This window comes from Achromobacter sp. UMC71, from assembly GCF_014170305.1.
In the GTDB taxonomy this organism is placed as follows: domain Bacteria; phylum Pseudomonadota; class Gammaproteobacteria; order Burkholderiales; family Burkholderiaceae_B; genus Achromobacter.
The window spans coordinates 56156-286841 of sequence record NZ_LZZT01000010.1 but is presented as its reverse complement, the minus strand read 5'-3'; the positions used below and the strand labels follow the sequence as shown (position 1 = coordinate 286841).

The window sequence follows — 230686 nt, the reverse complement described above, 5'->3', positions numbered from 1 at the left end:
GTCCTGCGATTCATCGTCATCCCTCGAGTTGGAGGCTAGAGTCCCGGCACCTGCTCGGGCGAAGCCGCGCCCCAATAGCGCAGCCGGTTCATTTCGCGTTCGGCCACCTCGGGCGGATCGACCAGTTCCATCATCAGCTTGCCCGACGCGCCGGTACTGCCGAGCGACTCGGCCACGATGCGCACGTAACGCGTCTGTCCGGCATCCAACATGAAGCTCACGCCGTCGCCGGTCCAATACAGGTTGGTCACCGTGTAGCTGCCCGCCGGCCGGTCGACGTAGAAGAAGGCGCCCGGCTTGTTACGGCCCACCACCACCTCGTTGACGCGCAGCTTCTGCTGCACCGACGACATCATTTCCGGCTGCGGCTGATAGAAAAAAATGCGGCCCTTGTCCTGCGGGACCGGCGGGATACGCGAGGCGGCCTTCTCGTATTTGGGTCCAGCGCAGCCGGCCAGAGCCATCGCCGCCAACATCGCCGCGGCAATCTTCACCAGACTCATTGACGCATCTCCACTGGCAGGGTGACGGGCCGCGACAGCGCGATATAGGACCCCTCGCCAGGCAGGTAGAAGCCCACCAGCTTGCCCGAAGAAGCCACCGGGTAGGCCTCGTTCTGCCGGCGCGTCTGGATCGTGAACAGGCGCCCCTGCGCGCGGTATACATCACCCTGCAATATGGCGCCGACACGCTGCCATTGCGATCCCGACGGCAGCGTCACTGCCCCTTCGTTGGGCAGCGTCGCGACCACCGCGCGCGACAACTGGATCGAACTGACGGGCTCCGACGCGGCGACCGGCACCAGGTTGACCCGCTCGGACTTCACGGACATGCAACCGCCCAGCGCAATCGCGCACAGGGTAGCCGCCAGCAACGCGCTGCCGGCTCGGGCGGCGCGGCTTTCGCGCTTGTTTACGACCTGCGATGACGCCATGGGCACCTCGGAATGGCAAAAGGCTGAAGTATATAAGTGCGACAGCGTTTTACAAAAGATGGCGCAAGCGACCGCCGCTCAGTGCGGGCGCCTAGCCATCTGCCGATCTTTGCGGATCAATAACGCAGCTTCTCGCGGTCGCGCCAGCCGGCGCCCCAATAGCGCAAACCGGCCATGTCCTGCTGCGCCTTGTCGGCGTCGTCTTCCAGGCGCAGAACCTGGCTGCCGCCTACGACCTCCGTGCGGACGTAGCGGGTCTGGCCCGCGTCCACGCGCACCTCCAGGGCGGCCTTGCCCGCTTTCTTGTCCGTGGCGGTCGCAACGGTGTGCGTGCCGGCGGGGCGATCGACGAAGAAGAAACGGCCAGGCTTGGAACGGCCGACCTTGCGGCCGTCGATCACGATTGCAGGTTCGGCGGCGATGGCGCCGTCAGCAAGCTGGTAGACGTAGATGCGGCCGGTGCCGGCCTCGATCGCGGGGATCTGTGCGGCAATATCCCCATAGCGGGGGCCCGCGCAACCTGCCAGCAGCATCGCGGCCGCTGACGCGGCCAGGGTCAATCGGGTCCAGCCCTTCATGCGCATCCTCCTGGGTGTCCGGGCGGGCGCAGTCGGCAACGGCCCCACGCCCCGGCAAACGCGAGAGTATAAGCGGGGTCAGTCCCGCGTAAAGCAAATTGAAAGCGAAGAAAGGACGGCCTCAGCGTGCCGTGGCGGCAAGCGCCTGGCGGCGCTGCTCGAACAGGCAAATGGCGGCGGCGGCGCCGACGTTCAGCGATTCGACCGCGGCCACGTCGTGCGGGATACGCACCTTGAGCCTTGCGGCCGCCAACAGCGACGGCGCCACGCCCTGGCCTTCGTGGCCAAAGACCCAGGCACAGCGTTCGGGCAAGCGGCCCGCATAGAGGTCCTGGGCGTCGTCCAGCGCAGTGGCCACGAGCGGCACGCCCAACTTGGGTACGAGCGCCTGCAGGTCCACATGCTCATGGATCGCCAACGCGAAATGCGCGCCCTGCCCGCTGCGCAGCACCTTGGGCGACCAGGCGGCCGCCGTGCCGGTGGCCAGGAACACGCGCTTGACGCCGGCCGCCGCGCAGGTGCGCAGCAAGGTGCCGACATTGCCTGGGTCCTGGATGCGGTCGAACAGCACGCAGTTTTCGGCCACCGCATCCGGCAAGGACGGGCTGGGCGGTGTGACCAGGAACGCCACGCCCTGCCCGCTTTCCACGCTGGCCAGCGCCTGCATCAGGCGTGCGTCCAAAGCGAGGCAGCGCACGTCGGGCACCGCCGCGGCGAGCGCGGCGATATCGGGTTGCGACAGCCGTTCGATGTCGAAAATGGCCTGGTCCGGCACGCCATGATGCTGCAGCCATGCCTGGCACAGGTGCACGCCGTCCAGCAGCACGGGCGCGCCGCGCTTGCCGGCGGTGCCGGCCAGCTTGGCGAGCGCCTTGACCGCCGGATTATCCCGGGAACTGATGTGCTTCATGATGCGGCGCCGAAGGCCTTGATGGGCGCGAAGCTGCGGCGGTGCTCGGCGCAGGGGCCGTGCTCGCGCAGCATCTGCAGGTGCAGCGCGGTGCCGTAACCCTTGTGCTGGTCGAACGCATATTGCGGATACAGCGCATGCAGGCGCAGCAGGTCGGCATCGCGCGCGGTCTTGGCCAGGATGGACGCCGCCGAAATCGCCGGCACCAGCGCATCGCCCTTGATGACCGTCTGCACCGTGCAGCCCAGTTTGGGGGCCTGGTTGCCGTCCACCAGCGCCAGTTGCGGCGCGGTCGCCAAGCCTTGCACGGCCCGTTGCATCGCCAGCAAAGTGGCGCGCAGGATGTTCAGGCTGTCGATTTCGGCGACGCTGGCGCTGGCGACGCACCAGGCCAGCGCGTGCGCCTGGATCTCAAGCGCCAGGGCTTCGCGGGTGGCGGCCTTCAGGACTTTCGAATCCGCCAGGCCATCGATGGGACGTGCGGGATTCAGAATGACGGCGGCCGCGTACACGGCGCCTGCCAGCGGACCGCGGCCGGCTTCGTCCACGCCAGCCGTCACCAGCGCCGGCTGGACCGGCATGGCAAACAGGTCAGGCTGCTCCACCGGCCACCTCCAGGATCGCCTGGGCGGCGAGCGCCGGCGTATCGCGCAGCAGCTCTTGATGCAAGGCCGTGAAACGCGCCTCGATGCGCGCGGCCAGCGCGTCGTCGGTCAGCGCGATCCAGGTGGCCTCGGCCAGCTTTTCGGGCGTGGCGTCGTCTTGCAGCAGTTCAGGCACCGCGAAGTCGCGCAACAGCACATTGGGCAGCCCCACCCACGGCAGATACGGCCGCTCTTGCCCCGACTTCCAGGCCATGATGCGCCGCATCCAGGGCGACAGCACGTAGGAAATCACCATGGGGCGCTTGTACAGCGCGGTTTCCAGCGTGGCGGTGCCGCTGGCCACCAGCACCGCGGTGCTGGCTTCCATCACGGACCAGGCCACGGGGGCCTGGCGGTCGCCATCGGCGCCGTGCAGGTCCTGGGCGGTCACGCAGCGCAGTCCCGGCACCGGGTACTGGGCCAGGATGGCCTGGAACTCGGCGCGGCGCTGGTCGTTGACCATGGGCACCACGCATTGCAGCGCCGGATCGCGCTTTTGCAGCCGCTGGGCCGCTTGCAGGAAGCGCGGCGCCAACAGGCGGATCTCGGACGAACGGCTACCTGGCAAGATCGCCAGCACGCGGGCGTCCGGGTCGATGCCCAGGCGCGCGCGCGCCGCGGCGCGGTCGGGTTTCATGGGCACCGCACCGGCCAGCGGATGGCCGACGTAGGTCACCGGAATGCCTTCCTTGCGGTAGATCTCTTCCTCGAACGGGAACAGCACCAGCATATGGGAGACAGATTCGCGGATCTTGTGGATGCGGTCGTAGCGCCAGGCCCAGATGGACGGCCCGACGAAATGCACCGTGGGCGTGCCGGCCTGGCGCAGCTTGTGCTCCAGGCGCAGGTTGAAATCCGGAGCGTCGATACCGACGAACACCGACGGCGGCTCGGCCAGCCAGCGTTCACGGACGTCGCGATAGGTGCGCAGCAGGCTGGGCAGGCGCTTGAGCGCGTCCACATAGCCAAACACCGTCAGCGCATGCATCGGATGCCAGGCGTCGAACGCGCGGGCCTGCATCTGCGGCCCGCCGATACCTTGGCACCGGACGCCGGGATCGCGTTCCTGCAGACCGGCAATGATGCGGCCGGCCAGCAAGTCGCCCGAGGGCTCGCCGGCCACCATGCCGATCCGCATGTTCATGGACGGATGATGCCGCGGGAGGCGACGTCGAGGAAGTCCAGCAGGGTCTGCAGGTGCTCGGCGACCTCGGGCTCGGCCTGTTGGCGAGCGCGCAGTTCGGCGCGCGCATCGTCCAGCGGCAGGCCGCGGCGATAGATGATCTTGTAAGCGTCGCGCAGCGCGGACACTTGCGCGGGCGTAAAGCCGCGGCGCTTCAGGCCTTCGACGTTGATGCCCACCGGACGGCATGGGTTGCCGGCGGCCAGCACGAACGGCGGCGTGTCCTGCATCAACGAGCTGTTGCCGCCCGTCATGCTGTGCGCGCCGATACGCGAAAACTGGTGCACGCCCGTCAGCCCGCCCACGATGGCCCAGTCGCCCACATGGACGTGGCCGCCCAGTTGCACGGAATTGGCCAGGATGGTGTGGCTGCCGATATGGCAATCATGCGCGATGTGCACATAGGCCATGATCCAGTTGTCGTCGCCCAGCGTAGTGGCGCCGCCGTCCTGGACCGTGCCGGTGTTCAGCGTGACGAACTCACGCACCGTGTTGCCATTGCCGATGACCAGCCGGGTCGGCTCGCCGTTGTACTTCTTGTCCTGCGGCATGCCGCCAATCGAGCAATAGCGGTAGAACCGGTTGTCGCGCCCGATGGTGGTCACGCCGTCGACCATGCAATACGGGCCGAGCTCGGTGCCGGCGCCGATCGTCACGTCGGGGCCCACGACGCAAAACGCGCCGATGACCACGCTGGGGTCGATTTTCGCCGCCGGATCAACGACGGCGGTAGGATGGATGTTTCCTGCCATTTACTCTTCCAGGCTGCGGATCGCGCACATGAGCTTGGCCGAGGCCACTTCCTGCCCGTCGACCGTCGCGCGTGCTTGGTATTTACAGATGCTGCGGCTCAGGCGCTCGGCTTCGACTTCGATGCGCAGCTGGTCACCCGGCACGACCGGGCGGCGGAAACGCGCGCCATCGATGCCGACCAGGTAATACGCCGTCTTGGCGCCATCGCACTTCAGGCCGCCGTTTTCGTCCGTGAACGAGAACAGGGCCGAGGCTTGGGCCATCGCTTCGACGATGAGCACGCCCGGCATCACCGGATGGTGGGGAAAGTGGCCATTGAAAAACGGTTCATTGATCGAGACGTTCTTGATGGCGACGATGGACTTGCCGGGCACCATTTCAACGACGCGATCAATCAGCAGCATCGGATAACGATGCGGCAGCCTCTCCATGATCCCCTTGATGTCGAGTTCCATTTTTCTGTGAATTCCTGCGAGTGAGATAAATCTTGCGGCGCCGGACACGCCAGGGCGGCATGAGTGCGCCCTAGTCTTTTTCCAGCGTCCGGACGCGGCGGCGCAATTGCGCCAACTGTTGTATCACGGCGGCGTTGCGCTGCCATTCGCCATGCTCCGCATACGGGTACACCCCGGTATAACGGCCTGGCTTGGAAATATTGGACGTCACCGCGGTGCCGCCCGAAATATGCACGTCGTCGCCCAGCGTCAGGTGCCCGGACAGCATGGAAGCGCCGCCGATGGTGCAACGCTCGCCAATGGTCGTGGACCCGGCCACGCCCACGCATGCCGCGATCGCCGTATAGGCGCCGATACGCACGTTGTGGGCCACCATGATCTGGTTGTCCAGTTTGACGCCGTCGGCCACCACGGTGTCTTCGAGCGCACCGCGGTCGATGGTGGTGTTGGCGCCGATTTCAACATCGTCGCCCACCGACACCCCGCCCAGCTGAGGAATCTTGCCCCAGGCGCCCTTGCCGAGCGACGGATCCGGCGCAAAACCGAAACCGTCGGCGCCCAGCACCGCGCCGCTGTGTATGATGGCGCGCGCCCCGACCTTCACGCCTTCGTACAGCGTGACGTGGGCGTGCAAACGGCTATCGGGACCAATGGAAGACCCCACCCCGATCACACAGCCGGCGCCCAGCACCGAACCGCGCCCGATGCGGGCGCCCGATTCGACGACGCAATTCGGGCCGATGCGCACGCCTTCCTCGATGGTGGCGTCTGGCGCGACCACGGCGGAAGGATGCGTGGCGGCCGGCAAGGCGGGACGCCGGGCGGCATCGAACCATTGGGCCACGCGGGCATACAGCAGATAGGGATGCTTGCAGACGACCAGCGCGAACGGCGGACGGGCATCGCCCGCGGCCTCCAGGGCCTCGGCCACGTCCGGCGAGACGATGACCGCCCCAGCCCGCGTGGCAGCCAACTGGCTCTGGTACTTGGGATTGGCCAGGAAGCTGATTTCCTGGTTGCCTGCCGAAGCCAGGGTGCCAATGCCGCAGACCCGCAAGGGGTCTGCGCCGACAGGCGCGCTGACGCGCCAGTCCATGCCCTGGGTATTGGCTGCGCTCAACAGCGCTTCTAGCGTCGGCGCGCGGGCAAGATCCAGTAAAACCGGCATACGGCTAAGACTTACTTGCCCAGGCTCTGGATCACCTTGTCGGTGATGTCGATGCGCGGGTTGACCGTCACGGCGTCCTGAATGATCAGGTCGTAGTTTTCTTGTTCGGCGATGCGCTTGATGGCCTCGTTGGCCTTCGTGACGATACCGGAAAACTCTTCGTTGCGACGGCGGTTGAAGTCTTCCTGGAACTCGCGGCGCTTACGCTGCAGGTCGGTATCCAGGTTGGACAGTTCACGCTGGCGCTTGACGCGATCGGACTCGGACAGGACGGGGGCGTCCTTGTCGAACTTCTCGGCTTGCGTACGCAGGCTGGTGTTCAGGCGCTGGAGCTCGTCGTCGCGCTTCTTGAATTCGGCTTCGATCTTGCTTTGCGCCGTCTTGGCCGGGCCGGACTCACGCAGGATCCGCTCGGTGTTGACGAACCCGATCTTGGTGGTTTGAGCCTGAGCGGGCACCGCAGCAGCGGAACCGAGAATGAGCGCACCCACCAGGGCAATGGAGCCGCCCAGCTTGCCACGGCGATTAACGCGCGGCGAATTCGATGATTTAAGTGCGAAATCAGACATCATGAAAATCTCACCTTCCAGTAAGGCAAAGCCAAAGTGTGTATTGTGCCACTAAACGGCACGGGAGCCGGGCCGGGGGCCCGCTCCCATGTTTTCAAGCGTAACGGATGCTTAGAATCCGGTCCCGATCTGGAACTGGAAGCTTTGCTTGTCGTCGCCCTGCTTCGCATTGAGCGGACGAGCATACGACAGTTGCAACGGACCCATCGGCGACTGCCACGACAGACCGATACCGGCCGAGAAACGCCAGCCGCAAGGATCGTCGACCTCGCTGCCCGGCTTGCCGTTCGAGCAAGTCAAGCCGCTGCCGGCACCGACCTGACCCGCGTCACTGAAGATGAACCAGCGCAGCGTGCGGTCCTTGGACGCGCCCGGGAACGGCAGGTACAGCTGCGCGTTCGCCACGATGCGGCGCGAGCCGCCCAGGTAGTCGCCCGTAGCCGGGTCACGCGGACCCAGCGACGAACCTTCGTAACCGCGCACGGTGCCGATACCGCCGGCGTACACGTCCTTGATGATCGGGTAGTCCTTGCCGCCGTAGCTCTGGCCCCAGTCGACCATGCCGTTCAGCGCCAGGGTGTACGAGCCGCCCAGCGGGATGAAGTACTGCTGTTGCCCGGTGAGCATGTAGTACTTCAGGTCCACCGTCGAGAAATCGCTCTTCAGGCGGGTATACGAACCCTTGGTCGGCGCCAATGCGCTGTCGCGGGTGTCGTTGGACCAGCCGGCGGTGAAGATGACCGAATTGGTCGCGCTGCCGTATTGATCGACGAACTTCTGGTACGCGAACGGCGGATTCGAGCCCAGTTCGATCTGGTTACGCTCGAGGTTGGCGCCCAGGAAGATCCGGTCGTATTCGGAGATCGGCACGCCGAAGTTCATGCCCAGACCCATGGACTTCACGCGGTAGTCACCGTCGTTGTTGTTCCAGGGCTCGGTCACGCGGTAGTACGCGGACGTCGTGCGGCTGATGCCGTCCTTGGTCCAGTACGGGTCGGTATGCGACAGCACCACCGCGCGGTTGGTCTTGCTGGTATTCAATTGCAGCGTCAGGTTGGTGCCGCTGCCGAAGACGTTGTCTTCGCTGATACCGGCCGACAGAATCGCCTTTTCGGACGAGCCGTAGCCCACGCCCAGGTTGATCATGCCGGTGGGCTTTTCCTTCACGTCGACGTTGACGTCGACCTGGTCGGGCGAGCCGGGAACGGGATCGGTCTTGACGTTGACATCGCTGAAATAGCCCAGGCGGTCGACGCGGTCGCGGGATGTCTTGATGTCCTTGGCGTCGTACCAGGCGGCTTCCTGCTGGCGCATTTCGCGGCGCACGACTTCGTCGCGCGTGCGGGTATTGCCGCCGATCTGAATGCGGCGCACATAAACACGGCGGCTCGGATCGACGTAGAACGTCAGGTCGGCTTCGTGCTTGGCGCGGTCCAGCTGCGGGTTCGGGTTCACGTTGGCGAACGCGTAGCCCAGTTCACCCAGGTAGTCGGTGATGGCCTTGGCCGAGTCGTTGGCCTTGGCAGCCGAGAACGTCTCGTCGGGCTTGACCTTGACCAGCGCGTTGATTTCCTTGTCCAGCCCGATCAGATTGCCCGCCAGCTTGACGCTGCGAACCTTGTAGGGCTCGCCTTCGTGCACGGTGATCGTGATGCGGATGTCCTTGCGGTCCGGCGAAATCGTGACCTGCGGCGGCTCGACGGTGAATTCCAGGTAGCCGCGATCCAGGTAGAACGAGCGCAGGCGTTCGAGGTCGCCCTCGAGCTTTTCGCGCGAGTACTTGTCGGTGTCGGTGTACCAGGTCAGCCAGCCCGGCGTGGTCAGCTTGAATTCGTCGAGCAGGTCGCTTTCGGAAAAGGCCTTGTTGCCGACGAAGCGGATTTCCTGGATGCGGGCGACCGAGCCTTCGAACACGTCGAAGCTCACGCCGACGCGGTTACGCGGCAGCGGCGTCACGGTCGAGGTCACCTCAACACCGTATTTGCCCTTGGACAGGTACTGCTGCTTGAGTTCGTATTCGGCGCGTTCGAGCATCGAGCGGTCGAAAATACGGCCTTCGGCGAAACCCACCTGCCCCAGCGACTTGGTGATGGCCTTGGAATCGAACTCGCGCATGCCGTTGAAATTCACGGAGGCGATGGTCGGACGTTCCTGGACCACGACGACCACGACGTTATTGTCGGTCTGGATCTGCACGTCGGTGAAGAAACCCGTGCCATACAGGCGGCGGATGGCCTCGGTGGCTTCTTCTTCAGTGAATTTCTCGCCCACCTTCACGGGGAGATAACCGAAGACGGTGCCGGCGTCGGTTCGTTGAATACCCTCTACGCGGATATCCCGCACGACAAAAGGGTCGAAGGCGTGGGCCATGCCTGGCAGCAGCAATGCGGCGATCAGACTCGGCACTAAGCCCGGCAGTACACCCTTTTTGTGATGAAACATCCGGCGAAAAGACATCCTTGAGTATCCTCGGTCGTGCAAATGGCGGGGGATTTTATGCTAATTGGCGTTTAAGTAAATAAACGCGTGAAATCATTAAACAGCGCAAGCCCCATCAGGCTTGCCAATAAACCAATGCCTGCGCGCTGTCCGATATCGATCCATCGTGCGGGCGGAGGACTGCCCCGCACAATTTCGACGAGATAGTACAGCAGATGACCACCATCCAGCATAGGAATGGGCAGCAAATTTAGTACGCCCAGGCTGATACTGATCAACGCGATATAAGCGATGTACGCAACAATGCCGATCCGGGCGGTCTGGCCGGCGTAATCAGCGATCGTGACCGGGCCGCTGACATTGCGCCAGGAAACGTCGCCCGTGACCATGCGGCCCATCATGCGCAGCGAAAACAGCGCCGTGTCCCAGGTGCGGACCGCGCCGCGCCACAGGCTGTCGAAGACGCCGTAGCGCACCGTCACCATGGGCACGTCGCCGCCCAGCTGGACGCCCAGGCGGCCGATGACCTGGCCGTTGACCGTCTCGGCGCGCGGGGTGACGTGCAGGGTGATATTGGCCCCGTTGCGCGCCAGGGTCAGGGCCAGCGTCTTGCCGGCGCTGTCCTGGATCTGCTTGACCAGGGCGCCCGTGTCGGGGGTGGGCTGGCCGTCGACGGCCAGAATCAGGTCGCCCTGGCGCAGGCCGGCTGCCTGCCCTTCGCCGCCATCATTGACGACGCGCACGGCAGGCTTGGGTTGGGCCAGGCGGATGCCGGCGGCCAGCAGCGGATCGCCGCCAGCCGGATCCATGCTGTTGGCCGGCAGGGTCAGCTCGCGCTGCTGCGAGCCGCCATTGGCCGTACCGACCTCGATCTGCGTGCGGCCGCCCGTGGCCATGACGTCCATCAGGCGCCAGCGGGCGTCGGACCACGAGGCCACTTCCTGGCCGTCGATGGCCAGGATGCGGTCGCCTGCGGCCAGGCCCGCGCGCGCGGCAGGCGTATCGGCTGCGGGCTGGGCGATGACGGCAACCGGTTCCTCGGTGCCCGCCATGTTCAGGCCGGCATATAGGAAGACCGCAAGAATGAGATTGAAAATGGGGCCGGCGGCCACGATGGCGATGCGCTTGCCGACGGACTTGTTGTTGAATGCGCCGGCGGCTTCCGACGGGCTGGCGCCGGCCGGGACTTCATCCTGCATCTTGACGTAGCCACCCAGGGGCAAGGCCGACACGGCCCATTCGGTGCCGTGCTTGTCGGTGCGGCGCAAGATGACCTTGCCGAAGCCGACCGAAAACCGCAGCACTTTGACGCCGCACAGCCGGGCCACCCAGTAGTGCCCCAACTCATGAAAAATGATCAGGGAGCCAAGCGCGACGGCAAAGGCCAGCAGGGTGAAAAGCATCGAGGTCAGGAAATCCAGGAATCAGGGATTGCTACGCGCCAGCCCCGTGCTACGCCAGGCCGAGATCGCCGGCGTATGCGCGCGCGGCGGCATCCAGCGCCAGCACATCGTCAAGACTGTTGAGCGTAACAGATGATTGCCCCCCCTGCCACTCGAGGGTGGCCTCGATTACCCGGGGAATCCAGGTGTAGGCCAGGCGGCCGGACAGGAAAGCATCGACGGCGACCTCATTGGCCGCATTCAAGGCGATGCAGGCCGCCTGCCCTGCTCGCAGCGCGTCAAATGACAGCGCCAGGCAAGGGAAACGCGCCAGATCCGGCTTTTCGAAGTCCAGCCGGCCCAGGCGGGTCAGGTCCAGGGCGCCCACGCCGCTGTCCAGCCGCTCGGGAAAGCCCAGGCCGTAGGCAATCGGGGTGCGCATGTCGGGTTGGCCCAGCTGAGCCAGGACCGACCCGTCGTCGTATTCAACCATGGAGTGCACCACGCTTTGCGGATGCACCACCACCTCGATACGATCGGCCGGCATGGCAAACAGCCAGTGCGCCTCGATCACTTCCAGGCCCTTGTTCAGCATGGTGGCCGAATCGACCGAGATCTTGCGGCCCATGCTCCAGTTGGGATGGGCGCAGGCTTGCGCGGGCGTGACGTCGTGCAGATCTTCGAGGTCGCGACTGCGGAACGGGCCGCCCGAAGCCGTGAGCAGCAGGCGGCGCACGCCCGGCGCCGGCGCGTCGGGCGCGCCCGCCCGGCCCCCGTGTGGCATGCACTGGAAAATGGCGTTGTGTTCGCTATCGATAGGCAGCAATTCGGCGCCGTTATCGCGAATAGCCCGCATGAACAGCGAACCCGCGGCGACCAGCGCCTCTTTGTTGGCCAGCAGCACGCGCTTGCCCTTGCGGGCCGCCGCCAGGGCGGCCGGCAGGCCCGCGGCGCCCACGATGGCGGCCATGACGGAATCACACAGGGGATCCGCCGCCGTGTCGGCCAGCGCCTGGGCGCCGACGCGGATTTCCGGCATTGCCTGACCGGCAGGCCAGGCGGCGATGAATTGCTTGCGAGCCTGATCGTCCGGCACCACCACCACGGCGGCGTGGCTGGCCAGCGCCTGTTCGGCCAGCCGCTGCATGCGGCTGTAGGCGGACAAGGCATACACTGCCAGGCGCTCGGGGTGGCGGGCGATCACATCCAGCGTGCTTTCGCCGACCGAGCCGGTCGAACCGAGCACAACGACGCGTTGAAAAGCCGTCAAAACAAGACTCCAGACAAAAGTAGCGCGAACGGGGCCACGGGCAGGATCGCGTCGATGCGATCATAGACGCCGCCATGGCCAGGCAAAAGCGTGCTGGAATCCTTGCGGCCCGCGCGGCGCTTGAGCAGCGACTCGAACAGATCTCCGACAATGGACAACACGCCCAGCAACGCCGCGATGGGCAACGCCAACCAGAAGGTCCAGCGAGCCACCAGCGCATGGCCGAAGGTGCCTTCCCACAGGCTGGACAGGCCGATCCAGATGACTGCGCCCAGCACGCCGGCCACGGCGCCCGCAATCGTCTTGCCCGGACTGACCCGCGGGGCCAGTTTACGCTTGCCGAACGCACGGCCGGCGAAATATGCGGCGATATCGGCCACCCACACCAGCGCCAGCAGCGACACCACGTAGCCGGCGCCATGCGCCATGAACATCTGCGCCAATACCGCCCAGGCAGCAAACGCGGCCGGCACGGAAAACACGGACCAGCCCAGGCTGGCCGGCGGCGCGTCGGCGCGCCCGCGGACCACCGCCGCGGTGGCGCCGAAGAGCCAGACCGCGGTGACGGCCGGCGTCACGTAGCGCAGTATCCAGCCGGGATCGGCCACGCCGCTACGGTTACCCGCCAGCCACGCCGACGTCAGGGCCAGCATGACGGCAAACAGCAGCACGGGGATGCCCACGGCGACCAGGGAGGAAGGCGGTTGCGGCAGCGTCAGGCGCAGCCACTCCCAATTGGCGCAGGCCGCGGCCAGCGCGAGCAGCGCCACGAACCACCAGGGGTTTGCGCTGATCATCGCGGCGGCCAGGACGGCGAGCAGGATGACGGCGGTAACGATACGCTGGCCCAACATATGACGGTCTCCTCGGGGTCGACTCAGGGCTGCCGCGCGCGGGGCGCGGCGACCGGACAGCCTATTTTTCGCCGTTCTCGGCGAGCTGGGCGCTGGTGCGGCCGAAGCGGCGTTCGCGCGTCTTGTACCAGTCGAACGCTTCACGCAATTCGTCGGCGCCGAAGTCCGGCCAGAACCGGTCCGTGAAGTAAAACTCCGCGTACGCCATCTGCCAGATCAGAAAATTCGAGATGCGCTGTTCGCCGCCAGTGCGGATGAACAGGTCGGGCTCGGGCGCCCAGGCCATGGAAAGATGGCGCGCCAGGCGCTCTTCGTCGACCAGTTGGGGCTGCGCGGCCAGGCCGGGCTCGGCGGCCAGCATGGCGCGAGTGGCTTGCAGGATGTCCCAGCGGCCGCCATAGTTGGCCGCCACCGTCAGGTGCAAGCGGTCGTTATGGGCAGTACGGGCCTGGGCGGCGAAGATGAGCTCCTGCAGACGGGGCTCGAAAGCGGACAGGTCGCCGATGACGTGCAGGCGAACGCCCTGCTCTTCCAGCTTACCGACTTCGCGCTCCAGTGCCTGCACGAACAGGCGCATGAGCAAGGACACTTCTTCGGCGGGACGGCGCCAGTTCTCGGAACTGAAAGCGAACAGGGTCAGGTAGCGCACGCCGGCCCGGCCGCAGGCCTCGACCACGCGGCGCACCGCCTGCACCCCCTTGGCGTGCCCTGCGGTACGCGGCAGCAACCGACGCGTCGCCCATCTGCCGTTGCCGTCCATGATGATGGCCACGTGCTCCGGGATGTCGCGGATATCGGGAACCGCCTGGGTAGAACTGGTTGCCATGGGTTTGGGGGTGGGTAATACGGGGAAAAACCTGCGCCGTCCATTCACCGCTGCGTAGGCGCGCTGCGAGGCGACGAATAGGACGGCGCGAAGGCAAGAATCCTGGCTGCGGAGCGGCCAACGGCCACTCCGGAAGCTGCAAGGATTATACGGTCATGATTTCCGCTTCTTTCTGGACGACCATTTTGTCGATCTCGACCACGTTGCGGTCCGTCAGCTTCTGGATGTCGTCCTGGGAGCGGCGCTCGTCGTCCTCGGAGATTTCCTTGTCCTTGACCAGCTTCTTCAAAGCGTCGTTGGCTTCGCGGCGCAGGTTGCGCACGGCGATCTTGGCATCTTCGCCTTCGCTGCGCACGACCTTGGTCAGGTCACGGCGGCGCTCTTCGGTCAGGGCCGGCATCGGCACGCGGATGGTGTCGCCCATCGAGATGGGGTTCAAGCCCAGGTCCGACTCACGGATGGCCTTTTCGATCGGGCCGGCCATGTGCTTCTCGTAGGGCTGCACGCTGATGGTGCGGGCGTCCACGAGGTTCACGTTGGCGACCTGGCCAACCGGCACGGGCGAGCCGTAGTACTCGACCTGCACGTGATCCAGGATGCCGGTGTGGGCGCGGCCCGTGCGGATCTTGCCCAGATTGATCTTGAGCGTATCAAGCGACTTGGCCATCCTGGCTTCGGCGGATTTGCGGATTTCTGCGGCGCTCATGGATTTTCCTTTTCTTTAAACGTGTACCAACGTGCCTTCGTCTTCGCCGCTGACGACGCGCTTGAGCGCGCCCGACTTATTGATCGAAAACACCTTGATCGGCAGCTTCTGGTCGCGGCACAGCGCAAACGCGGTGGCGTCCATGATTTCCAGACGACGGACAATCGCTTCGTCGAAGCTGATGCGCGTGTAGCGCGTGGCGGTGGGATCCTTGTTGGGATCCGCGCTGTAGATGCCGTCGACCTTGGTGGCCTTCAGCACGATCTCCGCGCCGATCTCGGCGCCGCGCAGGGCGGCCGCGGTATCGGTCGTGAAGAACGGGTTGCCCGTGCCCGCGGCGAAGATGACGACTTTGCCTTCTTCGAGGTAACGCAGGGCCTTGGGGCGGATGTAGGGTTCGACGACCTGGTCGATGTTCAAGGCCGACTGCACGCGGGTGTCGATACCCTTGTGCTTGAGCGCGTCCTGCAGGGCAAGCGCGTTCATGATGGTGGCCATCATGCCCATGTAGTCGGCGGTTGCGCGGTCCATGCCCTGCGCACCCGGGGCGACGCCACGGAAGATGTTGCCCCCGCCGATGACGATGGCGAGCTCGACGCCGGTGGCGGCGACTTCGGCAATCTCATCGGTCATGCGGACGATGGTGGCGCGATTGATGCCAAATGCATCATCGCCCATCAGCGCCTCGCCGGAAAGTTTGAGAAGAACCCGTTTGTATGATCTGCTGCTCATAGGTGATATCCCGAAGAACAATCCGACGAAAGTTTAAGACAAGAAGGGGAAATCCCCCACGCCGCGCCCGTCAGGCGGGCAAGCGGCCCCAGGGCCAAATGAACCGTGGAGCTGCGCGGCGCTGAAAAAAGGCCGGTCTAGAATAATCTAGCCCCGGCCTCAAGGGGCCTGTTAACCCTAAAAGGGGCCTCGCACAGGCCGGTAATCGGCCGCCAGGCTAGGCGTGATCGCCGCCGCGTGGCTATGCCACGCAAGGTGAGCACAACGACGCCCGGCGGCCGATTACCGGCCTGCCCGAAGGGTGAGCACCCAAATGCGCGCCTCTCAGCGTTGCGAATGCTCGCCGGGGACCTGCCACGACTGCGCTTCGCGCCTTGATAGTCACGCATTTGGGTGCTCATGCGAGGCCCCTTTTAGGGTTAACAGGCCCCAGCACTACCCTGGGGTCAGGCGCGGCCGGCGGCGGCGGCGGCAACCTCAGCGGCGAAGTCGCTGGTCTTCTTCTCGATACCTTCGCCGACGACGAACAGCACGAACTTGCTGATCGAAGCGCCCTTGGCCTTGAGCATCTGCTCGACCGTGTGCTTGTCGTCCTTGACGAACGGCTGCGACAGCAGGGTCACTTCCTTCAGGAACTTCGCCACCGAACCGTCGACCATCTTGGCGACGATGTCGGCCGGCTTGCCCGATTCGGCAGCCTTCTGCTCGGCAACCGAGCGCTCGGCGGCGATGTCGGCCGGGTTCACGCCGTCGGCGTTCAGGGCCTTCGGCTTGGTCGCGGCGATGTGCATCGCCAGGTCCTTGCCCACTTCTTCGGCGCCGGCGTATTCCACCAGCACGCCGATCTTGCCGCCGTGCACGTAGCTGGCCAGCGCGTTCGGGGTCTCGATGCGCTCGAAGCGGCGGATCGAGATGTTTTCACCGATCTTGCCGATCAGGGTGGTACGGGTCGATTCGATGGTGCCTTCGCCGTAGGGCAGCGCCGACAGCGCGGCCACGTCGGCCGGGTTCTGCGTGGCAACCAGTTCAGCCAGCTTGTTCACAAAGCCGACGAAGTCGTCGTTCTTGGCGACGAAGTCGGTTTCGCAGTTCACTTCGATGACGGCGCCCTTCTTGGCGTCGGCGGAAATGAACAGGCCGATCAGGCCCTCGGCGGTGACGCGGGCAGCGGCCTTGCTGGCCTTGTTACCCAGCTTGACGCGCAGGATTTCCTCGGCGCGAGCCAGATCGCCTTCGGCTTCCGTCAAGGCCTTCTTGCACTCCATCATGGGCGCATCGGTCTTTTCGCGCAGTTCCTTGACCAGGGCGGCGGTAATTTCAGCCATGTTAGCTCCAAATTTTGCTAAGACATGCCCCGGCGGGCCGGGGCAATGGTGTGATTCGATGGGACGTCCGCCAGTCAAGCGGATCGGGAAGACGGGAACCCACCTTCGCACTGCCGGCGAGGCGGGGGTGTACCGGTTTGACGGGCCGCCCCCCAGACACTAACCGCCGGACATGACAGCAGGCTTAGGCCTGGTTGTCCTGCACTTCGACGAACTCTTCCTGGCCTTCGCCGATTTCCTCGACCAGACCGTTCAGGTTCTGTTCGCGGCCTTCCAGCACGGCGTCGGCGATGCCCTTGGCGTACAGCGCGATGGCCTTGGCCGAGTCGTCGTTGCCGGGGATGACGTAGTCGATGCCGTCGGGCGAGTGGTTGGTATCAACCACGGCGACGACGGGGATGCCCAGCGTCTTGGCTTCGGCGATGGCGATCTTGTGGTAGCCGACGTCGATGACGAACATGGCATCGGGCAGACCGTTCATGTCCTTGATGCCGCCGATCGACTTGTTCAGCTTTTCCAGTTCGCGTTGGAACAGCAGGCCTTCCTTCTTGATCATGCGCTCGGCGCCGCCTTCGGCGACCACGGCTTCCATGTCCTTCAGGCGCTTGACCGAGGTTTTGACCGTCTTGAAGTTGGTCAGCATGCCGCCGAGCCAGCGGGCGTCGACGAAGGGCATGCCGCAACGGGAGGCTTCGGAAGCGACCAGCTCGCGGGCAGCGCGCTTGGTGCCGACGAACAGGATGTTGCCGCCGCGAGCAGCCAGCTGCTTCACGAACTTGGTGGCTTCCTGGTACTTATCAACCGTCTTTTCGAGGTTGATGATGTGAATCTTGTTGCGATGGCCGAAGATGTAAGGGGCCATCTTGGGGTTCCAGTAGCGGGTCTGGTGACCAAAGTGGACACCCGCTTCCAGCATTTCGCGCATCAAAGACATAACTTTCTCCAAGGGTTGATTTCTTGCGCCGCACCTGCATCAGCCTGTGGCTGACACCCTGGGTGGTGTTGCGCGCGATTTCCCGCACCTGCGGGATGAACATAAATTTTAACCGGGCCGGCCGATCACTGCCGCAATACTACGGCGCTGGGGGCATTACACCCTTTCACGCCTTCTACTACGCTGCCGCGATAAACCCAGACGGCCGCCACGACGAAGCACCTTGCACCACCTGCCCGCATTGCGCTTTCCGACCCGCCAGGAAATTCCTGGCAGTTTCTTCAAGGCGCGCCCGACCTTGTTTTGTTGGCAGCGAAATCCAGCTCTTCGCGCCCTGGCCTTTCAGCCAGGCCGCGCATCAGCTACCGGGGCATGTCTTCAAGAACCGCGGGCAAAAGCCAACGTTTCCAAGACCTTAAGCCGGCACCCACACCGAACCTGCATCGCCGCTCGAAAACACGACCGGGTTTGCGAACACGCCGCGCCCAGCGCCTGCCGGCTTTCGCGTCCCTGGCATTCCCGCCCCGCTCCAATTTTCGCCGATCCCGCCCCGCTCAAGGAATCTGGCGGCTTGCCCGGATTCGCACCGCAACCTTCGCTTGCGGTAAAACCCATGCTCGCCGCCGACATCACCAAAGTGGCGCAACAATCACGCGAAAATCAAAGAAAGGCCAAGTTTGCCCAGACTACTCAACGCCTGGCTCTTGCCGAAAAGGGCCTTGCCGCTACCCAGATTGCTCCCCAAAATTTTAGGGAAGCCTATAATTCTACTATTCTTTCAAGCAGACATTCAAGCGAGATCCGCGAGTTACCTAATGGGCACCATTACCAACCCGGCCGACCTGGCCAAGATGCGCGCCGCCTGCCAGGATGCCGCCAAAGTCCTCGACTTCATCACCCCCTTCGTGAAGCCCGGCGTCACCACCGGCGAACTGGACCGCCTCTGCCTGGAATACCTGACCGACGAGCTGAAAGTCACGTCGGCCACGGTGGGCTACGCTCCGCCCGGGTACCCGCCCTTCCCCGGCGCCATCTGTACCTCGGTGAACCACCAGGTCTGCCACGGCATTCCCGGCGACAAGGCCCTGAAAAACGGGGACTCGCTCAATATCGACGTCACCATCATCAAGGACGGCTGGTTTGGCGACACCAGCCGTATGTACGCGGTGGGCGAGCAGTCGATCCTGTCGCGCCGCCTGACCGACATCACGTTCGAGTGCATGTGGAAAGGCATCCAGCAGGTCAAAAACGGGGCCACATTGGGCGACGTCGGCAACGCCATCCAGAAGCACGCCGAAGCCAACGGCTTTTCGGTGGTGCGCGAATTCTGCGGCCACGGCATCGGCCAGCGCTTCCACGAAGACCCCCAGGTGCTGCATTACGGCAAACCGGGCACGGGCGTGAAATTGGTGACGGGTATGCTGTTCACCATCGAACCCATGATCAACGCCGGCCGCCGCGAGATCCGCCAGCTGTCCGACGGCTGGACGGTCGTCACCCGCGACCACAGCCTGTCCGCCCAATGGGAGCATGCTGTGTGCGTCACCGACACGGGCTACGAAGTCCTGACCCTGTCGCCCGGCATGCCCAAGCCGCCCGCCTTCATTACCGAGCCGATCGTCATTCCTGCCGTCTGATCCGCCCCCTGCCCGTCACCATGACCGCCGAAATCCTTACCTCCCTGCGCGAACGCATCCAGGAATCCCGGCGGGCCGCGGTGGCGCAGTTCCGCGAGCACGAACGCCCCGACACGCTGTTGGGCGACCTGCGGCGCATCGTCGACGCGGCGCTGCGCGACCTGGTCAAGCACTGCCCCCTGCCAGCCGGCGCCACGCTGGCCGCGGTGGGCGGCTACGGCCGGGGCGAACTCTATCCGCACTCCGACGTGGATCTGCTGATCCTGCTGCCCCACGTTCCCACCGCCGATGACGAATCGGCCATTGAGCGCCTGGTCGCTGCCCTTTGGGACCTGGGCCTGGAGCCCGGCCATAGCGTGCGCACCATCGAAGACTGCGAACGCGAGGCCGACGCCGACATCACGGTGGAAACCGCGCTGCTGGAATCGCGCTGGCTGGCGGGCAGCCGCGCGCTGATGAAGAAATTCGACGCCGCGACCAGGTCGCGGCTGGACCCGCGTGCGTTCTTCCGCGCCAAGCGCGTCGAAATGCAGCAACGTCACGCCCGCTACCAGGACACGCCCTACGCGCTCGAGCCGAACTGCAAGGAATCTCCCGGCGGCCTGCGCGATTTGCAGGTCATTCTGTGGATGGCGCGCGCGGCCGGCTTTGGCGACAGCTGGCGTTCGGTGGCCCAGGCAGGCCTGCTGACCTCGTCCGAAGCGCGCGATCTGCGCAAGGCGGAACAGGCATTCAAGCGCCTGCGCATTGAATTGCACCTGCTGTCGAACCGGCGCGAAGACCGCGTGCTGTTCGACCTGCAACCGGCGCTGGCCGAGGTCTACGGCATCCATGCCACCGCCACGCGGCGCGGCAGCGAGCTGCTGATGCAGCGCTATTACTGGGCCGCGCGCCTGGTGACGCAGCTGAACGGCATCCTGGTGCAGAACATCGAAGAGCGGCTGTTCCCGCGCCCTGACAGCGACGCGCGCGACATCGACGACGACTTCCGCAACCTGCGCGACCGCCTGGACATCATTCGCGACGACGGCTTCGAGCGCAATCCGACGCTGCTGCTGCGCGCCTTCCTGGTGATGCAGCAGCACCCCGAGCTGACCGGCATGTCGGCGCGCACGCTGCGCGCCATCTGGCATTCGCGCCACCGCATCGACGCCCAGTTCCGCCGCAACCCGGTCAACCGCAAGCTGTTCCTGCAAATCCTGCAGCAGCCCCGCGGCATCGTGCACGAACTGCGCCGCATGACCATGCTGAACATCCTGCCGCGCTATCTGCCGGTGTTCCGGCGCATCGTCGGCCAGATGCAGCACGACCTGTTCCATGCCTACACGGTGGACCAGCACACGCTGGCTGTGGTGCGCAACCTGCGCCGCTTCACCATGCCCGAGCACGCCCAGGAATATCCGCTGGCCAGCCAGTTGATCGCCGGGCTGGACCGGCATTGGGTGCTGTACGTGGCGGCGCTGTTCCACGATATCGCCAAGGGCCGCGGCGGCGACCACTCCGAATTGGGCGCGCGCGAAGTGCGCAAGTTCGCGCAAGACCACGGCATGGAGCCCGAAGACGCCCGCCTGGCCGAATTCCTGGTGCGCCAGCACCTGCTGATGTCGGCCGTGGCGCAAAAGCGCGACCTGTCCGATCCCGCCGTCATCCAGGACTTTGCCGCCACGGTCAAGGACGAGCGCCACCTGACTGCGCTGTACCTGCTGACGGTGGCCGACATCCGCGGCACCAGCCCCAAGGTCTGGAACGCCTGGAAGGGCAAGCTGCTCGAAGACCTGTACAAGCTGACGCTGGCCGCGCTGGGCGGCGCCCATGCCGACGCCCACACTGTGCTGACCGAGCGCAAGGAAGAAGCCGCCCGCCTGACGCGCCTGGCCGGCCTGCGCGACGACGCCCGCGAGGCCTTCTGGAACCAACTGGACGTGGCGTACTTCCTGCGCCACGATGCCTCGGACATCGCCTGGCACACCCGCCACCTGTACCACCAGGTGGCGCCAGCGCAGGCGGTGGTCCGCGCCCGCCCCACCGAGCAAGGCGAAGGCCTGCAGATCATGGTGTACACCCGCGACGCGCCCGACCTGTTCGTGGCCATCTGCGGCTATTTCGACGCCAAATCGCTGTCGGTGCAGGATGCCCGCATCCATACCACCCGCCACGGCTGGGCGCTGGACAGCTTCATCGTGCTGCTGCCCGAAGGCGCCAGCGACCTGCGGGCGCAGGCCACGCTGGTCGAGCACGAGCTGGCCGAGCGCCTGAAGGATACCCGCGCCGGCCAGGCGCAACCCAGCCGCGGCGGTTACTACGGCCGCGGACGCCAGTCGCGCATGTCCCGCGTGTTTCCGATCATGCCCCAGGCGGAACTGCAGCCCGACGAACGCAGCACCTCGTGGCGGCTGTCGGTCACCGCCACCGACCGCCCCGGCCTGCTGCACGCCCTGGCGCGCGTGTTCGCGCAGCACGAGGTGAACCTGCTGATGGCCAAGATCATGACGCTGGGCGACCGGGTGGAAGACGTCTTCATCGTCGACGGCTCGGCGCTGACCCGGCCGCGCAGCCAGATGCAGTTCGAGCGCGATATCCTGGACGCGCTGGGTGGCGACGACGCGCGCCAGCAGGCAGCCTGAAGCCGGCTTTCGGGCCGGTCTTCGCGCCGGCTCGCGCACGCATCGCCAGACGGCCGCCGACCGCATACAATCCGGTTTTCGGCTTGGCGATGCCCTGCGATGGAGCTCAACGAATACTTGCGTGTCCTGGGTGGCAGCTTCTTTTTCGCGCTGGCCACACTGTTGCCATTCCTGAATCCACCGGCGATCGCCCCCATCTTCCTGTCGCTCACCGAAGGCGCATCGTCGGCCACCCGGACGGTGCTGGCCAAGCGCGTCGCGATCAACGTCGGCCTGATGCTGATCATCGCCATGGTGGCCGGCAACGTGCTGCTGAGCTTTTTCGGCATCTCGCTGTCGATCGTGCGGGTGGGCGGCGGCATGTTGGTCATGGCCAGCGCGTGGCGCCTGGTCAATTCACCCGACGCCGACACCGAGCGCGTGGCCCGCATGGCCGAATCCTTCACGCCTGAAATGGCCAAGGCGCGGGCGTTCTATCCGCTGACCTTCCCCATCAGCTGCGGCCCGGGCTCGATCGCCGCCGCCATCACCGTGGGCGTGTCGCTGCGCGACCAGAACCACGTGCTGAGCCTGCTTCGGCTAGGCGGTTCGATCCCCGGCATCATTGTCGTGTCGCTCACGCTGTATATCTGCCTGCGCTTCGCGGCCCAGATGCTGCACCGGCTGGGCGACAACGGCACCGCCGTGTTCATGCGCATGTCGGCCTTCATCATGCTATGCCTGGGGGTGCAGATCTTCTGGGAAGGCGCCCGGGAACTCATGGTGGGCGTGCTACAGCAAGTGATGCAACCAATTCCGATTCCCAAGGCCTAAGCCCTGCCAAGCTTGCCCCACCCCGGAAATCGGCACGACCGGCCGGGGCTTTACCATTCGGGGCTGACCCTTTTGAACCCTTACCCACGATGACCATGACTTCCCGCTCAGAACGCCTGCTTCGCCTGATCGCCCTTTTCTGCTTCGGCGCCGTGGGCATCGCCCTGGTATCCCAGTACGCCTTCGACATGCCGCCTTGCGCATGGTGCGTGATGCAGCGTCTGATCTACCTGGTGATCGGCGTCATCGCCCTGGTGGGCGGTTTTGGCGGCGGCCGCGCGCTGACGCGCGTCTGCGGCGGCCTGGCCGCGCTGCTGGCTGCCACCGGCGTCGCCGCGGCCTGGTACCAGTACACCGTGGCGGCCAAGATGCTGTCGTGCGACCAGACCTTCGCCGACCGCTTCATGACCGGCCTGGGCCTGGACGGCAGCGTGCCGTGGCTGTTCGGCATCTACGCCACCTGCATGGATGCCGTGGTGCCGGTGCTGGGCATCGAGTACGCCCTCTGGAGCCTGGGGTTGTTCGTGATCCTGTTCTTCATGGCGCTGCCGGTCGTATTCGGCCGCGGCCGCGCGGCCTGAGTGACGCAGATCTGCCAGCCGGCGCGCCATGCCGATCGTCTGCGCGCCCTGGTAGCCACCCATGCCTCACTGATGCGCTGGCTGCGCGCCGGCCGCGATAGCGGCGTGGCGGACTGGTGCATCGGCGCGGGCGTGGTACGGACGCTGGTCTGGAACCACCTGCATGGTTTCACGCCCGGCTGCCACACCCCGGCCGACGTCGATTTCGTCTATTTCGATCCCGCCGACCTGTCGGCCACCCAGGAAGCCGATATCACCCGTCGCCTGCGCGAGACCGCGCCGGACGCGGCCTGGGAAGTCGTGAACCAGGCACGGGTGCATCTCTGGCGCCGTGATGGCGCCGATGCCCCGCCCCCGGCCCGGTCGCTGCAAGCAGGCATTGCCGCATGGCCGGAAACCGCCACGTGCGTGGGGGTGTCGCTGAACGCCGACGACAGCCTGCGCATCATTGCGCCGCATGGCCTGGACGATCTGTTCGATCTGGTGCTGCGCCCCAGCCCCGCCCTGCGCGACCCGCAGCATTACAATCAGCGCCTGCTGGACAAGCGCTACACCGAAAAATGGCCCCGCCTGTGCGTGGCGGCCGCGACAGATTCCTGACCGTGCAATCCCTGAAATACCTGACCGGCTATCCGGAATCCCTGCTGGCCCAGGCCCGCGCCCTGCTGGACCAAGGCAAGCTGGGGCCGGCGCTGCTGGCGCGCTATCCTGGCGGCGTGCACGACGTGCGCACCGACCGGGCGCTGTACGACTACGTGGTCGACCTGAAGAACACGTACATCCGCAACGGCGCGCCGCTCAGCAAGATCGCCTTCGACAGCAAGATCCACGTGATCCAGCACGCGCTGGGCCAGCACACCTTCATTTCACGCGTACAGGGCGGCAAGCTCAAGGCCAAGCACGAGATCCGCGTGGCCACGCTGTTCAAGACGGTGCCCGCGGAATTCCTGAAGATGATCACCGTGCACGAACTGGCGCACCTGAAGGAAAAGGATCACAACAAGGCCTTCTACAACCTGTGCCAATTGATGGAACCGCAGTACCACCAGTACGAATTCGACCTCCGGTTATACCTGACACATCTGGAGGCCACGCGCCAGCCGCTCTGGGACACCCCGGCGCAGCAGGCCTGAAAAAAAATCGCCGCCCTTTTGGGGCGGCGATTTGCATTGCGGCGTACCGGCAGCAATCAGACGTCGTTGGCGGCGTAGCCCATGTTGAACTGCAGGCCGCTGGCGGCCTCGTCCTGGCCGGGTTCGGCACGCGACTGGCCCAGGCGCGCCAGGTATTCCGCGGTGATGTCGCCGGTGACGTATTCGCCGTCGAAGCACGAGGCTTCGAAGCGCGACAGCTTCGGGTTGATGTCACGCACGGCCTGCTGCATATCGTGCAGGTCCTGGTAGACCAGGCTGTCGGCGCCGATCGCGCGGGCGATCTCCTCGTCGCTACGGCCGGTGGCGATGAGCTCGCTCTGCGTGGGCATGTCGATGCCGTAGACATTGGGGAAACGCACCGGAGGCGCGGCCGAGGCGAAGTACACCTTGTTGGCGCCGGCGGCGCGCGCCATGTCGACGATTTCGCGGCTGGTGGTGCCGCGCACGATGGAGTCGTCCACCAGCAACACGTTCTTGCCCTTGAATTCCATGCCGATGGCATTGAGCTTCTGGCGCACCGATTTGCGGCGCACGGCCTGGCCCGGCATGATGAAGGTGCGGCCGACGTAGCGGTTTTTGATCAGGCCTTCGCGGTAATCCAGGTTCAGGCGGGCAGCCAGCTGCATGGCGGCCGGGCGCGAGGAATCGGGGATCGGCATGACCACGTCGATATCGCCCAGGCGCATGTTGCGCGCGACCTTGTCGGCCAGGTATTCACCCATGCGCAGACGGGCGTCGTAGACCGACACGCCGTCGATCAACGAATCGGGACGGGCGAAGTAGACGTATTCGAAAATGCACGGCACCAGCTGAGGGTTGTCGGCGCACTGGCGGCTGACGAAGCGGCCGTCCAGGTCGATGAACACGGCTTCGCCCGGCTCGACGTCGCGCACGAAGGCAAACCCGCTACCTTCGAGGGCCACGGATTCCGAGGCCACCATCCATTCGACGCCTTCGTCGGTTTCCTGGCGGCCGATGCACAGCGGGCGGATGCCGTTGGGATCGCGGAATGCCAGCAGGCCGTAGCCGGAAATCTGCGCGACCACGGCGTAAGCGCCGCGCACGCGCTTGTGCAGCGCCGACACGGCGCGGAAGATCGCGTCGTCGTCCAGCGACACGCCATTGGCGGAAGACTGCAGCTCGTGCGCCAGCACGTTCAGCAGCACTTCGGAATCAGAGTTGGTATTGATGTGGCGACGGTCGACGCGGTAGAGCGATTCGCGCAGTTCACGCCAGTTGGTCAGGTTGCCGTTGGTGGCGAACATGATGCCGAACGGGGCGTTGACGTAGAACGGCTGCGCTTCTTCTTCGCTGGCGCTGGAGCCGGCGGTGGGATAACGCACCTGGCCCACGCCGGACGTGCCCGGCAAGGCGCGCATGTTGCGCGTGCGGAATACGTCGCGCACCAGGCCATGCGCCTTGTACATATTGAACTGGTTGCCTTGCGACGTCGCAATGCCCGCGGCGTCCTGCCCGCGATGCTGCAACAGCAGCAAGCTGTCATAGAGCAGCTGGTTGACCGGCCCGCGCCCGATGACCCCTACGATTCCACACATGGTGACATTTCCTGGTTGATGTAAAGCTAATCAATACGGCAGCCAAGTCGCCAGGGACGGCGGCAGCCACGTCTTGATATGTTTGATGGCCTCGATGGCCGAATGCGAAAACATGGCGTCCTGCCACCAGGGCTCTTGCGGCAACGGCGTGTAGCCGGCGGCGGCGACCAGCGCCAGCACGATCAAGAGACCCCGGGCCAGACCGAACATGCCGCCCAGGCCGTGGTCGGCCGGGCCAAGTCCGGTGGTGCGGATCAAGGCGGCAAGCGTCATGTTGACCAACCCCACGCCGAGCAGCACGATAATGAAAACCACGGCGTACGAGACTCCCATGCGCAGCAGCGTTGTTTCAATGTAGGGCTCCAGCCAGGTATAGACCGTGGGCCCCCACCATATCGCGGCCACGAAGGCCAGCAGATAGGCAACCAGCGACAGCACCTCTTTGAGCAGGCCGCGCACCAGACCCAGCACACCCGACACCGCCAGGATGGCCAGCACGACGAAGTCGAAGCCGGTCACTACTGGGCGGCGGCAATGAAACCGTTGTCGTAGCCCAGGGTGCGCAACCGCGCCTGGGCCGCCTGCGCCGCCTCGCGCGAGGGGAACGGCCCCACGCGCAGACGGTACTGCTGCTTGCCTCCGATGGAAGCCTGCTCGACGAATGCGTTGGTCACGCCGGCCTGGTGCAGCTTGGTGCGCCGCGACTGGGCGTCTTCGGACGTGGTGTAGGCGGCGATCTGCAGCACGAAATTACCCTTGGCGGCCGCCGGCTTGGGCGTCGGCGCGGCGGCGGGCGCGGAGCGCCCTTCCAGCAGCGCCAGCGCGCGGGCGCCGTCGTCGGAACGGGACTCGGGCTTGGGCGTGGCAGGCTTGGGCTCGGGCTTGGTTTCCGGCTTGGGCGGCGGCGTGGCCTGGGCCGTGCGCGGCGGCGTGACGGGCGGCGGCGTGGTCGCTGGCGGCGTCGTCGTGGCAGGCGGCGTGGTGGCGGCCGGCGCGGCGGTCTGCGGCGTGGCTGAGCTTACCGGCGGCGGCGTCGGGATGTTGGGCGGCTCGTTGGGCGCGGCGCCTTGCGCCGCGGGCGTGGCGGCCTGAGGCTCGCTGACTTGCGGCTGGAACGGCGTATTGCGTTCCGGCACCTTGATGGGAATGTTGTCGGCGACGGGTACCGGCTGGGAATCCAGCACCATGGGCAGGATGATGACGGCCGCCAGCACCAGTGCGATGGCGCCTGCCAACCTGCGCCGCGCGCGCCCGCGCAGCTCCGCAGCCTGAACCTCGCTAGGCACCGCCGCCCGCTTGGAGGGCTGCGCCTGGTCGGCAGGATCTTTGCGTTTGAAAAAACCCATGGGAGAGAATTCCTTGCCTACGTGTTTTTGCCTACGCCTTGCGGCCTAGTGACTGCAAAACCGCGGCCACGGTGAGAAACGATCCGAACACCACGATTCTATCATTCTCGGTCGCCCGCTCGCGCGCCGCGGCAAAGGCCTGGACGGGATCCGCGCAGGCGGACACGCCGGGCGCCTGCGCCCCCGCGGGCGCGGCCGGCAAGGCGGCGGACACCTGGTCGGCCAGGGCTTGGCCGGTGGCGCCGCGCGGGCCCGGCAGACCGGCGCAATACCAGTGGTCGACGCGCGCCCCCATTTTGGCGACGACGCCGGCCAGGTCCTTGTCGTTAAGCATGCCGAACACCGCGTAGGTGTACGGATGGAAACCCATGTTGTCCAGGTTCTGGGCCAGCACGGCGGCGGCGTGCGGGTTGTGCGCGACGTCCAGGATGATCGTGGGCTGCCCCGGCAGGATCTGGAAGCGGCCCGGCAACGAGGCCTGCAACAGGCCCTGGCGCACGGCCTGCGCCTGCACCGGCAGGCGATCGCGCACGGATTCCAGCGCGGCCAGCGCCGCCGAGGCGTTCAGCAACTGGTTGGCGCCGCGCAGCGCCGGGTACGCCAGCGCGCCGCGGCGCTGCTCGCGTCCGCCATAGGCCCATTGCTGGCGGTCGCCGGAATAGTTGTAGTCGCGGCCGAACAGCCAGAGGTCGGCGCCGATTTTCTCGACGTAATCCAGGAGCGATTGCGGCGGGACGGGGTCGCTGCAGATGGCGGGGCGGCCGGGGCGGTAGATGTGGGCTTTTTCGAAGCCGATCTTTTCGCGGGTGTCGCCCAGCCAGTCGGTGTGATCCAGGTCGACGCTGGTAACGATGGAACAGTCGGCGTCGATGATGTTGACGGCGTCCAGGCGGCCGCCCAGCCCGACTTCGAGCACCACGGCGTCAAGCCGCGATTGCGCGAACAGGCGCAGGATGGCCAGCGTGGTGAATTCGAAGTACGTCAGCGAGGTCTCGCCACGCGCGGCTTCGACGGCGATGAATTGCTCGATCAGGGCCTCGTCCGAGGCGATCTGGCCGTTGACCCGGGCGCGTTCGTTGAAGTCGATGAGGTGCGGCGACGTGTACAGGCCGACCTTGTAGCCGGCCGCCAGCAGGATGGCTTCGAGCATGGCGCAGGTGGACCCCTTGCCGTTGGTGCCGCCGACCACGAACTTGACGCCGGACAGTTCCAGGTCCATGCGCGCGGCCACTTCGCGCACGCGCTCCAGGCCCATGTCGATCGTCGTGGCGTGGATGGATTCCAGGTACTGCAGCCAATCGGACAGGGTGGCGCAAGCGTCAGGCGTACGGGCAGAAGGCATGTCGGGATCGCAAAAGAGGTCAGCACGCGATTTTAGCAGTGCGCGCCCGGTGTTTTCCCTAATCCCCTAGGGAGCGCCGCGGTATCCGCCGGGAAAAATCGCTTGCCGATGTTTTTTTCATACGTGAAAATAAATTCACATATGAAAATTAACAAGGAAGAGACATGACGCAGCAAAAGACCCCGGCCTGGCTGGTGCGGGAAGCGGACGTTCCCGGCTACCACCCGGCCAACCACACCGGCACCCTGAACCGGCGCCTGATCAGCCCGGACACGGTGGGCGCGCGCGGCGTGGAAGTGCTGCTGGGGGTCATCGACAAGGGCAAAGGCGCCCTGCCGCACGCCCATCCCGGCATCGAACAGGTCTGCTACCTGCTGTCGGGCACCGCCCGCGCGCAGGTGCAGGACGAATGGGCGGACATGGAGCCGGGAGATTGCTGTTATTTCCCGCCGGACATCCCGCACGTGTTCACCGTGACCAGCGACGAGCCCGCCCGCCTGCTGGTGATCTACACGCCCCCGTACGAAGAATCCCCCGACCGCGTGATCCGGAATTTCCCGGCGCCGGCCAGCGGCGCCTGACGCGCGCCACGGATACCGGCCCCCAGACGGGCAGCGGCCGCAGAGCCGCGCCCGCCTTTCCATCAGGAGACAAACCTATGCAAGCTGTACGATTCCTCGGCGCCCTGCTCGCCGGCGGCGCGGCCCTCTTGGCCCAGCCCGCCGCCCACGCCGCCACGGACTACCCAAACAAACCCATCACCCTGATCGTGCCCTTCCCGGCCGGCTCGGGCACCGACGCCGTCGGGCGGATCTTCGGCGTCGAGCTATCGGCCATCCTGGGCCAGCAGGTGGTGGTGGAAAACAAACCCGGCGCAAATGCCACCATCGCCGCCAGCTACGTGGCGCGGGCGCGGCCCGACGGCTATACGCTGTTCGTCACCACCAATACGTCGCACTCGGCCGCCCCCTGGCTGATGAAGAACGTGCCCTACGACCCGGTCAAGGATTTCACCCCCATCGCCCGCGGCGGCAACCTGCCGTTCATCCTGGTGGCCAATCCCAAGCGGCCATGGAAGACGGTGGCCGATCTTGTGGCGGACGCGCGCCAGCATCCCGGCCGCATCACCTACGCCAGCGGCAACAGCACCGGCATCGTGGCCGGCGCCACGCTGGCCAACCGCGCCAAGATCGACATCCTGCACGTGCCCTACAAGGGCACGCCGCAGGGCCTGACCGACGTGGTCGGCGGCCAGGTGGATTTCATGTTCACCGACCTGGCCTCCGGCCTGCCGTTCGTGCAGTCCGGCCAGTTACGGGCGCTGGCGGTGTCGACCGCCGAACGCAGCGCGATCGTGCCGGACCTGCCGTCCATGGCGGAATCGGGCGTGCCGGATTTCGACCTGAACTCCTGGAACGGCTACTTCGGTCCGGCGGGCATGCCGCCCGAGGTGGTGGCCAAGCTGAATGACGCCATCAAGCAGGTGGTAGCCAAGCCCGAGGTGCGCAAGCGCCTGGCGGGGCTGGGCTTTGACGCCTTTTCCAGCTCGCCCGAGGCCTTTGCCCAGTTCGTTTCCGAGCAGCGTGACCTGTGGGGCAAGCTGATCCGCGACGCGGGGATCGAGCAGCAATGACGGACACGACCGCTGATCGCGCGCCGGCCGCCGGCCCCCTGGCCGGCGTGCGCATTCTGGACCTGAGCTCGGTGGTGATGGGCCCCTACGCCACGCAGGTGCTGGCCGACCTGGGCGCCGACGTGATCAAGGTGGAGTCGCCCGCGGGCGACAACATGCGGGCCGTCGGCCCCATGCGCAACCCGGGCATGGGACACCTGTACCTGCACCTGAACCGCAACAAGCGGTCGGTGGTGCTGGACCTGAAGACGCCCGAGGGCCGCGAGGCCTGCCTGCGCCTGGCCGAAAGCTGCGACGCCCTGCTCTACAACATCCGCCCCCAGGCGATGGCCCGGCTGGGCCTGTCGTATGAGGCGGTGGCCGCGCGCAACCCGCGCATCGTCTACCTGGGCGCGTATGGCTTTGGCGAAGCGGGCCCCTACGCCGGACGCCCCGCCTACGACGACCTGATCCAGGGCCAGACCGGCATCGCCGCGCTGTCCGCGCAACAAAGCGGCGACGTACCACGCTATGCGCCGCTGACGCTGGCCGACCGCGCGGTGGGGCTGCACGTGGGCATCGCGCTGGTGTCCGCCGTGCTGCATGCGCGCGGCAGCGGTCAGGGCCAGCAGGTGGAAATTCCCATGTTCGAGGGCATGGCCCATCTGGTGCTGGGCGACCACCTGGGCGGCGCGACGTTCGAGCCGCCGCTGGGGCCCACCGGCTATGCCCGGCTGCTGGCCCCGCACCGCCGCCCCTATGCCACCGCCGACGGCTACCTGTGCCTGCTGATCTACAACGACAAGCACTGGCGCCACTTCTTCGACCTGATCGGCCGGCCCGAGCTGGCCCAGGACCCGCGCTTTTGCACCCATGGCGCCCGGGCGGCGCATATCGGCGAGGTGTACGCCTTTGTCGCCGACGTGATCCGCACCCGGCCCACCGCCAACTGGCTACCCGATCTGGCGCGCGCCGACATTCCGGCCTCGCAGCTGTACACCGTGGACGATCTGGTGCAGGACGAACACCTGGCCGCCACGGGCTTCGTGCAGACCATGGACCACCCCACCGAGGGCCGCCTGCGCACCCCCGCCCCGCTGGGCCGCTACGACGGCACGCCGACGGCGATCCGCCGCCACGCGCCAACGCTGGGCCAGCACAGCCGCGAGGTGCTGGCCGAAGCCGGCTACGACGCCGCCGGCATCGACGCGCTGTTCGCCAACCGCATTACCCGAGACGGAACCGACTGATGGACTTTGAATTCACCCCCGACCAATTGGCGCTGCGCGCCGCCGTGTCCCGCATCTGCGACCGCTACCCCGACGACTACTGGCTGGAGCGCGACCGCGCCGGCGGCTTTCCGGAACCGCTGCATGCGGACCTGGCCCGCGACGGCTGGCTGGGCATCGCCATGCCGCAAGAATATGGCGGCGCCGGCCTGGGCATGACCGAGGCGGCCCTGATGATGCAGACCATCGCCGCGTCGGGCGCCGGCTTCACCGGCGCGTCCGCGGTGCACATGAACATCTTCGGGCTGAACCCGGTGGTCGTGTTCGGCAGCGACGAGCAGCGCGCCCGCTGGCTGGAGCCGCTGATCGCCGGCCGCGAAAAAGCCTGTTTCGCCGTGACCGAGCCAGACGCCGGCCTGGACACCACCAAGCTCAGCACCCGCGCGGTGCGCCAGGGCGACGAATACGTGGTGCACGGACGCAAGATATGGATCTCGACCGCCCAGGTCGCCAACAAGATGCTGCTGCTGGCCCGCACCACGCCGCTGGCCGAGGTGGACAAGCCTACCCAGGGCCTGTCGCTGTTCTATACGGACCTGGACCGGGAAAGGATCGAAGTACGCGAGATCGAGAAAATGGGCCGCAAGGCGGTGGACTCGAACATGCTGTTCATCGACGGCCTGCGCATCCCGGTAGCCGACCGCATCGGCGAAGAGGGCCGCGGCTTCGAGTACATCCTGCACGGGCTGAATCCGGAACGCATCCTGATCGCCGCCGAGGCGGTGGGCATCGGCCGCGCCGCCCTGGACCGGGCAGTGAAGTACGCCGGCGAGCGCACGGTGTTCGGCCGGCCCATCGGCCAGAACCAGGGCATCCAGCACCCGCTGGCACAGGCCTGGATGCAGCTGGAGGCCGCCGATCTGATGGTGTTCAAGGCCGCCAGCCTGTATGACGCGGGCAAGCCCTGCGGGCCGGCCGCCAATGCCGCCAAGTACCTGGCGGCCGAAGCCGGCTACAACGCCTGCCAGACGGCGGTGATGACGCTGGGCGGCATGGGCTATGCCAAGGAATACCACGTGGAACGGCTGCTGCGCGAAAGCTTCATTCCGCGCATCGCCCCGGTCAGCCCGCAGCTGATCATGTGCTTCATCGCGGAAAAGGTGCTGGGCCTGCCCAAGTCTTACTGAGGCCCCGCGCCTTACCAAAGCCGCGGGTGGTTCAGGCCGATGGCCGCCGTCGCGCCGCTTGGCCGGCCGGCGGCCATCGCCGGGGCCGGGAACGGCCCGCCTACGACTGCTGTTCCAGCCCCGTGCAGGCCGCCCGCAGGATGCGGGCGTATTCTTCCTGGCGCGGCTCGATCCGGTAGATCGGGCCGCCGACCGAAATCGCGTAGTGCTCGCCGGACAGCGTGACCGGCCAGGCGATGGCGCCGACGTCTGCGATGGATTCGCCGCTGTTCATGAACCAACCGCGCTGGCGCGATTGGTCGATGTCCTGCAGCACCGCCTCGCGCGTGACCAGCGTGCGCTCGTTGTAGCGCGTCAGCGGCGTGGCGCCCAACAGCGCTTGCTGCGCATCGGCGTCCAGCAGCGAGATCAAGGCCTTGCCCAGCGAATTGGCGTGTACGTCCTTGAACTCGCCGGCAACAGGCGCGTATCGGATCGTATGTGGCGAATCCAGCACATCCAGATAGACCACCCTGCCATCCTGGGTCAGTTTGGCGAATACGATGGTTTCCCGGGTTGCATCCCTTAATTCAACGAGGCTGGGGTAGACCCGGTCCAGCACGGGGTCGGCGCGAGCGATGCGCTGCGCCATCGCCAGCAGGCGCCCGGTCGGGTAATAGCCCTGGCGGCGTCCGGTTTCGTACAGATAGCCCAGGCCGGTCAGGGTGCGGATCAGGGCCAGGCAGCTGGAAACGGGCACGTCGAGCAGCCGGGCCAGCTCGGACAGCGGCAGCGCGCGCTTCTCGCGGGCGTAGGTTTCGATGATTTCTATGACTCGCAGCGCCGTCTTGACACTCATTGCCCGATCCGAACTGTTTAGCACGTGAAACATCCCGCCCGGCAGGGGGCTAAAGTTCCCCGCCAGGGTGCCGTTATCGTAGCTGAGAATTCCCTGAAAACAGCGCGTTCCTCCGAGACGCCCACCTCGCCGCTGGAGTGATCATGGCCGTAACCCCCTTAGCCCCCGCTACGTTCGCTCCGGCGCCGATAGCCGCTACACCGGTCGTAGCAGACCCATCCGTCACCGTTGCCCCGCCCGTGGCGAGCAGCAACAGCGGCGGCAGCGACACCGCCACGTCGGAGCAGTCCACCTCGCAGAAGCTGCCGCTGGAAAAGGCGCTGGACGAGATCAACGACCAGATGAAGGCCTGGTCGACCCAACTGCAGTTCGAGATCGACCCGAACGTGCACCAGGTCGTGGTGTCGGTGGTGGACGCCAATACGGGGGATGTCATTCGCACCATTCCCAGCGAAGCCCTGCTCAAGATCGCCAAAATGATCGTGAACATGCAGGGAAATGGCATCAAAACCACGGCCTGACATGGCCCCGGATATTTTCTGCTGTGCCCGTTTTGGCGCCATTCGATGACAGAACCATCGAATTAGGCCCGCCTTATGCCCTTACCCGGCCAATCGCCGGCACCCTATTTTTGACAGAATCGCATCGCTAGGAAGGAATTTCACATGGCCTCTATCACTAACCTCGGTTCGGTTTCCGGCTTGCCCCTGGAAAAGATCCTGTCGGACTTGCAGGCCGCCGAGGATAAAAAGCTCTCGATCTACACGGATCGCGCGGCCAGCTACAAGACGCGCATCGATGCCTATGCGCAGTTGCAAAGCGCGCTGGAAGCCGTGCAAAAGTCCGCTGGCGTACTCGGCAAACCCGAAACCATGGCCGCCATCAAGGGCAGCGTCACTGGCGGCACCGCCTTGACGGCCGTCATTACGGCCGAGGGCGCACTCGAGGGCAAGCCGGGCGCCGTGGCCGGCCAATACACGATCGCCGTGAACACACTGGCACGCGCCCAAAGCCTGCAATCGGGCGCCGTGGCCGACCGTACCGCCAAGAACGGCGACACGGGCTCGTTTGAAGTCGAGCTGGCCAATGGCACCAAGCATACCGTCGACCTGAAGGGCGATACGTCGCTGAACGGCATCGTCAAGGCCATCAACGCCGACGACAAGTCCGGCCTGCGCGCCACCGTCATCAACGACGGCAACGGCAACAATTACCTAATGCTGACCGCCAAGGATACCGGCGTGCAAGCCTCGGTGAAGAACATCACCGTGACGGGCGACCAGTCGCTCAAGGACATTCTGAGCTTCAGCACCGCCGCCGACGGCACCACCACCGGCATGACCAACACCAAGGCCACCGACGCCGAAGTGGTCATCAACGGTCTTACCGTCAAGAGCGGCTCGAACAGCATTTCGACGGCAATCGACGGCGTCACGCTGAACCTGACCGAAACGACCCTGCCCGACAAGCCGATCACCTTGAAGCTGGAATCGGACCCGTCCGTCGCCAGCAAGGCCGTCCAGGACTTCGTCAAGAACTACAACGCGCTGCAGTCGACCATCAAGAACCTGACGGCCTTCGATGCCAAGGCGGCCACCAACCAGCCGCTGACCGGCGACGGCACCACGCGCTCGATCCAGGCGTCGATGACCAGCGCACTGCAGGCCGTGCTGGGCGACGGCACGGTGCGTTCGCTGGCCGACCTGGGCATCACCACCGACCCGCAGACGCGCCAGTTGAAGCTGGATCAGACCAAGCTGGACAAAGCCCTGGCCGAGAATCCCGCCGACGTCACCAAGCTGATGACGGGCACTAACGGCATGGCCAAGAATTTCGAGGCCGCGTTCAAGGACGTGCTCGGCACCAACGGCTCGCTCAAGACCCGCACCGATGGCCTGAACAAGACCATGAGCGACCTGGACGCCCAGCAAAAGCGCGCCAAAGCCTCGAGCGATGCCGAAATGGACCAGATGCGCACTCGCTTCGTCGCGCTGGACAAATTTGTTGCCCAGACCAGCGTCACGGCCAACTACCTGACCCAACAATTTGCGGCGATGAACAAATCGAGCAAATAACCTGTAAAAGATGCATTAATGACTTACGCCGCCCGCCGTCCCACAGGGTCCCACTCTGTCCGCTCCTACGCCGATATCGGCCTGGAAACCCAGGTACTGGGCGCGACCCCAGAGCGGTTGATCACCCTGCTGTATCTGGGCGCCCGGGCGGCTATCGGGCAAGCGCGCATCCACATGCAGGAAGGCCGCATCGCCGAGCGCGGCGCGGCCATCTCGAAAGCGATCAAGATCGTCGATGAAGGCTTGAAGACCGGGCTGAACATGGAGGCCGGCGGCGACATCGCCGCCAACCTCGCCCGGCTCTACGATTACATCGTCCGCACACTGCTGATGGCGAATCTGAAAGCAGATCCCGAGCAGCTCGATATCGCCGACCGCCTGCTGGCGGACCTGGCCGAGGCTTGGCAGACTTCCATCGACCGACCGGCTGGTGTTGCGCAGCCCTGATGGCCCATTCCACGATTTCAGCCAGCCATCGAACGCCCGAGATTTCCATGACGTCCCTTACCCAGTACTCCTCTCCCATCCTGGAACACTACCAGGAGATCGCTCTCATCACGGGCGAAATGCTGACAGCCGCCCAGGCTGGCGACTGGGATGCGGCGATGGCCCATGGACAGCAATACTGCGAGCTGGTCGAGCGCCTGCGCGCCGCCGAACCCAAGGCGCCGCTGGACGAAGCCGGCCGCGCCATGAAGTACGACCTGCTGGTTCGCATCCTGGAAAACGATGCACTGACGCGTGACCTGGCGCTTCCGCAACTGGCCCGGCTGGGCGAACTGCTCGGCCGCATGAAGCGCCAGCAGACCCTGCTTTCGGCCTACGGCTACCAGGCGTCTGAAGAATGAGCGTAGGTCCCGCAGCACTCGGCAACGTCCTGGTGCAGCGGTTGGACGCCGTGCTCGGCACGACTATGTCCGCCGCCAACGCGAACCAGGTGTCCGGCGCGCGTCCGGACGCGGTCAGCCAGCCTGCCGGCCTGGACAAGCCTGGTTCGGCCGACGGTTCGAACCGCGATCCGCGGCAAGGCGTACAGACGGGCGGCGCCCGGGGCGGCCAGGCCGCCATCGTCGACGCCAAGACCGCGGCCGCCCTGGCATTGGCCGCGCGCGGCCTGGTCACCAGCAGCGACACCACGGCCTCGGCCCCGACCACGCTGGGCACGACCGCCCGCGCCATCCTGGCCTTGCTGGCCCAATATCCTGAAGCCGCGCCCGCCGTACTGGGCCGTGCCCCGCTATGGACGGCCGATGCGCCCGCGCAATCCGCCGGCACGCCTGCACAGCAGGCCCCGGGTCAGCCCGCCGCCCAAACGGGGCAGCCCGGGCAACCCGCGGCGACCCCGGGCAATGCGCCCGCGGCCGCCCTGCCCGCCAGCACCGCCGCGGCGCTTGCCGCCGCCACGGCCGATTCCGGCGCAGAGGCGCCAGGCGCCAAGCCCGGACGTCCGGCTGGCGCAGGCGATGCGGCCGGCGGCGCCAAGGGAGCGGACGCCACGGCACACGCCGCCCTGGCCACGGCCGGCCCGTCGGCCCGCGCCCTAGGCCAGGCCTTGCGCACCGCGCTGCAGACCAGCGGCCTGTTCTACGAATCGCACCTGACCGACATGGTCTTCGGCCGCAGCAACCCGGCCCAGCTTCAACTGGAACCGCAGGCCAAGCTCACCAAGGCCGGCGTGCCCACGGACGCCGAAGCCGCGCGCCCCCGGGCCGATGCGCCAGCCACGGGCAGCCGCGCCAGCGCCGACGCGCCGGGCGCGTCCGGCTCGTCCAGCGCTCCGGCTCCCGGCACACCGGTCAGCGGCATCCACCAAGACTTGACCGTGCTGGTGCGCCAGCAACTGGATGTCCTGGCTAACCAGGCCCTGACCTGGCAAGGCGAAGCCTGGCCCGGCACGCCGATGGAATGGGAAGTCGAGCGCGAACCCTATGGCGGCGATCCCGATTCCGCGGTGCCCACCTGGGCCACCCGCCTGAAGCTGGACCTGCCGCGTCTGGGGTTGGTCGATGCGCGGCTGAACCTGGCCGGCGACCAGATCGTGCTGCAGCTGGTGGCCCCGCACAGCGCCGCTGAAATCAACGACTCGTCGGACCAGTTGCGCGCGCGCCTGCTGGCGTCCGGCCTGACACTCAGCCATCTGGTGGTGAACGTGGTCGACCCGCGTCCCGCCATGCCGACGGATTTCTGATGAGCCCCGCCCCGCTCCCCGACAACGGCCCCAACGCCAACCGCAATGCGGCGGTCGCCATTTCGTATGACGAGAAAGACGGCGCTCCGCGGGTCGTGGCCAAGGGTTACGGCCAACTGGCGGACACGATTGTGCGCGCCGCCGAAGAGAACGGGCTGTATGTGCACGAATCCCGCGAATTGGTCGGCCTGCTGATGCAGGTGGACCTGGATTCCCATATTCCTCCCCAACTCTACGTCGCGGTGGCAGAATTGCTGGCCTGGCTGTATCGCCTGGAATCGCGCGAATTGCCCGACGCCCCGCCGCCGCCGGCCTGACCCTCATTCTCTAAGGACTACCACCGTGTTGGATGCCAGCGATCCGGAATTCCTGCTTACCCGGCCGGAAGACATGCGCGCCGCGCTCTTTGAACTGACGCACCCGGACAGCCACATCCTGGTGCGCGACGCCGCGGACCGCGAGATGGCAGTGCTGGTGCTGGGCGCCGACAAGCAGACCCGCCAATTCTTCTGGCGGCCGCGCGACTACGCCGGCGCCGACTTCGAGCAGTCGGACAGCATGGGGCTGCTCAGCGGCACGACGTTCCACTTCCACGCCACGGCCTACGGTGGCGTGCAGATCCGCTTCCGCGTGCAGCGCCCCGAAGTCATCCATTTCGACGACGGCAGCGCGGCGCTGATGTCGCCCTTCCCCGACCGCCTGGCCCGCATCCAGCGCCGCAAGATGTTCCGCGCGTCGCTGGCCGCCAGCGTCGGCCGCGGCCAGGCCAGCTGGCGCCCCGCGCCCACGGAAAAGCCCATCTGTTTTTCGGTGCGCGATATCTCGGTGGACGGCGTCGGCCTGCGGGTGGGCATGGCAGTGCAAGCCCTGCCCGAGCGCGGCACAGTGCTGGAGGATGTGCAACTGGATTTCGGCGACCTGGGCCAGTTCAGCGCGCGCCTGGAAGTGCGCAACGTCTATCCGATTTCGGGCCAGCCCATGACCCAGGCCAGCAGCCCGGATGAGCCCGCCCCGACCCACGTATCCCTGACGGGCGAACCGCCCATGAGCCACCTGGGCGCGGTCTTCCTGGACCTGAACGCCCGCCAGGAAAACTGGCTGCAACAAGTGGTGTGGCGCTTGGAGAAAACCGCCAGGTAGCACAACACTGCCGCGCGCAATGCGCGAGCCCGCCATCCAAGCCAGAATGCCCGCCGGGCAGCCCCGACGGAAAGACAGTCAGCCCGCGAACCCCGCGCAGCGTCGGAGCCAAGACAGCACCCCAGCACCCCGCAAAAATAGCCGCCCGGCCGCCGGGCCGCCCCAAGGCCGGGCAGCCCCCTTGGGGGGCAGCTAGCCCGCGCAGCGGGCGCGGCGTGGGGGCTCTTACCCCCGCAACATCACACCGCCATCGAGGAAATTTCCTTGTAGGCGGACACCAGCTTGTTGCGGACCTGGACCGCGGTCTGGAAACCGATGCTGGCCTTCTGCAGGTCGATCATCACATCATTGAGCGATACGTCGGGTGCGCCCATTTCGAAGGCCTTGGCCTGCGCCGAGGCGGCGTTCTGGGCGCCGGTGACGCGGCGAATGGAGCGTTGCAGCTCGGCGGCAAATCCGTCGGGCTGGGCAACGGCCTCGCCTGCGGCCAGATTGCCGGTTTCCGCCTTGCTGACGACCGCGCGCATCTGCTGGAGCATCGTTTCGATGCCGGACAAGCCTGATACAGCCATTACGTTATTCCTTGCGGGTTGGACTACGCCAACGATGCAGGAAGCGTAACGCCAGCGGGGCGGCGCCATAGCCGATAGAAACCGCCAAAACACCCGATATTTCCACGAATGCGCAGCGGCGCCCGCCGCCTGGCGCACCCTTATCCGGATCCGGGTTTCACCCTGTTTCGGACATAGGAGATAAGTAACGCCAAAAAACCGCTGTTTTCGACGATTGGGTTTGCTAACGCAGCAGCAATAATCCAGGCTCTCCCCAGACCAGAAGCACGTTGCATGTGTAATCTGCCCTACCCGAACATGAAGTCATTTTCCCTGCTCCGCGAAGCCAGCGGGAGCCGCCAATGAATCAGCAGGCTACCCTGAGCGCGTCGCTTCTGGCGAAGTTTCCCGTGTTGGAAAAGATACGCGCGCTGCCCAAGCCCATTTTGCTGGGCGCGGCGGCTGCCCTTGTGGCCCTGATCGTCGCCGCAGCGATGTGGAGCAGCGAACCCAAGTACAAGGTGCTGTTCTCGAACCTGGACGACCGCGACGGCGGCGCCATCGTGACGGCCCTGGGCACCATGAACGTGCCTTACAAGTACAACGACACAGGTACTGCCCTGCTGGTGCCGGCCGACCGCGTCTATGACGCCCGGCTGCAACTGGCATCGCAGGGCCTGCCGCGCGGCGGTTCGGTCGGCTTCGAGCTGATGGACAATGCCCGTTTCGGCGCCAGCCAGTTCGCCGAGCAGATCAACTACCAGCGCGGCCTGGAAGGCGAACTGGCCCGTTCGATCGAATCCATGCACACCGTGCAGCACGCCCGCGTGCACCTGGCCATGCCGCGCCAGTCGCTGTTCGTGCGTGAACGCCAACCGCCGACCGCCTCGGTGCTGCTGAACGTCTACCCTGGGCGCAGCATGAGCGACGCCCAGGTGTCCGCCATTTCCTGGCTGGTCGCTTCCAGCGTGCCGGAACTGACCGCCGAGAACGTCTCGATCGTCGACCAGAACGGCCGCCTGCTGTCTTCGCCCCTGGGCGAAGGCCGCGGCATGGACGCCGACCAGATGCGCATGGTCCGCGAGACCGAGCAACGCACCGTCGAACGCATCCTGACCATCCTGAACCCGCTGGTCGGCCCGGGCAACGTGCACGCCCAGGCCAGCGCCGAAATGGATTTCGCGCGCCGCGAGGAAACCTCCGAGGTCTACCGCCCCAACCAGGAACCGGGCCAGTCGGCCGTGCGCAGCCAGCAGACCAGCGACTCGACCCAGCGCGGCATCAACCCCGCCCAGGGCGTGCCCGGCGCCTTGTCGAACCAGCCCCCGGGCAATGCCCAGGCGCCCATCGCCAACCCGCCCCAGACCCAGCCGCCCCGCCCCGGCCAGCCGCAGCAGCCCAACGCCCAGCAGCAACAGCAGCAGCAAACCGGCACGCAGGCCGCCGGCGGCAGCCTGAACGAACGCCGCGACGCGACCACCAACTACGAAGTAGATCGCACGATCAGCCACATCAAGCAGCCCGTGGGCAACCTGAAGCGTCTGTCGGTCGCCGTGGTGGTGAACTACATCCGCGACAAGGACGGCGAGCCCCAGGCCCTGCCGCCTGAAGAACTGAACAAGCTCACCAATCTGGTGCGCGAAGCGATGGGTTATTCGGAAAGCCGCGGCGATTCGCTGAACCTGGTCAACAGCCAGTTCAACGACGGCCCGCCGGCCCTGCCGATGTGGCGCGATCCGGAAATGATCGCCCTGTTCAAGACCATCCTGGCCTGGCTGGTGGGTGGCGTGCTGGCCCTGTGGCTGTACCGCAAGGTACGCCGCACGGTGGGCGAGTACCTGTACCCGCCGGTCGATCCGGAAGTGGCCGAGGCCGAGCGCATCGAAGCCCAGCGCGAGGCCCAGGACCTGGCCCGCGCCAAGGAAACGGACCGCTACCAAGACAACCTGGACCGCGCCCGCACGATGGCGACCAAGGATCCGCGCGCCGTCGCGATGGTCCTGCGTACCTGGATGACCAAAGATGAAAAATGATTCCAAACCCATGGACGGCATGACGCGCAGCGCCGTCCTGATGATGTCGCTGGGAGAAGACGCGGCGGCCGAGGTCTTCAAGTACCTCAGCGCCCGCGAAGTCCAGCAGGTCGGCGCCGCCATGGCGAGCCTGAAGCAGGTCACCCGCAACGACGTGGCCGTGGTGCTGGAGGAATTCCGCCAGGAAGCCGACCAGTTCATGGCCGTCACGCTGGGTTCGGACGACTACATCCGCACCGTGCTGACCAAGGCGCTGGGCAGCGACCGCGCCGCCGGCCTGATCGAGGACATCCTGGAAGCCGGCGAAGGCGGCAGCGGCATCGACGCGCTGAACTGGCTGGATCCGCACACCGTGGCCGAACTGATCGGCGACGAACACCCGCAGATCATCGCGACCATCCTTGTGCACTTGGAGCGCGACCGCGCCGCCGGCGTGCTGGCCCTGTTGACCGACCGCCTGCGCAACGACGTCATGCTGCGCATCGCCACGTTCGGCGGCGTGCAGCCCGCGGCCCTGTCGGAACTGACCGAAGTGCTCAATTCCGTGCTGGCCGGCCAAGGCGCCAAGCGCAGCAAGATGGGCGGCGTGCGCACCGCGGCCGAGATCCTGAACATGATGAATTCGGCCGAAGAGGAAACCGTGGTCGCCAGCCTGCGCGAACGCGACAACGACCTGGCGCAGAAGATCATCGACGAGATGTTCGTGTTCGACAACCTGCTCGACGTCGAAGACCGCGCCATCCAGCTCATCCTCAAGGAAATCGACAACGACACGCTCATGGTCGCGCTCAAGGGCGCCCAGGAAGAGCTGCGCGCCAAGTTCCTGCGCAACATGTCCAGCCGCGCCGCCGAAATGCTGCGCGAGGACCTGGAAGCGCAAGGCCCGATCCGCATGTCGAAGGTCGAGACCGAGCAGAAGAAGATCCTGCAGATCGCCCGCCGCCTGGCCGAAAGCGGCCAGATCGTGCTGGGCAACTCCGGAGACGACGCGTATGTCTGAAGCGGATACCGGCCAGTCGACACTCATCTCGCGTAGCGCCGCCTGGCGGCGCTGGCAGATGCTGTCGTTCGACGAGCCGCCGCCCGCGCCAGTCGAACCCGAGCCGGAACCCGATCCGGGCCCCGACCCGGAAGTGGTGATGGCCCAGCTGCGCGCCCAGGCCGTCGCCGAGGGCCGCCAGGAGGGTTTTGCACAAGGCCACGCCGCCGGCCTGGAAGCCGGCCGCGCCGAAGGCTTTGAAGCAGGCCAGGCAGCCGGCCGCGAAGCCGGCTATGCCGAAGGCCTGGCGCAAGCCCGCGAGCAAGGCGCCCTGGAAGCCGGGCAGTTGCATGCGCTGGTCGAAGCCTGCGCCACGTCGATCGGATCGCTTGAAGAGAAGATGGGCCAGAGCCTCCTGACGCTGGCCCTGGACATCGCCCAGCAGGTCGTGCGCACGACCCTGGCCGAGCAGCCCGAAACCGTGGCCAGCGCTGTGCGCGAAGTGCTGCACATCAACCCCACCGCTGGCGGCCAGATGCGCCTGTGGGCCAATCCGGCGGATATCGAACTGATCCGCCTGCACCTGGCCGACGAGCTCAAGGAAGGCCACTGGCGCGTCCTGGCCGATGAATCCATCGCCCGCGGCGGCTGCCGCGCCGAGACGCCGTTCGGCGACATCGACGCCACCTTGCAGACCCGCTGGCGCCGCGTGGCCGCCTCGCTGGGCCGCAACGTCAACTGGGAGGAGCCGGCGTGAGCGGCAATCCGGCCCCCGCGCAGCCCGGCCAACCGGCCGTGCCCGTGATCGACCGCTGGCAGACCCAGCTGGAGATCGGGTCCATCCGCGCCGCCTCGACCGACCCCTGGCTGGTCAGCGGCAAGATCACCCGCGCCACCGGCCTGGTATTGCACGCCACCGGCCTGCGCCTGCCGGTGGGCGCCGCCGCCCGCATCGAAATCGCGCGCGGCCATGACCATTGGGCCGACGCCGAAGTCGTCGGTTTTGACGGCCATACCCTGTACCTGATGCCGCAGGCCGACATTTCCGGCCTGCCGCCCGGCGCCCGCGTGGTGCCCGGCGAACCGCCGGTGCAGCGCCAGATTCCTCTGCCGCGCAAGGCCGAACTGAACGGCAACGCCAAACCCCAGCTGGGCCGCCACCTGCCAGTGGGCAACGCCCTGCTGGGCCGCGTGCTGGATGGCGCCGGCCGGCCGCTGGACGGCCTGGGCCCGCTGACCGGCGCTGAACTGGCGCCCCTGTCCGCCCTGCCGATCAACCCCCTGTCGCGCGCCCCGATCGACACCGTGCTGGACACTGGCGTGCGCGCCATCAACGGCCTGCTGACCGTCGGCCGCGGCCAGCGCATGGGCCTGTTCGCCGGCTCCGGCGTGGGCAAGAGCGTGCTGCTGGGCATGATGGCCCGCTACACCAAGGCCGACGTCATCGTGGTCGGGCTGATCGGCGAACGCGGTCGTGAAGTCAAGGAATTCATCGAGCACAACCTGGGCCCGGAAGGCCTGGCCCGCTCGGTCGTGGTGGCCGCGCCGGCCGACGTCTCGGCGCTGTTGCGCCTGCAAGGCGCCGCCTACGCCACGCGCCTGGCCGAACACTTTCGCGACCAGGGCCTGGACGTGCTGCTGATCATGGACTCGCTGACCCGCTACGCCATGGCGCAACGGGAAATCGCGCTGGCCATCGGCGAGCCGCCGGCCACCAAGGGCTATCCGCCGTCGGTCTTCGCCAAGCTGCCGATGCTGGTGGAACGCGCCGGCATGGGCGCGCCCGGCCCCAGCGGCAAGGCCGGCTCGATCACCGCGTTCTATACCGTGCTGGCCGAGGGCGATGACCAGCAGGATCCGATCGCCGACTCGGCGCGGGCCATCCTGGACGGCCACGTGGTGCTGTCGCGCCACCTGGCCGAAGCGGGCCACTACCCCGCCATCGACATCGAAGCCTCCATTTCCCGCGCTATGACCTCGCTGATTCCCCAGCAGCAATTCGCGGTCGTGCGCCGTTTCAAGCAGTCGCTGTCGCGCTACCAGCGCAATCGCGACCTGATCGCCGTGGGCGCCTACGCCGCCGGCAACGACCCGCAACTGGACGACGCCATCGCCCGCTATCCCCGCCTGGAAGCCTTCCTGCAGCAGGATATCGGTGAAAACGTCGGCTACGAGGATGCGGTCAATCAGTTGCGTGCAAGCTTCGAATTGAGAGACACCTATGCCTAGCCAATTGCCCCTGGACATGCTGATCAACCTGGCCAAGGAGAGCACGGACGAGGCCGCCCGCCTGCTCGGCCGGCTCAGCGCCGAGCGCACCAACGCCGAACGCCAGCTCAGCATGCTGCACGATTACCGCCAGGATTACCTGGAACGCCTGCAGCAAGCCATGACGAGCGGCATGTCGGCCAGCGACTGCCATAACTACCAGCGCTTCATCGGCACCCTGGACGACGCCATCGGCCAGCAGCAGGGCGTGCTGCGCCAGGCCGACGAGAACCTGGCCAAGGGCCGTCTCTACTGGCAACAGGAAAAACGCAAGCTCAATTCGTATGACGCCCTGGCGCAACGCGAATTGCGCGCGCAGGCCGTGGTGGAATCCCGCCGCGAGCAACGCGCCAACGACGAATACTCCGCCCGCCTGGTCCAGCGCCAGGCCGGCATGCATTAATTAGAGGAAGCCCCAGATGACTGCTCCCCTGCCCCTGCCCACCGTCGCGCCCGTCGCGCCGACCTCGATCGCCGACACGCTTGGCGCCAAATCCTCGGTCGCCTCGCCCAAGAAGGGTCCGTCCTTCTCCGACGTGCTGGCCCAGCAGCGCCCTGCCGTGCAACGTCCGAACCCGTCGGCCGACGCGCGCCCCGCCAATGGCTCCAAGACGCCGTCGAACAACGGCAAGACCTCGGGCGACGCCGCCGGCAACGCGGAAAACGCCGCGGCCACGGCCATCGACGACGCCGTGCAGACCGCCACCCAGGCCGAAGCCGGCGCGCTGGCCGTCGCCGCCGCGCAGCAGCCGGCCACCCCGGTGGTCCTGCCGCAACAGACGCTGGATATCGCCGCCCAAGCCGCCGAACAGGTGCAACTGGCGCGCGGCGCCGCCCAGGCCGCCGCAACGACGATCAGCAGCGGCGCTGCCGTGGTGCAAGCCGCATTGACCGCCAACGATGCCATCGCCACGCCGCGCGCGCCGGTGGCCGCCACCGCCCAGCAGGCCGAAGCCGCCGCCTTGCAAGCCAGCCGCGACGCCCAGGTGGCGCTGCCGGTGGTTACCGCCGCGGTCAAGCCGGGCTCCACGCCCGCGCCCGACGCCACGGCCGCCAAGACGGCCCCGGCCGTCGAGCTGCCTCGCCCCGTGCCCGAAGCCGCCGCGCCGCGCAACGCCGCGCGCGTCCCCGCCGAACCGGCAGCCGCCGCGCCGCTGCATGCCCGCAACGAGGAAGACGCCAACGAACCGGTGCTTAGCACCGCGCAACAGTTCCAGGTACCGCAACACGCCACCAACGCGCAAGACCACCTGGCCCAGGCGGTCGCCGCCGCGGTCCAGCGCCAGCAACCCGCGATAGCCAACCCGGCCAGCGTGGCCGTGCCCAACGTGCCCGTCGTCATGCAGGTGGCGACGCCCGTGGGCGGTACGCACTGGGGCACCGAACTCGGCCAGCAAATGGTCGTGATGAGCAACAACGTGCGCCAAGGCACCCAGACCGCGGAACTGCGCCTGGATCCGCCGGACCTGGGCCCGCTGCGCGTCAGCCTGAACCTGGCCGACGGCGTGGCCAGCGCCTCGTTCGTGTCGGCCCATGCCTCCGTGCGCCAGGCCATCGAAACCGCGATTCCGCAACTGCAACAGGCGCTGGCGCAAGCCGGCATCTCGCTGGGTCAGACCAGCGTCGGCGAACAGGCCGCGCAGCAAGAATTCGCGCAGCAGAACGGTGGCGGCTCGCAACGCCAGGGCGGCGGCAACGGCGCGGCGGTGGCCGATGGCGCGATCGACGGGCAGCAGCCCGCCGTGACGGCATCGCGCAACGCCAACGCGCTGGTCGACACCTTCGCGTAACAATCCCGCGGCCCGCAGCCGGCAACGGTTGCGGGCGGTGCAGCAATAGCTTGAGATACGCGGCTTTCGCCCTGTTTTTCGCCTCCAAGCCGGAGCGTGATTTCGGGCAGAATGCTTTCATCCACTAAGAATCCGTTTTCATCAGCGGCAAAACACGCATCGACACCGAGATGGCGACTTCCAAACCCACAACCATGCCGCCGCGCGGCCCGCTTCCGACTCGTTCTGGCGGCATCGGCCGCATTCTTCGCCCGTTGCTCATGATCCTGGTGCTGCTGCTCGTGGCCGCCGCCAGCGCGGGCGCGACCTGGTTCATCACGCAGCGCATGCAGCCGCAAGGCGGCGCGCCGGTGCAACTGGGCGTCGGCCAGACTCCCGGCGGCCAGCCTGGCCAGCCCGGTGCCGGCCCGCAAGCCACGCCGACCACGTTCGTCGCGCCGCCCGCCACCCCGGCGGCGGTCCCCGCGCCGATCTTCGTGCCGATCGAAGCCTTCACGGTGACGCTGCAGAACCCCGACACCGAACGCATCATGCACGTCGGCCTGACCTTGCGCGTCAGCGACGAGCAGACCCGCGTGCGCCTGGAAAAGTACATGCCTGAAGTGCGTAGCCGCATCCTGATGGTGCTGTCGTCGCAGTCGCCCACCGGCGTGCAGACCCAGCAAGGCAAGACCGACATGGCCAACGCCATCAAGCAAGCCGTCAACCGCCCGTTCTCGCCCCTGCCGGACGGCCAGTATGTCACCGACGTACTGTTCACGGCGTTCGTGGTGCAATAAGCATGGCCTACGAGGCGTTTCTTTCGCAGGACGAAGTCGACGCGCTGCTTGCCGGCGTCACGGGCGAGAGCGACAGCAAAAAGGAATCCGCGGGCACCAGCGACGGCGCCCGCGCCTATGACCTGAGCTCGCCGGACCGCGTGGTGCGCCGGCGCATGCAGACGCTGGAGCTCATCAACGAGCGTTTCGCGCGCCAGATGCGCAGCGTGCTGTTGAACTTCATGCGCCGCAGCGCCGACATCACAGTCGGCTCCATCAAGATCCAGAAGTACGCGGACTTCGAGCGCAACCTGCCCGTGCCGAGCAACCTGAACATGGTCCAGATGAAGCCGCTGCGCGGCACGGCCCTGTTCACGTACGACCCGAACCTGGTGTTCCTGGTGATCGACAGCCTGTTTGGCGGCGATGGCCGCTACCACACGCGCGTCGAAGGCCGGGACTTCACCACCACCGAACAGCGCATCATCCGGCGCTTGCTCAACCTGACCCTGGAAAGCTACGGCAAGTCCTGGGACCCCGTCTATCCGATCGAGTTCGACTACGTACGCTCGGAGATGCACACCAAGTTCGCCAGCATCACCGGCAACAATGAAGTGGTGGTCGTCACCTCGTTCCACATCGAATTCGGCGCGACCGGCGGCGACCTGAACATCTGCCTGCCCTACTCCATGATCGAGCCGGTGCGCGATCTGCTGACGCGGCCGCTGCAGGAAACTACGCTGGAAGAAGTAGACCAGCGCTGGTCGCAGCAGCTGTCGCGCCAGGTGCGCAGCGCCGACATCGACGTGGTCGCCGAATTCGCGCGCATTCCTTCCAGCATCCGCGAACTGATGCACATGAAGGTCGGCGACATCCTGCCCGTGGATGTGCCGCAAACCATCATCGCCAACGTCGATGGCGTGCCGCTGATGGAATGCGGCTACGGCGTCTTCAATGGCCAGTACGCCCTGCGCGTGCAAAACATGTTTACCTACGATACCGAATCAAACGAGGCCCCCGACCATGACTGACAAGAACGAGCCCGGCACTGGCTCGTCCCCGGCCGACGACTGGGCCGACGCGCTCGCCGAACAATCCCGCGCCAATCCGCCCACCCAGGCGGACGGCCTGAAGCCCCAGGACGACTGGGCCGCCGCCATGGCTGAACAGACTGCCGCCACGCCGCCCGCCGCTGCCGCGCCTGCTCCGGCGGCGCCGGCCCCCGCCGCGCCGGCCGCCGGATCGCCGGCCGCCCAATCAGCCGCGCAATCGGTGTTCAAGCCGCTCGCGGGCGCCGCGCCCGGCGCCGGCACCGACATCGACCTGATCATGGACGTTCCCGTCCAGCTGACGGTGGAACTGGGCCGTACCCGCCTGACCATCAAGAACCTGCTGCAGCTGGGCCAAGGCTCGGTGGTGGAACTGGACGGCCTGGCCGGCGAGCCGATGGACATCTTCGTGAACGGCTACCTGATCGCCCAGGGCGAAGTGGTGGTCGTGGAAGACAAGTACGGTATCCGCCTGACCGACATCATCACGCCGTCCGAACGCATCAACCGCCTGAACAACCGCCGTTGACGCGTCGCCAGCCATGAACGACTCCGCCCTGCTGCGCGTCATCATCGGCCTGGTGCTGGTGCTGGCAGCCATCCTGGCCGCGGCCTGGATGGCGCGCCGCGCCGGCCTCACGCAGCGCGGCGGCGGCAACCTGCTCAAGCAGGTCGCCAGCATGCCGGTGGGCGCACGGCAGAGCATCGTCGTGGTCGAGATCGAGAACACCTGGGTGGTCGTGGGCGTCAGCCCCGGCCAGATCACCCCCCTGCATACCCTGCCTGCCGGCGAACTGCCGCAGGCCGCGCCCTTGCCCGCCGCCGCCTTCGCGGCCAAGCTGGGCCAGGCGCTCAAGCGCCGCTAGACGGCGCGCGTATTCCCCTGACCATGAGCTTGCCGAGCAGCACCTCCCCCCGCGTCCGCCGCAGCCTGTTGCCCATGGTGGGCGCCGCCGCGCTGCTGGGCCTGGCCCTGTTTCCGGCCGGCGTCGTCGCCCAGGCCACGCTGCCGGCGCTGACCGCGACCCCGGGCCCGAACGGCTCGGAGACCTATTCGCTCAGCATGCAGACGCTGCTGTTGATGACGTCGCTGTCGTTCCTGCCGGCGGCGTTGCTCATGATGACCGGCTTCACCCGCATCATCATCGTGCTGGGCCTTCTGCGCAGCGCCATGGGCACCGCCATGTCGCCGCCGAACCACGTACTGATCGGCCTGGCGCTGTTCCTGACCTTCTATACGATGTCGCCGGTCTTCGACAAGATCTACGCCGAGGCCTATAAACCTCTGTCCGAAGGCACGATCCAGTTCGAGACGGCCGTTGAACGCGCGGCCGGTCCGCTGCGCACCTTCATGCTGCACCAGACCCGCGAGAACGACCTGTCGCTGTTCGCCAACCTGGCCAAGCAGCCGGCGCTGGACGATCCGTCGCAAGTGCCGCTGCGCATCCTGGTGCCGGCGTTCATCACCAGCGAACTCAAGACCGCGTTCCAGATCGGCTTCACCATTTTCATTCCGTTCCTCATCATCGACCTGGTGGTCGCCAGCGTGCTGATGGCGCTGGGCATGATGATGGTGCCGCCCGTCACGGTGGCGCTGCCGTTCAAGCTGATGCTGTTCGTGCTGGCCGACGGCTGGAACCTGCTCATGGGCTCGCTGGCCCAGAGCTTCTACCAATAGCCCCGGGGAAATCGCCATGACCGCTGAAACCGTCATGACCATGACCTACCAGGCGATGAAGATCGCCCTGGCGATGGCCGGCCCGCTCCTGATCATCACGCTGATCGTGGGCCTGGTCATCAGCATCTTCCAGGCGGCCACCCAGATCAACGAAATGACGCTGTCGTTCATTCCGAAGCTGCTGGCCATGTGCGGCGTGCTGGTGCTGCTGGGCCCCTGGCTCATCGGCATCATGGTCGACTACATTCGCCAGCTCATCGGCCAGATTCCCGGCCTGGTGTCGTAGCGGCCCGCGCCGCCGGCTTCAGGAACGCGCCTTCATGTTCGCCTTCACGCTCGAACAGCTCAACGGCTGGATCGGCCAGTTCCTCTGGCCGTTCGTGCGCATCCTGGCGCTGATCGGCACCGCCCCCCTCTTCTCCGAATCTACCGTGCCGGTCAAGGTCAAGGTCGGCCTGGCGTTCGTCCTGGCCGTGGCCATCAGTCCCGCCCTGGATCCCGTGCCGCCCATTGCCCCGGGCTCGTTCGCCGGCTTGTGGATGGTGATGCAGCAGGTGCTGATCGGCATCGCGATGGGCTTTACCATGCGCCTGGTGTTCGCCGCGGCGCAGACGGCCGGTGAATTCGTCGGCCTGCAGATGGGTCTGTCGTTCGCGTCTTTCTTCGACCCCAGCACCGGCGCCAACACCGCCGTGCTGTCGCGCCTGTTCAACATCGTGGCCATGCTGACCTTTCTGGCGCTGGACGGACATCTGCTGGTGCTGGCCGCGCTGGTGCGTTCGTTCGACACGCTGCCGGTGGCGGCCGTCCAGTTGCACCAGAACGGCTGGGGCGTGGTGGTGGAATGGGGCAAGACCGTGTTCGTCTCCGGCCTGCTGCTGGCGCTGCCGCTGATCTGCGCGCTGCTGACGATCAACCTGGCCATGGGCATCCTGAACCGCGCCTCGCCGCAGTTGTCGGTGTTCTCAGTGGGCTTTCCCGTCAGCCTGATCGTGGGCGTGGTGCTGCTGACCGTGGTGCTGCCCAATTCCGGCCCGTTCCTGGAAGCGCTGTTCGAATCCGGCCTGTCCGCGATGAGCCGAGTGGCCGATGCGCTGGCCGGACGCTAGGGCCTGTTGACAGGCCCTGGACGGCCAGGCCGATCCGGCACGCCATGAAAAAAAAGGCCATAGGGCCGGTTTTTTCATGGCGTGCTCCGCCGCGCGTTACTGCTGCCCGGTCAGTCGGAACACCCGGATCGTCTCGCGCAAGGCCCCCGACTGGTTGCCCAACTGCAGCACCGCGCCGCCCAGTTCCTGTACCAATGCGGTGTTCTGCACGGTCATCACATCCATCTGCGAGACCGCCGTATCCACCTGCTCGATGCCGCTGGACTGCTCCTGCGAGGCCTGCGAAATCTCGCCGATGATGTCCGTCACGCGGTGCACCGCTGCCACAATCTCTTCCATCGTAGCGCCGGCCTGCTCGGCCTGGGCCGAGCCTTCGGTGACACGCTCGACCGAATCCTCGATCAGGCCCTTGATCTCCTTGGCCGCCTGGGCGCTCTTCTGCGCCAGGCTGCGGACCTCGCCCGCCACCACCGCGAAGCCCTTGCCGGACTCGCCCGCGCGCGCCGCCTCCACGGCTGCGTTCAGCGCCAGGATGTTGGTCTGGAACGCGATGCCCTCGATGATGCTGACGATGTCGACGATCTTGCGCGAGCTGTCCGAGATGCCGTGCATGGTGCTCACGACCTGACCCACCGCCACGCCGCCGCGCCGCGCCACATCCATGCTGCTGGCGGCCAGTTGGTTGGCCTGGCGCGCGTTGTCGGCGTTCTGGCGCACGGTGGACGTCAACTGCTCCATGCTGGCGGCGGTCTGCTGCAGCGAGGCCGCCTGGCCTTCGGTGCGGCCCGCCAGCTCCTGATTGCCGCGGGCGATGTGCACGGCGGCCTGCGTCGTGCCGTCGATGCCGCGGTACACGTCCTGGGCAATGCCGACCAGGCTCTTGCGCATGACTTCCAGCGAAAATTTCAGGCTGCCGACTTCGTCGTCCGAGTCCGCCACGATCTGCGTGGTGAGGTTGCCGGCCGCGACCTGGCGCGCCATATTGGCGGCGTCGACCATCGGGTCCAGCAGCGAACGGCACAGGCTCCAGCCCAGGCCGAAGATGCCGGCCACGCCCAGCGCGATCAGGCCGCAGGCCAGGCCGGCTCCCGTGGCGTCCAGCGTGTCCCAATTGGCGCGCAGGCCGTAGGCGCCCGCCGCCACGACAATGCCCGAAGACAGCAGCGCATGGCGGAACATCCGGCTGCGCACGTTGCGCTGGAACGGAAAGGCCAGCAGGCCCAGGCTGCGGCGCCAGCCGGCCCGCACCGGGCGGCCGCGCACGATCCGGACGCCGCGGGCGCGGCCTTCGCGAATGCGCGCGTACAGTTCCTCGGCCATCTCGATCTGGTCTTCGCTGGGACGCACGCGCACCGACGAATACGCCACCACTTCGCCGTTCTCGACGATAGGCGTGGCATTGGCCAGCACCCAGTAGTAGCCCCCGTCCTTGCGGCGGTTCTTGACCAGGCCCAGCCACGATTCGCCAGCCTCCAGCGTCTGCCAGAGGTCTTCGTAGGCCTCGGGCGGCATGTCGGGATGGCGGACAATGTTGTGGGCCTTGCCGATCAGCTCCTCGCGCGAGAATCCGCTGACTTCGACGAACGCCGGATTCGCGTAGAGGATGCGGCCCTTGGTGTCCGTGCGCGAGATCAGGTATTGATCCTCGCGCAGCTTGGTTTCCACATCGTTGATTGGAAGGTTTACGCGCACAGCTTGTCTCCGGTTACATCGTATAGCGCAGCGACCTGTTCACCGGCCAGGTTCCATGCGTTATTGTCATTAACGACAATATTTTCGAAAACTTAACGCCCAATAGCATTTGACCCGGCGGCCGCGTGCGGGCGCCGGGTCGGCAGGTGCGCGGCCCGTGGGGCCGCGCCATTTTCCGCCGGGGCGCCAAGCCCCGCCGGAGCATCAGTCCTGCGTCAGCGTGGGGGCCTGGTAGCCGCCCAGTTGGTGCGCGGGCACTTCGATCACTTCGCCCGCGTTGATCTTGAACACCGCCACCGCTTCGGCCAGGCGTTGCGCCTGTTCCTGCAAGGAGCCTGCCGCGGCGGCCGCCTCTTCCACCAGCGCCGCATTCTGCTGCGTCACTTCGTCCATCTGCGAGACCGCGCGGTTGACCTGGTCGATCCCGCTGGACTGCTCTTCCGAGGCCGCCGAGATCTCGCCCATGATGTCCGTCACGCGCTTCACGGACGCCACGATCTCCTGCATCGTCGAGCCAGCGCGTTCCACCTGCTGCGAACCGGCGCCGACCTTGGTCACCGAATCCTCGATCAAGCCCTTGATTTCCTTGGCCGCCTGCGCGCTGCGCTGGGCCAGCGAGCGCACTTCGCCCGCCACCACCGCAAAGCCCTTGCCTTGCTCGCCGGCGCGCGCGGCTTCCACCGCCGCGTTCAGCGCCAGGATGTTGGTCTGGAACGCGATGCCGTCGATCACCGACACGATTTCCGAGATCTTGCGCGAGCTGGCAGAAATGCCCTGCATCGTGTTGACCACCTCGGCCACCGCCGAACCGCCGCGCTCGGCCACGTCCGACGCGCTGGCGGCCAGCTGATTGGCTTGGCGCGCGTTGTCGGCGTTCTGCTTCACGGTCGAAGCCAGCTCTTCCATCGAGGCCGCGGTCTCTTCCAGCGAGGCCGCCTGCTCTTCGGTACGACTGGACAGGTCGGTGTTACCCGCCGAGATCTCGCGCGAACCCACCGTGATCTCGTCCACACCACGGCGCACGGTCGCCACCGTGCGAGTCAGGCTTTCCTGCATACGCTTGAGCGCGGCGAACAGCTGGCCGATTTCGTTGTGCGAACGCACTTCGACGCGGCTGGTCAGATCGCCCGCGGCGATCTTGTCGAAATGCTGGCCGGCTTCGACCAGCGGGCGTACCACCAGGCGGCCGAACAGCACCCGGCAGAACACCATCAGCACCAAAGCCAGGCCCACGGCGACGCCCACCGCGATCATGGCGCGGTTGAAGTTGGTCTCGGCCTGGTCGATCGTGGCTTGCTGCTGGTCGGAAATGTACTTGCCGAATTCGTTGATGGCCTCGATGAACGCGGCGCTGCGGGGCGTGCCGTATTCATTGTTGACCATGTAGAAGGTGGAATAGTCCTCGCTGCGCAGCGCCTCGACCATGGTGTCCACGCCGTCGTCGATGTACGAACGGTAGCGGCGCACCAGGTTCATCGACAGCTGGCGGCCGGTGTCGTCCTGCAGCATGTTTTTCTGGAAATCGGCAAAGCGGCTACGCACGCCGGTCAGCAGATCGGTGGCGCCCTTCAGCGCCGCCGCCGCGTCGCGGGCCGAGTTCTCACCGCTGCCCCAGCCGGATTCTTGCAGGTGGCGTGCCGCGACCATCAGGCTGACGCGGGCGCGCAGCATGTCGCTGTTGATCACTTCCACTTGCTTGGCGCGTTCGGTCAGCGCGTTGACCTCGCGGATGGATTCGTAATTGTGCTGCAGGAAGAAGGCGGCCAGGCCGCCCACTGCTGCGATCAGCACGGCGAAGAACGCCATGACCCACAGCAGCATCGTGCCGACGCGGGCATCGCGCAGCCGCAGTTTGCGTTTCACTTTGGGCGCGCGCGCGGCCTTTTTCTTGCCGACCTTGCCGGACTTCGCACCGGATTCGAGACTCGCTTCCATATTCTTTCCCCATCCCTCAGGAACTGCTCTGACCAAATGAAAAACCACCCCGGCGCGCCATCCTGGCCGGACGGGCACGCATCAGGGCGACGTACGTCCTGGCCTGTGGCGGCCAGGGCGCTTTTCCGCGGGAAACCGGGGGGTTACAGCCCCTGGCGCGTCGACTCGGGCGGCGCCGCCGGCACCGGTATGACGATCGTCTCCACCTGGGGCGCCGGCGCGGGCTGCTGCGCCCATTCCTGACTGGCGTCAGGCACGGGGGCGGGGCCCAGCAATTTCTGGCGTTCCCAGGGTTCCAGCAGAATATTGGTGCTGTCGACAAGGCGCATCAGCCGGCCGTCGGGGCCGAACTGCAGCAGCGCTTCCTTACGGCTGTACAGGCCGTCCGCGACAAACGTGATCTTGAAGGACCAAAGGGCCAGGAAAGTGCCGTCGGTCTGTTTGTAGAACTTGTCAGGCGGCGCCGTCAGCGCCCGCGAGGCCTCTTCCAGCGTCGTCTGTCCCGGGGTCAGGGTAGACAGCTTGCCGGGGTCGAAGTTATGGCCCGTCGCCGCGCAGCCTGCAATCAGCGTTGCAATCGCCGCGGCTGCCAGAAGATGTAGATAGCCTCGCATACCTGCCCGTTTACCGGTCGCAACCGGCGTCAAAAGGATTCCCAATCGTCGTCCGACGGCGCCTGGCGGCGGGGAGCCGCCGGTGCCGGTTTGGCTTCGTTCGCGGCGGCCGGACGCGGCGCCGGACGGCGCAGCGGACGGGCAGCCGAGGCCGCCTCGGCCGGCGCCGGCTTGGCGCGCGCGGTACTGCTGCTGTGCGTCAGACGCACGGCAGGCGCGGCGGGCGCGGCCTTGCGCGGCGTCGCGGCCGACTTGGCCGGCGCGGCAATGCTCTGCGCGGGCGCCGCGGTATCCGCCGCCGGTGCGGCCACGCGCGGCGCGCTGCGTTGCTGGGCCAACTGGCGGGCCGGCACTTCGATCACATCGCCTGCGTTGATCTTGAACACCGCCACCGCTTCTACCAGGCGCTGCGCCTGTTCCTGCAAGGAGCCCGCGGCCGCGGCGGCTTCTTCCACCAGGGCCGCGTTCTGCTGCGTCACTTCGTCCATCTGCGAGACCGCGCGGTTGACCTGATCGATGCCGCCGGACTGCTCTTCCGAGGCCGCCGAGATCTCGCCCATGATGTCCGTCACGCGCTTCACGGACGCCACGATCTCCTGCATCGTCGAGCCGGCGCGTTCCACCTGCTGCGAACCGGCGCCGACCTTGGTCACCGAGTCCTCGATCAGGCCCTTGATTTCCTTGGCCGCCTGCGCGCTGCGCTGGGCCAGCGAGCGCACTTCGCCCGCCACCACCGCAAAGCCCTTGCCTTGTTCGCCGGCACGCGCAGCTTCCACCGCCGCGTTCAGCGCCAGGATGTTGGTCTGGAACGCAATGCCGTCGATCACCGACACGATTTCCGAGATCTTGCGCGAGCTGGCAGAAATGCCCTGCATCGTGTTGACCACCTCGGCCACCGCCGAACCGCCGCGCTCGGCCACGTCCGATGCGCTGGCGGCCAGCTGATTAGCTTGGCGCGCGTTGTCGGCGTTCTGCTTCACGGTCGAAGCCAGCTGCTCCATCGAGGCCGCAGTCTCTTCCAGCGAGGCCGCCTGCTCTTCCGTGCGGCTGGACAGGTCGGTGTTACCCGCCGAGATCTCGCGCGAGCCTACATTGATTTCATCCACGCCACGGCGCACGGCCGACACGGTGCGGGTCAGGCTTTCCTGCATGCGCTTGACCGCCGCCATGAGCGCGCCGATCTCGTTGGTGGAATTCACTTCCACGCGCGTGGTCAGGTCGCCGCCCGCGATGCGGTCAAAGCTCTCGCTGACCGCGCGCAGCGGCCGCAGCACGACGCGGTTCATGAACAGAAACGCGCCCAGCGACACCAGCAGGATCACGACCGCCAAGGCGATGTACACATAGGTCATCACCGCGGCCTGCGAGCGCGACGTCGCGACCTGCTCTTCGCTATAGGTGTTGATGGAAGCGGCGAATTCGGTCAGCTGCTTGGAAAACGCGCCGCTGGCTGCGGCCGTCTTGTTGTTCTTCAGGTTCAGGTATTCGGCGTTGTCGCCCCGGTCCAGCGCGGCCAGCATGGCCTGCAGGCCATCGGCAAATCCGTTGAACGACGCCAGCAACTGGCTCTCGGCGCTGCGGCCGATCTCCGTAGCCTTCGGGATGGCCTTGAAACTGTCGAGCTTCTTGCGCGCGTCCGCCATCAGTTGCTGCACGGTACGCGTATTTTCCGCCGCGCCGGCCTTGTCGCCTGCGGCGCGCTGCGCCGCGGCCAGATCCGCGCGGATGGTCGCGCGCAGCATCTGCACATAGGCGTCCTTGATCAGATTGCTCTGCTGGACACTCAGGCTATCCAAAGCGTTGATCGCTTCGGAATTGGATTGCATGCTGTTCCAACCGAGCGCGATGGCAACCAGCGCGGCCACGGCGACTGCCAATTGGGCAAGCATCAAGCCCGTGCGCACTTTCAGATTGCTAAACATGTTCCGATAGTTCCGGTAATCGCCAAGACGGCGCACCTGCGCCGCCCTGACGTAAAAGGGGTGTGTTCTCTACTTCCTGTTCATTGCACGCACGGACGACGCCGTTGTCAGAAGGACTCCCAATCGTCATCCGACGGCGGTGCGCGCCGGGCCGCCGCGGGCGCGGACTTGATCGGCTTGGCATCGGTGGCGTCGCTGGTCTTGACGACCGGGCGGCGCAGCGGACGCGCCGCCGTGGCGCCGCTGTTGGCCGTGGGCTTGGCCCGGGCCGGCTGCGCCAGGCGCGGCGCCGGCGCGGCTGCCGGCTTTGCCGGTGCCTGCGCGGGTTCGTCGGCAGCCTTGGGCGCCTGCTCGCCGGGTGCTGCCTGCGGAGCAGGCGCCGCGGCCACGCGCGGCGCGCTGCGTTGCTGGGCCAACTGGCGGGCCGGCACTTCGATCACATCGCCTGCGTTGATCTTGAACACCGCCACCGCTTCGGCCAGGCGTTGCGCCTGTTCCTGCAGCGAGCCGGCCGCGGCGGCCGCCTCTTCCACCAGCGCCGCATTCTGCTGCGTCACTTCGTCCATCTGCGAGACCGCGCGATTGACCTGGTCGATCCCGCTGGACTGCTCTTCCGAGGCCGCCGAGATCTCGCCCATAATGTCCGTCACGCGCTTCACGGACGCCACGATCTCCTGCATCGTCGAGCCGGCGCGTTCCACCTGCTGCGAACCGGCGCCGACCTTGGTCACCGAGTCCTCGATCAGGCCCTTGATTTCCTTGGCCGCCTGCGCGCTGCGCTGGGCCAGCGAGCGCACTTCGCCCGCCACCACCGCAAAGCCCTTGCCCTGCTCGCCGGCGCGCGCGGCTTCCACCGCCGCGTTCAGCGCCAGGATGTTGGTCTGGAACGCGATGCCGTCGATCACCGACACGATTTCCGAGATCTTGCGCGAGCTGGCAGAAATCCCCTGCATCGTGTTGACCACCTCGGCCACCGCCGAACCGCCGCGCTCGGCCACGTCCGACGCGCTGGCGGCCAGCTGATTGGCCTGGCGCGCGTTGTCGGCGTTCTGCTTCACGGTCGAAGCCAGCTGCTCCATCGACGCCGCAGTCTCTTCCAGCGAGGCCGCCTGCTGCTCGGTGCGGCTGGACAGGTCCGTGTTGCCGGCGGAGATCTCGCGCGAGCCTACATTGATTTCATCGACGCCGCGGCGCACCGACGCCACCGTGCGGGTCAGGCTCTCCTGCATGCGCTTGATGGCTGCGAACAGCTGACCGATTTCATTGGTGCTGCGTACCTCGACGCGGCCGGTGAAGTCACCGCCCGAGATCTTTTCAAAGTGGTCGCTGGCTTGGTGCAGGGGACGCAGTACCGTGCGGTTGATGAAAATCCAGCAACCCAGCGCCAGCAACAGCGCGATCGCGAGCAAGGCGATAGTGACCATGCGCGAAATACCATGGTCGACCTCGGCCTGCGCCGCCAGTTCGTCGGTGCGCTTATCGATAAAGCCCAGATAGCCGTCCACCGCCTCGCGGAATTTCGTGTTGACGTTGCTGGCCGAGTCGTTCAGGTCCAGGTAGTCCTGGATGGCCATGCCGGCCAGGGCGGCCGACTGGCGCTTGAGCACGCCTTCGTATTCCTTCAAGGCGGCTTCTACGGTCTGCCACAGGGACTCCGTGCCCGGCAACCGCGGCGCTTTGCGCAAGGCATCAATCATCTTGAAGGCGTCCTGCATCAGCAGATCGGAACGCTTGGCCTGCGCGGTAGCCTGCTCAGTCTTGCCTTGCTGCATGTCCATCAACGAGCTCGACAGCAACAGGCGCGCGCGCAGGAAAACGGTGTACGCGCGGTTCAGCGGCACCGCCTGATCCGAATACGCGCCGTTGATCTGGTTCAGCTTGTCGTTGCTGGAATTCAATCCCATCCACGCCACGCCGTTGGATATGAACATGGCGCCCGTAAAGAGCAGCAACACCAAAATTATGCAGGTGCGAACTTTCAAATTGACAAGCATGAAATATCCGAGCGTTATGCAGCGTGAAACGACAAATTCCCTACCCTGCACGCACACACGGACGCTCCGGCTTAGTACCGGAAGCGTCCGCAAGGGCGCAACTTGCCGCGTCCCCGAGGACACGGCCTATGGACTCACCGCATTACTTGCGGCTGAACAGACTCGATCCCTGGATCGTCATGAACGCCGCCGAAGCGGCCTGCAACGCCACCTGGCGCAAGGCCAGCTGGCTGGCGCCCGAGTAGTAGTCCAGGTCTTCCAGGTCCGACAAGGACTTGGAATAGGACAGGCCCTTCTGGACACCGGTGCCGTCCAGCGCTTCCAGTTCGTTCATACGCGCGCCGACCGAGGCGGCCACCGTCTGCACGTTGTCGTAGGTGTTGGACAGCTTCTTGTTGGCCGTGGCCAGTTCATTGGTCAGCTTGGCCAGAGCCACTTCGTCGCCGGCGATCGGCGAATCCAGCGTCTTGATCAGGCTGTCCAGCGTGTTGAACATGTCGACGTTGGCGGACTGCATGCTCTCGACGTCGATCACGTCGCCGTTCTGCGGCGTGCCCTTGACCACCACCGCCACGCCGCCGAAATCGATCGACGAATCCGGTTTGTAGGGGGTCGGCACGGCCGGCGGCGCCGGGGTGATGACCGGCGGGACCGGCGGATTGGCATTGGGCGAGGTCGTGATGACGCGATAGCCCATGTTGCCGGTGGCGGGATCCGATTCGAATTGCAGGCTGAAATTCTTGCCGATGTTGGGGCTGCCCGGCGTTACCGAGACCGTGCTGAACTGCGCGGTGCCCTGGTTGGTCGACGCAGCAGTGCTGACATAGGCCTGCGAGCCCGGATTGGCGCGGTTGAAGATATCGCTGCCGATGTCGCTGGTGGACATCTGGCGCGACTGGTCAACCTGCACGGTGCGCTCGCCGGTGGCGCCGCTGTAGACGATCTTGCCGTTGGCGTCCTGGGCGTAGGGAACCACGCCGCCCTGGTAGCCGGAGAACAGGTATTGGCCATTGCCATCGGTGCTGTTGGCCAGGCCCAGCAACGCGTCGCGGGCGCTCTTCAGGGCCGTGGACAAGGCCTGGCGGTCGCTGTCGGCGAAGGTGCCGTTACCGGCCTGCACCACCCGGGTGCGCACGTCGGCCAGCGCCGTCGTGATCGAATCCAGGATGTTGTTTTCCTGCCCCAGGTTGGTTTTGGCCGTGCCGCGGTTCAGCGAGTACGTCGAGTTCATGCTCTGCGTCTGCGCGACGTTGATCGCCAGCGATGCCGACAGCGGGTCGTCGGCGGGCGTCAGGAACTTCTTGCCGCTGCCCACCTGTTCGACCAGGCGGTTCATGTCGGATTCCTGAGAAAGAACGCCCTTCAGGCCGTTCGAATACATCATGGAGGTGCTCAGGCGCATGGGGAAGCTCCGAATTTATCTTTATTGGTCACGAGTCAACGGTCCGATCAGCCGCGCAAACCCAGCAGCGTGTCGAACAACGTGCTTGCTACGTCGATGATGCGAGCGCTTGCCTGGTATTGCTCCTGGTAAAGCGACAGGCTTACATATTCTTCATTCAGGTTCACGCCCGACACGGCTTGCTGCGCTTCCAGCTTCTGCGTGATGAGGTTGGCCTGGGCGGTGGCGGCCGATTTGATCTGCTGCGTCTGCACGCCGACGGTGTTGACCACCTGCGAGAACATCTCGTTGATGCTCATCGTGCCGTGGCCCAGCACCTTGGCCGTCTGCAGTTGCGCCAGCTTCAAGGCGTTCTTGCCGTTGGCGTCGCCGCCGGTGGCGTCGGCCGCGGCGATTTTGTTCGGATCGGTGATCAGCACGTTGATGTCGCGGGCGGCGTCGCGGGTAGGCGACAGCGACCACTTGTCGCCGGCCTGGGGCGGTGCGTCGATCGTCAGGGTGACGCCCATTTCGGCGTCCAGGTTCAGGGTCGCGGTCGGCGGGGTGCCGTTGGCCGGGCCGTTGTACACCTGGGTGCCTTCCGGCAGGCGCGTCACCATGTAATTGGTGCCGTCAAACGTGATGTCGTAGTCTTTGGCGTTGATATTGTTCACGTTGGTGAACGTGCCGCTGATCTGCGCACCGCTCTTGTTGTTGGCATTCGGCACGCCCTGGGGCTTGCCGACGCTGAAGAAATCGGTGCCAGGGTTGCCGGCGGTGTCCAGGCCCTGCTTGTGCTGGTCGTTGAACGACAGCGCCAGGCCCACGGCCATCTGACCCAGTTGCGCCTGCATCACGTCCAGCGAGGTGGCGCGGAACTGCAACAGGCCGCCCAACTTGCCGCCGGTGACCTCGGAATCGTTCAGTTCCACCGAAACGGTCTTGCCGCCCGAACCGGCCGGCAGCGTGTAGGCGATGACGGTACGGCTCACGTCCTTGGCGGACGACACGGCCTGCAACGGATAGATGGTCTGGCCCGACAGCAGCGCCTGGCCGCCCGAGGCCAGCGAGATATTGATCTTGTCGCCCTGCTCGTAGGTGGTCACGCCGATCAGCTGGTTCAGCTCCGACACGGCCTGGTCACGCTGGTCCATCAGATCGTTCGGCGGATTGCCGCCGGCCTTGGCGCGGGCGGTCGAAATCTGCGTGTTCAAGTCGTCGATGCGGGTCAGGTAGCTGTTGACCTGGTCCACGGTCGTGGAAATCTGCGTGTTCAGGCCCAGGCGCTGGTTCTGCATTTCCTGGTAGGCCGAACGGATCTGCGTGGCCATGCTGTTGGCCTTGCCCAGCAAGTCCTGGCGCGCGGCGGGATCCGCCGGCTTGCTGGCCACGGTGTTCATGCTGGTGAAGAAATTGGACAGGCCTGGGGCGATGCCCACAGTGCGGTCGGCAAACAGGTTGTTCACCTGCGACACCTGGTCGAACTGGGCCTGCAATTGGGCGCCGCTGCCCTGCGCGCCGACCAGCTGCTTGTACAAGAAGCTGTCGTAGCTGCGCACGACGGTGTCGACCTGGACGCCACGGCCGATGTAGCCGTTGCTGGTGGCCTGGGCGCCAGCGGTCGAGATCATGACGCGCTGACGGTTGTAACCGACCGTGGTGGCATTGTTGATATTGTGGCTGGTGGTGGCCAGGCCTGCCTGGGACGCGTTCAGCCCGCCCAACGCCAATTTATACAGATTCATGCTGACAATGCCCCGTATGTAACCGCAACTGATATGTCTGGATACCTGTTTAACGGCAGCAGGTAGTCCAAATTTAGAGTCCTTCCAACATCTGGCGCGAAATATCCACCTTGGCCGCGGCGCCACGTAGTTGGCTCATGACGCCGATCAATTTCTGCGCATATTGGGGATCGGTGGCGTAGCCGGCATCCTGGATGCGGCGGGCGGCCTCGATCTCGTTGCGCGCTTGGGTCACGCTTTCGTAGCGCGGGCTGTTGCCGATCAGGCGGGCGTAGTCCGCGAACGATTCTTCATAGGACGAATAGGCACGGAAGGGTTGCGTCACCTTTTTCGCGACGCCGTCTTCGTACTCGGTGGTCAGCACGTTGACGACCTTGCCCTTCCAGCTGGCGCCCGCCTTGATGCCGAACAGGTTGTAGCTGGTGGAGCCGTCGGGGTGCTTGATTTCGCGTTGGCCCCAGCCGGATTCCAGGGCCGCCTGGCCCATGATCAGGCGAGCCGGCACGCCGCTTTGCTGCGACGCCAGATTGGCCGCGCGCGACATCTTCGACACGAAATTGATGACGTGCTCGGGCGCACCCTCGGCCGCGGCCAGGGCCCGGTCGCTGGCGCGGTTGTTGCGCATCACGTCCATCAGCGCCGCCACTTCGCGCGAGCCGCCGGTGCGGAAATCGAGATCGGCGCCCTGCCCCAGGTTCTTGACGGCGTCCGCTGACAGGTCACCCGGCTTGCCCTGCTGCATCTGCGCCAGGATCGATTGCGACAGGCCGATGCCCGGCGTGGCCAGGTGCAGCGCCAGCTGCTCGTCGGCCATGGATTGCAGCATCTGGGTCTGCTGCGAGTCGAACAGGCCCTCTTTGGGCGTCGCCTCGCGCATACGCTTGAGCATCATCTGCAGAAACAGCGCCTCGAACTGCTTGGCCACCTGCTTTTGCTGCTCGGTGCCGGGGCCGGCGGGGTCCTTGGTCACATCGCGCTTCAGGTCCGACAGGCGCCCCATGTCGAACACGGAGTCCTGGCGGCCGCCCACGCGCGCGGCGTCATTGGTGTAGGCCATGGCGGTCAGATGATTTCCAGCTCGGCGCGCAAGGCGCCGGCGCTCTTCATGGCCTGCAGGATCGCCAGCAAGTCCTGCGGCGTGGCGCCCAGGGCGTTCAGGCCCTTGACCACGTCAGCCAGATTGGCGCTGGTGGTGACGCGCTGCAGCGAGCCGTTGTCCTGGCGCACTTCGATCTGGGTATTCGGCACCACCACCGTCTGACCTTCCGTGAAAGGCGTGTCCGGCTGCGATACCTGGTTCTGGCGGTTGATGATGACCGACAGGTTGCCGTGCGCCACGGCGGCTTCTTCGATCATGACCGTGCGGTTCATGACCACCGAGCCGGTGCGGGCGTTGATGATGACCTTGGCCACCGTGGGCGCGCGCGTCACCTGCAAATCCTCGATCTGCGACAGGAACCGCGCCTGCGAGGCCTGTTCCATCGGGCTGCGCACCTGCACCACCCGGCCGTCCAGCGCCGTGGCGGTGCCCTGGCCGAACTTGCGGTTCAGCGCCGCCACCACGTTCTGGGCAGTGCCGAAGTCGGTGTTGTTCATTTCCAGATAGATATAGCCATCGCGGGCGAACGTAGTCGGCACGCCGCGCTCGACGATCGCGCCGGCGCTGATGCGCCCGCCGTTGAGCTGGTTGATCTGCACGCTGGAACCGCCGGCCGAGGCGCCCGCGCCGCCCACCAGGATGTTGCCCTGGGCGATCGCGTAGACCTGGCTGTCCGCGCCCTTGAGCGGGGTCATCAACAGGGTGCCGCCGCGCAGGCTCTTGGCGTTACCCATGGAAGACACCACGACGTCCAGCGTCTGGCCGGGCCGGGCAAACGCCGGTAGCGTGGTCGTCACCATGACCGCGGCGACGTTCTTCAATTGCATGTTGCTGCCGGCAGGCACGGTGATGCCCAGCTGCGACAACATGTTGGTCAGGCTTTGCTGCGTGAACGGCGTCTGGCGCACCTGGTCGCCGCTGCCGTCCAACCCCACCACCAGGCCATAGCCGATCAGCTGGTTGCCGCGCACGCCCTGGATGGACGCCAGGTCCTTGAGCCGCTCGGCATGGGCCGCCGAGGCGCCGGCCAGCAACCCGGCGGCGACGCAGACACGCGCCAACAAGGACAGCAAGGCGGAAATCGGAGTCGGTTGTTTCATGGTCAGAACGGCGAGGCGATCAGGAAGAAGCGTTGCAGCCAGCCCATGGTCTGGACTTCGTCCATGACGCCCTTGCTGCGGTATTCGATGCGGGCGTCAGCCACCTGGGTGGACGACACAGTGTTCGTTCCGGTGATCGAGCGCGGATCCACCACGCCGGCAAAGCGCACGTACTCGCTGCCCCGGTTGATGGCGATCTGCTTTTCGCCGGCCACTTGCAGGTTGCCGTTGGACATCACCCCCACCACCGTGGTGGTGATGGTGCCGGTGAAGGCGTTGTTGGCGGTGCTGTCGCCCTTGCCCTGCGCCACGTTGCCGCCCTTGGCGTCCAGGTTCAGGTTGGCATTGGCCCAGCTGTCCATGAAGGACGGCGCGGCGGCGATGCCCAGGCTGGCGTTGCCGCTGCGGTTGGTGTTGGTGGCGACGTTCTTGGAAGCGTTCGTCTTCTCGTTGAGCACGATGGTGACGATGTCGCCGACATTGCGCGGCCGGCGGTCCTCGAACAGCGGATAGTTGCCGTACGTCGTGGGCTGGTAGATCGAGCCCGTGGGCTGCGCCATGGGCATCGGCGGCGGCGGCGGTGCCGCCGTCGTCGGCCCGGTCACGATGGGCTCGGGCGGAATCATGGCGCAACCGGCCACCAGCAAAGCCAGGGCCGCACTCGAAACCAGGCGCAGGACAGACATGGGCATCACAGTTGGGTCAGGCGGGCCAGCATTTCGTCCGAGGTCTTGACGGCCTTGCTGTTCATTTCGTAGGCGCGCTGCGTAGTGATCATGTTGACCAGTTCCTCAGCGACGTTCACGTTGGAGGTTTCGACGTAGTTCTGCAGGAACGTGCCCGCGCCGTCCACGCCGGGCTGCAGCAGGTTGGCCGGACCCGACGCGTCGGTTTCCAGGTACAGATTCTCGCCCACGCTTTGCAGGCCGGTCGGGTTGATGAACGTGGCGATCTGCAACTGGCCGATCTGCACGTTCACACCGGCGGCGCCAGGCTGGGTCACCGACACGATGCCGTCCTTGCCGATAGAGATGGACAAGGCGTTGTCCGGCACGTTCATCGGCGGCTGGATCACATAGCCGCTGACCGTGGTCAGCTGGCCGTTCTGGTCGCGTTGCAGCGCGCCGTCGCGCGTGTAGGCCTGGGTGCCGTCAGGCAGTTCCACCTGCAGGAAGCCGCGGCCGTTGATCGCCACGTCCAGTTCGCCGCCCGTATTGTTCAGGCCGCCCGTGGTGTGGATGCGCTCGGTCGCAGCCACGCGCGCGCCGGTACCCAGTTGCAGGCCCGACGGCAGCTGGGTGGCATCGCCCACCTGGGCGCCCGGCTGGCGCAGGGTCTGGTACATCAGGTCCTGGAACACGGCGCGGCCGCGTTTGAACCCGTTGGTCGAGACGTTGGCCAAGTTGTTGGAAATCACGTCCATCGAGGTCTGTTGACCTTCCAGGCCCGTCTTGGCAATCCACAGTGAACGCATCATGATGAAGTACTCCTGCCGCGGCGGCCCGGCCGCGCGCGAAAATTTTTATTCGGGAATCAGCTGACCGACAAGATGCCGTTGGCGCGTTCGGCGTTGCGATCCGCCTGCTGCACCACCTGCATCTGCTGCTCGAAGCGGCGGGCGTTTTCAATCATGCCCACCATCGCCGCCATGGGATTGGTGTTGCTGCCTTCCAGCACGCCCGACAATACGCGCAGGCTGGGGTCGGCCGGCGCCGGCGGCGCGGGCTGGCCATTGACCGGCGCCAAACGGAACACGCCGTCGTCGCCATGCACCAGTTGCGCTTCCGGCGGATTGGCCAGCTTGATGCGCCCCAGGTTCAGGATGTTGTTGGGCGCGTCGCCCGCGCCGATGGCGGTGATCGTGCCGTCGGAGGTGATGGTCAGCGCGGCCTGGTCCGGCACGTCGATGATGCCGTTCTGGTCGGACATCACCGGCTGGCCCAGCGACGTCTGCAACAGGCCGTTCACGCCCACCTGCAAGCTGCCGGCGCGAGTGTAGGCCTCGCCCTGCGGGGTCTGTACGGCGATCCAGCCGTTCGAGCTCGCCAGCGCCACGTCCAGGTCGCGGCCCGTGGTCTGCATATTGCCCATCTCGAAGTTGTTGCGGGGCGTCGACGCCACCGTCGAAACACGCGTCGGCAGGCTCACGCCGTCGTTCACCGGAACCGACCGGTACAGCGCGATCTGCTCGCGAAAGCCCGGCGTGTTCACGTTGGCCATGTTGTTGGAGAGCGCGGCCTGATGCTCCGTGATCCGCGCTGCGCCATTCATGGCGGTGTAGATGATTCGATCCATTGCCTATTCCGTCGGTGTCGTCGCGTGCCCGTCAGGCATTACTTCAGGTTCATCAGGACTTGCATGATTTCGTCCTGGGTCTTGATGGTCTGCGAGTTGGCCTGGTAGGTGCGCTGGGCGATGATCATGTTGACCAGCTCCTTGCTCATGTCCACGTTCGAGGCTTCGGTCGCCTGGCCCACTACCTTCGACAGACCGTTGCTGCCCGGCTGGCCCAGGATCGGCTGGCCCGAGGTCGAGGTCTCCTTCCAGGCGTTGTTGCCCACCGGCTGCAGGCCCTGCAGGTTGGCGAAGTCGGCCAGTACGATCGTGCCCACGATGGAGGTTTCGCCGTTGGTGTAGTCAGCCACCAGGCTGCCGTCGGCGCCGATGTTGATGCCGCGGAACTCACCCGAGGTGTAGCCGTCCGGCACGGACTTGAGCGCGTAGGCGCTGCCGTACTGGGTGGTGCCGGTGTAGTTCACGGCGATGGCCAGGGGATCGGCGGGCGTGGTGCCGCCGCCCGGGGTGGCGAACGACAGGTTCACGGTGGTGGCGCTGGTCATCACGCCGGCCTTGTTGAAAGTGAACTTGGTCGGGTTGCCCCACGTGCCGGCCGCCTCGGTGGTGGGGGCCATGGCCTGGCCGTCCATCGTGTAGTACACGTCGTAGGTGCTGTTGCCCGCGGCGTCGGCCGCGCGCTTGACGAAGTACTGCATCACCTGGTGCGAGTTGCCCAGCGAGTCATAGACCGTCATGGGCGAAGCGTTGGTGTAGCTGCTGGTGACCTTGGGGTCGAACGGCTTGCCGACTTCAGTGACGGCGGCCGTGTAGTTCTTGTAGCCGGGCACCTGGGCCAGGTCGCCCGTGGTGACGGCGCCGGCGGCGTCGACGGTGATCAGGTTGGGCGCGGCGCCGTAGGTGCCGGCCGGCGGCTGGTTCACCCACACGATGTTGCCGACCGGATCACGCGTGAAGTCGTATTGCGTGGCGGGCGACGGCGGCGTGGTGCCAGTCAGCGTCACCGAGCCGTTCACGGCCGGCGAGGTCACGGTATTGGTTTCGTAGATGACCTTGGCGTTGGCGTCCAGGTTGGCCACGGTGGTGGCGGTGGTGGTTGCCTTGGGGGCCACGTTGGCGGTCGGCAGTTGCAGTTCGACCGGATTGGCGCCGATGGCGCCGGCCGGGTAGCCCGTCAGGCGGTAGCCTTGGGCGTTGACGATGAAATTGTTCTTGTCGACCAGGAATTCGCCGTTGCGGGTGTACATCACCGCGCCGCTCTGGTCGGTCACGCGGAACATGCCCTTGGCGCCGTCGATGGCGATGTCGTATTCGCCGCCGCCGCCGTTGACCGTGCCCACGGTGAAGCGCTGGGTGATCGCCGACACCTTGGTGCCCAGGCCCACGCGCGAACTGGCGTACACGTCGGCGAACGACGCGGTCGACGACTTGAAGCCGACGGTGCCCGAGTTGGCGATGTTGTTGCCGATGACGTCCAGGTTCTGCGCCGCGGCATTCAAGCCGCTCAATCCTTGTCCGAAGCCCATGTTTTCTCTCGCTAATCTCTAATGTGGAAACCGCCGCCGTGGCGCCGGCTGATAATCAAACCGGCCCAGGTCAGGCGCCGATCACCTTGCGCACATCCAGCATGCTGGTCTGGCCGTCCAGGCCCATGTCCAGACGCAGGCCATTGGTGGAGTACGCCACGCTCTTGACCTGGCCATACTTCAGCACTTCAGCGGAAACCTTCTTGCCATCGGCGTCCGACGCCGAAATGGACACGGTGTAGGCGCCCGGCTCCATCGCCAGGCCGCCGTCGTTCTTGCCGTCCCAGTCCAGCGTGTAGACACCGGCTTCTTTCTGGCCCAGGTCCATCGTGCGGATGACCGCGCCGTTGGCGTCCGAAATACGCACCTGCACCTTGGTGGCGTCGCCCTGCAGGTCGATACCGTAAGGCGTCACCACGCGTTCGGACGGATGCTCGGCGTCCACGCCCACCTTGACCGTCGAACCCGGAATCAGCACGCCCTTGCCGATCATCGCGACCGCGTTCATGGACTGCGACACGTCGATCTGGCCGCTGATGGCCAGCATCGTGTTCTTCAGGTTGTTAATGCCTTCCACCGTGGAGATCTGCGCCAGCTGCGACGTCAGCTCGGCGTTCTGCATGGGGTTCAGGGGATCCTGGTTCTTCAGCTGCGTCACCAGGAGCTTCAGGAACTGGTCCTGCAGCCCTTGCGCGGTGGACGATCCGTTGGCGCCCGATTGCGCCAGGCCCAGGCCGGTCTTGCTCGTGGATTGGTCGACGGTGGTCATGAATTCACTTTGTCTGGATTATTCCGCGCGGGCGGCGCGGCGCGCGGAATCTGGGGATCAGGACTGACCGATGGTCAGCGTTTTCTGCATCAGGCTCTTGGCGGTGTTCAGCACCTCGACGTTGGCCTGGTACGACCGCGACGCGGCGATCATGTTGACCGTTTCGGCCACCGGATCGACGTTGGGCATGCTGATGTAACCCTGGGCGTCCGCCAGCGGATGCTTGGGGTCGTAGACCTGCTTCATGGGCGATTGGTCCTGGATCACGCCGGCCACGCGCACGCCGCCGATCTCCTGGCCCAGCGCCTGCCCGGCCGAAGGATTGACCTGGAACACCACCTGGCGCGCGCGGTACGGCTGGCCGTCGGGCCCGACCACGCTGTCGGCGTTGGCCATGTTGCTGGCCGCCACGTTCATGCGCTGCGATTGCGCGCTAAGCGCCGAACCGGCGATATCGAAAATGCTCAACAAGGACATTGCCTGCGGCTCCCTGAAAAAATCAATCCTGGATGGCGGCCATCATGGTCCGGATACGGCCCGACAGCAGCTGCATGGTGCTTTGATAGTGCAAAGTGTTGTCGGCGAACTGGACGCGCTCGATGTCCATGTCCACCGTGTTGCCGTCCAGGCTGGGCTGGTACGGCAGGCGGTACAGCAGGTCCGTCGGACCTTGCGACACGGCCTTGGCCGGAATGTGGCGCGCGGAGGTCAGCGTCAGCGAGGTGTCCGGCAGGCGCTTGGAACCTTCCATGGCGTTCTGCATCGCCGCCTTGAAATCGAAATCGCGCGCCTTGTAGTTCGGCGTGTCGGCATTGGCGATGTTCGAGGACAGCACTTCCTGGCGCTGCGCGCGCAGTCCCAGGGACTGCTGGTAGAAGCGGAAATCTTCGTTAAGCCGGTCTAGCATCGGATCGCCTTCAATACGGATGAAACCCGGGACAGCGGACACACCGTTATCCCATTGGATGACGGCATCATAGGGGCCGGTGGCGCAACACAATCAGCCAAATAACCCGTCATTTCTCATCCAATTCACGTATTGCCAAGTGACGCGGGCTTCTACAATTCAGTCATCATGAAATTCCCCGCAAGTCTCCGCGCGCGCGCCGCCTTCCTGGCCGCCCTGCTCCTGGCCCCCGCCGCGGCGGCCCAGGCGCAAGAGGGCGCCGTCCAGGCGCCCGAGGCGATCGTCATTGCCGCGCAGGCCTATCTGCTGGAACAGCTGGCGGGCTTGCCCGGCCAGCCGTCGGTCGCCATCGACCCGCCGCGGGTCGAACGGCTGGCGCCTTGCGATGCCATGTCCCCGTTTATGCCGTCCGGCATGAAGCCGCGGTCCCGCATGACGGTCGGCGTGCGCTGCAATGCGCCCAAGCCCTGGACCACCTACGTACAGGCAACGGTCAGCGTGCCCGGCTACTACTACGTGGCCTCGCGCATGATCGCGGCGGGCCAGGCCCTGACGCCCGCCGATCTGTCGCCGCGCGACGGCGACCTGGTCGCCCTGCCCCCGGGCGTCATTACCAACCCCGACACGGTGGTGGGCATGACGGCCGCCTACCGGATCAACGCCGGCCAGCCGGTCAAGGGCGCCGCGCTGCGCAACGCCCAATCGGTGACGCGCGGCTCGAATGTGCGCATCAATGCCCGGGGCAACGGCTTCGTGGTCAGCAGCGAGGGCCAGGCCCTGGACAACGCGGCGCCGGGCGCCACCGTCCAGGTCCGCACCGCCAGCGGACAGGTCGTCACCGGCGTGGTACGCAACGCTGGTCTGGTCGAAATACAACTTTAGGCTATGTTACATATCGCGCGGCGGCAAGGCTCCGTCTACCCTAAAGTTCCTTCCAGCCCTGTCGTTACAGAGACATAAGTAGGCGGATCCGTCGCAAACCGACCCAGGACGCCCTGCGGAGAACACCTTGAAAATCAATTCGACCACCAACCGGCCCATCTCGGCCGACGCCGTCAGCCCCCGCGCCGAATCCTCGGTCGCCCAGGCCTACGGCGCCGGCGGCGGCAGCGGTTCGAGCAGCTCGCAAGTCGCGCTGAGTTCGGCCTCGCGCAAAATGCTCGCCCTGCAGGACGGCTCGAACGACATCAATGTCGAACGCGTTGCCGCCATCCGCGCGGCCATCGCCTCGGGCCAGCTCAAGATCGATACCAGCCGCATCGCTGACGGCCTGATCGCCAGCGCCCGCGACCTGTTGAAGTAAGCCGCCCGCTTTACCTTTTGACCAGCAGCCTAGAAGCCTGACCATGAGCCCTGTCGAGTCCCTGCAAGCCTGCCTAAAGCAGGAAGACGCCCTGATCACCGAGTTCTCCGCCATCCTGGAAGAAGAAACCAAGGTGCTGGTCGGGCCGGGGAACGTCGACGCGCTGCATGATGTCACCGAGCGCAAGGGCAACGTGGCCCAGCAACTGGTTGACCTGAGCCACGCCCGTGACGGCCTGCTGGCCGAACTGGGTCTGCCCGCCGGCCACGCCGGCACCGAACAGGCCGCCGTGTTGCATCCGCAGCTGTCCGGCGTCTGGCAGGCTCTGCTGAGCAAGTCGGCATCGGCCAACGAAATCAATATGCGCAACGGCGCGCTGATCGACGTGCACCTGCGCTACAACCAGCAATCGCTGGACGCGCTGCGCAGCATCGCCGGCGTCGGCGTCACGTCCACCTACGACGCCCAGGGCCGCGGCGCCCGCGCCACGCCGGGCCGCAAGCCCATCGTCGCCGGCTGACGGCAGTCCGCCCCAATGAAAACAGCCCGCTCGTGCGGGCTGTTTTCATTGGGAATCCCTGCAAGAAGCCGCCCCGCCGCCCCAAGGCGGGGCGCGGGGGCCTACGCTTCAGCCATTTCCAGCAAGGCGAACATCTTCAACAAGGCCACCGGCAGCAAGCGGCCCGGCAGCTTGCGGTCCGCGCTGACCACGCCTGACAGCGTCGAGCGGGCCGAATCGGCGGCCGGCGCGTGCGCCAGTTGCCAGCAAGCGGCGCCCAGCTGGCCGGCCATCAGCGACTGCCGCGCCAGGGTGTGCGCGCCGTCCACCGCGGGCAGCGCCTGCCAGGCGTTGGCCATGTACCGGAACCCGGCGCGCGCCTCTTCCTGCAGCACCAGCCAGCGGGCCACGGTGGCCGCATCCGCTTGGGTGGCCGTCAGGTTGGTCAAGCCGAACAGCTGGGCCGCGATCTCGCCGCTGGCCGTGTCGATCAGACGGGCGCACACTAGCCGCAGGCGGGTATCGTCGCCCCGGCCGGGTAAGCCGATCTCGGTACCCGACGCCCACAGCGCCAGCGGCGCCGCACCGGCCACGGTGCGCAGGCCGGGCATGTCGCCCGGCTGACCCACCGGCAGATAACCGACGCTCTTGCCCACCGCATTCAGATTGGTCGGGCATTCGTCCTGGATCACGCGCAAGCCGCCCGGGCTGCGCGCCACCCACGACACGCCCTGCCCGGTCAGGCTTTGCCACAGGGCCGACGTGCCGGCCTCCAGCATGTGCACCACCGGCAAGCGGTCCAGTTGCGTGCCCAGCCAGCGGACCCGGGCCTCCAGCGCCAGCGCCGTATCGGGCTGGGCGGCGGCGGCCGGGTCGAACGACGACAACATGCCATGCGGCAGCACCAGCTGCTGGGCCGGCGCCGCCATGGCCGCGCCGCGGTCGCTCATCAGCACGGAACTGAGCAGCGTGCCGCCGGGCAGGCCGTCGCCCTTCATGGTGGTCTTGCCATGCATCGCCAGCAGGTGGCGGCCGCAGACGGTGGAGAATTCGCGCCGCACCATCGCCAGCGGCGCCTCGCCCAACGCGCTCAGGCTGGAGCCGGCGCCGTCGCTGACGTATTCGCGCCACGATGCGCGGGCCTGGACGCAGGCCGGGTCGCTGTCGAGCCAGTTGATCGCGTCGTCCAGATTCTGCGCGGCGTCGATCGCGGCCGCGCCGCCCTGCGGACGCAGGATCGCGGAGGCCAGCAACTGGCGGCGGCGCGCCGGATCGGCGGCCTCGCTTTCGCGCGGCGCCGCCCACAGCGATGCCAGGTCGGCCTCGCTGGGCGTATATAGCGCGCGAGCGCGTTCGACCATGGCGAATGCGCGGTCGATCAGCGCGTCGGCGCGCGCCAGTTCCAGGTGCTCCGGCACCTTCTGGCCGATCGACGAATAGTGGATCGGCAGCCGGTGGCGGATCGCCGTGTCCAGCGCCGCGCCCAGGCGCGAGGCCTCGTCCAGCTTGGTGATGATGCAGCCCGCTACGTCCTCGCCCACGCCATTGCGGTAGGCGTGCGCCACTTCGTCCAGGGTGTCGCCCTGGCTGGCGGCGTTCAGCACCAACAGCCGGCGCACCGGCTTGCCGGCGTTGCACAGCATCGCGGCCTGCTCGGCCACATGGCGGTCGCGCTGGCTGATGCCCGTGGTGTCGATCAGCACGATCTTGCGGTTGCCCAGCTCGGCCAGGATGCGGCGCAGTTCACCCGCATCGCGCACCGAGTGCGCCGGCACGCCCATCAGGCGGCCATAGATCTGCAGCTGCTCCAGCGCGCCGATCCGGAAATTGTCGGTGGTCAGCATCGCCACCTGTTCGCGGCCCTCGCGCGCCACGCAGCGCGCGGCCAGCTTGGCCAGCGTGGTGGTCTTGCCGACACCGGTCGGGCCGACCAGCGCGTACACGCCGCCGCCCAGGAATTCGTCTTCCGACCCCAGCACCGGCAGGTGCGTCACCAGTTCATTGCGGGCCCAGGCCAAGGCGGCCTCGGTCGTCATGCCTTGGGGCATGCGTTCGACCAGGGCGCGGACCAGCTTGGTGCTGAAGCCCGCGTCCAGCAGACTGCGGAACAAGGCAGCGCCGGCCGGCTCCCGGCCAGGCCCCTGGCGGCCGCCCCACAGCAGGCCATCCATGCGGCTTTCGAGCGCGCCGCGCAAGGCGCTGATCGCATCCTGCAAACCCGCCGCGGCGTCGCCGGGCAGGACCGCGGGCGGCACCACCGGACCGTTGCGCAGCGGCGCATCGGGCATGCGGGACATGGGCGGTTGCTGCGCAGGTTGCGGCGGCGATTGCGGCGCGGCAGGCTGGCGCGCCATCGGCGGCTGCGGCACGGCCGGCGCCGGACGCGGCATCGACGGCAACGCGGGCATTTCCAGCCGCACCGGGGCGGCGGGCGCCGCGACGGGCGGCTCGGCCACGGCCGGCGGCGGCGCCTGACGGGCGACCGGCGCCGGCGGTTCGTCCTGCTCCGGCATCGTCGACGATGCATAGGCCGATTGATACGCAGCGATGGACCGCGCCGGCGCCGCGTAGGCGGGTTGCGCCGCGGCGTAAGCGGGCTGCGGCGCCACATAGGACGGCTGCGGCGCGGCAGCGGGCGGCGCTTGCCGCACGGGCGGCTGCGGCGCGGGCTCCGCGGCCTGACGCGGCGTCTCCTGCGGCACGTCGTCGAACGCGCCCTCCAGCGTAGCCAGCACCTCGATGCCGCCGTCAACGCTGCGGTTCGACACGATCAAGGCGTCGGGCCCCAGCACCTGGCGCACCTGGCGCATGACGTCGCGGCTATTCGCCCCGAAAAAGCGGCTTATCTTCATTGACCATTACCTCCGCCGATCAGCGCGGTCACGCGGACCATGCGCTCATCCGGAATTTCCGTATTCGACAACACACCCAACTGCGGCAAGTGGTGGCGCAGGAAGCGCGACAGCGGCGCGCGCAGCACCGGCGACACCAGCAGCACCGGCGCGTTGCCCTGCGATTCCTGGCGCTCGACCGCGGCCTGCGTCTCGCGCAGCAGCGTGTCAGCCAGGCCCGGTTCGAGCCCGCCGCTGGTGGTCAGGGCCTGCGACAGCACGCGTTCGAGCTTGACGTCCAGGCCGATCACACGCAGTTCGCCTTCACCCGGGAACCATTGCTGGGTGATAGCGCGGCCCAGCGAGCGGCGGGTCAGCGCGATCAGTTCGTTGATGTCCGGCTGTCCGCCCGAACCGGCCGCCAGCGCCGCCAGGCGCGGACCGTGTTCGGACAGGGTGTCGATGATGGTGCGCATGTCGCGGATCGGCACTTCCTCGGCCAACAGGCCCTGCAGCACCTTCTGCAACGCGGTCAGCGACAAGGTCTTGGGCACCAGGTCCTCGACCAGCTTGGGCGCGTCGCGACCGATGCGGTCCAGCAGTTGCTGGACTTCCTGGCGGCCCAGCAGGTTCGAGCCGTGGCGGTGCATCAAGTGGTTCAAGTGCGTGGCCACCACGGTGCCCGCATCCACCACCGTATAGCCCACCACCTGGGCCTGGTCGCGCAGGCTGCCGTCGATCCACAGCGCCGGCAGGCCGAAAGCCGGATCGGTGGTCGGCGTGCCCTTGATCTGCATGGTCACGCCGCCCGGGTCGATCGCCAGCCACTGGCCGGGCATGGCCACGCCATGGCCGATCTCGACGCCAGACAACAGGATGCGGTAGTCGTTGGGCTTGAGTTCGAGGTTGTCGCGGATGTGCACGACCGGCGGCAGAAAGCCCACGTCCTGGGCGAATTTCTTGCGCAGGCTGCGGATACGGTGCAGCAGCTCGCCGTTCTGGGCATGGTCCACCAGCGGAATCAGGCGGTACCCGACCTCCAGCCCGAGCTGGTCCACCATCGACACGTCGTCCCAGCTGGCTTCGGCCGCGGCCGCCTGGGCCTGCGTCACCGCCTGCTGCGGCACGTCGCGGGCGGCCAGCTCGGCCGCCTTGCGCCGTTTGTGCAGCGCCCAACCGCCCCAGGCCAGGCCGCCGGCCAGGGTCAGGAAGGCGACGTGGGGCATGTTGGGGATCAGGCCCATGATGCCGATGATGCCGGCCGTCAGGAACAGCACGGCGGGATTCGAGAACAGCTGGCTGATGATCTGCTGGCCGATGTCCTGGTCGGTCGACACGCGCGACACGACCACGCCCGCGGCGGTGGAGATCACCAGCGCCGGGATCTGGGCCACCAGGCCGTCACCGATGGTCAGCAGCGTGTAGACGCGGGCCGAGTCGCTCATCGACATATCGTGCTGGGCCACGCCCACGATCAGACCGCCGATGATGTTGATCGCCATGATCAGCAGGCCGGCGATGGCGTCGCCGCGCACGAACTTGCTGGCGCCGTCCATCGAGCCGAAGAAGTCCGATTCCTGCGAGACCTCGGCGCGGCGCCGGCGAGCCTCATCCTCGCCGATCAGGCCGGCGTTCAGGTCGGCGTCGATGGCCATCTGCTTGCCGGGCATGGCGTCCAGGGTGAAGCGCGCGCCGACTTCGGCAATCCGGCCCGCGCCCTTGGTGATGACGATGAAGTTGATGATCGTCAGGATGATGAAGACGATGATGCCGACGGCGAAGTTGCCGCCCACCAGGAAGTGGCCGAAGGCCTCGATCACCTTGCCGGCGGCGTCCGGGCCGGTATGGCCGTGCAGCAGCACCACCCGGGTGGAGGCGACGTTCAGCGACAGGCGCAGCAGCGTGGCGAACAGCAGCACGGCCGGAAAGGCGGCGAAATCCAGCGGCTTGCGCGTGAACATGGCCACCAGCAGGATCATCACCGACAGCGCGATGTTGAAGGTGAACAGCAGGTCCAGCAGAAACGTGGGCAGCGGCAGCACCATCATGCCCAGCACCATCACGATCAGGACGGGACCGGCCAGAAGGCGCGCGTGCGTGCCTCCGCTGCTTTTCAACATGGTGAGCAAAGCGCTCATTCCTTAAACTCCTTGTGCTGCGGTTTTTGCCTGCGGGTCCAGCGCCTCGGGCACAGCCAGGGACTTGGGCGCCGTCGGTTCGACCCCCCATCCCGATCGCCATGAGCGCAACTGGAATACCCACGCCAGCACTTCCGCGACCGCGGTATATAGCTCGGCCGGGATTTCTTTGCCCAGCTCGACGTGTTGATACAGGGCGCGCGCCAGCGGCGGCGCTTCCAAAGTGGGAATGCGGTGCTCGGCGGCCAGCTCGCGGATCTTCAGCGCGATCAGCCCCGTGCCCTTGGCCAGCACGCGCGGCGCGCCGTTCTTGTCTTCTTCGTACTTCAGCGCCACGGCGTAGTGGGTCGGGTTCGTCACGACCACGTCCGCGCCGGGCACTTCGGACATCATCCGGCGGCGCGCGGCCTGGCGCTGCTGCTGGCGGATGCGCGCCTTGGTGTGGGGGTCGCCTTCGCTTTCCTTGTGTTCCTGGCGCACGTCTTCCTTGGACATGCGCAGCTTTTTCAAGTGGCTCCAGACCTGCCACGGCACGTCCAGCATCACGATCACCATCAGCGACGCCACGATGAAGGCACAGCACATCGCCACCAGCGTCAGGGCCTTGGTCAAAGCCGCCGTCGGCGCGACGTGCATCAGCCCCAGCATGTCATCGTGGTAGCGCCAGATGATCCACACCGCCACACCGCCCACCAGCAGGGCCTTGGCCAGCGCCTTGACCAGCTCCACCACTGTCTGCGCCGAGAACATCCGCTTGAGCCCGGCGAACAGGCTCAGCTTGGAGAAATTGGGCGACAGCGGCTTGCCCGAGATGACGATGCCGCCCAGCAGCACGCTGGACAGCACGGCGATCACCGCCAGTAACCCAAAAATCGGCAGGACGACCATCAGGGCGTGGCCAAAGCCATTGACCGCCAGCTCGACCATCACGCCGGGGTCGGTCACCACGCGCTGGTCGAACCCCAGCCCGTTGCGCAGCACCCCGCTCAGTCCCTGATAAATCGAGCCGCCGCCCATCCAGATCGCCCCGACACCGGCGGCCAGCATCATGAACGTGCCCAACTCCCGGGAACGCGCAATCTGCCCCTCCTCGCGCGCCTTTTCCAGGCGCCTGGGAGAGGCGGCTTCGGATTTCTCGAGGTCGCTTTCTTCGGCCATGCTCTGCGGTGTCGTTGCGGCTCGCGGATTGACGGATTACGAGCTGCCCGCCGAGATTCTAGGAGGCCTGGGCCTTGGGCGATAAGCCAAGAAACGGGGGGAAAGCGGCGCTATTCCCGGATGCGGCCGGCCGGACCCGCGATGGTCGGGCGGCCGCGGCCCTGGCGGCACGGCCGCTGCCCGCCGCCCGCCGCTGCCCTACTGGCTTCAGCCCGCCGCGGCCAGCGGCCGCCGATGAGGGTCGGCGGCCTCCAGGGCGGCCTGGAAGCGCGCGTAATCCAGCCCGATCCGCACCGCGCCCCAGTGCTCGCCGTCCAGGTACAGGGGTACCGAAATGTCATTGACGATCTCCCCCGTGTCCCGCGAATACGTCTGAAACAGCAGGGTTTCCGTGTTGGCGGCCAGCCGGGCGCCGACCGGATCGTCGAAGATCCGCTTGTGGCGCACCCTGGCGATGTCCTGGGCCGGGTCGCCGCTGGGCGGGTGCGAATAGCGGCTGTTGTGGGCCGGCGCGTAACCGCGCTTGTCCACCAGCAACGTATAGCTGCCACCCGGCACCGCCTCCAGCACCCGGTCCAGCAAGCGCGTCAATGCCTCGTCGATGCCGCGGTCGTAGGCCGTGTGATAGCGCGGCGGCTCGCTGCCGGCGATGCGCTGGTAGTGGCGGTCGAATACGTCCAGGCCACGCTCGCCGGCATGCGCCAGCAACCGGATCGCCGCCAGCCGGAACGCATCCAGCGTCTCGGACAGCCGGTCGAACGCCGTGTTGCCGGTCCGCATGTCGGACAGCACCTCCTGCACGCTCTCGGTCTGGCGCCGGATGCGGTCGATCTCGCCCGACATGCTGGCCACGCGCTCGCGCACGTCGGCGCTCAGCGCGGCGATCCGGCTGACGTCCTGGCTCATGCCGTGGTTGGTGGCGTCGACTTCGCCGATGGCCTGCACCACCTCGCCCACCTGGCGGTTCATGGCGCCAAAATCGCGCACGAAATTCTGGAAATCCTGGCGGGTCTTGTCCAGCACCGCGCCCGAGGCGTCCACGTCTTCGCGCAGCGTGCCGGTCTGGCGCTGGGTCGAATCGACCAGCTCCAGCATTTCGCCCGTGTGACGGCCGATGTCGCTGGTGGCCGCGTTGACCCGCTCGGCCAGCCGACCGACTTCGCTGGCGACCACCGCGAAACCGCGCCCGGCGTCGCCGGCGCGGGCCGCCTCGACCCCGGCGTTCAGCGCCAGCAGTTGGGTCTGCAGCGCGATGTCCTTGATGAGCTTGCTGATGTCGCCCACCGAGCGCGCACGGCCGGTCAGCTGCGCCACCACCTCGGTAAAGGCGGCCATCTCGCGGGTCATGCGATCGACCCGCTCCTTGACCTCGGACAGCTCCGCCAGCGCCTGCTCGGCCGCCTGCAAGTTCTGCCCGGACACCTGCGCGATCTCGCGCGCATGGGTCGAGGTGGACGCGGACAGGGCCGCGATCTGCGCGCCGCTGGCAGCCAGGGCCTCGGCCGCGCGGGCCTGTTCCTGGGCCAGCACGGCGCAGCGTCCCGCCTGGAACTGGGTGCGGGCGGTGTTCAGGGCGATTTCGATGCTGGACTGCCGCACGGTCACGACGCGACCGCGAATGCCCGCCAGGAAGCGGTACAGCGGCCAGGCGGCCGGACTGAGGGATAGCGGACGATCCGATAGCGTAGCGCGGCCGCGATTGAGCCGGCGCAATAAACCCCAGATGCCTCCGAATGCGAATACGGATCTGGCCAAGATGCACCTCCTTGTGCGGCCCGGATCGCCTTCTATGGGCATCCGTTGCCTGGGCGCGGGGGACGCACCCTGTCTCCTACTGCTGGCCCCGATTCTTATGGTTGTGCAGTCTACCCGCGCATGCCGCTTCCTACCCTTAGGGAATACGACCATGCCCGGTAAAGCAAGGCGGCGGCCGGGAGATGCCCCGGCCGCCGCCCGAGCCGGGTCAGAAGCCCAGGCTGGCCAGCAGGTCGTCGACCTGGTCCTGGCTGGTGACCACGTCGGTCTTGCCTTGCGGGCTGACCTGCGGGCCGTTGAGCAGGCTGTTGGCCTCGTCGCGGCGCTCCTGCGGCACGTTGTCCAGCAGCACCTGCAGCAGCTCGCGTTCGATCGCGCCGACCACGTCCATCATGCGCATAATCACCTGGCCGGTCAGGTCCTGGAAGTCCTGCGCCATGATGATTTCCATCAGCTTGGACTGCGTCTGCTGGGTCTGCTTGGGCACGTCCTGCAGGAAGGCGCGGGTGTCCTTGACCAGTTCGCGGGCCTCGGGCAGTTCCTGCGGCTGGTCGTACCACTGCTGCCAGCGGGCATCCAGCGCCTGCGCCGTACGCGACATGCCGTCCTGGATCGGGCCGGCCGCCTCGGTCGCGTTCAGCACGCGGTTGGCGGCCTGCTCGGTCATCTGCGCCACGTAGCGCAGGCGGTCGCGGGCGTCGGGGATGGCGTTGGCCGCATCCTTGATCGCCTGGTCCAGGCCCAGCTCGCGCATGCTGTCGCGCAGCATGCGGGTCAGCGAGGCGATGCGGTGGATCAGATCCGGGGATTCCGCTGGGTCAACATTCTGCGTCGTGCTCATTCACGCACCTCAGCCGGCAATTTTCTCGAAGATCTTGACCAGCTTCTCTTCCAGCGTCGCCGCGGTGAAAGGCTTGACCACGTAACCGTTGGCGCCGGCCTGGGCCGCCGCCACGATGTTTTCCTTCTTGGCCTCGGCCGTCACCATCAGCACCGGCAGCGAAGCCAGGGCGGCATCGGCGCGGATCTGCTTGAGCATTTCCAGGCCGTCCAGGTTGGGCATATTCCAGTCGGACACGACGAACTGGAAGCCGCCGTTGCGCAGCTTTTCCAGGCCGATGGCGCCGTCTTCGGCCTCATCCACGTTCTCGAAACCCAGCTCTTTAAGCAGGTTGCGGATGATCCGCCGCATGGTGGGGAAATCATCCACCACCAGAATCTTGATGCCCTTGTCTACCATCTTCTACTCCAAAAGAAATGTGCTTGAGACCGATCGGGGAGACGTCCGCGTCAAACGCGGTGCCCCCGGTCGCCCAGGCGAGTCAGAATGCGCTCACTCATCGCCGACAGCGGCACCACTTCGTCAGCCGCGCCTATCGCGATAGCCTCCCGGGGCATGCCGAAGACCACGCAACTGGCTTCATCCTGGGCGATGGTATGGGCGCCGGCGCGGTGCATGGCTAGCATGCCGGCCGCCCCGTCCTTGCCCATCCCGGTCAGGATGACGCCGATGGCGTTCTTGCCCGCTGCCACGGCGGCGGAATTAAACAGTACATCCACCGACGGGCGGTGGCGATTGACGGGTTCGCTGGCTTCCAGCTCGATCACGTAATTGGCGCCGCTGCGGCCCAGGCGCATGTGCGTTTCGCCGCCCGGCGCCAGGTACACGTGGCCCGGCAGCACGCGTTCGCCGTGCACGGCCTCGCGCACCGTCACCGCGCACAGCGCATCCAGGCGCTGCGCGAACGACCGGGTGAAGCCGGCGGGCATATGCTGGGTGATCAGGATAGCCGGGCTGTCCGGCGGCAAGGGTTGCAGCACCTCGCGGATGGCTTCCGTGCCACCCGTCGACGCGCCCACGATGACCAGCTTTTCCGAGCTGGACAGCGGCCGGCGCAGCATCGGCGACGGCGCGGCGGGCGCGGCGTGCGGGCTGGGCGCACGCAACTTGGCGCGCGACGCGGCGCGGATCTTGTCGGCGATGAGCTCGGTGTATTCCAGCAACCCGTCGCGGATGCCCAGCTTGGGCTTGGTGACAAAGTCGATGGCGCCCAGTTCCAGCGCGCGCAGCGTGATTTCGCCGCCGCGCTCGGTCAGCGACGACACCATCACCACCGGCATCGGCCGCAGGCGCATCAGCTTTTCCAGGAAATCCAGCCCGTCCATGCGGGGCATTTCCACATCCAGCGTCAGGACGTCGGGGTTGTGCTTCTTGATGAGCTCGCGCGCCACCAGCGGATCAGGCGCGGTCGCAACCACCTCCATGTCCGGCTGGCTATTGATGATCTCCGTCATCAGCCCGCGCACCAGCGCGGAGTCGTCCACACATAAAACTCTTATTTTCTGCATTGTTTTGCCGCCTCGGTCTTACGTAGGCCCTACGCACGACCCGCGCATTCGTAGACTGTCTGCCCGCGCAGACGGAAATCCCGGCTGATATAGGTGAAGTTCTCGGAATGGCCCGCAAACAGCAGGCCGCCCGGCTTGAGCAACGGGACGAACCGCTCAAGAATCTTCGCCTGGGTCGGTTTGTCGAAGTAGATCATCACGTTGCGGCAGAAAATCACGTCGAACTTCTCGCTGATCGGCCAGGAAGGCGCCAGCAGGTTCAACGTTTCGTACCGCACCATGTCGGCGATCTCGGGGCGCACCCGGACCTGCCCGGCATTGGCGCCGCGGCCCTTCAGGAAAAAGCGCTTGAGCCGGCTGTCTTCCATCTTGGCCACCCGTTCGGCCGGATAGACCGCCGTGCGCGCCCGGTTCAACACATTGGTGTCGATATCGGTGGCCAGCACGGTGCAGCCGCTGGCCCGCGGGCCCAGCGCTTCGGCCAGGGTGATGGCGATGGAATACGGTTCTTCGCCCGTCGACGCCGCACAGCACCATACCGATACCGGACCGCCGCGCTTTTGCGCGAATTCCGACAGGATCGGGAAATGGTGCGATTCGCGGAAGAACGCCGTCAGGTTGGTCGTCAAGGCATTGACGAAATCTTCCCATTCGGCCGCGTCGGGCTCGTTTTCAAGCTGGTCCAGATAGCTGCCGAAGTCTTGCCGGCCCAGGGCCCGCAGACGCCGCGCCAGCCGGCTGTAGACCATTTCGCGCTTGTGCGTGCCCAGCGAAATACCGGCGCGCGCGTGAATCATCTTGCGCACGCGGGTAAAGTCCGCGTCCCGGAAATCGAATTGGCGGTCCACCGAAATGGACGGCGCCGTGTTTGCCGCTGTTGCCACCGCTACCCTCAGTGTCCAAGCGCAAGCGCGTCAGGCGCTTGCAACCGCGAGTCGTCCTCGGCGGCCGGACGGCCCGAGGACAGCCGGTGCGCCGGCACTTCAATGACTTCACCTGCGTTGATCTTGAACACCGCCACCGCTTCGGCCAGGCGTTGCGCCTGTTCCTGCAAGGAGCCTGCCGCGGCGGCCGCCTCTTCCACCAGCGCCGCATTCTGCTGCGTCACTTCGTCCATCTGCGAGACCGCGCGGTTGACCTGGTCGATCCCGCTGGACTGCTCTTCCGAGGCCGCCGAGATCTCGCCCATGATGTCCGTCACGCGCTTCACGGACGCCACGATCTCCTGCATCGTCGAGCCAGCGCGTTCCACCTGCTGCGAACCGGCGCCGACCTTGGTCACCGAATCCTCGATCAAGCCCTTGATTTCCTTGGCCGCCTGCGCGCTGCGCTGGGCCAGCGAGCGCACTTCGCCCGCCACCACCGCAAAGCCCTTGCCTTGCTCGCCGGCGCGCGCGGCTTCCACCGCCGCGTTCAGCGCCAGGATGTTGGTCTGGAACGCGATGCCGTCGATCACCGACACGATTTCCGAGATCTTGCGCGAGCTGGCAGAAATGCCCTGCATCGTGTTGACCACCTCGGCCACCGCCGAACCGCCGCGCTCGGCCACGTCCGACGCGCTGGCGGCCAGCTGATTGGCTTGGCGCGCGTTGTCGGCGTTCTGCTTCACGGTCGAAGCCAGCTCTTCCATCGAGGCCGCGGTCTCTTCCAGCGAGGCCGCCTGCTGCTCGGTGCGGCTGGACAGATCCGTATTGCCGGCCGCGATCTCGTGCGAGCCTACATTGATTTCATCGACGCCGCGGCGCACCGACGCCACTGTGCGGGTCAGGCTTTCCTGCATGCGCTTGAGCGCAGCGAACAGCTGACCGATCTCGTTGGTGTTGCGGGCATCGATGCGGGCGGTCAGATCGCCGCCGGCGATGCGGTCGAAATGGTGACCGGCTTCCTTCAGCGGCTGCAGCACGCGACGGCGCAGGAACACATAGGTGGCGAACACCAGCAATGCGGCGATCACACCGCCCGCGCCCACGGCCATCAGTACGAACTGGTAGCGCACCTGCGCCACCTCGAAAGCGTCCAGCATCTTGCTGGCGCGCCAGAAATCGAACCCTTCGACGGCACGGGCGAAGCGCCCTTCCAGCGCGTCCTGCACCTTCTGAACCTGGGCCTGGTAGGCCGGCATGTCGGCCTTTTCCAGCGACGCGACCAGCGGCGCCAGGCCCTGCTGGACCAGCGCGGCGTATGAATCCTCGACTTCCTTGAGCGACTCGGCCGCCTCGGGCGGCTTGGGCAGCGTCTTGAAGAAATCGAATTCGGCCTGGCCCTTGTTCATGGACGCCTTGGCGCGCTCCAGCAAGCCGGCCGCTTCGCTCGACAGGCCTTGCGTCAGCAGCGTAGGCTGGCCAACACTGCCCACGATGTCGGCATAGTTGACGGCCGCGGCGCGGCCCAGGCCATTCAACGAATCCTTATAGCTGGACACGACGCGGCCTACCGCGTCGTCCAGTTCCTGCGATTGCTTGATTTCCGCCAGGGTCCCGTTGCTGATGCGCAGCGACAGCACGCCGAGCGCCGCTCCAATCACCAACATGAATGAGAAGAACGCCAGCACCCACAACAGGCTGCTGCGTATCGTCATGTTCGCGAAAAACTTGCGCATCACAAGAACCACTCCTGACTGCAATCGTTAAGGAAAGCGCCATATCGGGTTCAATATGGCGCGCTCGTCCTTCCAGGTTCAGACCGCTCCGATCAGGAGGCGGCCTTCTCCACCAATGCCATTTCGTCGCTGGTCATCATCTTTTCGATGTCGACCAGGATCAGCATGCGTTCATCGACCGTGCCCAGACCCGTCAGGTACTCGGTGGACAGGGTGGCGCCGAACTCGGGCGCCGGACGGATCTGGCCGGCGTTGAGCATCAGCACGTCCGACACGCCGTCGACCACGATGCCGACCACGCGGCGATCCAGGTTCAGGATGATGACGACGGTCTGCTCGTTGTATTCGACGCTGCCCAGGTTGAACTTGATGCGCAGGTCCACGATCGGCACGATGATGCCGCGCAGGTTGGTCACGCCCTTGATGAACGGCGGTACGTTGGCGATGCGGGTCACCGTGTCGGCGTCGTAGCCGCGGATTTCCTGCACCTTCAGGATGTCGATGCCGTACTCTTCGTCGCCCAGCGTAAACACCAGGAACTCGTTGCCGACATCTTCATTGCGCGCGGCTTGCGCTTGCGGTTTGGCTGCCATGGGGCTATTTCTCCATCAATTCAGAATGGCTTCGGGCTGCGACCAACGTTCACGGTTGGCGCGCGCAAGCGCAAATACGTCGACGATCAACGCCACGCTGCCATCGCCCAGGATGGTGGCGGCGGAGATGCCGGGGACCTTGCGGTAATTGGATTCCAAGTTCTTGACCACCACCTGGTGCTGGCCGATCAGGTGATCCACCAGCAACGCGAAACGGCGGTCTTCGGCCTGCATGATGACCGCGATGGCCTGGGTCGGATCGGTCTGCGCCTCGCCCACCGAGAACACGCGGTGCATTTCCACCAGCGGCAGGTATTCGCCGCGCACGTGCATCACGCGTTCGTTGCCGGCCACCGAATAGATCTGGTCATTGGTCGGCTGCAGCGATTCGGTCACATGGTTCAGCGGCAGGATGAAGGTTTCTTCGCCCACCCGCACCGACATGCCGTCCAGGATCGCCAGGGTCAGCGGCAGCACGATGCGCGTCGTGGTGCCGTTGCCCGGCTCGCACGACAGCTGCACATGGCCGCCCATGTCCTGGATATTGCGGCGCACCACGTCCATGCCCACGCCACGGCCGGAAATGTCGGTGACCTTTTCGGCGGTGGAGAAGCCTGGCGCGAAAATCAACTGCCAGATTTCGTCGTCAGGGGAATTCTCGTTGACCGGCAGCCCCTGGGCCATGGCCTTCTTCAGGATCTTGTCGCGGTTCAGGCCAGCGCCGTCGTCGCTCACTTCGATCACGATGTTGCCGCCGTTGTGCTGGGCGGACAGCACCAGCTGGCCAACCGGGTCCTTGCCCGCGGCCACGCGCTTTTCGGGCGTTTCGATGCCGTGGTCCAGACTGTTGCGCACCAGGTGGGTCAGCGGATCGATGATGCGTTCGATCAGGCTCTTGTCCAGTTCGGTGGCGCGGCCGTAGGTCTGCAGTTCGATCTGCTTGCCCATCTTGCCGGCGATATCGCGCACCAGGCGGGGGAAGCGGCTGAACACGTAATCCATCGGCATCATGCGGATGGACATGACGGCTTCCTGCAAGTCGCGCGCGTTGCGCTCGAGCTGTTCCATGCCGTTGAGCAGGCGGTCGTGCAGCACCGGATCCAGCGTGGACGCGGTCTGCGCGAGCATGGCCTGGGTGATGACCAGTTCGCCGACCAGGTTGATCACCTGGTCGACTTTTTCCACGCCCACGCGGATCGAGGTGGATTCCTTGTCGGCATGGGCCGGCGCCGCGGCGCGGCTGGTGCGCGCCGCCTGCGAGATGGCTTCGGCCGCGGCGGCGGATTCGGCCACCGCCGGCGCGGCGGCAGGCGCCGCTTCCGGGGCGGCCACGGGCGCGGCCGCAACCGGCTCGGCCACGGCCGGCGCCGCTGCGGCGGGGGCCGCTTCGCGGGCGATGTTCAACTGGTCGGCGTCGACGATGAAGCAGCACACCGCTTCGATGTCGTCCGGTGTGCAGGTGCTGTCCACCCACACGGTCAGCACGCCGTTGGCGCGCTCGCTGGCCTTGACCTGGCCCAGGTTGCCCATTTCTTCCAGCAACGACTCGGCGTCCTTGTCGGACACCTTCGTGATGCGCACGCGCAGCGGCAGGCCGGCGGTATCGGCGGCGGGCGCCGCCGATACCGCGGGTTCAGGGGCGGCCTGCACCGGTGCGGGGGCCGGCGCGGGCGCCTGTGCCGGAGCGGGCGCGGGGGCCGGGGCCGACTCGGCGGCGGGATCCTTGTGCTCCAGGGCGAGCTGCCTCAAGACCGCGCAGATACGCTCAAACACGGCTTCATCGGGCTCTTCGGAGGCCCGATAGGCATCCAGTTGGCTTTTGAGCACGTCTTTCGTTTCCAAGAAGATATCAATCATGTCCGTGCGCAGCGCCATTTCGCCGCGGCGGATCGCGTCCAGAAGGTTTTCCAGCAGATGGGTCGTGCCCGCCAGCTGCGTGAAGCAGCCAAACGTGGCCGCGCCGCCCTTGATCGAGTGGGCCGCGCGGAAAATGGCATTGAGCTGCTCGATGTCGGGCGCGCCCACGTCGAGCTCGAGCAGAAGCTGCTCCATTTGCGCGAGCAGCTCGTCTGCCTCGTCGAAAAAGGTCTCGTAAAACTGACTGAGATCCAAACCAGAACTCATGACCCGTACGCCTTCATAAATGAACTTGCTTACGCGCCGGATTGCTCATCGAGCAATTCGGACGCCAATTCCACCAGCACATCGGGGTCGACCGGCTTGGAAAGCCAGCCACAAACGCCCAGATCCCGAGCGGCCATCTTGCTATCCACATCGTCTTCGGTGGTCAGCACCAGGACCGGCACGTCCAGGTACTGGTCCTGTTCGCGCAACCCCTGAATCAGTTCCAGGCCACCCATGACGGGCATGTTCCAGTCGCTGACCACCAGGTCCACCGGGTGGCTCTTGGCCATCTCCAGCGCTTCCTGGCCGTTGCCGGCGGTCAGCACCTTCCATCCCGCACCCGTCAGCGTCGCCTGGACGATCATCCGCATCGTTGCCGAGTCGTCCGCCACCAGAATCGTTGCCGCCATTGCTATCGAGCCCCTTCGGCTGGCGGCGTCGCCGCCGTTTCGCCTTGCTTGGTTGCCGTCGTGGCCTGGGCGGCGGCTTGCGCCGCCTCCACGGCCGTTCCAACCTCGCGGGCATCTTTCGCGCTGACGTCCGCTGCCGCGGCGTTCTCGTTTTCGATGCGCCGCTGGGTGCCCTGATTGAGCACCACTAGGCTGATACGTCTATTAACGGCCGCATACGGATCATCTTTAACGAGGCTCATGCTGGACGACAGGCCCTGGATGCGCATGACCTTGCTTTCGTTCATGCCGCCGGCCACCAATTCCTGGCGCGAGGCGTTGGCGCGGTCGGCCGACAGCTCCCAATTGCTGTAAGCGCGCTCGCCGCGGGCGTACTGCGACGCGTCGGTATGGCCCGAGATGCTGACCTTGTTGGGCAGCTCGTTCAGCACCGGCCCCAATTCCCGCAGGATGTCGCGCATGTACGGCTGCACTTCGGCGCGGCCGGTCGCGAACATGGGACGGTTCTGGTTGTCGATGATCTGGATGCGCAGGCCTTCGGTGGTCAGGTCGATCAGCAATTGGGGCCGGAAGCTTTTCAGGATCGGGCTGTTCTCGATGACGTTTTCCAGCCGTTTCTTCAGGTTTTCCAGGCGGTGCTGGTCGCGGCGCTCGGCATCGCCCATGGGCTGGGCCTCGACGCGGTTGCCCTGCGCGCGGCGCACATCGCCGTCGTTGCGCAAGGGGTCGCGGCCGCCGCCGGGCACGGCGCTGGTTTCCGCCGAACTGCTGGGGCCGCCGGTCAGCGCCACGCGCAACGGCATGCGGAAGTATTCCGCGATGCCCTTCAATTCCTCGCGCGGCACGATGCTGATCAGCCACATCACCAGGAAGAACGCCATCATCGCCGTGATGAAGTCGGCGTAGGCGATCTTCCAGCTGCCGCCGTGGTGTCCGCCGCCGTGGACCTTCTTGCGGCGGATCACCACACGGTGGTTGTTTACCGTGCTCATAACCCGCTCCGTCAGGCCTTGGCGGTCGACTTGGTCTGCCGGACGTGCTCTTCCAGCTCACCGAAGGTCGGACGCACCGACGAGAACAGCACCTTGCGGCCGAATTCCACCGCCAGCTGCGGCGGATAGCCGTTCATGCTGGCCAGCAGCGTGGTCTTGATGCATTCCAGCACTTTCATGGCCTCGTCCGAGCGGCGCTCGACGCGCGAAGCCATCGGGCCGACAAAGCCGTAGGCCAGCAAGATGCCCAGGAAGGTGCCGACCATGGCCTTGGAGATCAGGTCGCCCAGGATGGCGGGCGGCTGGTCCACGGCGGCCAGCGCCTTGATCACGCCCAGCACCGCGGCCACGATGCCGAATGCCGGCAAGCCGTCGGCCATCTGCTTGAGCGCGTTCGCGGGGACTTCGCGCTCGTGGCGGTAGGTCTCGATTTCCTCGTCCATCAGCGTTTCGATTTCGAACGAGCTCATGTTGCCGCTGATCATGATGCGCAGGTAGTCCGTGATGAACTCCATGAGCTTGGCGTCTTTGGCGATACGGGGATATTCGCTGAAGATCGGGCTGGAGGCCGGATCCTCGATATGCGATTCGATGGCCATCAGGCCCTCGCGCCGCGCCTTGTTCAGCAGCACGTACAGGAGCGCCATGAGCTCCATGTAGACGTCCTTGCCATACCGCGAGCTTTTCAGCATGTCGGGCAGCGCGCTCTTGACCAGCATCAAGGACTTCTTGCTGTTGCTGGCCAGGAAGGCGCCGAAGGCGGCGCCAAAGATCAGCGTGAGTTCGAACGGCTGGTATAGCGCGCCCAGGTGACCGCCCAGCGCTATGAAGCTGCCGACGACCGACACGAGCACCACGAGAAAACCGATAACAATCAACACATCAGGCCCCTGCCAACGAAGTCTAAAACCGGCGTCAATGATCCCCTGTTCCCCCCGGCCCAAAAAGGCGGGTTACGGGGAGTTTTCCAGGGCTTTTGGCGTATTTGGACGCACCGCTCAGGAACGAGCAGCGTCTACGGCGGGTGCGGGACGGCTGCCGGCGCGCGCTTTGGCCGCGGCGCGGGTCTTGCCCGCGCGGGGTGGCGGACGGCAGATCGCGCACACGAAATCCGACTGCGGGTCGTGCGCATGCGCTATGAAATGACCGCCGCACTGGCGGCAGGCGGACAGTTGCAGCATGCCGCTATCGAAGAAACGCACCAGCATCCACGCCCGGGTGAAGCTCAACACGGGCTCGGCGGATTCGGCGTTGTCCACGCCGGCGTTTTCCAGATACAGCCGGTACGCATCGATGATGGCGCGTATGCCTTTGCTGCTGGTACGCGCATTCAGGAACGAATACACGTTATAGAAGAGCGAGGAATGGATATTCGGCAGCCAGGTCATGAACCAGTCGACCGAAAACGGCAGCATGCCCTTCGGTGGCGAGCAGCCGCGTATTTCGCGGTACAGGCGTGCCAGGCGGTCGTGGCTCAGGCTGGTTTCAGCCTCCAACACCTGCAGCCGCGCCCCCAAAGTAATCATGGAGCTGGCGAGCAGAATGTCATCCGCTTCCTGCGAAACGCTCTTGGTGGCCATTACACGTGTCCGAGTGGAATTCGACAGGCCGTCAGGCCAGTTCTTCAACAGGTTGCTTGGCCAGCAGAATCGTCGCGTGCGCTTGCTGCAGCGCGCCACCCAGCACATCGTGCGTCAGTGCGGACAGCAGGCTGTAGTCGTCGAAACGGAAACGGCACAGGAGCGAACTGGAGCTGGCCAGCTTCACCAGCTGAGCCGGAGAAAGACGCATCAGGATATCGGCAACTTCGTTGCTGAAACCCAAGCGGAACATTGATGCAGCATAGTCATCGCGCAGCATGCGCTGTGCGAGCAAGAGATAAGACAGATTCACTTCGCGAATATCTGCCAGCAAAGAATTTTCGACTTGTTGCACGCCCGACTCCCTATTCCCTATCCCACCGAAGGGGCTTGATAACCAAGGACATTTCGCAACACTGTTGCGCCCCGTCCGCTGCATCCTGTTTTAATGCGAAATGTATCATTTGTTCGCAATTTAAGTAAAATTTACCACAGGTCATGTCATTTTCTATGACTTATATGACAAATGTTTGTTGATATTGCGCAACTTGGGCGTTTAGATACACCTTGACATAGAAATTCCTGACAAATCTACGTCAATTTGCCAAATAAGCATTCAAAACGTTGCGTACTTTAAGGAATGAAATAGTAGCTTTTGCCGACAATGACACCTTGCCGATCACAGAATCTTGCTAGCTTTAGCGTAGCCGCGCGTTTGTCGACAATGTCGCAAATTGACAACAACCGACGATGCGTCACGATGGACACCGCCTGACATTCCCGCAATGCCCCACGCAGATGACAGCTTGGTCGAATATGCCCCGCTAGTGCGGAAGCTGGCCCTGCAATTGCTCGCCCGGCTGCCGGCCAGCGTCGAACTCGACGACTTGATCCAGGCCGGCATGATCGGCCTGCTGGACGCCGTACGGCGTTACCAGGAAACGGCTGACGCCCAGTTCGAAACCTATGCCACGACCCGCATCCGCGGCGCGATGCTGGACGAACTGCGCGGCCAGGATTGGTTGCCGCGCAGCGTGCGCGCCAAGGCCCGCAAGATCGAACAGGCCATCCAGCAGCTGGAGCAACGCCTGATGCGCGCGCCCACCGAGGCCGAGATCGCGCAGCAGCTGGACATGCCGCTCGGCGACTATCAGACCCTGCTGCACGACGCCCAGGGCGTGCAGATCGTGCACTACGAAGACTTCGCCACCGAGCCCGACGCCGCCTCGGGCCAGACCGACTGGACCGCCACGCTGAACCACGGCTCGGCTGGCGGCAATCCGCTGGATTCCCTGCTGGCCGGGGATTTCCGCCAGGCGCTGATCCACGCCATCGACACCCTGCCCGACCGCGAAAAGCTGCTGCTGTCGCTGTGCTACGAGCAAGGCCTGAACCTGAAGGAAATCGGCGCGATCATGAACGTGACCGAGGCCCGCGTCTGCCAACTGCGCTCGCAGGCCACCGCCCGCATCCGCGCCAAGCTGCGCGAGCAGGCCTGGCAGGACCTGCCCCAGGAAGGGCAGATCGCGCAGATCATCTAGGGCGCGGCCGGGCGGGCGCCATCACGGCAACCCACCAAAACCCCGGCACTTTCCGCCCCTTTTCAAGCCTTCCAGGCCCTGTGCCCGCTGGTAGGCTATTTGCCTACATTTGACCCCTTTCGCACGGCAAAAGAACAGGCATGCGATTGCCTAGACATGGACCACGAGATGACTGAACCCGATCTGCTGAATCAGGCGATTTCCGATACCTACGACGAAACCCCCTACACGTCCAACGCTTTCGCACAAACCGCCCCGGGCCACCTGCGGGCCGTAGCTCACCTGTACGGCCTGGACTCCGCGCCGCTGGAGACGGCGCGCGTCCTGGAGCTGGGCAGCGCGGCAGGGGGCAACCTGATTCCCTTCGCCGCCGCCTACCCTGACGCGGACGTGGTCGGCATCGACTTGTCGCCGGAACAGATCGCTGCGGGACAAAAAATTGTGCAGCAACTGGGCCTGCGCAACCTGGACTTGCGCGCTCTGAGCATCACGGACATTGACGATAGCCTGGGCAAGTTCGACTACATCATCTGCCACGGCGTCTTCAGCTGGGTTCCGCCCGCCGTGCGCGAAGCCATCCTGCGTGTATGCCGCGACAACCTCGCCCCGAACGGCATCGCCTACATCAGTTACAACACCTACCCTGGCTGGAAGGCGTCGGACGTGTTGCGCGATGCGATGCAATTGAACAGCTTCGCGGCCACCACTCCCGCCGAAAAACTGAAAAAAGCCAGGGAAATGCTGCAGTTGATGGAATTCGGCCTTGCGCCGAGCAATCCCATGCGCGAAGCCCTGCGGCAAGCGGCAAACAAACTCAGCCCGCACCCTGACCACTACCTGTTCCACGAATACCTGGAAACGATCAACTCGCCCTGCTATTTCCTGGAATTCATCGCCAATATTCAGCAGGCCGGTCTGGCTTATGTCAGCGACGCCCAGCCAGAGGGCTCTTTCGCCTCCAACTACGGCACAGCCACTGCGGCGATGCTCTCGTCCATGTCTGCCGATGCCGACCGGACGATGCGCGAGCAATACCTGGATTTCGCGGTTGGTCGGCAATTCCGCCAGAGTTTGTTGGTGCATGCCGAGCGCGCGCCGCAAATCCTGGACCGTCCGGAAGCCAATTATTTCGGCGCAATGCATTTTGCCGCGCAACTGATCGCGGAACCGGACCGCGACCAGGCCAACCCCGGGCACCGCCACTTCCGCGCGCCGTCCGGTGTGGGTCTGGCCACCCATGACGCCTCCCTGGTCGCCCTGATCGAAGCGCTGCAGCATGCCTGGCCCGCACCCGTCACCTTCGATGAGGCCTGCACCATCACCGGCTCCAAATCGCCGCACACCGGCGACGAGCTGGAACACGCTACCCTTCTGCATCTGGTCACGCTGCTGAACTGCGGTGCGCTACGTTACCGCCGCGAATCCGTCGGCTACACCGACAGCCCCGCCAAACCCAAGCTGATTCCCGCAGCCCGGGAACTGATCGAGGCCGCCAGCCAGCAATCCTTGCAAGTCGGTCACTCCAACCTCTGGCACCAGATGGTGAACGTCAGCGCGGATCCGGCAGCCCGCTATGTCGCCGTGCTGCTGGACGGCTCCCTGACCCAAGCGGAACTGCGCACGAAATTGCGCGACGCCCTGACGTCCGGTCATCTCCCCCATCCGGACGGCCTGGCGCTCAAAGGCGCCCGCAACGCCGACCCGGTGGCGCAAGCCTTGCTGGTTCGTATCCTGGCCGCCCTGCGCGTCGGCGGCCTGCTGATGTAACCCCTGCCCCCGCTTCCGCCCCTTATATCCAGTGCATCTATATATATAAGGCGGCGGAAACGGAAAAAAATGCGACTTTCGCGAATTAGCCCTAAAGATTGATTTGGCAATGCCGTAATCCTGGCAACGGACGAACTTGAAAGCAACAAAGTCAGTTCTTCACGTTACAGTTGGGCGGCTCAGCTGCCCGGTTTGAAGAAGCCTTTCTCTCCTTGGGAGCTTAAACATGGCTGCAGTTATCAATACCAACTACTTGTCGCTCGTTGCTCAGAACAACCTGAACAAGTCCCAATCCGCCCTGGGTACCGCCATCGAGCGTCTGTCGTCCGGCCTGCGCATCAACAGCGCCAAGGATGACGCCGCCGGTATGGCCATTGCCAACCGCTTCACCGCCAACGTGAAGGGTCTGACCCAAGCCGCCCGCAACGCTAACGACGGCATCTCGCTGGCCCAGACGACGGAAGGCGCCGCCTCCGAAATCAACACCCACCTGCAGCGCGTTCGCGAACTGACGGTGCAAGCCGGTAACGGCAACTACTCGCAAGAGCAGTTGAACTCGATGCAAGATGAAATCAAGCAACGCTTGGACGACATCAACCGCATCTCCGAACAAACCGACTTCAACGGCGTGAAGGTTCTGTCGGGCAACGCCAAGCCGCTGACGCTGCAAGTCGGCGCCAACGACGGCGAAACGATCACCCTGAACCTGTCGGAAATCAGCGTCAAGACGCTGGGTCTGGACGGCTTCAACGTGAACGGCACCGGCGTGACGAACAACCGCACCGCCACCGTGTCCGACCTGCAAGCTGCTGGCGGCACCGCTGCTGGCAACGACTGGACCGTGACGACGAAGTTCGGCGCAGCGACCGCTGAGCAAGCCTTCGCCAAGCTGGAAACCGGCAACCAAGTCAACGTCCAAGGCGGCAACAGCTACACGTACGACGCCACCAGCGGCAACTTCACGTTCACCAACAAGGCTGTCGGCACCGCCGGCACCGACGCACTGGCCACCAGCCTGACCCCGGCTTCGGGCACCGTCACCGGTACCTACGCCAACAAGGGCGCCGCCTCGACCACGTTCGAAGTGGACGCGACGGGCAAGGTCACGATCGGCGGCAAGGACGCCTTCCTGACCGCCGCTGGCGAACTGACCACCAACAACGCTGGCGCCGCCACCGCTGCCGACCTGAAGGGCGTGCTGGCTCAAGCCGCCAAGGCTGGCGCAGGCGATGCTTCCGTGTCGATCGGTGGCAAGACCTACAACAGCACCGCCACCGCTGGCGACCTGTCGTACACCGACACCAAGAGCAAGGACGCTGTCCTGGCCGAGTTCAAGGCCGGCGCTGCTGGCAGCACCGTGGTCCTGGGCCAAGGCATCACCAGCGCCACGCTGGCGTTCACCACCGGCGCGTCGACCGACACGTACGTTGACGATGCTGGTAAGTTCACCAAGATCGCTGGCGGCACGTTCACCACGACCTACACCGTTGACCCCAACACGGGCAAGGCTACGGTCAAGAGCGGCACGGGCACGGGCGACTACGCTGCGAAGGTCGGTTCGACCGCCTACGTGAGCAGCGGCGGCAAGCTGACGACCGAAACGACCAGCAAGGGCGACAAGACTGTCGATCCGCTGAAGACGCTGGACGCTGCCTTCACCAAGCTGGACAAGCTGACCGGCGAACTGGGCGCTGTGCAAAACCGCCTGGAATCGACCGTTGCCAACCTGAACAACATCGTGAACAACCTGTCGTCGGCTCGCTCGCGTATTCAAGACGCGGACTACGCCACCGAAGTGTCGAACATGTCGAAGGCTCAGATCCTGCAACAGGCTGGCACCTCGGTTCTGGCGCAAGCCAACCAAGTGCCGCAAACCGTTCTGTCGCTGCTGCGTTAATCACGCCGCAACGTCCGACGGTTGGGTCGGACAGGCCGCAAGGCCTGCTCCACCCGCCTCTCGTACCGGGTCCTTCTCGGACCTGGTCACAAAACAAGCCGGCGCAAGCCGGCTTGTTTGCTTTTGCGCCGCCATTCTTCGTAGCCGTAAGGAGACCTCAAGACATGTCCAAGCCTGCATCCCCGCGCGACAACCGCTGGTGGGAGAACTATGCGGTCCGGTATCTCGTGCCCACGCTGACTGGCATGTTGTTCCTGCGTTGGTTGCAGCTGACGACGGATGGGTTCTTCTCGCCCATGCTGCCGGCGGCCGGAAACTTGGCCCTGCCATATATATTCGAAAAGCTTGGGACGCCGGAACTCATGGTCTGGGCGGGAGCGGGATTCGCGTTTGCCTATCTGGCCTCGCTTCCTATCCTGGTATTCCATGCAACCCGTTCGCTCGACGTGACACAACCGGGTTCTTCAACGTCAATTTCACCACCGGCGCTAACCGCAACATTGGTCGTGCTGACGATCGGCTTGGTGCTGGCCAAGCATTACGGCGACAGGGGCCTCGCGATCTCCGTTGGCGCCGTGCTCATTGCAGGCATCTTCAGTTGCTTCCAGTGGCGTCGAATCCGGGCCGCGACCCGGGTACCTTTCCAAGCAGCCCAGTACGCCAGACAGATTGCTGCCAGACGCTCCCCCCAAAGCTGGCATGCCTCGCGTCAATGGGCCGCAGAATATGTCACGTCCTATCGGCATCTGCGGGAACACGGCAATGCCGCCTTCATCCTTATCCTGCAGGCCGTTCTTTGTACGCTCGTCTATCTCTGCCTCACGGGCCCGGAGGGTCGCTCGACATGGCCCCCATCGGAGAGCTGGCGGCTATGGGAAGCCTATGCCCTCTGCTTCCTGCTGCTGGTTATCTGGGCGGCGCCGTCGGTACTGGTTCATCAACTAAGCCAGAAACTGGAGGCTGGCTTGATAGCCGAGGAAACATCAGGCGTAGTTACAACGCCTGTATTGCCTCCTTCCGAACCAGCAATCATGTCCCCTGCCCGCCACACGGCCGCACCCGAGGCAAATCGGGCCCGCCTGATGTTGCGCGCGCTGAAGGGCATATCGCAATTATCGCCTTGGCTGCTACCGCTCGCCTTTTGCCCGCCAATCCTGCTGCTGCGAAGCCATTTGACGGACGTGCGTCACCCCGAGCTGCTGATGCCTGCGCTTAGCGGGACGACAGGACTGGGGACGTTGCTGCTGATGGGCTCAATGGTTTGGCTATTGTGGATCTTGAGCTTGGCTATACCGTCCATTTTGGTGGCATTCACCGCCTCACACTACAAACCAGGCCAGGTTCCAAGACGGTTGCCAGCACTCTGGTTACTTTTCTGCTTTATCGGCATCGGCCTGAGTTTTGGCATGACACAGCATTCGGCAAACGTGCTGCCGACATGGGTAGTCATTGCAGCCTGCTTAATCCTGCCGATATCAATCGGATTTGCGGTCTGGAGCGCGCCGGCCACTCCTGGGGACGCGGGAGGCAACGCCCGCTCCGGTCAACCCGGCGCTTTCGAGCAGGCGTTCGTCGCCTTCCTTGCCGCATTGCTTGCCCTTCTTCTGCTTCTGATACCGTTGTTCATCGTGGGGTGGGCTTACGGCAGTGAGTCTGGCAACATTCCTCTGACCATCTGGGTCATCTTATTTGCCTTTCTCGGCGCGTTGCTGCCAGGCATCACATTTGCCTGGAGTAACCGGGCAGGAACATCCACGGACCACGCGCCGATGTCGATGAGCGTGTTCGCGGCCCTGCTCCTTATCCCGCCAATGCTGTCCGTCATCTTGTTACCCGCCGTCAAACAGCAACTCGGCTATTTGACCCTGGTCACATCAAGCATCACCGACAAGGGAGGAAAGTACGCGACCCCTCAGCTCTACCGTCTCCCCGATAACTGGAGCAGCGATGACCGCCTGCTCACCGCCAGCTTTCCCCCCTTGCGCCAATGCACAAGGGGCGATTCATCCCAACCCAAAGGCATGGGCTGGTTGTGCGGATATCGGAACTTTTCGTTCGGCAACGCCCTATTGGTCTGCGACAAACCTTACGCGGACGAGAACGGCAAAGTGATTGAACAAGCGTTGAGCTGCATCACTTTTATTGGCAACCAGGTCACCAATCTATCCCATTTGCCTAAACCACGCAGGGCTCGACAGAGCGATCCATCCAACCCGAACGTAGACGGATAGCGCGCCCCCGTCAGGACTAGGAGGGCGCGCGCCTAGCGAAGCACCCGTGGAAGGTGGCTTTTTGCCACCTTCTCGCTTTTTTGACACCCGGCCCGCCCCTTCATAATTGCCACCGCACGCTTTTGTATCTATATTTTTCGTAACATGACCGCCACGCCTCCCGATCCACTCGCTACGCAGCACGACAGCACCACGGATCCCCTGAATGAGGAGCCGGAGGATGCGCAGACCTCGCGTCTGCGTGAAGAGAACCGCGCGCTACGCGAGCTGCTGGCCGCGCAGGTGCAGGCCTCGATGCCGCGCCCCAGCTGGCTCAAGCGGCTGGGCTGGTGGCTGATCAGCGCGCCCGGCGCCGCCCTGGTGGGCTGGCGCAGCCTGCTGGGCCGTGAAGACGCCGCGCCCATGACCGGCAAACGCATGGGCTACGCCACGCTTACCGTGCTGTATACGCTGGCGATCTACGGCGCCCTGGTGTTGCTGGTGGTCTCCTGGAGCACGCCCAATGCCGCGCGCTCCGGCGTGAACGCGGCCGGGCCGGTGCGCGTACCGCTCGCGTCGCCCCCTGCTCCCGGCACGGAAGCCGCGCCGGCCAGATCGCCGACTTCCGCCCCGGGCAGCGGGTCTGCCCCGGCGACCCGCCCGACCCACACCGATGACCCCGCCCATCCCGGCACCTGGACCGAGCCGGCGGCATCCCGCTCGCCGGTAACCGAGGACCCGGGCGACGAACCTGGCAAGACCGAGCCCGCGCCCGCCACGAATGCGCCCGCCGCAGCCGGCACGCCTGCCGCCGGTGCGCCCGCAGCCGGTGTGCCCGCAGCCGGTATGCCAGCGACGGATACACCTGGCACCCCTGCGCCCAGTGCCGCCACGCCCGCCGCCGGCGGGCCCGCTGCCAGCACGTCCGCCGCAACACCACGTGAACCGGCCGCCGTGCCGAAATCGACGCTGCGCATCACCGAGATTCCCGCTGAAAATCCTCACGCCTGGGTCGACAAGCTGAAAGCCGAGCTGGCGCGCTGCGCCACGTTGGGCTTTTTCGAACGCCCCAGCTGCGCCTGGGCAGCACGCAAGCAATTCTGCGAGGCGAACCAGGGTTGGGGCGCCATCAAGGAATGCCCGGTTCCGCAATAGCCGCGGCCCCGGATACGCGCGAAATCATTGCCGTGCTTGCTTGAACTGCGCGATAATTCCACCACCCCGGGCCCGGCCCGGCATGTTTGCCACCAGGACACCCCGCCATGGATCTTTCCGTCAACAACACCGTCAATACCGGCTTGGCCATGCGCGATGCGCAGCTGATGCAGGAAATCCAGGCGCGCGTGACCAAGAAGGCGATCAATGCCCAAGCCGACACGGTTGCCACGCTGATGCAATCGCTCCCGGTGGTCGCCATTGACGGTACGCTGGGCACGCGCATCAACACGCAGGCATAACGCCCGCCGCGCCGCCCCGTGGCGGCGCCGGCACCACGCCGTTCGAACCGGGCGGCGCATTCCCCCCTCTCTCCCGCCATCACCGCGCCGGCATTCAGGCGTCCAGGTGCTTGCGCATCAGTTCCTCGAACCATTCCAGAAAGATCGCCAGCCGGCGGGACCGCTGCCGCCGGTGCGGGTACAACATGGTCACCGGCATGGCCGCGGCGCGGTGCGCCGGCATGACGTCGACCAGTTCGCCCGCGTCCAGCAAGTGCTGCACATCGAAGCGCGGAATCTGGATCAGTCCCAGGCCCGCCAGGCAGCAGGCGATATAACTTTCCGCGTTGTTCACCACCACGCGGCTGGGCAGCGCGATCGCCTGCGCGGCACCCTGCCCAGCCGCGACCTCCCAGGGTAATTCCCGGCCCGTCGTAGGCGAGGCGTAGCCCACCATCCAGTGGCCTTGCGCGAGATCCTCCGGTTTAAGCGGCACACCCTGTTCGCGCAGATAGGCCGGGCTGGCGCAATTGACCAGGGCGATACTGCCCAACGGCCGCGACACCAGGCTGCTGTCATGCAGCGCACCGAAGCGCACCGCGCAATCCACGCCTTCCTGGATCAGGTCGATGGCACGGTCGCTTGAGCCCAGCGCCAGCTGCAGGCGCGGATGGCGGCGCAGCAGCCCCGGCAACGCCGGCGCCACCAGCCGCCGGGCGATGCGGCTGGGCACGTCCACATTCAGGCGCCCGGATACCTGGCGGGCGCTTTGCTGGAACAAGTGGTCGATCTCTTCCACCTCGGCCAGCAGTGGCCGCAGGCGTTCCAACAACTGGGCGCCGTCGGCCGTCAGGCGCACCTGGCGCGTGGTCCGGTGCAGCAGCCGCACGCCCACCTGACTCTCCAGTTGCTGGATAGCCGCCGATACGGATGCGCGCGGCAGTTCCAGCGCATTGGCGGCTTTGATGAAACTGCCCATCTCCGCGACCTGCGCGAAGACGCGGTATTGCTCGAATCTGTCCATTCCCGTCCCGGTGTGGCCCGGCAGCACGGCGCCGCCGGAACCAGCATAGCCGGTCTGCCTGCCGCTTCCATTGGCAGCCGATTCGCCGGCCGATCCGGGGTCGCCTGCCGCCGGTCGGCCCGGCCGCCGCGCTGGCCGCCTATTTCGTGGTGTAGCCGCCGTTGATAAGAATAGTCTGCCCGGTGATCCACCACCCATCGCTGACCAGATGGCGGATGAAGGGCACCACGTCCTCAATGTCGGTCAGGCCGGTCTTGGAGAACGGCGACAGCGCCGCGGCGGTCTTGTGATACGCGACAGCGTCGGCGCCTTCGGCCGGATAGAAGAATGGCGTGTCCATCGGGCCCGGGCCCACCGCCGTCACCGAAATGCCGCGGGCGCCGAACTCCTTGGCCGCGGCGCGGGTGTAGTGCTCGACCGGCGCCTTGCTGCCGGCATAGGCCGCATAGAACGGCGTGAACGCGCCCAGCAGCGAGGTCACCAGGGTGCAGACCTTGCCGTTGTCGTTGAGGTGCCGGCCAGCCTCCTTGAGGAAGAAGAACGCCGACTTGGCATTGACCGCCGCCATCTCGTCGTACTCGGCCTCGCTGATCTCGGTCAGCGGCTTTTTGAGCACTTTGCCCACGGTGTTGATGGCGATGTCGGGCCGGCCCACCGCGGCCACGGCATCGGCAAACAGCTTTTCGACAGCGCCGGCGGTGCTCAGGTCGGCTTGCAGCGCCACGGCCTTGGCGCCGGCGGCCTGAATGGCGGCCACGGTGGCGTCGGCATCCGCCTTGGAGGCGGCGCTGTTGTAGTGGATGACCACGGCGCGGGCGCCTTGCTCGGCCAGGTCGCGGGCGATCAGGCCGCCCAGATTCTTGGCGCCGCCGGCGATCAGCGCGACTTTGCCCTTGATGGAATGGTCTGCCATGGAAAATCTCCTGCTTCGGTGGGGGGAGATTCCATTCTAGGCAGCCGCCCCGCATAGATCAGCCCGTTGCGGCGGGATGGATTATCCAGAAAAACGCCCCAATGCAAACAGCCCGAAGGCGAGACTGTGGTCCCCCCTTCGGGCTGTGATGCGCCGGCGGCGCCGGACCCAGGTCCGGCACGCCATTGCGGCTTACTTCTTCTTCATGGGAGGCAGGTCGGTGCAGACGCCTTCGGCCACTTCGGCCGCCATGCCCACTGATTCACCCAGGGTCGGGTGCGGGTGGATGGTCTTGGCGATGTCGATGACATCCGCGCCCATTTCCACGGCCAGCGCCACTTCGCTGATCAGGTCGCCGGCGTGGGTGCCCACGATGCCGCCGCCCAGGATGCGGTGCGATTCGGCGTCGAACAGCAGCTTGGTGAAGCCTTCGTCGCGGCCGTTGGCGATGGCGCGGCCGGAGGCGGCCCAGGGAAACACGCCCTTTTCGATCTTGATGCCCTGCTTCTTGGCTTCGTCTTCGGTCAGGCCGACCCACGCCACTTCCGGATCGGTGTAGGCCACCGACGGGATCACGCGGGCGTCGAAGAACGACTTCTGGCCGGCGGCGACTTCGGCTGCCACGTGGCCTTCATGCACGGCCTTGTGCGCCAGCATGGGCTGGCCGACGATGTCGCCGATGGCGAAGATGTGCGGTACGTTGGTGCGCATCTGGCGATCGACCTCGATGAAACCGCGGTCGGTCACGGCGATGCCCGCCTTGTCGGCGCCGATCTTCTTGCCGTTGGGGCTGCGGCCCACGGCCTGCAGCACCAGGTCGTAACGCTGCGGCTCTTTCGGCGCGCCCTCGCCTTCGAAGGTGACGTAGATGCCGTCTTTTTTGGCCTCTGCGCCGACCGTCTTGGTCTTGAGCATGATGTTGTCGAAACGGCCGGTGTTCTTCTTTTGCCAGACCTTGACCAGGTCGCGGTCGGCGCCCTGCATCAGGCCGTCCAGCATTTCCACCACGTCCAGGCGTGCGCCCAGCGTGGAATACACCGTGCCCATTTCCAGGCCGATGATGCCGCCGCCGATGATCAGCATCTTCTTGGGGATTTCACGCAGCAGCAAGGCGCCGGTGGAATCGACGATGCGTTCGTCTTGCGGCAGGAACGGCAGCTTCACCGACTGGCTGCCGGCGGCGATGATGGCCTGCTTGAAGCGGATGGTCTGCGACTTGCCGTCGGCGCCCTTCACGGCCAGGTGATTGGCGTCGGCGAACTCGCCCACGCCCGTCACCACGGTGACCTTGCGGGCCTTGGCCATGCCGGCCAGGCCGCCGGTCAGCTTGGCGACCACGCTGTCCTTGTAGCCGCGCAGCTTGTCCAGGTCGATCTTGGGCTCGCCGAAGCTGATGCCGTGGGCAGCCAGCTCGCGCGCTTCATCGATGATGGCGGCGTTGTGCAGCAGCGCCTTGGACGGGATGCAGCCGACGTTCAGGCACACGCCACCCAGCGTCGAATAGCGCTCGACCAGCACCACGGACAAGCCCAAGTCGGCGGCGCGGAAGGCGGCCGAATAACCGCCGGGGCCGGCGCCCAGCACCAGCACGTCGCATTCGGAATCGGCCGAACCCTTGAAGCTGGCGGCAGCGGGAGCCGGTGCGGCGGCCTTCGGGGCCTCTGCCTTGGGCGCGTCGGCCTTGGCGGCCGGCGCGGCGGCGTCCGAGGCTTCGACCTCGAGCACCACGGCGCCCTCGGCGACCTTGTCGCCCACCTTCACGGCGATCGACTTGACTACGCCACCCTGCGAGGCCGGGATTTCCATCGAGGCCTTGTCGGACTCGACGGTGATAAGGCTTTGTTCAGCCTTGATCGTGTCGCCCACGGCGACCAGCACTTCGATGACTTCCACTTCCTTGAAGTCGCCGATGTCCGGCACTTTGATTTGAACGGTATTGCTCATAGGGCTCCCCGTTTACAGCGCGATGCGGCGGAAGTCGGCCAGCAAGGCGCCCAGATAGGCGTTGAAGCGGGCAGCGGCCGCGCCGTCGATGACGCGGTGATCGTAGGACAACGACAGCGGCACGATCAGGCGCGGCACGAACTGCTTGCCGTCCCAGACGGGCTTGTGCGCCGAACGCGACACGCCGAGGATGGCCACTTCGGGTGCGTTGATGATCGGCGTGAACGAGGTGCCGCCGATACCGCCCAGCGACGAGATCGAGAAGCAGCCGCCCTGCATGTCGGCGGGCGAGATCTTGCCGTCGCGCGCTTTCTTGGACAGGTCGGTCATTTCCTGGGCGATCTGCAGGATGCCCTTCTTGTCGGCATCGCGGATCACCGGCACCACCAGCCCGTTGGGCGTGTCGGCGGCAAAACCGATGTGGTAGTACTGCTTGAGCACCAGGTTGTCGCCGTCCAGCGAGGCGTTGAACTCGGGGAATTTCTTCAGGGCCGCGACCACGGCCTTGATCAGGAAAGCCAGCATCGTGACCTTGATGCCCGACTTCTCGTTTTCCTTGTTCAGCGTGACACGCAGCGCTTCCAGGTCCGTGATGTCCGCTTCGTCATTGTTGGTGACGTGCGGGATCATGACCCAGTTGCGGTGCAGGTTCGCGCCGGAAATCTTCTTGATGCGCGACAGCGGGCGGGCTTCGACCGGGCCGAACTTGGTGAAGTCGACCTTGGGCCACGGCAACAGGCCCAGCGCGGCGCCATCGGCCGAGCCGCCGGCGGCAGCCGGCGCGGCCGTGGACGACAGCGCCTGCTTGACGAAGGCACGCACGTCATCGGCGGTGATGCGGTCTTTCGGACCAGAACCCTTGACGCGGCTGAGGTTCACGCCCAGTTCGCGGGCGAACTTGCGCACCGACGGCGAGGCGTGCGGCAACTGGCCGGGCTTGAGGTTGGGGTCTTCCAGCGCGGCGGCCGGGGCCGGACGCGAGGCGGCGGCCGGCGCCGCTTCGGTCTTGGCTTCAGCCGGGGCAGCCGGGGCGGCCGGGGCCTCGGCCTTGGCGGCGGGCGCGGCGGCAGGCGCGCTGCCTTCCACCACGACCACGATCGAGCCCTTGGCAACCTTGTCGCCGACCTTGACCTTCACTTCCTTGACCACGCCGCCTTGCGAAGCGGGGATTTCCATCGAGGCCTTGTCGGACTCGACGGTGATCAGGCTTTGCTCGGCCTTGATGGTGTCGCCGACGGCGACCATGACTTCGATGACTTCCACTTCCTTGAAGTCGCCGATATCGGGCACGGCGATCTCGACCGGGCCGCTGGCGGCGGCCGGCGCGGCGGCTTGCGCCGTGGCCGCGGGTGCAGCGGCGGCAGCCTGCTTGGGCGCTTCCTTGGCGGCGGCCTTGGGGGCCTCTTCCTTGGCGGCCGGGGCGGCGGCATCCGACGCTTCCACCTCGAGCACCACGGCGCCTTCGGCGACCTTGTCGCCGACCTTGACCGTGATCGACTTCACCACCCCGCCCTGCGAGGCGGGGATTTCCATCGAGGCCTTGTCGGACTCGACGGTAATCAGGCTCTGCTCGGCCTTGATCGTGTCGCCCACCGCCACCAGCACTTCAATGACTTCCACTTCCTTGAAGTCGCCGATGTCGGGAACCTTGATTTGCACGACGTTGCTCATGTCTCTTTACCCTCAGGCGTATTGCGGGTTGGCTTTGTTCGGATTGATGCCGTACTTCTTGATGGCTTCGGCCACCTTGGCAACCGGCACCTTGCCCTCGTCGGCCAGCGCGCGCAGCGCGGCAACCACGACGAAGTGGCGATCCACTTCGAAGTGCTCGCGCAGCTTGGCGCGGAAATCCGAACGGCCGAAACCGTCGGTGCCCAGCACCTTGTATTCGCGGCCCTTGGGCACGAACGGACGGATCTGGTCGGCGAACAGCTTCATGTAGTCGGTCGACGCGATGATCGGGCCTTCCGTCTTGGCCAGCTGCTCGGTGACGTAGGCCACCTGCGGCTTCTTCTCGTCGGGGTGCAGCATGTTGTGACGTTCGGCGTCCAGGCCGTTGCGGCGCAGTTCGGTGAAGCTGGTGACGCTCCAGAGGTCCGACGCCACGCCCCAATCGGCTTCCAGCAGCTCTTGCGCCGCCATGACTTCGCGCAGGATCGTGCCCGAGCCCATCAGCTGCACGCGATTCTTGCCCTTGCCGTGCGACTTGAGCTTGTACATGCCCTTGATGATGCCTTCCTCGTCGCCCTGGGTCAGACCGGGCTGCGGGTAGTTTTCGTTCATCACCGTCAGGTAGTAATAGACGTTTTCCTGGTCTTCCACCATGCGCTTCAGGCCATGCTGGATGATCACGGCCAGTTCATGGCCGAACGTCGGGTCGTACGAGACGCAGTTGGGGATGGTCGAGGCCAGGATATGGCTGTGACCGTCTTCGTGCTGCAGGCCTTCGCCGTTCAGCGTCGTGCGGCCCGCGGTGCCGCCCAAGAGGAAGCCACGCGCCTGCATGTCGCCGGCGGCCCAGGCCAGGTCGCCGATGCGCTGGAACCCGAACATCGAGTAGTAGATGAAGAACGGGATCATGATGCGGTTGTTCGAGGAGTACGACGTGGCCGCCGCAATCCAGGAGCTCATCGCGCCCGCTTCGTTGATGCCTTCCTGCAGGAGCTGGCCGTCGGCCGCTTCCTTGTAGTACATGACCTGGTCCTTGTCGACCGGGGTGTACTTCTGGCCTTCCGGCGCGTAGATGCCGATCTGGCGGAACAGGCCTTCCATGCCGAAGGTGCGCGATTCGTCGGCCAGAATCGGCACGACGCGCGGGCCCAGTTCCTTGTCGCGCAGCACCTGGTTCAGGATGCGCACGAAGGCTTGGGTGGTGGAGATCTCGCGGCCTTCCGCGGTGGGTTCCAGCACGGCCTTGAAGGCTTCCAGGGCGGGCGCCTTCAGTTGCTCGTCGGCCTTGGCGCGGCGGCGCGGCAGGTAGCCGCCCAGCGCGGCGCGGCGCTCGTGCAGGTACTTCATTTCGGGCGAATCGTCAGCCGGCTTGAAGTACGGCAGATCGGCCAGCTGGTCGTCCGGGATGGGAATGCCGAAACGATCGCGGAATTCGCGGATCGAGTCCAGTTCCAGCTTCTTTTGCTGATGGGTCGGATTCTTGGCCTGGCCCACGTGGCCCATGCCGTAGCCCTTGATGGTCTTGGCCAGGATGACGGTCGGCTGGCCGGTGTGGCTGGTGGCGGCGTCGAACGCGGCAAAGACCTTGTGCGGATCGTGGCCGCCGCGGTTCAGGCGCCAGATGTCTTCGTCGCTCATGCGCGACACGGCTTCCAGCAGCTTGGGGTGCTTGCCGAAGAAGTGCTCACGGACGAACTTGCCGTCGTTGGCCTTGTACGCCTGGTACTCGCCATCGACCGTTTCTTCCATGATCTTGCGCAGGATGCCTTCCTTGTCGTGCGCCAGCAGCGGATCCCAGTAGCCGCCCCAGATCAGCTTGATCACGTTCCAGCCCGAACCACGGAAGTCGCCTTCCAGTTCCTGGATGATCTTGCCGTTGCCGCGCACCGGCCCGTCCAGGCGCTGCAGGTTGCAGTTGACGACGAAAATCAGGTTGTCGAGCTTTTCGCGGGCCGCCAACGCGATGGCGCCCAGCGACTCGGGTTCGTCCATTTCACCGTCGCCGCAGAACACCCAGACCTTGCGGTTGCTGGTGTCGGCGATGCCGCGGGCGTGCAGATACTTCAGGAAGCGAGCCTGGTAAATGGCCATCAGCGGGCCCAGGCCCATCGACACCGTGGGGAACTGCCAGAAGTCGGGCATCAGTTTCGGATGCGGGTACGACGACAGGCCCTTGCCGTCCACTTCCTGGCGGAAGTGGTTCAGCTGCTCTTCGGTCAGGCGGCCTTCGAGGTAGGCGCGGCCGTACATGCCGGGCGAGGTGTGGCCCTGGAAGTAGACCAGGTCGCCGCCGTGGCCTTCGGCTTCGGCGTGCCAGAAGTGGTTCTGGCCGCAGCCGATCATGGTGGCCAGCGAGGCGAAGGAGGCAATGTGGCCGCCCAGGTCGCCGCCGTCCGGCGGATTGTGCTTGTTGGCCTTGACCACCATGGCCATGGCGTTCCAGCGCACGTACGAACGGATGCGCGATTCCAGTTCCAGGTTGCCCGGATGCGCGGGCTCCAGGCCCGGGGGAATCGTGTTGACGTAAGCGGTATTCGGCGAGAACGGGATGTGGGCGCCGGAGCGACGGGCTTCGTCGATCAGGCGTTCCAGCAGGTAATGTGCGCGCTGCGGCCCTTCGCGATCAAGGACTGCCGCCAGGGCTTCGAGCCACTCCTGGGTTTCAAGGGTGTCTTCGTCGTTGGCAGCCTGCACGGCGCCAGCCTGGGCGAAAGAGGACATCGTGTGTCTCCTGTTGGGGTTCGTTCGTGACCACACCCGCTTATTTGATCTACTCGCGGACACGCCATGGTAGCTGGGATCATCCGGGCTACCATGCCATGCATGGGTCGGGGTGTTGTGCTAGAGACCGGCGACTGGATGAGCGGTATCTCTCTATCAGCCGGCATTCTAAGAAAGAAGATTAACCGGTCGCAAGGAAAATTTCATGTTGCGGTACGGCATTTCATAATGCGAAAATATGAATGCAAGCTGAAAACGATGAGGCGTACTTTTTTAGCCCATCCTTCTTATAGCGGGCTTGATTCCCGGCAATTCCGTTTCAACACGCATTAAAATGCCCCCCACGCCGCGCCTTCGGCTTGCTGCCCCCGCGGGGGCGTGTTCATCTTGAGGCGGCTCGGCGATAAAAAATGCCCGGCCTATCCCGCCCGAATTCCATGTCCAGCGCGCCCAAGTCCAATATACCCACGCCGTTTCACGACCACGCCCGCACGCGCCGCCGCGGGGTGTACTGGGTCACGCCTGCCATGGTGCTGATCCTCTATATCTGTGTGATGGGGGTGTTCTTCTGGCTGCAGCGCATCCATGACGACAGTGTCATGTTTGTGACCATCGACCAGGAAATGCGTCAGCAACGCCTGATCTGGGTGGTGCTGGCGCTGTCTTGCGTGATCGTCATCAGCCTCTTGATGCTGTGGCGCTACACCCGGTTCCGCTCGGCGGCCGAGGCCGCCCTGATCGCCGAAACCGGTTTCCGCCGCGCCATGGAAAATTCCATGTCCACCGGTATGCGCGTGCTCGACATGGAAGGCCGCATCGCCTATGTCAATCCGGCGTTCTGCCGCATGATCGGCTGGAACGAAGCCGACCTGATCGGCCGCAGCCCGCCCTTCCCCTACTGGGTGCCCGGGCGCCACGAGCAGCACCAGCACACGCTGGACGTGCTGATGTCCGGCAAGACGCCCAGCAGCGGCCTGGAAGTCGAGGCCCAGCGCCGCGACGGCTCGCGCTTCACGGCGCGCATGTACGTGTCGCCATTGCTGGACCCCAACGGCAACCAGATCGGTTGGATGACGTCCATGACCGACATCACCGAGCCCAAGCGCATCCGCGAGGCCCTGACCGCCGCCCACGAACGCTTCATGACCGTGCTGGAAGGCCTGGACGACGCCATCTCGGTCACGGCCGACACCCACGACGGACTGGAACTGCTGTTCGCCAACCGCACCTACCGCCGCGTGTTCGGCGCCCAGACGGGCGGCCACGACGAACTGCTGGCCGGCCGCCGCGGCCGCTTCACCGACGAATCCGTCGAAGTCTTCGCGCCGTCGGTGCAGCGCTGGTTTGAAGTCCACCACCGCATGCTGGCCTGGACCGACGGGCGCCGCGTGCGCATGCAGGTGGCGCGCGACATCACCGAGCGCCGCGGCCACGAGGAAGCGTCCCGCGTGCAGCAGGAAAAGATCCAGCTCACCAGCCGCCTGACCACGATGGGCGAAATGGCCTCGTCGCTGGCGCACGAACTGAACCAGCCGCTGACCGCCATCGCCAACTACAGTATGGGTGCCGTGGCCTTGGTCAAGGCCGGTCACACCAGCCCCAACATGCTGTTGCCCGCTCTGGAAAAGGCCGCCTCGCAGGCCGAGCGCGCCGGCAAGATCATCAGCCGCATCCGCGAATTCGTGAAGCGCAGCGAGCCGCGCCGCCAGCGCGTGGCCATCGGCCGCATTGTCGACAACGCCATCGGTTTTGCCGAAATTGACGCCCGCAAGCGCCGCATCCGCATCGACAGCTTCGTGCCGTCCAACGCGCCCGACGTGCTGGCCGACCCGATCCTGATCGAACAGGTCCTGCTGAACCTGCTGAAAAACGGCCTGGAAGCCATGGAAAAGAGCGAGTCCGACGAGCTCAAGGTGGCCGTGATCCTGCACGAACAGCACATCGAGGTGGCCGTCGTCGACCGCGGCCATGGCCTGGCCGAGCCGGAGCGCCTGTTTGAACCCTTCTTCAGCACCAAGACCCAGGGCCTGGGCATGGGGCTGAATATCTGCCGTACCATTATCGAATCGCACCACGGCCGCCTTTGGGCGGACCCCAATCCCGCCGGCGGTACTATTTTCCGCTTTACCCTGCCCTGCGCTGCGTCTCAGACGCAGGCTCAGAATGATCAGTCCGAGGAGTTGCACGCATGAACACGCCCCACCTGTCGAGCACGGTATTCATTGTTGATGACGACGAAGCGGTCCGCGATTCGCTGCGCTGGCTTTTGGAAGCCAACGGCTACCGCGTCCGCGCCTATGCCAGCGGCGAGTCCTTCCTGGAAGACTACGACGCCAGCCAGATCGGGGTGCTGATCGCCGACGTGCGCATGCCCGGCATGAGCGGCCTGGAACTGCAAGAACAGCTCATCGCCCGCAATGCCCCGCTGCCCATCGTCTTCATCACGGGCCACGGCGACGTGCCCATGGCCGTGTCCACCATGAAGAAGGGCGCCGTCGACTTCCTCGAAAAGCCGTTCAACGAATCCGATTTGCGCGAAATCGTGGCGCGCATGCTGGAGCAGGCCACGCAGCGCGTGAGCAAGCACCAGGCCCAGAAGGACCACGAAGCCATGCTGGCGCGCCTGACCGCGCGCGAGCAGCAGGTGCTCGAGCGCATCGTCGCCGGCCGCTTGAACAAGCAGATCGCCGACGACCTGGGCATCAGCATCAAGACCGTCGAGGCGCACCGCGCCAACATTATGGAAAAACTTGAAGTGACCACCGTTGCCGATTTGATGAAAGTCGCCCTGGCCAAGCCGGAGGCGCATGCATGAGCCGCCGGGCCGTTCCCAAGGCGAATACCGAAGCGCTACGCGCGGAGGCTGCCAAATGACCGCTAGGATTATCGACGGCGTAGCACTGTCGCTGCGCATTCGCGAAGAAGTCGCTCAACGCGTCGCCGCCCTGGCGGCCAAGGGCACGCGCCCGGGCTTGGCCGTGGTGCTGGTCGGCGAAGACCCGGCATCGCAGGTATACGTGCGCAACAAGGTCGCCGCCTGCGAAAAGGCCGGGCTGCATTCCGTCAAGGAACAGTACCCCGCCGACATGACCGAGGCCGACCTGCTGGCCCGCATCGACAAGCTGAACCGCGATCCGTCCATCCACGGCATCCTGGTGCAGCTGCCGCTGCCCAAGCACATGGACGCCCACAAGGTCATCGAAGCGATCGCGGCCGAGAAGGACGTGGACGGTTTCCATGTCAGCAACGCCGGCCTGCTCATGACCGGCCAGCCGCTGTTCCGTCCCTGCACGCCCTACGGCGTGATGAAGATGCTGGAATCCGAAGGCGTCGCCCTGCGCGGCGCCGAAGCGGTGATCGTGGGCGCCAGCAACATCGTCGGCAAGCCCATGGCCATGCTGCTGCTGGCCGCCGGCGCCACCATCACGATCTGCAACTCCAAGACGCGCGACCTGGCGGCCCAGACCCGCCGCGCCGACGTCCTGGTGGTCGCTACCGGCAAACCCGGCATGATCGACGGCTCGATGATCAAGCCCGGCGCCGTCGTCATCGACGTCGGCATCAACCGCGGCGCCGACGGCAAGCTGTGCGGCGACGTGGACTTCGCTTCCGCCAGCCAGGTGGCAGGCGCCATCACGCCCGTCCCGGGCGGCGTGGGCCCCATGACCATCGCCATGCTGCTGGTCAACACCGTCGAAGCGGCGGAACGGGCTGCTGCCTGAAACCGGCCGCCCGCCTGACCAGGCCGGCCCTCGTGGGTTTGCCCCGCGCCCTTCCGGGGGCCGGGGGGCAAACCCATCGTCGTCTCTGGGTCCGGCGTGCGCGCCCCGCCCTTGCTTTTCGGGCGCCCCGCCCCAATCTGACCCTTATGCCTGCCGGCGCCGCCGCGTGCAGTCCGCCCGCGCTGTCCGCCCCTCTTACGCAATTGGTAACGCCATGACCCAGAATCCCCTGCTCGCCCCCGTCTCCGAACTGGTCGACTACCAGGCGGTCAAGCCCGCCCACGTGGTGCCGGCCATCGAAGAACTCCTGGGCATCGCCCGCCAGGCCGTGGACCGCGCCGCCGACCCGGCGCTGGCGGCCACCTGGGAAGCGGTGGTCGAGCCGCTGGATACCGCGTCGGAACGCCTGTGGCGCGCCTGGTCCGTGGCCGGGCACCTGAATGCGGTCGTCAACACGCCTGAATTGCGCGAGGCCTACAACGCCGCCCTGCCCCTGGTGACCGAGTTTTCCACCTGGGTCGGCCTGCACGAAGGCCTGTACCAGCAGTACCAGCGCCTGGCCGCCGCCCCCGATTTCGCGTCCTGGACGCCGGTGCGCCGCCGCATCGTCGACATGGCCCTGCGCGACTTCCGCCTGAGCGGCGTCGAGCTGCGCGGCGCCGACCGCGAGCGCTACGCCGCCATTTCCGACCGCGAGGCCCAGGCCTCGCAGAAATTCTCCGAAAACGTGCTGGATGCGATCGACGCCTGGTCGCTCGTGGTCGAGGACGAAGCCCGCCTGGCCGGCATTCCGGCCGACGTGCAAGGCGCCGCCCGCGCCGCCGCCGAGGAAGACGGCAAGCCGGGCTGGAAGCTGACGCTGAAGATGCCGTGCTACCTGCCGGTGATGCAATACGCGCAGGACCGCTCGCTGCGCGAGGCGCTATACTGCGGCTATGGCACGGTGGCGTCCGAACAGGGCGAGGCCCAGTTCGACAATTCCCCGCTCATCGAAGAGCTGCTGGCGCTGCGCGCCGAAGAATCGAACCTGCTGGGCCTGGGCACCTTTGCCGCGCTGCGGCTGCAGACCCGCATGGCGCGCGATGCCCGCGAAGTCACCGACTTCCTGCGCGACCTGGCCAAGCGCGCCAAGCCCTATGCGCAGCGCGACCTGGCTGAACTGAAAGCCTTCGCGGCCGCCGAACTGGGCCTGGCCGACCTGCAACCCTGGGACGTGGCCTATGCGTCCGAGCGCCTGCGCGAATCGCGCTACGCGTATTCCGAAGACGAGGTCAAGCAGTACTTCACCGAACCGCGCGTGCTGGCCGGTTTGTTCGAGGTCATCGAAACCCTGTTCGACGTGCGCCTGGCCGAGACGCCGGTGTCGTCCTGGCATTCGGATGTGCGCGGCGTGCGGGTCGACAGCCCCAAGGGCGATCTGATCGGCTACCTGTACCTGGACCTCTACGCGCGCTCGGGCAAGCAAAGCGGCGCCTGGGTCGACAGCGAGCGCACCCGCCGCGTGGTGGCCGGCCGCGTGCAGACGCCGATCGCCTACCTGACCTGCAATTTCTCGCGCCCCAATGGCGAGCGCGCCGCCGTGCTGACGCACGATGACGTCATCACCCTGTTCCACGAAACCGGCCACGCCTTGCACGCCCTGCTGTCCGAAGTGGATGAGCCCGGCGCCGCCGCGTTCGCCAGCGTCGAATGGGACGCCATCGAGCTGCCCTCGCAATTCATGGAAAACTTCTGCTGGGAGTGGGCGGTGGTGCAGAAACTGTCGGCCCACGTCGATACGGGCGCCGCGCTGCCGCGCGCGCTCTACGACCGCCTGGTCGCCGCCCGCAACTACCAGAGCGGCATGCAGACCGTGCGCCAGATCGAATTCGCGCTGTTCGACATGCTGATGCACGACCGCGCCAAGGGCGCCTCCATCGACGAGGTGCTGGCCCTGCTGCAGCAAGTGCGCGCCGAAGTCGCGGTGCTATTCCCGCCGGCCTGGCACCGGCTGCCGCACGCCTTCTCGCACCTGTTCGCGGGCGGCTACGGCGCCGGCTACTACAGCTACAAATGGGCGGAAGTGCTGTCGGCCGACGCCTACGAAGCCTTCGAGGAAGCGGCCGCCAAGCAGGCCGGCAATGCCCTGGGCACGCTGGACCCGGCCACCGGCGCGCGTTTCCGCCGCGAGGTCCTGGCCGTGGGCGGTTCGCGTCCCGCCGCCGAATCGTTCGCCGCCTTCCGCGGCCGCGCGCCGCGCATCGACGCGCTGCTGCGTCACAGCGGCATGAACCCCGCCTGACGCGTAACCGCGCCCGTGCACCGACGGCCCGCCTTGCGCGGGCCGTTTGCCATGCTGCGCGGTCAAGCGCGCCCCGGTTGCGGGCCCGCTCTACCCTTCGCCCGGCCGGCGCGCCGAGATCACCAGCCAGCGTCCATGCACCGACGGATCGGATCCCGCCTGCCGCCAGAAATGACGGCTGGCCTCGTCCTGGGCGTGTTTGAGACGGGCCTGGCAATGGCGCCGCATCGGCCACGCAATCAACCGGTCGAACCAGGGCCCCTGCCCGACCTCGACCACGTTGTGCAAGGTGATATCGGCAAAGCCATGGTCCGCCAGCAGCAGATGCAATTGCGCGAAGCCCCAGGGCAATGGCGTCGCGCTCGCGGCGCTGCCGGGCGGGCGCGATTCCGTCGGGGGATTGGCCTGGAACCCGCGCTTGAGCGCCTGCAGCCGGGCGCGCACGCTTGCCGGATTCGCTGCGGTCAACACCAGCGTGCCGCCGGGGCGCAGCGCTTGCTGGAACGCCTGCACCAGCAGGCCAGGATTGGCCGCCTGATGAATGGCTTCGCTGCAGACCACGGCGTCATACGGCGCGGCCACGGGCAGCGGCGACGCCAGGTCGTGCACAGTCAGGCGGCGGTAGCCGTTGGCCTGGCCAGGCAGCCCGGCCAGTCCGATGCCGTCCACCACCACGTCCCGGCCCGTGGCCGGGCGCGCCATGTCTCCCAGCCAGCCTCGGCCACAGGGCGCGTCCAGCACACTGTCGGCCCGGCGGCTGCGCAGGATGTCCAGCACCACGGGGTAATACGGAAAATAGGGATAGCCCAGCGCATGGGCGGCTGCGGTATGCACGATGACGCCTCGCAGGTTCGATTGCTGACAAGGCCCTGAATGTAGACCTTGTCGCGCGCCGCCGGGGCCGTTTTGCCTGAGATCCAACAATATTCCGACAAAGCTTCACAACTGCCGGCGGCCACAGCGCCCGGATACTCGCGCCGTCACTTGCGTCCCGCCTTGCGCCAGGACAAACGCAGGCCAGCCGGGCAAGGCTGCTGGGCTGCCGTCAACGGGTAGAATCGACAGGTTTATCCCCCAACCGGCGATGGAACTCATGCGACACCTGATCACCGGCAGCGCCTGGCGCAGCCTGCTGCTAGCCTTTTGCGTGCTGCTTGCCGCCTGCGGCGACCGCAATGTCGACTGGACGCTGTACAACGTCCGTGGCCACCTGCCCGACCTGAAGTTCTCGTTGCCCGGCGCTGGTGGCAAGACGGTCAGCAGCGATGACCTGAAAGGCAAGACGGTGCTGCTGTTCTTCGGCTATGCCAGTTGCCCGGACATCTGCCCCACGACCATGGCGCAGCTGACGGCGGTGCTGCAGAACCTGGGCGACAAGGCCCGCGACGTGCGCATCCTGTTCGTCAGCGTCGACCCGCACCGCGACACGCCCGACATCCTGCAAGCCTACGTCAATGCGTTCAACAGCAATGCCATCGGCGTAACGGGCAATGAAAAGCAGGTGGCCGACCTGGCGCGCCGCTACCGCGTGGCCTACCAGATCGAGAAACCCAAGCCCGGCGACGACGCCGACCAGTACGAAGTGACGCACAGCCGCGGCGTGTATATTTTCGACAAGGAAGGCCGCGCCCGCCTGCTGGCCTCGGATACCGACAGCATCGAAACGCTGACCAAGGACCTGCGTCAACTGATCGACCTTACCTCCTGACGATGACGCCGTGAAGGCGATGCCGCGCGACGCACCGCAGCATGTTGCGGGCATGCGCCACATACCAGTTGTTACAGCCCCTGCGCCGCGCGCGTGAGTAATATCAGGACGCATCGCCCCTTTACCCAAGCAAGGAGTAAGCGCATGAGCATCATCATCATGATCATCGTCGGGTTCATCGTGGGCTTGATTGCCCGCGCAATCATGCCCGGAGACCAGAACATGGGGATCATCATGACCACCATCCTGGGCATCATCGGCGCCGTCGTGGCCGGATTCCTGGGCCAGCACCTGGGCTGGTACGCCCCGGGCGAACCGGCAGGCTGGATCGGTTCGGTCGTTGGCGCGATCATCGTGTTGTTCGTCGTCGGCCTCATTACCAAGAAGCGCGGCTGACGCGCTACGCGCACGCATCAAGCAAAGCGGGCCGATCTTACGATCGGCCCGCTTTTTTATCGCCGCACCAAGACGCCCGGCGTCCTGGCGCGAAATATTCAGCCGGGTTGCCCCGCGGCGGCCGGCACGCCGCCCGCCGGCTGCGCGGCCGTGGCGGTGCGCTCGGTCCAGCCGCCACCCAGTACCTTGTACAAGGTGACCAGGTTCGACAGACGCGACAGGCGCGTATCCACCAGCGTCTGCTGCGCGGTGTAGAGCGACCGCTGCGAATCCAGCACCGTCAGGTAGTCGTCGATACCCTGGCGGAAGCGCTGATCGGACAGGTCATAGGCGCGCTGGTTGGCGGCCACCAGCAGTTGCTGCGCCTGGATCTGCTCGTCCAGCGTGCCGCGACCGGCCAGCGCGTCGGCCACTTCACGAAAGCCCGTCTGGATGGTCTTTTCGTATTGCGCGACCTGGATGTTCTTCTGCACCTTGGCCAGGTCCAGGCCAGCGAGCAGCGAACCGCCGGCGAAGATCGGCACCGTGATCTGGGGCACGAAGCTCCAGGCGCCGGAGCCGCCTTCGAACAGACCGCCCAGGCTGGCGCTGGCCGTGCCCGCGTTGCCGGTCAAGCTGATGGTCGGGAAGAACGCGGCGCGCGCCGCGCCGATATTGGCGTTGGCTCCCTTTAGCTGATGCTCGGCCGCGCGGATGTCCGGGCGGCGCGCCAGCAGCTCCGACGGCAGGCCGGCCGGCAAGGCGGTCGGCAGCATGCTGTCGTCCAACTTGACGGCGCTGTCCAGTGCCGCCGACATTTCCGGCGACAGCGGCTGGCCCACCAGCAGCACCAGCGCATTGCGGTCCTGCGCGGCCTGGCGCGTGTATTGCGACAGGTTGCGCTGGGCGGTGCGCAGCGATATTTCAGCCTGGCTCAGGTCCAGCGCCGTGGACAGGCCCTGGTCGAAACTCTGCTTGGTGAGCTTGTACGAATCGTCCTGGCTCTTGAACGTGTCGCGGGTCAGGCTCAGCAGTTCCTGGTCGGCCCGCAGCGTCAGGTAGGCGTTGGCCACTTCGGCGATCAACGTCAACTGGGTTGCCGTGCGGGTCTCGTCCAGCGCCAGGTACGATTCCAGCGCCTTGTCGCTCAGGCTGCGGATGCGGCCGAACAGATCCAGCTCCCACGAGGACAGCGCGGCGCCGACCTGGTAGTTGTGGCTGGTGGTGGCCTGTCCGCTGGCCGACAGGTCGGCCGGCGTGCGTTGGGCGGTTTCCTTGCCCGCGATACCGACGCTGGGCAGCAGGTCGGCGCGCTGGATGCGGTATTGCGCCCGGGCCGCTTCGACGTTCAGGGCCGCCACGCGCAGGTCGCGGTTGTTGGCCAGCGACTGCTCGATCAATTGCTGCAGCAGCGGGTCGGTGAAGAAGTCGCGCCAGCCGATGTCGGCGGTGGCCACGCCGCTACCCGCCACGTCCGCCTTGTAGGACGGCCCCGTCGGATAGGTCGAGGACACCGGCGCATCGGGCCGTTCGTAGGTCGGGGCCAGCGAGCAGCCCGCCAGGGCCGCCGCCAGGGAAACAGACAGCAAGGTTCTCATCTGAAGCTTCATTGCGGTTTTCCTTCGACGGACACGTCCTGCGCATCATTGGCGCTGGGGTCGTGCTTGTCGCGCCGCGCGCTCATGCGTTCCACCTTGAACAGGCGCAGCATGATCACGAAGAACGCGGGGACGAAGAAGATGGCCAGGAAGGTCGCGGTCAGCATGCCGCCGATCACGCCGGTACCGATGGCGTTCTGGCTGCCCGAACCGGCGCCCGACGAGATCGCGAGCGGCACCACGCCCAGGATGAACGCCAGCGACGTCATCAGGATGGGGCGCAGGCGCTGGCGAGCCGCGTGGATGGCCGATTCGGTCAGGCTGGCGCCGGCCTCGTAGTGCTCTTTGGCGAATTCCACGATCAGGATGGCGTTTTTGGCCGCCAGCCCGATTGTCGTCAACAAGCCCACCTGGAAGTACACGTCGTTGGACAGGCCGCGCAACAGGGTCGCCGCCAGGGCCCCGATGATGCCCAGGGGCACCACCAGCATGACCGCTGTCGGAATGCTCCAGCTTTCATACAGCGCCGCCAGGCACAGGAACACCACGATCAGCGAAATGGCGTACAGCGCGGGGGCCTGGGCGCCCGACAGCCGTTCTTCGTACGACATGCCGGTCCACTCGAAGCCCACGCCCACCGGCAGCTTGCTGGCGATGCGTTCCATTTCGTTCATGGCCGCGCCCGAGCTGTAGCCCGGCGCCGCCTGGCCCTGGATGTTGAAGGACGGCACGCCGTTGTAGCGGTTCAGCTTTTGCGGTCCGAAGCTCCAGGTGGCCTTGGCGAACGCCGAGAACGGCACCATGTCGCCGTTGTTGTTGCGCACGTACCATTTGTCCAGGTCGTCGGGCAGCATGCGCGAGGACGCCTCGCCCTGCGCGAACACCTTCTTGACGCGGCCGCGGTCGATGAAGTCGTTGACGTACGACGACCCCCATGCCGTGGACAGCGTGCTGTTGATGTCCGACACGGACACGCCCAGCGCACGCGCTTTTTCGCGGTCGATGTCGAGCTGGTACTGCGGCGCGTCTTCGATGCCGTTGGGGCGCACGCCCTGCAGGATCTTGCTTTGCGCGGCCTCGCCCAGCAGTTGGTTGCGCGCGGCCAGCAGCTTGTCATGGCCCACGCCAGCGCGGTCCATCAGCTGGAAGTCGAAACCGTCGACGTTGCCCAGTTCCATCACCGAAGGCGGCGGCACCACGAACAGCTGGGCGTCGCGCTGGGTCTTGCGGAAGTGGGCGTTGGCGCGCGCCGCCACGGCGGCCGCCTTCAGCTTGGCGTCGCCGCGCTCTTCCCAGTCGCGCAGCTTGATGAACAGGATCGACGCGTTCTGGCCGCGGCCGCCGAAGTTAAAGCCGTTGACGGCGAACACCGAGGTGACGGCGTCCTTTTCCTCGGTCAGGAGGTAGTTGGTGGCTTCGTCGATGACGGCTTTGGTGCGTTCGGCCGTGGCGCCGGCCGGGGTCTGGATCTGGGCGAACAAAATGCCCTGGTCTTCGCCCGGCAGGAATGCGGTCGGGATGCGGGTGAACATCCAGCCCATCGCGATGACGATGGCCAGGTACACCACCATCAGGCGCTTGGTGCGGCCCAGGCCGCGCGCCACGGTGTTGGCGTAGCCGTTGCTGCTGCGCTCGAACGTGCGGTTGAACCAGCCGAAGAAGCCGCGCTTGGTGCCGTGATGCCCCTTGGGAATGGGCTTGAGCAGGGTGGCGCACAGCGCCGGCGTGAACACGATGGCGACGATCACCGACAGCACCATCGAGGACACGATGGTGATGGAGAACTGGCGATAGATCACGCCGGTGGAACCGCCGAAGAACGCCATCGGGATGAACACGGCGGCCAGCACCATGGCGATGCCGATCAGCGCGCCGGTGATCTGGCCCATGGACTTGCGCGTGGCCTGCTTGGGCGTCAGGCCTTCTTCGGCCATCACCCGTTCCACGTTTTCAACCACCACGATGGCATCGTCCACCAACAGGCCGATGGCCAGCACCATGCCGAACATGGTCAGGGTGTTGATGGAATAGCCGAACGCGGCCAGCACGCCAAAAGTACCCAGCAGCACCACCGGCACCGCCAGCGTCGGAATCAGCGTAGCGCGGAAGTTCTGCAGGAACAGGTACATCACCAGGAAGACCAGGATGATGGCTTCCACCAGCGTCTTGAACACTTCTTCGATCGACAGGCTGACGAACGGCGTCGTGTCGTACGGATAGACAACGTCCATGCCCGGCGGGAAGTAAGGCTTCAGGTTGTTGATGGTGTCGCGCACCGCCTGCGCCGTATCGAGCGCGTTGGCGCCCGGGGCCAGCTTGATCGCCAGGCCCGAAGCGGGCTTGCCGTTGAAGTAGCTGTCGATGGCGTAGGTCTGGCCGCCCAGCTCGATGCGGGCGACGTTGGCCAGGCGCACCTGGGAGCCGTCGGGATTGACCTTGAGCAGGATGCGGCCGAAGTCTTCCGGCTTTTCCAGGCGCGAGGGGCCGATGATGGTGGCGTTCAACTGCTGGCCGCGCACGGCGGGCAGGCCGCCGAGCTGGCCGGACGAGACCTGGACGTTCTGCTCTTTGATGGCGTTGACCACGTCGACCGTGGTCAGGCCGTAGTTCACCAGCTTGGACGGATCCAGCCAGATGCGCATCGCGTACTGCGAGCCGAACAGCTGGAAGTCACCCACGCCCTCGGTACGGCTGATGGGATCCTGGACGTACGAGGCGACGTAGTCGGCCAGGTCGTCCTTGGTCATCGTGCCGTCGGTGGACACGAAGCCCGCCACGATCAGGAAGTTCTTGGTGGCCTTGGTGACGCGAATGCCCTGCTGCTGCACTTCCTGCGGCAAGAGCGGTTGCGCCAGCGACAGCTTGTTCTGCACCTGCACCTGGGCGGTGTCGGGGTTGGTGCCCTGGCGGAACGTCAGCGTGATGGACATGCTGCCGTCGGAGTTGCTTTCCGAGGAAATGTACTCCAGGCCGTCAAGGCCGTTCATTTGCTGCTCGATCACCTGCACCACGGTGTCCTGCACGGTCTGCGCGGACGCGCCCGGGTAGGTCACCGCGATGCCGATGGCCGGCGGCGCGATATTCGGATATTGCGAAACCGGCAGTTTCAGGATGGACAACGCGCCGGCCATCATCAGCACGATCGCGATCACCCATGCGAAAACCGGTCTTTCGATAAAAAACTTTGCCATGCAAGGCTCCCTGACTACTGCTTGGCCGCCGCGGCGCCCGCTTGCGGCTGCTGCGACGACTTGGCGCCGGCTTCGGTGGCGACCACCTCAACGCCCGGACGCACCATCTGCACGCCTTCCACGATGACCTTTTCGCCGGCCTTCAGGCCGTCGGTGACCAGCCACTGGTCGCCGATGGCGCGGTCCGTCTTGAGTTCACGCAGTTCGACTTTGTTCTCGGCGTTCACCACCAGCGCGGTCGGCAGGCCACGCTGATTGCGCGTCACGCCGCGCTGCGGCACCAGCAGGCCATCGGCCGCCACACCATCGACCAGGCGGGCACGCACGAACATGCCTGGCAGCAGCCGGCGATCGGGGTTGGGGAACACGGCGCGCAGCGCGACCGAGCCGGTGCCTTGGTCCACCGTCACTTCCGAGAACTGCAGCTTGCCCTGCTGGGTGTATTGCGAGCCGTCTTCCAGCGTCAGCGTCACCAGCGCCGCCTGCTCGCCTTCGGCCTTTTTCAGCTGGCCGCTGGCCAGCGCGTTCTGCAGGCGCAGCAGTTGGACGCTGGATTGGGTGACGTCAACGTAGATTGGATCGATCTGTTGCACCGCGGCCAGGGCCGTGGCCTGGTTGGCCGTGACCAGCGCGCCCTCGGTGACCGACGAACGGCCGATGATGCCGTCGATCGGCGACAGCACCTTGGTGTAGACCAGGTTGATGCGCGCGGTGTCCAGCGCGGCCTTGGCCGACAGGACATCGGCGACCGCCTGGTCGCGCGAGGCGACGGCGTTGTCGTAGGTCTGTTGGCTGACGGCGCGCGTGGCGACCAGCGGCTTGTAGCGCTCGGCCAGCAGCGCGGCGGTCTTTTGCTGCGCCTGGGCGCGCGCCAGGGCGGCCTTCTGGCTGTCGAAGCTGGCCTGGTAGAGCGCGGGGTCGATCTGGTAGAGCTGCTGGCCGGCCTTGACCTCGCCGCCTTCGGTGAACAGGCGCTTTTGCACGATGCCGTTGACCTGGGGCCGCACTTCGGCCACGCGGAACGGCGAGGTGCGGCCGGGCAATTCGGTGGTCAGGGAAACCGGCTTGGTGGTCAGCGTCACCACCGTCACCTGCGGCTTGCCCGCCTGGGGCGCATCCTGCTTCTTGCCGCAGGCGGCCAACGTGAGAGCCGATGCCGTCAGCGTGACCACCGCCGCGCTGCGCCACATAGCGCTTTTCTTGTTCATAGATTGCATTCCCGATTTCCAACTAAAAAGGTAGCCCTCACGCCCACCCGCCGCGGGCTGCTCGCCCCCCGGGGAGGCCCCGGTCGCCGCGGGCATCGCGGCGGCATCGGCGGCACATCCCGAACCGGGCACCGGTTCGGCTCGTGAGGATCGACTGGGGTGTGTTGCCTTGGACATTAGGCGGGGCTTAGACGCAATGCTGCATTGCAGAAATCGCATTTTGCGTTATCCCGCCCGAGAAACAAAGGGGCATATTGAGAAAACATCATTCCAGATATGGGACAATCATTCGCCCATTCCTGTGACAGAATCATCATCATGAAACGCTTACAAGGCATGGAACTCTTCGTAGAGGTCGCCAAGACGCATAGTTTTAGCCGCGCCGCCGCCGCCCTGGGAGTCCCCAAATCCACGTTGTCTCGCCAGGTGGCCGAACTTGAACGTTCGGTCGGCCTGCGCCTGCTCAGCCGCACTACGCGCAAGGTCGAATTGACAGACGCCGGCCGGCTGTACTTCGAACGCTGCCAGCGCATCGTGGCCGAGGCCCAGATCGCCCATGAAGAGCTGCAAAAGCTGGTCGACACGCCGTCGGGGCCTTTGCGGGTGAACATGCCGGCGGACTTCGGCACGGACTTCCTGGCTGAATCGTTCATGGAGTTTTCGCGCCGCTATCCGGACGTCACCTTTTTCCTGGATCTTGCCAATCCCGACCACGCGCAGCGCGTGTTCCAGACTTGCGATATTTCCATCGAGATCGGCGAGCTGCCCGATTCGACGCAGATTGCAAGGCTGCTGGGCATGCTGCCGGCCCATCTGTACGCCTCGCGGGAATACCTGGAGAAACATGGTGAACCCCAGCACCCCAGCGACTTGACCCGCCATGAGTGCATCGAGTTCCGCGCCGAAGGCGCCGGCCGGGTGACCCGCTGGCCGCTGAACAGCGGCGACCAGCACATCCAGTTCACGCCGGGCAACCGTTTTTCCGTGAATGGCGTGGCGATGGCCCGGCGCCTGGCGATGCTGGGCGCGGGGATCACCGTGCTGGTCGGCGGCCAGACGGCCGAACAGAAATCCGGCCAATTGCGGCGTGTGCTGCCGGATTGGCAACTGGGCCCATTTCCGGTGTATGCCGTCACGGAAACACGACTGCTGCCCGCCAAGACCCGGATTTTCATCGAGTTCCTGATGGAACGCCTGGGTGGCGACGGGCAGGCGAAGGATACCGCGCCCTTCATGAAATGAAGGCGGTTCGGAAACAGACTGAAAAGTTTTTTGAGACTTGGCCACGCCCCGCGCTGGTGCACACGGCGCGCGGCATATGCGCGCCGCGCCTAGAAGCGTTCGTCGTCGCGCAGATAGCGCCATTGCCCCAGCGGCAGGTCGCCCAGCGACACCCGGCCGATGCGCACGCGCTTGAGCCCCACCACTTTCAGCCCCACCAGTTCGCACATGCGGCGGATCTGGCGCTTCTTGCCTTCGCGCAGCACGAAGCGCAACTGGTCGTGGTTCTGCCAGCGCACGTGGGCGGGCTTGAGCGCCTTGCCGTCCAGCGACAGGCCGTGGTTGAGCAGCGCCAGGCCGTTGTCGGACAGCTCTCCCTGCACCCGCACCAGGTATTCCTTGTCGACGCTGGAGTCCTCGCCGATCAGATGCTTGGCGATGCGGCCGTCCTGCGTCAGCACCAAAAGACCCTGCGAGTCGATGTCCAGGCGCCCGGCCACCGCCAGCCCGTCCAGGTGACCGCGTTCGAAGCGCTGCGGGCTGCGGCAGCCGGCAAAGCGCGAACGCGCGTCGATCAGGGCGACGGCGGGCGTGTAGCCTTTTTCGGCCTGGCCCGAGACGTAGCCCACAGGCTTGTTGATCAGGATGGTGACGCGGGAAGTCTGGCGCGCCTGCGCCGCGCGTTCCAGCGTGATGACCTGGTCCGGAAACGCCTTGGCGCCCAGCTCGGACACCACTTCGCCGTCGACCCGGACCCAGCCGCGTTCGATATAGCTGTCGGCCTCGCGGCGCGAACAGAGTCCACGCTCGGACATGAGCTTGGAGATTCGTACTTTTTCCATGGGCGGTATTGTATGCGGAGCCCGCCGCGCGCATCGCCGTCGCGCCCCCCTGCGGCAATCGGCCACAGGTCCGGGGCGCGAATCCGCGCACGCCCCTTGGCATAATACGCAGCCATGATGAACCTAGCAGCAGCACATCACCCTCCCCTGGCGACCGGCTGGCTGGCCGGCGCGCCGCCCGTCCTGTCGCTGGCCCAGCGCCATTGGCTGTTCCGTCCCGGCGCACTGACCGCCGGCCTGCGCCAGGTCGGCCAGGTGCGCCTGCGGGTGCTGGCCGAATACGCCACCGGCGCGCCGGCTGACGAAGCCCGCGCCATGCGCATCGCGCCCGGCTCGCCCGTCTGGGTGCGCGAGGTGCTGATGTCCGTCAATGGCGTGGACAGCGTGCCGGCGCGCAGCCTGACGCCGCTGCGCGCTTCGCACGGCGCCTGGCAAGGCATGCGCCGGCTGTTGACGCGGCCGCTGGCCGACATGCTTTATCACGACAGCACCGTCATCCGTTCGCCGTTCGCCTGCCGCCGCCTGGCCTCGCCCGTGCCGTTCCACGCCACCGCCGCCACAGCGCTGGCGGCCGGCGGACGCGGCCAGGACGCGGACCGCGTCTGGGCCCGCCGTTCGGTGTTCTGGCGCCAGGGCCAGCCGCTGCTGGTGGCGGAATGCTTCCTGCCGGACTTCTGGAAACTGATCGCCGGCCGCCAGGCGCCGCCGCTGGTGCCGCACCAGCGCACCCCGCGCTGACATTGCGGCGGGGCGCGCGCCCGCCGCGCGTTCAGGCATGCGCGGGCCGCGGCCGGGTATCCACGGCCAGGCACAGCAAGGCCGTCAGCAACGCCAGCCCCACGTGCGCGATGTACAGCGGATCGAAGTCGGCATGGCTCAGCGAGCCCTTGCCCAGCAGCAGCACCGTCAGCGCCACGCCCAGCACCGCGCCGATCTGGCGCGTCGCCTGATTGACGGCGCTGCCCACGGCGTAGTGCTGCGACGGCAGGCGGTTGACCGCCGCGCCGGCCAATGACGGCAGCACCATGCCCACACCCAGCCCGCTCAGGATCAGCCCCGGCAGCCAGTGCGCCAGGTAAGCGGGTTCGGCGCCCGGCACCAGCAGGAACCACAGGCCGCTGGCCGCGTAGACCAGCGCCCCGCCCACCAGGAACGGCCGGTGCCCCATGCGGGCAGCCAGCTTGCCCGTGATGATCGCGGTCGGCATCACCAGCAACGGCCCCGGCGTGACGGCCAGGCCGGCGCGCGGCAGGCTGTAGTGCCAGACGCCCGTCATGTAGAAGAAGAACGCGAAGAACATCATCGCGAACGCGATGCCGAAGCTGAGCGTGGCCAGGTTCACGTAGCGGTAGGTGCGGTGCTTGAACAGCGCCAGGTCCACCAGCGGATGCGGCGTGGTGCGCGCCCAGCCCACGAAGGCCGCCAGCGACACCAGCCCCACGGCCGCCACCATCCACAATTCGCCGCGCGTCCAGGACGGCGATTCGGACTGCACGATGGACAACGCCACCGCGCCCACGCCCACCATCAACAACGCCATGCCCACGCCGTCGACGCGGCGGCGCGCCTCGGGCCGCACCGATTCCTTGAGCCGCGAGGCGCCGAACCACAGCGACAGCGCGCCCAGCGGCAGGTTGATGTAGAACGCCCAGGGCCAGCCCGCGGCGTCCACCACGAACGCGCCCAGGCTGGGGCCGACGGCCGCCGCCAGGCCGGCCACCGCGCCCCACAGGCTTACCGCCACCGAACGCTGCGAGGCCGGGAACGCCGCCAGCACGATGGACAAGGACGCCGGCGTCAGCAGCGCCGCGCCCACCGCCTGCGCCACGCGCGCGGCGATCAGCCAGCCCACGTTGCCGGCCAGGCCGCAAGCGGCCGACGCCGCCAGGAACACCAGCACGCCGATCATGAACATGCGCTTGCGCCCATGCGTGTCGGCCAGGCCGCCCGACGGAATCAGCATGGCCGCGTAGACCACCGTATAAGCGTTGAGCACCCACGACATGTCGGCGGCCGAGGCCTCGGGAAAGCCGGCGCGCATGGCGCTGAACGCGGCGTAGAGCATGGTCGCGTCCAGCGACACCAGGAAGACGGCGACGCTGGCGATCCAGAAGATCGGCCAGGGGGAAGCGGCCGCGGGCGGCGCGGCGGCGGGCTGGGCCGCCGCGGAGGGTACATGGGAGTGCATGGCGGGAGACTCGGAGAGGCTGCTGGGATAGTCGGTTGAATAGGCGCCCGTTACGCTTGCAGGTAGGAAGCCTGCTCGGCGGACAGGCCTTGCTTGACCTGGCGGGTCTGCACGTCGGCCAGCACTTCTTTCGCCCCGGCCTCGAGCGCGTCGAACGCCTGCTTGACCACGTCATCGGGGCTGAGCTTGGGAGCGTCCAGGTCGCGAGTCAGGTCGGTGTCCACAAAACCCATATGCAGCGCCAACACCTGCGTGCCCTGCTCGCGCAGTTCGTGACGCAGGCCGTTGGTCAGGGCCCAGGCGGCCGACTTGCTCATGCCGTACACGCCCAGGCTCGGCCGGTTGATCCAGCTGGCGATGGACAGCACATTGAGCAGCGCCCCGCCCCCGTTGGCGGCCAGCGCCGGCGCGAAGGCCTGCGCCACCCGCAACGAACCGATCAGGTTGGTTTCCAAATGGCGGCGGGCGGATGCGATGCTGTCCTTGGCCAGGAAACCGCCAAAGTCCGCAATGCCGGCGTTGTTGATGACCAGGGTCACGTCCCTGGCCAGCGCCGACGCCGCGGCCACGTCGTCGTCGCGGGTGACGTCCAGTTTGATGGCCTGCACGCCTGGCAGCGTGACGCTGGCGGGATCGCGCGCGCCGGCATAGACCTTGCGGGCGCCGCGGGCCAGCGCCTCGCGGGCAAATGCCAGGCCGATGCCGCGGTTGGCGCCGGTGATCAGTACGGTTGCGTTCTTCAGTTGCATGATGGATTTCCTTCGGGTTTCGCTGCGCTGCAAGGGCCCATTACGGGGTCCGGTTATATAAATATGATGATCATCATATTCAAGACGGTTAAAAAGGCCGCGGACGGCGGCCAGGGTTGGCGGGCGTCAATGGGACGCTTGCCGGGCTTCAGTGTCGTATTGATCCAGGATGGACTTGCGGGCGGCCTCCAGCATCTGCCTGCCCTGCGCGTTGTCGCCCAGGGCGCGGGCCAGCTGCATGGCGCCCACCAGGTTGCTGGTGATGGCCATGGCCGCGTGCTCGCCGGCACCGGCAGGCAGCACTTGCCGCACCGCCTGCACCAGCCCCAGCACCCGGACGGCGGAGACTTCCCGCAATTCGGCCGACTGGCGCGGCATTTCGGAGGCCAGCGCGGATACCGGGCAACCGAGCTCGCAGCTGACCAGCATCTTTTCCGATAGATAGCTGTCGACCAGGGCGCGCAGCGGGCTGGCGCCTTCGGCCCGGCGGCGCGCCATGCTTTGCGCCATGCGGGCGGCGCCATCGCGGCCGGCACGCTCCATCGCGGCCGCCAGCATGGCGTCGCGCGACGGGAAATGCGCGTAGAAACCGCCGTGCGTCAGCCCGGCTTCCTTCATGACATCAGCCACGCCCACGCCGGCATACCCTTCGCGCCGGATCGCGCGCGCGGCCGCTTCCACGATGCGCTCGTGGGAGATCTCTTTGCGGGAGACGGGGCCGGCCATGATCGGGACTCCTTGAATATGATGGTCGTAATATAAATCCGGTCCGTGCGCTTTGCACGTGTTTTTTGTTGCGATGCACTATTTTTCAACAACCGGCGGGGGTCGGCGTCGTGCCCGCGCCACGGGGCCGTTCCCGTTGACGCTTCAGCGCCAGGCCTCGGGCTCGACGCTGACCTCGCCCTTGTCGGCGGAAAAATACACGATGCCGTCCGAGATATTGGCGTTCAGCTGCATGGTGCGCTCGGCCAGCTTGGCCAGCGCCCGGGTCTGATCGGACGGCAGGTTGATGACCTTGAGGTTGCGGGTGCGCTCGAGCTTGTTGCGCACGCCGTCCCACCAGATCTTGCTGGCCGAACCGCCGTAGCAATACACGATCACCTCGTCGGCGCGGCCGCAGGCGCGCAGGATGCGGCGCTCTTCGGGCTGGCCCACTTCGATCCACAGCTTGACCGCGCCGGTCAGGTCCTTGACCCACAGGTCCGGCTCGTCGGTGTCGCTCAGGCCCTTGGTGAAGGCCAACTCTTCCTGCGCGTGCAGCGCGTAGGCAACCAGGCGCACCATCAGGCGCTCGTCGGTTTCGGAGGGGTGGCGGGCGACGGTCAGCGAATGGCTGCCGTAGTAGTGGCGGTCGGTGTCGGCCACATTGAGCTCGGCCTTGTAGATGGTGGCGCGCAGGGCCATGGCGAAAAATCCGTTGAAATAAAGCGAATTGCTGAAGGCCGCCATGATACCGCCTGGCAGCCCCGGCGCTACACTGACGCCCTTGGCCGGTGCGCCGCCGGCGATCCTTTCCTGAACGGCAACATTCCATGACCGCCACCGCCGCCCTGCTCGCCTTTACCCTGGCCGCCGCCATCCTGACCCTCACGCCGGGGCTGGATACCGCCCTGGTGCTGCGCACCGCCGCGGTCGAGGGCGGCCGCCGCGCCTTCATGGCTGGCCTGGGAATCTGCGCCGGCTGCCTGTTGTGGGGCGCGATTGCGGCGCTGGGCCTGGGTTCGCTGCTGGCGGTGTCCACGCTGGCCTACGACGTCTTGCGCCTGTGCGCGGCCGTGTACCTGTTCTACCTGGGCGCCAAGCTGCTGTGGCGCACCCTGCCCGGCCGCCGCCAGACAACCAGCGCCGGCGAGACGGCCGCAGCGCCCGCGCCGGCCAGCGCCAGCGCCGTCGGCTGGTTCGCGCGCGGCTGCCTGACCAATGCGCTCAATCCCAAGGTGGGCGTGTTCTACATTACGTTCCTGCCGCAGTTCATTCCCGCCGGCGCGGATGTGCTGCGCTTCAGCCTGCTGCTGGCCGGCATTCATGCCCTGCTGGGCGTGGCGTGGTTCGCGCTGCTGGTGGCCGCGACCCGGCCGCTGGCGCGCTGGCTGTCGCGGCCCGCGGTCATGCGCGGGCTGGATCGCATGACCGGCGCGGTGTTCATCGCCTTCGGGGTGAAACTGGCGCTGGAAAAGCGCTGACGCGCAAGGCCTGCCCGCGCGCTGCCGCCACACCGGCGTCAGCACAGCCCCGTCACTGCACCGGCAACTTGGCCGCGCGCACCACGTCGGCCCATTTCACGGTTTCCTTCTCGGCATAGTCCGCCAGCGCTTGCGGCGCGCCACCGACGATTTCGTCGTTGCCCAGGGTCACCAGCCGGTCGCGCACGGCCGGATCGGCCAGCACCTCGTTGAAGCAGCGGTTCAGGCGGTCGACGATGACGGCCGGCGTGCCCGGCGGGGCCACGATGCCGCCCCAGGCCACGCCTTCGAAACCGGGCAAGGCGCCCTCGGCCACCGTGGGCAGGTCCGGAAACTGCGGCGAACGCTGCAAGCCGGTCGAGGCCAGCGCCCGCAGCTTGCCCGAGCGGATGTACGGCGTGATGCTGATGGTGTTGTCGAAGATGGCGTCGACCTGCCCGCCGATCACGTCGGTCGTGGCCGCCGGGCTGCCCCGGTACGGCACGTGCACCATCCGCAGCGATGACGCCTGCGCCAGCATTTCACCGGTCAGGTGGCCGGACGTGCCCTGGCCGGGCGAAGCGAATGTGACCTTGTCGGGATGCTGGCGCACGTAGTCGATGAATTCGGGCAGGGTCTTTACCGGCATGTCCGGGTTGACAGCCAGCACGTTGGCGACCTTCAGCACGAAGATCACGGGCGTGAGCTTCTGCGGATCGTAGGGCAGCTGGCTGAAGGTGCTGCGGTTGATCGCCAGCGTGACGTTGTTGGCATAGCCCAGCGTGTAACCGTCGGGCGCGGCGCGGTAGACGTCCAGGATGCCGGCGATGCCGGACGAACCTGGTTTGTTTTCGACCACCAGCGTTTGCCCCAGCCGCTTGCCCACCTCTTGCGCCAGCAGGCGCATCACCGTGTCGGGCGAACCGCCCGCGGCCGACGGCACCACCAGCCGGATCGGCCGCGACGGATAGTCCTGCGCATGACTGGTCGGCGCCAGCAAGAATGCCCCGCCGATGGACAGCAGCGCGGCACAACGTTTCACATATCGGTGCAACATGGATTCCCCCTGGATCATCCCGGCCGGCCTCAGGCTCGACCACGGCGTCCATGGTAGGGGCTAATGAAACGTTTGATCCATTAATGATTACCCCGATATATTTGTTTCATAGCGAAGCGAAGTTCACGGCGGCATGCGCCGGGCCACCTCCGCGGCGCAACCTCCGCAAAACCAAGCAAAACGCGGCCGGATGAATGTCCGGCCGCGTTGGGACGTCGCCGGACGAACCGGCGGCGGGATCAGGCGGATCAGTAGACGCCGATAGCGTGACGGGCCACGAAATGCCCTTCGCCGACCTGCACCAGGGGCTCGACCAGCGGGTCGTCGCCCAGCTTGCGCATCGGGCTGGGAATCTCGTCGACCAGCAGCGAGCGTTCACGGTGGCGCCGCTGCGGATCGGCGATGGGCACCGCCGCCATCAGCTTCCTGGTATAGGGATGCTGCGGGTTTTCGAAGATGGCGCGGCGCGGGCCGATTTCCACGATCTGCCCCAGGTACATCACCGCCACACGATGGCTGACGCGTTCGACGACCGCCATGTCATGCGAGATGAACAGGAACGCCACGCCCAGTTCGCGTTGCAGGTCCAGCAGCAGGTTCACGATCTGCGCCTGGATCGACACGTCCAGCGCCGACACCGATTCGTCCGCGATGACGACCTTGGGGTTCAGTGCCAGTGCGCGCGCGATGCAGATGCGCTGGCGCTGGCCGCCCGAGAACTCGTGGGGATAGCGGTCGATCATTTCGGGCACCAGGCCGCACTTGTCCATCAGCCAGCGCACCCGCTCCTCGGCCGCGCGGCCACGGGCCACGCCGTGGATCAGCAGCGGTTCCATGATGGAATAGCCCACCGTCATGCGCGGATCGAGCGAGGCGAAGGGATCCTGGAAGATGAACTGGATGTGCCGGCGCAGCGTCTGCATGGCGCTGCCGCGCAGCGCGCCGATATTCTGGCCGTCGAATTCGATGGAGCCGCCCTGGCTCTTGACCAGCTGCAGCAGCGAACGGCCGGTGGTGGTCTTGCCGCAGCCGGACTCGCCCACCAGCGACAGGGTTTCGCCGGGATAGAGGTCGAAGCTGACCTTTTCGACGGCGTGCACGCGTTTTTGCACCCGGCCCAGGATGCCGCCGGTGATATCGAAACTGGTGGTCAGGTCGCGTACCTTCAACACCGGGCCGTTCTCGCGGCGCACAGTGGACGGCGCCGCCACGGGCGTGGCGTCCGGCAGGGCCTGATGCGCCGCTTCCTCGACCTTGAGCAGCGGGAATGGCGCCGGCTCGTCGGTGCCGTGCATGGCGCCCAGGCGCGGCACGGCCGACAGCAAGGCGCGGGTATAGGCGTGCTGCGGCCGCGCGAAGACCTCGTCGGAACCGCCCTCTTCGACCTTGTCGCCGCGGTACATGACCAGCACCCGGTCGGCCACTTCCGCCACCACGCCCATGTCGTGGGTGATGAAGATGACGCCCATGTCCATTTCTTCCTGGAGCTGACGGATCAGCTGCAGGATCTGCGCCTGGATGGTGACGTCCAGCGCCGTGGTGGGTTCGTCGGCGATCAGCAGCTGCGGCTTGCAGGACAGCGCCATCGCGATCATGACACGCTGGCGCATGCCGCCGGACAACTGGTGCGGATAGCGGTCCAGGATGGCGCGGGCCTCGGGGATACGCACGCGTTCGAGCATGCGCAGCGTTTCGGCGCGCGCAGCCGCGGCGTCCAGCCCCTGGTGCAGCTGCAAGGCTTCGGCGATCTGGTTGCCGGCCGTGAAGCTGGGGTTGAGCGAGGTCATGGGCTCCTGGAAGATCATGGCCACGTCGGCGCCGCGCACGCGTTGCAGCGTGCTATCGGGGGCGTTGACCAGATCCAGCACGTCGCCGCTGCGCCGGCGCAGCAGCATACCGCCGTTGACGATCTTGCCGCCGCCGTATTCCACCAGGCGCATCAGCGCCAGCGAGGTCACGGACTTGCCCGAGCCGGACTCGCCCACGATGGCCAGCGTTTCTCCGCGGTCGACGTGAAACGACACGTTGCGCACCGCTTCCACGGTGCGTTCGGGGGTCGTAAAGCGCACGGTCAGGTCATTGACCTGGACGACGCGTTTGGAATCCATTGTTGCCATGGTGATCATTTTTCCTGACGGGGATCCAGCGCATCGCGCAGCCCGTCGCCCAGCAGATTGAAGCCCAGCACCACCAGGAAAATGGCCGATCCGGGGAAGATCGACATCCAGGGCGCCTGGGTCATGAAGTTCTTGGCGGTGTTCAGCATCGAGCCCCACGAAGGGTTCGGCGGCTGCAGGCCCAGGCCCAGGAACGACAGGCTGGCCTCGGCGATGATGGCCGTGGCGATGGTGATGGTGGCCTGCACGATCAGCGGCGGCATGACGTTGGGGAACACGTGCCGGGCGATGATGCGCAAGTCCGAGGCGCCCAGCGCGCGGGCGCTCTGGACGTAGTCTTCGTTTTTCACGGCCAGCACCTGGCCGCGCGTCAGCCGCACGAACTTGGGCGCCGCGGACACGCCGATGGCAATCATGGCGTTGATCAGGCTGGGCCCCAGGAAGGCCGCCAGCGCGATGGCCAGGATCAGGAAAGGAATCGCCAGCAGCGCTTCGGTGGCGCGCGAGATGCAGCTGTCGGTCCAGCCGCCGAAATAGCCGGCAGCCAGGCCGAACGGCACGCCCACGGCCAGCGCGATCAGCACCGACACCAGGCCGGCCATCAGCGAGGCGCGCGCGCCATAGACCATGCGGCTGAAGATGTCGCGGCCCAGTTCATCGGTGCCCAGCCAGTACGACGCCGACGGCGCGCGGCGGATGGTCGTGAAGCTGGTCTGGAACGGATCGTGGTTGGCGATCAGCGGCGCCAGCAGCGCCAGCAGCACGAAGAACGCGACGATGCCCAGGCCCAGCATGGCCACGTGGTTGCGTTTGAATTTGCCCCAGGCGCGATTGCGGCTGCGGGGCGGCGTGACGGCAGCGGCCGTTGCAGGAAGTGCGCTCATGAGTGCCTCAGGCGGGGATTGACCAGGATGTACAGGATGTCGGCCAGCAGGTTCATCAGGATGAACCCGACCGCGACGCAGAGCACCACGCCCTGCACCACCGCGTAGTCGCGCGTGAACACCGCGTCGACCACCAGCTTGCCGAACCCCGGGATCGTGAAGACCTGTTCGGTCAGCACGGCGCCCGCCAACAACTCGCCGAACAGCAGCGTCACCAGGGTGACGATGGGCATCAGGGCATTGCGCAGCGCGTGCCGCAGCACCACCCGGCGCGGCGACACGCCCTTGGCGCGCGCGGTGCGCACATAATCGGCCGACAGCGCTTCGAGCATGGCCGAACGGGTATGGCGCATCAGGTAGGCAGCGATGGCGGTGGACAGCACCAGCGCCGGCATCAGCATGGTCTTGATGGACAGCCAGAAGTCCTCGAATGGCGAGACGTAGCCGGACGCCGGCAACAGCTTCCATTGCACCGACACCACCATGATCAGGATGATGCCGAGCCAGAAATTGGGGATGGACATGCCGGACAGCGCGGCGATATTGGCGCCCATCTCGATCGGCTTGCCCTTGCGCACGGCCGCCACGATGCCCATGGGAATGCCCACCAGCAGGGCGAAGAACATGGCCATCGCCGCCAGTTGCAGGGTCACCGGCAGCTTCTGGGCGATGAGCGTGGTCACCGGCACGTCGGTGCGCAGCGATTTGCCCAGGTCGCCCTGCACCACCTGGGTCGCCCAGGCCACGTACTGCACCGGCAGCGGGTCGTTCAGGCGGTATTTTTCGCGCAGGTAGTCCAGCACGGCGGGATCGCGCTCTTCGCCGGCCATGGTCAGCACCGCGTCGCCGGGCAGGATTTTCTGCAGCATGAAGACGATCATCGACACCAGTATCAGTGTCGGTATCGCGACGATCACGCGGCGCAAGATAAGTTTAAGCATGTGGGAAAACCGTAGAACAAAAGCGGCGGACGGAGCCAGGCCCATCGGGCCAGGCGCGCGGCCACCGCGGGGAACAACCGGCCGAGCAAGCGCGGCCGGCAGGCGCGGCGGCGAACCGCCGCGCCCCGATTACTTCTGCGCGAACGTCACGCCCTTCAGGCGGATCATGCCATCCGGGTAAGGCACGAAGCCCTTGACCTTCTTGGCCAGCGCGAACGGCCACGGCTGGTAGTAGTTGTACACGCCGGGCAGCTCGTCCTGGATGATGGCCTGCGCCTGGTCGTAGATGGCGCGGCGTTTGGTTTCATCCGGCACGGTGCGCGCCTCGTTCAGCAGCTTGTCGACTTCCGGATTGCAGTAATGGCCGTCGTTCAGGGCGCCCTTGCAGGTGACGAACGTGTGGATGTTGCCGTCCGGGTCGACCCGGCCCGACCAGCCCAGCATCACGACCTGGAAGTTGCCGCCGGCCGATTCCTTCTGCAGGGCCGCGTATTCCGTGGGGCGCAGCGACAGGTCGAAGCCCGCCTCGGACGCCATGGCCTGCACCATTTCGGCCACCGACGAGGTGGTGGTGTTGTTGCCGAACATGACCTCGGCCTTGACGCGGTCAAAGCCTGCCTGTTTGAGCAGCGCGCGGGCGCGGGCCACGTCGCGCTTGGTCACGGGGAATTTGTCGCTGTGATACGGGCTGGCGGGCGGGAACGGCTGCTGTGCCGGCTCGAAGATGCCGCCGCCGGCCACGTCGTTGATGGCGTTGCGGTCGATGGCCAGCTGGAACGCCTGGCGCACCAGCTTGTTCTTGAACGGGTTGTCTTCGGCGCGCTTGCCGTTGCCCACGTTGAACATGAACTGCTGGAAGCCCAGGCCGGCCACCGGCGCGAAGGTCAGGCTGGCGTCGGTCTTGACCTGCGGCGCGTCGGACGGGTTCAGGCGTTCGAGCATGTCCAGGTCGCCGGCGCGCAGGTTCGACAGGCGCACGGTGGTGTCCGGAATGGGCAGGAACGTGATGCGCTTGAAGGCGTAGTCCTTGGCGTCGTAGTACTGGTCGAATTTCTCGAGCACGACGCGGTCGTTCTGGATGCGCTCGACGAACTTGTACGGGCCCGAGCAGACCGGCTTGCGGCCCACCGAGGCCACGTCGGGGTCGGCGAAGGTCTTGGGCGACAGCATCATGCCGGCGCGGTCGGACAGTTGCGCGAGCAGCGTGGCGTCGGGCTGCTTGAGCGTCAGCACCAGCGTGGTGGCGTCGGGCGCGTCGACTTTCTCGACCGAAGCCAGCTCGCCCTTGCGCAAGCTGTCGGGCAGCGTCATGGCACGGTCCAGATTGGCCTTGGCGGCCGCGGCGTCGAACTTGCTGCCGTCGTGGAACAGCGCGTCTTCACGCAACTTGAAGGTCAGCACCTTGTTGTCGGGGCTGAACGACCACGAGGTGGCCAGTTGCGGCACGAAATGCAGCTTGGGATCGATGTCCACCAGCTTGTCGCACAGCGAGGTGAAGACGATGCGGCCGACATAGGTGCGGGCGCGGTGCGGGTCCAGGACGTCCGGATCTTCCTGCAGGCCGATACGGATGTTCTGGGCGCACGCGGCGCCGGCGGCCAGCGCCAGGAGGCTGGCGCCGAAGGTCATGGTCAAGCGTTTCATTGTGTTTTTTCCCCTTGAGGCTGCACTGCCACGTTTTAGAAGCCGACCGCCTGGCCGTCGCGCCGGCTGTCACTGGCCGCGACGTAACCCAGCTCGTTGTCGCTTTCGGACATGCGCCAGATGAATTGGCCGGCGCCGAAATCCATGTACGGATCGTCCACCGATTTCAAAGGATGCCCCAGGTCTTTCAGGCCCGCAATAGTGGAAGCCTTCATATTGGTCTCGATATCGAGCGTGAAATCGCGGTTGACCTTCCAGCGCGGCGCGCAGCAGGCGGCCTGCGGATTCTGGTGGTAGTCGATCATGCGCACGACCGTCTGCAGGTGGCCCTGGGGCTGCATATCGCCGCCCATCACGCCAAAGCTCATCACCGGCTTGCCGCCACGGGTCAGGAAACCCGGGATGATGGTGTGGAACGGGCGCTTGCCGCCTTCGATCACGTTGGCCGACTTGGGATCCATCGAGAAACCCACGCCGCGGTTCTGCATGCTGATGCCGGTGCCCGGCACGACCACGCCCGAGCCGAAGCCCATGTAGTTGGACTGGATGAACGAGATCATCATGCCGTTTTCGTCGGCGGCGGTCAGGTAGACGGTGCCGCCGGCGTGCGGGCGGCCGGCCTCGAAATGGGTGGCGCCATCCAGGCGGATCAGCTTGGCGCGGCTATCCAGGTAGTCGTCGGACAGCATCTGCTCGGGGGTGACTTCCATCGAGCGCGGGTCGGCCACGTACTTGTACAGGTCGGCGAACGCCAGCTTCATGGCTTCGATCTGCACGTGCTGCGACTGTACCGAATCGACCGGCATGCTGGCCATGTCGAAGCGTTCGACGATGCCCAGCGCGATCAGCGCGGCGATACCCTGCCCGTTCGGCGGGATTTCGTGCAGTTCGTAACCGCGGTAGGACCGGGAGATCGGCTTGACCCATTCCGGGCGGTAGCCGCGCAGGTCTTCCAGAGTCATGGCGCCGCCGCATTCCTTGGCGAAAGCGGCGATGCGTTCGGCCAGCTCGCCTTCGTAGAAATCACGGCCATGCGAGGCGGCGATGCGGCGCAGCGTGTTGGCGGCGTCGGGGAAGCGGAAGTGTTCGCCGACCTTGGGCGCACGGCCCTCGGGCATGAAGGCCTGGGCGTAACCGGGCTGGCTGCTCAGTTCGCTGGCGGCGGCGGCCCACTTGTGCGCCACCACGGGCGGCACGGCGTAACCGCGCTCGGCGATCTCGATGGCGGGTTCAAACAGCTGTTCGAACGGCAGCTTGCCCAGCTTTTCGTGCAGCGCCGACCAGCCGGCGACCACGCCTGGCACCGTTACCGAGTCCCAGCCGCGCTTGGGCTGGATCGCCAGGCCGTTGGCGCCCACGCCGTGCTTGCGCTTGAAGTATTCGACGTTCCAGGCGGCCGGGGCCACGCCCGAGGAATTCAGGCCATGCAGTTCCTTGCCGTCCCAGACGATGGCGAAGCAATCGCCGCCCAGGCCACACGACACCGGTTCGGTCAGGACGATCGTGGCGGCGGCGGCGATGGCGGCGTCCACGGCGTTGCCGCCCTTGAGCAGCATGCGCAGGCCAGCCTGGGCCGCCAGGGGGTGCGACGTGGAGACCACGTTGCGGGCGAACAGCGGAATGCGGACGGAGGGGTAAGGGTTGACCCAGTCGAAGGATTTCATGGCGCTTGTCTCAGATAGGTAAGCTCGCGAAGGTACTCTCGTGATCTAATTAAATCAATTTGATTTTTTGTTAGCTCATAAAAGAAATTTTTGTGAATCAACAAGCGCTTTTTCTGCACGGATCGCCCTCGCCTTCAACCCCGGATTCACCCTGATGAGCACCATCCGATTCCTGCGCACGTTCCTGGCCGTGGCCCACCACGGATCGTTTTCCGAAGCGGCCGAACAAGTGGCCCTGACGCAGGCGGCCGTCAGCTTCCAGATGCGCTCGCTCGAGACCGAGCTGGGGCGGGAACTATTCGACCGCAGCGGGCGTCTTGCCATTCTTAACGCAGCCGGCCGGGAATTGCTACCGGAAATCAAGCACTTGCTGGATTTATACGACCGCATGAGGCTGCCGCGCACCGCGCCGGGCGAGGTGGCCGGGTCGGTTTCGGTAGGCAGCATCGTGTCTTGCATGGGCACCCTGTCCAAGGTGGTGTCGGGCATGAAAAAAGCCCATCCCAAGCTGGACGTGCGCATCCTGTCGGGCAAGGCCAGCGAACTGGCCGGCAAGGTCGAGGACGGCGAGCTGGATGCGGCGTTCCTGGTGGAAGCCGGCCGCAAGATGGCCAGCACCCGCTGGGTGCCGCTCTATGAAGAACCCCTGGTGGTGATCGCCCCGCCGTCGGCCCCCGGGCGCGATGCGCGCCAGGTACTGGCCGGCAACCCGTTCCTGCGGTTCGACCGCACCCAGCGCACCGGGCTGCAGATCGACCGGCTGCTGCGGCGCCTGGCGGTGCCGCTGAACGAATTCCTGGAGCTGAACGCGATCGAGACCCTGGTCGAACTGGTGCGCCAGGAAGTCGGGGTGACGCTCCTGCCGCTGATCAACGGCTCGAACTGGCACGCCAGCCCCGAGCTGCGGATCCTGACGCTGCCCGAAGACCTGGGCCCGATGGCGCGGGCCATCGGCATGCTGGAACGGCGGGAACATGCCCGCCAGGGCATCACGGCGGCCATCTGCGAGGCCTGCGCCGCCGCCTTCAAGGCGCGCGGGCCGCAGGTGGCCGGCTAGGGCCTGCCAACGGCGGCAGGCCCCAGGCCGTCAAGCCTGGGGCAGATCCCTACAGGCCCATCGCCGGGTCGGTAACCGACGGCTTGCCCGTTTCCACCCGGCCGGCGAAGCGGCGCAGGTAGGCGGGGTCTTCATTCAGGTGCACCGAGAAGTCGTACCAGGCGCCGCTGGACTTCAGTGCCCACGACTGCTCGACCTGGCTGCCCGCCGGCACGGTGAACGACCACTTCTCATTATTGGTGTAGTAGGCGTTCGGGGTGACGACGAAGGTGACGGCCTTCTTGCCGCTGTTGATGAAGCTGGCGTAGACATCGCCGTTGGCCACGTCGTAGCAAACGCGGATCTCGGCATCGAGCTGCTCGCTGCGGGCCAGCGCCAGATCGCCGGCGAAATGGCGCAGGTAGCCGTTCGGGCCCATCACCCACAGGTCGTACTTGCCGCCGTCGGCGGCCGTGTCCCAGCTGCCTTCCAGCTGCTTGTTGGGCTCGACCGTGTAGCGGCGCGGCAGGCGGTCCAGGTGCAGGCGGTCATAGACGTGGAACACGCCGGCGGCTGCGCCGGTATTGGCGAACACCAGCCACATGGCGCTGGTGCCCGGCTGGGCCCGGCCGCTGGTGTGCATTTCATACGGCAAGGGACGCGAAAAGCGCACGCCGGTCTCCTGCGCGGGCTTGGCCTGGGTGGCGGTGTCGGGCAACGCCACCTGCGGCAGCGCCTGCTGGTCGTTACGGGTCTGGTCGGCCTGGGCGCGGGTCAACAGGCTCAGGTTGGGCAGCTGTTCGTTGTTGGGCGTGGCGAAGTTGAAGGCCGACGTCAGGTCGCCCAGCACCGCGCGGCGCCAGGGGCTGATGTTCTTTTCCGGCACCCCGAAGCGCGCTTCCAGGAAGCGCAGCACCGAGGTGTGGTCGAACGCCTGCGAGTTGACCCAGCCGCCGCGGCTCCAGGGCGACACGATGTACATGGGCACGCGCGGGCCGGGGCCGTAGACGCGGTTGTCGGCGGCGTCCTGGGCAGAGGGACGGGTGTGGCGCTCCATGTCGGTGCTGACGGTGGAGCCGCCCGCCATCGAGCCGTCCGGGTTGATCGACGGCGCGGCAGGCGACGGCACGTGGTCGAAGAAGCCGTCGTTCTCGTCGAAGTTGACCAGCAGCACTGTCTTGCTCCAGACGTCCGGATTGGCCGTCAGCGCATTCAGCGTCTCCTGGATGTACCAGGCCCCCTGTACGGGGCTCGACGGGCCGGGATGCTCGGAATAGGCGGCAGGCGCCACGATCCATGACACCTGCGGCAAGGAGCCGTTGGCCACATCATCGCGTAACGCCTGCAGGAAACCGCCGTCAGGCATGGTGTTGGCGGTCCCCTTGTACAGCGGATTGGCCGCGTCCATGGACGGCGCCCAGGCCGGATAAGGCGAGCCGTCTGTGGCATTGCCGGCCAATTCATTGGCCTTGCGGAACTGGCGGAAACCCGCCAGCGGATTATCCGTGAAGTTATCGGGCAGGCTCTGGTAGACCTTCCAGGTCACGCCGGCCTCCTGCAAGCGCTCGGGATACGTCTTCCAGCTCCAGCCGATGGTCGAGGCGCCCAAGTCGTCCCACTGGTTGCGGGTCGACGGGCCGTTGCCCTGCGCCAGCGGATCGTTGGTGCCGGTCCAGTGGAACAAACGGTTGGTGTTGGTGCCGCCATGCGTGGCGCAGTGGTAGGCATCGCACAGCGTGAAAGCTTCGGCCAGCGCGAACTGGAACCCCAGCTCCTGCCGGGTGTAGTAGCCCATCGACTGGTTCTGCTTGTAGCGGGGCCATTGGTACAGGCGGCCGCCGTCCCAGGCGTTCTGCGCGTCCAGGTAGTCGTGCGGCGTGCCGGACACGCGCTGGGCATTGCCCTTGGTGCTATCCAGGTGATAGGGCAACACCACGCGGGTGCCGTTGGTCTGTTCCCAGACCGAGCGGTTCTGCGGCAGCGGCACGGTGATACGGTCGCCGAAGCCGCGCACGCCCTTGAACGTGCCGAAGTACATGTCGAACGAGCGGTTTTCCTGCATCAGGATGACCACGTGCTCGACGTCGTTGATGGTGCCGGTGCGGTTGTTGGCGGGAATCGCCAGCGCGCGGCGGATGGCCGGCGGGAACATCGACAAGGCGGTCAGGCCGGCGGTCGAGGCGGCGGCGTTGCGCAGGAAGCGGCGCTTGCCGGCGTGGATCGGGTCTTTATCGGACGTCACGGATGCTATTCCTTGGATTCTGAAATGGGGCGCCGCTATCAGGGCGCGCAACGCAATTGGGGCTTGACGGGCTGGGTCGGATTGCCCGGATTGCCGGGGTTGCCGCTGTCGCTGTCGTCGTCCTTGTCGCCGCCGCAGGCGGTCAGGGTGGCGGCGACCATCAGCACCGCGCCCAGGCGCAGGAAGGCGCGCAAGATCGGGGAAGTATTCATGTGTGTTTATCCTTGGAACATCAGGGGAACAGTTCGGAAACGGACTTGCCGGACAGGGCCAGCGAACGGACCTCGGCTTCGGTCAGCGCGCGCGACCAGAACGCCAGGTCGTCGAAATACATGGTGTAGGGGCCCTTGGTGCCGGCGCAGCACACGCCATAGGTGCCCTTGCCGTCTTCGTTCAAGCCGAGGTGCGGGCCGAACAGGCCGGCGATCTTGGTCAGGTCGACCGCGGCGGTGGGGGTCGAGCGGCTGATGAAGCCCAGCTCCGGGTCGTACACATAGGCCGACATGGTCTTGGTGGTCTTGTTGACCGACATCGCCACGTAGACCGGCTTGTTGGGCGTGAACTTCACGCCGTTGATGTCGACCCGGGTGCCGCCGGCCAGGTTGAAGCGCAGCTCGGGACCGGCCCACTGGGCGATGGTGATGCCGGGGTTGCCGCCGGAGTTGTAGTCCTTGTTGCCCAGGATCGAACGGTCATTGGCGGTGCCGTCGGACTGGTACCAGAAGCCGATGGTGAAGGCCGTGACGGTATCGAGCAGGCCCGCCGGATAGTCCAGCTTGAAGGCGCCGATGGGGTCGCCGGTGCGCTGGTTCTGGAACATCTTGCCGAACACGCCCTGGTTGGCGAACGCTGGCGCCTGCGTGCCGTCATAGGGGGTGATCGCCCCGCCGCCGGCGGCGATGTCCGTCAGGTTGCCCTCGAACGGGAACAGCATCGTCAGGCCGGTGCGCAGCGACGGCAGCAACGGCACGGGAGCCGTGTACACCACCGTGGCGCGCACCGCGGTCACCGCATTGCCCACCGCGATGGTGTAGTTCAGCTCATGCACGCCTTCCGTGGTGAACGAGAAGCCAGTGTCCACATAATCGGTGGCGGTGCCCGGCAGGCGCGCGATCTCCTTGCCGTCGCGCGCGATCACGACCTCGCCGGTGGGGATGCCGACGCGGGTCCAGTTCAGCGACACGCTCTTGTTGTCCATCGACGTGCGGCTGGCGGCGCGGCGCAGCGCCACCGACTCGGTCAGGGCGGCGCCCGCCATGTCGTACTGGCCGGCGGCCGGCAATGCGCCCAGGTGCGCCAACACCGTCGGCGTGGCGTCGGCCGCGCTGGGCAAGCCGTACCAGGCGCTGTTCCAGATGCCGTCGACCGCGGCGTCGTCGGCGCTGCCGCCCAGCAGCTGCGGCCGGTTCAGCGCCAGGAGCGTGGTCTTGTTCAGCGACTGCTGCAGGCCATCGCTGCCGCCGGTGCGGTCCAGGCCATGACTGGACGCCACCACCACCAGCCAGTTCTCGTCGGGGTTGCTGGCGCGGCGGCTGGCCACCTGGGCCAGCAGCACACCGATGGCAGCGTCGGTCTGGCGGATGGTGGCCTGGTAGCCCGCGCCAAAGCCGGCGGTCAGCGCCGCGTTTTCCGATGCGCCGAACTGCGCCACCACCACGTCATAGCCTTCGGTGATGCGATCGCGCGCCTGGCTGGCGACGCAATCGTCCACGCCGGCACAGTCGGTCAGGCTTTGCAGATAGCCGGCAGCGCGGTCGTAGCCCGCCAGGCTGGCCAGCAACGGCGAATTGAAGGCCGCCGCCGTGCGCGCGGCGGGCTTGGCCGCCTTGATGCGCTGGAACAGCGTGGGGGTCTTGGGCGCCTGGCTGGCTGCGTTGCTGCGCACGCCGTGCTGGTCGGCCCATTGGCCGGTCAGGAGCGTGGCCCAGCCGGGCACCAGCAAGGTCGGTTGCTGCGTGACGCCACCGGTCACACCGCCGGTCCAGGCGCGCGTGGAGGTCAGTTGCGCCAGGTTGGGCAGGGACTTGTCGGCCACGCTCTGGCGATAGGCGTCGTAGGTCAGGCCGTCCACGCCGATGAACAGCACCTTGGCGGCCGAAGCGCCGCCGGGTTGCACGGCCGGCGGGGCCGCGTCGTCATCGTTCTTGTCATCGCCGCCGCAACCGGCCAGCGCGCCCAGGGCCGCCAGCGCCGCGCACCAGCGCTTCCACTTCCATACCTGCATGTTCTTTCCCTTTCGAAACCCGCTTTGTGGTGGCCCACATAGTGGCTTTGCAAGGTGAACGACGGATGAAGCAAAGAAAGGAATCGCTGATCGACGGATCAGGATTTTTTCTGTTGCGACACAGACGGCAACAAAGCAAAGGGACCGGCGTGCCGGCCCCTTTGCAAAAAACCGGCGGCTGGCGTCGCGCGCCAGCCGCCCTTGGCGCTCCGATCAGGCGCCGATCTTCACGCCGGTCAGGTACCCCACCGACGCGCCGAAGCCGTCCTTGTAGTTGGCTTTGACCAGCGGCTCCAGTGTGGGCCGCACCACCGCATGCACGCCGCCCCAATCGGCCGCGTGCTGGAAGTTGCTGGTGATGTAGGTCCAGCCGTTGATCTCGTCCACCGCCTGCAGGCCGGTGGACTCGGCCGCCACCGGGCACGACAGCAGGCGCGACAGCACCTTGGTATCGACGTTGTACGCCCACAGGAAATTATTGACGTGACCGCCGCTGTCCTCGCCCACGAACAGTGTGCGCAGCTTTTCCGAGAACTTGAGGTTGTCGGGGTTGGAGATCTTGTCGGCGTTGTGGGTGTTGCCCAGCGCATCGGCCGGCGTGATCGGCGCGCCGACCAGCTCGGGCACGGCGGCCATGTCCACCGGCACCCATTCGCTGTCGATCGCCTGGCCGTTGGTGTCGACCTGGCCGGCCTTCATGTGCAGCTGGTAGACCGCGCCGGCCGAATTGGCCTGCACCTTCATGCCAGGCACGGTGCCGTCGATCATCGAGCTTTCGATGCGCGACATGGCGCTGTAGGCAATCTTGTCCTTGGCGTTGACCGTGGTGCCTTCCATCTTGGTAAAGCCCAGCGTGCCGCCGACCAGCGCGGCGTAGCGGTGGGTTTCCAGGAACGCGGCGGCCTGGCGGCGGCCGGGCATCAGCTTGACCCAGTTGTCGCGGCCGCTGAAGCGAATCTTGGTGAACGTGTTGTCGGCCGGATCGGCCGTGCGCACGTCCATGATGTCCGGCGCGGTCAGCTGGTCGGCCAACTCCTTGACTTCGGCGCTGGTGGCATGGCCCAGGTTGATCCAGGTCAGCGTGCCGGCGCCCGGGCCGGTGCCCGAGGTCTGGGCCCACTTGGCCACGTACAGCGTGCCGGACGACAGGTCGGCCTTGCGGTCGGCCACGAACATGAACAGGCCGCCGTTGGTGGCGTCGTCGCCCATCAGCGCGGTGCGCTGGTCGGGCATGATCTGGACCAGCTCGTGCGAGATGCGGCCCATGCAATAGTGCTTCTTGATGCTGCCGGTGCCGTCCGGGTTCACCGTCACTTCGGGCATGTGGCCGTAGTGGTACGGGTTGGCCTTGTTCGGGTCGTTGAACAGGTTCTGGCTGTAGGCCTGGAACTGCGCCTGCGTCCTGGCGACGGTGGCGTCGGGTTCGTACTCTTCGCTGGACAGGTGGGTGTTCCAGGGCGACAGGCTGGCGCCGCAGGTGATCCACAGGCCGTTCACCGGCGAGGTATCGACGTTGCTGTACTTGACCAGGCTGAGCTTGCCGGTGGCCGGGTCCTGCGCCAGGGTCAGCACGGCGATGGGCGACGGCAGGCGGCCATACATGTCGGCGCCGGCCTGGTCCATCGACTGGTATTCGAACTGCACCACGGCGAACACGGTGTTGCCGTTGACGCCGGGCACCTTGGGCGCGGCCAGCTTCAGGAGCGACATGCCATCCGGGCAGTTCGAGAAGAACGCGCGGGCCTTGGCGGGCACCGAGTTGTCCATGATGGGCGCGCCGGTGTTGTCGAAATATCCGCCGGCGATGATGGTGCCGCCCTTGCCGTCCGGCACCGCATCACCCGTCATGAAGAAAGGCTCGTAGCCCAGGTCGATCTTGCGGGTGGAACCATCGCTGAACGTCAGCACCATGGACGAGCCCACCGTCGTGCGCGCCATCAGTTCCGGATTGGCCAGCGAGGGCGCGGCCATCGACGTGAACGAGGCGGACTTGAACGTGACGGTCGGATTGTTGGGGTTGCCCGGCGTGTCATCGTCGTCGTCGCTCGAATTACAGCCCGCCAGCAGCGCGGCCATGCTTACGCCGCCCAGCGGCAACATCGGCGCGCCTCCGAGCATCTTGAGAAGGCGACGGCGATTGGCGTGTGTCGTGTCTTGCATCGTTGTTTCCTGTGGGAAGGGTCAATGCCGCGGTGCTTCGCCGCAGCGTGCACGCATGCTAGACAGACGCCATGTAAGGTTGATGACAGCACGGTGTTTGCAATTTGAAAGTATTTACCGGCCACCGTCGCCGACCTGTCATGAACGGCCGCTATAGTCGGGCGCAGTCCTGTTTGCGTGTCCAGGCCGGTTATCGGCCACGCGCGCCTTTCGTCTTGCCCTCCATGCCTTTGTCTCTACGCTTGTCCCCGCCCGCGGCGCCCACCGCGCTTCGCCTCCTGGCCGTGCTGGCGGTGGCCGCCGGCTTGGGCGTATGGGGCGCCGTGCTGCTCGCCCCGGGTCCCGGCCCCCTGCCCGCCGCCCTGTCCGCGCCCGCGCCGCGCGCCGCCGACAACACGCCGGTCGCGTTGTGGTTCGGACGCGATGAAGTGCTGCGCACGCAGATCAGCGTGCTGGGCGTGATCGCGGCCGGCGCGGACGGCGCGGCCGTGTTCAGCGTGGACGGCGGTCCGCCCATCGCCTGGCGCGTCGGCGACGAAGTGGCGCCCGGCATCCTGCTCAAGGACATCGGCGTGGACGCTGTCACGGTCGAACAAGGTGGCCGCGCCAGCCGCCTGGCCGCGCCCGCATTCCCGGCCCCCGCGGGCGGCATCGCCAGCGCGGCGCAATGATCCGGCGCGCCTCACATTGCTGTCATATTTCATGTCCACAATCCTTCGCTTCTACTGAAAGAGCGGAGTTGTAAAGTGCGTCAGTCATTGCGTGGGCCTGCCCGCCAGCAAGGTTTCACCCTGATCGAGATCATGGTGGTCATCGTGATCATGGGGATCCTGGCGGCCCTGATCGTTCCACGCGTGCTCGACCGTCCGGACCAGGCCCGCCAGGTGGCGGCGCGGCAGGACATCGGCGGCATCATGCAGGCGCTCAAGCTGTACCGGCTGGACAACGGCCGCTACCCCACCACCGCGCAAGGCTTGCGGGCGCTTGTGGAAAAGCCCGAAGGCGCCTCCAACTGGCGCGGCTACCTGGACAAGTTGCCCAACGATCCCTGGGGTCACCCCTATCAATACCTGAGCCCTGGCGTCAAAGGCGATATCGATGTGTTCTCGTTCGGCGCCGACAACAAGCCCGGGGGAGAAGGCGGCGATGCCGACATCGGTTCGTGGGAACTCTGAACGCGGCTTCACGCTAGTCGAAGTCCTGGTGGTGCTGGTGATCGTCGCCATCGCCGCCGGCATGGTCAGCCTGTCCGTCGGCAAGGGACCGGACCCGCTGCGCGAAGATGCGCGGCGCCTGGCCGACGCCTTTACCGTGGCGCAAAGCGAAGCCCGCAGCGACGGCCGGCCGATACGCTGGCTGCCCGCCGGCGGCGGCTGGTCGTTCGAGCGCCAGGGCCGCTCGCAGTCGCCCACCACGCAGGACGAGACGTCCTTGCCGGTGGACAAGCTGGAACGCGACGACGCCTTGCGCCCAAGGGCCTGGCTGGCCGGTCCGGTGCAACTGCGGCTGGACCCCAACCGCCCGCTGGTTTTCAACACCGAATGGGTGGCCGATCCGTTCAGCGTGCAATTGCGCGCGGGCGAATCGTTCGTGACGCTGTCGCGCGACGCCGCCGGACACTATGACATCCGCTGAATTTCCGCCTTTACGTCAGCGCCAGCGCGGCTTCACCTTGATCGAAGTGCTGGTGGCGCTGGCCATCATCGCCGTGGCGATGGGCGCCGCCCTGCGCGCCACCGGTGTCATGGCCGCCAACAACCGCGCGCTGCAGGACAAGACCCTGGCGCTGCTGGCCGCGCAGAATGCGCTGACCCAGCTGCGGCTGGAGCAGACGCTGCCGCGCGCCGGCTCGCAGACCGTGCCCTGCCCGCAGGGCGGCCTGGCGCTGCGCTGCGACCTGGAGTTCACCAATTCGCTCAACCGCAGCTTCCGCCAGGTGTCGGTCAAGGTCCGCGACAACGCCGACGGATCGACCCTGCTGCAGCTGGACGGCCTGCTGTCGAGCCTGCGATGACGCTGCGCCCTGCTCCCGCTCGCGCCGAGGCGGGCTTCACCCTCATCGAAGTGCTGGTGGCCCTGGCGCTGATGGCGCTGGTCAGCCTGATGGCCTGGCGGGGCCTGGAAAGCGTGTCCAGCGCGCGGGACTGGATCGACCAGCAGGCCGAAGACACCGACGCCATCGTGCGCACCCTGGGGCAGATCGGCCGCGACGCCGAGCTGGCCTACAACGGCCCGTCGTTCTCGGCACCCGGCATCGATGCCCGCGTCTTCATCAGCGGCATCCGCCTCTTGCCCGGCGCCGCCGGCGCGCAGACGCTGGAAATCCTGCGACCCGACCCGGACGGCAGCGGCCGCTGGCAGCGCGTGCAATGGACGGTGCGCAAGGACGGCCTGTGGCGCACCAGCGGCCCGTCAACCGAGCAAAGCCCGCTGCCAGCCGCCGGCGACGGCGTGCTGCTCCTGCCCGGCGTGCGCGCGCTGGCGCTGCGCGGCTGGGTGCCCGGCGCGGGCTGGATGGACACGCGCTCGCCGTTTTCCGCCACGCCCACCGGCATCGAGATCACGCTGGAACGCGGCGCCGCCGGCGACGCGCGGCGCTACAGCCGCATCCTGGAGCTGCAATGAAACCGGCCCGCTCACGGGAACGCGGCGCCGCGGTCATCAGCGCGCTGATCATCGTCGCCATCGTCGCGGCGCTGACCACCAGCCTGTTCCAGCGCCAGACCGCCAGCGTGCGCCGCGTCGAAAACGAAATGGCGCGGGTGCAGGCCCGCATGATGCTGGCTGGCGGCATCGACTGGGCCCGCCTGGTGATCCGCGACCACGGCAAGCGCGAATCCACCACGCGCGGCGACCAGATCTGGGCCACGCCGGTGCTGGACACCCGCATCGAGCGTCCTGGCGATGACCGGGTCGCGGTGTTCTCCGGCCAGATCCAGGACGAACAGGGCAAATACAACCTGAGCAACCTGGCCAGCCACGGCGTGCCCCAGCCCGAGCAGGAACAGGTGCTGCGGCGCCTGCTGGCCGGCCTGCGCCTGCCCGACACGCTGGCCGCGCGCATGGTCGAGATCATCGCCGCCAGCCAGCCGCCGGCGCAGCCGGCCGACGCGCCCACGCCGGCGCAGGGCGGCCAGACACCGGATGCGCGGGCGCCGCTGCCGCGCGGGATCGACGACGTGGCCGCGCTGCTGGGCCTGGAACCGCCCGCGCGCCACGAGCTGCGCCGCACGATGACGGTGCTGCCGCTGGCCACCAGCGTCAACGTCAACACCGCGCCGCCGGAGGTCATCGCCGCGTTGGTGCCGGGGCTGTCGCTCAGCCAGGCGCGCTCGCTGACCGGCGAACGCGACCGCGGCAACTGGTTCAACAACAGCGGCGACTTCGCCAACCGGCTGGCCGCCACCGGCGTCAAGAGCCCCGCGCCGGCCGTCACCACCGCCAGCGGCTGGTTCATGGCCGGCGGCGTGGTCGTTTATGAACGGGCCCGGGTGGCGATGCAGGCGCTGATACGCAGCGCCCCGCCCGCCGCGCCCGACACTATCTGGACGAGAGAAAACCCGTGAAGAATTCCTTGCGCATCGCGCTGCCCCCGTTGGCCGAGCTGGGCCCCGGCTCGCTAGTGCCCCATGCGTGGTTCGACCGCCGCGGGCGCTGCGCGCGCCAGGGCGAGTTGACGCTGCAGGCCCTGGGCCAGGCCTATCCGCAGGCCGCCTGCGAAGCCGTGCTGCATCCGGACGACGTCATCGCCGCCACGGTGCAGGTACCCGCCGTGGCCCGCGCCCGCTTCGGCGCGGCCGTGCTCAGCGCGCTGGAACCGCTGGTGCTGAGCGACCTGGACGACCTGGCGATCGGCCATGGTCCGCGCGCCGCGGACGGCTCGGTGGCGCTGGCCTGGGCCCCACGCGAACCCGTGCGCCGCGCCTGGAGCCTGCTGAACGCGCAAGGCCTGCGCGCCCACGCCCTGATTGCGCCGCAGACGCTGGCCCCACATGACGCCGCGCCGCTGCGCGATCCCGGCGATTCGCGCTGGCAGGCCCCGTCGCCGTCCTGGTCGCTGGCCATGCCGCAACTGGCGCCCGCCCGCGTGTCGCGTTGGCGTCCGGTCTGGCGCTGGGGCGCAGTCGCCGCGGTGGTCTGGATCGGCGGCCTGAACCTGCACGCGGCCCAGTTGCGCGGCGAGGCTCAGTCACTGCGCGACGGCATGCGCCGGCAGGTGCTAGCGGCGTTTCCCGATATCCCCGTCGTGCTGGACCCGGCCCGGCAGGCGCAGCAGGGCCTGGACGCGCTGCGCAACAACCGGGGCGCCGCCAGCGCGGGCGATTTCCTGCCGCTGGCCCGCGCCGCCGCGCAGACCCTGCCCTTTGCCGCCGACAAGGTCGCGCGGCTCACCTACGCCGACCAGGCGTTGACCCTGCAACTGGCCGACGCCGGCCCCGACGCCCAGCGCGTCGCGGAAACCCCCGCCCTGATTCAGCAGGCCGCGGCGCAAGGCCTGAAGCTGGAACGCGGCGATACCGACAACACCTGGCGCATCACGCGCAAGCAACCATGAAGCCCATCGAACGCCTCCACGCCGCCTGGCGCACAGTCTGCAAACCCCTGGCGCCCGCCGCCGACCGCGCCCGCCAGCGCTACCAGGCCCTGGCGCCCCGCGAACGGCGGCTGGTCAACGGCGCGGCGGCGCTGCTGGGCGCGGTCGTGGTCTTCACCGTCCTGATCGAGCCCGCCCTGAACACCACCCGCAAGCTGCGCGACGAATTGCCCCAGCTGCGCGCCCAGGCCGCTTTGGTGGCCGACGTGGCCGCCCAGGCCGTGGCCTTGCGCGGCAAGGGCGCCGCGCCCGCCGCCACCCTGCCCGCCGCGGCGGACATCACCGCCAGCCTGGAACGCGCCGGTTTGCCCGCCGATCATTGGCAGCTGGACCATCCAGGCCAGGGCGACAGCGTCAAGCTGTCCCTGAACGAGATTCCGTCGTCGGCGCTGCTACGCTGGCTGGAAAATGCCGCCGGCGATTGGGGCCTGGCCGTCAAGGCCGTCGAACTGACCCGCGCCGCCAACGCCAATGGCCGGCCGCTGCCGGGACTGGTCAACGGCAGCGTGACGCTGGGCCTGCCGGCCCGTCAGGCGCGTTCCTGATGCGTCTGCCCCGCCTGCCCAAGCGCACCGGCCTGGCGCTGGCCTGCGGCGCCTGCGCCGTGGTCGCCGCGGCCGTGGTGCTGCCCGCCCGCTGGCTGCTGGCGCTGCTGCCGGACGACGCGCCCGTGACGCTGGCCGACGCCGCCGGCACCCTGTGGAACGGCAGCGCCTGGATCGCCCTGGGTCCGCCCGGCGCGCGCCGCATGCTGCCGCAGGCCCTGCACTGGCAGTGGCGCTGGTCGTCGTTGACGCTGGAGGTATCGCATCCCTGGCTGCAAGGGCCGGTGCGCGCCGGCCTGGCCTGGACCGGCGTCACGCTGTCGGCGCAATCGCTGCGCCTGCCGGCCACGGCGCTGCCCGCGCTGGGCGCGCCCTGGAACACGCTGGCGCCCGAAGGCACGATAGAAGTGGCCTGGCAGGCCCTGCGCCTGGGTGGCGCGCTGCCCGATGCGCCGCTGGCCGAACTGCGCTGGCGCGACGCTGGCACGGCATTGACGCGGGTAGCGCCGGTGGGCACCTATCTGCTGAAAATCCGCGGCAACGGCAAATCGGGTGCCACCCTGGCGCTGACCACCGAGAGCGGGCCGCTGGCCGTCACGGGCCAAGGCACGGCCAGTCCGCGCGGCGTGCGCTTCCAGGGCCAGGCCACCTTTGCGCCGTCGGCCAGCGAGGCCGACCGCAACGCGCTCGACGGCCTGATGTCGACGCTGGGGCGGCGCAGCGACGATGTCGTGGTGTTCGGCACGGGTAAATAGACACGCGGGGCGCGGCATCGCGCGCCCCGCCTTTTCAGTCGCGGGACCTATGCGTCCCGCGTCACACGCAAGATCTCTTCGGGCGACGTATCGCCGCTTTCGACCCAACGCGCGCCGTCCTCGCGCATGCTGAACATGCCGGCGGCGCTGGCGGCGCGGCGCAGCTCGCGTTCGTCGCTGCCTTCGTGGATCAGCCTGCGGGCCTCGTCGTCCACCGTGAACAGCTCGTGGATGCCCGAGCGGCCGCTGTAGCCGGTATGGCTGCACGCGTCGCAGCCCACCGGCTGGAACACCCGCACGCCGTCCTGCATGACCGGCTTCTTGCAGGCCGGGCACAGCTTGCGCACCAGCCGCTGGGCCAGCACGCCCAGCAGCGATGATGACAGCAGGAAGGGTTCCACCCCCATGTCCGTCAGGCGCGTCACGGCGGACACCGCGTCGTTGGTGTGCAGTGTCGCCAGCACCAGGTGACCGGTCAGCGAGGCCTGCACCGCGATCTGCGCCGTCTCCAGGTCGCGGATTTCACCGATCATGATCACGTCCGGGTCTTGCCGCAGGATGGCCCGCAGCGCCAGCGCGAAGCTCATGTCGATTTTGGCGTTGACCTGCGTCTGGCTGATGCCCGGCAGGTCGTATTCGATCGGGTCTTCCACGGTCAGGATATTGCTGGTGGCTGCGTCCAGCCGGCTCAGCGCCGCGTACAGCGTGGTGGTCTTGCCGCTGCCGGTGGGGCCGGTCACCAGCACGATACCGTGCGGCTGGCGGATCAGCCGGTCCAGCTGGCCCAGCACGCCGGGCGCCATACCCAGCTTTTCCAGGCGCAGCCGGCCGGCTTCCTTGTCCAGCAGACGCAGCACCGCGCGCTCGCCGTGGCCAGTCGGCAAGGTCGACACCCGCACGTCGATCGGCCGTCCGCCCACCCGCAGCGCGATGCGGCCGTCTTGCGGCAGGCGCTTTTCGGCGATGTCCAGGTGCGCCATGATCTTGATGCGTGAAATCAGCGCCGCATGCAGCGCCTTGCGCGGCGACACCACGTCGCGCAGCGTGCCGTCGACCCGGTAGCGCACCACCGAATGGGTCTCGAACGGCTCGATGTGGATATCGCTGGCGCCGTCGCGGGCCGCCTGCGCGAACAGCGCGTTGATCATCCGGATCACGGGCGCATCGTCCTGCGCGTCCAGCAGGTCCGCCACTTCGGGCATGTCCTGCAACAGGCGGTCCAGGTCGATTTCGTTTTCGGCCACGCCCATCACCGATGCCGCGTCCTCGGCGTGGCTGTAGGCCGCCGCCAGCAGCGTTTCCAATGCATCGTCGTCCACCTGCGTCACCGCGATGTCGCCGTGGCAGCGCTGGATCTCGCGCACCGCCCACTCGGGCGTGCGCGGGCTGACCGTCAGCTGCGCGTGGCCCGTGCGCAGCGACAGCACCGCGCGCTGGGCGCGGGCCCAGGCGTAGGGCAAGGGATGCGCGCTCATTGCAGCGACGACAGGTCGCGCGCCACGCTCGCCGCCACCGGCCGGCTGACGCGGATCGGCACGGACGGATCGCTGGTCTGCACCAGGTCCGGATACTGCCGCACCGCGAACGACTGCACGGTGGCGGCGGCCGGACGGCCGGCGGCCTGGGCCGTTTGCCCGCCGCGGACGTCGTAGACGTTGTTGGATACCGAGCCCGCACCCGCGCCGGCCGGCGGCAGCATCGGTGCCTGCGCGTCCGGCAGCAGCCAGTGATTGCTCGGCTGCGTGGCGGCCTGGGCCCGGCGCATGTAGTCGTAGCGATCCAGCGTGACGCTGGCGCTGCGGTTCGCGTCGCGCACCACGTAAGGCCGCAGGAACACCATCAGGTTGGTCTTGGTGCGCTTGCGGCTTTCGTACTTGAACAGCTCGCCCAGCACCGGAATCGAGCTCAGGCCCGGCACGTTGTTGGACGTGACCGTCACGTTCTCTTCCAGCAGCCCGCCCAGCACGATGATCTCGCCGTCATCGACCAGCACGCTGGTGTCGATAGCGCGCTTGTTGGTCACGATGCCGGTGGTGGGCGTGGAACGGCTTTCGTCGATGCTGCTGACTTCCTGGTAGATGTCCAGCTTGACCGAACCGCCTTCGGATACCTGCGGCCGGATATTCAGCTTCAGGCCCACGTCCTCGCGTTCGATGGTCTGGAACGGGTTGTTGTTGTTGCCGCCGTTGGTGACGTACTGGCCCGTCACGAACGGCACCGTCTTGCCTACCAGGATGCTGGCCGACTGGTTGTCCAGCGTCAGCAGGTTCGGCGTGGACAGGATGTTGGCCTGGCCGGTGTTCTGCATGGCGCGCGCCAGCACGCCCAGGTTGATCACCTTGTTGCCCAGCACGTCCACGGTACCCTTGACCACACCCAGGCTCAACCCGCCGCCCAGCGCGTCGATCGACGTCGGGCCCTTGCCGGACAGGCCGCTGCCGCCCAGGTTGGTGCCGCCGATGAAGCTGGTGCCGCCGCTGTTGATGTTGCCCGCGCCGGTCATCCACTGGATGCCGAACTCGGCCGCCGCGTCTTCGCTGACCTCGACGATCAGGCTTTCCACCAGCACCTGCGCGCGGCGCTGGTCAAGTTGGTCGATCACTTCGCGCAGGCTGCGGTACAGCGGTTCCGGCGCCGAAATGATCAGCGAGTTGGTGGCCGGATCGGCCTGGATGGTGGCGCCGCCCGCCGAGTACGACACGGCCTGGTTGCCGGTTTCGTCGCGCGCGATGCGTTCCTGGTCGCCCGACATGCCGGCCTTGGAGGAATTGGACGATCCGGTCGATCCGGACAGCCCCAGGCCGGTATTGCCATTGCTGCCACCCGCTTGTTGCTGCGGCCGATTGCCGCCCGTTTGCGGACCGCCCGTATTGCCGCCCGCCGGGTTCGCGCCCGGCGCGGCGTTGGCCTGGCCGGCCAGGAGGCCGCCCAGCACTTCCGCGATGCGCGTGGCCTGCGCGTTGCGCATGTACACCACGTGCAGATTGCCCGCGCGGTTCTGCTGCGCGTCCAGCTTCAGGATCAGGTCGCGTGCCAAGCGCGTGCGCGCCGGGCTGCCGGCGCGCACCAGCACGCTGTTGCTGCGCGGGTCCGCCACCACCGCGATACGCTGCGTGGGGTCGCTGCTTTGCGTGTCCAGCAGCTGCGAGGCCAGCACCGCGATATCCGATGCGATGCCCGAGCGCACCGGCACCACATCCGTGTCGATCGAACTGGGCACATCGATGCGCGCGATCACCGCCGCGATGCGGTCCAGGTTGTCCGCGTAGTCCGTCACCACCAGCGTGTTGTTGCCCGGGTACGCATTGATCGGATTGTTCGGCGGCACCATCGGCCGCAGCACCGGCACCAGGTTCGCCGCGTTCTCGTACTTCAGCGGAAACACCCGCGTCAGCATCTCGCCGCTATTGCCCGATCCGCCCCGCGCGAATGCCGACACCGGCACGGAACCCTTGCCGGCGCCGCCCGACGCCGCCGGAGCCGCAGGACGCGGATCGCCCACCACCGCGCTGCCCTGCAGCTTGGCGTCGGCCTCCGGCACCACGCGCGTCACGCCATCCACTTCAACGATCGCAAAGCCTTGCAGGCGCAACGCCCCGGTCAGCATCGACAGGGCCTGGCCGCTGTCGACGGGCCGGTCCGACACCAGCGTGAGCTTGCCCTTCACGCGAGGGTCCACCAGGAAATTGCGCTTGGTGAACAGCGACAGCGCACGCAGCACGGCGGGAATATCCGTGTCCACGAAGTTCAGGCTGACGCGATTGTCTGCCTGTTGAGCATGGGCCTGGCTGGCCACGGGTCCGAGTTGGCTTGCCGCGAGCAAGACCGCAAGGCTGAATTGCGCGATATGACGCATGACGGATGTGCCTGAGACGTGAAGTCGTGTAAAAAAAGGTGAAAGCGCGTCGGAGTATACGGGGTGACACTGCAACACTACGGTCATAATCCAAAGGCAAGGTGACGGGCTGGAAAGCCTTTATTTACGGGCCTCTCGCGCCTATGGGCGCGCACCTGGACCCACCTCCCACCATGCCATCCTTTCGTTACGAAGCGACTGACGCGCTCGGAAAAATCGTGCAGGGCACGATCGACGCCGACAGCGAGCGCGGCGCCCGCAACCAGTTGCGCGGCCGCGGCCTCTTGCCCCTGTCCACCTCCCCCGCCGCCCGCGCCCAGGGCTTGGGCGCGGCCTTGCGCACGCGCCTGTCCGACGCCGACCTGGCCTGGCTCACGCGCCAGCTCGCCAGCCTGCTCGCGGCCCGCCTGCCGCTGGATGCCGCGCTCAGCGCCACGCTTGAACAGGCCGAAAAAAAGCACATCGCCGCCACGCTCGAAAGCGTGCGCGACGATGTGCGCGCCGGCCACCGCCTGTCCGCCGCGCTGGCGGCCAGGCCGCGCGACTTTCCTGAAATCTACCGAGCCCTGATCGGCGCCGGCGAAGAATCCGGCGACCTCGCGCAAGTGATGGAAAAGCTCGCCGACTACATCGAAGAACGCAACACCTTGCGCAGCAAGGTCATGACCGCGTTCATCTACCCCGCGGTCGTCGGCTGCGTCTCGGTCATCATTGTCATCTTCCTGCTCGGCTACGTCGTGCCCCAGGTCGTCTCCGCCTTCAGCCACGCCAAACAGCAATTGCCGCTGTTGACCCGCATCATGCTGTCCCTGTCCGACTACGTGCGCGACTGGGGCCTGGCCACCGGCGCCGCCATCGCCCTGGTCATCGTGCTGTGGCGCTACTCCCTGCGCGTGCCCGCCGCCCGCCACGCCTGGCACGCCCGCGTCCTGCGCCTGCCCCTGGCCGGCCGCTTCGTCCTGGGCGTCAACGCCGCCCGCTACGCATCCACCCTGGCTATCCTGTGCGGCAGCGGCGTCGCCCTGCTCACCGCCCTGGAAGCCGCCCGCCGCACCCTGGGCAACGACGTCCTGCGCGCCGCCGTCGACGCAGCCTCCGCCCGCGTGCGCGAAGGCGCCGCCCTGTCCTCTTCATTGGCCGCCCAGAAAGTCTTCCCCTCGCTCCTGGTCCACCTTATCGCCAGCGGTGAAAAAACCGGCCAGCTCCCCGAACTGCTCGACCGCGGCGCCCAGAACCTCTCCCGCGACCTGGAACGCCGCGCCATGGCCATGACCGCGCTGCTGGAGCCCGCGCTGATCCTGCTGATGGGGGGATTCGTGCTGTTGATCGTGCTGGCGGTGATGATGCCGATCCTGGAGATGAATCAGCTGATCCGCTGAATGCTGCCCCCACGCCGAAGAGGAAGCCCCCACGCCGCGCGCGCTCCGCGCGCTTGCAGCCCCCCCCGAGGGGGCTGCAAGCCCTTGGGGCGGCCCGGCGGGCGGGCGGCTGTTCTAGCGAGGGGCCGGCCGGTGCGCGCATTGCACGCACCGTGCCGCAAGGAAACGAGCAGTCTGAATCGTTGGCGCGCACAAGCGGTGCGCGGCCCGTGCCGGGCGACCTACGAAGACAACAACCTACAAAAAAATCACAACGCCTCTTCGTCGCTCTCGCCCGTTCTAATCCGGATGGCTTGCTCAACTGGCGTAACGAAAATCTTGCCGTCGCCGATCTTGCCCGTGCGAGCCGCCTTCACGACAGCCTCGATCGCCGCCTCGACCTGGTCATCCGGCAGCACCACTTCCACGCGGATCTTCGGCAGGAAATCCACCACGTATTCCGCCCCCCGGTAAAGCTCGGTGTGCCCCTTCTGGCGCCCGAACCCCTTGACTTCGGTCACGGTCAGCCCGCTGACGCCGACTTCGGCCAGGGCCTCGCGGACTTCGTCGAGCTTGAAGGGTTTGATAATGGCGGTGACTTGTTTCACGTTCGTCGTCCTGGTTTTTGATCTGTTGCCACGCCCTGCCCCGGCAGCATGCCGGCAAGGCGCAATGATTAAGAGAATACCACCGGCCACAAGGCCCGGAACCCGGACAAGCCCGTATGTCGGCTGCCCGCCCTAGCTCCCCGGCGCCTCGTCCGGAATCCGGTCCGCGTCCCGCATCCACACGACAGACTCTGAATCGCTCGGCGCGCGCCAGTCGCCACGCGGCGACAGCGACCCGCCCGAGCCCACCTTCGGCGCGTTCGGCACGCAGGTGCGCTTGAACTGGCTGAGCCGGAAAAAGCGGTCCAGGAATATCTTCAGGTTGCGCTTGATCGCCGCCAGGTCGTACTGGTTGCGTGCCACGTGGCCGCCTTCCGGCCAGGCCCCCGCATCGCGGTCGCGCCATGCTGTCAGCGCCAGGAATGCCACCTTCGTCGGCGCAAAACCGTAGCGCAGCGTGTAGTACAGATTGAAATCCTGCAGCTCGTACGGACCGATCGTGTCTTCGCTTCTCTGGCCCGGCTTGCCATCGGCGCCGCCCGGTACCAGTTCGGGGCTCACGTCCGTGCCCAGCACGTCCAGCAGCACCGCGGCCCCGTCCGGCCCCAGGCGGCCGGATTCGGCCACCCAGCGCACCAGGTGCGTGATCAGCGTCTTGGGCACGCTGGCGTTGACGCTGTAGTGCGACATGTGGTCGCCCACCCCGTACGTGCACCAGCCCAGCGCCAGCTCGCTCAGGTCGCCCGTGCCGATCACGATCGCGTTATTGAAATTGGCGATGCGGAACAGATGATTGGTGCGCTCGCCCGCCTGCACGTTCTCGAACGTGATGTCGTAGACCGGCTTGCCGTCGGCGTACGGGTGCCCCAGATCCTTCAGCATCTGCAGGCAGCTGGGACGGATATCGATCTCGGAGGCGGTGCAACCCACCACCGCCATCAGCTGGCGCGCCTGCTGCAACGTGCGGGTACTGGTGGCGAAGCCCGGCATGGTGATCGCCAGGATGTTGGACCGCGGCAGGCCCAGCGCATCCATCGCCTGGGCGCAGACCAGCAGCGCGTGCGTCGAATCCAGCCCGCCCGAAATGCCGATCACCACCTTGGACATGCCGCTGGCGGACAGCCGCTGCGCCAGCGCCTGCACCTGGATGTTGTAGACCTCCTTGCAGCGGGCGTCGCGGCGCTGCGCGTCGGCCGGCACATACGGAAAGCGCGCCACGCGCCGTTCCAGCGGCAGCTCGGTGTCTTCCAGCGGGGGATCGACCGGCACCGGCACGCTGCGGAACTTACGCACCTCGTCCTGGTGACGCCGCACCGACTGGCCGAAGGTCGTCTGCCGCATGCGTTCGCGCGACAGGCGATCCAGGTCCACGTCGGAAAACAACAGGTGCGATTCCGCCAGGAAACGCTCGGATTCGCCGAGCAGTTCGCCGTTTTCGTAGATCAGCGCCTGGCCGTCCCAGGCCAGGTCGGTCGACGATTCGCCGCGCCCGGCCGACGTGTACATGTACGCCGACAGGCAGCGCGCCGACTGCTGCGCCACCAGCTGGTGGCGGTATTCGGACTTGCCCACCACGATGTTGGAGGCCGACAGGTTCACCAGCACCGTCGCGCCCGCCAGCGCCGCGAACGAGGACGGCGGAATCGGCACCCAGACGTCTTCGCAGATCTCGACATGGAACTGGAACAGCGGCAGCTTTTCCATCTGGAACAGGAGCTCGGCGCCGAACGGCACGGTCTGGCCCAGCAGCGGGATGTCGGTCACGGCGGCGCAATCGGCCGCGCTGAACTGGCGCGCTTCGTAGAATTCGCCGTAATTCGGCAGGTAGCTCTTGGGCACCACGCCCAGGATGCGGCCGCCGGCCAGCACCACCGCGCAGTTGTACAGCTGGTGCGCCACCCGCAGCGGCGCCCCGACGATCAGGGCGATATCGAGTTCGGCCGTGGCCGCGGCCACCTGGCCCAGCGCCGCCTCGCAGGCGTCCAGCAGGGCCTTCTGGTGGAACAGGTCGTCGCAGGTATAGGCCGATAGGCCCAGTTCAGGGAATGCCACCAGCACGGCGCCGCCCTGGGCGGCCTGCTGCGCCAGCGCGATGGTCTGCGCGGCATTGAAGGCCGGGTCCGCGACCCGGCATTCGGGCACGCCCACCGCCACGCGGGCGAAACCGTGGGAATACAGGTTGAAGAACGGGTTCGACATCGGGTTTCTATCGCCTAGGAATCCAAGTGGCGATTATCTCACGGCGTCCCCGGGCCAGCGGGGCGATTCCCCTACGGACGCAAGGCGCATCCGCGGGGTTGCGCTGCACAAGCAAGGCGTATCCCGGGCTTGGCCATCCGTTGCAAGGATCAACCGGCCGGCGGCGCCAGCCGGTCCGGTCCCTGGCGGCCCCCTTCCGCCGCCAGCGCGGCCTGGACCGCGCCGTCGCGCAGATAGCTGCCCATGGCGCCGATGTCGGCGCCGGACGGCTGCTGGTACAGGCGCAGGCCCAGTTCCGGCAGGATCGCCAGCAGATGGTCGAAGATGTCGCCCTGGATGCGTTCGTATTCGACCCAGGCGGTGACCGCGGTGAAGCAATAGACCTCGACCGGGATCCCGTCGGCGGTGGGCTCCATCATGCGCACCATCATCGCCATGTCCTGGCGGACCTCGGCGTTCTGCTTCAGGAAGGCCAGGCCATAGGCCCGGAACGTGCCGATATTGGTCAGGCGGCGGCGGTTGGCCGGCACGCTGGCCAGTTCGCCCATGGTCTGGTTGGCCTGGGCGATGTCGTGGGTCTTGACCCGCAGGTAGTCGTGCAGCAGGCGAAAACGCATCAGCCGCTGGGCTTCTTCGTCGGTCAGGAAGCGCACGCTGCTGGCATCGATGCGCAGCGTGCGCTTGATACGCCGGCCGCCCGACTCGAACATGTGGCGGTAGTTGCGGTAGCTTTCCGAGAACAGCTTGTAGGTCGGCACCGTGGTGACGGTGTTGTCCCAGTTCTGCACTTTGACCGTATGCAGAGCGATATCCTTGACGAAGCCATCGGCGTTGGACTGCGGCATCTCGATCCAGTCGCCGATGCGCAGCATGTCGTTGCTGGTGAGCTGCGTGCTGGCCACCAGCGACAGCAAGGTGTCCTTGAACACCAACAGCAGCACTGCCGACAGCGCGCCCAGGCCCGAGATCATCCATAGCGGCGACCGGTCGATCAGGATGGAAAGCACCAAAACGGTGCAAACCGCCATCAGGATCAGCTTGCTGATCTGGATGTAGCCCTTGATGGACCGGGTCTGTGCCCGCGTGGTCGCCGAATAGGTGTCCTGCCAGGCGCTCAGGACGCCGGAAAACGCCACGAACACGCAGATCCAGGCGCCAGCGTGCGCCAGGCGGCCCACCAGCGTGGCCGCTTTTTCCACGTGCGGCACCAGGTCGATGCCGATCGACACCACCGCGAACGGCACCGCATACCAGAGGTTCTGGTACGCGCGGCGGCGTTGCAGCGCCTTGTCCCAGTCTTCGTGGCCGCTCACCACCAGCAGCCGGTGGGCCAGCAGCAGCACGACCCGCGCGACCACCCACTGGACGAAAAGCGCCGTCAGGATCAGGACGCCGATGCCGACCAGCGTCTGGGCCCAGGCCTGATGCGGCATATAGGTGTCAAGCTCGGTGGCCAGCTGTTCCCATTCCATGGGCATAGATCGTGTGCTCTCTTTGTTTAAGGTTGACGGCGGCGCGGGGCGAACCGGCCATGCCGCTGCCGCCAGGATACGCCCCGGCGGCGCGCGGATGCGACCCTGAATTATCCGACAAGTGGCGCGGCGGCAAAGTTTCCAGGCGCTACCGTGGCCCGTTCACCGCCGAGACAACGGCCCGCCCGGCCGCTGCGGCCAACCCGGCCCCGGCAAGTCCGGATTCGTCAGGCCCCCATGGCAGGCCCTATAATCCGGGCCATCATGGCAAACACTCCCTCCCCCGATCAAAACCAGTTCGCCAACAAGGCGCAGGCCTGGTCCGCCCGGTTCTCGGAACCGGTTTCCGAACTCGTCAAACGCTATACGGCGTCCGTGGATTTCGACAAACGCCTGGCGCGCGTCGACATTCAAGGCTCGCTCGCGCATGCGGACATGCTGGCCGCCCAGGGCATCATCGGCGCCCAGGACCTGGCCGACATCCAGCGCGGCATGACCCAGATCCTGTCTGAAATCGAGGCCGGCAGCTTCCAGTGGCTGCTTGACCTGGAAGACGTCCACCTGAACATCGAAAAACGCCTGGTCGAGCTGGTCGGCGACGCGGGCAAGCGCCTGCACACCGGCCGTTCGCGCAACGATCAGGTCGCCACCGACATCCGCCTGTGGCTGCGCGGCGAAATCGACACCCTGCTCGATCTGCTGCGCCAATTGCGCCACGCGCTGGCCACGGTCGCGCTGGACAACGCCAGCACCATCATGCCGGGCTTCACCCACCTGCAAGTGGCCCAACCCGTCACGTTCGGCCACCACCTGTTGGCCTACGCCGAAATGTTCGGCCGCGACGCCGAGCGCCTGGCCGACTGCCGCCGCCGCGTCAACCGCCTGCCGCTGGGCGCCGCCGCGCTGGCCGGCACGTCGTTCCCGATCGACCGCGAACGCGTCGCCAAGACGCTGGGCTTTGACGGCGTGTGCCGCAACTCGCTCGACGCCGTGTCCGACCGCGACTTCGCCATCGAATTCTGCGCCGCCGGCGCGCTGATCATGACGCACGTCTCGCGCCTGTCCGAAGAGCTGGTGCTCTGGATGAGCCCGCGCGTGGGCTTCATCGACCTGGCCGACCGCTTCTGCACCGGCAGCTCGATCATGCCGCAAAAGAAGAACCCCGACGTGCCCGAACTGGCCCGCGGCAAAACCGGCCGCGTCAACGGCAACCTGGTCGCCCTGCTCACCCTGATGAAAGGCCAGCCCCTGGCCTACAACAAGGACAACCAGGAAGACAAGGAAGGCCTGTTCGACACGGTCGATACCGTGCGCGACACGCTGACCATCTTCGCGGACATGGCCGCCGGCATCAAGGTCAAGGCCGACAACATGCGCGCCGCCGCCCTGCAAGGCTTCGCCACCGCCACCGACCTGGCCGACTACCTGGTCAAGCGCGGCGTGCCCTTCCGCGACGCCCACGAAGTGGTCGCCCACGCCGTGCGCGACTGCGAACAGCGCGGCTGCGACCTGGCCGACCTGTCGCTGGCCGAACTCAAGGCCTATCACGCCCAGATCGGCGACGACGTCCACCAGGTCCTGACCCTGGAAGGCTCCGTCGCGGCCCGCAAGCACGTGGGCGGCACCGCCCCCGAGCGCGTGGCCGAAGAAGCCCGCCGCGTTCTGCAGGAAACCGCGGCAGAATAAGCCCCCTGCTGCGCCTGCATGGCAAAACGGCTCCGGCATTCCGGAGCCGTTTCTCATTGAAGACCGGTTAACGCATATCGGCGTGGCGCTCGCATCCCAAGCATCGGCGGCCCCCTTCCAGGTTCGTTATCATGGTCGCTTTCCGGCCCTTATTTCGCCCCATGCCCGCCTCGCGCTCGCCTGCTGCCACGCCGTTCGCACCCTCCCGCTTGCGCCTGTCCCTGCTGGCTGGCGCCTGCCTGCTGGCCTTGGCCGCCGGCCAGCAGGCCCATGCGCAGACCGCGCGCAAGCCGTCGCCCTACGAGAATCTGCGTCCGCCGACGCCCGAAGAAATCGAGGCGCGCAAGGCCGAGGACGCGCGCCGGGGCGGGCCGGCCTTCCTGGCCAAGATCCAGACCCAGGCCGAATTCCAGCAACTGGCCCGCGTCTACAACGCCGGCACGCCGCTGGAAATGCCGCACGTGCTGTTCGTCATCGATCGCCAGCGCGGCAACCGCATCTATTACCTGGACACGCCGCGCTACGGCCTGCACGAGACCTTTGCGCGCGAACGCAAGCTCTTGCCCGGCAAGGACAAGGCCGCGCTGATCGCGCAGTACAAGGACCCGAACCGGCGCCTGCTGTTCGGCACGCTCAGCTGGCAACGCGACCTGCCCGGCTACACCTACGAATTCTGGGAAGGCGACCGCCTGACGCCCGAGCTGCTGAAACTGGCGGACGGCACGGTCACCCAGAGCTTCTACGCGCCGATCCAGTTCAAGACCAATTCCACGCTGCATGAACAGACCGCCAAGAACGCCGGCGTGAAATCGGTGACGCAGGAGGCCTTGCTGCGCGAGCAGCCCTTCCTGCCGCTGAATCCCGGCCAGGCCCGGGGCCGCCTGCGTATCGTGACCTCGGTGGACAACACCCCCGACCTGGCGCGCGACGACATCGTGGTGCTGGACGAGGTGCCGATCTGGCTGCCGCCCGTGGCCGGGCTGATCACGCAGCGGCCGTCCACGCTGCTGTCGCACGTCAACCTGCTGGCCAAGGGCTGGGGCGTGCCCAACGCCTACGTGCGCGACGCGGCCAAGACGCTGCGCCAGTACGACGGCCAGTGGGTGACGCTGACCGTTACCGGCAACGATTACCAGGTGCAGCCGGCCGAGCGCCCCGCCACCCCGTCGTCCGGCACCCCGCCGCCCAAGGCGCAGGCGCTGCTGCCCAAGCCCGATCTAACCGTGCAGGCGCTCAAGCCGCTGGACGCCCTGGCCGTGCGTGACAGCCGCCATTGCGGCGTCAAGGCCGCCAACCTTGGCGCCCTGAAATCCGCCCTGCCCCCGGCCGCCAGCGTGCCGGACGGCTTCTGCATTCCGTTCGCACAGTACGCCGCGTTCATGCAGCAGCTGGGCGTCGCCCAGCGCGTGGCGGCGCTGGAACAGCGCGCCGACTTCAAGACCGACGCCGCCGTGCGCCGCCAGGAACTGGCCGCGCTGCGCCAGGACATCCAGCAGGCCCATCCCGACCCGGCGCTGGTCGCGTCCTGGCAGGCGCGCTGGCAGAAGCAATTGCAGGGCCGCGGCGTGTTCGTGCGCAGCTCGTCCAATTCCGAAGACTTGCCAGGCTTCAGCGGCGCCGGGCTGTATACCACCGTGCCCAACGTGGTGCAGGCCGACGCATTGACGCAGGCCGTGCTGACCGTATGGGCGTCGGTCTACAACTTCGAGGCCTACGAGGCGCGCCGCGCCGCCGGTATCGGCCAGGACGCGGTGGTGATGGCCGTGCTGGTGCAGCGGGCCGCGCCGTCCGACAGCTCGGGCGTGATGATCACGCGCGATCCGTTTGACGCCAGCCGGCGCTACGTGACCTATATCTCGGCCAAGCGCGGCCTGGGCATCAAGGTGGTCGAAGGCAAGCGCCAGGCCGAACAGGTGATGTATTCCAGCTGGTCCAAGGCAGTGCAGGTGCTCAGCAAATCCGCCGAAGACACGCAACTGGTGGCCGACGCCGCCGGCGGCGTGCGCGAAGTGGCACTGACCGACACGCGCCAGGTGCTGAACGACGCGCTGGTGGCCCGGCTGGCCGCCGTGGGACGGCAGATCAAGCAGCGGCTGGGCGGCGTGGACCAGGACATCGAATGGGCCGTGGTGGGCGACCAGCTCGTTATCCTGCAATCCCGGCCATACGTAGACGGACGCCGATAAAAAAGTGCCGGCGTCAAGTCTTTCGTGCCCAACGCGCAAGGTCTGAAACCGTATATGGGGCAGTAGGTTAGCTCATTTTCAGGCCACGTTGCAGGAGCTTGGCCGCGTGGACTAGGAGCCACATAAGCGCGTTGGGAGAGAAAGCCGCATCGCACTGTGCCTGACACCACATCCGCCAGCGCGGCGATAAATCCTTCTTCCTGCTTTTTGGCATCGTCTTGCGGCTTGCCAAAGGTGCGGGGGCACGTCCCGTCAGGTTTACCGTCAAATCCCGAACGTCTCGGTAACCCAGCTGTCTGATGGTGGGCCTGACTCGCTTGCCCAGCCTGATGTAAAGCTCAACGGGTCGGATTCGGTCTTCGTACGAACATGAACTAGCTCCTGGCAATCCAAATTTTTGTCCTCATCCCTTGGTGGTCAAGATTGCATTGGCTCCCACAGTCATGCCCCCGGCTTCGCGGCCTTGGGCGAACACGCTCTCGATAGTTGCACATTCATGCGCGGCATGGATGGTTCCAGCCCTGCCTTGTCCAACCGGCGTCGCAAGCATAGGTTGAAGGCGCGCTGGACTTCCCATTGCCGCAGCGGCGCCGTCTTGAAGCGGAAGCGAAGTATGGCCTGGCCGCTGTCGAAACTTTCCACTCCTTGCAGTTCTATGGGGGACCATAGGAAGGGATAGATCGTCGAGTCTGTTCGCAACTCCATCGCAACGTCACGCACCAATACAACAGCATCGTCGATCGGCATGGCGGCCGGTACCGGCCAGCGGAACATGGCGTAGCCGAACTCGCGAGAGTAATTCTTGATGGTCTTGATCGCACTGAACGGAATAGTGTGTACGACGCCATCCAGGTCTCGCAGGCGTACCGTACGTATGGTCAGGCCTTCGACCGTGCCAAGGTGATTTCCCACGTCTACGTAATCGTCGATCGTCAGGGAATTTTCGATGATGATGAATAGGCCCGTAATCAGGTCGGCCACCAACGATTGTGCGCCAAAGCCAATGGCCAAGCCGATGACGCCGGCCCCGGCCAACAGCGGCGTGACATTCATGCCCATATTGGCTAGTGCGACGATTGAAGCAATCACAAAGATAGTGATGAACAACACGTTCCGAATCAGCGGCAACATGGTCAGCGCGCGAACGTTGACACGGTTCTTTCCACCTGTGCCGAAGCTGTGCTGCAGCGCGGTATCCGTCAGAATCCAGACCAGCCAGGCTGTCAGCAGGATGCCCACGATGCTCACCATTTTTGGGCCAATTTGCGATTCGCTGCTTTCCATGAAACCGAGCAGCGAAAGGCCCAGCACGCGCGCGCCGATTTCCAGGAACACCAACAGGTTGCCAAACCAAAGCAGGGTGTAGCCGAAGTACCTGAGCTGCCCCAGGTAAGCGGTACGCCGATTCCTGCCGCGGCTGGAGTGCAAATAAGCGCGACGGATGACGCCGCTGACAGCCATCCCGGCGATCGCCACCAAAGCGCACAATAAGGCCCGGCGTATGACTTGGTCGCTGTCGTCGGCAGTGGCGAGAGTGGTGAGCAGCGATATGCCTACCAGGATCAGAAATGGGATGAACCATAGCGATCCCACTAGTCGCAGCAGTTTATGCAGCCCTTGACCATTGGCGCGGCGCTCCCTAGGTTGGTTGCGGATCAAGTGGGAAACTGGCCGACGAAACCGCAGGATGAACAACGCGCTCAACGTGGCTGCGGCCACGTTGGCAAACAGCCCGGCGAACTGTGCCACGTCCTGCCCGAACACGCTCGTCACTTCCGGATCGTGCAGGGCGTCACCTAGAGCGGCCAGGCTGCCGACCAGCCAAAGCGGGACAGCAGCCCGCCGGAGCAGGATGTCCAGCGCCTGCCTGCGGTGCGGGCCGTCAAGCAGGGTCAACGCGATCAGGCAGAGCGACGAGAACAGCGCACCAGCCAGCAAGACGTAGGCGAGCACGAGAGCCCCGAGTTGGCCCAGAGAATCTGGCGCCATAACGGAAAGATAGAGCGTGATCACGAAGGCGATGACCCAGGGCGCCAACCTCCGCGCGGCCAGCCACAGTAGTTGACGAGGTCGCGAGTGGCTGGGCGAAGCGTCCGCCGGGGGCTGTAGCTGCTTGAAGTGTCGGCCCAGCCAGCGCAGGACCGCCGCCAAGCCGGCCCAGATCGCCATGACGAGCAAAAAATCGGCAACCAGCGTGGGCCACTCGTGCCATGCGGGCATGCCGGTGTCGAACTCGGCACGCGCCCGTCGGTACAACATGGCCCAGCGGGTCAGTGGGCCCTCAGGGCCGTCCAGGCGCTTTTCCAGGTTTTCGGCGGTGTCCCGGATGAGGGCGAGGATTCCGCCTTTCTCGTTTTCCGGATTCCTTTGGGTCGCATCGCGCAGCTGCTTCAGCTGAATCAGAAGATCCGTGCGTTGCTTTTCGTTTTCCAGCGTCTGGATAACTTGGTCCAGGGACTGGTTGAGTCGCACGTCGTCAACCGGCTTGCTGGCGCTCGATCCGATCAGGCCGGGAAGCGCGGCTGACGCGGCAGGGGCTAAACCCAGGCTCAACACAAAAACTATCAAAGGCAGGCACAGGCGAAAAAAAGGCAAGGTTACAGCTCGCAAGATCGCTTCCCTGATAGGAGATACGGGTATGTTGTTTTAGAGGAGTCCCACGTGGTACGCAAGGTTTGGTTTGAGTCGGCATGGCGGCTTTGTGGAGGGATTACCTCTGGGCAGGACCGCATCATCGAGACAGAATCGAACCCTCGCATGTTGACACAACCATCTTCTCGAGTGTCAGCTTCAATCAGCTTTCGTTCCTGCGTGAGGCGATGACCAGGAGGTCAGCGTCCTTGGCACGTAGAACCGGGTGACGGTGGACGGCTGGCGGGGCGCAGCCTCTTGGACGGCAAGGTCGACAACATGGTAAATGCAATGGCCATTAGCACGCCGACGCCAAGCAGTGTTACCGCACAGTCGCAGAACTACACGGCAGCGCTGAACCCGATACTGGTAGCCAACTGGCAATGACGGATGGCCACGCTCTGCATACCAAGGCCGTAGCAAGAGGGCTCCCGGCGACCTATTCTTCCTTGGCCACTCCCAGCAGGCCGCGAGCCGCAAGGTTCGCCATCAATTGGCTCAGCCCGAACGTCCAAGGGCGGATGTGGTCGCAACGGTTAACGGTATTGATCAGCTTGCCAAGCCGATCATTGGCGATGCAGACTTCGTCGCCCTGATGATGAGTGAAGCCGCCGCCAGGTTCGTCACGATCCTTTGTAGGCGCGAACAAGGTACCCAGAAACAGCATGAAACCGTCTGGGTACTGGTGATATTCCCCGCTGGTCTGGCGGACCAGATCGAGCGGGTCGCGACTGATATGTGCGAGAGAGCTTTGATCGCGCAATACAAATCCGTCTACGCCACGGACCTCCAGCAAAACAGTCAGTCTGTACAAGTCGTCCAGCGTAAAACTCTGATCGAATAGGCGGATGAAGGGGCCAATCGCGCAGGAAGCGTTGTTGTCCTTGGCCTTGCCCAGCAACAATGCGCTGCGACCCTCGAAATCCCGAAGATTAATGTCGTTGCCCAGCGCCGCGCCGAGCACACAACCTCGGCTGTTTACTGCCAGCACGACTTCCGGTTCTGGATTGTTCCATTTAGAACTGGGATGAATACCAACCTCCGCCCCAAACCCGACGGCCGACAGCACTGGTGCCTTGGTGAAGATTTCGGCGTCGGGGCCGATACCCACTTCCAGGTATTGCGACCACACCCCCTGGCTGATAAGCAACTCCTTGAGTTCCCGAGCCTTGGCCGTGCCCGGCTTGATGCTGGCGAGCGAACCGCCGAGCTGTTTCATCACCCATCGACGTACTGTTTCGGCGCGAGCCGGATCGCCCCGGGTTTGTTCTTCAATTACGCGCTCCAGCATACTGGCGGCGAAGGTTACGCCAGCAGCCTTGATGACCTGTAGATCGCAGGGAGCCAGTAAATGGATGCTATCAGGAGCATCTTCGGCGCTCAGATCGCTGACACCGCACAGACGCCGACCAGCTGTCGAACGTACCAGTCCGACGGGATCCTCCATCTCGAGCAAACCGCTCATTGTGGCGACCGTCCCGCTCAAATCGAATACGCCATCCTTGCGTAGCGCCACCACGCAGGGTCCGCCGCCAGGTCCGGCAGAGGGACTCCAGACTCGTCCCACCAGCGCCCCCTTGAAGCCGTCGTCGGGTGTCCATTCAGGACGGGATCGGGTATTGGAAGCAGGCATCGCTAGTCCTTGGCATAGGTAATGTGGAATGCGTCCCGCGCATGATGACAGTGCAGCGTGGAAAAGGCAGCAAAGAATTCCACGGATGATTCATCATAATGTGCCCGAAATCACTCGAGAAATAACTATTCTTGATTGTTCGATAACGATTACTGATCGTGTGAGATGCCTAGAGTTTCACCCTGGCGCCGCAAGTGCCAGAGCCGCGAGCCATCGTTGAAAGTCAGCGCTGAGTTCGCCGGTGAATCCAGCAAGGAGATGGAAGAGGTTGAGACCCTCAACGCCTGACTTCGCACCTGTCCAGCACTAGGCAGGCGCGAGCACGGTCTCCCTGCACAGCAACTCCAGCACATTCTTCAATGCAGGCGAATGGCTGTTGCGCTTGCGAGTAATGATTCCCAGAGGCGGCATCGACAACGGCAACGCGACGGGAAGTATCTTCAGCATACGAAAGCGCGCGTAGTGTTGCGCCACCGCCGATGGCAGCACCGAAACCATATCGCTTTTCTCCAGGAGAGCTGTGACCACGAGAATCGACGCGGATTCGACAACGTCGGGCGCATGGACCAGACCAGCATCCATCAGCGCCTGATCCACGCGCCTGCGCATCGGGCTACCAGTGGGGTGCAGTACCCAGGCGCAATCCCGGAGGTGGCTCAAGGCCAGGCGGCGCTTGGTCGCCAACGGATGGCCGGGGCGCGCGACGATGCTCATGGGCTCGCCGCCCAGCAATTGCACGTCCAGGTCCTCGTCGACGAAATGGTCGGGAAGGCGACCAAGGACCACGTCCAGATCATCTCGCAGCAACATGGGAAGCAGCAGGTCGCTGGTATCCACCAGCAAGGATATTCGCAATCGGGGGAACGCAAGCTTGCAGCGAGCCACGGCCGGCACCAGCAACGACGGAACCGCGCCGCTGACGCTCCCCATGCGAACCAGGCCGGTCGCGCCTTCAGCGAAGGCCGCCATCTCCTCGCGCGCATGGTCGAAGTTATGGAGGATGCCGCGCGCGTAACGGATCATCGTTTCCCCGAACGCCGTGGGCGACAGGCCGCGCGCGTGGCGAACGAAGAGCAGCACGCCGAGACCATCCTCCAGCTGACGCAGCAAATTGGTGGCGGCAGGCTGCGTGACGTGGATGGCCTTGGCGGCCCGATGCAAGTTGCCGTGCTTTTCCAGGGCATCCAGCAACATCACTTGCTGGCTCTTCAAGCGCAGGCGCCTGAACACGTCCTGGGATTCGAGCAGACTGTGGGCCATGAGAAGGCGATCAAGGTTCGTTATCGATGGATCAGGAATATCTATTTTTACTATACCCGTGGAAAATCTACGATGCGTCTATCCATTGACTCTTTTCCCTGCTTGCCATGTCCACTCTCATTAAACGCCTTTCCGTGCGGGACATCCGCTTCCCCACGTCTCGCTCGCTCGACGGCTCCGATGCGATGAACGCTGCGCCCGACTACTCCGCGACCTATGTGGTGCTGCATACTGACCGTTCGGACCTGGAGGGTCATGGCCTGACATTCACCATCGGACGCGGCAACGAGTTGTGCGTAGCCGCGGTGAAATCGCTCCAGGCTTTCGTCGAGGGCCGCAAGCTCGAAGAGATCACCGCCGACATGGGCGCGTTCTGGCGCCAGATCACGACAGAGGACAGCCAGCTACGCTGGGTCGGCCCTGACAAGGGTGTGATCCATCTGGCAACGGCCGCCATCGTCAACGCGGTGTGGGACCTTTGGGGAAAATCCGTCGGCAAGCCGGTGTGGAAGCTTCTGGCGGACATGAGTCCGGAAGACTTGGTACGCTGCCTGGACTTTCGCTTCGTAATGGACGCCCTGACGCCTGAGGAGGCGATAGCGCTATTGCGCCGCCGACTGCCAACACGCGGCGCGCGCGAACGCGAAATGCTGGAGCGCGGCTATCCGGCTTACACCACCTCGGCGGGTTGGCTGGGCTATCCGGAAGAGAAAGTGCGGCGCCTGGCGAGAGAGGGAATAGCCGAAGGCTGGACGCATTTCAAGCAGAAAGTCGGTGGAAATATCGAAGAGGACATCCGCCGCGCAACGATCCTGCGCGAAGAAATCGGCTGGGAACGCACGCTCATGATGGATGCGAACCAGGTGTGGGAGGTGGATGAGGCCATTCACAACATGCGACGCCTGGCGGCCTTCGAACCCTGGTGGATCGAGGAACCCACCAGCCCTGACGACATACTTGGGCATGCCGCTATCCGCCGGCGCGTAGCGCCCATCGGCGTCGCCACGGGCGAGCACTGCCACAATCGCGTGATGTTCAAGCAATTGCTGCAGGCCGGCGCAATCGACTTCTGCCAGGTCGATGCTGCGCGCCTGGGCGGGCTGAACGAAGTGCTGGTAGTGCTATTGATGGCGGCCAAGTTTGGCGTTCCGGTATGTCCGCACGCGGGCGGCGTGGGCCTGTGCGAGTACGTACAGCATATCGCGCTGTTCGACTATATCGGTGTCTCCGCCTCTCTCGACCGCCGCGTATTGGAGTATGTGGACCACTTGCACGAACACTTCCTCGATCCGGTCGTCATTCACGGTGGTCGATATATGCCCCCCAAGCGGCCCGGCTACAGCATCGAGCTGTACCCGGAAACGCTGGCGGCGCACGAGTTTCCGAACGGCGCCGTTTGGGCGTGACCCCTGGCCTGGCCCCCCCGGCTGACACCCGATATCCGCGGTCTCCGATGCCGCCTTTTTGGAAGGCCCCTCATGATACCCAACGCTTCGCGCAAGCCGCGCATTGCAGTCGTCCTGGGAGACCCGGCGGGCATTGGCCCCGAACTGGTCGCGCGGCTGCTGGCCCAGCCCGAAACCACCACACGCGCCGATCTACTTGTGATCGCCGATCCGGACGAACTGCGGCGCGGCATGGATGCCGCTGGACAACATACGCCTTGCCGCGAAATCGAATCGCTCGCCCATCTCGACCTCCGCGAGCAGGGCGCGACAGGCCGCCCCGTCATATTGCCCTTTCTCGGAACCAATCCGGCTGGCTTTGTCCGCGGGGTCAGCACAGCGGCAGGTGGACGCTATAGCCTGCGGACACTGGGTCTGGCCCTGGACGCCGTAAGCCAGGGACATGCGGATGCCATCCTGTTCGCTCCGCTCAATAAGCATTCATTGCATCTGGGCGGAATGGAAACCAGCGATGAACTGCATTGGTTTGCGCAGCAGATCCGGCATGAAGGGCCCGTATGTGAGTTCAACGTCTTGGACAAGCTCTGGACTTCCCGCGTCACCTCTCATATTCCGCTGCGCGATGTCGCGCGGCAGGTCACCGTCGAGGGAGTCATTCGCGCCATCGAGCTGATTCATCGGGCAATGGTCGATTCAGGCATTGAACAACCGCGTATCGCTGTCTGCGGATTGAATCCACACAATGGCGACAACGGCTCCTTCGGCCGCGAAGAGCTCGATGTGATCGGGCCGGCCGTCGCGGTCGCGCGCGCCAGCGGCCTGCCGGTGTCCGGCCCCTTTCCGGCAGATACCATTTTCCTCAAAGTCCAACCGGATGCGCCCGAGTACGACGGGGTGGTGACCATGTACCACGACCAGGGGCAGATTGCAATGAAGCTGATGGGCTTTTCGCGCGGGGTTACCGTGCAGGGCGGCCTGCCCATTCCCATCGTCACGCCAGCCCACGGCACCGCTTTCGATATCGCGGGCCAAGGCCGGGCCAATCCAGACGCGACCATCCGGGCGTTCCAGCTTGCCTGTCGCATGGCCTTGGCGTTGATCCGGCAAGGCACACCCCCACCCTAGTGCCGCGTTGGGGCGACAGCCGGGCCAAGACCCAGAGACAGGAAAAGGAGACAGACAATGACAACAGGACCGACCCATGAGATGGCCGTACCGGCCCGAGCGCGGCAATACAACACGATATCGGGATGGGCATCGGTCCTGTCGCTATGCATGGCATGTCTGTTTCCCGGCAACGTGTTGGCGCAGGATGCCTACCCGTCCAAGCCGATACGCCTGTTGGTGGGCGCATCCGCCGGAGGCGGCAGCGATCTCCTGGCGCGCATTCTGGCCGAACGCTGGTCGCAGTCGGTCGGACAGCCCGTCATTGTGGAGAACCGTCCGGGGGCCGCCAATACGCTGGCGGGCGCCGCGGTGGCAAAGGCGCCCGCCGATGGGTACACGTTGCTGCTTGCCACCAATACAGGGCAGTCCATCGCGCCGGCCATGATCAAGCTGCCATTCGATCCGAACAAGGACCTCCAGCCCATCGGGATGGTGATCGAGGTCCCGCAGCTCTTGATCGTCGGCCCGAAGGAAAAGGCGCGCGGCATGGCGGAGCTGATCTCTGAGATAAAAGCACGGCCGCAAGCCTTTAACTACGCGTCCTCCGGCGTGGGTAGCACACAGCATCTGGCGGGCGCCGTCTTGGCAATTGCCGCGGACCTGAAGATGAGCCACGTGCCTTACAAGGGCAGCAGTGCGGCATACCCGGACCTGATCAGCGGCCAGGTTCAGCTCATGATCGACACGTCCTCTTCGGCTATCGCTCATATTCGGACGGGAAAACTGAGAGCCCTGGCTATCACCACGCCGACGCGCTCACAGCAATTTCCGGATGTCCCCACCATGCGGGAAGCAGGCTATCCCGAGGTCGACATCACCACCTGGTACGGTCTGTACGCGCCAACGGGCACGCCCAAACCCATTCTCGACAGCCTGTACCGCGAACTGCAAAAAGCCCTTGGTGATCCAGCGACCCGCGAGCGCCTGCGGAGCATGGGTGGAGAGATTCCCTCGCTGTCGCGCCAGCAGTTCGTCGAGCTCAATCGCGCTGAGGCCGATCGCTACGGAAAACTGGTGCGCGCGTTGGGCGTGAAGGCCGACTAGGGAACGGCCATGACGACAAGAATAGACGGTGCCATCCGGCCTGACCAATCCCCCCCCCCCTCGCGCAGATTCCAAGGAAGCGCTGGCCGATGCAAGGAGCAAAATCGAAGCGTGACGGCGTTTCTATAACGAGGAGCGCCCCACAGTGCACTGGCATGGAAAACCCCTGCGGAATTCGCCCGAGAACACGGGTCCCAAGCGAATTCCCTGGCGCCAAAGGAGGACGAAATCTCTATCGGCTGATGGCCCTGCTATTGGGGGTGGGTCACATGGAACCCGGTGTGATTCAATGTGCATTCCCCGGCACGGCGCCAGTTAAAGGCGTTGCCTGTAAGGGTCGAAACTGAGGGGTACGGGCAGACCTGCTTTTCCTTTTGAACATGGACGTTCAGAGGAAAACTGAAGCCGTGGAAGAGCCCCTCCCAAAGCAGCACGGGAAGCGAGGTAGCGAGTGCGTACTTGTACGTAAGGCCCTGCACCTCCGGTGTCTGCGAGTGGTCATCCACCCAACGGTTCAGAGCGCCGATAAGATCGAAGTCAGGCACATATCCGAAGCCGTGATCGAATCCGGGGATGTGGTAATAACGGGCGAATTCATCCCACTCAGGTGTTTGCGCCACGAACCGTTGCCAGTACAGGTCGGTCTTGCTCGCGGGTACAATCTTGTCGCTCGTGCCCTGCACGATCAACAGCTTCCCACCCGCGGCACCAAACGCTGTCAAGTTCGCCGGAGGTTGCCAGGTGAGCTCGACCACGCGGCACAAGTTGTCCAGCTTTTCATCCTGGGTTCCTCCAGGTACCGTCGCCTCGACAAGCTTCTTAAACTGTTCTGAATCGGTAGCCAGACCTGTGCATCCTTCGCCAGTCGCGGCACCTGCAGTAACATCCCAGGCGGGCGCCACCGCAATAGCACCGTTGTAGTCGACTCCAAACAGCGATATCGCCTTGAGCGCCTCTCGACCTCCAGTGGAGACACCCACGAAGTAGGTACGCGTTGGCCGCGCAAGGGACAGCTGCTCGACGATGGCTATGGCCACGTCACGCACTCGCTTGATATGCTCCCCGGCAAAATTCCTTACTTCGATCTGCTGGTCCACGGTATATCCGGGCGCAGGCGGCTTGACAAAGGCCAGCGACGTACGCTTACCCCGATGCCCTGAATCGCTGGTCACCAACGCATAACCATTGGCCAGGGGTGCCTTTCCTCCCGACCAGAAATTCAAGTTCTGCAGGACCTTCCCCAGATCAAACAACTCACCGTTGAACGCCCCGCCCCCGAACTGGATCAGTTTTCCCTTCGATGAACTGTTCCAGTTCAGCGGAACGAGCAACTGGAAGCTGATGTTGGACACCTTGTTTTCTCTATCTGCAACCGCCGGGTCCGTGCTGATCTCGGGAAGGATCACGCCGACGATGTCACAGGCCGGTACCGAACCCACTTCCACTCTGCGGGCGGACGTGACGTAGGCGCCACCGGTCCTGAGTAGCCGGGGCGACGAGCCATTTACTTTAGCGATCGTCGTTTCAGGCAGGAACGCGAATTGCCCTCCCACGCCAACACCGCTGCTACCCAGAATGTCCTGGGCACTGAATTTGACCTTGTTCGGGTCAGCATTGGATCGACGATCCATGGCAACAGCAGGGGAAATTCCAGCAGTCGCCGATCGGCCAAGGTCGTCACAGGCTTGCCCTAGGTTCGAAGCTACCACCTGATCAAATGATTGGCATCCAGTGAGTGCCGCCACTGCTAGCATTCCAGCCACAACGTAAGCTTTCATCCACTTCTCCGTAAACTACATAGTCCGTCCTGAATAACTCAGATCTCAGATGCACGCAGGCCGGTTCTCGACTGGAGCAGCGATCAATTCCGTGATGAGCGCCTGTATCGACAGCCCGAGTCGAGCGCAACAAAGCCACAGCGCGGCCAGGATCAGGCGGATGTTGTGCCCTGCGCCGCACATCACCGCATGCAGTACATCGCCCAAGGCGGGGGTGTCTGAATCTCCGTGTTCGAGGCGTCTTCATCCTACGCGAAGGTCCTGAAGCGCCGTCCCGACCATAGTGCATCGGCCATGAAGTCGCAGCTCCACCCCTGGTTGGTCGACAAGCTCAGGGTGACGAGACCGATCCCGGAGCGGCGCGCCAGCAGGCCATAGCCGGTCGCATAGTGGGTGTTGAGCAGATCAGGTTTAATCCGCGAGAGCAGCCGGCGCGCACGCCGATCAGCCAACAGATAACCGAAAGGGGCGCCGTAAGGCAGCTGGTATTGCCGCACCGCGGGTGAGATGTCGGCTGACGGCGGGTTGAGCGAGAGCAGGTGGACATCGTGTCCGCGCTCGCTCAGGCCATTGGCCCGTCGCGCGGTATGGATGCTCCGGTTCGCGCCCAGCAGGGCGACCCTTAGCGGGCGGGACACGACCGGCAATGACAAAGAATGCGTGGAAGCAGGCAATTTTCTCTCAAATTTTATGCTTTACACATATCAATTCGCAAAGTTCCCCACTCTTCAAGACTTTGCATACCCTGCCCTCAGCATTTCGGGTTTTGTCATTTTCTATAGAACACATCTGTATCACGTCTCTGCATGTTGAATCTTCAAACAAATGTCAGCATCTGCTGTTGACGCTCCCCCGGAATATCCGTACAGGTCAAAACTAGAGGTAAGGCTACTTCTCAACGCCCCGCCCGGGGCGAGGAGGAGCCATGAAGCGGTCGAGATTTACCGAAGAGCAAATCGCCTACGGACTGCGACTGGCAGATAGCGGCGCATCGTCGCTGATCTGACGCGGGACAAGCAGATCCAGCAGGAGGTGGTGCAAAAAAAAGTCTGAAGGCCGCCCCACGGCGCGAGCTGGCGGCTTGGATGCACGAGCGCTTCCAGATCAGCGTGCAGCGCGCTTGCGCATTGGCATTGCTGCAACGGTCGACCTGGTACGCCAAGAGTCATGCGCGAGACCAAAGTGCGCCACGCCAGTGCATTCGCGACATCGCCCTGAGTCGTCCGAGGTTCGGCTACCGGCGTGTGTCAGTGATGTTGCAACGCGAAGGCTGGGACGTAGGCAAGAAACGCGTCTATCGTCTCTATAGCCCGGAAGGCCTGCAATTGCGGATGAAGGTCAAGCGCCGTAAACGCAGTGCGCTACTTCGGGGCAAGCCGTCGGTGCCGACCGGGCCGAACCAGCACTGGAGCATGGGTTTTGTTCATGATCAGATGCTAGACGGACGCAGCGTTCGCATCTTGACCGTCATTGATCAATGGAGTCGCGAGAGCGTCTGCCTAGAGGCCAACTTTCGGCAGACTGGCCGGTCCGTTGGCCAGGCGCTGGACCGGTCTGCGGTTCCGCGCGGCTGGCCCAAGGCAATCACCGTGGATAACGGAACGGAATTCACGTTTCGGGCGTTGGACGACTGGGCCTATCGACGCGGCATCAAGCTCGATTACACGCGCCCAGGCAAGCCGACGGATAATGGGCTGATCGAATCATTCAACGGTCGACTGCGTGATGAATTCCTTAACCTGCATGAATTCATCACGCTGCACGACCTGCAGCAAAAACTGCGAGCTTGGCAGGACGACTACAACCATCATCGTCCCCACGGCTCACTCGGTCATCTGACCCCGCGTGAGTACGTTCAAAAGTGGTCAGTGCAACCCAAAGAGGCAGCCACTCTCCAGTTTTTAACTGTCCAATTTGCGGGGGAAGGTCACTCCGGTCTTGCTGTCCGGCCACACCACGCGCCGGTTCTCGAAGTCCCGCCAGTCCCAGCGCAACGGGCAGATTTCAGAGCGCCGGGCCGCGAACTCAAACTGCAGCCGGATCGCCAGCGGAATGACGTAGTTCTCCAGTCCTTCGCCCTCCAGCCGTTGCAGACGTTGGAAGATCCGGACCAATTCATCATTCACGATGAGTCGGGTCTCTGTTCCTGGCGGCAACATCGGCACGTGCCGGCAAGTGTTCGTGCCATCCGGGCGATAGCCCCACACCTCGGCCGGATTGAACATCTTGCGCAGTACCGCGAATGCATGGTTGGCGTCGACCGGTTTGCAGGCCATTTTTTCCATCAGCCCGACGATGTCGGGGCGCTTGACGTCCTGTACCTTCTTGCGGCCGAGCAGCGGGATGATATTGCGGTCAATGACGGCCTGGTAGCCATCCTGTGTGCTTTGCCATGATGACTCCTCGGAAAGACCCGGTTCCTGGGAGCCTCATAGGGGCCAGCAGAGAGAGAGCCGGGTCAAGTTTCAGAAAGCACCGGCACATGGTGAACTCAGCTAAGCCATTGATAAACCAGCCATAGCGAGCATCAGCGTAGTCCAGCAGAGTTCGGCGCTGGAGTCATGGTGAAATAAAAAAACCGGCCGCGGCGCGATGGCCTCGCGCCGCGGCCGGTCTGCGTCAAGCCCGCTAGATATGCAGCGCGTGCCCCAGCGCCTTGAGTGCCGCTTCCTGCACGGCTTCACCCAGCGTCGGATGCGCATGGATGGTGCCCGCCACGTCTTCCAGCGTGGCGCCCATCTCCAGCGACTGGCCGAAGGCCGTCGACAGTTCCGACACCCCGCGCCCCACCGCCTGCCAGCCGACGATCAGATGGTTATCGCGGCGCGCCACCACCCGCACGAAGCCGTCGGTGGATTCCAGCGTCATGGCGCGGCCGTTGGCGGCGAACGGGAACGAGGCGGCCAGGCAGTCCAACCCCGCGGCTTCGGCGTCGGCGGGCGACAAACCCGCCACCACGACCTCGGGGTCGGTGAAGCACACCGCCGGGATCGCGGCCGGCTGGAAATGTCGGCGCTTGCCCGCCACCAGCTCGGCCACCATTTCGCCCTGCGCCATGGCGCGATGCGCCAGCATGGGTTCACCGGCGATATCGCCGATGGCCCAGACGTCGCGCATGGAGGTGCGGCATTGGTCGTCGATACGCAGCGCATTGCCCTTGCGATCGAGTTGCAGGTTTTCCAGGCCCCAGCCCTGCGTGCGCGGCCGCCGGCCCACGGCGATCAGCACGCGGTCGGCGGGCAGCTGGGTTTCGGCGCCGCTGGCGTCCTGCACCCGCACCGCGTTGCCGGCGCCGTTCAGCCCCAGCACCTTGCGGCCCAGATGCAGTTCGACGCCCAGCTTGGCCAGCGCCGCGCCCACGGGCTTGGTGAGTTCGGCGTCGTAGGTGGGCAGGATGCGGTCCTGCGCCTCGACCACGGCCACCTCGGCGCCCAGCTTGCGGTACACCGTGCCCAGCTCCAGGCCGATGTAGCCGCCGCCCACCACCACCAGCTTCTTGGGGATGTCGGCGGGCGACAGCGCCTCGGTGGATGACACCACGATGCCGCCGAACGGCACCGACGGCAGCGGCGTCGGCTCGGAGCCGGCCGCCAGCAGCAGGTGTTCGCACTGGATCCGCAGGCGCCCCTGGTCGGCGGTCTCGACCTCGACCGTCTTGCCGTCCAGCAGGCTGGCCCAGCCGTGCACCACCTGCACGCCGTTCTTCTTGAGCAGCGCGCCGACGCCGCCGGTCAGTTTACCGACGATGCCGTCTTTCCAGGCCACCGTGCGGCCGATGTCGATGGCCGGCGCCGACACCGAAATGCCCAGCGCCGACTGGCCGGCGTAATGCCGGGCCTTGTCGAATTCCTCGGCCGCGTGGATCAGCGCCTTGGACGGAATGCAGCCGATGTTCAGGCAGGTGCCGCCCAGGCGGTCGCCTTCGACCAGGATGGTGGGCACGCCCAACTGACCGGCCCGGATCGCGGCCACGTAGCCGCCGGGCCCGCCGCCGATCACCAGCAAGGTTGTCGTCTTGGTTGTCTGGCTCATGCTTACTCCACGAAAAGCAGCGCGGGTTGTTCCAGCAGCGCGCGCACGGCCTGGATGAACCGGGCGGCGTCCATGCCGTCGACCACGCGGTGGTCGAACGAAGACGACAGGTTCATCAGCTTGCGCGCCACCACGGCGCCTTGGCGGAAGGCGGGCCGCTCGACGATGCGGTTCACGCCCACGATGCCGACCTCGGGATGGTTGATGACCGGCGTGGTGACGATGCCGCCCAGCGGCCCCAGGCTGGTGATGGTGATGGTCGAGCCCGACAGCTCGTCGCGCCCGGCGCTGCCGGTGCGCACCGCCTGCGCCAACCGCGTGATCTCGGCCGCCATGACCCAGACGTCGCGGGCCTCGGCGTGGCGCATCACCGGCACCATCAGCCCGCCGTCGCTCTGCGTGGCGATGCCGATGTGCACGGCGCCATAGCGCGTCACCTGGCCGGCTTCGTCGTCATAGCGCGCGTTGATCTGCGGAAAATCGCGCAGCGCGATCACCATGGCCCGCGCCAACAGCGGCAGCAGCGTCAGCTTGCCGCGCGCCTCGCCGAACTTCTGGTTCAGCTGCGCGCGCAGGTCTTCCAGCTCGGTGACGTCGATCTCTTCCACGTAGCTGAAGTGCGGAATGCGGCGCTTGGACTCGGCCATCTTCTGCGCGATCTTCCTGCGCAGGCCGATGACCGGCACGAGTTCCTCGTCGTTGCGTTCGGCGTACGCCGGGCCGCTGCGCGCGCTGGCTGCCCCCTGCCCTTGCAGATAGGCGTCCAGGTCTTCGTGCATGACACGGCCGGCAGGGCCGCTGCCCGGCACGAAACGCAGCTCGACGCCCAGGTCCCAGGCGCGCTTGCGCACGGCGGGCGAGGCCAGCGGTTTTTCGCCTGGCTGGCGCGCGGCGGCGGGCGCCTGGCGGGTTGCGGCGGCCCGGCCTTGCGGCGCGGAACCGGCGGCCGGAGCCGGGGCGCCCGGTTGCAGCGACGCGGCGATCTGCCCCGCCATGCCGCCGGCGGCCGGCGCCTTGTCCGTCTTGGCGACGGCAGGCGCGGCGGCGGCAGCCGGCGCTGGTGCAGCGGGCGTCGCCGCTGGCGGCTTGTGCGGCGCGGCCGCATCGGCCTTGAGGTTGCCCTCGCCTTCGACTTCCAGGCGGATCAGTTCGCCGCCCACGGCCATCACCTGGCCCACGTCGCCGCCCAGCGCGACCACGCGGCCCACCACGGGCGACGGAATTTCGACCGTGGCCTTGTCGGTCATGACGTCGGCCAGCGGCTGGTCTTCGGCGACCGTGTCGCCGACCTTGACGTGCCAGCCTACGAGTTCGACCTCGGCAATGCCTTCGCCGATGTCAGGCATCTTGATGACATGAATCCCCATCTCACACCTCCATCGCGCGTTTGAACGCTTCGCCGACCCGGCGCGGGCCGGGGAAGTACGCCCATTCCTGCGCGTGCGGGTAGGGAGTATCCCAGCCGGTCACCCGCTCCACGGGCGCCTCCAGGTGATGGAAGCAGTGCTCCTGCACCAGCGCGATGAGTTCCGCGCCATAGCCGCAGGTGCGCGTGGCTTCGTGCACCACGACGCAGCGGCCGGTCTTTTTCACCGAGTTCACGATGGTTTCCAGATCCAGCGGCCACAGGCTGCGCAGGTCGATGACTTCGGCGTCGATGCCGGTTTCTTCGGCAGCCGTCAGCGACACGTGCACGGTGGTGCCGTAGGTCAGCACCGTCAGCGCGTTGCCGGGCCGCACGATGGCGGCCGTGTCCAGCGGCACGGTGTAGTAGCCCGTGGGCACCACGCTGCCCGGACGGCCGGTCCAGGGCGTGACGGGACGGTCGTGATGGCCGTCGAACGGGCCGTTGTACAGCCGCTTGGGTTCCAGGAAGATGACCGGATCGTCGTTCTCGATGGACGCGATCAGAAGGCCCTTGGCGTCGTACGGATTGGACGGCATCACCGTGCGCAGGCCGCAGACCTGGGTAAACATGGCCTCGGGGCTCTGGCTGTGCGTCTGGCCGCCGTAGATGCCGCCGCCGCAAGGCATGCGGATCGTCATGGGCGCGATGAACTCGCCCACCGAGCGGTAGCGCAGGCGCGCCGCCTCGGACACGATCTGGTCCGACGCCGGATAGAAGTAGTCGGCGAACTGGATTTCGCAGACGGGCCGCAGGCCGTAGGCGCCCATGCCTACCGCCACGCCCACGATGCCGCCTTCGGAAATGGGGGTGTCGAACACGCGCGAGCTGCCGAACTTGGCCTGCAGGCCCTCGGTGCAGCGGAACACGCCGCCGAAATAGCCGACGTCCTGGCCGAACACCACGACGTTGTTGTCGCGCTCCAGCATGACATCCATGGCCGAGCGCAAAGCCTGGATCATGGTCATCGGCGCGGAGGCCGGACCAGCGTTGTTATCGATAGCCATCACTCACACTCCGAGCTGCTGACGCTGCCGGCGCAGATGCTCCGGCATGTCCTTGTAGACGTCTTCAAAAATGCTGGCGGCGCTGGGGACGTGGCCGTCCACCAGGGTGCCGTAGCTTTCCGCTTCTTTCTGGGCCGCCTGGATCTCGGCGTCGAGCTCGGCGCGCACGGCGTCGTGTTCGGCGTCGGACCAGATGCCCAGCAGGATCAGATGCTTCTTGAAGCGTTCGATCGGATCGCCCAGCGGGAAGTGGCTCCAGTCGTCGCCCGGACGGTACTTGGAGGGGTCATCGGAAGTGGAGTGCGGGCCCGCGCGGTAGGTCACCCATTCGATCAGGGTCGGGCCCAGGTTGCGGCGGGCGCGTTCGGCGGCCCAGCGCGAGGCGGAATACACCGCCAGGAAATCATTGCCGTCCACCCGCAGCGAAGCGATGCCGCAGCCTACGCCGCGGCCGGCGAAGGTGGCGCCCTCGCCCCCGGCGATGGCCTGGAAGGTCGAGATGGCCCACTGGTTGTTGACCACGTTCAGGATCACCGGGGCGCGGTACACGTGCGCGAAGGTCAGCGCGGTATGGAAGTCGGCTTCGGCGGTGGCGCCGTCGCCGATCCAGCCGGACGCGATGCGCGTGTCGCCCTTGATGGCCGAGGCCATGGCCCAGCCCACCGCCTGGATGAACTGCGTGGCCAGGTTGCCGGAAATGGTGAAAAAGCCATTGGGCTTATCGGAATACATCACCGGCAACTGGCGGCCCTTGAGCGGGTCGCGCTCGTTGGACATCAGCTGGCACATCATGGTGACCAGCGACACGTCGCGCGACAGCAGGATGCTCTGCTGGCGGTAGGTCGGGAAACACATGTCGCCCTGCTCCAGCGCCAGCGCATGGGCCGAGCCGATCGCCTCCTCGCCCAGGCTCTGCATGTAGAACGAGATCTTCTTCTTGCGCTGCGCAGTCAGCATCCGGCCGTCGAAGATGCGCGTCTTGAGCATGGCGCGCATGCCCGCGCGCAATTGCTCATTCGTGATCTCCGGCGCCCACGGACCCACGGCGCGGCCGTCGTCGTCGATGACACGGATCAGGCTGTACGCCAGGGGACCGGTGTCGATCGCGGCCACATCGATGGGGGGTTTGGGCACCTCGCCGGGCGGCGACAGGCGCAGGTAGGAAAAGTCGGTCTTGCAACCCGGACGCCCGGTAGGCTCGGGGACGTGCAACTTCAGCGGCCCATATTGGCTCATGTATTGTCTCCACGCTTGATCGTGTCATGCGTCTTCTTCTTGCCAAAGACACTGTCCAAGGGGGTGACCTCGAACATTGCCATCGTCGGCGCGTGCAAAGGGATGAACATGCACGGCCGGGGGCCAGATTAGCACAGGGCACGAGGGCTTGCGATGGGCCCGCGAGAGAATGAAAAACCCGGCTCGCGGCCGGGTTTTTCGCATCATGGGCAACGCGCGCGGCGCGTCAGACCGGGCCGTTCCATTCCGACACGAACTCGCGGAAATCCGGACGGTGCGCCGGCGGCACGGCGCAGGCCGGCGTGCCGATGGCCAGGAAGCCCAGGAAGCGGTAGTCCAGCGAATCCAGGCCCAGCGCGTGCTGGACGTCTTCGACGTAGGTGCCGATGCCGGTGCTCCAGAACGCGCCGTAGCCCAGCATGTGGGCGGCGTTCAGGATGTTCATGGTGGCGCAGCCGGTGGCCAGCAATTGCTCGGCCTCGGGGATCTTGGTGTTGTCGTGCGCGATCTTCTGCGCCACGGCGACGAACAGCGGTACCGCGGCCATCCATTCGCGCACCGACTTTTCCTTTTCGGGGGTCATGCGCGGATCGCCGCTGCGCTTGACGGCTTCCAGCGCCACGTCGGCCAGTTTGCCGATGGCTTCGCCCTGGATCACCACGAAACGCCACGGGCGCAAGGCGCCGTGGTCAGGGGCCGACATGGCGGCCTGCAGAATCTGTTCCAGTTCGTCGGGTTTGGGCGCCGGCGCCCGCAGGAACTTGACGGAACGGCGCGAGGTGATGGCGTGCAGCGGAGTGGCGGTGGTGGTCAGGGTCATGGATCAGGCGCAATAGGGCTGAAGCGGGGAAAGCAGCAACAGCGTAAATAGGAAAGGTTCTCATATTACGCCACGACCGCGGCGAGGTGGGCTATCCCCCTGCCCGGCGCATGGCGACTCGGGGCGCTGGCGCGGAACATACCCGGCTGCCCCCGGCAACATCAGCCCAAGTGGGTATGGCGTTCCTGGCGCTCTTCGACCTGCATTTCCGACAGGCCGTGCAGGATGCCGCAGTCGTCGGTGTCGGGCCGCGCCGACAGGCAGCGCTGGCGCAGTTCGGTCAGTTGCGACTTCAGCTGGGTCAGTTCGGCGATGCGCTCGTCCACGTGCGAGATGTGCTCGTCGAACAGCTCGTTGATGGGGCCGCAGCCCGTTTGATGGTTGTCCGCCAGCGACAGGATGGCGCGGATCTCGTCCTGCGTCATGTCCAGCGCGCGGCAATTGCGGATCAGGCGCAGGCGCTCCAGGTGGGTCTGGCCGTAGCTGCGGTAATTGTTCAGGCCGCGCTCCGGCGCGGGCAGCAGCCCTTCTTTCTCGTAATACCTGACGGTTTCGACCGTCGTGCCGGCCGCCGTGGCCAATTCGCCGATGCGCATAGCGCCTCCCGGAACACGTCCCTGCAATCAGGGGGTTGACCCTATAGTAACTCCAAGGTGTGAAATGCGCTCACTGGCTTAAGAAAAGGCAACGAGCATGTCCTTGGCACCGATCAAACACCCCGACAACACCGCCCCGGCGCGGGCCGACGCCTGCTGCGGCGGGCACGGCGATGCGCCGGCGAAGGCGCAAGATCACGATCATTCCCACAGCCACGACCACGATCATGGCCACGGTCACGGCCATGATCACAAGCACGATCACCGGCACGCCCACGCCCACGCCCCCGCCGCGGCCTGCTGCGGCCACGATCACGGCGCGACCGACATCCGCCTGTCCGGCAGCGGCGCAGCCATCCTGCAAGCCGGCCCCGGCCAGATGCTGGCTCGCCTGCGCATCGGCCAGATGGACTGCCCGACCGAGGAAACGCTGATCCGCAAGAAGCTGGACGGCATGGACGAGGTCCACGCGCTGGACTTCAACCTGATGCAGCGCATCCTGACGGTGGTGCATGCCGAAGGCGCGCTGGACCGCGTCGTGGCCGCCATCCACTCGCTGGGCATGACGCCCGAACCGCTGGCCGACGATGACGCCGCGCGCACGCCCGCCCCCGCCGCCGCCCCCGTGAACTGGTGGGCGATCGGCGGGGCCGGCGCGCTGGCCGCGCTGTCCGAAGCCTCGCACTTCGCCGGCATGCATTGGGGCGTTACCGCGGCCCTGGCCGTAGCCGCCATCCTGGCCTGCGGCATCAGCACCTATCGCAAGGGCTGGATCGCCGTGCGCAACGGCAACCTGAACATCAACGCGCTCATGAGCATCGCCGTCACCGGCGCCGTGCTGATCGGCCAGTGGCCCGAAGCCGCCATGGTGATGTTCCTGTTCAACGTCGCCGAACTGATCGAGGCGCGCTCGCTGGACCGCGCCCGCAACGCCATCCGCGGGCTGCTCGACCTGGCCCCGGAAACCGCCACCGTGCGCCAGGCCGACGGCAACTGGCGCGAGGTGCCGGCGACCCAATTGCAGGTGGACGACGTCGTGCGCGTGCGGCCCGGCGAGCGCATCGCCGCCGACGGCATCATCGTCAGCGGCCGCTCGGCGGTGGACCAGTCGCCCATCACCGGCGAAAGCCTGCCCGTGGAAAAGGCCGAGAACGATCCTGTATACGCGGCCACCGTCAACGCAGCCGGTTCGTTCGAATACCGCGTCACCGCGGCGGCGGGCAACACCACGCTGGCGCGCATCATCCACGCGGTGGAACAGGCCCAGGGCGCGCGCGCCCCGACCCAGCGCTTCATCGACCGCTTCTCGCGCATTTACACGCCCGTCGTGGTGGGGGTGGCGCTGCTGGTAGCCGTGCTGCCGCCGCTGTTCTGGGGCCAGCCCTGGTTCGACGCGATCTACCGCGCGCTGGCGCTGCTGATCATCGCCTGCCCCTGCGCCCTGGTGATTTCCACGCCGGTCAGCATCGTCAGCGGCCTGACCGCGGCGTCGCGCCGCGGCATCCTGGTCAAGGGCGGCGTCTATCTTGAAGAAGGCCGCAACCTGAAGTGGCTGGCGCTGGACAAGACCGGCACGCTGACCCACGGCAAGCCGGTGCAGACGGACCTGCAGGATTGGGACGTGTCCGACCAGACTCGCCAGCCCGCCGCCCTGGTCGCCGCCAGCCTGGCCGCGCGCTCGGACCACCCCGTGTCGCTGGCCGTGGCCAATGCGGCGCGCGAAGCCGGCAAGACGCTGCTGGAGGTGCGGGACTTCACCGCCCTGCCCGGCCGCGGCGTCAGCGGCCAAGTGGACGGCGTGCTGTTCCAGCTGGGCAACCGCCGCCTGATGCGCGAACTGGGCGTGTCCAGCCCCAAGCTGGAAGCGCGCCTGGACGAACTGGAACGCCAAGGCAAGAGCGCCATCGCCCTGAGCGACGGCAGCCGCGTGCTGGCGGTGGCGGCCGTGGCCGACACGGTCAAGCCCACCAGCGCCGCCGCCATCGCCGACCTGCATGCCCTGGGCGTACGCACGCTGATGCTGACGGGCGACAACACCCCCACCGCGCAAGCGATCGCCCAGCAGGTGGGCATCGACGAGGCGCGCGGCGATCAGCTGCCCGAAGACAAGCTGGCCGCTATCGAAGGCAAGCTCTCGCCCAGCGGCAAGGTCGGCATGGTGGGTGACGGCATCAATGACGCGCCCGCGCTGGCCCGCGCCGACATCGGCTTCGCGATGGGCGCGGCCGGCACCGGCACCGCCATCGAAACGGCCGACGTGGCCCTGATGGATGACGACCTGCGCAAGATCGGCACCTTCCTGCGGCTGTCGCGCGCCACCCACCGCGTGCTGATCCAGAACATCGTGCTGGCCCTGGGCATCAAGGCAGTGTTCCTGGCCCTGGCGATGACCGGCAACGCGACCCTGTGGATGGCGGTGTTCGCCGACGTGGGCGCCAGCCTGCTGGTGGTGGCCAATGGCCTGCGCCTGCTGCGCGCCGCGCCGCAATCGGCCTGATCCGGCACGGCCGTCTCGATGCAAAACGCCCTGGCGGGAAACCGCCAGGGCGTTTGCTTGGGGACCCACGGATTGGCCGCCGGGAAAGTGGCCGCATCCGTAGTAGATGCCGGGCGATGAACAGACCCGCTGACCGGTTCGCCGGACAGCGGCCCGGCGAACCGGTCAGCCCGTCTGCTCTTCCTGCGGCCAGTCGCGCAGCACCGGCGCGTCAGGCGCGCCCGGCCCCACGTCGCGCAGATGCTCGTGCTGCAGCAGCGCCATGCGATAGGCATCGCGATACAGGCCATTGGAAAAGAACTCTTCCTTCAGCAGCCCTTCGATCTGAAAGCCGCAGCGTTCGTACACGTGCACGGCGGCGGTGTTGTCCTTGTCGACCACCAGGTAGACCTTGTGCAGGTTCAGCACGCGGAACGCATAGCCCACCGCAATGCGGGTGGCCGCCTTGGCGTAGCCCCGGCCTTGATAGCTGGGCGCGATGATGATCTGGAATTCGGCGCGGCGGTGGATATAGTCGATTTCCACCAGCTCGACCAGGCCCGCGGGCTGGCCAGTGTCGTGCTCGATGATGAAACGCCGCTCGTTCTGGTCGTGCAAGTGGCGGTCATAGAGGGCAACCAGTTCGTCGTAGGCCTCGTAGGGCTCTTCGAACCAATAACGCATGATGACGTCGTTGTTGTTGATCTTGTGCACGAAGTGCAGGTCGCCGCGCTCCAGGGGGCGTATTTTGATATCGGATATTACCGACATAGAAACCTCCGAAAGTGCGTCTATTGTAGTCGAATCTGCCCTGAAATGCCCAAATAGCGGCTTTTCTAAAATAAAAATGGCTTATTTATTGATTCTCAGCAGGAAAATCAATGAAAAACCGCATGAATGCTGGGTCTATGAATTTCCGTACTCTCCGATGGTAACTAAATACCCGGGATCCGCGCCCGATCGGAAGGTTCCCATTTTTCATGCGAAAAGGCCGCCCACGACCCTCGATAGCGGGCCGCCTGGCGGCCGCCACGGACGCCTCGCCGACCGGATCCCCATCCGCCCGCGCGGCTCGTTCGCGCCGACGGAAGCGAGCCGACCCGATTCGTCAATGCGCGGCAAAGGCCGGCAACCGCTGCTCGATCCGCCGCGCCACATCATTGGCCGCTGACGACAACGGCCGCCCCAGACGCAGCAGCATCTGGCATTCCGGTGCGCTCAGGATCGGATGCGCGATTGGCAGCGCGACCAATTCGCCACTGGCCAATTCATGATGCCCCCCCAGGCTGGGCATCAGCGTCACGCCCGCCCCGCTCATGGCGTACTGCTTGAGCACGCGCAGCGAATTGGTGGTCAGGCTGGGCGTCAGGTGGATGCGTTCGGTGAATTCCAGCAGGTCCACCGCCTGGCGCAGCCCATAGGGCGCGGACATCAACGCGAACGGATACGGCAGGATGTCGGCGATGGTCAGCGGCGCGCGATGCCGGGCCAGCGCGTGCCCCCGCGCCGCCAGCAGGCAGACGGGATGCTTGCGGCTGAGGCGGCAACGCAAGCGCGGATCCACCGGCGGGTTGTAGGCCAGGCCGATGTGCGCGGCATCGGTGGCCACGGCCTCGACCACTTCGTTCACCGAGCCCACATTGACGCTGATATTGATCTGCGGATGCTCGATGCAGAACGGCCCGACCACGTGCTCCATCAGGCTGTCGATGAAGCCCTCGCTGATCATCAAATGCACATTGCCGCGACGCATGCCGCGCAATTCCTGCAGCCGCGCGTTCAGGTGTTCCTGCTGTGCGCGGCAACCGCGATGGTATTCCAGCAGCATATCGGCGGCCTCGGTGGGCGTGAGCCCGCGCGAGCGCCGCTCGAACAGCGCCACGCCCAGCTCCTTTTCCAGCAGCTGGATCTGGCGGCTGATGACCGACGGCGCGGTGCCCAGCTTGTCCGCCGCCCCGCGGATCGAACCGCAGGCGACGACCTCGTTGAAGTACTTCAGGCGCGTCTGGCTGATTTCCTGCATGGTGCTTCCCCGTTTGACGCGTCGCAGGCGAGGCGGCCGGGGACGGCGCCCCCGCCGCCCCCGGCCGCGCAACCGTCCTTCGCTGCGTCCTGTTCTATGTGTGGCCCTGTCGAGCGGCCGATCGTGTTGCCGGACGCGCGGCCAGCCGAATCGACCATTGTGTTGCCCTGAAGGCAACGATAATTTATCACCCTGGTCATTGTTTAGAACATCCGGCTCTCGCAATATGGACGCCGCGCGGACCCGCCCGGGCCCGCCACACCTTATTTCAGCCGCCGCGGGCGCAGATCCGCGCGAGGAGACCCGACCATGCCCCATCAGGCCACGCCAGCCGCCGATCCGCGCCTGGCCCCGCTTTACCGCAAGATCACGTGGCGCCTGCTGCCGTTCCTGCTGCTCTGTTATGTGTTCGCCTACCTGGACCGCATCAACATCGGCTTTGCCAAGCTGCAGATGCAGCAGGACATCGGCATCTCGGATGCCGTCTACGGCCTGGGCGCCGGGATTTTCTTCCTGGGCTACGTCATGTTCGAGGTGCCCAGCAACCTGTTGCTGACCCGCATCGGCGCGCGCCGCACCATCAGCCGCATCATGGTGCTGTGGGGCCTGACGTCGGCCTCGATGCTGTTCGTGCAGGGCGAATGGAGCTTCTATGTCCTGCGCTTCATGCTGGGTGTGTTCGAAGCCGGCTTCGCGCCCGGCATGATCTTCTACCTGACCTACTGGTATTCGCAGTCGCGCATGGCCGGCGTGATGGCCGTGGTGATGCTGGCCGGCCCCATCGGCGGCATCGTCGGCGGCCCGGTATCGGCCTGGATCATGACGGCGTTTTCCGGCGCGCACGGACTGGATGGCTGGCAATGGATGTTCCTGCTCGAAGGCCTGCCCTGCGTGCTGCTGGGCGTCATCGCCTTTCGCTTCCTGGACGACAAGCCGGCCGACGCCCGCTGGCTCAGCGCCGACGAAAAGGCCCTGCTCGCGGCCGACCTGGAAAGCCGCGGCGCGAAGAAGAAGCATGCCTTTGCCCAGGTGCTGCGCGACCCGGCCATCTACGGCATGGCGCTGACCTACTTCTGCCTGATCTGCGGCATTTACGCCGTGAGCTTCTGGCTGCCCACCCTGCTCAAGCTGGCGGGTGTGCAGGACACCATGGAGATCGGCCTGTATTCGGCGATTCCGTACGTGGCCGCGGCCATCTTCATGCTGGCATTCGCGCGCAGTTCGGACCGCCGCCGCGAGCGCCGCTGGCATACGCTGGCGCCCGCGCTGCTGGCGGGCATCGCCCTGTGCGTGGCCACTGCCGCGCCGACGCAATTCGCGCTATCCCTGACGGCCATCACGCTGGCCACGGGGTTCATGTGGGCGGCATACACGGTATTCTGGGCCATCCCGTCGCAGTACCTGCAAGGCGAGGCCGCGGCCGGCGGCATCGCGTTGATCAACAGCATCGGCCTGCTGGGCGGCTTTCTCAGCCCATCCATCATCGGCTGGTCCAAACAGGCCACCGGCAGCCTGGCCGGCGGCCTGTACGTGATCTCCGCGTTGCTGGTGGCCGGCGCCCTGCTGCTGCTCGTGAACCGTCCTCCACAATCCGCGCCCGCGCGCGCCTGACGAACCTAGGAATCGATCATGCACATCCTGGTGGCTGGCTTCCAGCATGAAACCAATACTTTCGCGCCTTCCAAGGCCGCCTACGAGAACTTCGTGCGTGGCGAAGGCTTTCCGGCCATGGTGCGCGGACAAGACGTGCTGGCGCTGCGCGAAGTCAACATCCCCGCGGGCGGCTTCATCAACGCCGCGCTGGCCGACGGCCACAGCGTCAGCACCGTGATCTGGGCCGGCGCCAGCCCCTCGGCCCACGTCACCCGTGACGCCTATGAGCGCATCGCCGGCGAGATCGTCGACGCCGCGCGCGCCGGCGGCTACGACGCCATCTACCTGGACCTGCACGGCGCCATGGTGGCCGAGCACCTGGACGACGGCGAAGGCGAGCTGCTGGCGCGAGTGCGCGCCGTGGCGGGCCCGGACCTGCCGGTGGTGGCCAGCCTGGACCTGCACGCCAACGTCACCGCGCAGATGCTGCAAGAGGCCGATGGCCTGGCCGCGTTCCGCACCTATCCGCACGTGGACATGGCCGACACCGGCGAACATGCCGCGCGCCTGCTGGCCGCGCGCATCGCGGCCGGCGGCAAGTGGGTGCGGGCCGAGCGCCGCCTGCCCTTCCTGATCCCCATCAACGGCATGTGCACGCTGCTGCAGCCGTCGCAGGGCGTGTACGAGGAACTAGCGCGCCTGGAGCAGACGCCGGGCGTGGCATCGATTTCGTTCGCGCCGGGCTTTCCGGCGGCGGACTTTCCGGAATGCGGGCCCGTGGTCTGGGCCTACGGCACCGACGCCGCCGCGGTCGAACGCGTGACCGAAGCGCTGTACCAGCGCGTGCTGGAACTGGAACCGCAGTGGTCGCCGGACTTTCTGGCCCCCGCCGACGCCGTCAAGCGGGCGCAGGCGCTGGCGGCCGGCGCGTCCCGGCCCGTGGTCATCGCCGACACCCAGGACAACCCGGGCGCCGGCGGCGACGCCAACACCACCGGCATGCTGCGCGCGCTGGTCGAGGCGGATGCGCAGAACGCCGCGCTGGGGCTGTTCTACGACCCCGACGCCGTGCGCCAGGCCACTGCCGCCGGCGTGGGCAATACCGTCCGGCTGCGCCTGGGCGGCCAGTCCGGCGTAGCGGGCGATGCGCCCTTCGAAGGCGAGTTCGTGGTCGAAACGCTATCGCCCGGCAAGCTGCGCTTTGACGGCCCGATGATGCATGGCATGGATGTGGATCTGGCAGCGGTGGCCGGCCTGCGGCTGGGCGGCGTGCGCGTGGTGGTCAGCGCCACCAAGACACAGATGCTGGACCGCAACCTGTTCCGCGTGGGCGGCGTGCAGCCCGAGGAAATGGCCATCCTGGTGGTGAAGAGCTCGGTGCACTTTCGCGCCGACTTCCAGCCGATTGCGCATGAGGTGCTGGTAGCCAAGGCGCCGGGGCCGATGCAGGCCGACCCTGCCGACCTGCCCTGGACCCGGCTGCAGCCGGGCATCCGCGTCAAGCCGCTGGGACGCGCGTTTACCAGGTAAGCGAGCAGGCGCGGCAAGCGGCATGGCTGCCGCCGCGCCGCGCATTGCCTGAGTTACTTGAGCTTGCCCTGCGGGCTGACGAAGTCTTCCAGCGTCAGCCCTTTTTCTTTCAGGATGGCTTCCAGCAGGGGCTGCAGGCGGCCCAGGCTTTCCTGGACGGTTTCGCGCACGGTGTCCACCACCACCTGGGTGCTGCGTTCGATTTCGATGTTGACCGAATCGCCCACCTGCTTGTCTTCAAATACCGTCATGCGACGGGTTTCGGGGATCAGCCAGACTTCGAACCAGCCTTCGGCGCGGTTCACTTCCGACACGGTCAGGCTGGCGCCGTTGATGGCGATGTAGCCCTTGGCGAACACGTACTTGCGAAACGCCTCGGGAATGGAAAAGCGCATCAGACGGTTGGTGTCCGAGGACTTCACCATCACGACGTCGGACGTGAAATCCACATGGCCCGACAGCGGATGGCCGCCGATCTCGGCGCCGTCCTTGGCGGCGCGTTCGACGTTGGCGCGGTCGCCTTCCTGGTAGCTGCCCAGCGTGGTGATGGCCAGGCTCTGCAACATGACATCGAAGGTGGCCTGGTTGGCGTCGAGGATTTCAGTGACGGTCAGGCAGACGCCGTCCGTCGAGACGCTGGCGCCGATGGCCAGGTCCTTGCAAAAGCCGTCGGGAAACGCCAGTGTGAACGTGCGCAGGCCTTCGCGGTCCGCGATTTTCGCGATCTTCGCGGTGCCTTGAACAATACCGGTGAACATGCTGATCCTGGATACGGGGCATGGCGCCCCTGGCAAAACATCAAAGTTAACCGATATTTTGCCACCGGGCGCCCGCCTGCGGGCGGGGCGTGGCGCCCCGCCGCCGCCGGATCAGTGGCGGATGGCGATGGTCTTCAGGGTGGTGAAGCCGTACAGCGCCTCGAAGCCCTTTTCGCGGCCGTAGCCCGATTGGCGCGAACCGCCGAAAGGCAATTCCACGCCGCCGCCGGCGCCGTAGTTGTTGACGAACACCTGGCCGGCGCGCAGCTTGCGCGCCAGGCGCAACTGGCGGCCGCCGTCGCGGGTCCAGACGCCCGCCACCAAACCGTAGAGCGTGCCATTGGCGATTTCCAGGGCTTCTTCCTCGGTGTCGAACACCATCGCGGCCAAGACGGGGCCAAAGACCTCTTCCTGCGCCAGGCGACTGTTGGGCGGCACGTCGCGGAACAGCACCGGCGTCTGGTAGAAACCGGCATCGGGCGCGCCGTCCTTGAGCTTGCCGCGCGCGGCAACCTTCAGGCCTTCGGCTTCGGCTTCGGCCAGGAAGCCGCGCACGCGGTCGTGCTGGCGGGCGCTGATCAGCGGACCGACGTCCAGGTCCTGCGCGGCCGGGCCGGTCACTGTGGCCGAGAAGGCGTCGGACAGGCGGGACAGCACTGTTTCGTAGACGCCGCGCTGGATCAGCACGCGGCTGCCGGCCGAGCAGGTCTGGCCGGCGTTCTGGATGATGGCGGCCAGCAGCACCGGCATCGCGGCGTCCAGGTCGGCATCGTCGAACACGATCTGCGGCGACTTGCCGCCCAGTTCCAGCGTGACCGGCACGTGGTTGTCGGCGGCGGCGTGCGCCACCAGCTTGCCCGTCTGCGGCGAACCGGTGAACGAAATGTGGTCGATGCCGGGGTGCGCCGACAGTGCCGCGCCGGCCTCGTGGCCATAGCCCGTGCAGATGTTCAGCGCGCCCGGCGGCAGCCCGACTTCGGCGGCAATCTCGGCAACCTTGAGCAGCGACAGGCAGGCGTCTTCGGCCGGCTTGACGACGCAGGCGTTGCCCGCGGCCAACGCGGCGCCCACGCTGCGGCCGAAGATCTGTAGCGGATAGTTCCACGGCACGATATGGCCCGTCACGCCATGCGCCTCGCGCACGGTCAGCACGGTAAAGCCCGGGGTGTAGGGAATGGTCTCGCCGTGCAGCTTGTCCACCGCGCCGGCATAGAACTCGAAATAGCGGGCCACGGCGGCCGCATCGGCGCGCGCCTGCTTGATCGGCTTGCCGGCATCGGCCGACTCCAGTTGCGCCAGTTCTTCCTGGCGTTCCAGCAGCGCGAAGGCAATGCGCATCAGCAGGCGGCTGCGCGCGGCGGGCGCCATCTGGCCCCATTCGCCCTCGAAGGCCTGGCGCGCGGCCTGCACCGCACGGTCCACATCCGCTTCGCCCGAACGCGCGATGGCGTCGAAGGGCTTGCCATCGGACGGGTTCAGGACGGCAATGGTTTCACCGGTGGCGGCGGCCACCCATTGGTTGGCGATAAAGTTCTTCTGAGTCACGATGTGCACGGTAAAGTGTGAGGTTCAAAGCAAGGTACGGGAGCCCTCCCCAATTTGTCAATTGAATTGACACCTTCCGTCCCAAGCTTCAGGATAATTCCAGCCTCCCTGGGGAAATCCCTAGATGTTTGGCCATCATCCGATACCCCTGCCGCCCGCCCGATTTGTCATGATGAATTACAAACCTGCCGGCCAGACCGGTGGAGCCTAGCGATGAGCAATGTGCGTGACCCGCAGCTGGACAAGCTGCTGCTCGCGGCCAGCCGGCCGCGCCCTGAACTGGATGTCCTGGCGGAAGTGGCGTCCGGCCTGGGCTATGTGCGCGCCGAGCGCTTCGCCGAACGCGTCTACGAAAGCCTGTTCTACGCCATCGCCACCGGCAAGATCGCACCCGGCGCCAAGCTGCCGACCGAGCTGGAACTGGCCGCGCTGTTCGAGGTGTCGCGCCCCGTCGTGCGCCAGGCGCTCGACCGGCTGCGCGAAGACCAGCTGGTCGAGTCGATCCGCGGGTCTGGCAGCTACGTGCGCGCCAAGCCCGACCTGATGGGCGGCATGCCCGCCGTGGACCCGGCCCGGCGGGTCGGCCACATCCTGGAAGGGCTGGAACTGCGCCGGATCATCGAACCCGAATGCGCCTACCTGGCCGCCCTGCGCCGCACCGACGAAGACCTGCACGAAATGGACCGCATGCTGACCGGCTACGAAGCCGCCGACGCCGCCGGCGCCATCGCCCACCACTACGACTACGGCTTTCACCGCGCCATCGCCACGGCCACCGGCAACCAGCGCTTCGTGCAGGTGCTCAAGTCGCTGGAATACGACGTCAGCCACGCGGTCAACGTGATGCGCCACCTGGTCCACAGCGAACCCTGGAAGCGCACCCGCGCTGCCATCGACGAGCATCGCCAGATCTACCGCCTGATCCAGCAGCAGGACGCCGACGGCGCCCGCCACATCATGCTCGCCCACATCGAAAAAGCCCGTAGCCGCATGCTCAACAGCGGCTCGGAACACTGAACCCGAGCCACCGCCGGCCGGTCACGCCCCCCCGCCGCGCGACCAGCCGGCAACGCTTATCTTGAATCCAATCCGCGCGTCCTGGCGCGCCACACTGCCCCCATGCAACGTCCCGTTTTGAACCTGAACCAGCAACTCGTCATCGTCACCGGCGCCAGCCGCGGCCTGGGCGCGGCCATCGCCCGCGCCTTCCTGCGCGAAGGCGCCTGCGTCGTCATCAACTATCTGCACAGCGAGGCCCAGGCCCGCGAACTGGCCGCCAGCGCCCCCGAGCGCGCGCTGGCCGTACAGGCCGACGTGCGCGACGCCGATGCGGTGGCCGCCATGGTGGCTCGCGCCAGCCAGCACTATGGCCGGCCCGTCAGCACGGTGGTCAACAATGCCCTGCCCGCTTTCCAGTTCAATGGCGATGCCCGTGCGCACGCCGACACCCTGAACTGGGCGCAGATGAATGCGCAGCTCGAGGGCAGCGTGCGCGCCGCCCTGAACACCACCCAGGCCGTGCTGCCGCTGATGCGTGCCGCCGGCGGCGGCCGCATCATCAACGTGGGCACCAACCTGGTCCAGAACCCGGTGGTGCCGTACCACGACTACACCGCCGCCAAGGCCGCCCTGCTTGCCTTCACCCGCACCCTGTCGCACGAGCTGGGCGCGGACGGCATCACCGTCAACATGGTGTCCGGCGGCCTATTGCGCACCACCGACGCGTCGGCCGCCACGCCGGACGCCGTGTTCGACATGATCGCCGCCGGCACGCCGCTGCGCGAAGTGACCACCCCGGACCAGTTCGCCGACGCAGTGCTGTTCTTCGCCAGCCCGTGGTCGCGCGCGGTGACGGGGCAGAACCTGATCGTGGACGGCGGACTGGTGAAGGGATAAGCCGGCACGGGCGCGGTATCATCGGGCCGCATCAATACAAGGTTTACGCGAAACATGAAATTAGCCACCTGGAATGTCAACTCCCTGAATGTGCGCCTGCCCCAGGTGCTGGACTGGCTGGCTGCCAATCCCGTCGACGTGCTGTGCATCCAGGAACTGAAACTGACCGACGACAAGTTTCCGCAAGCCGCCTTCCAGGAAGCCGGCTACCACGCCGTCTGGGCGGGCCAGAAGACGTACAACGGCGTGGCCATCGTGTCGCGCGTGCCGGGCACGTCCATGGTCCGCAACATTCCGGGCTACGAAGACCCCCAACAACGCGTGCTGGCGCTGACCTTCCCCAGTCCCGAGGGCGATGTGCGCGTGGTCTGCGCGTACTGCCCCAACGGCCAGGCCGTGGGTTCGGACAAATACGCCTACAAGCTGGAATGGTTCGCGGCCATGCACGCCTGGCTGGCCGAAGAGATCAAGCAATACCCCCGCCTGGCCGTGCTGGGCGACTACAACGTCGCCCCGGCCGACGAAGACGTGCACAACCCCGAGAAATGGGAAGGCCAGGTGCTGGTGTCCGAACCCGAACGCCAGGCGCTGAACCAGCTGATCGGCCTGGGGCTGGCCGACTCCTTCCGCCTGTTCGAGCAACCCGAGAAGTCGTTTTCGTGGTGGGACTACCGCCAGTTCGCCTTCCGCCGCAACGCCGGCCTGCGGATCGACCACATCCTGCTGTCGGCCCCGCTGGTCAAGCGCTGCACGGCCTGCGTCATCGACAAGGAACCGCGCCGCAACGAGCAGCCGTCCGACCACGCGCCGGTCGTGGCGACGCTGGCCTTTGACTGAAGAAAATATCGCGGGCCGCACGCTTGCACGGCCCGTAAATATTCCTGTATAGTTTTGGTCTTGCTTGATTGGGGCGGTAGCTCAGCTGGGAGAGCGTCGCGTTCGCAATGCGAAGGTCGGGAGTTCGATCCTCCTCCGCTCCACCAAATTCCAGACAGAAAAGCCTTGGACGTACGTCCAGGGCTTTTTTGTTTTTGGCGCAATCGGCGTGAAAAACCCGCGGCAGTGGGCGCAAACGCGCCGGGGCCCGCTTTACCGCAACAAGTCATGCAGCCTGGCGGCCGGCATGGGCGGCGCGATGCCCGGGCGGGAGGACGGTTGCGGCGACGCCGCGCCAGGCCGGGCAGACGGCTGACGCCTGAGCCTTGTTGCGACGATGTCGTAGAAAACCGCGCCCGGATAATGCATCAGCACGCCACCAGCCGCCGCGGCCAAGACGGCAACGGTACTGGCCAATTCCCAAGTGCTCATGATTGCTCTCCGTGCAAGGACGTGGTCGCGCAGCATCGACGCCACACCCATGCACGCAGTCTATCAATGGCCGCCGATCCGTGGCCGCGTCCGGCAGCCGCCAGAAACGCGGAGTAACAGCATTCACATATTTTTCCGGGCCCGGTCGCGGCAATACCGCGCGGCGCGCGCCTGCAAGCGCTATCTCAAGTCCTGCGCCACGCCCCACTCCAGCCGCAACGCCTTGATTTCCCAGACGCGCTGGGCGCTACGTTCGGCCACACAGCGGGCGTGGGTTTCGGGTTCGGCCATTTCCTCGGCGCCGCACACGCTTTTGGTCTTCTTGAGCCATTCGCGTTGCGCTTGGCGCAGCGCGTCGGCGTCCTCGACGCGCATCGCTGGGGCCGCCAGGGTGTGGCGGTAGATCTGATTCAGGCGATCGTCGTAGTACTGCTGCAGAAAGGCGTAAGGACGATTCGGGTCCAGTTCGCCGGGCAGGCGGCTGAGATCGAAGAATTCGTCCTGGTTGCCGTTGTAGAAACCGTTGTAACCGACCTTGGCCTGGAAGAAGCGGCCGCCGGCATCGGCGGCGGAAGCATTGCCCACCGGCGACGTGCGCCAGCGCAGCAACAGGTAGTCGGTGTTGCCCAAGTGGGCCACCACGTCGGAACGCAGATTGGATATCTGCTGGTGGCTGTCGCGCAGCTCGACGGCGTAGCAAGGCCCCTCGGTGTTGATGTCCTGCGGCACGGGGCCGCTGCAGGCGCCGGACTGGACGGGGCTTTCGGCGGACTGCTCTTCGTTGCGGTCGATGGCGATGACGCCCAGCAGGGCCGCGGCCTGGTCGCCATTGCGTGCCATGTCGAGCAGGTCGACCACCAGGAGGGCTTCGGCGCGGGCCGGGGCAGCCAAGGCGGATAGCGACAGGGCCGCGGCGGCCGCCATGGCGCGCAAGAACGGGCGACGGCGCGCATACGCCGCAGGGGTATTCAGGCAATGGTCGGCGGTGGCCGGGAAAATAGGCATGTTGGATGACTGGCTTTGCGTCCGGGCGCTTATCTTATCCCAGGCATCACGCGGCCTGGCCGGTCCCTCCGAACTGCGCTACAACCCCATCATCCACGCATCGTTTCACGCCTTGCCACCGGATCCACCAGCCCATGCCCACCCCCGCCGCGCCCACCGATGAACGCCTGCCCCTGCTGCTGAGCCTGAACGGCGGCTATGTCGACACTTTGGGATTCATTGCGCTGCATGGGCTGTTTTCCGCGCACGTGACCGGCAACTTCGTGACCATCGGCTATGCGCTGGGCAACGGCGCGACGGGCGCGTGGACCAAGCTGGCGGCGTTGCCGGTGTTCTGCCTGGGCGTGTTCCTGGCGCGACTGTACGGCCAGTCGCGGCGCGACGCGGGCCGGCCGGTGTTCATGCGGCTCCTGATGGCCAAGACGCTGCTGTTGTGCGTGGCGGCCGCGATCGCTCTGAAGTGGGGGCCGTTTCCGGTCGGTGACACCTGGGGGCTGTTCGCCACCGGCATGACGCTGGTGCTGGCGATGTCGATCCAGAACGCGGTGCATCGCGTGCACCTGGGCGCCGCGCCGCCGTCGACGCTGATGACCGGCACCACCACGCAGATCATGCTGGACCTCGCGGACGCCGCGCGCGGCGAGCGCAGCGATGCCGGCAGGCAGCGCATGGCACGCATGAGCCGCGCGGTGCTGGCGTTTGCGATGGGTTGTGGCGCAGCCGCGCTGCTGCATGCCGGCATCGGACTGTGGGCCTTTGTGTTGCCGCCGGTGATTTCGCTGGCCGGCCAGGGATTGGCCCGGCATTACCCTGGCTGACCTCATCCGCAAGCGGACCTGCCCGGGCAGACTGCCCTAGGGCCTGTTCACACTAGAAAGCGCCTCTTTAGGGTTGACAGGCCCTAGCCCAGCTGACGGACCTGCTCCGTGCCCCGGGAAGCGGCTCCGGGCTTGCCCGGTGGGCGATTCGCATCGGGCCGGGAAGCGGCTGACTGGCGGCGCCGCAGACGGCGGGCGATGGCGTCATAGAGCCACACGCCCGGTGCGCGCACCGCCAGGCATACCAGCAGCCCGAGCAGCAGGGTCAGCAAGATGGCGCGGCCCGAGATCATGGATTCCCCTCGGCCTGCCCGGCGCGCAAGTGACGGCGGATCGAGCGCGAGAACCCGATCGAGTCTTCGCCCAGGATCGGCGGGATGCCGACGAAGCCGCGCTCGCGCAGGGTCTGCAGCGGCAGGCTGGTGTCCAGCCCGCCCTGGTCGTACAGGTATTCGGGCAGATAGCCCGACAGCAGGATGCGGTAGTCCAGCGGCAAGCCCGGCACGATGGCCCGCACCATGCGGTAGACGAGCGTCGTGCAGTTGGCGGTGACGGTGTGATAGAACCGCGGCGTGTCGGCCAGTTCGTTGGCGGTGCGCACGTACGACAGGAACAGCTCACGCATTTCCGGCAGCGGCATCTTGACCGGGTAGATATAGACGTTTTCCGCGCGTGGGCCGGCGCGCACGTAGAGCACGTCGCGCTCATCGGCGGCCACCACGCTGAGTTCGAATTTCTTGAAGAATCCGCCCAGCTCGGAGAATTGCTCGCTCCGCTCTTTGCGGATTTCGACCGAAAACACCACGTGACGGCCGTCGGCAAAGCCGAACGACACCAGCGTGTGGGCGATGGCCGGGCCGTCCCAATAGGACAGCACCATGTCCACCGACTGCAAGGCATCGAGGTCGTAGACGCGGGTTTCCCAGCGTTGGATGTAGTCAGCGTCGGAACGCCATTTGAAATCGCGCACGTTGTCCAGCGTGACGATATTGCCGGCGACGCTGCCGCGCAGCGTCTTGGAGACATCGTCGGCCCAGACCCGGTCGTTGGACGGCGCGATGCCTTGCCACCAGGCCGCCAGCAGCACCAGCGCCGCCAGATACGCCCACAGCGCGGGCCGGCGCCGCAGCCGGCCAACGCCGTGCCACAGACGCAGCAGCGCATACAGGCCCAGCGCGGCCCACAACAGCATCAAGAGGATCCTGGCCCACAGAGCCGCTGGCCCCTGATACCACAGCGCCAGGCAGGCCCAGGCCAGGGCAAACACCATCAGCAGGCTCAGCGCGATCCGGCCCAGCACCCGCAGGCAGCGTTTGGCCAGGCCCGGCCGCGCAGCGTCAGGAACCGGCGCCATGTTGACTCACGATTTCCAGGACGCCGTTAATGACGAACTGCACCGCCATGCACACCAGCAAAAAGCCCATGACGCGGGAAATGGCTTCCACGCCGGTATTGCCGATCAGGGCGACGATGCGCCCGGCCGAGCGTAGGCAAACCCAGAACAGCAGGCCCAGCAGGACGAACACGATAATGGGCGTGACCGCGATGGTCCAGGCCGGATAATGCCCGGCGGTTTCGCCGCCCACCGTGGAGGCCGCGCTGATGATCATGGCGATGGTGCCCGGCCCTGCGGTGCCGGGCAGCGCCAGCGGCACGAAGGCAATGTTGGGCACCTGGCGGTGCACCGCCACGTCGGCCGCCACATCGGCCTCGCGTTCATCGGTGGCCGTGGAAGACGGGAACAGCATGCTGAAGCCGATGCTGGCCACGATCAGGCCGCCGGCGATGCGCAGGCCCGGAATGGAGATGCCGAACGTGGCCATGATCCAGGCACCAGCGTAGTACGTGACCAGCATGATGCCCACCACATAACAGGCGGCCTGCCGGATCTGGCGTTCGCGCTCTTTGTAGGGAATGTGCTGGCCCAGGGACAGCAGCAGGGTCATCGAGGTCAGCGGATTGGCCAGCGGCAGCATCAACGCCAGGCCCAGGCTGACCAGTTTGCCCAGTTGAAGCAGATCATCAATCATTGCGGCGGCGGGGAAAAATGGCGGACCTGGACAGACGCGCAATGATCCGCCCACTTCGATTGCGCTAAGCGCGTATTGTAATGGCAAGCATAGGCAAAAACTGGTATTTACCCTATATCTTGTTCCATTACCCTGCCGCCGGGGCTTATTTCCTGGCCTAGAAACCCGGCTGGCCCCTTGTTCGCCTGCCTCGCGCGCGTTCATCCTTGCCCTTGCAAACAGGAGTGTCCACCTTGATGTCTTTCCGCTCGCACTGGCTGACGGCCGCCCTGCCCCTGGCGTTTGCGTTTCCCGGCGCGGCCGCGGCAGCCGGCATGGATTGCGGGCAGGCCCGTACGCCCACTGAAAAAACCATCTGCGCCGACCCGGGCCTGTACGCGCTGGACGCCGAACTCGGCACGGCGTACGGCAAGCTGCGCGCAGCCCAGCCGCAACAAGCGGACGCGCTGCGGCAGACGCAACGCGGCTGGCTCAAGCAGCGCGACCTGTGCCGCGCCGACGCCGCCTGCCTGCGTGCGCGCTATGAGGCGCGCGTGGGCGCCTTGCAAGGACAACTGGCCCGCGCGCAGGGTTATCAGCCCGATGAAACCGATCGCTTGGCGCTGGCCGACCTGCGTCAGGCCGTAGACGCGGCGCGGCCAAACGATCCGGCGTTCGCGCTGGAGAAAGCGCTGGAGACTCTGTCGGTCAAGGCCGGCACGACGGCGTTTTCCAACGTGCGGGACAAAGACAGCGATGACGTGGCGCATTTTCCCGCCGCGCGGCCGGACGGCGTGACGGACGACGAATGGCGCGCGCTGCTGGCATCCGGCCTGGAGATCGAGGCCGAGGGCGGCAACGTCGGCTATACGCTGATGGACCTGGACGGCGACGGACGGCGCGACCTGGTCATCGATGCCTACGTGGGCGGCACGGGCCTGTTTTCGGATGTCAGCGCCTGGCGCCGCGACGGGGCGCGCTTCGTGCCAAGCGATGTCGGCGATGCCAACGGCGACGCGGGTTCGTCGCTGTACACGATCAACGGTCGCGGCGCCAACCAGGAAGGGACCTGGATCCGCCTGCGCGACCGTGTCTACGTCGCCTACCGCGTGGGTGCCTACGGGCAGGACCGCGTGTACCTGATGCGGCCGCTGCACCGCATCGGAGACGTGCCGACGCTGACGGTGCGTTACCGCTACGGGATGTCGGTGCCCAAGCAGCAAAAGCACGAGAACGGCACGACCCGCACGCTGGACGACACCTTGCACGCGGCGTTGACCCGCGCATTGACGGGCATCGATACCAGCCAGGTGCGCGAGGCCTACAGCGGCGAAGAACCGTTATGCCCGATACCGGACGGCGTGTCCAGGGACGACCGCGATAGCTACTACAGTTTCGGCGCTGGCCACTACAGCTATGAAATCGTGGGCGACATGGCCGTGTATGTCGGGCAGCGCTGCTACATCGGCCGGGTGGTGGACTGGTTCGGCAGCTACGGCAAGGACGGACTGGCCGCGCAACTCTGGATCCGTGATCCGGGCCCGGACGGCAAGGAAGAGACGTTCAACCTGACCGGCACGCGCAACGTGATCAAGACCGACATGTCGATTGGCCCGGTGGCGGGCGACAACGGCTAAGGCCGGTCGCCCCGCCGCGCATCAAGCCGGTCGTTGCCAGTGCTGCGCCGCCAAGGCCAGCAGGCGCGCGTCCGATCCTTCGGCCGCCACCAGTTGCAGGCTCACGGGCATGCCGTCCACGAAGCCGGCCGGCAAGGCGATAGCCGGCAGCCCCAGCAGGTTCCACGGATTGGTCAGGCCCAGCAGGGTTTCGCGCACGCCGGCGCTGCCGGGGCCCGCCACGCTGCGCTGCTGCAACGCCGGTGCGGTGATCGCCACCGTCGGCAGGGCCAGCACGTCGACCCGCTCGAAGAGCTGCGCGAACACGGCGCGCAAGCGAGCACGCGTATCGATGGCGCGCACGTACTCCCAGCCTTGCACGGGACGCGAGGCGCGCAGGCGTTCCAGGACTTCGGGGTCGAACTTTTCGGGTTCGTCCTCGACGCGTTCGGCGTGCACCGCGTAGGCTTCGGAGCGCTGGATGGCGCCCAACGCGCCTTGCAGCGCGCGGGCATGCCGGGTGACCTCGGCGCCATCGAGCAGGCCGGCATCGTCCGCCCCCCCCAGGAAACGTACCGCCGCCGCGCGCACGCAGGCCGTGACCGCCGGGTCGTCGATGGCGAACGGCGCGTTCGGCACCCACATCATGCGCGGCGCCGCCGAGCCCGCGCCGGCCGATGCACCGATGCCGCCGCCGGACAGCGCCTGCATGAAGACCTGGGCGTCGGCGACGTTTTGCGCCAGCACGCCGGCGTCTTCGATGCTGGGCGACAGCGGAAACAGGCCCTGCGCCGACACGCGGCCGTGCGTCGGCTTGAAACCCACCAGGCCGCACAAGGCCGACGGCACGCGCACCGAGCCGCCGGTGTCGGTGCCCAGCGCCACGGGCACCATGCCGGACGCGACGGCGGCCGCGCTGCCGGCGCTGGAGCCGCCCGTGATCTGCGTGGTGCGCCACGGATTGCGCGCCGCGCCCTGCACGCTGCGGTCGCCGGTGGGACCGTAGGCGAATTCGTGGGTCAGGGTCTTGCCGATGACGATGGCGCCCGCGGCGCGCAACAGCGCCACGCATTCGGCGTCGGCGGCGGGCCGGTGGCCCAGGAAGTGCGCGGCACCCATGGTGGTGGGCATGTCGGCGGTATCGACGTTGTCCTTGATGGCGACGGGAATGCCGTGCAACGGACCGCGCACCCGGCCCTGCGCGCGCTGGGCGTCCAGGGCCCGCGCCGCGGCCAGGGCGGCGTCGATGTCCACGTGCACAAAGGCGTTGAGCAGCGGGTTCAGGCGCTCGATGGCGGCGGCGCTGTGGCGCACCAGCGCTTCGGCGCTAAGGGTGCCCCGGTGCATGGCGTCCTGCAGCTCGGCCAGCGTGCGGCCGGCGAAAAAACCCGGTTCGACGGCCAAGGTCGGCAGAGGGTGTTGCGGATTCATCGTGTGGCTCCTTGGCGCGAGGCGGACGGCAGGCGGGGACCGACGCCCGGACGGACCTGCAGCATCGCACACATGCCGACGGCCGTGGCGACCGAGGCGGCCACGAACATGACCGAATAGCCGTGGCGCGCGGCCAGGTAGCCCGTCAGGGTCGGAGCCAGGATCGATGCGATGTTGGCGAAAAAGTGCATCAGGCCGCTGAAGGTGCCGACGCGGTTGGCGGGCGCCGTGTCGATCACGACCGCCCAGTAGACCGAATTGGGCAGCGCGTTCAGCGCGTTGGCCAGCGTCATCAGCGCGATCACGGCGAACACGGACTGCGCCTGCGACACCAGCAGGAAGCACAGCGTGGTGGCCAGCAGGCATCCGGCGGCGAACCAGCTGCGGGCGATCTTCAGGCTGCCGGTGCGCTTGAACAGCAGGTCGGAAATGCGGCCGCCCAGCAGCACGGTGACGCAGGCGCCGGTCCAGGGAATCATGCCCATGTACCAGAGCGACGACAGGCTATAGCCGAAGTTGTCCTGCAGGTACTTGGGCGTCCAGGTCAGCAGCAGGAAGTTCACGTACATGAACGAGAAGTAGCCCAGGGTGTTCAGCACCAGGGTCTTGCTGCGAAAGAAGCTCCACCACGGCAGTGCCGGGGCGTCCTCGCCCTGACCGGCCGCGGCCTGGGCGCGCGAGGCCTGGATCTCCTGCAGTTCCGCCGGCGACACGCGCGGGTTGGTCTCCGGGCGGTCGGTGAAGATGCGCATGAAGAACACCAGCACGATCAGGCCGGCCGCGCCCAGGATGTAGAACATGGCGCGCCAGCTGCCGGTCAGGCTGAGCAGGCCCACAGCCACCGGGGCCGTCAGCAAGGCGCCCAGCGGCGTGCTGAGCAGGCCGAAGCCCACCACGAAGCCGCGCTCGCGGGTGGTGGCCCAGTTGGCGATGGTCTTGTTGATGATGGAATACGCCGGGCCTTCGGCCGCGCCGAACAGGATGCGGATGGTGGCAAAGCCGGCCAGCGCCGAGCCGCCCAGGAAGGCCAGGCCGAAATCCCCCGCCCAGGCGGTGGCGATCTCGAAGATGGACCAGGTCACGCCGGCCACGATCCAGACTTTGCGCGGGCCGAAGTGATCGGCCAGCATGCCGCCGAACAGCGCGCCGACCATGTAGCCGTAGCCGAAATAGCCAAGCACCGAGCCCCAGTCGCCGCGGTCCAGGCCGTACTCGCCGGTGATGTGGGCGGCGGCGTAGGACATGGCGCCGCGGTCGATGTAATTGATCAGCGCCAGCAGCACGACCATGGTGAAGATCCGGTAGCGGAACCGGGAATTCTGGGTTTCAGTTGTCATTGCGTTTCGATCCAGTCGTTTTACCCAAACGTTTGGGTTGCGGAATACTAAGGGGTCGGAAACCAAAAATCGACACCGTGTAAACCCTAGGTTGCCGTGGAATACCCAACAGAGGTATTTGAGCGTGTATCCTCCAGCCCCATGAATAAATCGCGCCCTGTCACGCTGCAAAGCCTGGCGCGGCAGCTCGGTCTGAACGTTTCGACCGTGTCCCGCGTCCTCAATGGTTCCGAGGACGACGCGCGCGCCGCCGCCGCGCCCGACACCGTCAAACGCATCCGGGCGCTGGCCGCCGAACTGCACTATCAAACCAATCCTCATGCGGCCAGCCTGAAGACGCGCCGCAGCCGCACCATCGGCGTGCTGGTCCCGCGCCTGTCGGACATGGTGCTGGCCACCATCTACGAAGGCGTGGACGAGGCCGCGGCCGAACATGGCTACCTGACCTTCGTGTCCAACACCCAGGACGTGCCCGACAAGCAGCGCAAGCTGATCGAGATGGCGCTGGCGCGGCGCGTGGACGGCCTGATCCTGGGCGACGCGCACAGCCACGATGGCGCCGGGGTCAATCCCCTGCTGGCCGAGCTGGCGCAACGCGATGTGCCGTTCGTGCTGGTCAGCCGCCACGCCGACGACCATTGCGCGGTGACGTGCGACGACATCGAAGGCGGCCGGCTGGCCGCCGAACATCTGCTGGCGATGGGCCACCGCCGCATCGCGGTGATGGTCGGCGAACCGTTCGCCAGCACCGGGCGCGACCGCTCGGCGGGATTTTTCGCGGCCTGTGCACGCCACGGCGTGGCGGTGCCGGCGCACTGGCGTATCGAAAGCCCGTTCGACACCGACGCGGGCCGCCATGTCGGCGCGCGCCTGCTGGCGGGCCCCGACCGCCCCACCGCCATCTTCGCGGTCAACGACTTCCTGGCGGTGGGCGTGATGGGCGCGGCGCGTGAACAGGGCCTGGAAGCCGGCCGCGACGTGGCCATCGTGGGCTACAACGACACGCCGCTGGCGGGCGCCCTGCCCATCGGCCTGACCACCATTCACTCGCCCATGCACCAGATGGGACGGCTGGGCCTGGAACTGCTGGTGCAGAAGATTGCCGGCGGCCGGCCCGACAGCGTGCGGCTGGCGCCTGCGCTGGTGGTGCGCGGCAGCAGCGACCGGCCGATACCGGGTTGACGGCGCGCCCGCTCAGCCCGTGATGGCCCCCGCCGGCCGCAGCGCCCGCGTCGCCAGGAATGTCGGCAGATAGCGGTCGATCAGGAAACGCGGCCGCGGCTGGCGGTCTTCATGAAAACCCGCCAGTACGAAGCCGGCGTCCAGCTGGCCGCCGATCTGATCCTGCAGGCTGTGGCCGAACACCAGCGCTTCGCCGCGAGCACGCTTGGCGTCCAGCGCCGCCGGATCCAGGGCATCGACATCCGCATAAGGCAGCGCATGCAACGGCCGGATCAGGCCCTGCCCGGCCAGCGCCGGATCACGGTCGCCCACGAACACGACCGGGTTGTAGAAGCTGGACAAGAGGCTGCCGCCCGGCCGCAGCACGCGCCAGCACTCGCGCCACACCGGCCGCACATCCGGCACGTACAGGTTGGAAATCGGGTGGAACACCACGTCAAAGGACTGGTCCGCAAAGGCGGACAGGTCGCGCATGTCGCCTTGCACGGCGGTCAGCGCCAGTCCGTCGCGGCGGGCCACGGCGCGGTCCTGTTCCAGTTGGCGTTCGGACAGGTCGAAGACCGTGACCCGGGCGCCGGCCGCGGCCAGCACCGGCGCCTGCTGGCCGCCGGCGGACGCCAGGCACAGGATGGACAGGCCCTCGACGCGGTCAAGCCAGCCCGCGGGCAACGGGCCGGGCGTCAAATGCACGGCCCAATCGCCGCGGCGGGCGGCGGCGATGATGTCGGGGGTGACGGGGCGCGACCATTCGCAGTCTTGCGCGGCGAGCTGGTCCCAGGCGGCCTGGTTGTGGGCGATGAGGTCGAACGAAGTAGGAGCAGGCATGAGGCCTCCATGAACGTGATGCGAGCCGCGGCTAACGCGGCAGCGAGCGGTGTGTTCAGGCGGCGAGGATCATGTTGGCATACTCCGGTGGATGGGCGGTATTCTAGCGGACATGAACGCCCCTACGTCATCGCCCACCGTGCGCCACATCGGCGGCCTGCGCACCCTGGTCTTCAGCGACACCGGCCCCGCTCTGGCCACAGGCCAGGACACCAACGACCTGATCAGCGCCGCGTGGGAACACGAGGCCGACTGGCTGGTGCTGCCCGCCGCGCGCGTGCATCCGGATTTCTTCCGCCTGGAAACGCGCATCGCCGGCGAACTGATCCAGAAGTTCGTCAACTACCGCCTGCAATGCGCGGTGGTGGGCGACATCGCGGCGCACCTGGCTGCCAGCAAGTCGCTGCGCGATTTTGCCTACGAGACCAACCGCGGTCGGGTGTTCTGGCTGCTGGATGATCAGGCGGCGCTCGAAGCGCGCCTGGCGCCCGCCGCGGCCTGACTCTCCGCGCGGCCCGCGCGTCCCATGGGCTGACGCCCTACCCCGCTGCTACGCCCTGCTCCAACGGATGGAAACAGGCGGCCGCGCGCACGCCGGCCCCGTCCAGCGCCGGCACCCGCTGCGTGCAGTCTTCCTGCGCCCGCGCGCAGCGCGGATGAAACGCGCAGCCCGGCGGCAGGTGCGTGGGCGCGGGGATCTCGCCCTCGATCCTGGCCAGCCGGATGCGCGCCTGCGGATCGGGCACGGGCGAGGAATCGCGCAGCACCCGGCTGTAGGGATGCAGCGGCCGGTCCAGCACCTGCGCGGTGGGACCGCGCTCGATGATGCGGCCCAGGTACATCACGCAAACCGTATCGCAGAAGTGCCGCACCACGCCCAGGTCGTGCGAAACGAACACGAAAGACAAGCCGCGATCGCGCTTGAGGCGTTCAAGCAGCTGCAGGATCTGCGCCTGCACCGACACGTCCAGCGCCGACACGGGCTCGTCGGCCACGATCAGTTCCGGGTCCAGCACCAGGGCGCGGGCGATGCCGATGCGCTGGCGCTGGCCGCCGGAGAACTCGTGCGGATAACGCTCCAGCGCGGACAGCGGTAGCCCGACTTCCTGGATGGTCTGTTCGACCTTGGCGCGGATCTGCTCGGCGTTGCCGCGGCGATGCACGTGCAAGGGCTCGGCCAGCGCCTGGCGCACGGTGCGGCGCGGGTTGAGCGAGGCATAGGGGTCCTGGAACACGATCTGGATGCGTTGGCGCAGGGCCCGCAGCTCGGCCGCGCCGGCCTGCCGCAAGTCATGGCCGTCGAACACGATGCCGCCTTCGTCGGGTTCGATCAGGCGCAACAGCGTGCGCGCCACGGTGGACTTGCCGCAACCGGACTCGCCCACCAGTCCCAGGGACTGGCCGCGCGCGACGCTGAACGACACGTCGTTGACCGCGCTGACCGTCTGGCGCGGGCCGCCCAGCCAGCCGCCGCCGCTTTCAAAACGCTTGACCAGATTGCGCACCTGCAACAGTTCGCTCATGCCTTGTCCTCGTACGGTTCGGCGCGCACCACGCAACGCACCTGGTGGCCCGGGCCGATGCGGGCCAGGTCCGGCCGGCGCGCTTCGCAGCGCGCCTCCTTCAGCCGGCAACGCGGCGCGAAGGCGCAGCCGGACGGCATCGCCGTGATCGCCGGCACGCCGCCGGGGATGGATTCCAGCACCTGGCTGTCAGCGTCCACGCGCGGCATGGCGCGCAGCAGCGCCTCGGTATAGGGATGGGTCGGCCGCGCGAACAGCGTCTGCACGTCGGCGGTCTCGACCACTTCACCGGCATACATGACCACCACGCGGTCGGCGATCTGCGCCACCACGCCCAGGTTGTGGGTGATGAACAGCACCGCCATGCCGTGCGCGGCCTTCAGCTCGGACAGCAGGTTCAGGATCTGCGCCTGGATGGTGACGTCCAGCGCGGTGGTGGGCTCGTCGGCCAGCAGCACCCGCGGCTTGCAGGCCAGGGCCATCGCGATCATGACGCGCTGGCGCATGCCGCCGGAGAACTGATGCGGATAGTCGTCAAAGCGCCGCGCGGCGGCCGGGATCTTGACCTCTTCCAGCACCGCCAGCGCCAGCCGGCGGGCCTCTTTCCAGGACAGCTTGCGATGCAGCCGAATGGCCTCGGCAATCTGGTCGCCCACCGTCATGGTGGGGTTCAGCGAAGTCATGGGCTCCTGGAAGATCATGGCGATGGCCTCGCCGCGCAGCCGGCTCATCTGCTTTTCCGACAGCGCCGTCAGGTCCTGCCCGTCCAGCAGCACCTGGCCGCCGCCGTGGCGGGCGCCGGACCCGGGCAGCAGGCGCAGCACCGATAGCGCGGTCACGCTCTTGCCGCTGCCGGATTCGCCGACCACGGCCAGCGTTTCGTTGCGGCCCACTTGCAACGACACGTCGCGCACGGCCGCGTGCCAGGCGCCGCCGGCGCGGAATTCCGTGCGCAACGCGCGCAGTTCCAATACGGGGGCTTCTGCAGTCATGAGCGCTCCGAACGCAGCTTGGGGTCGATGGCGTCGCGCAGCGCGTCGCCCAGGAGATTGAGCGCCAGCACGGTCAACAGGATGGCGATACTGGGAAACACCGTCAGCCACCAGGCGTCCAGGATGTTCTCGAAGCCCTCGCGGATCATGCTGCCCCAAGTGGCCGCTGGCGGCGGCACGCCCAGGCCGATGAAGCTGAGCGAGGCCTCGGTGCGGATGGCCGACGCCATCCACAGCGAGCCCAGCACCACCACGTCGGACACCATGTTGGGCAGGATGTGCACGCCCATCAGCCGCAGCGGACCGTAGCCCAGCGCCCTGCCCGCCTCGACGAAGTCGCGCTGCTTGAGCGCGATGGTGGGCGCCCGCGCCACGCGCACGAAGGGCGCGATCTCGGTGATGGCGATGGCGATGATCAGGTTTTCCAGGCTGGCGCCCAGCATGGCGGCCACCATCAGGCCCAGCAACAGCGTGGGAAACGACAGCAGCACGTCGACCAGGCCCATGATCAGCTGGTCCACCAGCCCGCCGACATAGCCGGCCAGGATGCCCAGCGCCGAACCGATGCACATGGCGATCAGGATGGCGACAAAGCCCACCAGCAGCGACACGCGGGCGCCGTAGATCAGGCGCGACAGCACGTCGCGGCCATAGCTGTCGGTGCCCAGCCAGAAGTCGGCCGACGGCGGCTCGAGCCGGTAGGCGATGTTCTGCTGCAGCGGGTCGTGCGGCGCCAGCCAGGGCGCCAGCACGGCGGCCAGCACGATCAGCACCAGCAGGCCGATGCCGATCCACGACAGGCGGTTGCGGGCCAGCGCCTGCCACAAGGCGTTGGGGCGGGCGGGAGTTGCGGCGGCGACGGCGCTCATTGGTATTTCACCCGGGGATCGACCAGCCCGTACACCAGGTCGGTCAGGAGGTTGACGACAATCACGCAGGAGGCGAACACCACCATCAGCCCCTGCAGCAGCGTGTAGTCGCGGCTGTTCAGGGCTCCCAGGATCAGCTTGCCCAGGCCGGGGCGGTTGAAGACGATCTCGGTCAGCACCGAGTTGCCGATCAGCGTGCCGAAGTACAGGCCGACCACGGTGACGATGGGGATCAGCGCGTTGCGCAAGCCGTGGCGCACGATCAGGCGCGCCGGCCGCACGCCCTTGGCGCGGGCGGTGCGGACATAGTCTTCGCCCATCACGCCCAGCATCGACGAGCGTGTCACGCGCATGACGTAGGCCATCATGATCAAGCCCAGGTTGAAGGCCGGCAGCACCAGGCCGCGCAGTTGCGCGCCCCAGTCGCCCGGCGCGGCGCTGCCGATCACCGGGAACCAGCGCAGCTGGATGGCGAACACCAGCAGCATCAGGATGGCCGAGACGAAGGCGGGAAACGACAGCCCGGTCAGGGACAGCAGGCGGCCCAGGTAATCCGGCCAGGCGTTGCGGCGCAGCGCGGCCCAGATGCCCAACGGCAGGCCGAACACCACCCCGATCAGGATGGCCGCGGCAGTCAGCTGCAAGGTCCAGGGCAGCACCAGCGCCACCTCTTGCAGCACGGTACGGCCGCTGGACATGGACACGCCGAAGTTGCCCGACAGCATGTCGGCGAGGAAGCGGCCGTACTGCACATAGGTCGGCAGGTCCAGGCCCAGCCGCAGGCGCAGCGCGGCCAGGGCCTCGGCGCTGGCCTGGTCGCCCAGCATGACGGCGGCCGGGTCGCCCGGCACCAGCCGCACCAGGATGAAGACGGCGGTCAGCATGGCCAGCAGCGTGGGGATGGCCAGCAAGAGCCGCTTGATGGCGTAGCGCATCATGATGATTGCTCCTTGGCGGGCGGCTGCATCAGCCGCGCCGCCTGCAGGTTGCCGATGGCGCGGGCGGTCTGTCCGCGCAGCGCCAGGTCGGCCAGCGCGGCGCCCACCACCGGCACCAGCTCGAAGCCGTGGCCCGAGAAGCCGAAGGCATGCAGCACGCCGGGCGCGTTGGGCGATGGGCCCACCACCGGCAGCATGTCGTCCGTCTTGGCTTCCAGGCCGGCCCAGACCCGCACGATGCGGATGTTGCCCACCGCCGGGAACAGGTCGGTGGCGGCGCGCGCGCCCTTGGCCAGCACCCGCATGCGCGCGGTCGAGGTCTCGCGGTCCAGGTCGGGAATGCCCTGCAGGCCGCCGCCGATGACCAAGGTGCCCTGGTCGGACTGCTTGAACGACAGCGAGCGGCCCATGATGGCCACCACCGGCTTGATGAAGGGCCGCAGCCGTTCGCTGACCATCATCATCGACGACTTGGCCGACAGCGGAATCTGGTCGCCCGCCATCGCCGCGATGCGCCCCGACCAGGCGCCCGCGGCGTTGATGACGCAAGGCGCGGTGTAGACGCCGGCATCGGTCTGCACCTGCCAGTCCTGCCCTTTCCGTTCCAGCCCGGTGACGCCGCAGTGCTCGACGATCGTCACGCCCGCCGCCTCGGCGCTGTGGCGGAACGCGCGCAGGGCCCGGTGCGGATCCGCCGCGCCGTCGCGCCGCGCGATCGACGCGCCCAGGCAATGCGGGCTCAGTTCCGGCAGCAGGCGCCGCAGCTCGTCCGGGCCGATGATTTCCTCGTGGGTGTAGCCGGCGGCGCGCAGGCCCGCCACGCGGGCTTGCAGCTTGGCCAGCGCCGCGGGCGTCTCGGCCACGCAGATCTGGCCGTTGGCATGAAAGCCGCAGTCGTCGCCCACCAGCGACGCCATGGCGTGCCACATGTCCATGGCTTCCAGCGACAGGTCCAGCTCGCCCAGGTCGCGGTTCAGCGTGCGGACCCCGGCGGCGGTGGCGCCGGACGCATGGCGGCCGACCCAGTGCTTTTCGATGACGATGACGCGCTTGCCTTCGCGCGCCACGTGCAGCGCCGCCGACAGGCCGTGCAGGCCGCCGCCGATCACGATCACATCGCAATGCCGTGCGCTCATGCCTTTTCTTCCTCGATGTCCAGCGATGCCAGCTCGCCCAGCGTCAAGGGCTTGAGCGGCGGGCGGATGCGATAGAAGCCCACCTCGGCCACCGGCCGCTTCTGTTCGGCGGCCACGATGTGGGCGATGGTGTAGCCGCATTGGCGGCCCTGACACGGACCCATGCCGGCGCGGGTGTAGGACTTGATCTGGTTGGGGCCGGGCTGGCCGATGGCGGCCGCGCGGCGGATGTCGCCCGCCGTCAGTTCCTCGCAGCGGCAGACGATGGTGTCGTCCGGCGGCGCGAAGATGCCGGCGCGCGGCGGGTACATCGCGTCCAGCATCGGACGCAGGCGCAGCAGGCCGGCCAGCTTGGCGCGCAGGGGCGCGGCGGTTGCGGCGGCGGCCTGGGCCGTCAGCTTGCCGGCTTGCAGAGCGATGCCCACCGCCGCCAGCTCGCCGCGCACGCAGGCCGCCTGCGCGCCGCCGATGCCGGCGCCGTCGCCGGCCACGTAGATGCCCGCCCGGCTGGTCTGGCCCCACGCGTCCAGGTCCGGCGCCAGGCACGCTTGCTGCGCATTCCAGCTGTGCGCGCACTCCAGCGCGCGGGTCATGTGGATCGATGGCACCACGCCCTCGTGCGACAGCAGCACGCTGGCTGGCGCACGCACCGTGGCGCCGTCCGCCGTGCCATATTCAATCTCGCGCAGCTGGCCGTCGCCCAGCGCGCGCAGCGCCGTCACCCCGCACACGCGCTTGACGCCGGCGGCGCGGATCTCGCGCAGCCAGGCCAGGCCCTTGCGCACGTCGCCCCAGGCCGCCAGCGCGGCGCCCGCCCACGGCAGCGCGCGCCGCCAGCCGCCCGGCGGCGAGGTATCCAGCCAGCCGGCGATCTGGCCGCCGGCGCGCAGCAACTGCGCCATGTACAAGAGCGGCAAGGGACCGCTGCCCGCCACCCAGACCGGGCCGGCCGGCACCTGGCGCGAGGTCTTGAGCAGGATCTGCGCGGCGCCCACCGTCAGCACGCCGGGCAGCGTCCAGCCAGGGAACGGCGCGGGCCGTTCCTGCGCGCCCAGCGCCAGCACCACGCGGTCGGCGCGCACCACTTCGGCGCGGCCCTGGCGGGTCATGTAGACGTGCCAGTCGGGCTCGATCTGCCAGACCTGGGTATCCGGTTCGTAGAACGCGCCACAGGTCCGGAAGCGCTCGGCCAGGCCGGCGCCAGCGCGGTATTCCTCGCCCAGCAGCCGGCCGGTCGGCGTGGCCGCCACCGCTTCGACCGCACGCCATATCTGGCCGCCCGGCGCGGGTTGCTCGTCCACCACCAGCACCGACAGGCCCTGGGCGCGCAGGCCAATGGCCGCGCTCATGCCGGCGGGGCCGGCGCCGATCACCACCACATCGAATTCGCGTTTCATGGCAGCACGCTCCGCTTGCCGAACTGGCGTTGCACCTGCATGCCTTCGCGCACGGTGACCAGGCAGGTCTGGGTGGACGCCACACCGTCGACGATGGCCAGGCAGTCAAAGCACACGCCCATCATGCAGAACGGCGCGCGCGGGCTTTCGTGCACCGGCGTGGTCCGGCTGGCGGGGCGGGGTTGGCGCAGCAGCACCGCGGCCACGGTCTCGCCGGGCGTGGCGGTGACGGCCTCGCCGTCGATGGTGAGCATCAGCGCGGGCGCGCCGGACTCAGGCAACTTTCGGAACATTGAAGCGCTCATGATGAAAGGCATCCAGGGTTTCAAGGGGCGCGCCGCCGGCCAGCGCGCGGGCGTACGGCCCGGCGTGAAACGAGGCCAGCGTCACGCCGGAATGGCAAAGCGCGATGGACACGCCATCGTGGGTGGGAGACTGCGCGTAGACGGGGCCGCCGTCGGGGGTCATGATCCGCAGGCACGACCAGTGCCGCACCAGCCGCGCGGCGGCCAGGCCCGGCAGGATGCGCAGCGCGTTGCGGCTCATGCGCGCCGCGGCCGCCGAGGTGGTGCCCAGGTCGTAGCCCACCTCTTCCTGCGTCAGGCCCACCATGACCGTGCCCTCGCCGGTCTGCCGCATGCCGCTGGCGGGCACGGGCAGCAGCGGCGCCAGGCGTTCGGTGACCAGGATCTGTCCGCGCTGGGGCCGCAGCGGCACATCCAGTCCGACCATGGCGCCCAGCGCGGCCGAGCCCAGCCCGGCAGCAATGACCAGTCGCGGCGCGCGGGCCTGCAAGGCCCCGGCGCTGACTTGCACGCCGCCGCCCGGCGCATGGCCGATGGCGCTGACGGTGTGGTGGTTGCGCAAGTGGCCGCCGCGCCGCAGAAAGGCGGTCTGCAACGCGGCCAGCAGGCGCAGCGGATTCACATGTCCGTCCTGCTCGCCCAGGCTGGCGCCGGCCACGGCCTTGCCCAATTGCATCGTGGGATAGCGGTGCCGCAGTTCGGCGCGATCCAGGATCTGCGTACAGGGCGCCAGCTCGGGCGCCTGCCCCCGCCACAGCGCCAGGCGGGCGGCGCGGCTGGCCAGTTCGCCGTCGCTCATGCAGAAATGCAGGCCGCCGCAGCGCTCGTAGTCCAGCGTCACGCCGCTGTCTTCCTGCAAGCGGCGCGCGAATTCGGGCCAGTCCTGCACAGCCTGGCGCGACAGCCGCTGGTAGGCGGGATAGCCGTGGCCCTTGCCCTGCAGCCAGACCAGCCCGAAGTTGGCCTTGGCCGCGCGGTAATCGGTATCGGCGCCGTCCAGCAGCAGCACCCGGCAGCCCTGCCCGGCCAGGCCGTAGGCAATGGCCGCGCCTACCATGCCAGCGCCGGCCACGATGACGTCGTAGTCATGCGCCATGGCGGACCGCCCTTGCGCGGGGCACCCTTGCGCGGGGCGCCCTTGCGCCGGCCCGGCCCACGCTATAACCTTCGCGGCTGGAAAACGGGTTGCGGCCCTTTGGGGTTATGGCATGAAAGAGACCTTGAACCTGCGGCAGATCGAAGCCTTCAAGGCGGTGGTGGAACACGGCACCGTCAGCCAGGCCGCGGTGGCGCTGGGCGTGTCGCAGCCGGCGGTCAGCAAGCTGCTGTCGCACCTGGAGACCGACACGGGCCTGGCGCTGTTCGACCGCGTGCGCGGCAAGCTCGCGCTCACCACCCAGGGCATGCGCCTGTACCAGGAGATCGACCGCGTGTTCAGCGGCCTGCGGCAAGTGGAGCAAGCCGTGGATTCCATCCGCCGCGACGAGCAGCGCACCTTGACGGTGGGCGTGCTGCCGGCCCTGTCGGGCGCCTTCATCCGCCGCGCCACCATGCAGTTCCTGGCGCGCCATCCCGACGTGCGCGTGTCGATCCAGATCCGCGGCTCGCTGTTCCTGGCCGACTGGCTGGCCACCCGCCACATCGACGTGGCGCTGGTCGGCAGCCGGGTCGACAACCCGTACATCGAGCGCGAGGCGCTGTTCCGCTATCCGCTGGTGTGCGCCCTGCCCGTCAACCACGAGCTGACGCGCAAGCGCGTGATCCGGCCGCGCGACCTGGACGGCTTGCCGTTCGTGTCGTTCGGCAGCGACAGCCAGACGCACGAACTGGTGCAGCAGGCCTTCTCCACGTCGGACGCGCGGCTGAACGTGGTGCTGGATACCAGCACGGCGCCGACGGTGTGCGAGTTCGTCGCCGCGGGCCTGGGGGTGTCGTTGATTCATCCGTTGTTCGCCGAAGGGTTTCAAAGCCGCCTGGTGCTGCGGCGGTTCGATCCGGAATTGAATTTCCATTTCCAGTTGTGCCGTTCACAGGCGTCGCGCAACGCGGCGCTGGTCGAGACCTTTGTCGAGGAGGCGCGCGACGTCGCCGCGCAGATCTCCCGGGAAGTGTTGAAGGGGCAGTGACCGGTGACCCGGACGGGTGACGCGGGCCCGGATCGCCGCGTTGACCGTCAGGGCACCTTGACCGTGGTCAGCTCGGTGATCGGCGGCTGCAGGTTCAGCGCGCCCTTGAGCGCATAGCCGTAGTTCACCCGGTCGCTGTGCACCCAGACCTGCTTGAGCCCGAACAGCGGCACCGCGCAGACGTCGTCGTGGATCTTGGCCTGTGCCTCTTTCCACAGCGCCAGCTGGCGCGCGGCGTCCGGCTCGACGCGGGCCTGGCGGATGGCGTCGTCGGCCACCGAGCAGTGCGAGAAGTTCGACATCGCGGCCGGCGCGCCGATGGCGGCGGCCGAGTCGTAGAACTCGGTCAGGTAGGTATCCGCGTTGGGAAAGCGCGCGGCGCCGTAGAACACCAGGCCGCTCAGGTCCTGGCGGCTCTTGGCCTGGTAAGTCGCGTGGTCCACCACTTCCATGTTGAGCTTGATGCCGGCCTTGGCCAACTGCGCCTGCACGATCTCCATGATCGGCTGCTGCGCCGAGATATTCGACACGATCGACTTGATCTCGATGCCGCTGGGAAAGCCCGCCTCGGCCAGCAGTTTGCGGGCGCGGTCCGGGTCGTAGGCGTAGCCGCCCGCGCCGCAGTCCTGGCCCAGGTAGCCGTTGGGCACCACCGAGCAGCCCTTTTCCGCGACGTCCTTGCCGGCGTAGCGCACGATCTCGTCGACATTGATGGCGGCGGCGATCGCCTGGCGCACCTTCAGGTTGTCCAGCGGCTTGATGTTGCGGTTGATGTGCAGGGTGCGGAATTCGGCCGGTTCGAAGATGTCGACCTGCATGCCGCGCTTGGCCGAGCGTTCCACCCAGCGCTGTTCGCGCTTGCCCTGCATGACGTCGATCTCGTTGGATGTGAAGGCCAGTTCGCGCGCGCTGTCCGACGGGATCATGCGGTACATGATGCCGCCCAGTTTGGGCTTGCCGCGGAAGTACGCGTCGTTGGCCACCAGCTTCACGTATTGCTGCGTGACGTGTTCGCCAAAGGCAAAGGGCCCCGTGCCCACGGGCGAGGCGCCGAACTTGTCGCCCAGCTTTTCGGCGGCCTTCTTGCTGACGATGTTGCCGCCGTGGTAGTTCGATACCCGGCCCAGGAAGGCGGCATCCGGGTACTTCAACGTGAAGCGCACGGTGTAATCGTCCAGCGCCTCGACCTTGTCGATGATGCCGAAGGCAGCCGCGAAGCTGGACCGGTTGGGGTCGGCGGCGCGCTGGATCGAATAGACCACGTCGTCCGCCTTCAGTTCGCCGTAGCCGGCATGGAACTGCACACCGTGGCGCAGATGGAAGGTCCAGGTCTTGCTGTCCGCCGAGGCCTCCCAGCGTTCGGCCAAGTCCGGTTCCAGGGCCTTGGGATCGGCGCTGCCCGCCGGAAAGCGCACCAGCGCATCGAACATCTGCGCGGCCACGCCCTTGTCGGCCGTGGAGGTGGCGCGGTGCGGATCCAGCGAGGCGTTGTCGGCCGCGCCCGAACTGATGCGCAAGAGCGGACGATCCTGGGCATGGGCGGGCGCGGTCAGGCCCGCGCTACAGGCCGCGAACAGCGCGGCGGCAAAGACGAGAGTGGCAGGACGTTTCATGACTTCCCTTGTGCGCCGCGCGGCGGCGGCTGTCGTGTTCTGCAGTCAGAGGTACAGCGTGCAGGCAGACTAGAATCGGCAAGACATGGCGTCAAAGTCCTTAAGGTACATACCCTATTCCTAAAGGTTATATATCTGCCGTCCCGTCGAAGGACGTCCCCGGGAAGCAGGCACCGGGCTAGTGGTTAGTACTGATGCGCAAAAAAACGGCGGATTCAGGGAAAACACCGATGCCGCGGCGCGCGCGACAAGCCCCTTCCGCGGGAATGGTCATGCTTGACCCTAGGTACGGCCGGCCCTATTCTTATTTGAACGATCATTCCATAAAGGCCGCCATGCGCACCAAGGATTTCGAACCCGACGACGTTGCCGACGCGGCCATGCACGTGTTCTGGCGGCGCGGCTATGCGGCCACGTCCGTGCAGGACCTGGTCGACGGCACCGGCCTGGGACGCGGCAGTCTGTACAACGCCTTCGGCAGCAAGCAGGGCCTGTACGAGGCCGCGCTGCGCCGCTACCACGACCTGACCGCGGCCAACCTGGAACTGCTGGCCCGGCCCGGCACGGCCCGCGAGCGCATCGGCCGCCTGCTCGACTTCATCGTCGACGACGAATTGCGCGAAGCCAGCCGGCGCGGCTGCCTGGTGGCCAATGCCTCGCTGGAAATGGCAGGCCAGGACGACACGGTGGCCGAGTTGGTGCGGCGCAATTTCCAACGCCTGGAAAAGGCGCTGGAGAAAATCCTGGCCGACGCGCAAGCCGGCGGCGAGATCGACGCCGGCAAATCGCCGCGCGCGCTGGCCCGCTTCATCGTCACCACCATCCAGGGCCTGCGCGTGGTCAGCAAAGGCAACTCCCCCCGCGAACGCCGGCAATGGCTGGCGGACGTGGTGGGCGTGGCGCTGGGCGCGCTGTAGGTCGGGCCTTTTTTTCTCATCGCGGCCGCCTTTGGGTGTCCGCATTTTTTTACCCATTATTGGAATGATCATTCCAATTTAACCGTGTTTCAATCGCCCCAAACCATGACACCCCCCTCCTCCTCTTCCGCGCTGCCCGCCAGCGCCTGCCCGCAAGACACCGTTGAACGCCTGCCGCTGGGCAAACTGCTGGCCATGGCGCTGGCCGGCTTCATCACCATCATGACCGAGACCGTGCCCGCCGGCCTGCTGCCGCAGATCGGCCAGGGGCTGGGCGTGTCCGAGTCGCTGGCCGGGCAACTGGTCACCCTGTTCGCCGCCGGCTCGGTGCTGACGGCCATTCCCCTCATCGCCGCCACCCGCAGCTGGAATCGCCGGCCGCTGCTGCTGTTGGCGCTGGCCTGCCTGTGCGTGTTCAACGTCGTCACCGCCCTGTCCAGCCACTACGTGTTGACGCTGGCCGCGCGCTTCATCGGCGGCATGGCCGCGGGACTGCTGTGGGGGCTGCTGGCCGGCTATGCCCGCCGTCTGGTCGCGCCTCGCCAGCAAGGCCGGGCGCTGGCGGTGGTGGGCGCGGGCCAGCCGCTGGCCTTGTGCCTGGGCGTACCCGCCGGCGCCTGGCTGGGCAGCATGATGGATTGGCGCGGCGTATTCTGGATCATGGCCGCCGTGTCGCTGGCGCTGGTGGTGTGGGTGCGCGTGGCCGTGCCCGACTTCGCCGGCCAGGCGGCGCGCCAGCGCCAGTCCATCGCGCGCACCTTCCTCATGCCCGGCATCCGCCCCATCCTGTTCGTGCTGTTCACCTGGATCCTGGCGCACAACGTGCTCTATACCTATATCGCGCCGTACCTGGCCCATCACGGGCAGCCGGTGCCGGTAGACGCGGTGCTGCTGGTGTTCGGCGCCAGCGCCATCGCCGGCCTGTGGCTGATCGGAATGCAGGTCGACCGCCGCCTGCGGGCCATGACGCTGGGTTCGCTGGCGCTGTTCGCCCTGACCGCCTGCGCGCTGGGCATCGCCGGCGATCAGCCGGCCACGGTGCTGGCCGGCGTGGCGCTGTGGGGCCTGAGCTTCGGCGGCGCGCCGACCTTGCTGCAGACCGCCATCGCCGACACCGCCGGTGAACACTCGGACGTGGCGCAGTCGATGCTGGTCACCATCTTCAACCTGGCCATCGCCTGCGGCGGCGTGCTGGGCGGCGTGCTGCTGGACACGGCGGGCGCGGGCGCGTTCGCATGGACGGTGGCCGCGGTGGCCAGCATTGCGCTGCTGGCGGCGTGGCGGGCGCGCGCGCACGGTTTTCGCGCGGGACACCGGGCCTAGGGCCGGTCAGCGCTAAAGGAAGCCTCGCGCAAGCCCTAGGGCGTATCGCCTGCCGGCCCGCGGGACGGCACGCCCCGCCCCCCGATCGCCGCCAGCGGCGCCAGCATGCAGGCCGCGGCGATCAGCAGCGTGGCGGACAGGCCCCAGCGGTCCACGCTGGCCCCGCCCGCCAACGCGCCCAAGGCAATCGCCAGGTTGAACACGCCCACGAACAGCGAGGTCGCCGCCTCGACCGCGTCGCGGGCGGACTGCATCATCCAGGTCTGCAAGGCGACCGACACGCCGCCGTAGGACACGCCCCACAGCAACAAAAGCGCCACCGCGCCGGGACGCAGGTTGCCCAGCCACGGTAACAGCGCCAGCGTGGCCAGCAGTCCCAGCACGATGGCCAGCAAGGTGGGACGCAAACGCCGCGCCGCCGCCCCGCCGGCCAGGAAATTGCCGGCGATGCCGGCCACGCCATAGGCGAACAGCAGCGGCCCGATCCAGCTTTGCGCAAAGCCCGCCTTGGCCTGCAGCAACGGCCGTACAAACGTATAGGCCATGAAATGACCGGCTACCAGGAACAGCGTGACGAGCAGCCCGCGCCGCAACACCGGGTTGCGCAGCTGGCCCAGCAGTTCACGCGCCGTGATCGACCGAGTCACCGGCAACGGCGGCAACGTCAGCGCGGCCCACAGCAGCACCGCCGCGCTCAATGCGGCCATCGCGCCGAACGCGCTGCGCCATCCGGCCAGCTCGCCGATCAACGCCCCCAGCGGCACGCCCAGCACCGACGCCACCGCCACGCCCCCGAAAATCACCGCGGTCGCCAGGCCGGCGGACGCGGGCGCCACCAGCCGGCTGGCCAAGCCGCCCGCCACCGCCCAGATGCCGCCGATGCACACGCCCACCAGCACCCGCGCCGCCAGGAACCACGCCAGGCCCGGCGCCAGCGCGCTGGCCAGGTTGGCGCCGGCCAGCAACAGCAGCAGGCCGCAAAGAATGCGCCGCCGGTCGATGCCGCGGGCGCCCACCACCACCAGCGGCGCGCACAGGGCCGCCAGCAGCCCGGGCACGAACATCAGCAATCCGCCTAGCCCGACCGACACGTCCAGGCTGTCGGCGATCGGCACCAGCAAACCCACCGGCAGCATTTCGGTGGTGACGACACAGAAGGTCGCCAGGCCGGCCGCCGCCACCGCGCCCCAGGCATTGGCGCGGGCATCGGGTTCGATGCCAGGGCCGGATTCGCCGGCGGCGTCGTGGTTCGTGCGTGTCATGGGGAAGTGTCTCGTTGAATCAGGAGTCGCTGGGAAGCCCGCCCGGCGCCGTCAGCGCGCTGCGCGGCAAACCCGCGTGGAAGGTCTTTCCAGGCAGTCTACTGATTCCGTATTCCAGATAAAGCATGAATATCTAGAAACACAAGGGACAAATCGTCGACAATCAGGATCCCAGGCAGCAATGCGAACTCCGGAGCGCCTTCCATGACTTCCCCCGGCATCGACCATCTCGGCGACGTGCTCGCCTTCGTACGCGTGGCCGACGCGCAGAGTTTCACGCTGGCCTCCGAAAAACTGGGCTTGTCGCGCTCGGCCATCGGCAAGTGCATCGCCCGGCTGGAGCAAAGCGTGGGCGCGCGGCTGCTGCATCGCAGTACCCGCAGCGTCAGCCTCAGCGACGAAGGCCGGGTGTTCTACGAACACGCGCAACGCATCCTGGCCGAAGTCGAGAACGCCACCGACGCCCTGGCCAGCCGCCAGGAAGCGCCGCGCGGCCGCCTGCGCATCGACATGCCGGTGGCGCTGGGCCGGCTGCACCTCATGCCGCTGCTGCACGACTACCTGGCGCAATGGCCCGAGGTCGACGCCGACGTCAGTTTTTCGGACGACTACACCGACCTGGTGCGCGACGGCATCGACGTCGCGATCCGCATCGGCGGCGAGACCGACAGCCGCCTGGTGCGCCGCGTGCTGGCGCCGCACCGGCTCATCACCTGCGCCGCGCCCGCCTACCTGGACCGCCACGGCGCGCCGGCCTCGCCCGACGATCTGGCGCGCCACCAGACGCTGGCCTTCACGCACATGGGCGCGCTGGTACCGTGGCGCTATGCCCATCAAGGACAGGACCGCCTGGTGCAGGTCGCCGGCCGCTTGCGCCTGGGCAACACCGAGGCCCTGCGCGACGCCGCGCTGGCGGGCGCCGGCATCGTCCAGCTGGGCGCCTTCCTGGTGGGCGACGACCTGCGCCAAGGCCGGCTGGTACCGCTGCTGCAAGCCTGCACCCCGCCCGGCGCGCCGGTCTGCGCGGTGTATCCGCACCGGCGGCACCTGGCGCCCAAGGTGCGCCGCTTGATCGACGACATCGCGGCGCGATGGGCGCACGGCGCGCCTTGGGGGGAGTGACCGAACGCATCGGGTTCCAAAGCCATCGCCTGCGATGGCGTGGCCGGCGCGCCCGGTTTTCGCGCGCCATTGCCCGGGTAGCTCGCCATTTGAATCAGCTATCATGATGTTCAGCATCGCCATTGACGATGCAAATGCCCGCAGCCGATTCGTCTGCCTAGCATAGCGGCAGCCAGCCGGCGCCGCGCCGCCTGCCTTGCCTGCCTTACCGTCTTACACCCCGGAGTTTTCGTTGAGCGACATCTACCACTTCAGCCGCGGATCCGCCCCGCTGCTGATCTCCATTCCCCATCTCGGCAGCCAGATTCCCGATGCGCAGCGCGCCCGGATGACGCCCGTCGGCCAGCAGTCCGGGGACACCGACTGGCACCTGGATACCCTGTATCAGTTCGCCGAAGCGCTGGGCGCATCGGTGCTGGGCGCCCGATATTCGCGTTACGTGGTGGACCTGAACCGCTCGCCCGATGACGAAAGCCTGTATCCCGGCCAGACCAAGACGGGCCTGTGCCCGACCCACACCTTCCGCGGCGAACCGCTGTACCTGAGCGACGCCGTCCTGACCGACGACGAACGCACGCATCGCGTGCAGCACTACTGGCAGCCCTATCACGCCAAGCTGCGCGAAGAGCTCGACCGCATCCGCGCCGAACACGGCACGGTGCTGCTGTGGGAAGCCCACTCGATCGCCAGCGTGCTGCCGCGCCTGTTCGAGGGCAAGTTGCCCGACCTGAACCTGGGCACCGCCGACGGCGCCAGCTGCGCGCCGGACATCCTGGCCGCCATCGGCGAACGCCTGCCGGACTGCGGCTACACCTCGGCCCTGAACGGCCGCTTCAAGGGCGGCTACATCACGCGCCACTACGGCTCGCCGGCCGAGGACATCCACGCCGTGCAACTGGAAATGTGCCAGTCCACCTATATGGACGAGTCCTACCCCTACGGCTACCTGCCCAACGCCGCGAACAAGGTCATCCCCGTGGTCGAAGGCCTGGTGCGGGCCGCGCTGGCGCAGACGCTGGCGCGCAAGCGCTAAGCGGCCGGCCCCGCGCCACAACGTCCGCATGCCGCCGCCGATGAACCGCTTTTCGTTCAGCACCACCGAGAATTATCCCGATTGGAGCCTGCTGCTGACGTGGGTGGCGGTGGTGGAAGCGGCGTCGGTGTCAGGCGCGGCTCGCCTGCTGGGCTTGTCGCAGGCGGCGGTCTCGCAACGCGTCAAGCAGCTGGAAACCGCGATGTCCACCGAGCTGCTGGACCGCAGCACGCGGCCGGCGCGGCCGACCCCGGCGGGCGAACTGTTGTTCGACCACGCCGCGCGATTGCTGGCGCAGGCCGGCGACATGACGGAAAGCGTGCGCAACCTGAGCCGCGCCAAGCGCAATATCGTGCGCTTCGGTTGCGTGGATTCGTTCGCCGGCACACTGGGCCCCACCCTGATCCACGGGCTGTCCGGCGCGTCGCGCCAGATCCGCCTGTGGTCGGGCATCACGCCCGTCCTGGACAAGCAGCTGGAAGACCGGCAGCTGGACCTGGTGGTGACCACCAGCGCCTCGGCCGGCAAGCCCAGCATCCGCAAGACCGCCCTGTTCAGCGAACCCTACGTGCTGATCGTGCCGCGCAGCCTGGGCATGGAAAAGATCACCACGCTCAAGGAATTGGGCAAGCGCGCGCAGTTCATCCGCTACAGCGCCCGCTCGTTCATCGGCGCCGAGATCGACCGCCTGGTCGAGGCGCACGACGTCATGATCGAACGCACGTTCGAGTTCGACAACACCGACCCGCTGCTCAGCCTGGTGACGGCCGGCCTGGGCTTTGGCATCAGCACGCCGCTGTGCATCTGGCAGTCGCGTCATTTCATTGACCAGCTGCGCGTGCTGCCGCTGGCGCCCTTCCTGGGCATGGCGCGCGGCGACGACCCCAGCCTGTCGCGCAGTTTCTACCTGGCCGCGCGGCCGCAAGAGGTCGGCAAGCTGCCGACCGAGGCCCGCGACGTCATCCTGATGGCGATGGAACGGCTGGTGCACAAGGACATCGCCCCGGCGCTGGGACTGCCGCCCGCCTCGCTCTGGCGCAGCCTGCGGCGCTAGGGACTGTCAACACTCAGGCGCCTCGCACAGGCTCCAGGCGCCACCGGCCGCCCTTTGCCTGTCACACGATTGCGGTCAGCTCCGGCACGGCGTCGAACAGATCCGCCACCAAGCCGTAATCGGCCACGCCGAAGATCGGCGCATCGCCGTCCTTGTTGATGGCGACGATGGTCTTGGCATCCTTCATGCCGGCCAGATGCTGGATGGCGCCCGAGATGCCGACCGCCACGTACAGCTCGGGCGCGACGACCTTGCCCGTCTGGCCCACTTGCCAGTCGTTGGGCGCGTAACCGGCATCCACCGCGGCGCGCGATGCGCCCAGGGCGGCGCCCAGCTTTTCGGCCAGGGGATCGAGCAGCTTGAAGTTCTGCGCGCTGCCCAGGCCGCGTCCGCCGGACACCACCACGCGGGCGCCGCTCAGGTCGGGACGTTCGGATTTGACGATCTCGCGGCTGACCATGCGGGCCAGACCTGCATCCGCCACGGCCGGCACGGGTTCCACCGGCGCATTGCCGCCGGTGGCGGGCGCGGCGTCGAACGCCGTGGGTCGGATGGTCGCCACGACCACCGGATAGCCGCTGCGTACCGTGGCGATCGCGTTGCCCGCGTAGATGGGACGCTTGAAGGTGTCGGCGGCCAGCACCGCGATCACGTCCGAGACCTGCGCCACGTCCAACAGGGCGGCGATGCGCGGTGCGACGCTTTTTCCCTGCGCGGTGGCGGCCATGAAGATGTGCGTATAGCCGGCAGCCACCGCCACCGCCTGCGCGGCCAGGTTCTCGGCCAGGCTGTCGGCCAAATGCGGCGCCTGCGCCAGCAGCACCTTGGCCACGCCCGCGACCTGGGCGGCGGCGTCGGCGACGGCCTGCACGCCGTCGCCGGCCACCAGCACGTGGATGGGCCGATCCAGCGTGGCGGCCGCCGCGATGGCGTTCAGGGTGGCGCCGTTCAGCGCGCGCGTATCGTGTTCGGCAATAACCAGGACCGTCATCAGATCACCTTCGCTTCATGCTTGAGTTTGTCGACCAGCGCGGCCACGTCGGCCACCTTGATGCCCGGCGCGCGGGCGGCGGGCGATTCCACCCGCAAGGTCTCCAGGCGCGACGCCGGGTCCACGCCCAGGTCCTGCGGCGTGGTCACGTCCAGCGGCTTTTTCTTGGCCTTCATGATGTTGGGCAGCGTGACATAGCGCGGCTCGTTCAACCGCAGGTCGGCCGTCACCACGGCCGGCAGCGCCAGGTCCACCACTTCCAGGCCGCCGTCGACCTCGCGGGTCACGCGGGCCCGGCCGTCTTCGATGTGGATGGCGCTGGCCTGGGTGGCTTGCGGCCAGCCCAGCAGCGCGGCCAGCATCTGGCCCGTCTGGCAGGCATCGTCGTCGATGGCCTGCTTGCCCAGGATCACCAGCGCCGGCTGCTCGCGCGCCACCACGGCGCGCAACAGCTTGGCCACGGCCAGGGGCTGCAACGCGGTGTCGGTCTGCACCAGCACGCCCCGGTCGGCCCCGATGGCCAGGGCGGTGCGCAGCGTCTCCTGCGCTTGGGTGACGCCGCAAGTCACGGCCACCACCTCGCTGGCCGCGCCCTGCTCTTTCAGGCGCACAGCCGCCTCGACGGCGATCTCGTCGAACGGGTTCATCGACATCTTGACGTTGCCGATGTCGACACCGCTCTGGTCGGCCTTGACGCGCACGTTGACGTTGTAATCCACCACGCGTTTGACCGCGGCAATTACCTTCATGAAAACACTCCTGGGTCAGTAAAGGATATCCAGCAACACGGCGGCCAGGCCGGCGGCCTGCGACGGCACGCCGCGAGCCGGCGTGAACGAGTGATCGCCCCCGGCGCCGGGCTTGCCGGCACAGAACGCGGACCGCAGCAGGAAATCGCCCGCGGCCAATTCGTGGGGACCGTCCGGCGTATGCCAGCGGCCCGCGGCCAGCGCCAGGCATAGCCGCAGGTGCCGCCCCGCACCGCCCGGCGCCAAGGCGCCGACAGGCAACTCGGCCGCTTCGGATGCCGGCGCCAGGCTCACGCAGCGCACCCGCGCCTGCGCCGCCCCGCGCCGCACGAACAGGTTCAACACCTGCACGGGGCCGCCCGGCAGCGTGCCATGCCAGGCCAGATCGCCGGCGAAAGCGGCGGGACGGCCCAGGGGCAGCAGCACCCGCGCGCTTGCATCGCGCAGGATCACGTCCCCGCCGGACAGCACCACCGATACACGGTCATCCCCCGCAAAGCGCGAGTACGGCCCGTCACGGGCGATGTCCGCCACGCTGACCCGCCAGCGCGCCGCACCCGCCGAGGTCTCATCCATGGCCAGCGTGCGCGTCACGCCGCCGCCGTTCTTCCACGGTTCGGACGCCAAGGACGGCCAGTGGCCGCCCCACGCGCCGCCGGATTCAGGAGACTGCGCCAAGGCCGTACTTCCCGGTCAGCAACGCGCCGCGCTGAAAGCGGCTCAGGGCATACGGCGCCAGCGATACGTCGGTGGCCAGCCCCAACGCTTCCTGCGCCAGCACGCGGCCCACGGTGGGCGACAACTTGAAGCCGTGGCCGGAAAAGCCGAAGCCCACCACCAACCCCTGCACGCCGGGCACCCGGCCCAGCACCGGATTCCAGTCCGGCGTCACGTCGTACACGCCGGTCCACGACGAAGCCAGCCCGGCGGTCTCGTAGGCCGGAAAGCGCTCGGCCACCTGCGCCCCCACCTCGGCCACGTAGTCCAGCGCAATGTCGCCCTGCTCCGCGTCGCTGTGCTGCAGGGTTTCGCCCACGACGCCCTCACTGACCAGCATCTGGTTGCCGCCATAGCTACGGCAATACAGCATGCCGGGCGAGGCCAGGTCCTTGTAGACCGGCATCGAATAGGTATAGGGCGCCGCTTCGCATTCCAGCGCCAGCACCGCGTGGCGCTCGGGCAGCACCGGCATGGCCACGCCGGTCCAGGCGGCCAGCTCGGATGTCCAGATATTCTGCGTGCTGATCACCAGCGGGCTGGCGTAGTCGCCCTCGGACGTGGACACGCCCGTGACCCGGCCGTTCTCGACCAGCAAGCGATGCACGTCGACGTTTTCCCGGATCGTCACGCCCCGGCGGCGGGCGCCGCGCGCAAAGCTGGTGGCCACCAGGTAGGCATCCGCAAAGCCGGCCTCCGGCTCGAAGCCGATCAGCGCGGCGTCGTCGAACGAGGCGATCGGCAGCAGTTCACGGGCCTGCGCGGGCGTCAGCAGCTCCAGCGCAATACCCTGGGCCTGCTGCTGTGCCAGCGCGCCGCGCAGCGGTTCCAGCTTGTCGTTGTCGGCCGCGCTGATCAGATAGCCGCACTTGACCAGGCCGCACGAGGCTTCGTCGTCGCCGATGTAGTTCGAGAAATCGTTGAACACGCGCCACGAACGCTGGGCCAATTCCACGTTCTCGCGCACCGAATAGTGGGTGCGCAGAATGCCGGACGATTGCGAGGTGGTGCCCGCGCCGATCGTCGCGCGATCCAGCACCAGTACATTCTTCGCCCCCAACGCGGCCAGGTGGAAGGCAACCGAACTGCCGATCACGCCCGCACCGATCACGATCACGTCATAACTTTTCACGACTTGGCTCCAAGAACAAGTGGCCGGAGTGTGAACCCGCGATTCCCGGGGGCTCGAAATATAAGCGCGTTGGATTTTGAGCATCGACGTTGCTTATATACACGTCCACCGCCCGCCGGCGGGCGAAAGTCTGGGCAGCCGCAACGCAGAGTGCCGGCGACCTGAATCTTTCAGTCAATCACCATCCAAGCAGGGGAAATCGCATGAACATGAATCGCCGCGAGATGCTGGCGCGCACCGCCGCGCTGGCCGGCGCCAGCGCCTTGGGTTTTCCGATGATCGGCCGCGCCGCCGCGTCCTACACCTACGGCGGCTCCGCCTGGCTGGGCCACTATTCGGCCTATATCGCCATGAAGACGGGCCTGTTCGCCAAGCAGGGCCTGGAAATCAAGTGGCAGAGCTTCGCCACCTCGTCCGACCGCATGAGCGCCGTGATGGCCGGCAACATCGACCTGGCCGGCACCGGCGTGGTGTCGTCCCTGGCCCTGATGGCGGCCGGCGCCCGCCAGTTCCAGGTGATCGCCACGCCCAACAACTTCGGCCGCGCCGAAGGCGTGCTGGTGCGCGAGGACGTCAAGTCCGTCGCCGACCTGAAGGGCAGGAAGATCGGCGTCACCTACGCGTCCAGCGCCCATGTGCTGCTGCTGGACGTGCTGCGCCAGGCCGGCATGGACCCGGACCGCGACGTGTCCATCATCAACCTGCCCGCCACCAACATCCTGTCGGCCTACCAGGGCAAGCAGATCGACGCGGCGGTCGCCTGGACGCCGGCGTTCGACCGTATCAAGGCCGTGCCGGGCACCCGCGTGCTGCTGGATGACACCGCGTTCTCGCTCTACAAGCAATACGCCATTACCCCCGGGCCGGACGTGCTGCTGACCCACGCCAAGCTGGGCAAGGACAACCCCGAGGCCGTGCGCAAGTTCCTGGCAGCGGTGTTCCAGGCCAATGCCCTGCTGACCGAGCAGCCCGATGAGGCCGCCGGCGTGCTGCTGGAGCTGACCGGCCTGTCGCGCGACGACCAGTTGAACGTCATCAAACAGACCCAGTGGTACAGCGCCGCCGACCAGAAGGCCCTGATGGTGGATCCGGGCAATTTCGTCAACGGCATGCAGAAGCTGGCCGAGATGCTGGTATCCCTGAAGCAGATCGACCGCGCGCCCACGGTCAAGGACTGGGTCCAGGCCTCGTACCTGTAAGCCCGGAGCCGCTGTCTTATGTCCACGCGTTCCGCTACCCGCGACACCACGCTGATCTGGGTCAGTGTGGTGTCCCTGCTGTGTTTCCTGTTGCTATGGGAAGGCCTGTGCCGCGCCGGCGCGGTCGATCCCATTTTCCTGCCGGCGCCGTCCCAGGTGCTGGCGCGCGCCCTATCGATGTCGGACCAGGGCACGTTGTTCTACAACGTGCTGGCCTCGACCCGGCGCGTGATGGTGGGTTTCCTGGCGGCCGTCATCGTGGCGATTCCGCTGGGCATCCTGCTAGGCACCTCGAAGGTGGCGCGCGCCGTCTTCGATCCCATCATCTCGTTCCTGCGTCCGCTGCCGTCCATGAGCTGGATTCCGCTGTCGCTGCTGTGGTTCGGCATCACCGAGACGCAGAAGTACAGCATCGTGTTCATGGGCTCGTTCGTTCCCGCCCTGCTCTATGTGATGGAGGCCTCGCGCAGCATCGACCCGGTGCTGGTGCGGGCCGCGCGCAACCTGGGCGCCAACCGCTGGCAGGTGATGCGCGAAGTGCTGTTCCCGGGCTGTCTGCCGCAGATCCTGTCCGGCATGAAGATCATCCTGGGCCTGTCCTGGACTTGCGTCATTTCGGCCGAGCTGGTCGCGTCCAAGGAAGGCCTGGGTTTCATGATCATGAACGGCAAGGAGTTCTTCCAGACCGACACCGTGGTGCTGGGCATGGTCCTGATCAGCTTCACCGTGCTGGTGACCGATCTGTGTTTGCGTCTACTTGAACGATGGGTACTGTCATGGCAACGATAAGCGACGATACGATGATCCGCCTG

The 230686-nt window shown here is 66.5% G+C and carries 206 protein-coding genes, 1 tRNA gene and 2 pseudogenes (2 of these 209 cut by a window edge); 85 read left to right on the top strand and 124 right to left on the bottom strand.

Annotated elements, in window-relative coordinates:
* The 20 genes from A9974_RS04815 to rpsB form a co-directional block, all read right to left on the bottom strand.
* Window positions 1-14, bottom strand: partial view of a DUF2846 domain-containing protein gene (locus tag A9974_RS04815; RefSeq protein ID WP_183002997.1) — the start only. Its footprint begins 460 nt before the window's first position; only the first 14 of its 474 coding nucleotides appear in the window; the start codon lies at window positions 12-14; its stop codon lies beyond the left edge, outside the window.
* 21 nt (window positions 15-35) lie between these two features.
* The gene (locus tag A9974_RS04810) at window positions 36-503 is read right to left on the bottom strand and encodes a DUF2846 domain-containing protein (RefSeq protein ID WP_183002996.1); all 468 of its coding nucleotides are present in this window, start codon (window positions 501-503) and stop codon (window positions 36-38) included.
* The gene (locus A9974_RS04805; protein WP_255468025.1) at window positions 500-934 is read right to left on the bottom strand and encodes a hypothetical protein; all 435 of its coding nucleotides are present in this window, start codon (window positions 932-934) and stop codon (window positions 500-502) included. Before A9974_RS04805 ends, A9974_RS04810 begins: the two co-directional genes overlap by 4 nt.
* A 116-nt stretch (window positions 935-1050) precedes the next feature.
* Window positions 1051-1512, bottom strand: a complete 462-nt coding sequence (locus A9974_RS04800; RefSeq protein WP_183002995.1) for a DUF2846 domain-containing protein — start codon at window positions 1510-1512, stop codon at window positions 1051-1053.
* Between the two features lie 121 nt (window positions 1513-1633).
* Window positions 1634-2422 (bottom strand): RNA methyltransferase, encoded by a 789-nt coding sequence (locus A9974_RS04795; protein WP_183002994.1) that lies wholly within the window; start codon window positions 2420-2422, stop codon window positions 1634-1636.
* Window positions 2419-3027 (bottom strand): ribonuclease HII, encoded by a 609-nt coding sequence (gene rnhB / locus A9974_RS04790; RefSeq protein ID WP_370539572.1) that lies wholly within the window; start codon window positions 3025-3027, stop codon window positions 2419-2421. Before rnhB ends, A9974_RS04795 begins: the two co-directional genes overlap by 4 nt.
* The gene (gene lpxB, locus A9974_RS04785; RefSeq protein ID WP_183002993.1) at window positions 3014-4210 is read right to left on the bottom strand and encodes a lipid-A-disaccharide synthase; all 1197 of its coding nucleotides are present in this window, start codon (window positions 4208-4210) and stop codon (window positions 3014-3016) included. The genes rnhB and lpxB overlap by 14 nt, the downstream gene beginning before the upstream one ends.
* Window positions 4207-5001 carry an acyl-ACP--UDP-N-acetylglucosamine O-acyltransferase gene (lpxA, locus tag A9974_RS04780; RefSeq protein WP_183002992.1) on the bottom strand — a complete coding sequence of 265 codons (795 nt, stop codon included), beginning with the start codon at window positions 4999-5001 and terminating at the stop codon, window positions 4207-4209. The genes lpxB and lpxA overlap by 4 nt, the downstream gene beginning before the upstream one ends.
* Window positions 5002-5457 carry a 3-hydroxyacyl-ACP dehydratase FabZ gene (gene fabZ / locus A9974_RS04775; protein WP_056570307.1) on the bottom strand — a complete coding sequence of 152 codons (456 nt, stop codon included), beginning with the start codon at window positions 5455-5457 and terminating at the stop codon, window positions 5002-5004.
* A 70-nt stretch (window positions 5458-5527) separates the two neighbouring features.
* On the bottom strand, window positions 5528-6625 hold the full coding sequence (gene lpxD / locus A9974_RS04770; RefSeq protein WP_183002991.1) for a UDP-3-O-(3-hydroxymyristoyl)glucosamine N-acyltransferase: 1098 nt from the start codon (window positions 6623-6625) through the stop codon (window positions 5528-5530).
* Window positions 6626-6636: 11 nt separating this feature from the next.
* Complete coding sequence (locus A9974_RS04765; protein ID WP_183002990.1) at window positions 6637-7197, bottom strand: OmpH family outer membrane protein; 561 nt, start codon at window positions 7195-7197, stop codon at window positions 6637-6639.
* A gap of 108 nt (window positions 7198-7305) precedes the next feature.
* Entirely contained in the window at window positions 7306-9651 is a 2346-nt protein-coding gene (bamA, locus tag A9974_RS04760) for an outer membrane protein assembly factor BamA (protein WP_183002989.1), read from the bottom strand.
* Window positions 9652-9704: 53 nt separating this feature from the next.
* Entirely contained in the window at window positions 9705-11036 is a 1332-nt protein-coding gene (gene rseP / locus A9974_RS04755; protein WP_183002988.1) for an RIP metalloprotease RseP, read from the bottom strand.
* Between the two features lie 49 nt (window positions 11037-11085).
* Entirely contained in the window at window positions 11086-12285 is a 1200-nt protein-coding gene (locus A9974_RS04750) for a 1-deoxy-D-xylulose-5-phosphate reductoisomerase (RefSeq protein ID WP_183002987.1), read from the bottom strand.
* Window positions 12282-13139, bottom strand: coding sequence for a phosphatidate cytidylyltransferase (locus A9974_RS04745; RefSeq protein WP_183002986.1), 858 nt, complete (start codon window positions 13137-13139; stop codon window positions 12282-12284). Before A9974_RS04745 ends, A9974_RS04750 begins: the two co-directional genes overlap by 4 nt.
* A 61-nt stretch (window positions 13140-13200) precedes the next feature.
* Window positions 13201-13965: a polyprenyl diphosphate synthase gene (gene uppS / locus A9974_RS04740; RefSeq protein ID WP_183002985.1), complete on the bottom strand. Its 765-nt coding sequence runs from the start codon at window positions 13963-13965 to the stop codon at window positions 13201-13203.
* Window positions 13966-14110: 145 nt separating this feature from the next.
* Window positions 14111-14671: a ribosome recycling factor gene (frr, locus tag A9974_RS04735; protein WP_183002984.1), complete on the bottom strand. Its 561-nt coding sequence runs from the start codon at window positions 14669-14671 to the stop codon at window positions 14111-14113.
* A 15-nt stretch (window positions 14672-14686) separates the two neighbouring features.
* The gene (gene pyrH, locus A9974_RS04730; protein ID WP_183002983.1) at window positions 14687-15403 is read right to left on the bottom strand and encodes a UMP kinase; all 717 of its coding nucleotides are present in this window, start codon (window positions 15401-15403) and stop codon (window positions 14687-14689) included.
* Between the two features lie 446 nt (window positions 15404-15849).
* Window positions 15850-16728: a translation elongation factor Ts gene (gene tsf / locus A9974_RS04725; protein ID WP_025138844.1), complete on the bottom strand. Its 879-nt coding sequence runs from the start codon at window positions 16726-16728 to the stop codon at window positions 15850-15852.
* Between the two features lie 184 nt (window positions 16729-16912).
* Window positions 16913-17662, bottom strand: a complete 750-nt coding sequence (rpsB, locus tag A9974_RS04720; RefSeq protein WP_183002982.1) for a 30S ribosomal protein S2 — start codon at window positions 17660-17662, stop codon at window positions 16913-16915.
* Window positions 17663-18477: 815 nt separating this feature from the next.
* On the opposite strand from rpsB, the gene map reads away from it, so the two are divergent.
* The 6 genes from map to A9974_RS04690 all read left to right on the top strand — a co-directional run bounded on the left by map (window position 18478) and on the right by A9974_RS04690 (window position 24450).
* Window positions 18478-19299, top strand: coding sequence for a type I methionyl aminopeptidase (map, locus tag A9974_RS04715; RefSeq protein ID WP_183002981.1), 822 nt, complete (start codon window positions 18478-18480; stop codon window positions 19297-19299).
* A 20-nt stretch (window positions 19300-19319) separates the two neighbouring features.
* The gene (locus tag A9974_RS04710; RefSeq protein ID WP_183002980.1) at window positions 19320-21923 is read left to right on the top strand and encodes a [protein-PII] uridylyltransferase; all 2604 of its coding nucleotides are present in this window, start codon (window positions 19320-19322) and stop codon (window positions 21921-21923) included.
* Window positions 21924-22022: 99 nt separating this feature from the next.
* Window positions 22023-22736: a MarC family protein gene (locus A9974_RS04705; protein WP_183002979.1), complete on the top strand. Its 714-nt coding sequence runs from the start codon at window positions 22023-22025 to the stop codon at window positions 22734-22736.
* 95 nt (window positions 22737-22831) lie between these two features.
* Complete coding sequence (locus A9974_RS04700; protein ID WP_183002978.1) at window positions 22832-23317, top strand: disulfide bond formation protein B; 486 nt, start codon at window positions 22832-22834, stop codon at window positions 23315-23317.
* On the top strand, window positions 23318-23917 hold the full coding sequence (locus A9974_RS04695; RefSeq protein WP_370539571.1) for a nucleotidyltransferase family protein: 600 nt from the start codon (window positions 23318-23320) through the stop codon (window positions 23915-23917).
* Window positions 23918-23919: 2 nt separating this feature from the next.
* Window positions 23920-24450 carry a M48 family metallopeptidase gene (locus tag A9974_RS04690; RefSeq protein WP_370539570.1) on the top strand — a complete coding sequence of 177 codons (531 nt, stop codon included), beginning with the start codon at window positions 23920-23922 and terminating at the stop codon, window positions 24448-24450.
* Between the two features lie 56 nt (window positions 24451-24506).
* Here A9974_RS04690 and purF read toward each other — a convergent pair whose 3' ends face one another.
* The 4 genes from purF to folC are packed head-to-tail and all read right to left on the bottom strand — an operon-like array spanning window position 24507 to window position 28715.
* Complete coding sequence (gene purF, locus A9974_RS04685) at window positions 24507-26027, bottom strand: amidophosphoribosyltransferase (protein ID WP_183002976.1); 1521 nt, start codon at window positions 26025-26027, stop codon at window positions 24507-24509.
* Window positions 26028-26057: 30 nt separating this feature from the next.
* Window positions 26058-26546 carry a CvpA family protein gene (locus tag A9974_RS04680; protein ID WP_183002975.1) on the bottom strand — a complete coding sequence of 163 codons (489 nt, stop codon included), beginning with the start codon at window positions 26544-26546 and terminating at the stop codon, window positions 26058-26060.
* Window positions 26546-27373 (bottom strand): SPOR domain-containing protein, encoded by an 828-nt coding sequence (locus A9974_RS04675; protein WP_183002974.1) that lies wholly within the window; start codon window positions 27371-27373, stop codon window positions 26546-26548. The genes A9974_RS04680 and A9974_RS04675 overlap by 1 nt, the downstream gene beginning before the upstream one ends.
* A 31-nt stretch (window positions 27374-27404) precedes the next feature.
* Window positions 27405-28715, bottom strand: coding sequence for a bifunctional tetrahydrofolate synthase/dihydrofolate synthase (folC, locus tag A9974_RS04670; protein WP_183002973.1), 1311 nt, complete (start codon window positions 28713-28715; stop codon window positions 27405-27407).
* A 164-nt stretch (window positions 28716-28879) separates the two neighbouring features.
* Here folC and A9974_RS04665 point away from each other — a divergent pair, with 164 nt between their 5' ends.
* The 4 genes from A9974_RS04665 (at window position 28880) to A9974_RS04650 (ending at window position 32743) form a co-directional block, all read left to right on the top strand.
* Window positions 28880-29296, top strand: a complete 417-nt coding sequence (locus A9974_RS04665) for a cupin domain-containing protein (protein ID WP_183002972.1) — start codon at window positions 28880-28882, stop codon at window positions 29294-29296.
* Window positions 29297-29373: 77 nt separating this feature from the next.
* Window positions 29374-30348 (top strand): tripartite tricarboxylate transporter substrate binding protein, encoded by a 975-nt coding sequence (locus A9974_RS04660; protein WP_183002971.1) that lies wholly within the window; start codon window positions 29374-29376, stop codon window positions 30346-30348.
* Window positions 30345-31577 carry a CaiB/BaiF CoA-transferase family protein gene (locus A9974_RS04655; RefSeq protein WP_183002970.1) on the top strand — a complete coding sequence of 411 codons (1233 nt, stop codon included), beginning with the start codon at window positions 30345-30347 and terminating at the stop codon, window positions 31575-31577. The genes A9974_RS04660 and A9974_RS04655 overlap by 4 nt, the downstream gene beginning before the upstream one ends.
* On the top strand, window positions 31577-32743 hold the full coding sequence (locus A9974_RS04650; protein ID WP_183002969.1) for an acyl-CoA dehydrogenase family protein: 1167 nt from the start codon (window positions 31577-31579) through the stop codon (window positions 32741-32743). Before A9974_RS04655 ends, A9974_RS04650 begins: the two co-directional genes overlap by 1 nt.
* A 100-nt stretch (window positions 32744-32843) precedes the next feature.
* Here the strand turns inward: A9974_RS04650 and A9974_RS04645 are convergent, their stop codons facing one another.
* Window positions 32844-33581 (bottom strand): IclR family transcriptional regulator, encoded by a 738-nt coding sequence (locus A9974_RS04645; protein ID WP_183002968.1) that lies wholly within the window; start codon window positions 33579-33581, stop codon window positions 32844-32846.
* 143 nt (window positions 33582-33724) lie between these two features.
* Between A9974_RS04645 and A9974_RS04640 the strand changes: the two genes are divergently transcribed.
* The 7 genes from A9974_RS04640 to A9974_RS04610 all read left to right on the top strand — a co-directional run bounded on the left by A9974_RS04640 (window position 33725) and on the right by A9974_RS04610 (window position 38984).
* On the top strand, window positions 33725-34102 hold the full coding sequence (locus tag A9974_RS04640; protein ID WP_183002967.1) for a flagellar protein FlaG: 378 nt from the start codon (window positions 33725-33727) through the stop codon (window positions 34100-34102).
* A gap of 144 nt (window positions 34103-34246) precedes the next feature.
* Window positions 34247-35656 (top strand): flagellar filament capping protein FliD, encoded by a 1410-nt coding sequence (gene fliD / locus A9974_RS04635; RefSeq protein WP_183002966.1) that lies wholly within the window; start codon window positions 34247-34249, stop codon window positions 35654-35656.
* An 18-nt stretch (window positions 35657-35674) separates the two neighbouring features.
* Window positions 35675-36103: a flagellar export chaperone FliS gene (gene fliS, locus A9974_RS04630; protein ID WP_183002965.1), complete on the top strand. Its 429-nt coding sequence runs from the start codon at window positions 35675-35677 to the stop codon at window positions 36101-36103.
* 47 nt (window positions 36104-36150) lie between these two features.
* On the top strand, window positions 36151-36504 hold the full coding sequence (locus A9974_RS04625) for a flagellar protein FliT (protein ID WP_183002964.1): 354 nt from the start codon (window positions 36151-36153) through the stop codon (window positions 36502-36504).
* Entirely contained in the window at window positions 36501-37844 is a 1344-nt protein-coding gene (locus A9974_RS04620; protein ID WP_183002963.1) for a flagellar hook-length control protein FliK, read from the top strand. Before A9974_RS04625 ends, A9974_RS04620 begins: the two co-directional genes overlap by 4 nt.
* Window positions 37844-38161, top strand: a complete 318-nt coding sequence (locus A9974_RS04615; protein WP_183002962.1) for an EscU/YscU/HrcU family type III secretion system export apparatus switch protein — start codon at window positions 37844-37846, stop codon at window positions 38159-38161. Before A9974_RS04620 ends, A9974_RS04615 begins: the two co-directional genes overlap by 1 nt.
* A 25-nt stretch (window positions 38162-38186) precedes the next feature.
* Window positions 38187-38984 carry a flagellar brake protein gene (locus A9974_RS04610; protein ID WP_183002961.1) on the top strand — a complete coding sequence of 266 codons (798 nt, stop codon included), beginning with the start codon at window positions 38187-38189 and terminating at the stop codon, window positions 38982-38984.
* A 239-nt stretch (window positions 38985-39223) separates the two neighbouring features.
* Here A9974_RS04610 and fliE read toward each other — a convergent pair whose 3' ends face one another.
* Window positions 39224-39556: a flagellar hook-basal body complex protein FliE gene (gene fliE / locus A9974_RS04605; RefSeq protein WP_183002960.1), complete on the bottom strand. Its 333-nt coding sequence runs from the start codon at window positions 39554-39556 to the stop codon at window positions 39224-39226.
* A gap of 341 nt (window positions 39557-39897) precedes the next feature.
* Here fliE and fliF point away from each other — a divergent pair, with 341 nt between their 5' ends.
* From fliF to fliR, 13 genes are all read left to right on the top strand, one after another.
* Window positions 39898-41568: a flagellar basal-body MS-ring/collar protein FliF gene (gene fliF, locus A9974_RS04600; protein WP_183002959.1), complete on the top strand. Its 1671-nt coding sequence runs from the start codon at window positions 39898-39900 to the stop codon at window positions 41566-41568.
* Window positions 41558-42568 carry a flagellar motor switch protein FliG gene (gene fliG, locus A9974_RS04595; protein WP_025138869.1) on the top strand — a complete coding sequence of 337 codons (1011 nt, stop codon included), beginning with the start codon at window positions 41558-41560 and terminating at the stop codon, window positions 42566-42568. Before fliF ends, fliG begins: the two co-directional genes overlap by 11 nt.
* Window positions 42561-43304, top strand: coding sequence for a flagellar assembly protein FliH (fliH, locus tag A9974_RS04590; protein WP_183002958.1), 744 nt, complete (start codon window positions 42561-42563; stop codon window positions 43302-43304). The genes fliG and fliH overlap by 8 nt, the downstream gene beginning before the upstream one ends.
* Window positions 43301-44776: a flagellar protein export ATPase FliI gene (gene fliI / locus A9974_RS04585; protein WP_183002957.1), complete on the top strand. Its 1476-nt coding sequence runs from the start codon at window positions 43301-43303 to the stop codon at window positions 44774-44776. Before fliH ends, fliI begins: the two co-directional genes overlap by 4 nt.
* On the top strand, window positions 44769-45218 hold the full coding sequence (gene fliJ / locus A9974_RS04580) for a flagellar export protein FliJ (protein WP_183002956.1): 450 nt from the start codon (window positions 44769-44771) through the stop codon (window positions 45216-45218). Before fliI ends, fliJ begins: the two co-directional genes overlap by 8 nt.
* Before the next feature lie 16 nt (window positions 45219-45234).
* Window positions 45235-46605 (top strand): flagellar hook-length control protein FliK, encoded by a 1371-nt coding sequence (locus tag A9974_RS04575; RefSeq protein WP_183002955.1) that lies wholly within the window; start codon window positions 45235-45237, stop codon window positions 46603-46605.
* Window positions 46606-46775: 170 nt separating this feature from the next.
* Window positions 46776-47384, top strand: coding sequence for a flagellar basal body-associated protein FliL (gene fliL, locus A9974_RS04570; RefSeq protein WP_183002954.1), 609 nt, complete (start codon window positions 46776-46778; stop codon window positions 47382-47384).
* A 2-nt stretch (window positions 47385-47386) separates the two neighbouring features.
* Entirely contained in the window at window positions 47387-48394 is a 1008-nt protein-coding gene (fliM, locus tag A9974_RS04565) for a flagellar motor switch protein FliM (protein ID WP_183002953.1), read from the top strand.
* Complete coding sequence (gene fliN / locus A9974_RS04560) at window positions 48387-48941, top strand: flagellar motor switch protein FliN (protein ID WP_183002952.1); 555 nt, start codon at window positions 48387-48389, stop codon at window positions 48939-48941. Before fliM ends, fliN begins: the two co-directional genes overlap by 8 nt.
* 13 nt (window positions 48942-48954) lie before the next feature.
* Entirely contained in the window at window positions 48955-49278 is a 324-nt protein-coding gene (gene fliO / locus A9974_RS04555; RefSeq protein ID WP_183002951.1) for a flagellar biosynthetic protein FliO, read from the top strand.
* 74 nt (window positions 49279-49352) lie between these two features.
* Entirely contained in the window at window positions 49353-50090 is a 738-nt protein-coding gene (gene fliP, locus A9974_RS04550) for a flagellar type III secretion system pore protein FliP (RefSeq protein ID WP_255468033.1), read from the top strand.
* Between the two features lie 16 nt (window positions 50091-50106).
* The gene (gene fliQ / locus A9974_RS04545) at window positions 50107-50376 is read left to right on the top strand and encodes a flagellar biosynthesis protein FliQ (protein ID WP_049074347.1); all 270 of its coding nucleotides are present in this window, start codon (window positions 50107-50109) and stop codon (window positions 50374-50376) included.
* A gap of 34 nt (window positions 50377-50410) precedes the next feature.
* A complete protein-coding gene (fliR, locus tag A9974_RS04540; protein ID WP_183002949.1) occupies window positions 50411-51199 on the top strand; it encodes a flagellar biosynthetic protein FliR in 789 nt (262 codons plus the stop codon).
* 96 nt (window positions 51200-51295) lie between these two features.
* Here fliR and A9974_RS04535 read toward each other — a convergent pair whose 3' ends face one another.
* The 16 genes from A9974_RS04535 to flgB form a co-directional block, all read right to left on the bottom strand.
* Window positions 51296-52891, bottom strand: coding sequence for a PAS domain-containing methyl-accepting chemotaxis protein (locus tag A9974_RS04535; protein WP_183002948.1), 1596 nt, complete (start codon window positions 52889-52891; stop codon window positions 51296-51298).
* A 204-nt stretch (window positions 52892-53095) separates the two neighbouring features.
* Window positions 53096-54826 carry a methyl-accepting chemotaxis protein gene (locus A9974_RS04530; protein WP_183002947.1) on the bottom strand — a complete coding sequence of 577 codons (1731 nt, stop codon included), beginning with the start codon at window positions 54824-54826 and terminating at the stop codon, window positions 53096-53098.
* 143 nt (window positions 54827-54969) lie between these two features.
* Window positions 54970-55440 carry a hypothetical protein gene (locus tag A9974_RS04525; protein ID WP_183002946.1) on the bottom strand — a complete coding sequence of 157 codons (471 nt, stop codon included), beginning with the start codon at window positions 55438-55440 and terminating at the stop codon, window positions 54970-54972.
* 29 nt (window positions 55441-55469) lie between these two features.
* A complete protein-coding gene (locus A9974_RS04520; RefSeq protein ID WP_183002945.1) occupies window positions 55470-57362 on the bottom strand; it encodes a methyl-accepting chemotaxis protein in 1893 nt (630 codons plus the stop codon).
* Window positions 57363-57469: 107 nt separating this feature from the next.
* Complete coding sequence (locus A9974_RS04515; RefSeq protein WP_183002944.1) at window positions 57470-59356, bottom strand: methyl-accepting chemotaxis protein; 1887 nt, start codon at window positions 59354-59356, stop codon at window positions 57470-57472.
* Between the two features lie 142 nt (window positions 59357-59498).
* Complete coding sequence (gene flgL, locus A9974_RS04510) at window positions 59499-60758, bottom strand: flagellar hook-associated protein FlgL (RefSeq protein WP_183002943.1); 1260 nt, start codon at window positions 60756-60758, stop codon at window positions 59499-59501.
* A 47-nt stretch (window positions 60759-60805) separates the two neighbouring features.
* Window positions 60806-62482, bottom strand: a complete 1677-nt coding sequence (flgK, locus tag A9974_RS04505) for a flagellar hook-associated protein FlgK (protein WP_183002942.1) — start codon at window positions 62480-62482, stop codon at window positions 60806-60808.
* A 73-nt stretch (window positions 62483-62555) separates the two neighbouring features.
* Window positions 62556-63539 (bottom strand): flagellar assembly peptidoglycan hydrolase FlgJ, encoded by a 984-nt coding sequence (gene flgJ, locus A9974_RS04500; protein ID WP_183002941.1) that lies wholly within the window; start codon window positions 63537-63539, stop codon window positions 62556-62558.
* A 5-nt stretch (window positions 63540-63544) separates the two neighbouring features.
* Window positions 63545-64681, bottom strand: coding sequence for a flagellar basal body P-ring protein FlgI (locus A9974_RS04495; protein WP_025138889.1), 1137 nt, complete (start codon window positions 64679-64681; stop codon window positions 63545-63547).
* A gap of 2 nt (window positions 64682-64683) precedes the next feature.
* Window positions 64684-65373, bottom strand: a complete 690-nt coding sequence (locus tag A9974_RS04490; RefSeq protein WP_025138890.1) for a flagellar basal body L-ring protein FlgH — start codon at window positions 65371-65373, stop codon at window positions 64684-64686.
* Window positions 65373-66158, bottom strand: a complete 786-nt coding sequence (gene flgG / locus A9974_RS04485; protein WP_183002940.1) for a flagellar basal-body rod protein FlgG — start codon at window positions 66156-66158, stop codon at window positions 65373-65375. Before flgG ends, A9974_RS04490 begins: the two co-directional genes overlap by 1 nt.
* A gap of 56 nt (window positions 66159-66214) precedes the next feature.
* Window positions 66215-66976, bottom strand: a complete 762-nt coding sequence (locus A9974_RS04480; RefSeq protein ID WP_054435491.1) for a flagellar basal body rod protein FlgF — start codon at window positions 66974-66976, stop codon at window positions 66215-66217.
* Between the two features lie 38 nt (window positions 66977-67014).
* A complete protein-coding gene (locus A9974_RS04475) occupies window positions 67015-68502 on the bottom strand; it encodes a flagellar hook-basal body complex protein (RefSeq protein WP_183002939.1) in 1488 nt (495 codons plus the stop codon).
* Window positions 68503-68572: 70 nt separating this feature from the next.
* Window positions 68573-69271 (bottom strand): flagellar hook capping FlgD N-terminal domain-containing protein, encoded by a 699-nt coding sequence (locus A9974_RS04470; RefSeq protein ID WP_183002938.1) that lies wholly within the window; start codon window positions 69269-69271, stop codon window positions 68573-68575.
* Window positions 69272-69328: 57 nt separating this feature from the next.
* Window positions 69329-69748, bottom strand: coding sequence for a flagellar basal body rod protein FlgC (gene flgC / locus A9974_RS04465; protein ID WP_183002937.1), 420 nt, complete (start codon window positions 69746-69748; stop codon window positions 69329-69331).
* 22 nt (window positions 69749-69770) lie between these two features.
* Entirely contained in the window at window positions 69771-70178 is a 408-nt protein-coding gene (gene flgB, locus A9974_RS04460) for a flagellar basal body rod protein FlgB (RefSeq protein WP_183002936.1), read from the bottom strand.
* Between the two features lie 168 nt (window positions 70179-70346).
* Here flgB and flgA point away from each other — a divergent pair, with 168 nt between their 5' ends.
* The 3 genes from flgA to A9974_RS04445 all read left to right on the top strand — a co-directional run bounded on the left by flgA (window position 70347) and on the right by A9974_RS04445 (window position 72001).
* Window positions 70347-71060, top strand: a complete 714-nt coding sequence (flgA, locus tag A9974_RS04455) for a flagellar basal body P-ring formation chaperone FlgA (RefSeq protein ID WP_183002935.1) — start codon at window positions 70347-70349, stop codon at window positions 71058-71060.
* 127 nt (window positions 71061-71187) lie between these two features.
* Window positions 71188-71481 (top strand): flagellar biosynthesis anti-sigma factor FlgM, encoded by a 294-nt coding sequence (gene flgM / locus A9974_RS04450; RefSeq protein WP_183002934.1) that lies wholly within the window; start codon window positions 71188-71190, stop codon window positions 71479-71481.
* A 43-nt stretch (window positions 71482-71524) separates the two neighbouring features.
* On the top strand, window positions 71525-72001 hold the full coding sequence (locus A9974_RS04445; RefSeq protein ID WP_183002933.1) for a flagella synthesis protein FlgN: 477 nt from the start codon (window positions 71525-71527) through the stop codon (window positions 71999-72001).
* Between the two features lie 101 nt (window positions 72002-72102).
* Here the strand turns inward: A9974_RS04445 and flhF are convergent, their stop codons facing one another.
* From flhF to flhD, 16 genes are all read right to left on the bottom strand, one after another.
* Window positions 72103-74832 carry a flagellar biosynthesis protein FlhF gene (gene flhF / locus A9974_RS04440; RefSeq protein ID WP_183002932.1) on the bottom strand — a complete coding sequence of 910 codons (2730 nt, stop codon included), beginning with the start codon at window positions 74830-74832 and terminating at the stop codon, window positions 72103-72105.
* Window positions 74829-76949, bottom strand: coding sequence for a flagellar biosynthesis protein FlhA (gene flhA / locus A9974_RS04435; RefSeq protein ID WP_183002931.1), 2121 nt, complete (start codon window positions 76947-76949; stop codon window positions 74829-74831). Before flhA ends, flhF begins: the two co-directional genes overlap by 4 nt.
* A 3-nt stretch (window positions 76950-76952) precedes the next feature.
* Window positions 76953-78107 carry a flagellar biosynthesis protein FlhB gene (flhB, locus tag A9974_RS04430; protein WP_183002930.1) on the bottom strand — a complete coding sequence of 385 codons (1155 nt, stop codon included), beginning with the start codon at window positions 78105-78107 and terminating at the stop codon, window positions 76953-76955.
* Window positions 78108-78314: 207 nt separating this feature from the next.
* Window positions 78315-79862, bottom strand: coding sequence for a methyl-accepting chemotaxis protein (locus A9974_RS04425; protein WP_220805833.1), 1548 nt, complete (start codon window positions 79860-79862; stop codon window positions 78315-78317).
* A gap of 208 nt (window positions 79863-80070) precedes the next feature.
* On the bottom strand, window positions 80071-80703 hold the full coding sequence (cheZ, locus tag A9974_RS04420) for a protein phosphatase CheZ (RefSeq protein WP_183002929.1): 633 nt from the start codon (window positions 80701-80703) through the stop codon (window positions 80071-80073).
* 9 nt (window positions 80704-80712) lie between these two features.
* The gene (cheY, locus tag A9974_RS04415) at window positions 80713-81102 is read right to left on the bottom strand and encodes a chemotaxis response regulator CheY (protein WP_025138903.1); all 390 of its coding nucleotides are present in this window, start codon (window positions 81100-81102) and stop codon (window positions 80713-80715) included.
* A gap of 50 nt (window positions 81103-81152) precedes the next feature.
* Window positions 81153-82211 carry a chemotaxis response regulator protein-glutamate methylesterase gene (locus A9974_RS04410; protein WP_183002928.1) on the bottom strand — a complete coding sequence of 353 codons (1059 nt, stop codon included), beginning with the start codon at window positions 82209-82211 and terminating at the stop codon, window positions 81153-81155.
* A 29-nt stretch (window positions 82212-82240) separates the two neighbouring features.
* Window positions 82241-83095, bottom strand: a complete 855-nt coding sequence (locus A9974_RS04405) for a CheR family methyltransferase (protein WP_183002927.1) — start codon at window positions 83093-83095, stop codon at window positions 82241-82243.
* Between the two features lie 8 nt (window positions 83096-83103).
* Window positions 83104-84810, bottom strand: a complete 1707-nt coding sequence (locus tag A9974_RS04400) for a methyl-accepting chemotaxis protein (protein WP_183002926.1) — start codon at window positions 84808-84810, stop codon at window positions 83104-83106.
* 92 nt (window positions 84811-84902) lie between these two features.
* Window positions 84903-85403: a chemotaxis protein CheW gene (gene cheW, locus A9974_RS04395; protein ID WP_025138907.1), complete on the bottom strand. Its 501-nt coding sequence runs from the start codon at window positions 85401-85403 to the stop codon at window positions 84903-84905.
* 15 nt (window positions 85404-85418) lie between these two features.
* Window positions 85419-87527: a chemotaxis protein CheA gene (gene cheA / locus A9974_RS04390; protein WP_183002925.1), complete on the bottom strand. Its 2109-nt coding sequence runs from the start codon at window positions 87525-87527 to the stop codon at window positions 85419-85421.
* A gap of 29 nt (window positions 87528-87556) precedes the next feature.
* Window positions 87557-87937, bottom strand: coding sequence for a response regulator (locus tag A9974_RS04385; protein ID WP_175193820.1), 381 nt, complete (start codon window positions 87935-87937; stop codon window positions 87557-87559).
* Window positions 87938-87939: 2 nt separating this feature from the next.
* Entirely contained in the window at window positions 87940-88929 is a 990-nt protein-coding gene (gene motB, locus A9974_RS04380; RefSeq protein WP_183002924.1) for a flagellar motor protein MotB, read from the bottom strand.
* Between the two features lie 11 nt (window positions 88930-88940).
* Window positions 88941-89810 carry a flagellar motor stator protein MotA gene (motA, locus tag A9974_RS04375; RefSeq protein ID WP_183002923.1) on the bottom strand — a complete coding sequence of 290 codons (870 nt, stop codon included), beginning with the start codon at window positions 89808-89810 and terminating at the stop codon, window positions 88941-88943.
* A gap of 117 nt (window positions 89811-89927) precedes the next feature.
* Window positions 89928-90509 (bottom strand): flagellar transcriptional regulator FlhC, encoded by a 582-nt coding sequence (flhC, locus tag A9974_RS04370; protein WP_025138912.1) that lies wholly within the window; start codon window positions 90507-90509, stop codon window positions 89928-89930.
* Between the two features lie 31 nt (window positions 90510-90540).
* A complete protein-coding gene (flhD, locus tag A9974_RS04365) occupies window positions 90541-90864 on the bottom strand; it encodes a flagellar transcriptional regulator FlhD (protein WP_006219025.1) in 324 nt (107 codons plus the stop codon).
* Window positions 90865-91294: 430 nt separating this feature from the next.
* Between flhD and A9974_RS04360 the strand changes: the two genes are divergently transcribed.
* The 6 genes from A9974_RS04360 to A9974_RS04335 all read left to right on the top strand — a co-directional run bounded on the left by A9974_RS04360 (window position 91295) and on the right by A9974_RS04335 (window position 99381).
* Window positions 91295-92050 carry an RNA polymerase sigma factor FliA gene (locus tag A9974_RS04360; RefSeq protein ID WP_183002922.1) on the top strand — a complete coding sequence of 252 codons (756 nt, stop codon included), beginning with the start codon at window positions 91295-91297 and terminating at the stop codon, window positions 92048-92050.
* A 168-nt stretch (window positions 92051-92218) separates the two neighbouring features.
* Complete coding sequence (locus A9974_RS04355; protein ID WP_183002921.1) at window positions 92219-93817, top strand: class I SAM-dependent methyltransferase; 1599 nt, start codon at window positions 92219-92221, stop codon at window positions 93815-93817.
* 226 nt (window positions 93818-94043) lie between these two features.
* Window positions 94044-95714 carry a flagellin gene (locus tag A9974_RS04350; protein ID WP_183002920.1) on the top strand — a complete coding sequence of 557 codons (1671 nt, stop codon included), beginning with the start codon at window positions 94044-94046 and terminating at the stop codon, window positions 95712-95714.
* A 164-nt stretch (window positions 95715-95878) separates the two neighbouring features.
* Window positions 95879-97945, top strand: a complete 2067-nt coding sequence (locus A9974_RS04345) for a hypothetical protein (protein ID WP_183002919.1) — start codon at window positions 95879-95881, stop codon at window positions 97943-97945.
* Window positions 97946-98089: 144 nt separating this feature from the next.
* The gene (locus A9974_RS04340; protein WP_183002918.1) at window positions 98090-99079 is read left to right on the top strand and encodes a hypothetical protein; all 990 of its coding nucleotides are present in this window, start codon (window positions 98090-98092) and stop codon (window positions 99077-99079) included.
* Between the two features lie 107 nt (window positions 99080-99186).
* Window positions 99187-99381: a putative motility protein gene (locus A9974_RS04335; RefSeq protein WP_183002917.1), complete on the top strand. Its 195-nt coding sequence runs from the start codon at window positions 99187-99189 to the stop codon at window positions 99379-99381.
* 94 nt (window positions 99382-99475) lie between these two features.
* Here the strand turns inward: A9974_RS04335 and A9974_RS04330 are convergent, their stop codons facing one another.
* The 5 genes from A9974_RS04330 to aceE all read right to left on the bottom strand — a co-directional run bounded on the left by A9974_RS04330 (window position 99476) and on the right by aceE (window position 107633).
* A complete protein-coding gene (locus A9974_RS04330; RefSeq protein WP_183002916.1) occupies window positions 99476-100384 on the bottom strand; it encodes a LysR family transcriptional regulator in 909 nt (302 codons plus the stop codon).
* Window positions 100385-100523: 139 nt separating this feature from the next.
* Window positions 100524-101297: an SDR family oxidoreductase gene (locus A9974_RS04325; protein ID WP_183002915.1), complete on the bottom strand. Its 774-nt coding sequence runs from the start codon at window positions 101295-101297 to the stop codon at window positions 100524-100526.
* 192 nt (window positions 101298-101489) lie between these two features.
* Window positions 101490-103241 carry a dihydrolipoyl dehydrogenase gene (lpdA, locus tag A9974_RS04320; RefSeq protein WP_183002914.1) on the bottom strand — a complete coding sequence of 584 codons (1752 nt, stop codon included), beginning with the start codon at window positions 103239-103241 and terminating at the stop codon, window positions 101490-101492.
* Window positions 103242-103253: 12 nt separating this feature from the next.
* Window positions 103254-104912, bottom strand: coding sequence for a dihydrolipoyllysine-residue acetyltransferase (gene aceF, locus A9974_RS04315; protein ID WP_183002913.1), 1659 nt, complete (start codon window positions 104910-104912; stop codon window positions 103254-103256).
* 12 nt (window positions 104913-104924) lie between these two features.
* Entirely contained in the window at window positions 104925-107633 is a 2709-nt protein-coding gene (gene aceE, locus A9974_RS04310; protein WP_183002912.1) for a pyruvate dehydrogenase (acetyl-transferring), homodimeric type, read from the bottom strand.
* 437 nt (window positions 107634-108070) lie between these two features.
* Here aceE and A9974_RS04305 point away from each other — a divergent pair, with 437 nt between their 5' ends.
* The 4 genes from A9974_RS04305 to A9974_RS04290 all read left to right on the top strand — a co-directional run bounded on the left by A9974_RS04305 (window position 108071) and on the right by A9974_RS04290 (window position 113636).
* A complete protein-coding gene (locus A9974_RS04305; protein WP_025138923.1) occupies window positions 108071-109825 on the top strand; it encodes a PAS domain S-box protein in 1755 nt (584 codons plus the stop codon).
* Complete coding sequence (locus A9974_RS04300; protein WP_006219003.1) at window positions 109822-110448, top strand: response regulator transcription factor; 627 nt, start codon at window positions 109822-109824, stop codon at window positions 110446-110448. Before A9974_RS04305 ends, A9974_RS04300 begins: the two co-directional genes overlap by 4 nt.
* Window positions 110449-110503: 55 nt before the next feature.
* A complete protein-coding gene (folD, locus tag A9974_RS04295) occupies window positions 110504-111355 on the top strand; it encodes a bifunctional methylenetetrahydrofolate dehydrogenase/methenyltetrahydrofolate cyclohydrolase FolD (protein WP_183002911.1) in 852 nt (283 codons plus the stop codon).
* Window positions 111356-111569: 214 nt separating this feature from the next.
* Window positions 111570-113636, top strand: coding sequence for a M3 family metallopeptidase (locus A9974_RS04290; protein WP_183002910.1), 2067 nt, complete (start codon window positions 111570-111572; stop codon window positions 113634-113636).
* Window positions 113637-113726: 90 nt separating this feature from the next.
* Here A9974_RS04290 and A9974_RS04285 read toward each other — a convergent pair whose 3' ends face one another.
* Window positions 113727-114470 carry a methyltransferase domain-containing protein gene (locus tag A9974_RS04285; protein WP_183002909.1) on the bottom strand — a complete coding sequence of 248 codons (744 nt, stop codon included), beginning with the start codon at window positions 114468-114470 and terminating at the stop codon, window positions 113727-113729.
* 259 nt (window positions 114471-114729) lie between these two features.
* Between A9974_RS04285 and A9974_RS04280 the strand changes: the two genes are divergently transcribed.
* The gene (locus A9974_RS04280; RefSeq protein ID WP_183002908.1) at window positions 114730-115344 is read left to right on the top strand and encodes an SCO family protein; all 615 of its coding nucleotides are present in this window, start codon (window positions 114730-114732) and stop codon (window positions 115342-115344) included.
* A 144-nt stretch (window positions 115345-115488) separates the two neighbouring features.
* Window positions 115489-115740, top strand: coding sequence for a GlsB/YeaQ/YmgE family stress response membrane protein (locus tag A9974_RS04275; RefSeq protein ID WP_183002907.1), 252 nt, complete (start codon window positions 115489-115491; stop codon window positions 115738-115740).
* A 98-nt stretch (window positions 115741-115838) separates the two neighbouring features.
* On the opposite strand, the gene adeC is transcribed toward A9974_RS04275, so the two are convergent.
* From adeC to A9974_RS04260, 3 genes are read right to left on the bottom strand one after another with little or no spacing between them, the layout of a single operon-like run.
* Window positions 115839-117329 carry an AdeC/AdeK/OprM family multidrug efflux complex outer membrane factor gene (gene adeC / locus A9974_RS04270; protein ID WP_183002906.1) on the bottom strand — a complete coding sequence of 497 codons (1491 nt, stop codon included), beginning with the start codon at window positions 117327-117329 and terminating at the stop codon, window positions 115839-115841.
* Window positions 117326-120508 carry an efflux RND transporter permease subunit gene (locus A9974_RS04265; RefSeq protein WP_183002905.1) on the bottom strand — a complete coding sequence of 1061 codons (3183 nt, stop codon included), beginning with the start codon at window positions 120506-120508 and terminating at the stop codon, window positions 117326-117328. The genes adeC and A9974_RS04265 overlap by 4 nt, the downstream gene beginning before the upstream one ends.
* Before the next feature lie 14 nt (window positions 120509-120522).
* A complete protein-coding gene (locus A9974_RS04260) occupies window positions 120523-121716 on the bottom strand; it encodes an efflux RND transporter periplasmic adaptor subunit (RefSeq protein WP_370539569.1) in 1194 nt (397 codons plus the stop codon).
* A 336-nt stretch (window positions 121717-122052) separates the two neighbouring features.
* Here A9974_RS04260 and A9974_RS04255 point away from each other — a divergent pair, with 336 nt between their 5' ends.
* Window positions 122053-122958, top strand: coding sequence for a LysR family transcriptional regulator (locus A9974_RS04255; protein ID WP_183003101.1), 906 nt, complete (start codon window positions 122053-122055; stop codon window positions 122956-122958).
* Window positions 122959-123047: 89 nt separating this feature from the next.
* Here the strand turns inward: A9974_RS04255 and A9974_RS04250 are convergent, their stop codons facing one another.
* Window positions 123048-123779 (bottom strand): pseudouridine synthase, encoded by a 732-nt coding sequence (locus tag A9974_RS04250; protein WP_183002904.1) that lies wholly within the window; start codon window positions 123777-123779, stop codon window positions 123048-123050.
* A 117-nt stretch (window positions 123780-123896) separates the two neighbouring features.
* Here A9974_RS04250 and A9974_RS04245 point away from each other — a divergent pair, with 117 nt between their 5' ends.
* On the top strand, window positions 123897-124517 hold the full coding sequence (locus A9974_RS04245; protein ID WP_183003100.1) for a chorismate lyase: 621 nt from the start codon (window positions 123897-123899) through the stop codon (window positions 124515-124517).
* 31 nt (window positions 124518-124548) lie between these two features.
* Here the strand turns inward: A9974_RS04245 and A9974_RS04240 are convergent, their stop codons facing one another.
* The 4 genes from A9974_RS04240 to A9974_RS04225 all read right to left on the bottom strand — a co-directional run bounded on the left by A9974_RS04240 (window position 124549) and on the right by A9974_RS04225 (window position 128123).
* Window positions 124549-125967: a DHA2 family efflux MFS transporter permease subunit gene (locus A9974_RS04240; protein WP_183002903.1), complete on the bottom strand. Its 1419-nt coding sequence runs from the start codon at window positions 125965-125967 to the stop codon at window positions 124549-124551.
* A 50-nt stretch (window positions 125968-126017) separates the two neighbouring features.
* Complete coding sequence (locus A9974_RS04235) at window positions 126018-126716, bottom strand: SDR family oxidoreductase (protein WP_183002902.1); 699 nt, start codon at window positions 126714-126716, stop codon at window positions 126018-126020.
* Window positions 126717-126842: 126 nt separating this feature from the next.
* Window positions 126843-127442 (bottom strand): TetR/AcrR family transcriptional regulator, encoded by a 600-nt coding sequence (locus A9974_RS04230; protein ID WP_183002901.1) that lies wholly within the window; start codon window positions 127440-127442, stop codon window positions 126843-126845.
* A gap of 144 nt (window positions 127443-127586) precedes the next feature.
* Window positions 127587-128123 (bottom strand): YaeQ family protein, encoded by a 537-nt coding sequence (locus A9974_RS04225; RefSeq protein ID WP_006227381.1) that lies wholly within the window; start codon window positions 128121-128123, stop codon window positions 127587-127589.
* 128 nt (window positions 128124-128251) lie between these two features.
* Between A9974_RS04225 and A9974_RS04220 the strand changes: the two genes are divergently transcribed.
* Window positions 128252-128902: a LysE family translocator gene (locus A9974_RS04220; RefSeq protein ID WP_183002900.1), complete on the top strand. Its 651-nt coding sequence runs from the start codon at window positions 128252-128254 to the stop codon at window positions 128900-128902.
* 52 nt (window positions 128903-128954) lie between these two features.
* On the opposite strand, the gene A9974_RS04215 is transcribed toward A9974_RS04220, so the two are convergent.
* The 6 genes from A9974_RS04215 to ggt form a co-directional block, all read right to left on the bottom strand.
* Window positions 128955-129938 (bottom strand): tripartite tricarboxylate transporter substrate binding protein, encoded by a 984-nt coding sequence (locus A9974_RS04215; protein ID WP_183002899.1) that lies wholly within the window; start codon window positions 129936-129938, stop codon window positions 128955-128957.
* A gap of 248 nt (window positions 129939-130186) precedes the next feature.
* Entirely contained in the window at window positions 130187-132046 is a 1860-nt protein-coding gene (locus A9974_RS04210; protein ID WP_183003099.1) for a dipeptide ABC transporter ATP-binding protein, read from the bottom strand.
* Window positions 132047-132060: 14 nt separating this feature from the next.
* Window positions 132061-132939 (bottom strand): ABC transporter permease, encoded by an 879-nt coding sequence (locus A9974_RS04205; RefSeq protein WP_183002898.1) that lies wholly within the window; start codon window positions 132937-132939, stop codon window positions 132061-132063.
* Window positions 132936-133880: an ABC transporter permease gene (locus tag A9974_RS04200; RefSeq protein ID WP_183002897.1), complete on the bottom strand. Its 945-nt coding sequence runs from the start codon at window positions 133878-133880 to the stop codon at window positions 132936-132938. Before A9974_RS04200 ends, A9974_RS04205 begins: the two co-directional genes overlap by 4 nt.
* A 129-nt stretch (window positions 133881-134009) precedes the next feature.
* Window positions 134010-135524 carry an ABC transporter substrate-binding protein gene (locus tag A9974_RS04195; RefSeq protein WP_183002896.1) on the bottom strand — a complete coding sequence of 505 codons (1515 nt, stop codon included), beginning with the start codon at window positions 135522-135524 and terminating at the stop codon, window positions 134010-134012.
* Window positions 135525-135559: 35 nt separating this feature from the next.
* Window positions 135560-137188 (bottom strand): gamma-glutamyltransferase, encoded by a 1629-nt coding sequence (gene ggt / locus A9974_RS04190; protein ID WP_183002895.1) that lies wholly within the window; start codon window positions 137186-137188, stop codon window positions 135560-135562.
* 154 nt (window positions 137189-137342) lie between these two features.
* Between ggt and A9974_RS04185 the strand changes: the two genes are divergently transcribed.
* A complete protein-coding gene (locus tag A9974_RS04185) occupies window positions 137343-138245 on the top strand; it encodes a LysR family transcriptional regulator (RefSeq protein ID WP_183002894.1) in 903 nt (300 codons plus the stop codon).
* Window positions 138246-138294: 49 nt separating this feature from the next.
* Here the strand turns inward: A9974_RS04185 and A9974_RS04180 are convergent, their stop codons facing one another.
* From A9974_RS04180 to A9974_RS04165, 4 genes are all read right to left on the bottom strand, one after another.
* Window positions 138295-140466 carry a phosphocholine-specific phospholipase C gene (locus A9974_RS04180; protein ID WP_183002893.1) on the bottom strand — a complete coding sequence of 724 codons (2172 nt, stop codon included), beginning with the start codon at window positions 140464-140466 and terminating at the stop codon, window positions 138295-138297.
* Window positions 140467-140504: 38 nt separating this feature from the next.
* The gene (locus A9974_RS04175; protein WP_183002892.1) at window positions 140505-140678 is read right to left on the bottom strand and encodes a hypothetical protein; all 174 of its coding nucleotides are present in this window, start codon (window positions 140676-140678) and stop codon (window positions 140505-140507) included.
* 20 nt (window positions 140679-140698) lie between these two features.
* On the bottom strand, window positions 140699-142690 hold the full coding sequence (locus tag A9974_RS04170; protein ID WP_183002891.1) for an alkaline phosphatase family protein: 1992 nt from the start codon (window positions 142688-142690) through the stop codon (window positions 140699-140701).
* 213 nt (window positions 142691-142903) lie between these two features.
* On the bottom strand, window positions 142904-144850 hold the full coding sequence (locus A9974_RS04165) for a PhoX family phosphatase (RefSeq protein WP_183002890.1): 1947 nt from the start codon (window positions 144848-144850) through the stop codon (window positions 142904-142906).
* Between the two features lie 224 nt (window positions 144851-145074).
* Between A9974_RS04165 and A9974_RS04160 the strand changes: the two genes are divergently transcribed.
* The 9 genes from A9974_RS04160 to gspN all read left to right on the top strand — a co-directional run bounded on the left by A9974_RS04160 (window position 145075) and on the right by gspN (window position 150744).
* On the top strand, window positions 145075-145521 hold the full coding sequence (locus A9974_RS04160) for a general secretion pathway protein GspC (RefSeq protein ID WP_183002889.1): 447 nt from the start codon (window positions 145075-145077) through the stop codon (window positions 145519-145521).
* 75 nt (window positions 145522-145596) lie between these two features.
* Entirely contained in the window at window positions 145597-146025 is a 429-nt protein-coding gene (gspG, locus tag A9974_RS04155) for a type II secretion system major pseudopilin GspG (protein ID WP_183002888.1), read from the top strand.
* On the top strand, window positions 145997-146485 hold the full coding sequence (gspH, locus tag A9974_RS04150; RefSeq protein ID WP_183002887.1) for a type II secretion system minor pseudopilin GspH: 489 nt from the start codon (window positions 145997-145999) through the stop codon (window positions 146483-146485). Before gspG ends, gspH begins: the two co-directional genes overlap by 29 nt.
* Window positions 146472-146864 carry a type II secretion system minor pseudopilin GspI gene (gene gspI / locus A9974_RS04145; protein ID WP_183002886.1) on the top strand — a complete coding sequence of 131 codons (393 nt, stop codon included), beginning with the start codon at window positions 146472-146474 and terminating at the stop codon, window positions 146862-146864. Before gspH ends, gspI begins: the two co-directional genes overlap by 14 nt.
* Window positions 146861-147475 carry a type II secretion system protein GspJ gene (locus A9974_RS04140; protein ID WP_183002885.1) on the top strand — a complete coding sequence of 205 codons (615 nt, stop codon included), beginning with the start codon at window positions 146861-146863 and terminating at the stop codon, window positions 147473-147475. Before gspI ends, A9974_RS04140 begins: the two co-directional genes overlap by 4 nt.
* Window positions 147472-148416 carry a type II secretion system minor pseudopilin GspK gene (gene gspK, locus A9974_RS04135; protein WP_183002884.1) on the top strand — a complete coding sequence of 315 codons (945 nt, stop codon included), beginning with the start codon at window positions 147472-147474 and terminating at the stop codon, window positions 148414-148416. The genes A9974_RS04140 and gspK overlap by 4 nt, the downstream gene beginning before the upstream one ends.
* A complete protein-coding gene (gspL, locus tag A9974_RS04130) occupies window positions 148413-149405 on the top strand; it encodes a type II secretion system protein GspL (RefSeq protein WP_183002883.1) in 993 nt (330 codons plus the stop codon). The genes gspK and gspL overlap by 4 nt, the downstream gene beginning before the upstream one ends.
* Window positions 149402-149989 carry a type II secretion system protein GspM gene (gene gspM, locus A9974_RS04125; RefSeq protein ID WP_183002882.1) on the top strand — a complete coding sequence of 196 codons (588 nt, stop codon included), beginning with the start codon at window positions 149402-149404 and terminating at the stop codon, window positions 149987-149989. The genes gspL and gspM overlap by 4 nt, the downstream gene beginning before the upstream one ends.
* Complete coding sequence (gene gspN, locus A9974_RS04120) at window positions 149989-150744, top strand: type II secretion system protein N (protein WP_183002881.1); 756 nt, start codon at window positions 149989-149991, stop codon at window positions 150742-150744. Before gspM ends, gspN begins: the two co-directional genes overlap by 1 nt.
* A gap of 47 nt (window positions 150745-150791) precedes the next feature.
* On the opposite strand, the gene gspE is transcribed toward gspN, so the two are convergent.
* Both gspE and gspD read right to left on the bottom strand, forming a co-directional pair.
* Window positions 150792-152219 (bottom strand): type II secretion system ATPase GspE, encoded by a 1428-nt coding sequence (gspE, locus tag A9974_RS04115; protein WP_183002880.1) that lies wholly within the window; start codon window positions 152217-152219, stop codon window positions 150792-150794.
* A complete protein-coding gene (gspD, locus tag A9974_RS04110; protein WP_183002879.1) occupies window positions 152216-154600 on the bottom strand; it encodes a type II secretion system secretin GspD in 2385 nt (794 codons plus the stop codon). Before gspD ends, gspE begins: the two co-directional genes overlap by 4 nt.
* A gap of 173 nt (window positions 154601-154773) precedes the next feature.
* Between gspD and gspF the strand changes: the two genes are divergently transcribed.
* Window positions 154774-155979, top strand: coding sequence for a type II secretion system inner membrane protein GspF (gene gspF, locus A9974_RS04105; protein WP_183002878.1), 1206 nt, complete (start codon window positions 154774-154776; stop codon window positions 155977-155979).
* A 248-nt stretch (window positions 155980-156227) separates the two neighbouring features.
* Here gspF and A9974_RS04100 read toward each other — a convergent pair whose 3' ends face one another.
* From A9974_RS04100 to A9974_RS04090, 3 genes are all read right to left on the bottom strand, one after another.
* Window positions 156228-156566, bottom strand: a complete 339-nt coding sequence (locus A9974_RS04100) for a P-II family nitrogen regulator (RefSeq protein ID WP_006386376.1) — start codon at window positions 156564-156566, stop codon at window positions 156228-156230.
* Between the two features lie 132 nt (window positions 156567-156698).
* Complete coding sequence (locus A9974_RS04095; RefSeq protein ID WP_183002877.1) at window positions 156699-158765, bottom strand: NAD(+) synthase; 2067 nt, start codon at window positions 158763-158765, stop codon at window positions 156699-156701.
* Between the two features lie 149 nt (window positions 158766-158914).
* A complete protein-coding gene (locus A9974_RS04090) occupies window positions 158915-160243 on the bottom strand; it encodes a mechanosensitive ion channel family protein (protein WP_370539568.1) in 1329 nt (442 codons plus the stop codon).
* Window positions 160244-160501: 258 nt separating this feature from the next.
* Here A9974_RS04090 and argH point away from each other — a divergent pair, with 258 nt between their 5' ends.
* Both argH and A9974_RS04080 read left to right on the top strand, forming a co-directional pair.
* Window positions 160502-161923, top strand: a complete 1422-nt coding sequence (argH, locus tag A9974_RS04085) for an argininosuccinate lyase (RefSeq protein WP_183002875.1) — start codon at window positions 160502-160504, stop codon at window positions 161921-161923.
* Between the two features lie 161 nt (window positions 161924-162084).
* Complete coding sequence (locus tag A9974_RS04080) at window positions 162085-164109, top strand: PEP/pyruvate-binding domain-containing protein (RefSeq protein ID WP_183002874.1); 2025 nt, start codon at window positions 162085-162087, stop codon at window positions 164107-164109.
* Between the two features lie 441 nt (window positions 164110-164550).
* Here A9974_RS04080 and A9974_RS04075 read toward each other — a convergent pair whose 3' ends face one another.
* The 3 genes from A9974_RS04075 to A9974_RS04065 all read right to left on the bottom strand — a co-directional run bounded on the left by A9974_RS04075 (window position 164551) and on the right by A9974_RS04065 (window position 169633).
* The gene (locus A9974_RS04075; protein WP_255467998.1) at window positions 164551-166719 is read right to left on the bottom strand and encodes a mechanosensitive ion channel family protein; all 2169 of its coding nucleotides are present in this window, start codon (window positions 166717-166719) and stop codon (window positions 164551-164553) included.
* 460 nt (window positions 166720-167179) lie between these two features.
* On the bottom strand, window positions 167180-168373 hold the full coding sequence (locus tag A9974_RS04070; RefSeq protein ID WP_183002873.1) for a fumarylacetoacetate hydrolase family protein: 1194 nt from the start codon (window positions 168371-168373) through the stop codon (window positions 167180-167182).
* 306 nt (window positions 168374-168679) lie between these two features.
* Window positions 168680-169633, bottom strand: a complete 954-nt coding sequence (locus A9974_RS04065) for a LysR family transcriptional regulator (RefSeq protein ID WP_183002872.1) — start codon at window positions 169631-169633, stop codon at window positions 168680-168682.
* Between the two features lie 107 nt (window positions 169634-169740).
* On the opposite strand from A9974_RS04065, the gene A9974_RS04060 reads away from it, so the two are divergent.
* The 3 genes from A9974_RS04060 to A9974_RS04050 all read left to right on the top strand — a co-directional run bounded on the left by A9974_RS04060 (window position 169741) and on the right by A9974_RS04050 (window position 173250).
* A complete protein-coding gene (locus tag A9974_RS04060) occupies window positions 169741-171039 on the top strand; it encodes an L-fuconate dehydratase (RefSeq protein WP_183002871.1) in 1299 nt (432 codons plus the stop codon).
* A gap of 72 nt (window positions 171040-171111) precedes the next feature.
* Window positions 171112-172164: a 4-hydroxythreonine-4-phosphate dehydrogenase PdxA gene (locus A9974_RS04055; RefSeq protein WP_183002870.1), complete on the top strand. Its 1053-nt coding sequence runs from the start codon at window positions 171112-171114 to the stop codon at window positions 172162-172164.
* A 57-nt stretch (window positions 172165-172221) separates the two neighbouring features.
* Window positions 172222-173250, top strand: a complete 1029-nt coding sequence (locus A9974_RS04050) for a tripartite tricarboxylate transporter substrate binding protein (protein WP_255467997.1) — start codon at window positions 172222-172224, stop codon at window positions 173248-173250.
* 251 nt (window positions 173251-173501) lie between these two features.
* On the opposite strand, the gene A9974_RS04045 is transcribed toward A9974_RS04050, so the two are convergent.
* Both A9974_RS04045 and A9974_RS04035 read right to left on the bottom strand, forming a co-directional pair.
* On the bottom strand, window positions 173502-175028 hold the full coding sequence (locus tag A9974_RS04045) for a tannase/feruloyl esterase family alpha/beta hydrolase (protein ID WP_183002869.1): 1527 nt from the start codon (window positions 175026-175028) through the stop codon (window positions 173502-173504).
* Window positions 175029-175276: 248 nt separating this feature from the next.
* A complete protein-coding gene (locus A9974_RS04035) occupies window positions 175277-175702 on the bottom strand; it encodes a glycosyltransferase (protein ID WP_370539567.1) in 426 nt (141 codons plus the stop codon).
* Between the two features lie 375 nt (window positions 175703-176077).
* Here A9974_RS04035 and A9974_RS04030 point away from each other — a divergent pair.
* A pseudogene (locus A9974_RS04030) lies at window positions 176078-176875 on the top strand (IS3 family transposase); the annotation flags it as partial.
* 84 nt (window positions 176876-176959) lie between these two features.
* Here the strand turns inward: A9974_RS04030 and A9974_RS29380 are convergent.
* From A9974_RS29380 to cadR, 7 genes and pseudogenes are all read right to left on the bottom strand, one after another.
* Window positions 176960-177418 (bottom strand): annotated as a pseudogene (locus A9974_RS29380) (integrase); the annotation flags it as partial.
* A gap of 238 nt (window positions 177419-177656) precedes the next feature.
* Window positions 177657-179060, bottom strand: a complete 1404-nt coding sequence (lpdA, locus tag A9974_RS04025; RefSeq protein ID WP_183002868.1) for a dihydrolipoyl dehydrogenase — start codon at window positions 179058-179060, stop codon at window positions 177657-177659.
* Window positions 179061-179062: 2 nt separating this feature from the next.
* Complete coding sequence (locus tag A9974_RS04020; protein ID WP_183002867.1) at window positions 179063-180427, bottom strand: dihydrolipoamide acetyltransferase family protein; 1365 nt, start codon at window positions 180425-180427, stop codon at window positions 179063-179065.
* Window position 180428: 1 nt separating this feature from the next.
* A complete protein-coding gene (locus A9974_RS04015) occupies window positions 180429-181472 on the bottom strand; it encodes an alpha-ketoacid dehydrogenase subunit beta (protein WP_183002866.1) in 1044 nt (347 codons plus the stop codon).
* 3 nt (window positions 181473-181475) lie between these two features.
* Window positions 181476-182708, bottom strand: coding sequence for a 3-methyl-2-oxobutanoate dehydrogenase (2-methylpropanoyl-transferring) subunit alpha (locus tag A9974_RS04010; RefSeq protein ID WP_183002865.1), 1233 nt, complete (start codon window positions 182706-182708; stop codon window positions 181476-181478).
* Window positions 182709-182934: 226 nt separating this feature from the next.
* On the bottom strand, window positions 182935-183528 hold the full coding sequence (locus A9974_RS04005; protein ID WP_183002864.1) for a nitroreductase: 594 nt from the start codon (window positions 183526-183528) through the stop codon (window positions 182935-182937).
* Window positions 183529-183689: 161 nt separating this feature from the next.
* The gene (cadR, locus tag A9974_RS04000) at window positions 183690-184124 is read right to left on the bottom strand and encodes a Cd(II)/Pb(II)-responsive transcriptional regulator (RefSeq protein WP_183002863.1); all 435 of its coding nucleotides are present in this window, start codon (window positions 184122-184124) and stop codon (window positions 183690-183692) included.
* Window positions 184125-184221: 97 nt separating this feature from the next.
* Between cadR and A9974_RS03995 the strand changes: the two genes are divergently transcribed.
* Window positions 184222-186621, top strand: a complete 2400-nt coding sequence (locus A9974_RS03995; RefSeq protein WP_255467996.1) for a heavy metal translocating P-type ATPase — start codon at window positions 184222-184224, stop codon at window positions 186619-186621.
* 165 nt (window positions 186622-186786) lie between these two features.
* Here A9974_RS03995 and speG read toward each other — a convergent pair whose 3' ends face one another.
* On the bottom strand, window positions 186787-187371 hold the full coding sequence (speG, locus tag A9974_RS03990; RefSeq protein ID WP_183002862.1) for a spermidine N1-acetyltransferase: 585 nt from the start codon (window positions 187369-187371) through the stop codon (window positions 186787-186789).
* Window positions 187372-187708: 337 nt separating this feature from the next.
* Window positions 187709-188623 carry a LysR family transcriptional regulator gene (locus tag A9974_RS03985; protein WP_183002861.1) on the bottom strand — a complete coding sequence of 305 codons (915 nt, stop codon included), beginning with the start codon at window positions 188621-188623 and terminating at the stop codon, window positions 187709-187711.
* A 309-nt stretch (window positions 188624-188932) separates the two neighbouring features.
* Here A9974_RS03985 and A9974_RS03980 point away from each other — a divergent pair, with 309 nt between their 5' ends.
* Both A9974_RS03980 and A9974_RS03975 read left to right on the top strand, forming a co-directional pair.
* The gene (locus tag A9974_RS03980; RefSeq protein WP_183002860.1) at window positions 188933-190234 is read left to right on the top strand and encodes an MFS transporter; all 1302 of its coding nucleotides are present in this window, start codon (window positions 188933-188935) and stop codon (window positions 190232-190234) included.
* Window positions 190235-190252: 18 nt separating this feature from the next.
* Entirely contained in the window at window positions 190253-191746 is a 1494-nt protein-coding gene (locus A9974_RS03975; protein WP_183002859.1) for a M81 family metallopeptidase, read from the top strand.
* A 53-nt stretch (window positions 191747-191799) separates the two neighbouring features.
* Here A9974_RS03975 and A9974_RS03970 read toward each other — a convergent pair whose 3' ends face one another.
* Together A9974_RS03970 and A9974_RS03965 are read right to left on the bottom strand one after the other, a co-directional pair.
* Window positions 191800-192504 (bottom strand): riboflavin synthase subunit alpha, encoded by a 705-nt coding sequence (locus tag A9974_RS03970; protein ID WP_183002858.1) that lies wholly within the window; start codon window positions 192502-192504, stop codon window positions 191800-191802.
* 111 nt (window positions 192505-192615) lie between these two features.
* Window positions 192616-194052: an aldehyde dehydrogenase family protein gene (locus A9974_RS03965; RefSeq protein WP_183003094.1), complete on the bottom strand. Its 1437-nt coding sequence runs from the start codon at window positions 194050-194052 to the stop codon at window positions 192616-192618.
* Between the two features lie 210 nt (window positions 194053-194262).
* Here A9974_RS03965 and A9974_RS03960 point away from each other — a divergent pair, with 210 nt between their 5' ends.
* The 4 genes from A9974_RS03960 (at window position 194263) to A9974_RS03945 (ending at window position 196928) form a co-directional block, all read left to right on the top strand.
* The gene (locus tag A9974_RS03960) at window positions 194263-195066 is read left to right on the top strand and encodes a FadR/GntR family transcriptional regulator (protein WP_183002857.1); all 804 of its coding nucleotides are present in this window, start codon (window positions 194263-194265) and stop codon (window positions 195064-195066) included.
* A 102-nt stretch (window positions 195067-195168) separates the two neighbouring features.
* Window positions 195169-195945: a 3-oxoacyl-ACP reductase gene (locus A9974_RS03955; RefSeq protein ID WP_183002856.1), complete on the top strand. Its 777-nt coding sequence runs from the start codon at window positions 195169-195171 to the stop codon at window positions 195943-195945.
* Window positions 195946-195999: 54 nt separating this feature from the next.
* Window positions 196000-196782, top strand: coding sequence for an exodeoxyribonuclease III (gene xth, locus A9974_RS03950; RefSeq protein WP_183002855.1), 783 nt, complete (start codon window positions 196000-196002; stop codon window positions 196780-196782).
* Between the two features lie 70 nt (window positions 196783-196852).
* A tRNA-Ala gene (locus A9974_RS03945) sits at window positions 196853-196928 on the top strand.
* Window positions 196929-197433: 505 nt separating this feature from the next.
* Here the strand turns inward: A9974_RS03945 and A9974_RS03940 are convergent.
* On the bottom strand, window positions 197434-198258 hold the full coding sequence (locus tag A9974_RS03940; RefSeq protein ID WP_183002854.1) for a lysozyme inhibitor LprI family protein: 825 nt from the start codon (window positions 198256-198258) through the stop codon (window positions 197434-197436).
* A 134-nt stretch (window positions 198259-198392) separates the two neighbouring features.
* Here A9974_RS03940 and A9974_RS03935 point away from each other — a divergent pair, with 134 nt between their 5' ends.
* Window positions 198393-199076, top strand: coding sequence for a YoaK family protein (locus tag A9974_RS03935; RefSeq protein WP_183002853.1), 684 nt, complete (start codon window positions 198393-198395; stop codon window positions 199074-199076).
* A gap of 83 nt (window positions 199077-199159) precedes the next feature.
* On the opposite strand, the gene A9974_RS03930 is transcribed toward A9974_RS03935, so the two are convergent.
* Genes A9974_RS03930 through A9974_RS03920 form a run of 3 tightly spaced genes read right to left on the bottom strand, consistent with a single transcriptional unit; the run spans window position 199160 to window position 201106 of the window.
* Window positions 199160-199369 carry a hypothetical protein gene (locus A9974_RS03930; RefSeq protein WP_183002852.1) on the bottom strand — a complete coding sequence of 70 codons (210 nt, stop codon included), beginning with the start codon at window positions 199367-199369 and terminating at the stop codon, window positions 199160-199162.
* On the bottom strand, window positions 199366-200430 hold the full coding sequence (locus A9974_RS03925) for a DUF4105 domain-containing protein (protein WP_183002851.1): 1065 nt from the start codon (window positions 200428-200430) through the stop codon (window positions 199366-199368). Before A9974_RS03925 ends, A9974_RS03930 begins: the two co-directional genes overlap by 4 nt.
* Window positions 200414-201106, bottom strand: a complete 693-nt coding sequence (locus A9974_RS03920) for a MarC family NAAT transporter (protein WP_255467994.1) — start codon at window positions 201104-201106, stop codon at window positions 200414-200416. Before A9974_RS03920 ends, A9974_RS03925 begins: the two co-directional genes overlap by 17 nt.
* Before the next feature lie 236 nt (window positions 201107-201342).
* On the opposite strand from A9974_RS03920, the gene A9974_RS03915 reads away from it, so the two are divergent.
* On the top strand, window positions 201343-202722 hold the full coding sequence (locus tag A9974_RS03915; protein ID WP_183002850.1) for a lysozyme inhibitor LprI family protein: 1380 nt from the start codon (window positions 201343-201345) through the stop codon (window positions 202720-202722).
* Window positions 202723-202743: 21 nt separating this feature from the next.
* Here the strand turns inward: A9974_RS03915 and A9974_RS03910 are convergent, their stop codons facing one another.
* Together A9974_RS03910 and A9974_RS03905 are read right to left on the bottom strand one after the other, a co-directional pair.
* The gene (locus A9974_RS03910; RefSeq protein ID WP_183002849.1) at window positions 202744-204132 is read right to left on the bottom strand and encodes an amidase; all 1389 of its coding nucleotides are present in this window, start codon (window positions 204130-204132) and stop codon (window positions 202744-202746) included.
* Complete coding sequence (locus tag A9974_RS03905; RefSeq protein WP_183002848.1) at window positions 204129-205469, bottom strand: MFS transporter; 1341 nt, start codon at window positions 205467-205469, stop codon at window positions 204129-204131. Before A9974_RS03905 ends, A9974_RS03910 begins: the two co-directional genes overlap by 4 nt.
* Window positions 205470-205610: 141 nt before the next feature.
* Between A9974_RS03905 and A9974_RS03900 the strand changes: the two genes are divergently transcribed.
* The gene (locus A9974_RS03900) at window positions 205611-206651 is read left to right on the top strand and encodes a LacI family DNA-binding transcriptional regulator (RefSeq protein ID WP_183002847.1); all 1041 of its coding nucleotides are present in this window, start codon (window positions 205611-205613) and stop codon (window positions 206649-206651) included.
* A gap of 12 nt (window positions 206652-206663) precedes the next feature.
* Here A9974_RS03900 and A9974_RS03895 read toward each other — a convergent pair whose 3' ends face one another.
* Window positions 206664-207476, bottom strand: a complete 813-nt coding sequence (locus A9974_RS03895; RefSeq protein WP_183002846.1) for a class I SAM-dependent methyltransferase — start codon at window positions 207474-207476, stop codon at window positions 206664-206666.
* A 112-nt stretch (window positions 207477-207588) separates the two neighbouring features.
* Between A9974_RS03895 and A9974_RS03890 the strand changes: the two genes are divergently transcribed.
* Window positions 207589-207978: a DUF4180 domain-containing protein gene (locus A9974_RS03890; protein ID WP_183002845.1), complete on the top strand. Its 390-nt coding sequence runs from the start codon at window positions 207589-207591 to the stop codon at window positions 207976-207978.
* 37 nt (window positions 207979-208015) lie between these two features.
* On the opposite strand, the gene A9974_RS03885 is transcribed toward A9974_RS03890, so the two are convergent.
* Genes A9974_RS03885 through A9974_RS03850 form a run of 8 tightly spaced genes read right to left on the bottom strand, consistent with a single transcriptional unit; the run spans window position 208016 to window position 215732 of the window.
* Entirely contained in the window at window positions 208016-208999 is a 984-nt protein-coding gene (locus A9974_RS03885) for an ABC transporter ATP-binding protein (protein WP_183002844.1), read from the bottom strand.
* Window positions 208996-209991, bottom strand: coding sequence for an ABC transporter ATP-binding protein (locus tag A9974_RS03880; RefSeq protein ID WP_183002843.1), 996 nt, complete (start codon window positions 209989-209991; stop codon window positions 208996-208998). Before A9974_RS03880 ends, A9974_RS03885 begins: the two co-directional genes overlap by 4 nt.
* Window positions 209988-210860, bottom strand: coding sequence for an ABC transporter permease (locus A9974_RS03875; protein ID WP_183002842.1), 873 nt, complete (start codon window positions 210858-210860; stop codon window positions 209988-209990). Before A9974_RS03875 ends, A9974_RS03880 begins: the two co-directional genes overlap by 4 nt.
* Window positions 210857-211798 (bottom strand): ABC transporter permease, encoded by a 942-nt coding sequence (locus tag A9974_RS03870; RefSeq protein ID WP_183002841.1) that lies wholly within the window; start codon window positions 211796-211798, stop codon window positions 210857-210859. Before A9974_RS03870 ends, A9974_RS03875 begins: the two co-directional genes overlap by 4 nt.
* The gene (locus A9974_RS03865; protein WP_183002840.1) at window positions 211795-212934 is read right to left on the bottom strand and encodes an FAD-binding oxidoreductase; all 1140 of its coding nucleotides are present in this window, start codon (window positions 212932-212934) and stop codon (window positions 211795-211797) included. Before A9974_RS03865 ends, A9974_RS03870 begins: the two co-directional genes overlap by 4 nt.
* A complete protein-coding gene (locus A9974_RS03860) occupies window positions 212931-214331 on the bottom strand; it encodes an NAD(P)/FAD-dependent oxidoreductase (protein WP_183002839.1) in 1401 nt (466 codons plus the stop codon). The genes A9974_RS03865 and A9974_RS03860 overlap by 4 nt, the downstream gene beginning before the upstream one ends.
* Window positions 214328-214624, bottom strand: coding sequence for a (2Fe-2S)-binding protein (locus A9974_RS03855; RefSeq protein ID WP_183002838.1), 297 nt, complete (start codon window positions 214622-214624; stop codon window positions 214328-214330). The genes A9974_RS03860 and A9974_RS03855 overlap by 4 nt, the downstream gene beginning before the upstream one ends.
* Window positions 214605-215732, bottom strand: a complete 1128-nt coding sequence (locus tag A9974_RS03850; RefSeq protein WP_183002837.1) for an FAD-binding oxidoreductase — start codon at window positions 215730-215732, stop codon at window positions 214605-214607. Before A9974_RS03850 ends, A9974_RS03855 begins: the two co-directional genes overlap by 20 nt.
* Window positions 215733-215844: 112 nt before the next feature.
* Between A9974_RS03850 and A9974_RS03845 the strand changes: the two genes are divergently transcribed.
* Complete coding sequence (locus tag A9974_RS03845) at window positions 215845-216762, top strand: LysR family transcriptional regulator (protein ID WP_183002836.1); 918 nt, start codon at window positions 215845-215847, stop codon at window positions 216760-216762.
* A gap of 47 nt (window positions 216763-216809) precedes the next feature.
* Here the strand turns inward: A9974_RS03845 and A9974_RS03840 are convergent, their stop codons facing one another.
* Window positions 216810-218375 carry an ABC transporter substrate-binding protein gene (locus A9974_RS03840; protein ID WP_183002835.1) on the bottom strand — a complete coding sequence of 522 codons (1566 nt, stop codon included), beginning with the start codon at window positions 218373-218375 and terminating at the stop codon, window positions 216810-216812.
* A gap of 335 nt (window positions 218376-218710) precedes the next feature.
* On the opposite strand from A9974_RS03840, the gene A9974_RS03835 reads away from it, so the two are divergent.
* Both A9974_RS03835 and A9974_RS03830 read left to right on the top strand, forming a co-directional pair.
* Window positions 218711-219292 carry a TetR/AcrR family transcriptional regulator gene (locus tag A9974_RS03835; protein WP_183002834.1) on the top strand — a complete coding sequence of 194 codons (582 nt, stop codon included), beginning with the start codon at window positions 218711-218713 and terminating at the stop codon, window positions 219290-219292.
* An 18-nt stretch (window positions 219293-219310) separates the two neighbouring features.
* On the top strand, window positions 219311-220615 hold the full coding sequence (locus A9974_RS03830; protein WP_370539577.1) for an MFS transporter: 1305 nt from the start codon (window positions 219311-219313) through the stop codon (window positions 220613-220615).
* A 35-nt stretch (window positions 220616-220650) separates the two neighbouring features.
* Here the strand turns inward: A9974_RS03830 and A9974_RS03825 are convergent, their stop codons facing one another.
* Window positions 220651-221877 carry an MFS transporter gene (locus A9974_RS03825; RefSeq protein ID WP_183002832.1) on the bottom strand — a complete coding sequence of 409 codons (1227 nt, stop codon included), beginning with the start codon at window positions 221875-221877 and terminating at the stop codon, window positions 220651-220653.
* Window positions 221878-222081: 204 nt separating this feature from the next.
* Here A9974_RS03825 and A9974_RS03820 point away from each other — a divergent pair, with 204 nt between their 5' ends.
* The 3 genes from A9974_RS03820 (at window position 222082) to A9974_RS03810 (ending at window position 225086) form a co-directional block, all read left to right on the top strand.
* A complete protein-coding gene (locus A9974_RS03820) occupies window positions 222082-222999 on the top strand; it encodes a LysR family transcriptional regulator (RefSeq protein WP_183002831.1) in 918 nt (305 codons plus the stop codon).
* Window positions 223000-223231: 232 nt separating this feature from the next.
* Window positions 223232-224032: an N-formylglutamate deformylase gene (gene hutG / locus A9974_RS03815; RefSeq protein WP_183002830.1), complete on the top strand. Its 801-nt coding sequence runs from the start codon at window positions 223232-223234 to the stop codon at window positions 224030-224032.
* A gap of 40 nt (window positions 224033-224072) precedes the next feature.
* Window positions 224073-225086: a LysR family transcriptional regulator gene (locus tag A9974_RS03810; RefSeq protein ID WP_183002829.1), complete on the top strand. Its 1014-nt coding sequence runs from the start codon at window positions 224073-224075 to the stop codon at window positions 225084-225086.
* 61 nt (window positions 225087-225147) lie between these two features.
* On the opposite strand, the gene A9974_RS03805 is transcribed toward A9974_RS03810, so the two are convergent.
* From A9974_RS03805 to A9974_RS03790, 4 genes are read right to left on the bottom strand one after another with little or no spacing between them, the layout of a single operon-like run.
* Complete coding sequence (locus tag A9974_RS03805) at window positions 225148-226077, bottom strand: FAD-binding protein (RefSeq protein WP_183002828.1); 930 nt, start codon at window positions 226075-226077, stop codon at window positions 225148-225150.
* Window positions 226077-226826: an electron transfer flavoprotein subunit beta/FixA family protein gene (locus tag A9974_RS03800; protein ID WP_183002827.1), complete on the bottom strand. Its 750-nt coding sequence runs from the start codon at window positions 226824-226826 to the stop codon at window positions 226077-226079. The genes A9974_RS03805 and A9974_RS03800 overlap by 1 nt, the downstream gene beginning before the upstream one ends.
* A 15-nt stretch (window positions 226827-226841) precedes the next feature.
* Window positions 226842-227504: a HutD family protein gene (locus tag A9974_RS03795; protein WP_183002826.1), complete on the bottom strand. Its 663-nt coding sequence runs from the start codon at window positions 227502-227504 to the stop codon at window positions 226842-226844.
* Window positions 227488-228675, bottom strand: a complete 1188-nt coding sequence (locus A9974_RS03790) for an FAD-binding oxidoreductase (RefSeq protein WP_183002825.1) — start codon at window positions 228673-228675, stop codon at window positions 227488-227490. Before A9974_RS03790 ends, A9974_RS03795 begins: the two co-directional genes overlap by 17 nt.
* A gap of 203 nt (window positions 228676-228878) precedes the next feature.
* On the opposite strand from A9974_RS03790, the gene A9974_RS03785 reads away from it, so the two are divergent.
* The 3 genes in view from A9974_RS03785 to A9974_RS03775 are tightly spaced (at most 18 nt apart) and all read left to right on the top strand, a layout consistent with a single transcriptional unit that may run on beyond the window.
* Window positions 228879-229874: an aliphatic sulfonate ABC transporter substrate-binding protein gene (locus tag A9974_RS03785; protein WP_183002824.1), complete on the top strand. Its 996-nt coding sequence runs from the start codon at window positions 228879-228881 to the stop codon at window positions 229872-229874.
* Window positions 229875-229892: 18 nt separating this feature from the next.
* The gene (locus tag A9974_RS03780) at window positions 229893-230663 is read left to right on the top strand and encodes an ABC transporter permease (protein ID WP_183002823.1); all 771 of its coding nucleotides are present in this window, start codon (window positions 229893-229895) and stop codon (window positions 230661-230663) included.
* Window positions 230651-230686, top strand: partial view of an ABC transporter ATP-binding protein gene (locus A9974_RS03775; protein WP_183002822.1) — the beginning only. The gene runs 756 nt beyond the window's last position; only the first 36 of its 792 coding nucleotides appear in the window; its start codon is at window positions 230651-230653; its stop codon lies off the right edge, out of view. Before A9974_RS03780 ends, A9974_RS03775 begins: the two co-directional genes overlap by 13 nt.

Coding starts and splice junctions, on each gene's coding strand:
- A9974_RS04340 (WP_183002918.1), top strand. CDS start 98,090: ATGACCGCCACGCCTCCCGATCCACTCGCTACGCAGCACGACAGCACC.
- A9974_RS04620 (WP_183002963.1), top strand. CDS start 36,501: ATGAGCGTAGGTCCCGCAGCACTCGGCAACGTCCTGGTGCAGCGGTTG.
- A9974_RS04175 (WP_183002892.1), bottom strand. CDS start 140,678: ATGAATACTTCCCCGATCTTGCGCGCCTTCCTGCGCCTGGGCGCGGTG.
- folD (WP_183002911.1), top strand. CDS start 110,504: ATGACCGCTAGGATTATCGACGGCGTAGCACTGTCGCTGCGCATTCGC.
- gspH (WP_183002887.1), top strand. CDS start 145,997: ATGCCGACATCGGTTCGTGGGAACTCTGAACGCGGCTTCACGCTAGTC.
- A9974_RS03820 (WP_183002831.1), top strand. CDS start 222,082: ATGACTTCCCCCGGCATCGACCATCTCGGCGACGTGCTCGCCTTCGTA.
- A9974_RS03835 (WP_183002834.1), top strand. CDS start 218,711: ATGCGCACCAAGGATTTCGAACCCGACGACGTTGCCGACGCGGCCATG.
- A9974_RS04020 (WP_183002867.1), bottom strand. CDS start 180,427: ATGGGGATTCATGTCATCAAGATGCCTGACATCGGCGAAGGCATTGCC.
- fliE (WP_183002960.1), bottom strand. CDS start 39,556: ATGGCTGTATCAGGCTTGTCCGGCATCGAAACGATGCTCCAGCAGATG.
- A9974_RS04160 (WP_183002889.1), top strand. CDS start 145,075: ATGCCTTTGTCTCTACGCTTGTCCCCGCCCGCGGCGCCCACCGCGCTT.
- A9974_RS04220 (WP_183002900.1), top strand. CDS start 128,252: ATGACCGCCACCGCCGCCCTGCTCGCCTTTACCCTGGCCGCCGCCATC.
- A9974_RS04525 (WP_183002946.1), bottom strand. CDS start 55,440: ATGCGAGGCTATCTACATCTTCTGGCAGCCGCGGCGATTGCAACGCTG.
- A9974_RS04245 (WP_183003100.1), top strand. CDS start 123,897: ATGAACCTAGCAGCAGCACATCACCCTCCCCTGGCGACCGGCTGGCTG.
- A9974_RS04700 (WP_183002978.1), top strand. CDS start 22,832: ATGACTTCCCGCTCAGAACGCCTGCTTCGCCTGATCGCCCTTTTCTGC.
- A9974_RS03865 (WP_183002840.1), bottom strand. CDS start 212,934: ATGAGCGCACGGCATTGCGATGTGATCGTGATCGGCGGCGGCCTGCAC.
- fliL (WP_183002954.1), top strand. CDS start 46,776: ATGGCGACTTCCAAACCCACAACCATGCCGCCGCGCGGCCCGCTTCCG.
- flhA (WP_183002931.1), bottom strand. CDS start 76,949: ATGAGCGCTTTGCTCACCATGTTGAAAAGCAGCGGAGGCACGCACGCG.
- A9974_RS03860 (WP_183002839.1), bottom strand. CDS start 214,331: ATGAAACGCGAATTCGATGTGGTGGTGATCGGCGCCGGCCCCGCCGGC.
- A9974_RS04445 (WP_183002933.1), top strand. CDS start 71,525: ATGAGCCCTGTCGAGTCCCTGCAAGCCTGCCTAAAGCAGGAAGACGCC.
- A9974_RS04260 (WP_370539569.1), bottom strand. CDS start 121,716: ATGAACAAGAAAAGCGCTATGTGGCGCAGCGCGGCGGTGGTCACGCTG.
- A9974_RS04640 (WP_183002967.1), top strand. CDS start 33,725: ATGGCCGTAACCCCCTTAGCCCCCGCTACGTTCGCTCCGGCGCCGATA.
- A9974_RS04065 (WP_183002872.1), bottom strand. CDS start 169,633: ATGGCCCACAGTCTGCTCGAATCCCAGGACGTGTTCAGGCGCCTGCGC.
- A9974_RS04205 (WP_183002898.1), bottom strand. CDS start 132,939: ATGAGCGCACTTCCTGCAACGGCCGCTGCCGTCACGCCGCCCCGCAGC.
- flhF (WP_183002932.1), bottom strand. CDS start 74,832: ATGAAGATAAGCCGCTTTTTCGGGGCGAATAGCCGCGACGTCATGCGC.
- A9974_RS04210 (WP_183003099.1), bottom strand. CDS start 132,046: ATGGATTCCAAACGCGTCGTCCAGGTCAATGACCTGACCGTGCGCTTT.
- cheW (WP_025138907.1), bottom strand. CDS start 85,403: ATGGCAGCCAAACCGCAAGCGCAAGCCGCGCGCAATGAAGATGTCGGC.
- A9974_RS04710 (WP_183002980.1), top strand. CDS start 19,320: ATGACCGCCGAAATCCTTACCTCCCTGCGCGAACGCATCCAGGAATCC.
- A9974_RS03900 (WP_183002847.1), top strand. CDS start 205,611: ATGAATAAATCGCGCCCTGTCACGCTGCAAAGCCTGGCGCGGCAGCTC.
- A9974_RS03785 (WP_183002824.1), top strand. CDS start 228,879: ATGAACATGAATCGCCGCGAGATGCTGGCGCGCACCGCCGCGCTGGCC.
- flhC (WP_025138912.1), bottom strand. CDS start 90,509: ATGGCCACCAAGAGCGTTTCGCAGGAAGCGGATGACATTCTGCTCGCC.
- aceE (WP_183002912.1), bottom strand. CDS start 107,633: ATGTCCTCTTTCGCCCAGGCTGGCGCCGTGCAGGCTGCCAACGACGAA.
- A9974_RS04800 (WP_183002995.1), bottom strand. CDS start 1,512: ATGAAGGGCTGGACCCGATTGACCCTGGCCGCGTCAGCGGCCGCGATG.
- A9974_RS03915 (WP_183002850.1), top strand. CDS start 201,343: ATGTCTTTCCGCTCGCACTGGCTGACGGCCGCCCTGCCCCTGGCGTTT.
- argH (WP_183002875.1), top strand. CDS start 160,502: ATGGCAAACACTCCCTCCCCCGATCAAAACCAGTTCGCCAACAAGGCG.
- A9974_RS03970 (WP_183002858.1), bottom strand. CDS start 192,504: ATGTTCACCGGTATTGTTCAAGGCACCGCGAAGATCGCGAAAATCGCG.
- A9974_RS04515 (WP_183002944.1), bottom strand. CDS start 59,356: ATGCTTGTCAATTTGAAAGTTCGCACCTGCATAATTTTGGTGTTGCTG.
- gspN (WP_183002881.1), top strand. CDS start 149,989: ATGCGTCTGCCCCGCCTGCCCAAGCGCACCGGCCTGGCGCTGGCCTGC.
- lpxB (WP_183002993.1), bottom strand. CDS start 4,210: ATGAACATGCGGATCGGCATGGTGGCCGGCGAGCCCTCGGGCGACTTG.
- A9974_RS03905 (WP_183002848.1), bottom strand. CDS start 205,469: ATGACAACTGAAACCCAGAATTCCCGGTTCCGCTACCGGATCTTCACC.
- A9974_RS04675 (WP_183002974.1), bottom strand. CDS start 27,373: ATGGGTTTTTTCAAACGCAAAGATCCTGCCGACCAGGCGCAGCCCTCC.
- aceF (WP_183002913.1), bottom strand. CDS start 104,912: ATGAGCAACGTCGTGCAAATCAAGGTTCCCGACATCGGCGACTTCAAG.
- A9974_RS03800 (WP_183002827.1), bottom strand. CDS start 226,826: ATGAAGGTAATTGCCGCGGTCAAACGCGTGGTGGATTACAACGTCAAC.
- A9974_RS03895 (WP_183002846.1), bottom strand. CDS start 207,476: ATGCCTGCTCCTACTTCGTTCGACCTCATCGCCCACAACCAGGCCGCC.
- cheA (WP_183002925.1), bottom strand. CDS start 87,527: ATGAGTTCTGGTTTGGATCTCAGTCAGTTTTACGAGACCTTTTTCGAC.
- flgG (WP_183002940.1), bottom strand. CDS start 66,158: ATGATGCGTTCACTGTGGATTGCCAAGACGGGCCTGGAAGGTCAACAG.
- gspM (WP_183002882.1), top strand. CDS start 149,402: ATGAAGCCCATCGAACGCCTCCACGCCGCCTGGCGCACAGTCTGCAAA.
- A9974_RS04255 (WP_183003101.1), top strand. CDS start 122,053: ATGGAACTCTTCGTAGAGGTCGCCAAGACGCATAGTTTTAGCCGCGCC.
- A9974_RS04230 (WP_183002901.1), bottom strand. CDS start 127,442: ATGGCCGGCCCCGTCTCCCGCAAAGAGATCTCCCACGAGCGCATCGTG.
- rseP (WP_183002988.1), bottom strand. CDS start 11,036: ATGCTTTTCACCCTGCTGGCCTTTGCCGTCGCGCTTGGCTCCCTGATC.
- A9974_RS03850 (WP_183002837.1), bottom strand. CDS start 215,732: ATGGCGCATGACTACGACGTCATCGTGGCCGGCGCTGGCATGGTAGGC.
- A9974_RS04745 (WP_183002986.1), bottom strand. CDS start 13,139: ATGTTGGGCCAGCGTATCGTTACCGCCGTCATCCTGCTCGCCGTCCTG.
- A9974_RS03975 (WP_183002859.1), top strand. CDS start 190,253: ATGCACATCCTGGTGGCTGGCTTCCAGCATGAAACCAATACTTTCGCG.
- A9974_RS03885 (WP_183002844.1), bottom strand. CDS start 208,999: ATGAGCGAACTGTTGCAGGTGCGCAATCTGGTCAAGCGTTTTGAAAGC.
- A9974_RS03810 (WP_183002829.1), top strand. CDS start 224,073: ATGAACCGCTTTTCGTTCAGCACCACCGAGAATTATCCCGATTGGAGC.
- bamA (WP_183002989.1), bottom strand. CDS start 9,651: ATGTCTTTTCGCCGGATGTTTCATCACAAAAAGGGTGTACTGCCGGGC.
- cheZ (WP_183002929.1), bottom strand. CDS start 80,703: ATGAGCACGACGCAGAATGTTGACCCAGCGGAATCCCCGGATCTGATC.
- A9974_RS03935 (WP_183002853.1), top strand. CDS start 198,393: ATGCCCACCCCCGCCGCGCCCACCGATGAACGCCTGCCCCTGCTGCTG.
- fliG (WP_025138869.1), top strand. CDS start 41,558: ATGAAAAATGATTCCAAACCCATGGACGGCATGACGCGCAGCGCCGTC.
- flgA (WP_183002935.1), top strand. CDS start 70,347: ATGAAATTCCCCGCAAGTCTCCGCGCGCGCGCCGCCTTCCTGGCCGCC.
- fliS (WP_183002965.1), top strand. CDS start 35,675: ATGACTTACGCCGCCCGCCGTCCCACAGGGTCCCACTCTGTCCGCTCC.
- lpxA (WP_183002992.1), bottom strand. CDS start 5,001: ATGGCAGGAAACATCCATCCTACCGCCGTCGTTGATCCGGCGGCGAAA.
- A9974_RS03940 (WP_183002854.1), bottom strand. CDS start 198,258: ATGCCTATTTTCCCGGCCACCGCCGACCATTGCCTGAATACCCCTGCG.
- pyrH (WP_183002983.1), bottom strand. CDS start 15,403: ATGAGCAGCAGATCATACAAACGGGTTCTTCTCAAACTTTCCGGCGAG.
- purF (WP_183002976.1), bottom strand. CDS start 26,027: ATGTGTGGAATCGTAGGGGTCATCGGGCGCGGGCCGGTCAACCAGCTG.
- A9974_RS04200 (WP_183002897.1), bottom strand. CDS start 133,880: ATGCTTAAACTTATCTTGCGCCGCGTGATCGTCGCGATACCGACACTG.
- fabZ (WP_056570307.1), bottom strand. CDS start 5,457: ATGGAACTCGACATCAAGGGGATCATGGAGAGGCTGCCGCATCGTTAT.
- A9974_RS04010 (WP_183002865.1), bottom strand. CDS start 182,708: ATGAGCCAATATGGGCCGCTGAAGTTGCACGTCCCCGAGCCTACCGGG.
- flgC (WP_183002937.1), bottom strand. CDS start 69,748: ATGTCCTTGTTGAGCATTTTCGATATCGCCGGTTCGGCGCTTAGCGCG.
- A9974_RS04280 (WP_183002908.1), top strand. CDS start 114,730: ATGCGACACCTGATCACCGGCAGCGCCTGGCGCAGCCTGCTGCTAGCC.
- A9974_RS04645 (WP_183002968.1), bottom strand. CDS start 33,581: ATGAGTGTCAAGACGGCGCTGCGAGTCATAGAAATCATCGAAACCTAC.
- gspK (WP_183002884.1), top strand. CDS start 147,472: ATGAAACCGGCCCGCTCACGGGAACGCGGCGCCGCGGTCATCAGCGCG.
- A9974_RS04705 (WP_183002979.1), top strand. CDS start 22,023: ATGGAGCTCAACGAATACTTGCGTGTCCTGGGTGGCAGCTTCTTTTTC.
- fliM (WP_183002953.1), top strand. CDS start 47,387: ATGGCCTACGAGGCGTTTCTTTCGCAGGACGAAGTCGACGCGCTGCTT.
- lpxD (WP_183002991.1), bottom strand. CDS start 6,625: ATGCCGGTTTTACTGGATCTTGCCCGCGCGCCGACGCTAGAAGCGCTG.
- A9974_RS03960 (WP_183002857.1), top strand. CDS start 194,263: ATGAGCAATGTGCGTGACCCGCAGCTGGACAAGCTGCTGCTCGCGGCC.
- fliP (WP_255468033.1), top strand. CDS start 49,353: ATGGTGGGCGCCGCCGCGCTGCTGGGCCTGGCCCTGTTTCCGGCCGGC.
- lpdA (WP_183002914.1), bottom strand. CDS start 103,241: ATGAGCAATACCGTTCAAATCAAAGTGCCGGACATCGGCGACTTCAAG.
- gspE (WP_183002880.1), bottom strand. CDS start 152,219: ATGAGCGCGCATCCCTTGCCCTACGCCTGGGCCCGCGCCCAGCGCGCG.
- A9974_RS04095 (WP_183002877.1), bottom strand. CDS start 158,765: ATGTCGAACCCGTTCTTCAACCTGTATTCCCACGGTTTCGCCCGCGTG.
- map (WP_183002981.1), top strand. CDS start 18,478: ATGGGCACCATTACCAACCCGGCCGACCTGGCCAAGATGCGCGCCGCC.
- A9974_RS04165 (WP_183002890.1), bottom strand. CDS start 144,850: ATGCAAGACACGACACACGCCAATCGCCGTCGCCTTCTCAAGATGCTC.
- flhB (WP_183002930.1), bottom strand. CDS start 78,107: ATGGCCGAAGAAAGCGACCTCGAGAAATCCGAAGCCGCCTCTCCCAGG.
- A9974_RS04615 (WP_183002962.1), top strand. CDS start 37,844: ATGAGCCCCGCCCCGCTCCCCGACAACGGCCCCAACGCCAACCGCAAT.
- A9974_RS04795 (WP_183002994.1), bottom strand. CDS start 2,422: ATGAAGCACATCAGTTCCCGGGATAATCCGGCGGTCAAGGCGCTCGCC.
- speG (WP_183002862.1), bottom strand. CDS start 187,371: ATGTCGGTAATATCCGATATCAAAATACGCCCCCTGGAGCGCGGCGAC.
- A9974_RS04240 (WP_183002903.1), bottom strand. CDS start 125,967: ATGCACTCCCATGTACCCTCCGCGGCGGCCCAGCCCGCCGCCGCGCCG.
- frr (WP_183002984.1), bottom strand. CDS start 14,671: ATGAGCGCCGCAGAAATCCGCAAATCCGCCGAAGCCAGGATGGCCAAG.
- A9974_RS03910 (WP_183002849.1), bottom strand. CDS start 204,132: ATGAATCCGCAACACCCTCTGCCGACCTTGGCCGTCGAACCGGGTTTT.
- fliJ (WP_183002956.1), top strand. CDS start 44,769: ATGCCTAGCCAATTGCCCCTGGACATGCTGATCAACCTGGCCAAGGAG.
- A9974_RS04090 (WP_370539568.1), bottom strand. CDS start 160,243: ATGCCCATGGAATGGGAACAGCTGGCCACCGAGCTTGACACCTATATG.
- A9974_RS04045 (WP_183002869.1), bottom strand. CDS start 175,028: ATGAAAGCTTACGTTGTGGCTGGAATGCTAGCAGTGGCGGCACTCACT.
- gspD (WP_183002879.1), bottom strand. CDS start 154,600: ATGCGTCATATCGCGCAATTCAGCCTTGCGGTCTTGCTCGCGGCAAGC.
- uppS (WP_183002985.1), bottom strand. CDS start 13,965: ATGGCAACCAGTTCTACCCAGGCGGTTCCCGATATCCGCGACATCCCG.
- xth (WP_183002855.1), top strand. CDS start 196,000: ATGAAATTAGCCACCTGGAATGTCAACTCCCTGAATGTGCGCCTGCCC.
- A9974_RS03925 (WP_183002851.1), bottom strand. CDS start 200,430: ATGGCGCCGGTTCCTGACGCTGCGCGGCCGGGCCTGGCCAAACGCTGC.
- A9974_RS03920 (WP_255467994.1), bottom strand. CDS start 201,106: ATGATTGATGATCTGCTTCAACTGGGCAAACTGGTCAGCCTGGGCCTG.
- flgB (WP_183002936.1), bottom strand. CDS start 70,178: ATGCTAGACCGGCTTAACGAAGATTTCCGCTTCTACCAGCAGTCCCTG.
- A9974_RS04170 (WP_183002891.1), bottom strand. CDS start 142,690: ATGCAGGTATGGAAGTGGAAGCGCTGGTGCGCGGCGCTGGCGGCCCTG.
- A9974_RS03845 (WP_183002836.1), top strand. CDS start 215,845: ATGAAAGAGACCTTGAACCTGCGGCAGATCGAAGCCTTCAAGGCGGTG.
- A9974_RS04665 (WP_183002972.1), top strand. CDS start 28,880: ATGACGCAGCAAAAGACCCCGGCCTGGCTGGTGCGGGAAGCGGACGTT.
- folC (WP_183002973.1), bottom strand. CDS start 28,715: ATGCCTTCTGCCCGTACGCCTGACGCTTGCGCCACCCTGTCCGATTGG.
- A9974_RS04350 (WP_183002920.1), top strand. CDS start 94,044: ATGGCTGCAGTTATCAATACCAACTACTTGTCGCTCGTTGCTCAGAAC.
- A9974_RS03890 (WP_183002845.1), top strand. CDS start 207,589: ATGAACGCCCCTACGTCATCGCCCACCGTGCGCCACATCGGCGGCCTG.
- A9974_RS03870 (WP_183002841.1), bottom strand. CDS start 211,798: ATGATGCGCTACGCCATCAAGCGGCTCTTGCTGGCCATCCCCACGCTG.
- A9974_RS03980 (WP_183002860.1), top strand. CDS start 188,933: ATGCCCCATCAGGCCACGCCAGCCGCCGATCCGCGCCTGGCCCCGCTT.
- flgK (WP_183002942.1), bottom strand. CDS start 62,482: ATGAATCTGTATAAATTGGCGTTGGGCGGGCTGAACGCGTCCCAGGCA.
- A9974_RS04625 (WP_183002964.1), top strand. CDS start 36,151: ATGACGTCCCTTACCCAGTACTCCTCTCCCATCCTGGAACACTACCAG.
- A9974_RS03825 (WP_183002832.1), bottom strand. CDS start 221,877: ATGACACGCACGAACCACGACGCCGCCGGCGAATCCGGCCCTGGCATC.
- A9974_RS03880 (WP_183002843.1), bottom strand. CDS start 209,991: ATGACTGCAGAAGCCCCCGTATTGGAACTGCGCGCGTTGCGCACGGAA.
- A9974_RS04015 (WP_183002866.1), bottom strand. CDS start 181,472: ATGGCTATCGATAACAACGCTGGTCCGGCCTCCGCGCCGATGACCATG.
- A9974_RS04810 (WP_183002996.1), bottom strand. CDS start 503: ATGAGTCTGGTGAAGATTGCCGCGGCGATGTTGGCGGCGATGGCTCTG.
- A9974_RS04235 (WP_183002902.1), bottom strand. CDS start 126,716: ATGCAACTGAAGAACGCAACCGTACTGATCACCGGCGCCAACCGCGGC.
- A9974_RS04250 (WP_183002904.1), bottom strand. CDS start 123,779: ATGGAAAAAGTACGAATCTCCAAGCTCATGTCCGAGCGTGGACTCTGT.
- A9974_RS04325 (WP_183002915.1), bottom strand. CDS start 101,297: ATGGCAGACCATTCCATCAAGGGCAAAGTCGCGCTGATCGCCGGCGGC.
- A9974_RS04265 (WP_183002905.1), bottom strand. CDS start 120,508: ATGGCAAAGTTTTTTATCGAAAGACCGGTTTTCGCATGGGTGATCGCG.
- A9974_RS04360 (WP_183002922.1), top strand. CDS start 91,295: ATGCCCCACGCAGATGACAGCTTGGTCGAATATGCCCCGCTAGTGCGG.
- A9974_RS04140 (WP_183002885.1), top strand. CDS start 146,861: ATGACGCTGCGCCCTGCTCCCGCTCGCGCCGAGGCGGGCTTCACCCTC.
- A9974_RS04330 (WP_183002916.1), bottom strand. CDS start 100,384: ATGGACAGATTCGAGCAATACCGCGTCTTCGCGCAGGTCGCGGAGATG.
- A9974_RS04530 (WP_183002947.1), bottom strand. CDS start 54,826: ATGGAAGCGAGTCTCGAATCCGGTGCGAAGTCCGGCAAGGTCGGCAAG.
- fliN (WP_183002952.1), top strand. CDS start 48,387: ATGACTGACAAGAACGAGCCCGGCACTGGCTCGTCCCCGGCCGACGAC.
- fliR (WP_183002949.1), top strand. CDS start 50,411: ATGTTCGCCTTCACGCTCGAACAGCTCAACGGCTGGATCGGCCAGTTC.
- A9974_RS04345 (WP_183002919.1), top strand. CDS start 95,879: ATGTCCAAGCCTGCATCCCCGCGCGACAACCGCTGGTGGGAGAACTAT.
- fliD (WP_183002966.1), top strand. CDS start 34,247: ATGGCCTCTATCACTAACCTCGGTTCGGTTTCCGGCTTGCCCCTGGAA.
- A9974_RS04575 (WP_183002955.1), top strand. CDS start 45,235: ATGACTGCTCCCCTGCCCCTGCCCACCGTCGCGCCCGTCGCGCCGACC.
- A9974_RS04650 (WP_183002969.1), top strand. CDS start 31,577: ATGGACTTTGAATTCACCCCCGACCAATTGGCGCTGCGCGCCGCCGTG.
- A9974_RS04355 (WP_183002921.1), top strand. CDS start 92,219: ATGACTGAACCCGATCTGCTGAATCAGGCGATTTCCGATACCTACGAC.
- A9974_RS04055 (WP_183002870.1), top strand. CDS start 171,112: ATGATACCCAACGCTTCGCGCAAGCCGCGCATTGCAGTCGTCCTGGGA.
- A9974_RS04275 (WP_183002907.1), top strand. CDS start 115,489: ATGAGCATCATCATCATGATCATCGTCGGGTTCATCGTGGGCTTGATT.
- A9974_RS03985 (WP_183002861.1), bottom strand. CDS start 188,623: ATGCAGGAAATCAGCCAGACGCGCCTGAAGTACTTCAACGAGGTCGTC.
- A9974_RS04300 (WP_006219003.1), top strand. CDS start 109,822: ATGAACACGCCCCACCTGTCGAGCACGGTATTCATTGTTGATGACGAC.
- A9974_RS04490 (WP_025138890.1), bottom strand. CDS start 65,373: ATGCCCATGTCTGTCCTGCGCCTGGTTTCGAGTGCGGCCCTGGCTTTG.
- cadR (WP_183002863.1), bottom strand. CDS start 184,124: ATGCGCATCGGCGAATTGGCCACGGCGGCCGGCACGACGGTCGAAACC.
- motB (WP_183002924.1), bottom strand. CDS start 88,929: ATGAGCACGGTAAACAACCACCGTGTGGTGATCCGCCGCAAGAAGGTC.
- A9974_RS04660 (WP_183002971.1), top strand. CDS start 29,374: ATGCAAGCTGTACGATTCCTCGGCGCCCTGCTCGCCGGCGGCGCGGCC.
- A9974_RS04475 (WP_183002939.1), bottom strand. CDS start 68,502: ATGGGCTTCGGACAAGGATTGAGCGGCTTGAATGCCGCGGCGCAGAAC.
- fliF (WP_183002959.1), top strand. CDS start 39,898: ATGAATCAGCAGGCTACCCTGAGCGCGTCGCTTCTGGCGAAGTTTCCC.
- A9974_RS04070 (WP_183002873.1), bottom strand. CDS start 168,373: ATGCCTGCTTCCAATACCCGATCCCGTCCTGAATGGACACCCGACGAC.
- A9974_RS04385 (WP_175193820.1), bottom strand. CDS start 87,937: ATGGCGGCAACGATTCTGGTGGCGGACGACTCGGCAACGATGCGGATG.
- A9974_RS04060 (WP_183002871.1), top strand. CDS start 169,741: ATGTCCACTCTCATTAAACGCCTTTCCGTGCGGGACATCCGCTTCCCC.
- flgL (WP_183002943.1), bottom strand. CDS start 60,758: ATGCGCCTGAGCACCTCCATGATGTATTCGAACGGCCTGAAGGGCGTT.
- ggt (WP_183002895.1), bottom strand. CDS start 137,188: ATGAAATCCTTCGACTGGGTCAACCCTTACCCCTCCGTCCGCATTCCG.
- tsf (WP_025138844.1), bottom strand. CDS start 16,728: ATGGCTGAAATTACCGCCGCCCTGGTCAAGGAACTGCGCGAAAAGACC.
- A9974_RS03930 (WP_183002852.1), bottom strand. CDS start 199,369: ATGATCTCGGGCCGCGCCATCTTGCTGACCCTGCTGCTCGGGCTGCTG.
- A9974_RS04215 (WP_183002899.1), bottom strand. CDS start 129,938: ATGTTGCACCGATATGTGAAACGTTGTGCCGCGCTGCTGTCCATCGGC.
- A9974_RS03955 (WP_183002856.1), top strand. CDS start 195,169: ATGCAACGTCCCGTTTTGAACCTGAACCAGCAACTCGTCATCGTCACC.
- gspI (WP_183002886.1), top strand. CDS start 146,472: ATGACATCCGCTGAATTTCCGCCTTTACGTCAGCGCCAGCGCGGCTTC.
- A9974_RS04005 (WP_183002864.1), bottom strand. CDS start 183,528: ATGACCCTGACCACCACCGCCACTCCGCTGCACGCCATCACCTCGCGC.
- A9974_RS03805 (WP_183002828.1), bottom strand. CDS start 226,077: ATGACGGTCCTGGTTATTGCCGAACACGATACGCGCGCGCTGAACGGC.
- A9974_RS04765 (WP_183002990.1), bottom strand. CDS start 7,197: ATGATGTCTGATTTCGCACTTAAATCATCGAATTCGCCGCGCGTTAAT.
- A9974_RS04050 (WP_255467997.1), top strand. CDS start 172,222: ATGACAACAGGACCGACCCATGAGATGGCCGTACCGGCCCGAGCGCGG.
- A9974_RS04225 (WP_006227381.1), bottom strand. CDS start 128,123: ATGGCCCTGCGCGCCACCATCTACAAGGCCGAGCTCAATGTGGCCGAC.
- cheY (WP_025138903.1), bottom strand. CDS start 81,102: ATGGTAGACAAGGGCATCAAGATTCTGGTGGTGGATGATTTCCCCACC.
- A9974_RS04410 (WP_183002928.1), bottom strand. CDS start 82,211: ATGCAGAAAATAAGAGTTTTATGTGTGGACGACTCCGCGCTGGTGCGC.
- A9974_RS03780 (WP_183002823.1), top strand. CDS start 229,893: ATGTCCACGCGTTCCGCTACCCGCGACACCACGCTGATCTGGGTCAGT.
- A9974_RS04335 (WP_183002917.1), top strand. CDS start 99,187: ATGGATCTTTCCGTCAACAACACCGTCAATACCGGCTTGGCCATGCGC.
- rpsB (WP_183002982.1), bottom strand. CDS start 17,662: ATGTCTTTGATGCGCGAAATGCTGGAAGCGGGTGTCCACTTTGGTCAC.
- A9974_RS03855 (WP_183002838.1), bottom strand. CDS start 214,624: ATGTTCCGAAAGTTGCCTGAGTCCGGCGCGCCCGCGCTGATGCTCACC.
- A9974_RS04305 (WP_025138923.1), top strand. CDS start 108,071: ATGTCCAGCGCGCCCAAGTCCAATATACCCACGCCGTTTCACGACCAC.
- gspF (WP_183002878.1), top strand. CDS start 154,774: ATGCCATCCTTTCGTTACGAAGCGACTGACGCGCTCGGAAAAATCGTG.
- fliH (WP_183002958.1), top strand. CDS start 42,561: ATGTCTGAAGCGGATACCGGCCAGTCGACACTCATCTCGCGTAGCGCC.
- A9974_RS04655 (WP_183002970.1), top strand. CDS start 30,345: ATGACGGACACGACCGCTGATCGCGCGCCGGCCGCCGGCCCCCTGGCC.
- A9974_RS04195 (WP_183002896.1), bottom strand. CDS start 135,524: ATGAAACGCTTGACCATGACCTTCGGCGCCAGCCTCCTGGCGCTGGCC.
- A9974_RS04470 (WP_183002938.1), bottom strand. CDS start 69,271: ATGACCACCGTCGACCAATCCACGAGCAAGACCGGCCTGGGCCTGGCG.
- A9974_RS04400 (WP_183002926.1), bottom strand. CDS start 84,810: ATGCGCAAGTTTTTCGCGAACATGACGATACGCAGCAGCCTGTTGTGG.
- A9974_RS04185 (WP_183002894.1), top strand. CDS start 137,343: ATGAGCACCATCCGATTCCTGCGCACGTTCCTGGCCGTGGCCCACCAC.
- A9974_RS04495 (WP_025138889.1), bottom strand. CDS start 64,681: ATGAAACAACCGACTCCGATTTCCGCCTTGCTGTCCTTGTTGGCGCGT.
- adeC (WP_183002906.1), bottom strand. CDS start 117,329: ATGAAGCTTCAGATGAGAACCTTGCTGTCTGTTTCCCTGGCGGCGGCC.
- fliQ (WP_049074347.1), top strand. CDS start 50,107: ATGACCGCTGAAACCGTCATGACCATGACCTACCAGGCGATGAAGATC.
- lpdA (WP_183002868.1), bottom strand. CDS start 179,060: ATGAGCCAGACAACCAAGACGACAACCTTGCTGGTGATCGGCGGCGGG.
- A9974_RS04520 (WP_183002945.1), bottom strand. CDS start 57,362: ATGTTTAGCAATCTGAAAGTGCGCACGGGCTTGATGCTTGCCCAATTG.
- A9974_RS03875 (WP_183002842.1), bottom strand. CDS start 210,860: ATGAGCGCCGTCGCCGCCGCAACTCCCGCCCGCCCCAACGCCTTGTGG.
- A9974_RS04080 (WP_183002874.1), top strand. CDS start 162,085: ATGCCCGCCTCGCGCTCGCCTGCTGCCACGCCGTTCGCACCCTCCCGC.
- A9974_RS04480 (WP_054435491.1), bottom strand. CDS start 66,976: ATGGATCGAATCATCTACACCGCCATGAATGGCGCAGCGCGGATCACG.
- A9974_RS03840 (WP_183002835.1), bottom strand. CDS start 218,375: ATGAAACGTCCTGCCACTCTCGTCTTTGCCGCCGCGCTGTTCGCGGCC.
- flgJ (WP_183002941.1), bottom strand. CDS start 63,539: ATGGCCTACACCAATGACGCCGCGCGCGTGGGCGGCCGCCAGGACTCC.
- A9974_RS04290 (WP_183002910.1), top strand. CDS start 111,570: ATGACCCAGAATCCCCTGCTCGCCCCCGTCTCCGAACTGGTCGACTAC.
- A9974_RS03995 (WP_255467996.1), top strand. CDS start 184,222: ATGTCCTTGGCACCGATCAAACACCCCGACAACACCGCCCCGGCGCGG.
- A9974_RS04805 (WP_255468025.1), bottom strand. CDS start 934: ATGGCGTCATCGCAGGTCGTAAACAAGCGCGAAAGCCGCGCCGCCCGA.
- fliO (WP_183002951.1), top strand. CDS start 48,955: ATGAACGACTCCGCCCTGCTGCGCGTCATCATCGGCCTGGTGCTGGTG.